This is a genomic window from Parasphingorhabdus sp. (assembly GCF_048269915.1).
Lineage (GTDB): Bacteria > Pseudomonadota > Alphaproteobacteria > Sphingomonadales > Sphingomonadaceae > Parasphingorhabdus.
Window position 1 is genome coordinate 113476 of sequence record NZ_JBLWTY010000002.1, and the last position, 230686, is coordinate 344161.

General features: G+C 56.5%; 215 protein-coding genes, 3 tRNA genes, 1 other RNA gene and 1 pseudogene (2 of these 220 running past the window's edge). 137 read left to right on the forward strand and 83 right to left on the reverse strand.

Annotated elements, in window-relative coordinates; all coding sequences use genetic code 11:
* The 4 genes in view from ACN0WX_RS05535 to ACN0WX_RS05550 are tightly spaced (at most 10 nt apart) and all read left to right on the forward strand, a layout consistent with a single transcriptional unit that may run on beyond the window.
* Positions 1-374 carry the 3' portion of a nuclear transport factor 2 family protein gene (locus ACN0WX_RS05535; protein ID WP_417621310.1) on the forward strand. Its footprint begins 133 nt before the window's first position, so 374 of the gene's 507 nt are visible here — the last part of the coding sequence; its start codon lies off the left edge, out of view; it ends in the stop codon at positions 372-374.
* The gene (locus ACN0WX_RS05540) at positions 371-1405 is read left to right on the forward strand and encodes a zinc-binding dehydrogenase (protein WP_417621311.1); all 1035 of its coding nucleotides are present in this window, start codon (positions 371-373) and stop codon (positions 1403-1405) included. The genes ACN0WX_RS05535 and ACN0WX_RS05540 overlap by 4 nt, the downstream gene beginning before the upstream one ends.
* 10 nt (positions 1406-1415) lie before the next feature.
* Positions 1416-2237 (forward strand): sugar phosphate isomerase/epimerase family protein, encoded by an 822-nt coding sequence (locus ACN0WX_RS05545; RefSeq protein WP_417621312.1) that lies wholly within the window; start codon positions 1416-1418, stop codon positions 2235-2237.
* A gap of 1 nt (position 2238) precedes the next feature.
* The gene (locus ACN0WX_RS05550; protein WP_417621313.1) at positions 2239-2616 is read left to right on the forward strand and encodes a VOC family protein; all 378 of its coding nucleotides are present in this window, start codon (positions 2239-2241) and stop codon (positions 2614-2616) included.
* 21 nt (positions 2617-2637) lie between these two features.
* On the opposite strand, the gene ACN0WX_RS05555 is transcribed toward ACN0WX_RS05550, so the two are convergent.
* From ACN0WX_RS05555 to ACN0WX_RS05570, 4 genes are all read right to left on the reverse strand, one after another.
* Positions 2638-3444 (reverse strand): SDR family NAD(P)-dependent oxidoreductase, encoded by an 807-nt coding sequence (locus ACN0WX_RS05555; protein WP_417621314.1) that lies wholly within the window; start codon positions 3442-3444, stop codon positions 2638-2640.
* A 3-nt stretch (positions 3445-3447) separates the two neighbouring features.
* Complete coding sequence (locus ACN0WX_RS05560) at positions 3448-3786, reverse strand: hypothetical protein (protein ID WP_417621315.1); 339 nt, start codon at positions 3784-3786, stop codon at positions 3448-3450.
* Positions 3783-4973, reverse strand: coding sequence for an aromatic ring-hydroxylating oxygenase subunit alpha (locus ACN0WX_RS05565; RefSeq protein WP_417621316.1), 1191 nt, complete (start codon positions 4971-4973; stop codon positions 3783-3785). The genes ACN0WX_RS05560 and ACN0WX_RS05565 overlap by 4 nt, the downstream gene beginning before the upstream one ends.
* Before the next feature lie 98 nt (positions 4974-5071).
* Positions 5072-5878 (reverse strand): helix-turn-helix domain-containing protein, encoded by an 807-nt coding sequence (locus ACN0WX_RS05570; protein ID WP_417621317.1) that lies wholly within the window; start codon positions 5876-5878, stop codon positions 5072-5074.
* Between the two features lie 209 nt (positions 5879-6087).
* Here ACN0WX_RS05570 and ACN0WX_RS05575 point away from each other — a divergent pair, with 209 nt between their 5' ends.
* The 8 genes from ACN0WX_RS05575 to ACN0WX_RS05610 all read left to right on the forward strand — a co-directional run bounded on the left by ACN0WX_RS05575 (position 6088) and on the right by ACN0WX_RS05610 (position 15591).
* Positions 6088-7749: an MFS transporter gene (locus ACN0WX_RS05575; RefSeq protein ID WP_417621318.1), complete on the forward strand. Its 1662-nt coding sequence runs from the start codon at positions 6088-6090 to the stop codon at positions 7747-7749.
* A 145-nt stretch (positions 7750-7894) separates the two neighbouring features.
* Complete coding sequence (locus ACN0WX_RS05580) at positions 7895-10222, forward strand: TonB-dependent receptor (RefSeq protein ID WP_417621319.1); 2328 nt, start codon at positions 7895-7897, stop codon at positions 10220-10222.
* Between the two features lie 24 nt (positions 10223-10246).
* Complete coding sequence (locus ACN0WX_RS05585) at positions 10247-11296, forward strand: dihydrodipicolinate reductase (protein WP_417621320.1); 1050 nt, start codon at positions 10247-10249, stop codon at positions 11294-11296.
* Complete coding sequence (locus tag ACN0WX_RS05590; protein ID WP_417621321.1) at positions 11293-12507, forward strand: cytochrome P450; 1215 nt, start codon at positions 11293-11295, stop codon at positions 12505-12507. The genes ACN0WX_RS05585 and ACN0WX_RS05590 overlap by 4 nt, the downstream gene beginning before the upstream one ends.
* Positions 12504-13259, forward strand: coding sequence for an SDR family oxidoreductase (locus tag ACN0WX_RS05595; protein ID WP_417621322.1), 756 nt, complete (start codon positions 12504-12506; stop codon positions 13257-13259). The genes ACN0WX_RS05590 and ACN0WX_RS05595 overlap by 4 nt, the downstream gene beginning before the upstream one ends.
* Positions 13260-13287: 28 nt before the next feature.
* Positions 13288-14616 (forward strand): spinster family MFS transporter, encoded by a 1329-nt coding sequence (locus ACN0WX_RS05600; protein WP_417621323.1) that lies wholly within the window; start codon positions 13288-13290, stop codon positions 14614-14616.
* A 16-nt stretch (positions 14617-14632) separates the two neighbouring features.
* Complete coding sequence (locus ACN0WX_RS05605; RefSeq protein WP_417621324.1) at positions 14633-14935, forward strand: DUF1330 domain-containing protein; 303 nt, start codon at positions 14633-14635, stop codon at positions 14933-14935.
* 2 nt (positions 14936-14937) lie between these two features.
* Positions 14938-15591, forward strand: coding sequence for a carboxymuconolactone decarboxylase family protein (locus tag ACN0WX_RS05610; protein WP_417621325.1), 654 nt, complete (start codon positions 14938-14940; stop codon positions 15589-15591).
* A gap of 139 nt (positions 15592-15730) precedes the next feature.
* Here ACN0WX_RS05610 and ACN0WX_RS05615 read toward each other — a convergent pair whose 3' ends face one another.
* Entirely contained in the window at positions 15731-16846 is a 1116-nt protein-coding gene (locus ACN0WX_RS05615; protein ID WP_417621326.1) for an NADH:flavin oxidoreductase, read from the reverse strand.
* 205 nt (positions 16847-17051) lie between these two features.
* On the opposite strand from ACN0WX_RS05615, the gene ACN0WX_RS05620 reads away from it, so the two are divergent.
* Positions 17052-18011 carry an alpha/beta hydrolase gene (locus ACN0WX_RS05620; protein ID WP_417621327.1) on the forward strand — a complete coding sequence of 320 codons (960 nt, stop codon included), beginning with the start codon at positions 17052-17054 and terminating at the stop codon, positions 18009-18011.
* Between the two features lie 4 nt (positions 18012-18015).
* Here ACN0WX_RS05620 and ACN0WX_RS05625 read toward each other — a convergent pair whose 3' ends face one another.
* Positions 18016-18816, reverse strand: a complete 801-nt coding sequence (locus ACN0WX_RS05625) for an enoyl-CoA hydratase/isomerase family protein (RefSeq protein ID WP_417621328.1) — start codon at positions 18814-18816, stop codon at positions 18016-18018.
* Positions 18817-18947: 131 nt separating this feature from the next.
* Here ACN0WX_RS05625 and ACN0WX_RS05630 point away from each other — a divergent pair, with 131 nt between their 5' ends.
* The 3 genes from ACN0WX_RS05630 to ACN0WX_RS05640 all read left to right on the forward strand — a co-directional run bounded on the left by ACN0WX_RS05630 (position 18948) and on the right by ACN0WX_RS05640 (position 22749).
* Positions 18948-20636, forward strand: a complete 1689-nt coding sequence (locus ACN0WX_RS05630) for an FAD-binding protein (RefSeq protein ID WP_417621329.1) — start codon at positions 18948-18950, stop codon at positions 20634-20636.
* A 131-nt stretch (positions 20637-20767) separates the two neighbouring features.
* Complete coding sequence (locus ACN0WX_RS05635) at positions 20768-21763, forward strand: thiamine pyrophosphate-dependent dehydrogenase E1 component subunit alpha (RefSeq protein ID WP_417621330.1); 996 nt, start codon at positions 20768-20770, stop codon at positions 21761-21763.
* A complete protein-coding gene (locus ACN0WX_RS05640) occupies positions 21760-22749 on the forward strand; it encodes an alpha-ketoacid dehydrogenase subunit beta (RefSeq protein ID WP_417621331.1) in 990 nt (329 codons plus the stop codon). Before ACN0WX_RS05635 ends, ACN0WX_RS05640 begins: the two co-directional genes overlap by 4 nt.
* Positions 22750-22881: 132 nt before the next feature.
* Here the strand turns inward: ACN0WX_RS05640 and ACN0WX_RS05645 are convergent, their stop codons facing one another.
* The 7 genes from ACN0WX_RS05645 to cysD all read right to left on the reverse strand — a co-directional run bounded on the left by ACN0WX_RS05645 (position 22882) and on the right by cysD (position 30754).
* Entirely contained in the window at positions 22882-23895 is a 1014-nt protein-coding gene (locus tag ACN0WX_RS05645; RefSeq protein WP_417621332.1) for an acyl-CoA dehydrogenase family protein, read from the reverse strand.
* Positions 23892-25067 carry an acyl-CoA dehydrogenase family protein gene (locus ACN0WX_RS05650; RefSeq protein ID WP_417621333.1) on the reverse strand — a complete coding sequence of 392 codons (1176 nt, stop codon included), beginning with the start codon at positions 25065-25067 and terminating at the stop codon, positions 23892-23894. Before ACN0WX_RS05650 ends, ACN0WX_RS05645 begins: the two co-directional genes overlap by 4 nt.
* A gap of 56 nt (positions 25068-25123) precedes the next feature.
* Complete coding sequence (locus tag ACN0WX_RS05655; protein ID WP_417621334.1) at positions 25124-25450, reverse strand: Rieske (2Fe-2S) protein; 327 nt, start codon at positions 25448-25450, stop codon at positions 25124-25126.
* Positions 25451-25536: 86 nt separating this feature from the next.
* Entirely contained in the window at positions 25537-27042 is a 1506-nt protein-coding gene (locus ACN0WX_RS05660) for an AMP-binding protein (protein WP_417621335.1), read from the reverse strand.
* A 156-nt stretch (positions 27043-27198) separates the two neighbouring features.
* Positions 27199-27930: a 3'(2'),5'-bisphosphate nucleotidase CysQ gene (locus ACN0WX_RS05665; protein ID WP_417621336.1), complete on the reverse strand. Its 732-nt coding sequence runs from the start codon at positions 27928-27930 to the stop codon at positions 27199-27201.
* A gap of 11 nt (positions 27931-27941) precedes the next feature.
* Positions 27942-29849: a sulfate adenylyltransferase subunit CysN gene (cysN, locus tag ACN0WX_RS05670; protein ID WP_417621337.1), complete on the reverse strand. Its 1908-nt coding sequence runs from the start codon at positions 29847-29849 to the stop codon at positions 27942-27944.
* A complete protein-coding gene (gene cysD / locus ACN0WX_RS05675; protein WP_417621338.1) occupies positions 29849-30754 on the reverse strand; it encodes a sulfate adenylyltransferase subunit CysD in 906 nt (301 codons plus the stop codon). Before cysD ends, cysN begins: the two co-directional genes overlap by 1 nt.
* A gap of 84 nt (positions 30755-30838) precedes the next feature.
* Here cysD and ACN0WX_RS05680 point away from each other — a divergent pair, with 84 nt between their 5' ends.
* The gene (locus ACN0WX_RS05680; protein WP_417621339.1) at positions 30839-31939 is read left to right on the forward strand and encodes a helix-turn-helix transcriptional regulator; all 1101 of its coding nucleotides are present in this window, start codon (positions 30839-30841) and stop codon (positions 31937-31939) included.
* A gap of 152 nt (positions 31940-32091) precedes the next feature.
* Here the strand turns inward: ACN0WX_RS05680 and ACN0WX_RS05685 are convergent.
* Positions 32092-32168, reverse strand: a tRNA-Pro gene (locus ACN0WX_RS05685).
* 201 nt (positions 32169-32369) lie between these two features.
* Between ACN0WX_RS05685 and yajC the strand changes: the two genes are divergently transcribed.
* From yajC to ACN0WX_RS05705, 4 genes are read left to right on the forward strand one after another with little or no spacing between them, the layout of a single operon-like run.
* Entirely contained in the window at positions 32370-32702 is a 333-nt protein-coding gene (gene yajC, locus ACN0WX_RS05690; RefSeq protein WP_417621340.1) for a preprotein translocase subunit YajC, read from the forward strand.
* A 27-nt stretch (positions 32703-32729) separates the two neighbouring features.
* Positions 32730-34334, forward strand: a complete 1605-nt coding sequence (secD, locus tag ACN0WX_RS05695) for a protein translocase subunit SecD (RefSeq protein WP_417621341.1) — start codon at positions 32730-32732, stop codon at positions 34332-34334.
* Complete coding sequence (secF, locus tag ACN0WX_RS05700) at positions 34331-35314, forward strand: protein translocase subunit SecF (protein ID WP_417621342.1); 984 nt, start codon at positions 34331-34333, stop codon at positions 35312-35314. Before secD ends, secF begins: the two co-directional genes overlap by 4 nt.
* 3 nt (positions 35315-35317) lie before the next feature.
* Positions 35318-35698 (forward strand): Mth938-like domain-containing protein, encoded by a 381-nt coding sequence (locus ACN0WX_RS05705; protein WP_417621343.1) that lies wholly within the window; start codon positions 35318-35320, stop codon positions 35696-35698.
* On the opposite strand, the gene ACN0WX_RS05710 is transcribed toward ACN0WX_RS05705, so the two are convergent.
* Together ACN0WX_RS05710 and ACN0WX_RS05715 are read right to left on the reverse strand one after the other, a co-directional pair.
* Positions 35695-36873, reverse strand: coding sequence for a glycosyltransferase (locus ACN0WX_RS05710; protein WP_417621344.1), 1179 nt, complete (start codon positions 36871-36873; stop codon positions 35695-35697). The genes ACN0WX_RS05705 and ACN0WX_RS05710 overlap by 4 nt on opposite strands.
* Before the next feature lie 24 nt (positions 36874-36897).
* Positions 36898-37461, reverse strand: coding sequence for a helix-turn-helix domain-containing protein (locus ACN0WX_RS05715; protein WP_417621345.1), 564 nt, complete (start codon positions 37459-37461; stop codon positions 36898-36900).
* Between the two features lie 86 nt (positions 37462-37547).
* Between ACN0WX_RS05715 and ACN0WX_RS05720 the strand changes: the two genes are divergently transcribed.
* Positions 37548-38060: a DUF6456 domain-containing protein gene (locus ACN0WX_RS05720; protein WP_417621346.1), complete on the forward strand. Its 513-nt coding sequence runs from the start codon at positions 37548-37550 to the stop codon at positions 38058-38060.
* On the opposite strand, the gene ACN0WX_RS05725 is transcribed toward ACN0WX_RS05720, so the two are convergent.
* Positions 38061-39875, reverse strand: coding sequence for an ABC-F family ATP-binding cassette domain-containing protein (locus tag ACN0WX_RS05725; protein WP_417621347.1), 1815 nt, complete (start codon positions 39873-39875; stop codon positions 38061-38063). It abuts the gene before it with no gap.
* 127 nt (positions 39876-40002) lie between these two features.
* Between ACN0WX_RS05725 and ACN0WX_RS05730 the strand changes: the two genes are divergently transcribed.
* The 5 genes from ACN0WX_RS05730 to ACN0WX_RS05750 all read left to right on the forward strand — a co-directional run bounded on the left by ACN0WX_RS05730 (position 40003) and on the right by ACN0WX_RS05750 (position 44143).
* A complete protein-coding gene (locus ACN0WX_RS05730) occupies positions 40003-40860 on the forward strand; it encodes an aminotransferase class IV (RefSeq protein ID WP_417621348.1) in 858 nt (285 codons plus the stop codon).
* Positions 40861-40876: 16 nt separating this feature from the next.
* Entirely contained in the window at positions 40877-41593 is a 717-nt protein-coding gene (locus ACN0WX_RS05735) for an SIMPL domain-containing protein (protein WP_417621349.1), read from the forward strand.
* Positions 41594-41661: 68 nt separating this feature from the next.
* Positions 41662-41970: a hypothetical protein gene (locus ACN0WX_RS05740; RefSeq protein ID WP_417621350.1), complete on the forward strand. Its 309-nt coding sequence runs from the start codon at positions 41662-41664 to the stop codon at positions 41968-41970.
* Between the two features lie 92 nt (positions 41971-42062).
* A complete protein-coding gene (locus tag ACN0WX_RS05745) occupies positions 42063-42728 on the forward strand; it encodes a response regulator transcription factor (protein ID WP_417621351.1) in 666 nt (221 codons plus the stop codon).
* 95 nt (positions 42729-42823) lie between these two features.
* Positions 42824-44143: a sensor histidine kinase gene (locus ACN0WX_RS05750; protein ID WP_417621352.1), complete on the forward strand. Its 1320-nt coding sequence runs from the start codon at positions 42824-42826 to the stop codon at positions 44141-44143.
* Here ACN0WX_RS05750 and ACN0WX_RS05755 read toward each other — a convergent pair.
* The gene (locus tag ACN0WX_RS05755) at positions 44140-44424 is read right to left on the reverse strand and encodes a chorismate mutase (RefSeq protein ID WP_417621353.1); all 285 of its coding nucleotides are present in this window, start codon (positions 44422-44424) and stop codon (positions 44140-44142) included. The genes ACN0WX_RS05750 and ACN0WX_RS05755 overlap by 4 nt on opposite strands.
* Before the next feature lie 116 nt (positions 44425-44540).
* Here ACN0WX_RS05755 and ACN0WX_RS05760 point away from each other — a divergent pair, with 116 nt between their 5' ends.
* Positions 44541-45554 (forward strand): polyprenyl synthetase family protein, encoded by a 1014-nt coding sequence (locus ACN0WX_RS05760; RefSeq protein ID WP_417621354.1) that lies wholly within the window; start codon positions 44541-44543, stop codon positions 45552-45554.
* A 24-nt stretch (positions 45555-45578) separates the two neighbouring features.
* Positions 45579-45857: an ETC complex I subunit gene (locus tag ACN0WX_RS05765; protein WP_417621356.1), complete on the forward strand. Its 279-nt coding sequence runs from the start codon at positions 45579-45581 to the stop codon at positions 45855-45857.
* A 35-nt stretch (positions 45858-45892) separates the two neighbouring features.
* On the opposite strand, the gene ACN0WX_RS05770 is transcribed toward ACN0WX_RS05765, so the two are convergent.
* Genes ACN0WX_RS05770 through ACN0WX_RS05785 form a run of 4 tightly spaced genes read right to left on the reverse strand, consistent with a single transcriptional unit; the run spans position 45893 to position 48524 of the window.
* On the reverse strand, positions 45893-46417 hold the full coding sequence (locus ACN0WX_RS05770; protein ID WP_417621357.1) for an NUDIX hydrolase: 525 nt from the start codon (positions 46415-46417) through the stop codon (positions 45893-45895).
* Positions 46414-47091, reverse strand: coding sequence for a TPM domain-containing protein (locus tag ACN0WX_RS05775; RefSeq protein ID WP_417621358.1), 678 nt, complete (start codon positions 47089-47091; stop codon positions 46414-46416). Before ACN0WX_RS05775 ends, ACN0WX_RS05770 begins: the two co-directional genes overlap by 4 nt.
* A complete protein-coding gene (locus tag ACN0WX_RS05780) occupies positions 47091-47924 on the reverse strand; it encodes a TPM domain-containing protein (protein WP_417621857.1) in 834 nt (277 codons plus the stop codon). Before ACN0WX_RS05780 ends, ACN0WX_RS05775 begins: the two co-directional genes overlap by 1 nt.
* Before the next feature lie 9 nt (positions 47925-47933).
* On the reverse strand, positions 47934-48524 hold the full coding sequence (locus ACN0WX_RS05785; protein WP_417621359.1) for a LemA family protein: 591 nt from the start codon (positions 48522-48524) through the stop codon (positions 47934-47936).
* A gap of 144 nt (positions 48525-48668) precedes the next feature.
* On the opposite strand from ACN0WX_RS05785, the gene mscL reads away from it, so the two are divergent.
* The 4 genes from mscL to ssrA all read left to right on the forward strand — a co-directional run bounded on the left by mscL (position 48669) and on the right by ssrA (position 50488).
* Positions 48669-49094 carry a large conductance mechanosensitive channel protein MscL gene (gene mscL / locus ACN0WX_RS05790; protein WP_417621360.1) on the forward strand — a complete coding sequence of 142 codons (426 nt, stop codon included), beginning with the start codon at positions 48669-48671 and terminating at the stop codon, positions 49092-49094.
* Positions 49095-49370: 276 nt separating this feature from the next.
* The gene (locus ACN0WX_RS05795; RefSeq protein WP_417621361.1) at positions 49371-49601 is read left to right on the forward strand and encodes a hypothetical protein; all 231 of its coding nucleotides are present in this window, start codon (positions 49371-49373) and stop codon (positions 49599-49601) included.
* A 160-nt stretch (positions 49602-49761) separates the two neighbouring features.
* Positions 49762-50028, forward strand: a complete 267-nt coding sequence (locus tag ACN0WX_RS05800) for a hypothetical protein (RefSeq protein ID WP_417621362.1) — start codon at positions 49762-49764, stop codon at positions 50026-50028.
* Between the two features lie 69 nt (positions 50029-50097).
* Positions 50098-50488, forward strand: a transfer-messenger RNA (tmRNA) gene (gene ssrA / locus ACN0WX_RS05805).
* A 76-nt stretch (positions 50489-50564) separates the two neighbouring features.
* On the opposite strand, the gene ACN0WX_RS05810 is transcribed toward ssrA, so the two are convergent.
* From ACN0WX_RS05810 to ACN0WX_RS05825, 4 genes are all read right to left on the reverse strand, one after another.
* A complete protein-coding gene (locus ACN0WX_RS05810; protein ID WP_417621363.1) occupies positions 50565-50795 on the reverse strand; it encodes a hypothetical protein in 231 nt (76 codons plus the stop codon).
* 100 nt (positions 50796-50895) lie between these two features.
* Entirely contained in the window at positions 50896-52158 is a 1263-nt protein-coding gene (locus ACN0WX_RS05815) for an N-succinylarginine dihydrolase (RefSeq protein ID WP_417621364.1), read from the reverse strand.
* A complete protein-coding gene (locus tag ACN0WX_RS05820) occupies positions 52155-53165 on the reverse strand; it encodes an arginine N-succinyltransferase (RefSeq protein WP_417621365.1) in 1011 nt (336 codons plus the stop codon). The genes ACN0WX_RS05815 and ACN0WX_RS05820 overlap by 4 nt, the downstream gene beginning before the upstream one ends.
* On the reverse strand, positions 53162-54370 hold the full coding sequence (locus ACN0WX_RS05825; RefSeq protein ID WP_417621366.1) for a hydrolase: 1209 nt from the start codon (positions 54368-54370) through the stop codon (positions 53162-53164). Before ACN0WX_RS05825 ends, ACN0WX_RS05820 begins: the two co-directional genes overlap by 4 nt.
* Positions 54371-54827: 457 nt before the next feature.
* Between ACN0WX_RS05825 and ACN0WX_RS05830 the strand changes: the two genes are divergently transcribed.
* Complete coding sequence (locus ACN0WX_RS05830) at positions 54828-56933, forward strand: malate synthase G (protein ID WP_417621367.1); 2106 nt, start codon at positions 54828-54830, stop codon at positions 56931-56933.
* Here ACN0WX_RS05830 and rsmA read toward each other — a convergent pair.
* From rsmA to ACN0WX_RS05850, 4 genes are all read right to left on the reverse strand, one after another.
* Positions 56930-57721 (reverse strand): 16S rRNA (adenine(1518)-N(6)/adenine(1519)-N(6))-dimethyltransferase RsmA, encoded by a 792-nt coding sequence (gene rsmA, locus ACN0WX_RS05835; protein WP_417621368.1) that lies wholly within the window; start codon positions 57719-57721, stop codon positions 56930-56932. The genes ACN0WX_RS05830 and rsmA overlap by 4 nt on opposite strands.
* Positions 57722-57753: 32 nt before the next feature.
* Complete coding sequence (gene pdxA, locus ACN0WX_RS05840) at positions 57754-58761, reverse strand: 4-hydroxythreonine-4-phosphate dehydrogenase PdxA (protein WP_417621369.1); 1008 nt, start codon at positions 58759-58761, stop codon at positions 57754-57756.
* Positions 58761-60125: a foldase protein PrsA gene (locus ACN0WX_RS05845; RefSeq protein WP_417621370.1), complete on the reverse strand. Its 1365-nt coding sequence runs from the start codon at positions 60123-60125 to the stop codon at positions 58761-58763. Before ACN0WX_RS05845 ends, pdxA begins: the two co-directional genes overlap by 1 nt.
* A gap of 98 nt (positions 60126-60223) precedes the next feature.
* The gene (locus ACN0WX_RS05850; protein ID WP_417621371.1) at positions 60224-62377 is read right to left on the reverse strand and encodes an LPS-assembly protein LptD; all 2154 of its coding nucleotides are present in this window, start codon (positions 62375-62377) and stop codon (positions 60224-60226) included.
* Positions 62378-62703: 326 nt separating this feature from the next.
* On the opposite strand from ACN0WX_RS05850, the gene ACN0WX_RS05855 reads away from it, so the two are divergent.
* From ACN0WX_RS05855 to ndk, 4 genes are all read left to right on the forward strand, one after another.
* Positions 62704-64161 carry a leucyl aminopeptidase gene (locus ACN0WX_RS05855; RefSeq protein WP_417621372.1) on the forward strand — a complete coding sequence of 486 codons (1458 nt, stop codon included), beginning with the start codon at positions 62704-62706 and terminating at the stop codon, positions 64159-64161.
* A 71-nt stretch (positions 64162-64232) separates the two neighbouring features.
* Positions 64233-64670: a DNA polymerase III subunit chi gene (locus ACN0WX_RS05860; RefSeq protein WP_417621373.1), complete on the forward strand. Its 438-nt coding sequence runs from the start codon at positions 64233-64235 to the stop codon at positions 64668-64670.
* 96 nt (positions 64671-64766) lie between these two features.
* A complete protein-coding gene (locus tag ACN0WX_RS05865; RefSeq protein ID WP_417621374.1) occupies positions 64767-65273 on the forward strand; it encodes a hypothetical protein in 507 nt (168 codons plus the stop codon).
* A gap of 85 nt (positions 65274-65358) precedes the next feature.
* Entirely contained in the window at positions 65359-65781 is a 423-nt protein-coding gene (gene ndk, locus ACN0WX_RS05870) for a nucleoside-diphosphate kinase (RefSeq protein WP_417621375.1), read from the forward strand.
* Positions 65782-65975: 194 nt separating this feature from the next.
* Here ndk and ACN0WX_RS05875 read toward each other — a convergent pair whose 3' ends face one another.
* The 5 genes from ACN0WX_RS05875 to purM all read right to left on the reverse strand — a co-directional run bounded on the left by ACN0WX_RS05875 (position 65976) and on the right by purM (position 71947).
* On the reverse strand, positions 65976-66914 hold the full coding sequence (locus ACN0WX_RS05875) for an alpha/beta hydrolase (protein WP_417621376.1): 939 nt from the start codon (positions 66912-66914) through the stop codon (positions 65976-65978).
* 2 nt (positions 66915-66916) lie between these two features.
* Positions 66917-69130, reverse strand: a complete 2214-nt coding sequence (locus ACN0WX_RS05880; protein ID WP_417621377.1) for a TonB-dependent receptor — start codon at positions 69128-69130, stop codon at positions 66917-66919.
* Between the two features lie 101 nt (positions 69131-69231).
* On the reverse strand, positions 69232-69615 hold the full coding sequence (locus ACN0WX_RS05885; RefSeq protein ID WP_417621378.1) for a hypothetical protein: 384 nt from the start codon (positions 69613-69615) through the stop codon (positions 69232-69234).
* A gap of 252 nt (positions 69616-69867) precedes the next feature.
* Positions 69868-70833, reverse strand: a complete 966-nt coding sequence (gene purN, locus ACN0WX_RS05890; RefSeq protein WP_417621379.1) for a phosphoribosylglycinamide formyltransferase — start codon at positions 70831-70833, stop codon at positions 69868-69870.
* Positions 70826-71947 carry a phosphoribosylformylglycinamidine cyclo-ligase gene (gene purM / locus ACN0WX_RS05895; protein ID WP_417621380.1) on the reverse strand — a complete coding sequence of 374 codons (1122 nt, stop codon included), beginning with the start codon at positions 71945-71947 and terminating at the stop codon, positions 70826-70828. Before purM ends, purN begins: the two co-directional genes overlap by 8 nt.
* Positions 71948-72009: 62 nt before the next feature.
* On the opposite strand from purM, the gene ACN0WX_RS05900 reads away from it, so the two are divergent.
* From ACN0WX_RS05900 to ACN0WX_RS05915, 4 genes are read left to right on the forward strand one after another with little or no spacing between them, the layout of a single operon-like run.
* The gene (locus tag ACN0WX_RS05900) at positions 72010-73305 is read left to right on the forward strand and encodes a heavy-metal-associated domain-containing protein (protein WP_417621381.1); all 1296 of its coding nucleotides are present in this window, start codon (positions 72010-72012) and stop codon (positions 73303-73305) included.
* Positions 73306-73317: 12 nt separating this feature from the next.
* Positions 73318-73935, forward strand: coding sequence for a chromosomal replication initiator DnaA (locus ACN0WX_RS05905; RefSeq protein WP_417621382.1), 618 nt, complete (start codon positions 73318-73320; stop codon positions 73933-73935).
* A gap of 39 nt (positions 73936-73974) precedes the next feature.
* On the forward strand, positions 73975-76128 hold the full coding sequence (locus ACN0WX_RS05910) for an RNA degradosome polyphosphate kinase (protein ID WP_417621858.1): 2154 nt from the start codon (positions 73975-73977) through the stop codon (positions 76126-76128).
* Positions 76129-76139: 11 nt separating this feature from the next.
* Positions 76140-77645 (forward strand): Ppx/GppA family phosphatase, encoded by a 1506-nt coding sequence (locus tag ACN0WX_RS05915; protein WP_417621383.1) that lies wholly within the window; start codon positions 76140-76142, stop codon positions 77643-77645.
* A 32-nt stretch (positions 77646-77677) separates the two neighbouring features.
* On the opposite strand, the gene rnd is transcribed toward ACN0WX_RS05915, so the two are convergent.
* Positions 77678-78868, reverse strand: coding sequence for a ribonuclease D (rnd, locus tag ACN0WX_RS05920; protein WP_417621384.1), 1191 nt, complete (start codon positions 78866-78868; stop codon positions 77678-77680).
* A gap of 72 nt (positions 78869-78940) precedes the next feature.
* Between rnd and ACN0WX_RS05925 the strand changes: the two genes are divergently transcribed.
* Complete coding sequence (locus ACN0WX_RS05925) at positions 78941-79273, forward strand: hypothetical protein (protein ID WP_417621385.1); 333 nt, start codon at positions 78941-78943, stop codon at positions 79271-79273.
* Positions 79273-80787, forward strand: a complete 1515-nt coding sequence (locus ACN0WX_RS05930) for an FAD-binding oxidoreductase (RefSeq protein WP_417621386.1) — start codon at positions 79273-79275, stop codon at positions 80785-80787. The genes ACN0WX_RS05925 and ACN0WX_RS05930 overlap by 1 nt, the downstream gene beginning before the upstream one ends.
* Positions 80788-81149: 362 nt before the next feature.
* Here the strand turns inward: ACN0WX_RS05930 and ACN0WX_RS05935 are convergent, their stop codons facing one another.
* On the reverse strand, positions 81150-83543 hold the full coding sequence (locus ACN0WX_RS05935; RefSeq protein ID WP_417621387.1) for a zinc dependent phospholipase C family protein: 2394 nt from the start codon (positions 83541-83543) through the stop codon (positions 81150-81152).
* 665 nt (positions 83544-84208) lie between these two features.
* Between ACN0WX_RS05935 and aspS the strand changes: the two genes are divergently transcribed.
* The 4 genes from aspS to ACN0WX_RS05955 all read left to right on the forward strand — a co-directional run bounded on the left by aspS (position 84209) and on the right by ACN0WX_RS05955 (position 88866).
* Positions 84209-85993, forward strand: a complete 1785-nt coding sequence (gene aspS / locus ACN0WX_RS05940; protein ID WP_417621388.1) for an aspartate--tRNA ligase — start codon at positions 84209-84211, stop codon at positions 85991-85993.
* 83 nt (positions 85994-86076) lie between these two features.
* On the forward strand, positions 86077-86931 hold the full coding sequence (locus tag ACN0WX_RS05945; protein WP_417621389.1) for an alpha/beta fold hydrolase: 855 nt from the start codon (positions 86077-86079) through the stop codon (positions 86929-86931).
* Between the two features lie 50 nt (positions 86932-86981).
* Positions 86982-87935: a hypothetical protein gene (locus ACN0WX_RS05950; protein ID WP_417621390.1), complete on the forward strand. Its 954-nt coding sequence runs from the start codon at positions 86982-86984 to the stop codon at positions 87933-87935.
* A 145-nt stretch (positions 87936-88080) separates the two neighbouring features.
* The gene (locus ACN0WX_RS05955; RefSeq protein WP_417621391.1) at positions 88081-88866 is read left to right on the forward strand and encodes a polyphosphate kinase 2 family protein; all 786 of its coding nucleotides are present in this window, start codon (positions 88081-88083) and stop codon (positions 88864-88866) included.
* Positions 88867-88874: 8 nt separating this feature from the next.
* On the opposite strand, the gene ACN0WX_RS05960 is transcribed toward ACN0WX_RS05955, so the two are convergent.
* The 3 genes from ACN0WX_RS05960 to ACN0WX_RS05970 form a co-directional block, all read right to left on the reverse strand.
* On the reverse strand, positions 88875-90023 hold the full coding sequence (locus ACN0WX_RS05960) for a GGDEF domain-containing protein (protein ID WP_417621392.1): 1149 nt from the start codon (positions 90021-90023) through the stop codon (positions 88875-88877).
* Between the two features lie 176 nt (positions 90024-90199).
* Positions 90200-91651, reverse strand: coding sequence for an alpha/beta fold hydrolase (locus ACN0WX_RS05965; RefSeq protein WP_417621393.1), 1452 nt, complete (start codon positions 91649-91651; stop codon positions 90200-90202).
* A 67-nt stretch (positions 91652-91718) separates the two neighbouring features.
* Positions 91719-93698, reverse strand: coding sequence for a lytic transglycosylase domain-containing protein (locus ACN0WX_RS05970; protein ID WP_417621394.1), 1980 nt, complete (start codon positions 93696-93698; stop codon positions 91719-91721).
* Between the two features lie 114 nt (positions 93699-93812).
* Between ACN0WX_RS05970 and dapA the strand changes: the two genes are divergently transcribed.
* From dapA to alaS, 6 genes are all read left to right on the forward strand, one after another.
* Positions 93813-94688: a 4-hydroxy-tetrahydrodipicolinate synthase gene (dapA, locus tag ACN0WX_RS05975; RefSeq protein ID WP_417621395.1), complete on the forward strand. Its 876-nt coding sequence runs from the start codon at positions 93813-93815 to the stop codon at positions 94686-94688.
* On the forward strand, positions 94688-95170 hold the full coding sequence (gene smpB / locus ACN0WX_RS05980) for an SsrA-binding protein SmpB (RefSeq protein WP_417621396.1): 483 nt from the start codon (positions 94688-94690) through the stop codon (positions 95168-95170). The genes dapA and smpB overlap by 1 nt, the downstream gene beginning before the upstream one ends.
* The gene (locus ACN0WX_RS05985) at positions 95163-95777 is read left to right on the forward strand and encodes a DUF2062 domain-containing protein (protein ID WP_417621397.1); all 615 of its coding nucleotides are present in this window, start codon (positions 95163-95165) and stop codon (positions 95775-95777) included. The genes smpB and ACN0WX_RS05985 overlap by 8 nt, the downstream gene beginning before the upstream one ends.
* Positions 95778-95853: 76 nt before the next feature.
* Positions 95854-98208, forward strand: a complete 2355-nt coding sequence (locus ACN0WX_RS05990) for a response regulator (protein ID WP_417621859.1) — start codon at positions 95854-95856, stop codon at positions 98206-98208.
* A gap of 146 nt (positions 98209-98354) precedes the next feature.
* Positions 98355-99437: a recombinase RecA gene (recA, locus tag ACN0WX_RS05995; RefSeq protein ID WP_417621398.1), complete on the forward strand. Its 1083-nt coding sequence runs from the start codon at positions 98355-98357 to the stop codon at positions 99435-99437.
* A 490-nt stretch (positions 99438-99927) separates the two neighbouring features.
* Positions 99928-102576 carry an alanine--tRNA ligase gene (gene alaS / locus ACN0WX_RS06000; protein ID WP_417621399.1) on the forward strand — a complete coding sequence of 883 codons (2649 nt, stop codon included), beginning with the start codon at positions 99928-99930 and terminating at the stop codon, positions 102574-102576.
* Here the strand turns inward: alaS and ACN0WX_RS06005 are convergent.
* Positions 102560-104383 carry a cation:proton antiporter gene (locus tag ACN0WX_RS06005; protein ID WP_417621400.1) on the reverse strand — a complete coding sequence of 608 codons (1824 nt, stop codon included), beginning with the start codon at positions 104381-104383 and terminating at the stop codon, positions 102560-102562. The two genes, alaS and ACN0WX_RS06005, sit on opposite strands and share 17 nt — an antisense overlap.
* A gap of 60 nt (positions 104384-104443) precedes the next feature.
* Between ACN0WX_RS06005 and ACN0WX_RS06010 the strand changes: the two genes are divergently transcribed.
* Entirely contained in the window at positions 104444-105670 is a 1227-nt protein-coding gene (locus ACN0WX_RS06010) for an FAD-dependent oxidoreductase (protein WP_417621401.1), read from the forward strand.
* Here the strand turns inward: ACN0WX_RS06010 and ACN0WX_RS06015 are convergent, their stop codons facing one another.
* On the reverse strand, positions 105671-106891 hold the full coding sequence (locus ACN0WX_RS06015; protein ID WP_417621402.1) for an NADP-dependent isocitrate dehydrogenase: 1221 nt from the start codon (positions 106889-106891) through the stop codon (positions 105671-105673).
* Positions 106892-107070: 179 nt separating this feature from the next.
* Here ACN0WX_RS06015 and ACN0WX_RS06020 point away from each other — a divergent pair, with 179 nt between their 5' ends.
* From ACN0WX_RS06020 to rpmE, 15 genes are all read left to right on the forward strand, one after another.
* Positions 107071-107805, forward strand: a complete 735-nt coding sequence (locus tag ACN0WX_RS06020) for a phosphatidylserine decarboxylase (protein ID WP_417621403.1) — start codon at positions 107071-107073, stop codon at positions 107803-107805.
* Positions 107806-107860: 55 nt separating this feature from the next.
* The gene (locus ACN0WX_RS06025; RefSeq protein WP_417621404.1) at positions 107861-108637 is read left to right on the forward strand and encodes a CDP-alcohol phosphatidyltransferase family protein; all 777 of its coding nucleotides are present in this window, start codon (positions 107861-107863) and stop codon (positions 108635-108637) included.
* A gap of 471 nt (positions 108638-109108) precedes the next feature.
* Positions 109109-110455 carry an amidohydrolase family protein gene (locus ACN0WX_RS06030; protein WP_417621405.1) on the forward strand — a complete coding sequence of 449 codons (1347 nt, stop codon included), beginning with the start codon at positions 109109-109111 and terminating at the stop codon, positions 110453-110455.
* A 236-nt stretch (positions 110456-110691) separates the two neighbouring features.
* A complete protein-coding gene (gene rpsB, locus ACN0WX_RS06035; protein ID WP_417621406.1) occupies positions 110692-111645 on the forward strand; it encodes a 30S ribosomal protein S2 in 954 nt (317 codons plus the stop codon).
* A gap of 111 nt (positions 111646-111756) precedes the next feature.
* Positions 111757-112680 carry a translation elongation factor Ts gene (gene tsf, locus ACN0WX_RS06040; RefSeq protein ID WP_417621407.1) on the forward strand — a complete coding sequence of 308 codons (924 nt, stop codon included), beginning with the start codon at positions 111757-111759 and terminating at the stop codon, positions 112678-112680.
* 118 nt (positions 112681-112798) lie between these two features.
* Positions 112799-113521 carry a UMP kinase gene (gene pyrH / locus ACN0WX_RS06045; protein ID WP_417621408.1) on the forward strand — a complete coding sequence of 241 codons (723 nt, stop codon included), beginning with the start codon at positions 112799-112801 and terminating at the stop codon, positions 113519-113521.
* A gap of 19 nt (positions 113522-113540) precedes the next feature.
* The gene (gene frr / locus ACN0WX_RS06050) at positions 113541-114098 is read left to right on the forward strand and encodes a ribosome recycling factor (protein WP_417621409.1); all 558 of its coding nucleotides are present in this window, start codon (positions 113541-113543) and stop codon (positions 114096-114098) included.
* A 53-nt stretch (positions 114099-114151) separates the two neighbouring features.
* The gene (locus ACN0WX_RS06055) at positions 114152-114862 is read left to right on the forward strand and encodes an isoprenyl transferase (protein ID WP_417621860.1); all 711 of its coding nucleotides are present in this window, start codon (positions 114152-114154) and stop codon (positions 114860-114862) included.
* Between the two features lie 2 nt (positions 114863-114864).
* Positions 114865-115668 (forward strand): phosphatidate cytidylyltransferase, encoded by an 804-nt coding sequence (locus ACN0WX_RS06060; protein WP_417621410.1) that lies wholly within the window; start codon positions 114865-114867, stop codon positions 115666-115668.
* Positions 115665-116825 carry a 1-deoxy-D-xylulose-5-phosphate reductoisomerase gene (locus ACN0WX_RS06065; RefSeq protein ID WP_417621411.1) on the forward strand — a complete coding sequence of 387 codons (1161 nt, stop codon included), beginning with the start codon at positions 115665-115667 and terminating at the stop codon, positions 116823-116825. The genes ACN0WX_RS06060 and ACN0WX_RS06065 overlap by 4 nt, the downstream gene beginning before the upstream one ends.
* The gene (gene rseP / locus ACN0WX_RS06070) at positions 116822-117946 is read left to right on the forward strand and encodes an RIP metalloprotease RseP (protein WP_417621412.1); all 1125 of its coding nucleotides are present in this window, start codon (positions 116822-116824) and stop codon (positions 117944-117946) included. Before ACN0WX_RS06065 ends, rseP begins: the two co-directional genes overlap by 4 nt.
* 140 nt (positions 117947-118086) lie before the next feature.
* A complete protein-coding gene (bamA, locus tag ACN0WX_RS06075; RefSeq protein WP_417621861.1) occupies positions 118087-120765 on the forward strand; it encodes an outer membrane protein assembly factor BamA in 2679 nt (892 codons plus the stop codon).
* A complete protein-coding gene (locus ACN0WX_RS06080; RefSeq protein ID WP_417621413.1) occupies positions 120765-121448 on the forward strand; it encodes an OmpH family outer membrane protein in 684 nt (227 codons plus the stop codon). Before bamA ends, ACN0WX_RS06080 begins: the two co-directional genes overlap by 1 nt.
* Positions 121449-121458: 10 nt before the next feature.
* A complete protein-coding gene (fabZ, locus tag ACN0WX_RS06085) occupies positions 121459-121917 on the forward strand; it encodes a 3-hydroxyacyl-ACP dehydratase FabZ (RefSeq protein WP_417621414.1) in 459 nt (152 codons plus the stop codon).
* 110 nt (positions 121918-122027) lie between these two features.
* Entirely contained in the window at positions 122028-122258 is a 231-nt protein-coding gene (rpmE, locus tag ACN0WX_RS06090) for a 50S ribosomal protein L31 (protein ID WP_417621415.1), read from the forward strand.
* 33 nt (positions 122259-122291) lie between these two features.
* Here the strand turns inward: rpmE and ACN0WX_RS06095 are convergent, their stop codons facing one another.
* From ACN0WX_RS06095 to ACN0WX_RS06115, 5 genes are read right to left on the reverse strand one after another with little or no spacing between them, the layout of a single operon-like run.
* Positions 122292-123239, reverse strand: coding sequence for a biotin-dependent carboxyltransferase family protein (locus ACN0WX_RS06095; protein WP_417621416.1), 948 nt, complete (start codon positions 123237-123239; stop codon positions 122292-122294).
* The gene (locus ACN0WX_RS06100; protein WP_417621417.1) at positions 123236-123907 is read right to left on the reverse strand and encodes a 5-oxoprolinase subunit B family protein; all 672 of its coding nucleotides are present in this window, start codon (positions 123905-123907) and stop codon (positions 123236-123238) included. Before ACN0WX_RS06100 ends, ACN0WX_RS06095 begins: the two co-directional genes overlap by 4 nt.
* The gene (pxpA, locus tag ACN0WX_RS06105) at positions 123907-124662 is read right to left on the reverse strand and encodes a 5-oxoprolinase subunit PxpA (RefSeq protein WP_417621418.1); all 756 of its coding nucleotides are present in this window, start codon (positions 124660-124662) and stop codon (positions 123907-123909) included. Before pxpA ends, ACN0WX_RS06100 begins: the two co-directional genes overlap by 1 nt.
* Complete coding sequence (locus ACN0WX_RS06110) at positions 124659-125870, reverse strand: Nramp family divalent metal transporter (protein WP_417621419.1); 1212 nt, start codon at positions 125868-125870, stop codon at positions 124659-124661. The genes pxpA and ACN0WX_RS06110 overlap by 4 nt, the downstream gene beginning before the upstream one ends.
* A gap of 1 nt (position 125871) precedes the next feature.
* Positions 125872-126513, reverse strand: a complete 642-nt coding sequence (locus ACN0WX_RS06115; protein WP_417621420.1) for a prolyl hydroxylase family protein — start codon at positions 126511-126513, stop codon at positions 125872-125874.
* A 107-nt stretch (positions 126514-126620) separates the two neighbouring features.
* On the opposite strand from ACN0WX_RS06115, the gene gspJ reads away from it, so the two are divergent.
* The 4 genes from gspJ (at position 126621) to ACN0WX_RS06135 (ending at position 129574) form a co-directional block, all read left to right on the forward strand.
* Complete coding sequence (gene gspJ, locus ACN0WX_RS06120) at positions 126621-127235, forward strand: type II secretion system minor pseudopilin GspJ (RefSeq protein WP_417621421.1); 615 nt, start codon at positions 126621-126623, stop codon at positions 127233-127235.
* A complete protein-coding gene (gspK, locus tag ACN0WX_RS06125; protein ID WP_417621422.1) occupies positions 127232-128227 on the forward strand; it encodes a type II secretion system minor pseudopilin GspK in 996 nt (331 codons plus the stop codon). The genes gspJ and gspK overlap by 4 nt, the downstream gene beginning before the upstream one ends.
* A 90-nt stretch (positions 128228-128317) precedes the next feature.
* Positions 128318-128394, forward strand: a tRNA-His gene (locus tag ACN0WX_RS06130).
* Positions 128395-128521: 127 nt separating this feature from the next.
* A complete protein-coding gene (locus tag ACN0WX_RS06135; RefSeq protein WP_417621423.1) occupies positions 128522-129574 on the forward strand; it encodes a Leu/Phe/Val dehydrogenase in 1053 nt (350 codons plus the stop codon).
* 10 nt (positions 129575-129584) lie between these two features.
* On the opposite strand, the gene ACN0WX_RS06140 is transcribed toward ACN0WX_RS06135, so the two are convergent.
* Positions 129585-130640 carry a phytase gene (locus ACN0WX_RS06140; protein ID WP_417621862.1) on the reverse strand — a complete coding sequence of 352 codons (1056 nt, stop codon included), beginning with the start codon at positions 130638-130640 and terminating at the stop codon, positions 129585-129587.
* Positions 130640-133477: a TonB-dependent receptor gene (locus ACN0WX_RS06145; protein WP_417621424.1), complete on the reverse strand. Its 2838-nt coding sequence runs from the start codon at positions 133475-133477 to the stop codon at positions 130640-130642. The genes ACN0WX_RS06140 and ACN0WX_RS06145 overlap by 1 nt, the downstream gene beginning before the upstream one ends.
* Positions 133478-133688: 211 nt before the next feature.
* Here ACN0WX_RS06145 and ccmC point away from each other — a divergent pair, with 211 nt between their 5' ends.
* The 12 genes from ccmC to ACN0WX_RS06205 all read left to right on the forward strand — a co-directional run bounded on the left by ccmC (position 133689) and on the right by ACN0WX_RS06205 (position 143654).
* The gene (gene ccmC, locus ACN0WX_RS06150) at positions 133689-134405 is read left to right on the forward strand and encodes a heme ABC transporter permease CcmC (RefSeq protein ID WP_417621425.1); all 717 of its coding nucleotides are present in this window, start codon (positions 133689-133691) and stop codon (positions 134403-134405) included.
* Positions 134402-134533, forward strand: coding sequence for a heme exporter protein CcmD (gene ccmD / locus ACN0WX_RS06155; RefSeq protein WP_417621426.1), 132 nt, complete (start codon positions 134402-134404; stop codon positions 134531-134533). The genes ccmC and ccmD overlap by 4 nt, the downstream gene beginning before the upstream one ends.
* On the forward strand, positions 134530-134979 hold the full coding sequence (gene ccmE, locus ACN0WX_RS06160; protein ID WP_417621427.1) for a cytochrome c maturation protein CcmE: 450 nt from the start codon (positions 134530-134532) through the stop codon (positions 134977-134979). Before ccmD ends, ccmE begins: the two co-directional genes overlap by 4 nt.
* Entirely contained in the window at positions 134976-136913 is a 1938-nt protein-coding gene (locus ACN0WX_RS06165; RefSeq protein WP_417621428.1) for a heme lyase CcmF/NrfE family subunit, read from the forward strand. Before ccmE ends, ACN0WX_RS06165 begins: the two co-directional genes overlap by 4 nt.
* Positions 136910-137437: a DsbE family thiol:disulfide interchange protein gene (locus tag ACN0WX_RS06170; RefSeq protein ID WP_417621429.1), complete on the forward strand. Its 528-nt coding sequence runs from the start codon at positions 136910-136912 to the stop codon at positions 137435-137437. Before ACN0WX_RS06165 ends, ACN0WX_RS06170 begins: the two co-directional genes overlap by 4 nt.
* Complete coding sequence (locus ACN0WX_RS06175; protein ID WP_417621430.1) at positions 137434-137850, forward strand: cytochrome c-type biogenesis protein CcmH; 417 nt, start codon at positions 137434-137436, stop codon at positions 137848-137850. The genes ACN0WX_RS06170 and ACN0WX_RS06175 overlap by 4 nt, the downstream gene beginning before the upstream one ends.
* Positions 137850-138503: a tetratricopeptide repeat protein gene (locus tag ACN0WX_RS06180; RefSeq protein WP_417621431.1), complete on the forward strand. Its 654-nt coding sequence runs from the start codon at positions 137850-137852 to the stop codon at positions 138501-138503. Before ACN0WX_RS06175 ends, ACN0WX_RS06180 begins: the two co-directional genes overlap by 1 nt.
* A gap of 152 nt (positions 138504-138655) precedes the next feature.
* Positions 138656-140596 (forward strand): potassium transporter Kup, encoded by a 1941-nt coding sequence (locus ACN0WX_RS06185; RefSeq protein WP_417621432.1) that lies wholly within the window; start codon positions 138656-138658, stop codon positions 140594-140596.
* A gap of 87 nt (positions 140597-140683) precedes the next feature.
* Complete coding sequence (gene rpiB / locus ACN0WX_RS06190) at positions 140684-141136, forward strand: ribose 5-phosphate isomerase B (RefSeq protein WP_417621433.1); 453 nt, start codon at positions 140684-140686, stop codon at positions 141134-141136.
* A complete protein-coding gene (gene glyA, locus ACN0WX_RS06195) occupies positions 141133-142440 on the forward strand; it encodes a serine hydroxymethyltransferase (RefSeq protein WP_417621434.1) in 1308 nt (435 codons plus the stop codon). The genes rpiB and glyA overlap by 4 nt, the downstream gene beginning before the upstream one ends.
* Before the next feature lie 15 nt (positions 142441-142455).
* A complete protein-coding gene (gene nrdR / locus ACN0WX_RS06200) occupies positions 142456-142917 on the forward strand; it encodes a transcriptional regulator NrdR (RefSeq protein WP_417621435.1) in 462 nt (153 codons plus the stop codon).
* Positions 142914-143654, forward strand: coding sequence for an RNA methyltransferase (locus ACN0WX_RS06205; protein WP_417621436.1), 741 nt, complete (start codon positions 142914-142916; stop codon positions 143652-143654). The genes nrdR and ACN0WX_RS06205 overlap by 4 nt, the downstream gene beginning before the upstream one ends.
* A 10-nt stretch (positions 143655-143664) precedes the next feature.
* Here the strand turns inward: ACN0WX_RS06205 and ACN0WX_RS06210 are convergent, their stop codons facing one another.
* Positions 143665-143973: a chorismate mutase gene (locus tag ACN0WX_RS06210; RefSeq protein WP_417621437.1), complete on the reverse strand. Its 309-nt coding sequence runs from the start codon at positions 143971-143973 to the stop codon at positions 143665-143667.
* A gap of 241 nt (positions 143974-144214) precedes the next feature.
* Here ACN0WX_RS06210 and rpsD point away from each other — a divergent pair, with 241 nt between their 5' ends.
* Positions 144215-144829, forward strand: coding sequence for a 30S ribosomal protein S4 (gene rpsD, locus ACN0WX_RS06215; RefSeq protein ID WP_417621438.1), 615 nt, complete (start codon positions 144215-144217; stop codon positions 144827-144829).
* 73 nt (positions 144830-144902) lie between these two features.
* On the opposite strand, the gene ACN0WX_RS06220 is transcribed toward rpsD, so the two are convergent.
* The gene (locus ACN0WX_RS06220; RefSeq protein ID WP_417621439.1) at positions 144903-146474 is read right to left on the reverse strand and encodes an alpha/beta hydrolase family protein; all 1572 of its coding nucleotides are present in this window, start codon (positions 146472-146474) and stop codon (positions 144903-144905) included.
* A gap of 545 nt (positions 146475-147019) precedes the next feature.
* On the opposite strand from ACN0WX_RS06220, the gene ACN0WX_RS06225 reads away from it, so the two are divergent.
* From ACN0WX_RS06225 to aguB, 5 genes are all read left to right on the forward strand, one after another.
* Positions 147020-148696, forward strand: coding sequence for a M28 family metallopeptidase (locus ACN0WX_RS06225; RefSeq protein ID WP_417621440.1), 1677 nt, complete (start codon positions 147020-147022; stop codon positions 148694-148696).
* Between the two features lie 17 nt (positions 148697-148713).
* Positions 148714-149697: an agmatine deiminase family protein gene (locus tag ACN0WX_RS06230; RefSeq protein ID WP_417621441.1), complete on the forward strand. Its 984-nt coding sequence runs from the start codon at positions 148714-148716 to the stop codon at positions 149695-149697.
* Between the two features lie 78 nt (positions 149698-149775).
* Positions 149776-151296 (forward strand): FMN-binding glutamate synthase family protein, encoded by a 1521-nt coding sequence (locus ACN0WX_RS06235; protein ID WP_417621442.1) that lies wholly within the window; start codon positions 149776-149778, stop codon positions 151294-151296.
* 79 nt (positions 151297-151375) lie between these two features.
* Complete coding sequence (locus tag ACN0WX_RS06240; protein WP_417621443.1) at positions 151376-152230, forward strand: class I SAM-dependent methyltransferase; 855 nt, start codon at positions 151376-151378, stop codon at positions 152228-152230.
* A gap of 18 nt (positions 152231-152248) precedes the next feature.
* Positions 152249-153109 carry an N-carbamoylputrescine amidase gene (gene aguB, locus ACN0WX_RS06245; RefSeq protein WP_417621444.1) on the forward strand — a complete coding sequence of 287 codons (861 nt, stop codon included), beginning with the start codon at positions 152249-152251 and terminating at the stop codon, positions 153107-153109.
* 109 nt (positions 153110-153218) lie between these two features.
* Here the strand turns inward: aguB and ACN0WX_RS06250 are convergent, their stop codons facing one another.
* Genes ACN0WX_RS06250 through ACN0WX_RS06260 form a run of 3 tightly spaced genes read right to left on the reverse strand, consistent with a single transcriptional unit; the run spans position 153219 to position 154866 of the window.
* Positions 153219-153812 (reverse strand): lambda-exonuclease family protein, encoded by a 594-nt coding sequence (locus ACN0WX_RS06250; protein WP_417621445.1) that lies wholly within the window; start codon positions 153810-153812, stop codon positions 153219-153221.
* The gene (locus ACN0WX_RS06255; RefSeq protein ID WP_417621446.1) at positions 153809-154465 is read right to left on the reverse strand and encodes a uracil-DNA glycosylase; all 657 of its coding nucleotides are present in this window, start codon (positions 154463-154465) and stop codon (positions 153809-153811) included. Before ACN0WX_RS06255 ends, ACN0WX_RS06250 begins: the two co-directional genes overlap by 4 nt.
* Before the next feature lie 41 nt (positions 154466-154506).
* Positions 154507-154866: a DUF3597 domain-containing protein gene (locus ACN0WX_RS06260; protein WP_417621447.1), complete on the reverse strand. Its 360-nt coding sequence runs from the start codon at positions 154864-154866 to the stop codon at positions 154507-154509.
* Between the two features lie 249 nt (positions 154867-155115).
* On the opposite strand from ACN0WX_RS06260, the gene ACN0WX_RS06265 reads away from it, so the two are divergent.
* Positions 155116-155691, forward strand: coding sequence for a DUF937 domain-containing protein (locus tag ACN0WX_RS06265; RefSeq protein WP_417621448.1), 576 nt, complete (start codon positions 155116-155118; stop codon positions 155689-155691).
* Between the two features lie 27 nt (positions 155692-155718).
* Complete coding sequence (locus tag ACN0WX_RS06270; protein WP_417621449.1) at positions 155719-156099, forward strand: hypothetical protein; 381 nt, start codon at positions 155719-155721, stop codon at positions 156097-156099.
* On the opposite strand, the gene ACN0WX_RS06275 is transcribed toward ACN0WX_RS06270, so the two are convergent.
* On the reverse strand, positions 156089-156568 hold the full coding sequence (locus ACN0WX_RS06275) for an NfeD family protein (protein ID WP_417621450.1): 480 nt from the start codon (positions 156566-156568) through the stop codon (positions 156089-156091). The two genes, ACN0WX_RS06270 and ACN0WX_RS06275, sit on opposite strands and share 11 nt — an antisense overlap.
* A gap of 26 nt (positions 156569-156594) precedes the next feature.
* Positions 156595-157563, reverse strand: a complete 969-nt coding sequence (locus ACN0WX_RS06280) for an SPFH domain-containing protein (protein ID WP_417621451.1) — start codon at positions 157561-157563, stop codon at positions 156595-156597.
* Positions 157564-157659: 96 nt separating this feature from the next.
* Between ACN0WX_RS06280 and ACN0WX_RS06285 the strand changes: the two genes are divergently transcribed.
* The 4 genes from ACN0WX_RS06285 (at position 157660) to ACN0WX_RS06300 (ending at position 162479) form a co-directional block, all read left to right on the forward strand.
* Positions 157660-159162 (forward strand): M28 family peptidase, encoded by a 1503-nt coding sequence (locus tag ACN0WX_RS06285; protein ID WP_417621452.1) that lies wholly within the window; start codon positions 157660-157662, stop codon positions 159160-159162.
* Between the two features lie 50 nt (positions 159163-159212).
* Positions 159213-160691, forward strand: a complete 1479-nt coding sequence (guaB, locus tag ACN0WX_RS06290; protein WP_417621453.1) for an IMP dehydrogenase — start codon at positions 159213-159215, stop codon at positions 160689-160691.
* Between the two features lie 9 nt (positions 160692-160700).
* Entirely contained in the window at positions 160701-161879 is a 1179-nt protein-coding gene (locus ACN0WX_RS06295) for an RsmB/NOP family class I SAM-dependent RNA methyltransferase (RefSeq protein WP_417621454.1), read from the forward strand.
* Between the two features lie 69 nt (positions 161880-161948).
* Positions 161949-162479, forward strand: coding sequence for a tetratricopeptide repeat protein (locus ACN0WX_RS06300; RefSeq protein WP_417621455.1), 531 nt, complete (start codon positions 161949-161951; stop codon positions 162477-162479).
* 21 nt (positions 162480-162500) lie between these two features.
* On the opposite strand, the gene ACN0WX_RS06305 is transcribed toward ACN0WX_RS06300, so the two are convergent.
* The 3 genes from ACN0WX_RS06305 to ACN0WX_RS06315 are packed head-to-tail and all read right to left on the reverse strand — an operon-like array spanning position 162501 to position 164910.
* Positions 162501-163451, reverse strand: coding sequence for a DUF481 domain-containing protein (locus tag ACN0WX_RS06305; RefSeq protein ID WP_417621456.1), 951 nt, complete (start codon positions 163449-163451; stop codon positions 162501-162503).
* A gap of 21 nt (positions 163452-163472) precedes the next feature.
* Positions 163473-163958 carry an RNA pyrophosphohydrolase gene (locus ACN0WX_RS06310; protein ID WP_417621863.1) on the reverse strand — a complete coding sequence of 162 codons (486 nt, stop codon included), beginning with the start codon at positions 163956-163958 and terminating at the stop codon, positions 163473-163475.
* A 1-nt stretch (position 163959) separates the two neighbouring features.
* Positions 163960-164910, reverse strand: a complete 951-nt coding sequence (locus ACN0WX_RS06315; RefSeq protein ID WP_417621457.1) for an alpha/beta hydrolase — start codon at positions 164908-164910, stop codon at positions 163960-163962.
* Between the two features lie 178 nt (positions 164911-165088).
* On the opposite strand from ACN0WX_RS06315, the gene ACN0WX_RS06320 reads away from it, so the two are divergent.
* From ACN0WX_RS06320 to ACN0WX_RS06355, 8 genes are all read left to right on the forward strand, one after another.
* On the forward strand, positions 165089-166978 hold the full coding sequence (locus ACN0WX_RS06320) for a 2-oxoacid:acceptor oxidoreductase subunit alpha (protein WP_417621458.1): 1890 nt from the start codon (positions 165089-165091) through the stop codon (positions 166976-166978).
* Positions 166975-168006 (forward strand): 2-oxoacid:ferredoxin oxidoreductase subunit beta, encoded by a 1032-nt coding sequence (locus ACN0WX_RS06325; RefSeq protein WP_417621459.1) that lies wholly within the window; start codon positions 166975-166977, stop codon positions 168004-168006. Before ACN0WX_RS06320 ends, ACN0WX_RS06325 begins: the two co-directional genes overlap by 4 nt.
* A gap of 45 nt (positions 168007-168051) precedes the next feature.
* On the forward strand, positions 168052-168441 hold the full coding sequence (locus tag ACN0WX_RS06330) for a GxxExxY protein (protein WP_417621460.1): 390 nt from the start codon (positions 168052-168054) through the stop codon (positions 168439-168441).
* 90 nt (positions 168442-168531) lie between these two features.
* Positions 168532-169518 carry a metal-dependent hydrolase gene (locus ACN0WX_RS06335; RefSeq protein ID WP_417621864.1) on the forward strand — a complete coding sequence of 329 codons (987 nt, stop codon included), beginning with the start codon at positions 168532-168534 and terminating at the stop codon, positions 169516-169518.
* On the forward strand, positions 169511-170902 hold the full coding sequence (locus tag ACN0WX_RS06340) for a cryptochrome/photolyase family protein (RefSeq protein WP_417621461.1): 1392 nt from the start codon (positions 169511-169513) through the stop codon (positions 170900-170902). The genes ACN0WX_RS06335 and ACN0WX_RS06340 overlap by 8 nt, the downstream gene beginning before the upstream one ends.
* The gene (locus ACN0WX_RS06345) at positions 170902-171687 is read left to right on the forward strand and encodes an SDR family oxidoreductase (protein ID WP_417621462.1); all 786 of its coding nucleotides are present in this window, start codon (positions 170902-170904) and stop codon (positions 171685-171687) included. The genes ACN0WX_RS06340 and ACN0WX_RS06345 overlap by 1 nt, the downstream gene beginning before the upstream one ends.
* Positions 171688-171742: 55 nt before the next feature.
* Entirely contained in the window at positions 171743-172987 is a 1245-nt protein-coding gene (locus tag ACN0WX_RS06350) for a class I SAM-dependent methyltransferase (RefSeq protein ID WP_417621865.1), read from the forward strand.
* A gap of 21 nt (positions 172988-173008) precedes the next feature.
* Positions 173009-174214 carry a serine hydrolase domain-containing protein gene (locus ACN0WX_RS06355; RefSeq protein WP_417621463.1) on the forward strand — a complete coding sequence of 402 codons (1206 nt, stop codon included), beginning with the start codon at positions 173009-173011 and terminating at the stop codon, positions 174212-174214.
* On the opposite strand, the gene ACN0WX_RS06360 is transcribed toward ACN0WX_RS06355, so the two are convergent.
* Together ACN0WX_RS06360 and purF are read right to left on the reverse strand one after the other, a co-directional pair.
* The gene (locus ACN0WX_RS06360; RefSeq protein WP_417621464.1) at positions 174207-174908 is read right to left on the reverse strand and encodes an SDR family NAD(P)-dependent oxidoreductase; all 702 of its coding nucleotides are present in this window, start codon (positions 174906-174908) and stop codon (positions 174207-174209) included. The two genes, ACN0WX_RS06355 and ACN0WX_RS06360, sit on opposite strands and share 8 nt — an antisense overlap.
* A gap of 2 nt (positions 174909-174910) precedes the next feature.
* Entirely contained in the window at positions 174911-176434 is a 1524-nt protein-coding gene (purF, locus tag ACN0WX_RS06365) for an amidophosphoribosyltransferase (RefSeq protein WP_417621465.1), read from the reverse strand.
* A 176-nt stretch (positions 176435-176610) separates the two neighbouring features.
* On the opposite strand from purF, the gene hisI reads away from it, so the two are divergent.
* The 5 genes from hisI (at position 176611) to ACN0WX_RS06390 (ending at position 180353) form a co-directional block, all read left to right on the forward strand.
* A complete protein-coding gene (gene hisI / locus ACN0WX_RS06370) occupies positions 176611-176982 on the forward strand; it encodes a phosphoribosyl-AMP cyclohydrolase (protein ID WP_417621466.1) in 372 nt (123 codons plus the stop codon).
* On the forward strand, positions 176979-177503 hold the full coding sequence (locus ACN0WX_RS06375) for a hypothetical protein (RefSeq protein ID WP_417621467.1): 525 nt from the start codon (positions 176979-176981) through the stop codon (positions 177501-177503). Before hisI ends, ACN0WX_RS06375 begins: the two co-directional genes overlap by 4 nt.
* Before the next feature lie 37 nt (positions 177504-177540).
* Positions 177541-177978: a MerR family transcriptional regulator gene (locus ACN0WX_RS06380; RefSeq protein WP_417621468.1), complete on the forward strand. Its 438-nt coding sequence runs from the start codon at positions 177541-177543 to the stop codon at positions 177976-177978.
* A 56-nt stretch (positions 177979-178034) separates the two neighbouring features.
* Positions 178035-179837: an acyl-CoA dehydrogenase C-terminal domain-containing protein gene (locus ACN0WX_RS06385; RefSeq protein ID WP_417621469.1), complete on the forward strand. Its 1803-nt coding sequence runs from the start codon at positions 178035-178037 to the stop codon at positions 179835-179837.
* 243 nt (positions 179838-180080) lie between these two features.
* Positions 180081-180353 carry a hypothetical protein gene (locus ACN0WX_RS06390; RefSeq protein WP_417621470.1) on the forward strand — a complete coding sequence of 91 codons (273 nt, stop codon included), beginning with the start codon at positions 180081-180083 and terminating at the stop codon, positions 180351-180353.
* A 32-nt stretch (positions 180354-180385) separates the two neighbouring features.
* Here the strand turns inward: ACN0WX_RS06390 and ACN0WX_RS06395 are convergent, their stop codons facing one another.
* The 3 genes from ACN0WX_RS06395 to ACN0WX_RS06405 are packed head-to-tail and all read right to left on the reverse strand — an operon-like array spanning position 180386 to position 183340.
* A complete protein-coding gene (locus tag ACN0WX_RS06395) occupies positions 180386-181126 on the reverse strand; it encodes a dienelactone hydrolase family protein (protein WP_417621471.1) in 741 nt (246 codons plus the stop codon).
* Positions 181123-182043, reverse strand: a complete 921-nt coding sequence (gene cysK / locus ACN0WX_RS06400; protein WP_417621472.1) for a cysteine synthase A — start codon at positions 182041-182043, stop codon at positions 181123-181125. The genes ACN0WX_RS06395 and cysK overlap by 4 nt, the downstream gene beginning before the upstream one ends.
* Before the next feature lie 19 nt (positions 182044-182062).
* Entirely contained in the window at positions 182063-183340 is a 1278-nt protein-coding gene (locus ACN0WX_RS06405) for an MFS transporter (protein ID WP_417621473.1), read from the reverse strand.
* Positions 183341-183555: 215 nt separating this feature from the next.
* On the opposite strand from ACN0WX_RS06405, the gene ACN0WX_RS06410 reads away from it, so the two are divergent.
* Positions 183556-184257, forward strand: a complete 702-nt coding sequence (locus ACN0WX_RS06410; protein ID WP_417621474.1) for a L,D-transpeptidase family protein — start codon at positions 183556-183558, stop codon at positions 184255-184257.
* Between the two features lie 33 nt (positions 184258-184290).
* Here the strand turns inward: ACN0WX_RS06410 and ACN0WX_RS06415 are convergent, their stop codons facing one another.
* Positions 184291-185358, reverse strand: coding sequence for an aspartyl/asparaginyl beta-hydroxylase domain-containing protein (locus tag ACN0WX_RS06415; protein ID WP_417621475.1), 1068 nt, complete (start codon positions 185356-185358; stop codon positions 184291-184293).
* An 86-nt stretch (positions 185359-185444) separates the two neighbouring features.
* Positions 185445-187763 (reverse strand): ATP-dependent helicase, encoded by a 2319-nt coding sequence (locus ACN0WX_RS06420; protein ID WP_417621866.1) that lies wholly within the window; start codon positions 187761-187763, stop codon positions 185445-185447.
* Positions 187764-187866: 103 nt separating this feature from the next.
* Here ACN0WX_RS06420 and ACN0WX_RS06425 point away from each other — a divergent pair, with 103 nt between their 5' ends.
* Both ACN0WX_RS06425 and ACN0WX_RS06430 read left to right on the forward strand, forming a co-directional pair.
* Positions 187867-188157 (forward strand): hypothetical protein, encoded by a 291-nt coding sequence (locus ACN0WX_RS06425; RefSeq protein WP_417621476.1) that lies wholly within the window; start codon positions 187867-187869, stop codon positions 188155-188157.
* Positions 188158-188305: 148 nt separating this feature from the next.
* Positions 188306-188431 (forward strand): hypothetical protein, encoded by a 126-nt coding sequence (locus tag ACN0WX_RS06430; RefSeq protein WP_417621477.1) that lies wholly within the window; start codon positions 188306-188308, stop codon positions 188429-188431.
* Here ACN0WX_RS06430 and rsmD read toward each other — a convergent pair.
* Positions 188428-188970 carry a 16S rRNA (guanine(966)-N(2))-methyltransferase RsmD gene (gene rsmD / locus ACN0WX_RS06435; RefSeq protein WP_417621478.1) on the reverse strand — a complete coding sequence of 181 codons (543 nt, stop codon included), beginning with the start codon at positions 188968-188970 and terminating at the stop codon, positions 188428-188430. The genes ACN0WX_RS06430 and rsmD overlap by 4 nt on opposite strands.
* Positions 188971-188979: 9 nt before the next feature.
* On the reverse strand, positions 188980-189855 hold the full coding sequence (locus ACN0WX_RS06440; protein ID WP_417621479.1) for a pseudouridine synthase: 876 nt from the start codon (positions 189853-189855) through the stop codon (positions 188980-188982).
* 186 nt (positions 189856-190041) lie between these two features.
* Between ACN0WX_RS06440 and ACN0WX_RS06445 the strand changes: the two genes are divergently transcribed.
* Positions 190042-191376: an AmpG family muropeptide MFS transporter gene (locus ACN0WX_RS06445; RefSeq protein WP_417621480.1), complete on the forward strand. Its 1335-nt coding sequence runs from the start codon at positions 190042-190044 to the stop codon at positions 191374-191376.
* Here the strand turns inward: ACN0WX_RS06445 and ACN0WX_RS06450 are convergent.
* From ACN0WX_RS06450 to purB, 8 genes are all read right to left on the reverse strand, one after another.
* Entirely contained in the window at positions 191373-192695 is a 1323-nt protein-coding gene (locus tag ACN0WX_RS06450) for a bifunctional folylpolyglutamate synthase/dihydrofolate synthase (RefSeq protein ID WP_417621481.1), read from the reverse strand. The genes ACN0WX_RS06445 and ACN0WX_RS06450 overlap by 4 nt on opposite strands.
* Before the next feature lie 115 nt (positions 192696-192810).
* A complete protein-coding gene (gene accD / locus ACN0WX_RS06455; protein WP_417621482.1) occupies positions 192811-193665 on the reverse strand; it encodes an acetyl-CoA carboxylase, carboxyltransferase subunit beta in 855 nt (284 codons plus the stop codon).
* 99 nt (positions 193666-193764) lie between these two features.
* Positions 193765-194562: a tryptophan synthase subunit alpha gene (gene trpA / locus ACN0WX_RS06460; RefSeq protein ID WP_417621483.1), complete on the reverse strand. Its 798-nt coding sequence runs from the start codon at positions 194560-194562 to the stop codon at positions 193765-193767.
* A gap of 121 nt (positions 194563-194683) precedes the next feature.
* Positions 194684-195919 carry a tryptophan synthase subunit beta gene (gene trpB, locus ACN0WX_RS06465; RefSeq protein WP_417621484.1) on the reverse strand — a complete coding sequence of 412 codons (1236 nt, stop codon included), beginning with the start codon at positions 195917-195919 and terminating at the stop codon, positions 194684-194686.
* Between the two features lie 87 nt (positions 195920-196006).
* Entirely contained in the window at positions 196007-196651 is a 645-nt protein-coding gene (locus ACN0WX_RS06470) for a phosphoribosylanthranilate isomerase (RefSeq protein WP_417621485.1), read from the reverse strand.
* A 134-nt stretch (positions 196652-196785) separates the two neighbouring features.
* Positions 196786-197460 carry an orotidine-5'-phosphate decarboxylase gene (gene pyrF / locus ACN0WX_RS06475; RefSeq protein WP_417621486.1) on the reverse strand — a complete coding sequence of 225 codons (675 nt, stop codon included), beginning with the start codon at positions 197458-197460 and terminating at the stop codon, positions 196786-196788.
* A complete protein-coding gene (locus ACN0WX_RS06480) occupies positions 197457-197825 on the reverse strand; it encodes a LapA family protein (RefSeq protein WP_417621487.1) in 369 nt (122 codons plus the stop codon). The genes pyrF and ACN0WX_RS06480 overlap by 4 nt, the downstream gene beginning before the upstream one ends.
* A gap of 86 nt (positions 197826-197911) precedes the next feature.
* Positions 197912-199213: an adenylosuccinate lyase gene (purB, locus tag ACN0WX_RS06485; protein ID WP_417621488.1), complete on the reverse strand. Its 1302-nt coding sequence runs from the start codon at positions 199211-199213 to the stop codon at positions 197912-197914.
* A 113-nt stretch (positions 199214-199326) separates the two neighbouring features.
* On the opposite strand from purB, the gene ACN0WX_RS06490 reads away from it, so the two are divergent.
* On the forward strand, positions 199327-200427 hold the full coding sequence (locus tag ACN0WX_RS06490) for a 6-phosphofructokinase (protein WP_417621489.1): 1101 nt from the start codon (positions 199327-199329) through the stop codon (positions 200425-200427).
* A gap of 40 nt (positions 200428-200467) precedes the next feature.
* On the opposite strand, the gene radC is transcribed toward ACN0WX_RS06490, so the two are convergent.
* A complete protein-coding gene (gene radC / locus ACN0WX_RS06495; protein WP_417621490.1) occupies positions 200468-201172 on the reverse strand; it encodes a RadC family protein in 705 nt (234 codons plus the stop codon).
* A gap of 149 nt (positions 201173-201321) precedes the next feature.
* Between radC and ACN0WX_RS06500 the strand changes: the two genes are divergently transcribed.
* The 3 genes from ACN0WX_RS06500 to ACN0WX_RS06510 are packed head-to-tail and all read left to right on the forward strand — an operon-like array spanning position 201322 to position 205128.
* On the forward strand, positions 201322-204465 hold the full coding sequence (locus tag ACN0WX_RS06500) for an intermembrane phospholipid transport protein YdbH family protein (RefSeq protein WP_417621491.1): 3144 nt from the start codon (positions 201322-201324) through the stop codon (positions 204463-204465).
* 25 nt (positions 204466-204490) lie between these two features.
* Positions 204491-204733, forward strand: a complete 243-nt coding sequence (locus ACN0WX_RS06505) for a YnbE family lipoprotein (RefSeq protein ID WP_417621492.1) — start codon at positions 204491-204493, stop codon at positions 204731-204733.
* Positions 204733-205128: a YdbL family protein gene (locus ACN0WX_RS06510; RefSeq protein ID WP_417621493.1), complete on the forward strand. Its 396-nt coding sequence runs from the start codon at positions 204733-204735 to the stop codon at positions 205126-205128. The genes ACN0WX_RS06505 and ACN0WX_RS06510 overlap by 1 nt, the downstream gene beginning before the upstream one ends.
* A gap of 207 nt (positions 205129-205335) precedes the next feature.
* On the opposite strand, the gene ACN0WX_RS06515 is transcribed toward ACN0WX_RS06510, so the two are convergent.
* Positions 205336-206304, reverse strand: a complete 969-nt coding sequence (locus ACN0WX_RS06515) for a cation diffusion facilitator family transporter (RefSeq protein WP_417621494.1) — start codon at positions 206302-206304, stop codon at positions 205336-205338.
* Positions 206305-206607: 303 nt separating this feature from the next.
* Between ACN0WX_RS06515 and ACN0WX_RS06520 the strand changes: the two genes are divergently transcribed.
* From ACN0WX_RS06520 to ACN0WX_RS06575, 12 genes and pseudogenes are all read left to right on the forward strand, one after another.
* Positions 206608-206958 (forward strand): AtpZ/AtpI family protein, encoded by a 351-nt coding sequence (locus ACN0WX_RS06520; RefSeq protein ID WP_417621495.1) that lies wholly within the window; start codon positions 206608-206610, stop codon positions 206956-206958.
* Positions 206959-207003: 45 nt separating this feature from the next.
* Positions 207004-207756: a F0F1 ATP synthase subunit A gene (locus ACN0WX_RS06525; RefSeq protein WP_417621867.1), complete on the forward strand. Its 753-nt coding sequence runs from the start codon at positions 207004-207006 to the stop codon at positions 207754-207756.
* Positions 207757-207796: 40 nt separating this feature from the next.
* Positions 207797-208015: pseudogene (locus ACN0WX_RS06530) on the forward strand (F0F1 ATP synthase subunit C); the annotation flags it as partial.
* A 173-nt stretch (positions 208016-208188) separates the two neighbouring features.
* On the forward strand, positions 208189-208674 hold the full coding sequence (locus ACN0WX_RS06535; RefSeq protein WP_417621496.1) for an ATPase: 486 nt from the start codon (positions 208189-208191) through the stop codon (positions 208672-208674).
* A gap of 23 nt (positions 208675-208697) precedes the next feature.
* Positions 208698-209225 (forward strand): F0F1 ATP synthase subunit B, encoded by a 528-nt coding sequence (locus tag ACN0WX_RS06540; protein ID WP_417621497.1) that lies wholly within the window; start codon positions 208698-208700, stop codon positions 209223-209225.
* Between the two features lie 77 nt (positions 209226-209302).
* Positions 209303-211240 (forward strand): excinuclease ABC subunit UvrC, encoded by a 1938-nt coding sequence (uvrC, locus tag ACN0WX_RS06545; RefSeq protein WP_417621498.1) that lies wholly within the window; start codon positions 209303-209305, stop codon positions 211238-211240.
* The gene (gene recO, locus ACN0WX_RS06550; RefSeq protein ID WP_417621499.1) at positions 211233-211967 is read left to right on the forward strand and encodes a DNA repair protein RecO; all 735 of its coding nucleotides are present in this window, start codon (positions 211233-211235) and stop codon (positions 211965-211967) included. Before uvrC ends, recO begins: the two co-directional genes overlap by 8 nt.
* Positions 211968-212014: 47 nt before the next feature.
* The gene (gene leuB / locus ACN0WX_RS06555; RefSeq protein WP_417621500.1) at positions 212015-213067 is read left to right on the forward strand and encodes a 3-isopropylmalate dehydrogenase; all 1053 of its coding nucleotides are present in this window, start codon (positions 212015-212017) and stop codon (positions 213065-213067) included.
* Positions 213068-213076: 9 nt separating this feature from the next.
* Positions 213077-214285, forward strand: a complete 1209-nt coding sequence (locus tag ACN0WX_RS06560) for a trans-sulfuration enzyme family protein (RefSeq protein ID WP_417621501.1) — start codon at positions 213077-213079, stop codon at positions 214283-214285.
* A gap of 15 nt (positions 214286-214300) precedes the next feature.
* Positions 214301-214699 carry a Co2+/Mg2+ efflux protein ApaG gene (gene apaG, locus ACN0WX_RS06565; protein WP_417621868.1) on the forward strand — a complete coding sequence of 133 codons (399 nt, stop codon included), beginning with the start codon at positions 214301-214303 and terminating at the stop codon, positions 214697-214699.
* Entirely contained in the window at positions 214696-215493 is a 798-nt protein-coding gene (locus ACN0WX_RS06570; protein ID WP_417621502.1) for a LysR family transcriptional regulator, read from the forward strand. Before apaG ends, ACN0WX_RS06570 begins: the two co-directional genes overlap by 4 nt.
* Before the next feature lie 54 nt (positions 215494-215547).
* The gene (locus ACN0WX_RS06575) at positions 215548-216876 is read left to right on the forward strand and encodes a caspase family protein (RefSeq protein ID WP_417621503.1); all 1329 of its coding nucleotides are present in this window, start codon (positions 215548-215550) and stop codon (positions 216874-216876) included.
* A 36-nt stretch (positions 216877-216912) separates the two neighbouring features.
* Here ACN0WX_RS06575 and ACN0WX_RS06580 read toward each other — a convergent pair whose 3' ends face one another.
* The 3 genes from ACN0WX_RS06580 to ACN0WX_RS06590 form a co-directional block, all read right to left on the reverse strand.
* Positions 216913-218220, reverse strand: coding sequence for a serine hydrolase (locus ACN0WX_RS06580; RefSeq protein WP_417621504.1), 1308 nt, complete (start codon positions 218218-218220; stop codon positions 216913-216915).
* A 40-nt stretch (positions 218221-218260) separates the two neighbouring features.
* The gene (gene parE / locus ACN0WX_RS06585) at positions 218261-220249 is read right to left on the reverse strand and encodes a DNA topoisomerase IV subunit B (RefSeq protein ID WP_417621505.1); all 1989 of its coding nucleotides are present in this window, start codon (positions 220247-220249) and stop codon (positions 218261-218263) included.
* A gap of 94 nt (positions 220250-220343) precedes the next feature.
* Positions 220344-221018 (reverse strand): GcrA family cell cycle regulator, encoded by a 675-nt coding sequence (locus tag ACN0WX_RS06590; protein WP_417621506.1) that lies wholly within the window; start codon positions 221016-221018, stop codon positions 220344-220346.
* 131 nt (positions 221019-221149) lie between these two features.
* On the opposite strand from ACN0WX_RS06590, the gene ACN0WX_RS06595 reads away from it, so the two are divergent.
* Positions 221150-222007: an ABC transporter permease gene (locus tag ACN0WX_RS06595; RefSeq protein WP_417621507.1), complete on the forward strand. Its 858-nt coding sequence runs from the start codon at positions 221150-221152 to the stop codon at positions 222005-222007.
* Positions 222008-222017: 10 nt separating this feature from the next.
* Here the strand turns inward: ACN0WX_RS06595 and hspQ are convergent, their stop codons facing one another.
* On the reverse strand, positions 222018-222398 hold the full coding sequence (hspQ, locus tag ACN0WX_RS06600; protein ID WP_417621508.1) for a heat shock protein HspQ: 381 nt from the start codon (positions 222396-222398) through the stop codon (positions 222018-222020).
* A gap of 274 nt (positions 222399-222672) precedes the next feature.
* On the opposite strand from hspQ, the gene ACN0WX_RS06605 reads away from it, so the two are divergent.
* Genes ACN0WX_RS06605 through ACN0WX_RS06615 form a run of 3 tightly spaced genes read left to right on the forward strand, consistent with a single transcriptional unit; the run spans position 222673 to position 226645 of the window.
* Positions 222673-224760 (forward strand): TonB-dependent siderophore receptor, encoded by a 2088-nt coding sequence (locus ACN0WX_RS06605; RefSeq protein WP_417621509.1) that lies wholly within the window; start codon positions 222673-222675, stop codon positions 224758-224760.
* Positions 224760-225338, forward strand: a complete 579-nt coding sequence (locus tag ACN0WX_RS06610) for a hypothetical protein (RefSeq protein WP_417621510.1) — start codon at positions 224760-224762, stop codon at positions 225336-225338. Before ACN0WX_RS06605 ends, ACN0WX_RS06610 begins: the two co-directional genes overlap by 1 nt.
* Positions 225335-226645: a PepSY-associated TM helix domain-containing protein gene (locus ACN0WX_RS06615; RefSeq protein ID WP_417621511.1), complete on the forward strand. Its 1311-nt coding sequence runs from the start codon at positions 225335-225337 to the stop codon at positions 226643-226645. Before ACN0WX_RS06610 ends, ACN0WX_RS06615 begins: the two co-directional genes overlap by 4 nt.
* A 318-nt stretch (positions 226646-226963) precedes the next feature.
* Here the strand turns inward: ACN0WX_RS06615 and ACN0WX_RS06620 are convergent.
* Positions 226964-227053 (reverse strand) — tRNA-Ser (locus tag ACN0WX_RS06620).
* 310 nt (positions 227054-227363) lie between these two features.
* Here ACN0WX_RS06620 and ACN0WX_RS06625 point away from each other — a divergent pair.
* Positions 227364-229001, forward strand: coding sequence for an HAD-IB family hydrolase (locus ACN0WX_RS06625; RefSeq protein WP_417621512.1), 1638 nt, complete (start codon positions 227364-227366; stop codon positions 228999-229001).
* 19 nt (positions 229002-229020) lie between these two features.
* Positions 229021-230686, forward strand: partial view of a glycerol-3-phosphate 1-O-acyltransferase gene (locus ACN0WX_RS06630; RefSeq protein WP_417621513.1) — the 5' portion only. The gene runs 677 nt beyond the window's last position; 1666 of the gene's 2343 nt are visible here — the first part of the coding sequence; the start codon lies at positions 229021-229023; the stop codon falls past the right edge of the window.

The following is a 230686-nucleotide window of genomic DNA, read 5'->3' on the forward strand; positions in this document are numbered from 1 at the left end:
ATTATGGCGAAAGCGTCTATCAAGGCACTGGTCACGGTTTCATTGATTTCGTTATCGCCGCCCATGGCCAGATGCTCGCCCATTCGCACCAGGTTACCAATGTCATCATCGAACTGGATGGTGATATGGCATCGAGCGAGGCGTATCATTTCGCCAATCTGCGGATGGAACGCGATGGGCAGCTGATCGAAATGCGCGTGTGCGGCCGGTATCTTGATCGCTGGTCGCGCCGTGACGGGCGCTGGGCAATCGATCACCGGCTTACCATTAGGGATTTCGATTCCGCCGGGCCAGTGACAGCAATGAGTCCTTCCACTCAGGGATCGCGTGATTTCAGCGATCCGTCCTATGAATTTCTGGAGCAAAAAAGATGAAAGCTGCTTTCATACAGAATGGCGTAGTTGCGGTAGGTACGCTGGATGACCCCGTTCCCGGCAAAGGCCACGCTCTGGTCCGCACGCATCGTTGCGGTCTATGTGCGTCAGAAGCCCATTTTCTGCATGCCGGTCAGAATGTGATTGATCTTTCACAGAAGTTTGGCGGTCCATATTCTGCACTGGATCCGCAAGTGCCTTTCGTTCCCGGCCATGAATATGTCGGTGAAGTCGTGGACTATGGGCCGGGCAGCAAGCGCACGGTAAAGCCCGGGCGACGGGTAACCTCGCTGCCGATCATGCGCCAGTCGGGATCGCATGCGGTGATCGGCTTCAACAATGCCTGTCCCGGCGGTTTTGGTGAATATATGCTGCTCGACGAGGATATGCTCAGCGAAATACCGGATGGGCTGGACGATAATCTTGCTGCCATGACCGAACCGCTTGCTGTCGGTCTTGAACATGCGCGGCGCGGCTTGCCGACCAAGGACGATTGCGCATTGGTCATGGGCTGCGGGGCCATCGGTCTGGGTGTGATCGCCGGACTGAAGCTCGCCGGTATCGCGCCGATCGTCGCAACCGATTTTCATGCAGACAGGCGGGCGCTGGCTCTGGCCATGGGGGCAGATATCGCTCTCGATCCGCGCGAAATATCTCCCTATGAGCCGTTGCCCGATCTGGGCGGGCGGCAAGTCAGCCTTGTTTATGAATGTGTCGGTCTGCCCGGACTGCTGCAGCAGATCATCCAGTCTGTCGGTTTTGGTGCGCGGATCGTGATGGGTGGATATTGTATGGAGCCGGAGGAACTGTTTGTGTTCGCGGCGCAGAACAAGCGGCTGACGGTGCACTTCGCCGGCGGCGAGGAACCGCAGGACATGGACCTGGCCCTGCGCTCGATCGCCGACGGCAAAATCGATGTGGCGCCATGGATCGGAGCGACGATCGGGCTTTCGGGAGTCGCCGATGCGCTGGCCAATATGTCGGCAGAGGGGGCGCCGGTCCGCACCATTGTCGATCCGCGCCTGCTATGAGACTGCCAGCATGAATCGTCTTGGCATTGAAATGCTCAGCTCCCACGGGCTTCCGATACTCGAACAGGTTGGTCTTGCCGCTCGGCTGGGCTGTGCGCACATCTCCAGCGGCCTGACACAATTGCCGGGGCCGTTTAACCCGTTCGGCTTTCCCGACTGGTCGCTGCGGGATGATCCGCAATTGCGGCGGGAGATGATCGCTGCCCTGCGCGACCACGAAGTCAGCATCTCTCTCGGTGAAGGTTTCGGCATTCGTCCGCAGATCAATGTTGCCGAGCGCGAACGCGACGTGGATATCATGGCCGAGCTTGGCGCGCGCGGATTGGGGGCCGTGTGCATGGAACCGGACAATGTCCGGGCCATAGAGGAATTGGCTTTGCTGACGGAAATGGCCGCAGCACGCGATATGCTGGTAACGATCGAATTCGGTCCGGAACTGGCTATCGCCAATTGCGCGCAGGCGCTGGAGGCTTTGCGGGCGGTCGATATGCCCAATTTCAAGCTGCTGATTGACTCGATGCATTTGTTCCGTTCCGGCGGGACGGTGGCTGAAATTGCTGCCCTTGATCCGACGCAGATCGGTTATGCCCAGCTTAGCGATGTACCGCTGGTGTCCGCTTTTCCCAACTATATGGACGAGGCTATGAATGCTCGGCTGGCACCGGGGCTAGGTGAATTGCCGCTGGCGGAATTAGTGGCCGCGCTGCCGCATGACATTCCGATTGGCCTGGAAATACCGAATATCGAATTGGCCAGCGCTGTGACAGATCCGGCGGAGCGGATGCAACCAGCCGTAACCGCAGCCAGAAATATTTTGAAATTGGGAGTGTAGGATGATTGCAGGCGGACGTTTTGGGACGAATGATCTGGAAAGAGCAAAGCGATTTTATGATGCAATTGCTGAACTGACCGGAGCAAAAGTAGTGATGGAACGCGCTGATCTGGTGGCCTACCAAGCTGAAGGTGGCTCCATATTCCTGATCGGGAGGCCTTTCGCCGGGGAAGCCTCAGCAGGCAATGGCAATCAGCTTACAATCGAAGCCAAAAGCCGTGAGATGGTCGATGCCGTCCATGCAAAAGCGCTCGCATTGGGCGGGACAGACGAAGGCAGTCCCGGTATACGCGGCGATGATCCGAACGGATTCTATGGTGCCTATTTCCGTGACCTTGATGGCAATAAATGGGTGATCTATCGGTTCGGACCTGCTTAGGAGTCCGTTCGGGCACGTGACCTAAAGCAGCGAGCCCCCGTCGACCGGGTAGACTTGCCCGGTAACAAACCCGGCATTGCCGGATGCCAGCCAGACAACCAGAGAAGCGACTTCCTCCGGCATGGCCATCGGGCGCCCAACCACGGTTTTTCTCGCGCGCTTCGCGGCATCCTCGGGACTGGTACCTTTGAACAGCTTGGCGAAAAAATCGCCGCGAAAGCGACTGCCGCTGCTGAAGGCTTCGGGGTCGTTCGACATGGTGCCATAGGGCGCTACGCAATTGACCCGTATGCCGTGCTGGCCGACTTCCTTGGCAAGAATCTTGGTGAAGCCATGGACCGCAGCCTTCATGGCGGAATAAAGCGGCAACATATAATCGCCAACGATTCCTGCAGTCGACCCGATGTTGACGATTGCCCCGGTCTTCCGGCTGATCATCGATGGCAGCACAGCATGGGTCATGCGCAACATGGTTCCAAAATTGATATCAATGTCTCCCTGCCAGGTTTCGGGATCGGAATCGGCGAAAAAGCCGGCGCCGACATTGCCACCGACATTATTGACGAGAATGTCGACCGGCCCGATTTTTTCTGCTGCAGTCAGGATTTTTTGTGCGGCGTCTTTTTCCAGCATATCGACGGCCAGAAATGTGATTTTTCCCGCATCGCGGACTTTGGCCGCTTCGACCAGCCTCGCTCCTGCCTCTTCATCTCTGCCGACGGCCAGTATATTGGCCCCTTCATCAGCAAAGGCGAGGGCAATGGCACGTCCGATATTGGCCGTAGCTCCGGTAACAACTACCGTTTTATTGGAGAGAGCAGTATCCATTGATCAGGAATCCGCAGGCGCACAGATGATGGGCAATCGCATTCTGCTTCGCGCATGTTTGGTTTCGTCCGGCCCCTGAACTTCCTGAGCTTGCGCTATATGGGAAAAGCTGAGAGCCAGACGCATCAGATTGGTCTGTGCCTGGTCATGGGCAGAAAGGGGTGTCTTGTCTAGCAGATCGAGTGATTCCGCGAGGCGAGGCATGAATGCATCGTAAAACACCTGTCGATCGCCGATCGGCATCGATCCGCGCAAAGCATCCCGTGCGGCAGCGTCGGGAGCAGCCCAGTCCTCGACAAATTGGGTCAAGTCCTCAAAGCCGTCGGGCAGGAGTGTGCTCATGCTTCGGCCCTTTCGCCAAGATAGGATTCGACCATCTCTTCAACCGTGTTGAACAAGTGGCGACAAAGTGATTCCTGCGTCTGCATGTGGATATGCGTCAAGGCTCCGCTCGACAGCCCGCGCTGGCCGGCTTCGATAACATCGACATCTTCGCTGTGTACATCCCGGGCTGTGACCATGATCGCCTCGCGCCCAAAGCGTTCACTCGCATTTGCATCGTCATCCACCCAGTAAAGCCGGATCACTCCGCGCGATTTCTCTGCGCTGATCGGGTAAACGATATGGACGAAATTTTGCAATGGTGTGCCGAGCATGAAGAAGCTCGGGAACAGTGCAAAATATTGCCGGCCATAAGGCGTGGCGAGCAAATTTTTTGCCGTCGCGCCAGGGATCAGGCGGGCAAAGGCCGTGCTGAGAAATGGAGCAGGGTCGGGATTGGGGTTGGTCCAGATTGTCTGGGTCCGATGCGGCCCGATAAAACCGAAGTCTTTTGGATATCCGAAAGGATTGTCGGGAGCGCAGGCGGACTGACCGCTGCGGGGATGGATGAACCGCAAATGGTAGTTTTCCTGGAAATTGTCATAAGTCAGCTTCCAGTTGGCATCGATTTCGTAACTATATTCGCTGAACGTCGTGGCGCGGCTGACCGGCAAGGTTTCCATCTGCTCCGCGAGCGGCCCCAACCAATCTCGCAGCGGTGGAGGATCATCACCAACGAAGACGAAGATCAAGCCCGCGCAGATGTCAATCGCCACTTGCTTGAGTGCGCAATCTTCCTTGCTCACATTGAACTGTTCGAAATCCGGGGCCGAGACGAGTTCCCCGTCGGATCCAAAGGTCCACATATGATAGGGGCAGGAAAACCGGCTGCGCTTTCCCTGGGCTTCTTCCACCAATTGGGTGCCGCGATGCGTGCAGACATTGTGAAAGGCACGAAGAGTGCCGTCTTTGGAACGGACAATCAGCAATGAAGCCCGCAGGACTTCTAGCTCGCGCCGGATGAAGCTGCCGGCCTCGGGCAGTTCGCAAACATGCCCGATACACTGCCAGCTGCGACGGAAGACTGCCTCCCGTTCCAGCTCAAACCATTCTGGATCATAATAAGGTTTCGCCGGAATGGGACGGGTTCCCAAAAAAGCAACATTATCCTGAGATATCGGAGTGAAGTTTGATTGTTCAACGTTCACAGATTAACTCTCCATATAGATATTCATATCCGATCGCAGCGAATGATCGCCGAGGCGCGTTGCCTGCTGATCCTGTCATGCAAAGTGCGCAGCCTTGGTCAGGCAGCCTGTGCGTGTTGAAAAGCCTCTGTGTTGGTTTCTTCAGGACGCTCGACACAAGATGCAACTGCGTCCTGAAGAAGGGCAGTCATGGCTTCGATATCCGTATTCTCGCCCGGTTCGTATACAATACCCAATGCCATGGGGCGCGCCATGCCGGGGCCCTTGACCAGAACCGCACAAACATCAGCAATCGAACCGAAGCCCATCTTTCCGTGGACATGTCCGCAATCGCGCGCACGTTCAACCGTTTTGACCATTTCCGGGAAGCAGAATTGTTTATCTTCCGAAGCTTCGGCATTCAGGCGACGGATCATGCCATCGCGTCGTTGTTTTTCGACCGTTGAAAGCAGCAGCCAGCCGACGGCGCTTTCCGAGAGGCTTTCCTGCATTCCACCATAGATGCCCTTTGCAGTGGATGCCTTCAAGGGCGGCTCGCCATTGTGCCAGGAGAAAATTTGTGCCTCCAGACCAACCATTCCGAAAACACCGACGGAAAGACTGGTTTGTGCCGCCAGATTGTCAACCAGACTGCCGAGGCGTCCGTCGCGAACAAAATCGGGCTGGGTGGTGGAGCCGAGCATCGCAGCGCGTGGGGTAAGTGTATAGGAGCGCGTCGCGAGATCTTTGTAAAGCAGGCCCAGATCGACCAATGTTGAAAGCAGTTCCGAGGTACTGGATTGTGGTCGGTCGTAGCGCCGAACAATGTCCATGACTGTTGCGGTTGGATGATCAAAATCGAAATAATCCAAAACCTCGATCACGCGTTTCGCGATTTTTGCTTTGTTTGAAACAGCGGACTGCATGCGATTCTCTCCCAATTATCTTTTAATGAACAACATTGTTGATTAGAGCAGATGGAGAGTCAATAGAAAAAATGAACCTGCTTCATTTTTGTGTCGCTAGAGCGATATCGAGCATCGCCAAAACGATATCTGGGCCGCTCAGCGCAAATGTTTACGGCCATAGGCCGATTGGAATTGTTCTTTGTTACGGCCTTCGCCATGGGAGTGTTATGTCCAGAAGCTCAGCCGCCAATCGCGTTCACCCTTTTTCTCCCCTGAAGGAGACTGTGTTCCGTCGAATCTGGTTGGCCAGCGTTTTGGGGAATTTGGGGCAGTTGATTCTCGGCGTCGGTGCCGCGTGGGAGATGACGAGACTGACCTCGTCCGCGGCAATGGTGGCGCTCGTGCAAACCGCAATGATGCTGCCGATCATGCTGGCATCCGTGCCGGCCGGCGCACTTGCCGACATGTTCGACAGGCGGAAAGTAGCCATGTCTGGCCTGGGTGTATCCATATTGTCTGCATCGATTTTGATGGTTCTCGCGATTTCGGGACTTGCTACGCCATGGGTCCTCTTGATATTTTGTTTCCTCATCGGCGTAGGCGTGGCTGTGTACAGTCCGGCATGGTCGGCTTCCATCAACGAACAGGTTAGTCCGAAGAATCTGCCCGCAGCAGTGGCACTCGGCACGATCAGCTATAACGTCGCGCGCAGTTTCGGACCGGCACTGGGTGGCATCATTGTTCTTGCCTTGGGTGCCCAGGTGGCTTTCGGGCTCAACGCCGTGTTGTATTTTCCGCTTCTGGTTGCGTTTTTCTTTTGGCGCCGGGAGCAGGTGCCGCCGCGATTGCCGCCCGAGGGAATTGGCAGGGCGATTGTGTCCGGAACGCGATATGTGTTCCATTCGCCGATGTTGATGCGCAGTCTTGTCCGGGTATTCCTGTTCGGTTTGACTGGTGCTACGGCATCGGCACTTGCTCCGCTGATAGCGCGCGACCTGTTGGGTGGCGATGCGGCAACCTACGGGGTTTTGCTCGGCGCAAGCGGTGCCGGAGCCGTATTTGGTGCGCTCTTCGTCAGCTCTTTCCGGGAAAGGTTCGGCACCGAATTCGCCAGCCGTTTTCTGATGGTGGTTGGCGGTTCCGGGCTGATCGTGGCTGGATTGAGCACAAATCTGGTGGTCACATGCATAGCAATGTTCGCAGCCGGCGCTGCCAATATATTGGTCATAGCCCTTTATAATGTAACGATTCAGCTTTCGGCTCCCCGCTGGGTGCTCGCCCGCGCATTGTCGCTATTTGCATCGGCCATGACGGGCGGAATCGCCTTTGGCGCGTGGGGCTGGGGAGTGTTTGCGAATATATGGTCGGTAGACTCGGCCGTGATTGCATCGGGCTGCTGCATGGCGCTTCTGCCGTTGATTTCCGTCTTGTTACCTCTCGGTGACGAGTCCCCCGAACAGGCCGAAGCGGTCCGCCTTGATTCGGAACCTGAAATCGGTTTGCAACTGACGATGAGATCCGGCCCCATTGTGATCGAGATTGATTCTCAAGTGTCGCGCGACGATGCCCGAGATTTTTACAATGAGGCGATAAAATTGCGGCCGTTGCGTTTGCGCAATGGAGGATACGACTGGTCAATTGCACGCGATATCGCTGATCCGACCTTATGGACCGAACGCTATCATTGTCCCACTTGGGCCGATTATTTGCGTATTCGTGATCGACAGACCTCAGCCGATCGCGCAGCGCAAAAGAGGGTTGATCAATATTTGATAGCGGGGACACAGAAGGTTGTCCGCAGGCGTCTTGATCGGCCTTTTGGTTCGGTCCGCTGGCGCTCTGAATCCATCGACCCCAAGGGCGAAGCGACTGATTTTTTGACACCCTGAGGGCAGTTTTTAGGCCTCCAATCTGGTCATCGCCAACACGATTAATCCGCTATCTCGACAATTTGCAGGTGACCTTTCCTGTCAAAACGCGGCAAGTCCGTTGAGGGGGCAGCCGGTCTATGCCCGTAAACGAGAGGATGATTATATGAATGCACCCGCGCTCCGCAGGGCTCTTATTGCCACTTTGGTATGTACCACGTCATTGCAGCCGGCTCGTGCACAAGGCATGAGTGGAGCAGCGGAAAGCGACAATAGTGGCATCATTATCGTCACTGCCCAGCGGCGGGAGGAGGCGTCGGTTGACGTTCCGATCAGTATCACCGCGATCGATAACGCGCGTCTCGAAGCTGCTGGCGTGCAGGAACTTTCGGATATCGCAAAACTGACCCCGTCGCTGCGTTTTGATTCCCAGGGACCGGCGGTGCAACCCACCATCCGCGGTGTCGGAACGGCGATTACCACGTCAGGGGGTGGCCCGAATGTCGGGATATATGTTGATGGCTTCTTCCAGTCGAATACCTATGTATCGGACTTCGATCTGCTGAAGGTTGATAGTATTCAGGTGCTCAAGGGTCCCCAGGGTACGCTATTTGGCCGCAATACGACCGGTGGTGCCATTCTGGTGACTACCGCGGAGCCTTCGTTCGAGCCCGCTGCCGAGTTCAAGGCCGCCTATGGTCGCTTCAACGCGGTGACATTACAGGCCTATGGCACCACAGGGCTCAGCGATACTGTCGCGATGGATGTCGAAGGACAGTTCCGCAGGGGGGATGGTTATTTCACCGACCTGACCAACGGTGATGACGAGATTGGCGATTTCCAGAACTGGTCATTGCGGGCTGGCCTCAAGGCGGAATTGTCGGACACGGTTTCCATCCTGCTACGATATACCCATACGGAATCACGTGATCCGACCACCCAGCTGGTCAATGCTTTTGTTGACCAGACAGGGGAAGCTGGTTTCCTGTCACAGGTTTCTGCGGCAGGGCAGGCGATATATGGTGCCAATAGCTCACAAGGACTGCCGCTGGTATATTTCTTTGCGCCGCCGGGCACCTATGCGACAAATCCCGGCGAGATATTGCTCAATCCGCCAGTCAGTTTCAAAACCAACAGCGACAACGCCCAGATATCGCTCACCGCCGATCTGGGTTTCGCCGAGCTGATATCCTATTCCCAGTATCGCAACGACCAATCTCCCTATTTTGGTGATCTGGATGCTACCGCCCTTCCGTTTTTCAACATTTATGTCGGAGTGGATGACGAGACCTGGTCACAGGAATTTCTGTTGAATTCCAAGCCGGGCGGACCTCTGCAATGGACGGCAGGCCTGAACTATTTCCGGGTGCGGGACACCTGGGATGTGGATGCTTCCTTTGGCCTTGCACCCTTTTTCGACTTTGGCGGGTCCAGTACAACCACAACATCCTATGCTGCGTTTCTGGACGTAACGTACGAACTGACCGACCGTCTTTTCCTCACGGCCGGCGGACGCTACAGCCATGATATCGTGGACGATGCCTATTTCACGGCCAATCCGTTCACCACCAGCTATATCGGACCAAACGACGAAACTGTGCCCTTTAACGGTGCCCCGGGCACGCGAATCGCGGTCGACAAACTCAAGAATGACAGCTTCACTCCGCGGGCGGCCATCCGGTTTAAACCCGATGAACGATCAAGCCTCTACGCTTCCTACACGCGCGGATACAAGGCGGGGATTCTTAACGTTGGTGGTCTGTCCCAGCAGCCTGTCGAGCCCGAGGAAATCGATGCGTTCGAGCTTGGTTACAAATATGCCGGAAGCCGCCTTTCGCTGGATCTGGCCGGCTTTTACTATGACTATAAGAATCTGCAGGTATCGAGTTTCCAGAATGGGGCCGCGCAGATCCGGAACGCCGCATCGTCGGAAATTTATGGTCTGGAGGGGCAGGTGCAATTCCGCGCTACGGATGCTTTCAATATATTCGCCGGCGCTTCATGGACACATGCACGCTACAAATCCTTCCCCAATGCCCCGTTTTACAGCTTTTGCGATCCGGCGGCAGCTGCGCTGACTCCCTTATGGTGTGTGCCGCAAGCGCTGGGCGGCTTTGGGCCTGGGGCACTGGTACAGACGTCCACCGATGCCTCGGGCTTCAAAATGCAGCGCGCGCCTGAATTCACAGGTAATCTGGGTGCCAGCTACGAACTCGATCTGGGCAATAGCGGTGGTCTGACCCTTTCTGGAAATCTCTATTATACCTCATCCTTCTTTTTCGACCCCGAGCAGCAATTCCGACAGAAAGGCTATGAACTATTGTCGCTGCGTGCCGAATGGAAAGATGCCGCAGACCGTTTCTCGATTGCTGTTTTCGGTGATAACCTAACCAATCGGAGCTACCGGTCGCAGGTGCTGTTCAACACGCTTGGTATCGGCAGCGTCTGGGCCAGCCCGGCGACCTGGGGCATTTCTGCCGGCTTCAAATATTAACTGGTCGATAGCTGGAGGATATAGATGGATGCGCAACAGCCATTGAAGATCATCCAATGGGCGACCGGTAATATCGGTGCCCGTTCGTTGCGGGCACTGGTCGAGCATCCAGGGCTGGAACTCGCCGGCCTCTGGGTTAGCGCGGAGGCAAAGCGCGGCCTGGATGCGGCCGAGCTTTGCGGGCTAGAGAATGCAACCGGTATAGTCTCGACAAATTCCGCATCGGAGCTGATCGAACAGGATGCTGATTGTGTGCTCTACATGCGGCAAGGCACCGATATCGACGAGCTTTGCAAAATGCTCGCCTCGGGCAAGAATGTCGTCACCACAAGGGGTGATTTTCACCATCCGCCCATGATGGAGGGCGCGGCTCGGCAAAAGATCGAGCAGGCTTGCAGCGATGGCAACAGCTCCATCTACAGCACGGGTTCCAGTCCCGGCTTTGTCACCGAGGCCCTTGCTCTCCCGTTGTTATCCCTGTCGCGGCGACTGGATTGTCTGACGATAGATGAATTTGCCGATGTCGGCTCCCGCAATTCACCGCAACTGCTGTTCGAGATCATGGGCTTCGGCAAGCCGATGACTGCTTTCAATCAGGCCAGCGCGGATTTCGTGAAAACAGATTTTGCGGCGTCTCTGGCGCAGGTTGCGAAGGCCAGCGGAATCACGATCGATCGCTGGGAAGCTCATGGTGATTATTCGCCTGCCAGCGAGACCATTAAAATTGCTGCTGGAGAAATCGGCAAGGGCAGTATCGCTGCCCAGCGCATTACCATATCCGGCTTTTGCGATGATCGGCTGCGCTTTCGTTTCCGGGCGCATTGGTATGCATCGGACCGGATCGAAAATACCGATTGGAATCTGCGCGAATCCGGTTGGCGGATACAGGTCGCGGGCGACACGCCGCTCGATGTGGCCATCGCTTTTCCTGTCGCGCCAGAGGATTATGCAGCTTTCACTCCCGGCCTCACTGCACATCGAGCGGTCAATGCCGTGCCGGCCGTCTGCGCGGCTCCGGCGGGAATTCGCACCACGGCCGATCTGGCGCAAGTCGTTGCGTGGTTGGGCGAATGAATAATATCCCGGCCCATATACCGCCGGCGCTGGTGTGGGACCACAGCTTCGACCGGTTCACCGCAGAGATGGAAGATCCGTTCCTCGCCGCGTCACGCCTGCATGCAGGGCCGCCCCTGATCTGGGCCACGGACGCGGCCTATGGCAGGCCTGGCTGGATAGCGACCCGCCATGATCTGATCGACGAAATCTTCCTTGATCATGAACATTTTTCGGCTGAGCGGCCGGGGATGATCGGGGAGATGATCGGAGTCGACCTGCGGCTCAATCCGATCGAAATCGATCCGCCGGCGCACCATGCTTATCGCCGTAATCTCAATCCGGTTTTCACGCCGAAAGCTATGTCGGCGCTTGAGGATGCAGTGCGCCAGACTTGCGCCATGCTTGTGCAAATATTTGCGGCTCGGGGAGAATGTGATTTCATTGCGGATTTTGCGGTGCCCTTTCCTAGCTATATATTTCTCGATCTGATGGATTTGCCGCGGGACATGGCGCCGACTTTCCTCAAATGGGAAGAAGATCTGATGAGAGGCGGAGAGGTGTCCGACCGTGTCGGGGCAGCCCGGGCGATTTACCAATATCTGTGCGACCACAAGGATCGTCAGGTGGCTGATCCGTCCAATCCACTCAACCGGGCGATCGTGGACGGCCATTTCGAAGGCCGTCCGCTGGACCATCTGGAAATGATGGGTATGTATTATGTTCTCTGGGTTGGCGGACTTGATACGGTTTACAGTACACTCGGGTGGGTGATGCACCATCTTGCGACGCACCCTGATTTGCAGGCCCGGCTGGCAGAACATCCAGAGCTTGTACCGCAAGCCGTTGAGGAGTTTACCCGCGCCTACTCAGTGGTTGTCACGCATCGCCGCGTGGCCAGGGATTTTGAATTTCACGGCGTTGCGATGAAGGCCGGGGAAGAGGTCCATTTGCCCTTGGCTCTGGCCAATCGCGATCCGGACCGGTTTGCCGATCCGCACCGGGTCCGGATTGATCGCAAATCGCGCCACATCGCATTTGGCACGGGGGTTCATAATTGTCTCGGCGTGCATCTGGCAAAACGCGAAATTCGCATCGTGATCGAAGAATTTCTGCGGCAATTTTCACACATCCGGTTGGCGGGGGAAGATGCCATGCAATTCCATACCGGCCGTACCTTCGGTGTCGACCGGTTGCGGCTGTGCTGGGACAGGAGGGATGGGTCGGAATGAACAATCACCTTGATGGCAGAGTAGCGCTGGTGACCGGGGCCTCGTCGGGAATCGGTGCCGCGGCGGCGCGATCCCTCGCTGCTGCGGGGGTGGAGCCTGTCGTGGCAGCCCGGCGGGCGAGCAAGCTTGATGCGCTGGTTGGTGAGATAGCGGACGGCGGAGGCAAGGCGTCCGTGGTCGTTGGAGATGTCTCGCGTGAAGAGGATGCCTTCCGCATGGTGGAAGAGACGGTGGAGAGACACGGCCGGATCGATATTCTGGTCAATTCGGCGGGTATGATCGACGCCGGCGGACTGGAGAGCCTGGCAATCGACCGGTGGCGGCGCGTCATTGAGGTCAATCTGATGGGAACAATATATACTTGCAAGGCCGCCCTGCCGCAGATGAAGGCCCAGCGGGAGGGCGACATCATCAATATTTCCTCGACCGCCGGGCGGCGTGCGGCCGGGCTGATGGGGGCTTATTCGACAAGCAAGTTTGGCCTGACGGGTTTCACCGAGGGCTTGCGTCAGGAAATGGGCAGTTACGGGGTGCGCGTGTCGATTGTCGAACCCGGCGCAACGGAGACCGATGTGGCCGAGGCTATTTCCGATCCGGTGATGCGCGATGCCATGCGCAACCATGTCTCGCGTAATGGTGTGTTGCAGCCTTCCGATATCGCCGATGCAATCAGCTTCATCGTCAGTTTACCGCGCCGGGCCAATGTCTCGCAAATCCTGATACGCCCGACCGATGATACGGCAGCAATGTAGTGCCCCGCCCGATGGAAGAAAGAACGCAATGAAATTATCGACCGGCGACCCGTTAGAGCCCGCGATTCCATCGCTCTCCCGTCGCACCTGGGTACTTTTCATGGCGATGCTTGTGGGTGCAATCAGCTATATGGACCGACAGATTCTGACGATGCTGGTGGAGCCGATCCGGCATGAGTTTGGCCTGTCGGATCAGCAACTCGGCCTGCTGACCGGTCTCGCCTTTGCAATTGTCTACACCATTACCGCCATCCCGGCTGCACGGCTGGCGGATCGGTGGTCGCGCCGTGGAGTGGTCAGCATTGCAGTAGCCGTATGGAGTACAATGACCGTGGTTTGCGGTCTCGCTACCAATTTCTGGCAATTGTTCCTCGCCCGTGTTGGAGTGGGATTCGGCGAGGCAGGGGGCAGTGCGCCGATGCAGGCGTTGCTGGCTGACTATTTTCCCCGGAGCCAACGCGGTACGGCGCTGTCGATCTATCTTCTCGGTGCACCGATTGGCATGGGTTTGGGACTGGCCTTTGCAGGCTGGGCAGTGGTCGAATATGGCTGGCGCTGGACGTTCATTCTTGCCGGTATCCCCGGATTACTCGTCGCACCGCTGCTCATGCTCACGGTAAGGGAGGTCCGCGCGGGGCTGGCGGACGGTGTCCAGCAGGCATTTGACCAGCCGCCATTTGGCAAAACCATCGCGGCCCTCTGGCAAATTCGATCGCTTCCGCTCATGATGCTGGCGGCAACGCTGATGGCGCTGATCGGAATGGGCATGCAGGCCTGGGTTCCTGCCTTTCTGGAACGCACCCATGGTCTCGCCTCGACGGAAATTGGTGCAAAACTCGGTGCGGCCCTGGCAACGGGTTCGGTCATCGGCCATCTCTGTGGCGGACCATTGGCGGACTTTCTCGGGCGAAAGGACCTGCGCTGGCACTTGTGGACACCGATCATTACCGGTGCACTGGCCGTAATCATGGTGCTCTTGGCGCTGAACGGACCCGCCGATCTTGCCTTTCCCCTGTTCGGTATCCAGGTGTTCCTGACAGGATTGTTCGCGGCACCCATGATCTACATGGCGACGACACTGGCACCGGTATGGGCCCGGGCGACCTCTGCGGCTTGTGCGATGTTTGCGATCAATCTGGTCGGCCTTGGCCTCGGACCGGTGATCGTGGGGCAGATTAGCGATATGCTTCGCCCGCTATATGGTGAGGAATCCTTGCGGATTTCTCTCATGCTCGCGCTCACCGTTTACCTGCCTGCCGCGATATGCTTTTGGTTGGCAAGCCGAACCTACCGGGCGGATCACGGGACCGCTCTGGCCGATCTTGAGAGAGATAGCGAACCGGCCATGGGACATTGATTGGAAGGAACAGACTATGCCAGCTTACCTGATTTTTACACGCGAAGGTCCAGTAAAAGACCCCCAGAAAATGGAAGCATACAGCGCGGCCAACCGCGCCAATGCAGAGGAATATGCCTCCCGTTTTGGCATCAAGCCGCTCTCGGTTTATGGCCATTTCGAAACGCTCGAGGGGGAAGATGCAGATGGCGTTGTGCTACTCGAATTTCCGACCATCGAAGACGCCCGTGGCTGGTACGAAAGTCCCCAATATCAGGCAGCGATGGCGGATCGCCTCAAGGCTGCAGACTATCGCGTAATCTTGTTTGAAGGAATATGATCATGACCACTATCAAACCACGCATCAATCATGTGCCGCGGGAAGAATGGACTGACGATACCAGGGAGGTTTTTGCCTTCTGGGGAGAGCCAAATGCCTGGGAAGAAGGCTCCAAGACCAATATCATGAATGTGATGGGCAACCATCCGGATCTGGGCAAGGCCTATAATATCTGGGGCAAGCATTTGCTGATGGGGAATACTCTCTCATCGCGTATTCTGGAAATCATCATATTGCGCGTCGCGGTGAAGGCGAATTCGGCCTACGAATGGCACAATCATGTCGGATACGGCATGAACGCGGGACTGTCGCTGGAGGAAATTGCCGCTATCCGGGACTATCCTGAAGGAGGGCAGTGGGATCCGATCGAGAAGGCAATTCTCGATGCGGTCGAAGAACTGACAACGGCCGGAAACCTCACCGACCAGACATGGGATCTTCTGGCTGGCCATTTCAATACCAAGCAGATGATGGATCTGGTGTTCACCATCGGCCATTATGTGATGACCAGCTGGGCACTGTCTGCCTTTGGCGTGGAAATCGAAGGCGGAGCCGATCCGATCGGATTCGATCTGAAGACGAAATCTGGCCGGACCCCGGGCAAGACCTACAAGCCGGGAGAGAAAGAGGACTGGGTCGATACACGCGGCTATTGAGGGAGGCTCCCGATAACGGGGCTGCCAGACGCTATTCTGGACACGATGGCTCGCGCTTTGCGGCGCAAGCCGGGTCAGGCGTTTGGCACCACAGTTTCGCGTTCAACAGGGCGCAGTTTGTCGCTGAATGGAGCAAAGCCTAATACAGGCTGTGCAAGGCCGCCGGGTCAAAGCTTTGCATCTCCTCGAAACGCCCATCGCGGACTTTTTCAACCCAATCGGGTTCGGTGATCAGCGCGCGGCCCACGGCGATCAGATCGAATTCTCCGCGTTCCATTCGTTCGATCATGCCTTCAATCCCTTGCGGCTCTGATTTCTGTCCGGAAAATACGTTGATGAAATCTGTTGCCAGACCAACCGATCCGACGCTGATCGTCGCAGCGCCGGTCAGTTTTTTGGCCCATCCTGCGAAATTCAGGCCGTTTTCACCGTCGATTTCCGGAAATTCCGGTTCCCAGAAGCGCCGTTGCGAACAATGGAGAATGTCGACGCCGGCTTCGATCAGCGGAATAAGCCAGTCGCCCATGGTGTCGGGTGTATCGGCGAGCCGTGCCGTCAAATCCTGTTGCTTCCACTGGCTGACCCGCAAAATCAGGGGAAAATCCGGCCCGACCGCATGACGGATAGCCGCAATCATCTCGGCAGCGAAAAGCGATCGGTCTTTGAGGGTCGGGCCACCCCAGCGGTCGGTGCGTTCATTGGTGCCGGCCCAGAAAAACTGGTCGACAATATAGCCATGCGCCCCGTGCACTTCGACCGCGTCGAATCCGAGCCGTTTGGCATCGCGCGCTGCCGAGGCAAAGGCGGCGATCGTGTCGGCGACATCCGTCTCGCTCATCACATTGCCGCGGGCCTTGCCCGGCCCGAACAGTCCGGACGGGCTTTCGAACGGAACATCGGGCTCATATTCAGTGGAGCTGCTCTTGACCGCCCCGACGTGCCAGATTTGTGGTGCGATCTTGCCGTCCGCTGCATGCACCGCCTCGGCAACATCCTGCCATCCTTCCAGTGCATCGCCGTAGAAAAAGGGGATGCCCGCTTCGTTGCGCGATGAGGGACGATCCACAACCGTTCCTTCGGTCAGGATCAGACCGACCTGTCCTTCGGCCCTTCGCCGGTAATAATCTGCCTGTGCTTTTCCGACCAGGCCACCTTCGGCGAATCCGCGGGTCATGGGCGCCATGACGATCCGGTTCTTGAGTTCCAGTGATTTCAAGCGGAAGGGTGTAAACAGCACGTCAGTGGATATCGGCATGGGCAATCTTTCTCGTGATCATCTGAAACCGTGCGCATTGTCGCCCGCTGTCGCAAGGGCGCAGTGGCTTTCCTCCAAATCATCGCATGAGCGAATGCTCGCGTCTCGGGGCTTTCACATTTTGACCGCCAGTCACGTGCCCTATAGTGATTGGGTTAGAAAGACAGGCTGTTGCAGCCGGTTCTAGTCACCAAGGGAGGCATATTTGTCAGAAGAAAATTTCATCCGTCCAGATGTACAGGCCTATCTGGAGCAGTTGAAAGCCCAGCCGCGGCCACCCTTTACCAAAGAAATGATCGCCATGATCCGTACGCTCCCGCCCGAGGTGATGGCGGAGGGAGATCTCCCTGTGGGAGAACTGGCAGTCGATCGCGGACTGGAAATGCCCGGCCCGGCTGGCACGATGGCGCTGCGTCTGTTTGACCCGCGCGCCAGTCGCGCCGCAGGGCCGGTAGTCGTATTTTACCATGGCGGCGGTTTTTGCGTTGGCTCAATCGGCACGCATGCGGGCCTGGCGGCCGAGATAGCCCGTCAACTCGATCTGCCGGTGGTTTCGGTTGAATATCGGCTGGCGCCCGAAGCCCCTTGGCCGGCCGCGCCCGATGATGCCGAGGCGGCCGCGCGCTGGATCGCCGCCAATGCGGCAGTGTTCGAACGGGAATTTGACGGCCTCGTCCTGTGCGGCGATAGCGCGGGTGGAAATCTTGCAATCGTGACCGCGCTGGCACTGCGCGACAGTCCGGCAAGCCTGCCCGTCATCCAGCAGCTACTCCTCTATCCCGGCACAGATGTAACCCGCGACTATCCTTCACGCGCCGCCTTTTCGGATGGCTATGGTCTCGATCAGCAAGATATGACGCTGTTCAATCAACATTATGGTGGAGATCCCGAAAACTGGCGGCACAGCCCGTTGCATGCGGAACTTGCCGGCCTGGCGCCTTCCGTGCTGGCGACCGCTTCACTCGATCCATTGCGTGATGAAGGACGGGCTTTTGCGGCAAAACTGGTGCAAGCGGGATGTGAAGTCGCATTCAGCGAGATGCGGGGCACGATCCACGGCTTTGCTAGCTTTCGCAAGGGCATCGCGTCGGCCAATGATGATCTGGCTATGATCCTCAACCAGTCACAGGCAATGCTCGCGGGGAAGAAATCGGACCCGGGTTAGGCGGTCAGTTCCGTCGGAATGTCGGCGACCGTTTCTCGATCATCGCCGCGATCGCTTCCCGGTGATCGCTGTCACGCACGGATTCCGATTCCCAATTCATGCCCGGTAACAGGAGCGCACTGGAAAGGCGCTTCAGTTCGATATTGGTCAATGCCTTGGTCTTGCGCAGGGCAAATTGTGGCTTGGCAAGAAGCTTGGTGCACAGGCCTGCGATTGCATCGTCAAGCTCGGCCGGATCAACGGCCCGGTTTATCAGCCCGATCTCGACGGCCTTGTCTGCTGTGATAAGATCGCCGGTCAGCAAATATTCCTTGGCCCGGGTCAGTCCGATTCTCTGGGGCCAGGCTATCGCACCGCCATCGCCCGCAACCAGGCCGATATTGACATGCGGATCGCCAATCTTCGCCTTGTCCGACGCGTAAATTATGTCGCACAGCAATGCGATCGTGGCCCCAAGCCCGACCGCGTGGCCATTCATCCGGCAGACCACGGGCTTCTCGATATCGATCAGCGTTTCGACAATCTGCCGGGCCATTTCGATTTCATGATCAAAACACTCGGGATTGTCGGCATTATTCTGGATATGAGCGAAGTCTCCCCCGGCTGAAAAAGCCTTACCCTGGCCGGTCAGCAGGATCACGTCCGACATCTCGTCGCCGCGAGCGAAAGCGAGAGCCGCCGGAAATTCATCATGCATTATCTGGTCAAAAGCGTTCAGCGCATCCGGGCGGGCAAAGGCAATGGTGAGCAGACGACCGTTTCGTGCAAGCGCGATAGTCTTTAGCTGGGGCAAATCCTGGGTCATTGGAATCAGTCCTTTTTTCTGCCTCTATCACGCCGGTGCGATATACAAACGTCGCACCTGCGATAATCCTTGTCGCGCATAGGGTAAGTCGTCTTAACTGACTATGCTTGGTGAAGCTGAGGGAGCGGAATATGGCAGGTTTTGATGAGACTTACGACTGGGTCGTTGTGGGGAGCGGGGCTGGATCCTTCAGTTCGGCGCTGGTGATGCGGCAGGCCGGAAAATCGGTACTCATTCTCGAAAAGACCGAATTTGCGGGCGGCACGACTGCCAAGTCGGGTGGCGTGATGTGGATTCCGGCCAATCGTTTCATGCGCGAGGATGGCGAGGAAGACGATATTGAAGCCGCAATGACCTATCTCGATAGCCTGCAGGAACTGGACGGCGGTAATGCTCCGGGTACTTCCAGCGAAAAGCGCCGCGCCTATCTGACCGAAGCACCAAAGGCGGTAGATTTTTTGTGCGAGCAAGGGGTGAAGCTGCGGCGTGGCCCCACTTTTTGGCCGGACTATTATGATGAACTGCCGGGCGGTTGCAAAACCTCGCGCACCGTGGTCGCCGAACCATTTAATCTGAAGGAACTCGGCCCGATGGCTGACAAGTTGCGGCCGGGTTTTGCCGAATTCAACGTTCTGCTCGGCGACGCGATGGAATCCGGTCATATGCGCACAAACCCCGGCGCAAAAAAGATATTGCTCAAGATCATCTTGCGGACCGTCCGCGACAAGTTGCTGGGCCGCAAGTTTACCACCGCAGGTGCTGCGCTGCAGGGCCGGATGCTGAAAGCCGCGCTCGATGCCGGGGCGGAAGTCAGATTGAACAGTCCGGTTGCGCAATTGTTGATGGAAGGTGACAAGGTTATTGGCGTCGCTGTCGATAATGACGGTAAGGTTCGGCGGATAGGGGCGCGATTTGGTGTCCTCGTCAACGCCGGAGGCTTTGCGCAAAATCAGGACATGCGCGACAAATATGCGCCGGGCACACGCGCCGAATGGTCGCAAACACCCGAAGGCGATACCGGCGAGATGATTGCCGAGATGGAGCGTGTCGGCGGTGTGCTTGCCCAAATGGATCAACTGGTTGGCTACCAGTCAACGCTCGCGCCCGGATGGGATGAAGCCTATGTCGCGCCGGGCGCACAAAGCCTCACCGGCAAGCCGCATGCGATTCTCGTCGACCAGTCAGGCGAACGCTATATGAACGAAGGCGGTTCCTACGAACTATATTGCGAGAATATGCGCAAACGTAACGAGGAGAGCCCCGCAATCCCGAGCTGGGCGATTTTTGATCGGCAATATGTCAATAAATACAAGGTCGCGGACAAATATATCGACAAGAAGATTCCCGAAGGCTGGCTGGAAAGTGGCTATTTGCACCAGGCCGACACGATCGAGGCGCTGGCGCAGACGATTGGTAGCAATCCCGAAACACTGGCCCAAACCGTAAGGCGCTGGAATGAATTTGTCGCGCGGGGTGAAGACGAGGATTTCCAGCGCGGTGCCCGGCAATATGACAATTGCGGATTTGTCGGCGATCCTTTTTCGGAGCAAAGTGCGATGGGCAGCATCGAGCAGGGGCCGTTTTACGCGGTGCCGGTCATACCGGGGGATGTGAGCACCTATGGCGGCGTCGTCACAGACCAAAGGGGACGTGTAGTGAAGTCCGACGGATCACCGATCGCTGGCCTCTACGCCACCGGTGTGAGCACTGCATCGGTCATGGGCAATATTTATGCCGGTGCGGGGTCGAGTATCGGGCCGGCCATGACCTTCGGCTATATAGCCGCCAAACATGCGGCTGGCCTCGACAACCAGCTCTGACCCTGTGCTGGATGGCAGCCGAGTGAAACCAACGCGGGAGCGATACCCTGCAATATTCTAAGCTGGGTGATTGACCTTGGGTCAAGAGGACGTGATTGTCAGAAGGATTTCAACGAAGTTCGAGGGAAAAAATGACCGAACTCAGCAATGCACCCAAACCCGGCGGCAAGGATCTGGTAGAAATTTACCGCCGGATGCTGCGCATCGAACGCAACGAGGACGCCGTTCTCGCTTCGATGCGCCGCGGACGCCTTACCATGCCTTATTATTCGGCGCGTGGACAGGAAGTCATCCCGTCCACCATATCACACTTCCTGAATGACGAGGATCAGATTTGTACGATCTATCGCGGTATTCAGGACATGGTCGCGAAGGGAATGCCGCTGAAACCATTATGGGCGGAAATTGCAGGCAGGGTCGATGGAACCTGCAAGGGCAAGGGCGGGGCGATGCACATGACCCACCCCGAAACCGGGATCATGGTGACCACGGGTATCGTCGGTTCGTCCATGCCGATTGCAAACGGACTGGGCTGGGCAGCCAAACTCGATGGCAGCAAGCGCGTCGTGATCGCCTATTTCGGCGATGGCGCGTCCAATATCGGGGCCTTTCATGAATCGCTCAACATGGCGTCGCTCTGGAAATTGCCGGTAATCTTCGTATGCGCAAACAACCGGTTTGCCGAACATACCCGCTATGAGGATGGCACGGCAGTCGATCAGATTTCGAAACGGGCAGTCGGCTACAATATGCCAGGCTTTACTGTCGATGGAAACGATCCAGACGATATGTTTGCTCATGCCTCTGTCGCGATCGAACGTGCGCGTGCAGGCGAGGGGCCGACATTGCTCGAATGCATGACATTCCGTTTCCGGGGCCACGTGGTCGGCGATGACGACAAATATATGACCAAGGAAGAAAAAGAGGCAGCCATGGCTGCGGACCCGCTTCCAGCTCTGCGGGCGCGTCTGGTTTCAGAAGGTCATGCCAGCGAGGAAGATCTGGCGAATATGCAGGAAAAAATTGAAAAAGAGGTCGAAGAAGCGCGCGACTTTGGTCTTGAAAGTGAAGTTCCCTCACTGGATGAATTGCGCCGCGATGTATTCGCCGAGGAGATGCCCGCATGAGCGAGATGGTAAAAATGCACGCTGTTCAGGCGATCAACGCAGCGCTTCACGAATCGATGGAGGCTGACGACAAGGTGCTCGTTCTGGGCGAAGATGTCGGGGATAAACAGGGGGGCGGGATCACCGGGATCACTGCGGGACTTTCCACGAAATTTGGAGAGGACCGGGTCAAGAGCACCCCGATAGCCGAGCAGGCCATCATGGGGGCTGCCATTGGTGCCGCCATGGCCGGCTACAAGGTTGTCGCGGAAATCATGATGATGAATTTCACGACAGTGGCGATGGACATGATCGTCAACCACGCGGCGAAGCTACGCTTCATGTCCGGCGGACAAACAAGCGTTCCGATTGTCATTCGCACGCTGACAGGTGCCGGTTGGCAGACCGCAGGGCAGCATTCGGATTTTCTCGAAGGCTGGTTTGCCCATGTCGCCGGTATCAAGGTCGTCTGTCCGGCATTCCCGGCTGATTATAAAGGTCTGATGATGGCCTGTATTCAGGATCCCGACCCTTGTATCTTCGTCGAGGCGGGCGGAACATTTTTCATCCCTAACGACGTGCCCGACGACCAGGGGCCGATTCCACTGGGGAAAGCCAATATTGTCCAGGAAGGCAGTGACGTAACCATTGTCACCTGGTCCGCCCAAACTATCCGAACGATGGCCGCAGCGGAGGCAATTGCCGAAGCTGGCATCTCAGCAGAGATTATCGATCTCAGGACGATTTCGCCGTGGGACAAAGAAACGGTATTGGCTTCGGTGGAGAAGACCGGACGGTTGCTGGTTGCACATGAAGCCTCGCGTAATTTTGGCCCGGGCGGCGAAATCGCCGCGACAGTGAGCGAGGAATTATTTGGCAAGCTGAAGGCACCTGTGAAACGGCTTGGCGGTCCGACCTGTGCCGTGCCATTTGCCAAGAATCTTGAAACCGCATTCATTGTCCAGCCAGAGGACATTGTCGCAGCGGTCAAGGAAATGATGGTCTGATTGGTATCGCCTCTGCCTTTGTCATTTCGGCAGGGCAGAGCGATAACCGGTTCATCGATTAAAACGATATTGTCGCGCTGACGGGTCCGCAGGCCCACTAGGCTTCTCGCGGCCGGTTTTTGCCTGAAGTATTTAGCTGGCGTCTAGCACCAGCCGACCAGTCTTTTCTTCCCAATAATCGGCATCGCCGCACAATTGACAATTGAGGAAGGCGCGCTTGAAGAAACGATGGCAGGGATGTTCCTCGGTCAAGCCGATGCCGCCATGCAGCTGAATGGATTCCTCGGCTATTTCGCGGAAAACACCAGTCGCATGCGCCTTTATCGCTCCCGTCTCAAGCGGTGTGGTATCGCAGGCAGTGCGACTCCAGAATAACGCTTCAGCCGCGACGAGCTTTACCTTAAGGTCGGCTACACGATGCTTGAGGGCCTGAAACATAGCCAGAGGCCGATCGAATTGCTGGCGTGTTTTCAGATATTCGACAGTCAGTTCGAGCAGCGCGCCAGCCGCTCCCAGACTGTCCGCGGACAACGCCAATTGTGCACTGATCGACAGATTGTCGTGCAGCGCCTGAACCGCTGGTTCCGCAGCAATGACAAGCGACGGGTCGACTGCGTATCCAGTGAGTTCGATATCGAAAAGGCGCCGACTTTCGTCCCAAAGCGGTTGCTCGCGCGCAATCACCCCCGGTGCATCCAGCGGAATCAATGCATAAACGTCACCCAGTCCCGCCAATATATGGCTTGCCATATCCGCTTCAAAAACACCCGCAATCCGTCCGTCATATTTACCGTCATCGCGTTTCTCGACCGCTGCAGATAGCATGGGCAGCGGGATATATTCCCCGCTGCAAACCCGCTCCACCCAGTCGGTTTTGTCGACCAGCGTTTCAGACCCGGCAATTGCCTGAAGCCCAAGCAAGGCCGGGATAAGTGGCGCTGCCGGGAGCACCCGGCCCATTTCATGATGAATGGTGGCGACGGCATCGCGCTTGAGACCAAGGCCGCCAAGTTCCTCGGGCAGATCGAGCATCAACCAGCCCATTTCCGCAATCAGCTGCCAGCTTTCATCACGCCGGGGGATCAGCCTGTCCGCCGGAAAGGCTTTTTGCGCCGCATCACGCAATTCGGAAAGTTCGATTGTCAAAGCGCCCAGCCTTTCGGTTCGCGTGGCATGCCAAGCATGCGTTCAGCGATAATATTGCGTTGAACCTCTTCGCTACCGCCCGCTATTGTCCAGGCATAGCTGTTCATGAAGTCGGCCATCCAGTTGCCGCTATTGAGATCGCCGAATGTGATCGGTTCGCGATATTGGGCCGTGATCCCGCCAACCCGAACACCCAGGTCAGCCCAGGCACGAAGGCAGTGCGAATAGGCATTTTTAACGATGGATGCGTCGCCAATGACTTCGGTTCCGTCGATCCGCTTTTGCAGAAATTGGTCTGAAAGCGCACAAACCGCATCGATTTGCGTCACCAGCCTGCCCAGATCCCGCAATATGCCGGCATCGTCCACCCGGCCACATTTCTGCACTGTCTCGGCCAGACGATACATGTTGCCGCGTAGCCGATAGGATAATTCCATCAGCGTCAATCCGCGCTCCGATGCCAGCGTTGCTTGCGCCACCGCCCATCCGTCGCCTTCATCCCCGACGCGTTGGCTGACCGGTATTTCCACGCCATCGAGGAAAATTTCTGCAAATTCCTCATCGCCCTGAATCTGGTGGATCGGGCGAACAGTGACGCCCGGCGCTTTCATGTCCATCAGCAAATAGGTCATACCCGCCTGCTTTGGCCCTTCCGACGACGTGCGTGTCAGCAGCAGGCATTTATCGGCATATTGTGCCATGGTTGACCAGACTTTCTGGCCATCGACGATATAGACATCACCTTTGCGCACGGCCTTGGTCTTGATGGCAGCCAGGTCCGACCCGGCATTGGGTTCGGAAAACCCCTGGCACCATGTCTCACCTTTCAGGATTTCGGGCAGATAGCGTGCCTGCTGCTCCGCGCTGCCGCACTCGTGCAGGGTGGCAAATGCGTGATAGGTGGATACAAAGGACAGGAGCAGGCGCGGCGCATCGGCGCGGGCGAGTTCCTCATAAATGACCTTCTGCTCGGCGAGGCTGCGTCCGCCGCCCGGCCATTGCTCTGGCCAGTGCGGAATCGCATAGCCTGCGCCGACCAGCTTGCCGAACCATTCGCGTTGCTCTGCGGCAAATTTCTCGTGCGTGTCCGCTCTCGTGCGCCAGTCTCCGGGTGCATGGTCAGTTAACCAGGCCCGAATTTCGCTGCGCAGATTTTCCAGTTTATCGGTCATACCCAAGCTAGGCACCATTCTGGCGGTCCACCGCAAGGGTGCGGCGACAATATCGATCAGGCGATACCGGAAACATCGACTAATATTCTTCCATCCTCGATTTCAACCGGGAAGGTCTCAATCTTTTCGACAGCTGGCGGATTAAGTGGTTCGCCCGTTGCGAGATCAAAACGAGTGCCATGAGCAGGACAGGCTATCCAGCCGGCGCGAATGCGTCCAGTCTCAAGCGTCTGGAACGCGTGCGAGCACTCATTCGCAACAGCGTAGATTTTGCCGCCACTGTTGCACACCAAAATGGGCTGGCGACGCACACAAAAACCTTTGGATTCGCCGTCTGCCAGCTCCGCCAGCTTGCCGACTTCGATCCGGTCCTGGTTGTTCATCGCAGCAAGCCCTTCCCCAGATATTCTTCCGAAAAGCTGAACATATTCATCTTTCTTTCTTTCAGTATGGCACGCGCAACAAGTTGTCAGCTTTGATTGCCGGCAGCCGGGAAGAGCTGTTCCCGGACGGTTTGCTTCGATATTTTTCCATAAGCATTTTTCGGCAATTCATCCCAGAAATAGTAAGTTTTTGGCCGCTTGAACCGCGCGAGCGATCGGAGACACAGGGCATCAAGCGCCGCTTCGTCCAGCGTGATCCCTTTGGTCGCCACGACAATTGCCGCGACATTTTCCCCCCATTCCTCATCGGCGATCCCCAATACACAGACCTCTGCTACATTCTCGGCCTGGAGAAGCACTTCCTCGACTTCGCGAGGATAGATATTTGAGCCGCCGGAAATTATCACGTCTTTTGACCTGTCCTGCAAGGTCAGATAGCCTTCCGCGGACAGGGTGCCAATATCGCCGGTTTTCAGCCAGCCGTTCCTGATGGTATCGTTGGTGGCCTTTTCATTTTCCCAGTAACCCGCCATCACGACGTCGCCGCGGCAGACGATTTCTCCGGTAACGCCGTCGGGCAGGGGTGTGTCATCATCACCCCATATGGCAATGTCCACACCAAGCCGGGGCCAGCCCACCGAACGCAGGATGCTGTCATTGTCCGACCAGTGATCGTCACGGTTTAGTCCGGCAATCGTCATGGGGGCTTCGCCTTGCCCGTAAAGTTGACAAAGTCTGTTCCCGAATATTCTTTTGCATCGCTTGAGTTCTTCCAGATGCATCGGGCCGCCGCCATAGATGATATTTCTCAACCCGCTTGGAACAATGCCGGAGCGTTCCGCCGCACGCCGCAATCGTTGCAGCATGGTTGGAGCAAGAAACATCCCGACCCCCTGATAATAGGTGCAAAGGTCCAGAATATTGTCTGGATTGAACGAATCCGTTTGCGGGATGATCTGTGCTGCTGCCCGGGCGACATAAGGCAGAATATACAGTCCGGAGCCATGCGACATGGGCGCGGCATGGAGGATCGCATGCGTTGCGTCGAGAGCTTCGAAATCGGCCAGATGCGCGGCGACCATTGCCATCAGATTGCGATTGGTCAGGGTCGCACCTTTGGCACGGCCGGTGGTTCCGCTGGTGAAAAATATCCAGGCGGGGTCATCGGGCCGGCGATCGACCGCTGCGATCGGCGCGCTGGATAACAGGGATTGATAGTCCTCGCTGCCAATGATCGTGGCATGCCAATCGGGACAAGTCTCGATGTCGTCGGACACAAATATCCTCGCTGCCCCGCAACTTTCGAGCAGCTCACTCACTTCGCGCCTGTGCAGTTTCGCGTTTAGCGGGACCACGACCAGGCCCGCTGCCCAGCAGCCAAATAATATCTCAATATATTCTGGACAATTCTTGCTCAGGATTGCCACGCGAGCGCCTGGAGGAAGTCCCAGGCCAGCCGCCAGTTTCTCTGCGCGCTGGCGCAATTCGCGCCAGTTGGCGAAAGGGCCCGTGCCGTGGGCAATGGCCAATTTATCGGGAAAACGGCGAGCGTTCTGGATCAAATAGTCGAACAGGTTCATCGTGATCCCCATTCAGACGCGGCCATGTTCCATCATGCAAGCAAATTTGCGCGCACCGGTGGCGCGTCATTACATATCGCCGCCGCGTCGCTGTCTGGCAGGTAATCCCGACCTATATTACCGGCCAGCAGGATCCGGGTGATTGCGGTCTGGTTGCCGGCGGGGGCGCTAAATTTGTGCGAGTGCCGCAAACACAGGATCGGCATGTTCCTTCCGGCAAATCAACAAGTCCGGCATGTAAACATCACGCTGGTTATATATCAGTGGCGAGCCATCGACGCGGCTGACATGCAGGCCATGCGCAGCGGCGACGGCGATCGGTGCGCAGCTGTCCCATTCATATTGGCCGCCGGTGTGGAGATAGATATCGGCTTCTCCGCGCACCACCGCCATGGCTTTCGCACCGGCACTGCCCATTGCGACAAGTTCAGCACCCAGGGTTTCCGCCACAGAAACTGCCTCGGAGGCAGGGCGCGTCCGGCTGACCACCATGCGCAATTTTTCGGGCGGTGGCGCTATCGGGTGCGGCTGGTCCGAACGCAGCACGAGATCGAGACCGGGCAGGGCGACGGCTCCAATCGCAGGAGCGCTGTCTATGGCGAGCGCGACATGGACAGCCCAATCGGTCCGGCCTTCGCCATATTCGCGGGTACCGTCGACCGGATCAATGATCCACACACGCGATTTTGACAGGCGCTCCTCGGTATCCTTGCTTTCTTCGGAAAGAAGGCCGTCATCGGGCCGCTGTTCGGCAATAGCGTGGATCAGGAACTGGTTCGCGGTCTGATCGCCTGCCTTGCCGAGTGCTTTTGCCTCCAGAAGCCCGCTTTCGCGCACCTGCAGCAGCAATTTTCCGGCGGAAGCGGCAAGATGGGCGGCGAGGGCTGCATCGTCCTGCATGATATGATCCTTCATTTGAGCGGCGAAATCTGGCGGATGATAAATTCGGCGGCTTCAGCCGGGGACATCTCGACGGTATTGACCCGGATTTCGGGTTTTTCGGGCGGCTCATAGGGGCTGTCGATACCGGTGAAGTTTTTCAGCTCGCCGGCGCGTGCCTTCTTGTAGAGTCCTTTGACGTCCCGCTGTTCGGCAACCTCCAGCGGCGTGTCGACGAAAATCTCGACGAACTCGCCCTCGGGCAGCATTGCACGGACCATGTCCCGTTCTGCCCGGAAAGGGGAAATGAACGCGGTCAGTACGATCAGTCCGGCATCGGTCATCAGTTTTGCCACTTCCCCGACACGGCGGATATTCTCGATCCTGTCCGCCTCGGTAAAGCCCAGATCCTTGTTGAGGCCGTGCCGTACATTGTCACCATCCAGCAGGAAGGTGTGGCGGTTCATCATGTTGAGCAGCTTTTCCACCTCATTGGCGATAGTTGATTTGCCCGAACCGGAAAGGCCGGTGAACCACAATACTTTCGGTTTCTGATTCTTCAGATTCGCATGTTCTTCGCGGCCAATATCGGTCGCCTGCCAATGCACGTTCTGCGCCCGGCGAAGGCTGAAATGCAGCATCCCCGCTCCAACCGTGGAATTGGTAATCTTGTCGATCAGAATGAAACCGCCGAGTGTGCGGTTGTCGCTATAAGCCTCGAACACGATCGGTTTGTCCGTTGCCAGTTCGGCGACACCAATGGCGTTGAGATCAAGCGTTTTGGCAGCCATGTGCTGCATCGTGTTGACATTGACAGTATATTTCGGAGCCTGCACGGTCGCGGATACCGTTTGCGTCCCGAGTTTGAGCCAGTAAGCCCGCCCCGGGATCATGGCATCGTCATCCATCCAGACAATGGTGGCCTCGAACTGGTCCGATGTTTCGGGCGGATTGTTGGCGGTCGCAATGACGTCACCGCGTGAACAATCTATTTCATCTTCGAAACACAGCGTGACCGATTGTCCTGCCACCGCTTCCTCGAGATCGCCATCAAGTGTGACAATCTTGCTGATGGTTGACGTCTTGCCTGAGGGCAGTACGCGAATTTCATCACCTGGCTTGACGGCACCGGTCGCAATCTGTCCGGAAAACCCCCGGAAATCGAGATTGGGCCGGTTGACCCACTGGACCGGCATGCGCAGCGATTTTGCCTGATCGGCGGTGACATCAAGATCGACCGTTTCAATATGGGCCATCAGAGGATCGCCCTTGTACCAGGGAGTGTTCGCGGAATTTTCGGTGATATTGTCACCCTTGAAACCCGAAATCGGCATGGCCGTGAAACTGTCAATGCCAATTTCCTTGGCGAAGGCGGCATAGTCGTCAACAATCGCGTCATATTTTGCCTGATCATAGTCAATCAGGTCCATCTTGTTGACGGCAAGGACGATATTCTTGATGCCGACGAGATTGCACAAATAGCTGTGCCGACGGGTCTGGACGAGTACGCCCTTGCGCGCATCGACCAGGATCACGGCCAGGTCGGCGGTTGAAGCGCCGGTGACCATGTTGCGGGTATATTGCTCATGGCCCGGACAGTCGGCGACGATGAACTTGCGCTTTTCGGTCGAGAAGAAACGATAGGCAACATCGATGGTGATGCCCTGTTCGCGTTCGGCGGCAAGGCCATCGACCAGCAGCGCGAAGTCAATCTCCTGTCCCTGGGTGCCGGCGGTTTTTGAATCGGCCTGCAGCGCTTCGAGCTGATCCTCGAAAATCATTTTGCTGTCGTAAAGCAACCGCCCGATCAACGTCGATTTACCGTCGTCGACCGAACCGCAAGTGATGAAGCGGAGGAGTGATTTATGCTGGTGCGTTTCCAGATAGCTGTCGATATCGTCCGCAATCAGGGCGTCGGTCTTGTATATGCTATCTGTCATCAGAAATATCCTTCCTGCTTTTTCTTCTCCATCGAAGCGGCACTATCGTGGTCGATGGCGCGCCCTTGTCGTTCCGATGTCGTGGTGAGCAGCATTTCCTGAATAATTTCCGGCAGGGTTGAGGCCTCGCTTTCCACCGCACCGGTCAACGGATAGCAGCCGAGCGTGCGGAAACGGATTGATCGTTCGACCGGTGTCTCGCCTTCCTTGAGCGGGAAGCGTTCGTCATCCACCATGATCAACATGCCGTCGCGTTCGACCGTCGGCCGTTTTGCGGAATAATAGAGCGGGACAATCTCGATATTCTCGAGGTGGATATATTGCCAGATATCGAGCTCGGTCCAGTTCGACATCGGGAATACGCGGATACTCTCGCCTTTGGACTTGCGGGTGTTGTAAACCTTCCACAATTCCGGCCGCTGGTTCTTTGGGTCCCAGCGATGATTGGCCGACCGGAAAGAGAATATCCGTTCCTTGGCCCGGCTCTTTTCTTCGTCGCGCCGTGCACCGCCGAAGGCTGCATCAAAGCCATATTTGTCGAGCGCCTGTTTCAGCCCTTCGGTTTTCCACATATCGGTATGCAGCCCGCCGTGGTCGAAAGGGTTGATCCCGCGTTCGACGGCCTCGGGATTCTGGTAAACCAGCAATTCCATGCCAGCATCCGCAGCTGCCTTCTCGCGCAGCTTGTACATGTCCTGGAATTTCCAAGTCGTATCGACATGCAGCAGGGGAAAGGGCGGCGGGGAAGGGTAAAAGGCCTTTTTGGCTACATGCAGCATCGCCGCGCTATCCTTGCCTACCGAGTAGAGCATGACGGGCTTTTCTGCCTCCGCCACAACCTCGCGCATGATATGGATGGCTTCTGCCTCGAGCCGCTCGAGATGAGTCAATGTCCGTGCCGTCAATGTCCGCTCCTCAAATGTTGGGAACATATTGACTAGAGAAAATTTCTTATGGACCTCCCAGATGGGAGGATGTACGACATTGGCATGGCTTTTCCCGGGAATTCCGAAACCGAATTGCTGCTCTCCTTGCAGAGGGCGGTGGTGGAAGAATCCGGTTGGACCGGGTTTCTGGCGGAGCTCGCAGCTATGACAAGCGCCAGTTTTGCTGCATTAATTGTTGAAACCCGGGGTTCTTCCGGTTCGGTACATATCGTCAATGCGATGCCAAATGGGCAGCCGGTACCAAATTCTTCCGATGCCCTGGGCACAATACTATCTGACCGACTGCGCCCGGAACGTATCTATTCAGCCAGCGAGTTGAAAGATTTGGATTCCGGTGATGAAATAGCTTTGGCGCTCGACAGGCTTGATGCGCGCGCCCTGCGGGCGATGCGCGTTGTTGTTTCCGATGCGCTGGCGATCACGGTTGGAATCTTTGGTTCGGTAGAGTTCGGCGCTGCGGATGGCGCCATTTTACGAAGGCTGTTTCCTTATCTCAAGGCCAGTACGCAGGCTGCTGCAATGGTTGGGCGCGAACGATTTCGGGCGTCTGTGTCAGCCGGTGTGGCACGAAAGACAGGGCTGGGTTGGTTCCTGCTGGATCGCGCGGGGTTCATTGTCGAAGCAGCGTTCGATCGCCAGGACAGATTGCCCGGTCTTCGTATTCTCGCTGGGCAACAAGGCGAGAGGATGGCCTTTGCAGACCGGTCGGCCGAATCAGCATTGGCCGATATCCTTGATCGCTGTGCATCTGCAACCGCTGAGCGTTCATCGGCCATCAGGATCAGTGACCTTCCCTTGGTCCACCTGCATATTTCGCCATTTTCATCATCGGACTTTGCATTGCGCGGGTCACCGGTCGCGATTGCCACATTGCATGGGCAGAGCCAGATGAAGCCGGACGGTGCCGACATGCTAGTGGACCTGTTCGGGCTGCTTCCCAGCGAAGCGCGACTGGCAAAGGCATTGGCAAGCGGGGAATCTCTGGCCGAGGCCGCCGAACAGATGGGCCTGACTATCGAAACCGTACGGAACTATTCAAAAAAAATCTTCGCCAAGACGGGAACGCGGGGACAGGCAGATCTGGTCAGGTCAATCCTGGCGATCGGCCTGGCTGAACTTGAAGACCCGTTGCGCCATTTATAGCGCAACACATGACGGGCATTATTCAGCTTCTCTGCGCGCTAGCACCCGTCAATCCCGGAGGGACAGGGGAGCGAGCACAGAAAATTTTCTGTTCCACGACACTTCATTGCAAGGAAATTGGGGGTTTCGCATTTTGAATAATGCCTGAAAACTGGTCGGGACGAGAGGATTCGAACCTCCGACCCCCACACCCCCAGTGTGATGCGCTACCAGGCTGCGCTACGTCCCGACCGAGGCTGCGCATATATGGAGGTCGGTTGGTCTTGGCAAGTCGTTTGCGACATGCTTGCCGGCTTGCGGATATACGGATTATATTGCGCGCTCGTCGAGTGCGTGATAGGCGCGCGCATCATTTGGATTGGCTATTCAGGGGCTTGAAACACGGGCCGCGCCACCACATTTAACAATTTGTAATAATCGGGACGGGTTCATGACAACAATATCTATATTATCTGCAGCAGCAGGGTCCGGCGGCGCCGGTGGTTTTCTGATTTCGATCATGCCGCTGGTACTGATCTTCGCGGTTTTCTATTTCCTGCTCATCCGCCCTCAGCAAAAAAAGATGAAAGAACATCAGGGCAAGATCGGTGCGGTCAAGAAAAATGATGAGGTTGTCACCGGTGGCGGGCTCGTCGGCAAGGCGGTCAAGGTTGACGATGAATATGTCGAGGTCGAAATTGCCAATGGCGTGCGCGTCAAGGCGGTCAAGGCAACCCTGTCTGACGTGATGCCTCGTGGCGGTGCCAAACCTGCGAACGACTGAACGCGGTGATATAGAAAGTTAGTTTTGATGCTCGATTTTCCGCGCTGGAAAGTTATTTCCATTTCTCTGCTGCTGGCCTTTGGCGTACTGATGTCAGTGCCCAGCCTGATTGGCGCGAACGGCCAAAAATATTGGCCAAGTTTTTTGCCGAATGAAACGATTAATCTGGGGCTCGATCTCCAGGGCGGTAGTCACATCTTGCTCGAGGCAGATCCGGCCGATGTCGCGACTACCCGTCTCGAGACGATGGAAGAATCGGTGCGCGCGGAAATGCGCCGGGCAAGCCCGCGCATTGGCATTGGCGATATTTCCCGCAAAAACGGAGTGTTGAGCTTCATGGTGCGCGACAGCACCCAGGTTGATGCAGCACGCGAGGCGATCCTTCCGCTCACCAGTGGTGCCGGCCTGACCGGTCAGCGGGACTGGAATATCGAAGTACGTGACGACACGCGCTTTGTTTTGACTCCGACAGCAGCCGGTCTCGAAAATGCAGTAGAAAATGCCATGGAAACGGCAACCGACGTGATCCGCCGCCGAATTGATGAAATGGGCACTCGCGAGCCGACGATCATCCGCCAGGGTGATACGCGGATTGTCGTGCAGGTGCCTGGTCTCGATGATCCCGAAGCATTGAAGGCCTTGCTCGGACAGACCGCAAAGCTGGAATTCAAGCTCGTTGATTATGGGGCGGATCCCAACGCCGTTGCCGCTGGCAGACCGCCGGTTGGCAGCCAGATTTTTCCTTATCCCGACAATCCGGCCGGATTGCCGAATATCGCGGTCAAGCGCCTTGGCGGGATTAGCGGCGACAAGCTGACCGATGCCGGGCAGGGCTTTGACCAGCAAACCAACGCAGCGGTGGTCAACATTACCTTTGATAGCGAGGGCGGCTCGAAATTTGCTCGGCTGACGCAGAATAATGTCGGTCGTCCCTTTGCCATCATTCTGGATGGCCAGGTATTGTCCGCGCCCAATATCAACGAACCCATTCTCGGCGGATCGGCCCAGATTTCCGGTAATTTCACGGTTGAAAGCGCGAACCAGCTGGCGATTGCCCTGCGGTCCGGCGCGCTGCCGGTGGAACTGAAGATCGTCGAGGAACGCACCGTCGGTCCCGATCTCGGCAAGGATTCGATCGACAAGGGCATGATTGCCGCGATCATTGCTACCGTCGCCGTGCTGACCTTCATGGTCGTCACCTATGGCCGCTTTGGCATGTATGCCAATATCGCGCTGGCCCTGAACCTGTTCATCATTGTCGGGGTCATGGCACTGTTCAATGCCACATTGACGCTGCCGGGGATCGCGGGATTTGTGCTCACTGTCGGGTCAGCTGTTGATGCCAATGTGCTGATCAATGAACGGATCAGGGAAGAACGCAGGCGAGGGCGACGGATCATTCAGTCCATCGAAGTCGGTTACAAGGAAGCATCCCGGGCGATCATGGATGCCAATATCACCAATATTATTGCCGGCGTATTGCTGTTCATGTTCGGGTCCGGACCAGTCAAGGGTTTCGCGGTCGTTCTGATGATCGGTATCGCCTCATCCGTCTTTACCGCCGTGGTTGTCACCCGCATGTTCGTGGCGCTCTGGGTAAGAAGAGCCCGGCCGCAGGAGTTGGTGATATGAGACTACTCAAGCTTGTTCCGGACGATACCAATATCGGTTTCCTGAAATGGCGCAATATTGCCATGGCCTTCAGTATTTTGACGATTATAGCGTCGATCGGACTGGTCGCTGCCAAGGGCCTGAACTTTGGTGTCGATTTTATCGGTGGCCAGATGATCCAGGCAACGTTTACGGAGACAGAAACGGCACCGATTAGCGAGCTGCGAGACAGTATTGGGGGACTCGGTTACGGGGAAGCGACGATCCAGCGTTTTGGCGACGCCAATGAAGTTTCGATCCGGATGCGCTTGCCAGCCGAAGCGGAATCGCGCCCCGAAGCGGCTAATGAAATGACCGAAAAGATTGTGTCCACGATCAGGGCCGATCACCCCGATGTGCGGATTGACGGCGTGGAATCGGTTTCCGGCAAAGTGTCGGCAGAGCTTTTCGAGACGGGCGCCTATTCCCTGCTGTTCGCGATGATCGCCATTTCCATCTATATATGGGTGCGATTTGAGTGGCAATTTGGTATCGGCGCCTTGTTCGCGCTTGTGCACGACGTCGCGCTGACCTTCGGATTGTTCGCGCTGACCCAGATGGAATTCAACCTCAATATCGTTGCGGCATTGCTGACAATCATCGGCTATTCGCTCAACGACACGATTGTCGTGTTTGACCGAATTCGAGAGAATCTGAAGAAATATCGCAAGATGGATATCATCGCTCTGCTTGACCTCTCGGTGAACGAGACTCTGGCGCGGACTGTGATGACCAGCCTGACCATGTTGATCGCGCTTGGTGCTCTGATCTTGTGGGGTCCGGATGTGATTTTCGGTTTCTCGGTCGCGATGTTCTTCGGCGTGTTTGTCGGTACCTATAGCTCGGTCTATATGGCCGCTCCGATATTGATCTGGCTCAAGGTTGGCCCGGACACTTTTGTGCCCGCAGAATCGGGCAATGAAAAAGCGGAAATAACCGGTGGTCCGGAGCAGATTGGCTAACCCTTGGTAGAATTGCGCAAGGATGTCGAGTTTGTCGGTCCGGTAGTCACCGGATTTACGTCTGCGGGCTTCAAGATCGGCGATCAGCGCTTTGATGGCGGGTTGCTGATTTCCCCCGAGCAGGCGCTGGACTGGGCCGCTGGAAGTCTCGATGAAATCGATCTGGAACAGATTCTGGCCCGCTTGAACCTGTCTCCTGCTCCGGAATTTCTGTTGCTGGGCAGTGGTTCGTCCATGGTGCAGCCATCGGCAGCCTTCCGTCGCAAGCTGGCATCTGCTGGCATGGGTCTGGAAGTGATGGATAGCCGCGCCGCCGCGCGGACCTGGGGCGTTCTGCGCGCCGAAGAACGCTGGATCGTTGGCGCCTTTCTACCGATTGGTTAGGATTTTCCAGCCGCTTTGCGCAATATGGCCAGCAGCTGATCGCCGTTGCTTTTCCAGCTAAACTGGCGGACCGATGATCGGACCGCTTCTTGGCTGGGCGGTTCCGCCAATATCGTTTTTGCAGCGTGAACAATCGCTTCGACATTCTGCTCAACAATCCGTCCGGCAGCGGGACCGGTCACCAGTTCCCGCGCTCCACCCGCTTCGCTGATAATCACCGGCGTGCCGCACGCAAGCGCCTCGACCCAGGCATTGGCCAGCCCTTCCGACTTGGACACAAGAATGGCGATGTCAGCGGCTGCGGTCATGCGCGGGATATTCTCATGCGGCACGCTGCCCAGAAAACGGACGCGGTCTGCAACCCCCAACTGATTGGCGAGGGCGCGGTAATTATCCTCTTCTTCCCCGTCGCCGGCCAGCATCAGATGCGCGTCGGGGAAATGTACCATCGTGCGGATTGCCAAATCTTGGTTCTTGCGGGCGATCAGTGCGCCGGTGGTGATGAATAGCGGACCTTTGACGCCCAGTTCCCGCTTTGCTGCATCCCGATCAACGGGGAAGAATTTGTCCTGATCCAGTCCGGTATAATGGACGGCAATTTTACCGCTATCCATGCCCAGAGTGATCATATCCTGCTTCAGCGCATCCGAGACGGCCAGCAATGCACTGGCCTTTTCCGCTGCCTTTAGAAGCTGATCCCGGCATTTGGGATCGTCGCCCCAGTGGTGGATATCCGCCCCGCGCGCCTTGATGGTAAAGGGAATGCCGAGTGCCTCTGCCAGTCGCATCGCGGCCGGCCCGTCAGGATAGAAAAATTCCGCGTCGATCACGTCGATGGGAGTCTCTGCGTGCAGCTTTTTAACCAGCGGCAATATTGCGCTGGCAATCCGCCGGGGATTGCTGGCACCACTGATCTTCGGGATCAGGGTGAACCGGGGACGGCAGACGTCGAGTCCGCGCCACGCTTCATGCTCGGGTAGAGCGCTCAGTCCCTGATATTTCCGGTGGCTGCTTAAGGGCCAGGGCGGCATTCCGACCGGATTGACGACCGTCACTCGGGCTGCCGTTCGACTGGCCAGTTCTACGGCTTGCCGTTCCACAAATATGCCAAAATTTGGTGTCGCCGCATTGGGAAACAAGGTCGACAAAGTCAGGATATGGAGCCGAGCGGTCATGACAGGCTTCCTAGCACCTCGGTCCTAAAGCTCCCTTACCAGCCGAACAGCTACCCCGATCCACTCGGGGTCACTAACGATCTGCTGCCGTGCGCCGCTACCGAGCGGGAGAATTTGCAGACGACTGGCTTCGCGACCGATCAGGCGCCCAAATATGTAACGCCCCGCGGGCCGGGGAACCAGGACATCCCGGTTGAGTGCGCCGCTATACTGGTCGGGCGTTCGTCGCGACAACCAGATATCGTCACCCGCACGATAATCACCGATGCTGCTTTTAACGCGAAGTGCGACCATCGCCGGTTCGATCGCGGGCTGATAGATATTTTCGGGCTTTTCGAGGGCATGCGCGCCTTTGTGATCCAGTATGGCCGCTACTGGCAGTTCTTCCTGATCCGGCAAGGACAGGAGCGCGGCGCTGTCGACGGCCAAGGCATTGGCAATCCGGTTTAACCAGCCTAGCGAGAGCGTTCGCGCCCCGGTCTCCAGTCGTCCGATAGTCTGCGCTGTGGTCGGCGGTTTACAGCGTTTCGCCACATCCTCCAGCGTCAAGCCCTTGCCCTTGCGAACCTCTCTGATACGGCTGATCAACTTCTATCTCCAAACCTATATGGTTTTATCCTTTCCTACAATATCGCCAAAATGGCAAGTGAGAAGCCCGCAATTCAGGAGATAACATGCCAGCCAAACCCGCCGCCACTCGTTCCGACCCCCGGTTACTCGCCGAACGTGCGCTTCCTCAGGATGGAGAGGAACGGGACCCGAAACGCAAACTGCGACGGAGCGTCTCGGTCAATCTCTCTGAATCGCCCCTGGGCTGGCTTCACGCAAGAGGCCATCTTTCCGATCGGCAGTTTGATGCGGGGGAGAGGCTTCGGGCGGATTGGGAAAGAGCCAATCTGGCCCCCCGGATCACGATGCGCTGGGATGGCTCGCCGGTTGCGGGCGGCAAACGCGGCGTACCGGCGATGCTGAATGAAACCGAGGCGCAACTCACCGCAAAGCAGCGGTTTGACAATGCGATTGACTATCTCGGCAGTGATCTTTGCGATATTGCCTGGCGGATCATCTGCGGCGGGGAGGGGATTCCGGTAGCGGAGAAAAGTCTTGGTTGGCCTGCACGATCGGGCAAATTGGTACTGAAGATAGCATTGGACCGGCTGGCAATCCATTACCGTCTGCCGGGCTGATCAAGGATTTTGCAGGCGTTCGACTTCCTCCGCCAGTTCCAGCCACCGCATCTCGGCAGTGTCTTTCTCTTCTATCAGAGTGCTGTTTTCCTGAGTCAGCTTCTCAAAAGTGGCGAAATCTTTCGCATAAAGATCAGGGTCGGCGAGCAACGTTTCGATTTCAACAATTCGGGCTTCGATCGCCTCGATCCGCTTTGGCAAAAGATCAAAGTCGCGTTGATCCTTGTAGCTCAGCTTTTTGGCTGAGCTGGCAGAGCGCCGAGGTTGCTGGCCGGATGGATTTTTCTGTCCGCTGGCTGATTTTTTCGGAGAAGTCCTGTCTTTACGCTGTTGTTCCCATTCTGCGTAACCACCCGCAACAATGTCGACCATGCCGCTGCCATCAAGGCCAAGCGTGACCGTTACCGTGCGATCAAGAAAATCGCGGTCATGGCTCACCAGCAGGACGGTGCCTTCATAATCGGCAATCACTTCCTGCAAGAGATCAAGCGTCTCGAGGTCGAGATCATTGGTTGGTTCATCGAGAACCAGCAGATTGGACATCCGCGCAAATTCGCGGGCCAGTAGCAGGCGTGACTGTTCGCCGCCGGACAATGTACCGACTTTGGCGTCGATCAGCGACGGTGCAAAGAGGAATTCCTTGAGATAGCCTTGCACATGTTTTTTCTCGCCGCGCACATCGATCCAGTCGCTGCCATCGGCAAGCACGTCACGGACTGTTTTATTGTCTTCGAGCAGGCTGCGCTGTTGATCGATAAACACGCCGTTGAGAGTCTTGGCGAGGGTTACCTTGCCGCTATCCGGCTGCAATTCGCCGGTGAGCATCTTCAGCAGCGTGGTTTTACCGGCACCATTGGCGCCGACGATCCCGATCCGGTCACCGCGCTGGATGCGCAAGGAAAAATCCCGGATGATCTGGCGCTGATTCTCGCCTTCTCCGAATGACTTGGAGATATGCTCCGCGGTGATGACCGATTTGGTGCGGCTGTCATCACTCTGGATCTTGAGATTTGCGGTGCCTGTGGGGCCGATCATCGCCGCCCGGGCAGCGCGCATCTCCCACAGTTTTTCGAGACGTCCCTGATTGCGCTTGCGCCGCGCGGTGACGCCGCGTTCCAGCCAGCGCGCTTCGATTTTCAGCTTGGCGTCAATCCTGCTGGCAGCCTGTGCCTCATCTGCATGGATTTTCTCCATCCAGGCGTCATAGCCGCCGAAACCGATTTCCTGCCTCCGCAGCGCGCCGCGATCCAGCCAGATCGTCTGTTTGGTCAACCGGGTCAGGAAGGTTCGGTCATGGGATATGGTAATGAATGCCCCCTTGTAACGGCCCAGCCAGTCTTCCAGCCAGTCAATCGCGCCGAGATCAAGGTGGTTGGTCGGCTCGTCCAGCAGAAGCAGGTCCGGATCGGATGCCAGTGCCCGGCATATTGCTGCCCGGCGTTTCTCCCCGCCGCTGGCTTTTGCCGCGCGGGTCGACAGGTCGGTACCCAATTGATCGGCAATGGCTTCGACTTCGTGGAGGGCAGGGCCATGCTCGCCCGATATGGCGAAGTCGCGCAAAGTTTCAAATGGCGTGAAATCGGGTTCCTGTTCGAGATAGACGATATTGGTGCCCGGCTGGACCATCCGCTGGCCCTTGTCCGCTTCAATCTGATTGGCAATCAGGCGCAGGAGCGTAGTTTTTCCGGCACCGTTGCGGCCAATCAGGGCGAGCCGGTCCCGCGGCCCGACATGCAGGTCGAGATTTTCAAACAGCCAGCCTTCCCCCTGGTGGAGGGACAGGTTTTCATATGCGAAGATCGGGGGTTGAGCCATGGTTCCCGGGCGTTAGGGCCAAGCGGGCTTTCGCTCAAGTCTTCTCTTTTGATCAAAGGCCATTGACCTGCCGCCCCATATCGGATTGGTAGGGACATAAATTGTATTTCGGGAATAGGTAAGCGCGGTGGAAACAGTCTATCTGAACGGCGAATATGTCCCAAAGCCGTCCGCCAAAATTTCCGTATTGGACCGGGGACTGCTGTTTTCCGATGCGGTCTATGAAGTGATTTCCGTTATCGACGGCCAGTTGATTGATATGCCGCGCCATATTTCCCGTCTGGAACGATCACTCGGCGAACTTTCAATCAACGCTTTTGCCGACTGGTCATCCATATCGGCCAATCTGATAGCGGAAAATGATCTGTGCGAAGGCCTGATCTATCTTCAGGTATCACGCGGAGTGATGGACGAGCGGGAATATCGCTGGCCACCACCGGATACGGCTCCGACAATATTTGCCTTTGCCCAGAAACGTGTGCTGATCGAAAATTCTTTGGCTGACCGCGGCATGACGATCATCACCCGGCCGGATCTGCGCTGGCAAAGATGCGATATCAAGACCACTCAACTGCTCTATGCATCGCTCATGAAAATGGAGGCTGTGGCAGCAGGAGTCGACGATGTCTGGATGACGCAGGATGAGATGATTACCGAAGGAACCTCCCAGAATGCGCATATCATTAGCCAGGATGGCGCACTGATTTCGCATCAACTGGACCGCCGCATCTTGCCCGGGGTTACGCGTATCGAAATGTTCGAACAGGCAAAATCCATGGAACTAACGGTCGAGGAGCGCGCTTTCTCGATTGACGAAGCAAAAAACGCGGCTGAAGCCTTTGTAACATCGTCAACATTGCTGATCATGCCGGTCGTTGAGATTGACGGCCATAAGATCGGTGACGGACGGCCGGGTGAACGGACCAGAAAAATCCGGCAAAACTATTTAGCTGCCGTTCAGAGAGCTTCGTCTATAAAGAATTGAATTTATGGAGATTAATATGAAATTTTCGATCTTACTGGCCGGAGCAGCCTTGGTATTTACCCCGATGAACGTCGCGCAAGCCGCGAATGTCGAGATCGTTGCCCAGAATCCGGTGATAGAACTCAGCGTATCAGAACAGGTCGATAGCGCGCCGGATACGGCTACCTTCAGCACCGGCGTAGAATCTAAAGCGAAGACCGCGACGCAAGCGCTACGCGACAATTCGGTGCAGGCGCGGAAGGTGATCGATCGGCTCAAGTCGCTGGGCATTGCCGAAAAGGATATCCAGACCACCGGCATTAATCTGCGTGCGGATTATGATTATGATCAGGAAAGCCGGGAGAACCGCTTTGTTGGCTATGTTGTTTCCAACCAAGTGTCTGCGACGGTGCGCGATATATCAAAGCTGGGCCAGATTCTTGATGCGATTGTCAGCAGTGGGGCCACCAATTTAAATGGTCCCTCATTCTCGATCAGCGATGACAGCAAGCTGAAGGAAGTTGCACGGGAACGGGCGCTCGCCAGTGCCAAAGCACGGGCGATGAGCTATGCGCGGTCCGAAGGATATACCGGTGTCCGGGTGCTTTCGATCAGCGAAGGCATGTCGCACCAGTCCGATGCACCGATGATGCGGATGAACAGTTTCGCTGAGTCGGCTGGATCACCCCCGGTCGCTCCGGGACAGGTGGGCACGGTGGTTTCGCTCAGCCTGACCTATGAAATGACTCGGTAGCTTGGTCGCCTGTAGTCTGAACCTGCTATTCACGTGATGTTAAAACCGCCGCGCCTAGGAGGGGAGGTATGTTGAAGAATTTCACCTTTTTGCCCCTTCTTGCGCTCGGTTTTATGGCCGTTGCGCCGCAATCAGCTTTGGCCAAGGATCGACGCAGTGAGCAAAATGATGCGCGCGCGCAGATGATGGCGGGGAAGGTGAAGTCGTTGCGCTCGATCGAAAACCGCATATTGCCGCAAATGTCGGACAGCCAATATCTCGGTCCGGAATTTGATCCGTCAGCTCAGGTTTATCGGCTGAAATTCATCCGCGACGGCCGGGTCGTATTTGTGGATGTCGATGGTAGAACCGGTGCGATCTTGCGCGAGTCTCGCTAGACAAAATTTGCCAATTTTCTAAATCATTGTGCGTCGTCGGGATGTTGATATAGGCTATTCCAGATGAACAAGCATTATTGCGGAGGACAGCCATGCGCGTCTTGATCGTTGAAGACGAACCCACGCTGGGACAGCAGCTCAAATCGACTCTGGAAGCCAATGGCTATGCCATTGATCTCTCGACAGATGGCGAAGACGGCCATTTCATGGGCTCGACCGAAGATTATGACGCGGTGATCCTCGACCTGGGCCTGCCGGAAATTGACGGTCTGACGGTACTCGACCGCTGGCGCAAGGAAGAGCGTAATTTTCCGGTATTGGTTCTGACCGCTCGCGACAGCTGGTCGGACAAGGTCGCCGGACTGGATGCCGGAGCGGATGACTATCTCGCAAAACCGTTCCAGACCGAAGAATTGATTGCCCGGCTTCGCGCGCTTATCCGCCGTGCTTCGGGCAATGCGTCCTCGGAATTGACCGCAGGGCCTGTGCGTCTCGACACGCGATCGGGGAAAGTGACGCTGGATGGCAGTCCGGTCAAGCTGACGGCGCAGGAATATAAGCTGCTCTCCTACCTGATGCATCACAAGGGCAAGGTGGTATCGCGCACGGAGCTGATCGAGCATATTTATGATCAGGATTTCGACCGCGATTCCAACACGATCGAAGTCTTTGTGACCCGTATCCGCAAGAAACTGGGGGCGGACGTGATTTCGACCATCCGGGGGCTCGGCTATAGTCTAGAGGATCCCGAAGCCTGAATGAGCCAAGCCAGATAGATCTTCCGGTCGATGAACAGGCACCGACAACCCATTCTCGGCTAGGCACACAGACCACCGGCTCGCTGGGCCGGCGGATGATCGGGATTGCTGCAGCCTGGATTGGCATTCTGCTGTTCGTCGGTGGTTTCGCGCTGGACCGCGTTCTAAATGACGCGGTAACCCGCAATTTCGACAATCAGCTGGAATATGTGCTGACGGCGATGATTGCGTCGGCGGAGATCGGGCCCGATGGCGAGGTTTTTCTCAATCGACCGCTGGGTGACCAGCGCTTTCTGGAGCCCAGCAGCGGTCTTTACTGGCAGATCAGCGGCAAGGGTCATGATGATTTTCCATCCCGCTCGCTATGGGACCGCACACTGGAATCGAACATCGCCCATGATGATCGTGAAACCCACATCTACGACAGCGGGCAATTTCCGGATGAACCACTGCGAGTACTCGAACGGACAATAATTCTGCCGGATTCCGAAACAAAATGGCTGTTTCAGGTCGCGCAAAGCCGCGATGGGCTGGACGCCCAGATAGCCAATATTCGTTCGATATTGGTCAATAGTTTCCTGATCCTCGCACTCGGCTTGATTGGCATGGCTGCTCTGCAGACGCTTTATGGCCTGTGGCCGCTCCGCAAGATTCGCAGTGCTATTGCGGCGATGCGAACCGGCCAGCAGCGCCGCGTGGTCGAACCGATGCCGAATGAAGTCACGCCAATGGTCGACGAACTCAACGCCTTGCTCGACCATAATGAAAAACAGGCAGAGGAAGCGCGGCGGCACGCCGGCAATCTGGCTCATGCCCTGAAAACCCCGCTCACAGTCATCATGAACAGCGCCACCGCCAAAGCCGATGATCTGGCCGACACGGTGATTCGCGAAGCCGGTGTGATGCGGCGGCAGGTCGATCATCATCTCGCCCGCGCGCGTGCCGTAGGCCGCCGCGGACACGCTCATAGCCGGGCCAAGGTCTGGCAAAGCCTGCAGGCGGTCGAGCGTGCCGTCGGACGGCTATATCCTCATGTTCGAATCGATATTGATGGCGACAAGGATGCCGTCGCGTCGGTTGAGCGCCAGGACCTGGATGAAATGATCGGAAATCTTGTCGAGAATGCCGCTAAATATGGTGGTGGCAGCGTCTTTATTACCGTCGAATGCGGTGATGAATATGTCGAATTGTTGATTGAAGATGACGGTCGCGGGATTCCCGAAGCTGAACGCCAGCGGATATTCGATCGCGGCGTGCGGCTGGATAGCGGCAAGCCGGGGACCGGGCTGGGGCTGGCGATTGTCCGGGATGTGGCGGAAATCTATGACGGATCGGTGTCGCTGGAAGAAAGCGAGGATCTGGGCGGCTTGTTGGTACGATTGAGATTGCCGCGATCGGAGCAGGCCGCTTCTTAGTCCGACTCCTCCCGAATCCGTTCGTGGTGGCGAATCACTTCGTCAATGATGAAGCGCAGGAATTTTTCCGAGAACTCGGGATCAAGATGGGCGTCACTTGCAAGCTGGCGCAGCCGGGCAATTTGTTCCGTTTCGCGCGTACCGTCGGCGGGCGGAAGGCTGTTTCTGGCCTTATATTCCCCGACTGCCTGGGTCACCTTGAAGCGTTCTGCCAGCATGAAAACCAATGCCGCATCGATATTGTCGATGCTTTCGCGATATTGTTTCAGCTTTTCGTCCATGGTTTGCCGTCCGATTTCTGCCTGTCGAGAATATCGCCCTGCTTCCGCAGGACGCAACCGTTAGAGGCCTTATTTCACTTGCCTTATCCCTAGTGACTTGCCACATCCGGTGCAACATGTCAGCAACGGTCCATCATCTCGGGCGGGACACCGCCCCATCTCTCGAACCCATCATGTCACTGGTCGCCAGCGACATGAATCAGGTCAATAGTGTTATTCTGGATCGGATGCAGTCGGAAATCCCGCTGATCCCGGAACTTGCCGGACATCTTATCGCCGGGGGTGGCAAGCGGATGCGCCCGATGCTGACACTGGCAGCGGCAAAGTTGATCGGCTATTCGGGTGACCGCCACTATAAACTTGCAGCGGCGGTGGAGTTTATTCACACTGCCACCCTGCTTCATGATGATGTTGTCGATGGTTCGGATTTGCGCCGCGGGAAAACGGCAGCAAATCTGATTTTCGGCAATCCGGCCACGGTATTGGTCGGTGACTTTCTGTTCAGCCGCGCCTTTGAGCTGATGGTCGAAGATGGCTCGTTAAAGGTACTCAAGATCCTGTCCAACGCCTCGGCGGTGATCGCCGAAGGGGAGGTTCACCAGCTCACCGCCCAGCGCAAGGTTGATACCAGCGAAGACCGTTATCTTGATATCATCGGGGCCAAGACGGCCGCTCTGTTCGCCGCTGCAAGCCGAATTTCAGCGGTTGTCGCGGAATGTGATGAAGAGACCGAACTGGCGCTCGACAGCTATGGCCGAAATCTCGGCATTGCCTTTCAACTGGTTGACGATGCGATCGATTATTCCTCGGACAGCGAAACTATGGGCAAGGATGCCGGTGATGATTTCCGCGAAGGCAAGGTAACATTGCCAGTCATCCTCGCCTATGCGCGCGGCAATGAGGAAGATCGCAAATTCTGGAAAGATGCGATCATCGGGCACAAATCTTCCGATGATGACCTCGCCCGGGCAACCGGCTTGCTGCGCTCGACGGGTGCGATTGATGACACAATGTCGCGGGCCCGGCATTATGGCCAGCGGGCGATTGATGCATTGGGTATTTTTGCTTCCGGCAAAGCACGAGATGCGATGACGGAAGCGGTTGAATTTGCCATTTCGCGGGCCTATTGAGGCCGTCCAAGACAGGAACAGACCATGGCCGCACGAATTTATCAAATCCCGAGAAATGCCATGCAATCGGGCAGGGCGCTAACCGACAAATGGGTGCTGGAATTTGAACCGGCAGAAGCTCGTAAACCCGATCCGTTGACTGGTTGGGCAGGGTCCGGTGATACGCAGCGCCAGGTGAAGCTGACTTTTCCATCCTGTGAGGCGGCAAAAGCCTATGCCGAGAAATACGGGATCATATTCTTGGTCGTCGCAACGCCGGAAAAGAAACTCAAGATTCAAGCCTATGCGGATAATTTTCGCTAATCTATTCTCCTGCTTCAGCAGAGCTGGAGCATTTGCTAGTGGGCCGGAAAAAACAGCAATAGTTTGACGTCTATTCCTACACCTTTACGGCGTTTCTGCTCGATAAAATTGGCTAGTTCCGGCAATGCAACGCGGTGAACAGTGATGTTTTCCCCATCCACGCCGCCGCCTTCACTAACTTTTGTCAAGCCGCCGGCTTTGAAAAACGAAAAACTCTCCGACACCATTCCCGGCGAAGAATAATATTCGCCGCAATCTTTCATGGTTTCGGCGCGATAGCCGGTCTCTTCTTCCAGTTCGCGGATCGCTGCCAGCGACGCATCTTCATCGCCATTATGATCATGATCGCCAACCAGCCCGGCGGGGAGCTCCAGACAGTTTTTGCCGAGAGGGACACGATATTGCTCGACCAGCAGGACATGCCCTTCGTCGATCGCGAGAATAACCGCAGCCTTGATACCACGACTGCGCGAAACATATTCCCACTTGCCTTCGCGTTTGGCGGTGATGAACCGACCTTCCCACATGATTTCAATATCTGCGTCGTCAGCGGCGCTCAAAGTTCGATCAGCCTGTCGGGCAATTCATTTGGATTCTGGTCTGTTTTGGGGAATTGTGCGGCCAGAACGATGCCCATTTTTCGAACCGCTTCAGCCATGCCTTCTCCCGGTTGTCCCCCGCGCACCAGATCAATCAGGGCAACCATTGCGTCGCCCCATACCGTGGGTTCCACTTTTTCGACAATCGCTTCATCGGCAACAATCTCCGCGCGATGTTCGCGCATCGAAAGATAGAGCAATATCCCGGTGCGCCCGACCGTGCGATGGTCGGTCGAAACCCGGAACAAGGATATCGCCCGCCTGCGCACACGCGCTTTTTTGATTGGCGGTGGAATGAGGATGAAGAGCAAAGGCTTCCAGATCAGGACCAGCCGTGTTCCGAAAAATTTTAGCGCGGTAAAAACAAACAGCGCCCAATAGGGGAGGGCGGTGATACCGCTCCAGCCGCCAGCCAGCCAGTCGATGATGCCGAGATAGAGTTCCGGGAACAGGCTGACCAACAGCAATGCGGTCAATGCGACCAGCCCGGATATAGCCCAGGCGATATCGCCATAATGATCGGATTCCCCCGTCACGATGGTGACGATTTCGCCATCCGTGGTTTTTTCCGCCAGCGACACTGCGGATGTGACGATCTTGTGATCGTCCGGAGTAAATTGGTTCACTTTTCCCATTACCAGCCCCCCGATGCGCCGCCGCCACCGAAGCTGCCACCGCCGCCACCGAAGCTGCCACCGCCGCCACCGAAGCCGCCGCCAAAGCTGCCGCCTCCAAAACCTCCGCCCCTGCTACCACCGCCGAAACCGGAGCCTCCCCAGATAATCACCGGACCGGCTCCACCGCGATAGCGGCGACCTTTGCGGCTTGAGAACATCGGGATGATGACAAAGAATACCAGAATGACCAGCCAGAAGATCATGAGGCCAATATTCTCGCCACCGTCCTCGTTTGATCGCTGGCCCGCATCCTGAGCGATCAGCCGCGCCTCGTCTTCCGGAAGCGTCAATTGGGTCGAAATCCGGTTCACACCGGCAATAATGCCGCTCGCCATATTGTTGTTGCGGAACTCGGGCAGGATATCGTTCTGGATGATGATGCTCGACAGGGCGTCGGTCATAATGCCTTCAAGTCCGTAGCCCACTTCAATCCGCACCTTGCGTTCGTTGGGGGCGACCAGCAGGATCAGGCCATTGTCCTTCTCGGTCTCCCCTTCGCCGTCTTGGCCAATGCCCCATGTGCGCCCGAGCTGATAGCCGTAGCTTTCGATATCATAGCCCTCGAGGCTGTTTACCGTCGCTACGACAAGCTGGCGATTGGATTGGGTTTCCAGCGCGGCAAGCCTCGCTGTGAGTTCGGCTTCCTGCGCAGGATCAAGTAAATCCGCCTGATCGACAACCCGGCCGGAAAGTTCCGGGAAATTTTGGGCCAATGCCGGATTGATCGCCGCCAGTGAAGCGACGATCAATATTAGCAGAAATGCTTTTAGCGGTTTGCGGACCAGGGCCATCATTGCTGATTAGAATTTCACTTCAGGTGCTTCTTCCGCGCCTTCTGTTGTAGCCTGAAATGGCTCCATCGGTTCCGCACCATGAATGATTTTCGCGCCGATAATATCAGGGAAGGTGCGGATCGTTGTATTATATTCGCGGACCGCTTCATTATAATCGCGCCGGGCGACATTGATGCGGTTTTCCGTGCCTTCCAGCTGGCTTTGCAGGGCCAGGAAATTCTGGTTGGATTTGAGATCCGGATAAGCTTCGACGGTTGCCATCAGGCGGCCAAGCCCCTGTGAGAGTGCGCCTTGGGCTGCTGCAAATTCCTGAACCTTTGCGGCATCGCCAAGATCATCGGCACTGAGCTGAATGGAAGTTGCTTTTGCCCGGGCTTCAACCACGGCAGTTAGTGTGTCTTGCTCTTGCGCGGCAAAGCCTTTCACGGTTTCTACCAGATTCGGGATGAGATCGGCGCGGCGCTGATAGGTGCTTTCGACGTCAGCCCATTTTGCTTTCGCATTTTCTTCTGCCGTTGGCACGCTGTTGATTCCGCAGGCGCTCAGAGACAGCGCCAAAGCCGGAATCATCAGAAATTTGGTCAATTTATTCAGCATATTTGAAATCCCTCCGTCCACACGGCCATTGGCCGCACCATGTTGTAAAAATAGGTATCAATAGTCGCTTTTGCAACAACTTCACTCGACAATTTTTGATTTTTCATACATTTACACACCGTTAAATATGGGAAGGGAGTTAATATGTTTAGTGAATTTAAAGAATTTATTCTGAAGGGGAATGTACTCGATCTGGCTGTTGCAGTAATTATCGGCGCAGCATTTGCGACGATTACCACATCATTGACCGAAGATGTGATCATGCCGATTGTCAGTGCAATAATCGGTGTTCCGGATTTCTCGGGAATGTTCATTCTCTTGGGTTCGCCGCCTGCCGATTATGCTGGCGCGATGACCGACTATGCAGCACTGAAAGAAGCGGGCGTACCGATGCTTGGTTGGGGTCAGTTTCTGACCGTTGTGATCAACTTCGTCATTCTTGCTTTCATCATTTTCATGATCGTCCGTTACGCCAATAAGGTGATGAAGAAAGCGGAAGAGGAAGCTGAAGATACAGGACCAAGCGAAATTGACCTGTTGACAGAAATTCGCGACAGCCTGAAAAAATAGCAATTTGAGACAGCTGATTTCGCCCCTTTTGAAGCGTGATTTACCCGGCGTAAAACATGCTTTTCAAAAGGGGCGATTTCTTTTGTTCCCAAAGCTTCTGCTGATCCCGGCAGAGTCGGCGAAAATAGCGCGCAAAACTGAATATTAATTCAAATATTTCAATAAGATAATTAAAATCTTCATTTTTCGAGATACATTCGTATTTTTCGCTCCTATAGGCCCGCTCAGCTGGTTTGATTCTCAGCTGATTTGAATGACTATAGGGGACTAATTATTATGCGTAAATTCGCTGTTTTGGCTGCATCGGCAGCCGTATTCGCTTTGAGTGCTTGCAATGCTCCAGCTGAAGACGCTGCGGTAACCGACGAAGCTGCAACCGAAGAAGTTGCACCTGCTGAAGATGCCATGGCTACTGAAGAAGTTGCTCCTGCGACTGAAGAAGCAACCGCTGAAGCTGCTCCTGCAGAAGAAGCTGCTGCACCTGCAGAAGAAGCAGTTGCTGAGTAAGCTTATACTATCTGAAATTCCCTTTGGGGAACTAGAGGAGGGTCAACCAGGAAACTGGTTGGCCCTTTTTTTTTATATTCTCGGGAACCGATTGATTGTCGAGGCGTTGGCCTCCCCGGAGGAGCTTTTTTTCGCTCCTTCAAAACAATGAGGGATTATTATGCGTAAATTGATGATTTTGACCGCGTCTTCAGCTGCTTTGGCACTGAGTGCCTGTGCGCAGGAAGATACCAGCGGCGCCGAAACGGAGACCGAACTGCAGGCGCAGGAAGCCGAAATGGAAGCTGACCGTCTGGATGAAGCTGCAGATGCAGCTCCGACCGAAGCGGGCGAAGAGATGCTGGAAGACAAAGCTGAGGCGATGGAAGACAAGGCTGATGCCCTGGAAGACAAAGCTGACGAAGAAGAAGGCCTTCTCGCCCAGTAATACCGATTTCCCTTCGGGGAACTAGAGGAGGGTCAACCGGGAGACCGGTTGGCCCTTTTTCTTGTCTGTCCACTGTTCATTCAGGAATATATCCCTATATAGGGTCTGTCTGCTTCGGCGGACTATGGTGATAAATTATGGTGTGTAATAGACACTACGGACCCGGGGGCAGTACCCGGCGGCTCCACCATTTGAGGCGATTTGCAGGGATGCGAGACGCCTTGGTTGATGGGGCCGAACTAGGATCGACGGGTGTTCAAAAGCTTCATTTTTACCCGGCCTGAGTATGCCGTGATTGCTCAAAACCTATAAGTGCAAACGATAACGAAGCACTCGCTATTGCTGCCTAACCCATTGACCTCACGGTCATAAGTTAGAAAGCTACGCGCGGTTGAACCCACCGGGCAACAGAAGGGAATTCAGCGGTTTGGAAGGCGCCGGGCAACAGAAGCCTTCCACTATTTCCGCCCATATTGATGAATCGCTGCGGAATTGCCCGCGCTATCTATCCGATTGAAGGTCGGCAGCTCGGAACATTAATAGTCGGAACCGAAATCCCGGTGCAGTTCGATCGCCTCGATCATTTTGGCGCCGGCCATGAATACCGCTCCGGTTGTAGCCAGAAACAATAATTTTCCACCCCAGCCGGGATATTGAGCCAAATAGGCCTGGCCGCGTGCAACCGCACCGGTGGCGAGAGCATAGGTGATTAAAAACGCCTCAAACTTGGTCTTGATGATGAATAGCCGTTTTATCTTTTTCCACATGATATTTTCGTAGCAAACGTCATGCCAACCGCAGAAATGCAACGTTTGCTGGAATTATATATGGTAAACTGTAAGTTAACCCGACAGTATGAACGGGGGACTAGCGGTCCAGTTCGTTCAACCCGCAAGCGTCCAGCAACCGGGATCGTGCGGTTCGGATGTCATTGACCAATGCAGGATTGGACAGCTCGCCCGGGTTGATCGCTTCGGGCCAATATTCAGAAATGACGCGGGTCAGACGTTCCAGTTTTTCCGGCGTAGCCATGAATCTCTGGTCAACGGTTTCCGGATTGGCCACGACACGCAGCCGCAGACAGGCCGGTCCGCCGCCATTTGCCATGGATTGCCGGACATCAACCGGGCAAAGTTTTCGGATCGGCCCGTTACCAGCGACCAGATTCTGCAAATAGGTCCATACCGGCTGATTCTCTCTTGCTTCCGTGGGCAGGACAAGCGCCATTCCTGCATCTTTCGGCAATGTCACCAATTGTGCGTTGAACAGATAGGATTGGATCGCGTCGTCCAGGCTGACCTGATCGGCGGGGACAATTATAATATCCGCCTCCGGCAATTTGTTCCGGATTTCGCCGTAGAGCGCTTCAGGTTGTTCAAAGGCCTGTTCATGGGTGAATAAAACCTGCTCGTTGGCCACCGCAACGACATCATTGTGGAACGCGCCGGCTGCAATGGCGATTTCGGCCTGTTGCGCGAAGATCGTGCGTTCCGCGTTCAGGCGATGTTTGCGGGCCACTGCTTTGCTCGCCTCGATATGCTGCCGCGCAGGGAAGGGGCCGCCGCTTTTGCCAAAGACGAATATCTCGATACCAGGCGCATCGTGGCTGGGACACAACCGCATATGATTTGCGGCTCCTTCGTCGCCAAAGGGCGAGGGAATGGGGACGTGCACTGAAAAATGATCGCGATCCGCAAAAGCCAATTTTAGTTGGGCCAGAGTCCCCGGCCATTCGTGGCTACGGTGCGGCATCGTTTGCAGATTGGCGACGGTGAGATGGCATTTGTCGTCCGCGGTATCCGGTGCCGGAGAAATGGTTGCGGCGTTGGCGGCCCACATTGAGGATGCAGAGAAAGCCGCCGCCCGGATATGCGGTTCGGCACCTGCAACCCCTGTCCCCAGCATTTCCAGCCAGCCTTCATTCGGTCGATCCAGCGGCATGAAAAAGCCCTGCGCGATACCCAGGTCAAGATTATGCTGCATCTTGGCAATGCCCTGGCGAGCCGCTTCGCGCGGATAAGCGGTTTCTCCCGCATTGGTGGCTGAGGCAATATTGCCGAGACTCAACCCCGCATAATTATGGCTGGGGCCGATAATGCCGTCGAAATTGATTTCAACCGGCGTATTCATCGCGGGATGTACCGGATCGTGTCGCCCACACTCAGGCCCAGGTTGTCCGCGGCCTGTTGGTCAATTGTCACGCCGTCCCCGCTCTTGGTGATCATCGCATAAGTGGCCTGAAAATCCTGGAGCGAGCCGCTCGATATGATTGCTTTGACCTCGCCTTCCTTGATCGCGGTAATGGTTCCGGATTTCGAATCGCGGATGCTGGTGACGTCGTTGGTTCTCGCGACCATGGTCGGGCCGCCGTCAAATATGTCGACATAGCCGTCATAGGAGAAATTCTCGTTCTCCAGCATACGCATGGCGGCGCGGCCGCTGGTATGTGGTACTCCGATTGCAGCGCGGGCGGATTCGCTCAGCATGGCAGTATATATCGGGTGTTTGGGCATAAGGTCGGCGATGAACTGGTTGCCGTGAATGGCGTTAAAATAATCGGCTTCCTGAAAGCTCATGCCAAAGAAACGCCCGGCCAGACCGTCCCAGAAGGGTGATCCGCCGGCTTCGTCAATAACGCCGCGAAGTTCGGCGAATATCTTGTCGCCAAAGCGATCACGATGTTCCTTGATGAACAGATAACGGCTGCGGGCCAGCAACATGCCAAGGCCACCGGCGCGTTCGCCAGGATGGAGGAACAGGCCGCCGACTTCGCTCGCCCCTTCCAGGTCGGTGACGAGACTGAGCATTTGTGCACTGAACGTCCGGTCCAGTTCCTTGCTGGTTTGCGACAGGGTGCTCAGGCGATAGGAATAGAAGGGCCAGGTCTGTCCGACCTTGGTGAACAGTTGCGAGGTGCCGCGCACCGCGCCGGTTTCGATATTTTCCAATACCATGACAAACAGGTCATCACCATGCTCGTTCGCATCACTTTGATAGGCACGTTCGGATCGTTCCAGCTTTTGGAGCAAAGAGTTCCGATCTGCTGGCAGATTGGTAAACCCCCCACCCGTCAGTTTCGCCATTTCGTATAGATGCTGCAAATCATCGATGCGTGCCGCGCGTATCCGGAAACTCATAATCCTCCTTTTTCGGCGATCCGCATGATCGTGAGCGCCGATAATTGTGTCCGTTCGACCAGACTTTCTGTAATTAAATATTCGTCGGAGCTGTGGATTGCTCCGCCTCTGACGCCCATCGTATCCACGACCGGGATACCGCAGGCCGCGATATTATTGCCGTCGCATACGCCGCCGGTGCCGCGCCAGTTGATATCGAGGCCCAGTTCTGCGCCGCATTGCTTCACAAGGCCAAATAGTTTTTGCGCCTGCGGATCAATCGGTTTGGGCGGGCGGCCAAAGCCGCCATGGCAATGGACGCCGAGATCATGCGTTTTCGCTATGTCTGCAACCATCTGGTCCAGCGCCTTTTGAGCCGCAGCCTGATCTTCCAGCGTCTTCGGCCGAAAATTGACGCGCAGGATGGCGTGATCCGGAACAGCATTATTCGGCCCACCACCGTCGATCTTCGCCGGGTTTACGCTCAGCCCCTCGCGGTGCAGCGCTTTAAGCCGCACAGCCATGTCGGCCGCCGCGACCAGCGCATTGCGCCCTTCTTCGGGATTGCGTCCGGCATGCGCGCTCTTGCCGGTAAAGATGATCGAGAAATTGCCGCTGCCCCCGCGCTCGCCGGCGAGCGTGCCGTCGGGCAGGGCAGGTTCGTAGGTGAGGGCGGCCGTCTTGCCCTCGGCCAGTCGCCTGATCAGCGATGCCGATGATCCGGAGCCCACTTCCTCGTCGCTGTTGATCATCACATCATAGCCGATCCGGTTGGCATATCCGCTTTGCTCGAGCAATTGCAGTGCGCCGAGCATGACCGACAGCCCGCCTTTCATGTCGGCAAGACCCGGGCCGTTCAATATGCCGCTTTCTAGCTCGACGATCTGCTGAAACGGGTGGTCCGCCGCAAACACGGTGTCCATATGACCGGTCAGCAGCAGGCGTACCCGCGCTTCCGGCCGCACCGAAGTGACCAGATGCCGGCCGCGCTGGATCTGATCAACCGAACCATCCGCGCGCACCGCCTCGACCGGTTCGGGATCGATCAGGCTGGTCTCTCCCGGCAAAACCGAAAAGGCATCTGCCAGCATTTCTGCGACGGTTGCCAGACCGTCGAGATTATTGGTGCCGCTGTTGACCTTCGCCCATTCAAGCGTGCGCGGCAAAAGCGGCAGGTCGCTCGCCCTTTCCAGTATTGCTTTTTGGGAGGAGGAATCTGCTTTCATTTGAAACCGATAGCATTTGTCGTCATCCGATGTCACCCGCTCTGTTGAGGGAAAAGCGCTGTCCTACACCGATGCTAGCCATTATTGTCCCAATCTTGGTCCGCTAGCCGACACAGGCCCGATTTCCCAAAGGAGTATAGCATATGTACCAGAGAAATATCCGCGCTGAACCGTCCTTTTTCGAGAATAGGGCAAGCGGGATAAAGGCGATGGAATTTCAGGATGTTTTCTACGATTCTTTGTAAATACACGCAGGAGGAGCGAATATTTTCATAACAGTGTAAAGTTTGTAAAGTTCGTCTCCGGGAAGAGACTTTTTCGCTATCCCATTTACCCCTCCCATTTACAGGGGGAAAAAGAGCCGCCATAGACGGCTGCGATTCCTCCCCGGAACATTTTGAACGTCTATAGTGTACGCTGTACGCTCCGGATAAATGCATTTGAACGAGGAAGATTTATGTCCGAATATGTCAGCCAGAACAATATCCAGATCGCGCAAGAACTGTTTGATTTTGTCAATGACCGTGCCTTGCCGGGAACCGGGGTGGACGGGGCAAAATTCTGGGCGGGATTTGCCGAACTGCTTAGCAAATTCGCGCCGCGTAACGCCGAACTGCTGGCCAAGCGGGAGAAGCTGCAAGCGCAGATTGACGCCTGGCATATCGCTCACAAGGGTAAGCCGATTGATCAGGCTGAATATCAGGAATTTCTGAAAAGTATCGGCTATCTGGTTGATGAACCAGGAGCTTTTTCCATCACTACGGAAAATGTCGATCCCGAAATCGCGACCATGGCTGGACCACAATTGGTGGTCCCGTCGCTCAATGATCGTTTCGTCCTGAACGCAGCCAACGCACGGTGGGGCAGCCTTTACGATGCCTTTTACGGCACCGATGCATTGGACGCACCAGCGGCCAAACCCGGTGGCTATGATCCCGAGCGAGGGGCACATGTCATCAAGGCGGCAAAAGCGTTTCTTGACGAAGCCTTTCCGCTCTCAGTTGGCAAATGGGCAGACTATGCAGGCGGTGAGCTGTCGTTGGCAGATCCCGCGCAATTGGTCGGACGGAACGGAGATTCGTTCCTGCTCAAACATAATGGCCTGCACGCAGAAGTTGTCGTCGACGCCGACCATCCGATTGGTGCAGATGATCCGGCCCATATTGCGGATGTGTTGCTCGAAGCGGCGCTGACCACGATTATCGATATGGAAGATTCGGTTGCCGCCGTGGATGCCGAGGACAAGGTGCTGGCCTATAGCAACTGGCTTGGTCTGATGCGCGGTGATCTCGACGCATCCTTCGAAAAAGGCGGCAAGACCGTCGAACGCAAGGCCAATCCGGATCGCGACTATGCCGATCTGGGCGGCAAGGCTTTCACGCTGCCGGGCCGCAGCCTGATGTTTGTCCGCAATGTCGGGCATCTGATGAGCAACCCCGCGGTTCTGCTCGCCGATGGATCAGAAGCGCCGGAAGGTTTGCTCGACGGGGTTTTTACCAGTCTGATTTCCATGCACGATCTCAAGGGATTGGGTGAACTGCGCAACAGTCGCGCCGGTTCCATCTATATCGTCAAACCAAAGATGCACGGGCCGGAAGAATGCGCTTTCACCAATGATCTGTTTGACGCGGTGGAAGATTTGCTGGGCCTCGATCGCCACACCATCAAAGTCGGCGTAATGGATGAAGAGCGCCGGACTTCCGCCAATCTCGCCGCTTGCATCCACGCAGTGAAGGACCGGGTCGTGTTCATCAACACCGGCTTTCTCGACCGGACTGGCGACGAAATCCACACCTCGATGCAGGCCGGCGCGATGCTGGCCAAGGGCGATATCAAGACAAGCGACTGGATCACTGCCTATGAGCAGCGCAACGTGGCCATCGGTCTCGCCTGCGGCATGTCGGGCAAGGCGCAGATCGGCAAGGGCATGTGGGCCGCGCCCGACATGATGGCCGACATGATGGAGCAGAAAATCGGCCATCCGATGACCGGCGCCAACACCGCCTGGGTGCCCAGCCCGACAGCGGCGACGCTGCATGCGATCCATTATCACCGGGTCAATGTTTTCGACCGGCAGAAAGAGGTCGCGGCGGACGGAATCGCGTCGCTCGACAAATTGCTGACCATTCCTCTGGCCGATGGCCACAACTGGTCGGATGCCGAAATCGAGCATGAGCTGGATAACAATGCGCAGGGCATATTGGGCTATGTGGTCCGCTGGATCGATCAGGGGATCGGCTGTTCCAAGGTTCCGGACATCAATGATGTCGGCCTGATGGAAGACCGTGCGACACTGCGGATTTCCTCGCAGCATATGGCCAACTGGATGCTGCACGGTGTCTGTTCACCTGAGCAGGTCGATGCCGCCTTGTTGCGCATGGCGGCCAAGGTTGACGGGCAGAATGCGGGCGATCCGCTCTACCGGCCCATGGCCCCCAATCCGGATGCCAGCCTGGCTTTCCAGGCGGCGCGCGATCTGGTGTTCAAGGGTGTCGAGCAGCCAAGCGGCTATACCGAACCGCTGCTGCATGCCTATCGGCGAAAGCTGAAGGCTGCGGGCTAGGAGAGCAGTCGGGCGACCGCGACAAATTCGGAGACAGATACTGTTTCGGGCCGGCGTGCGCTGTCAATACCCGCCTGTTCCAGCGCTTCGAGTGCGCCCGGCAGATTTTTCAGGCTTTGCCGCAGCATTTTGCGTCTTTGGCTGAAGGCGGCTTGTGTCAAATGTTCCAGCTTGGCGGGATCGACGCCCTCGGGCTGGGCCTCGGGAACAAGGTGGACCACCGCCGACATAACCTTCGGCGGGGGTGTGAAGGCCGACCGGTGGACGGTCATTGCCAGCTTCGCCGTGCACCGCCACTGCGCCAATATGGAGAGACGGCCATAGGCACTGGAACCTGGCTGGGCGACGATCCGTTCGGCCACTTCGCGCTGAAACATCAGGGTCAGCGATTGCCATTGGGGCGGCCATTGGGGTGCAGATAACCACCGGACGAGCAGCGCTGAGCCGATATTATAGGGAAGATTGGACAGGATATGAAATGGGCGGTCAAAAAGACTGCTGGGATCAATGGCAAGTGCATCGTCATTGATAATCTTGAGCTTTTCCGGAAAATATGCGGACAATTCCGTCAAGGCCGGCAAGCAGCGCTCGTCGCGTTCCACGGCCGTCACGAGTGCGCCCGCCTGCAGCAATGCGCGGGTCAGTCCGCCAGGGCCCGGACCGACTTCGAACACGGGCTGACCATCAAGCTCCCCCGGAATTGCGGCGATTTTGTCGAGCAACTGCATGTCGAACAGAAAGTTTTGCCCCAGCGCCTTGCTGGCGGAGAGGCCGTGTTTCTTGATCACCTCCCTTAGTGGGGGAAGGGCAATTGGCTGTTTCAATGGTCGTAATTCTGTCGATTGGCAACGGCCGTGGCGGCCATTTGGATAGCGGCAATCATCGATCGTGGATCGGCAATGCCCTGTCCCGCGATATTGAAAGCGGTTCCGTGATCCGGCGAAGTCCGGACGATTGGCAAACCCAGGGTGATATTGACCCCGTCGAAAAAATGAAGGGTTTTGAGGGGGATCAATGCCTGGTCATGATAAGGGCACAGCGCGACATCATATTTGACCCGCGCTTCCTCGTGGAACATCGTATCCGCCGGCAACGGATCGGTAATATCCATGCCTTGCTGACGCAGTTCATCAATCGCTGGTTGCATGATCCGCTGCTCTTCGTCGCCAAGATTGCCGTTCTCACCAGCATGTGGATTGAGACCCGATACAGCGATCCGGGGCTTTTCTATCCCGAAATTCCGGATCATCGCTTTCTCTGCAGCGCGTGCGCGAGCAATGATGAGTCGTCCGGTCAATTGCGCCGGGACGTCCTTGAGCGCGATGTGGGTCGTCATTGGCACCACCCGCAATGTGGGTCCTGCCAACATCATCACGGCATTTTCTCTCGCTATGCCGCAGCGTTCCGAAACAAATTCTGTTTGCCCGGGATAACGAAAACCAACCTTGTACAGCTGTGATTTGGAAACCGGCGCGGTGATGATCGCTCCAGCATCGCCCGAACGGGCCAGTCCACAGGCAATTTCCAGGGCGTGCAGCGAACATTGGGCACCGTCCATAGTCGCTTCTCCGGGAACGGCGGCAGCGGCTTCATGAATGTGAAACACGGGCAAAGCTTTGTCAAATGTCTCCTCGACTTGGGACGGCTGTTCGATTTTCTGCGTCGGAACATCCACGAGATTCTCGAAGTCGGCGAAATTTCCGACAGCAAAAAAAGGCTTCAGGCCAGCCTCGACGCGCCGTTTCCAGCTCTTTCCGATAATTTCCGGCCCGACGCCAGCGGGATCACCGCAGGATACGGCAAAAGGCTTGGCGGTCCAATCGGGCATCAATTATATTCGATGATCGCGTCGCGTCTCAGATCGCGCAGATAAATTTGCGCTCGTTTGTTGACACGATCATTTTCCAACCGGGACATGATGGCGTCGAACGATGGCGCTGATGCGGTCTGCGGATCATCTCGCCCACACAGGATCAGAACGCGGACACCATCTTCTACAGATCCGAAAGGCTGGCTTGCCTGGCCGATTTGCAATTCGCCTATGGTTCCCTGCAGAGGACCAGGCAGGTCGCGCAATCTAACCTGATCATTGTCAACCACGCTGGCACCCAACTGAGCGGCAACCTCATTGGCTGCTCCGCAGCCTTTGATAGATTGCGTTGCCTGGGCGAATTTTGCGGCTTGCGCGGACGCCTGTGCTTCGGAAATACCTTGCGGGAATGTTATCGCCAGTTGCTTGAGGCTGAGCAGGGCGTTTCGGGGATCCGCCGTAAGCACTTGCCGGGAGTCAATTAGATAAAGGATAGAAAATCCGCCCGGAACTTCGATCGGACCAACCACTTGTCCGACCTGCATCTGCTCCGCTGCATCGGCAAGGGTTTGTGGCAATTGAGCCGGACGTACCCAACCCAGGTCACCGCCCGTTGCGGCGGTTGATGCCTCTGAAAACTGCCGTGCATAAGCGACAAAGGAACCGCCCGCACGAATCTGGTCGAGTATCTTGCGCATATTTTCAGCAACTTGCGCGGCGGTTTCCTGCGAGGCGGACATATAGATTTCGCCGATACGATATTCGCTGGTGCCCTTGGAGGCGTTTAAACGTTCGATGATTGCGTTTACCTCTTCGTCGCCGACATTTATAAATGGCTGGATATTGCGGCGAAGCAGACGGCTCCACGCCAATTCGCCTTTGATCTGGCGTTTTAGCGTATCGGTGGAGGATCCTTGCGATCGCAGATATTGATCGAACGCGTTGATGTCCTGTTTGAAATTTTGCTGTGCGACCTGACGGAAAGTGGCTTCGACCTCCTCATCCGCAATGGTGATTTCGTTGGCCTCCGCTTCCTGAATCTGCAGCGTTTCATCGATGAGGTTTCTCAAAATCTGAAGCCGCAGGCGTTGTCGTTCTTCATCCGAAACTTCGCCGCCATTGGCTGCGATAATCAGCGCAAGTCGATGGCCGACATCTGTTCCGGTGATAATGTCCCCGTTTACAATCGCCGTTGCCCGGCGAATGTTTGGGTCATTTTTGCCGAAAATTGTCAATTCGTCGGGAATATTCAGTCCGGTTTGTGGCAGCGATGTGTCTGCAACCGTTTGGCTTGCCGAGGGCGATGCACCTGCAACGGCAAGGGCAGCGACAAAAACAGCTTTGGTTTTGAAGCCCCGTATGTTCATGATCGATAAATTCATTTCTTGTTTCTTCTCAACTACAAAGAGTGTCATTTGTGCCGCAGATAACAAATATCTGCTGAACCCAATATGAGCGCGCTAACCCGTTTGAAGGTTCTCTACACGCCCAAATTGCGCAAGGCCAGCCGGAACAGAAAAGTACTTCCGCGTCGCGCGTCTCCGGTATTTTCATAATCATAGCGCCAAGTCACGCCCATCGAAAGACAGCCGTCATCATAGGCAACACCCAGGCGGTGTCTTACCGGATCATAGCCGTCGGCCACCGAAATGGGGTCTTCGCTACGATCGGTCAGATCAATGATCGCGGAGCCAAAAACGGACCAATGTCCATCAATCTGGTAGCGCCCCCCAACGCGTATTTCTTCGCGGTCTCGAAGATCTTCAAGCTGTGGCCCGATATTACGATCAAGCCGCAGATAGCCGACTTGGGCGTAGGTCCCTTTCGAGCCGACAGTTGCATCGATTTCGTTGCGCCTTACTCCGAGGTTATCTTTGTCCAGCCGGAAACGGTGAGTGAATTTAACAATGTCCTTGAACCGAACATTGGTGCGGCCAACGATATCGGAAAAACGATCAGACAGGCCGGTCCCTTCGGGGACGATATTGCTGTTATTTTCCAGCCGATAACTTTGGCCGACTATCATGTTGACTTGCAGATTGGGTCGATTGACTTCCCATTCCATCCCATAAGTTGCCCGGACATTATCCTCATACCGATCGTAGCCGGGGAAACGATTGAGCGCGAAAAGATTGCTGTCTTCCAAGTCCACTGCGCGTGCATCTTCATTGGGAACCGAAAGATTGGCCAGGGCTGGTGTCGCGACAACCTGAAAGCGCGGAGTGATCGTCTGGGTGCCGCCAAAGGCCTCGCCGATCAGCGGCCACTTTACATCTATTGCGGCTGTTGCGATTGCGCGCGTTTCCCAACCGCTTTGACCGCGATAAATTGCCGTTTCATTGAGCGCATTGTCGTCGCTATGATAAACATCGCCTCGAATCAAACCTGTGAAGGTTATTTCTTGTCCCCAGTCGGTGAGCTTTCGCAAATCCCAGCGGGCCGATCCAAAAGCGCGTTGCGTATCCTGTCCTTCTGTGCGTTCTATCGCCAGGCTATTTGCTTGCACTTCGATCCGGCCGCCCAGAACGGGTTCATTAAACCGTTTGCGATAATCTATTACCGGCAGCGCCACGGGAACGCGGTTTTGCGGGTCGTTTACCCGCAATGTCTGGAATGCCCACCCGGCGAGAGAAAAATAGCTACTGTCGCTAATCCGCTCAACGTTGATCGTGGACCGAAGGCTATCATCGTCACTAATATCATAACGCCTCAGGAAAGTGCGGTCGGATACGATGCGCGCTGATTGGGAAATGGTCCATTTGTCATCAAGCCGAAACCGACCGCTTGTTGCAAAATAGCCGCGAAAATCTTGCTCGGAATTGGGTAATGCCACAGATGCGCCTGTCGGAATACGGGAGCTATAAGTGGCATATCCCGTCAGCTGGAAGGCGCCTTTTTGATCAAGGCTGCGGACTGTACTGCTGATCAATGGTGCAACATCTGTAAACACCTGCGCGGTAACCGTAGCGTCCAAATTGGGTGCAATGTTGAAATAATAGGGAATGGTCAGGCCGATGCCGTTGACTGTATCAAATTTGATGTCGGGAACCAGAATACCACTGCGGTTCTCATCGCTAATCGGATGGGATAGGCCAGGTAAGGGTATGACTGGCAAGCCAAAAATCTCGATCCGTGCTCCTTTATATTTTACGCGCTTTTTGACCGGGTCGTAAAATACTTTCACGGCTTTGATCTGCCAACTGGGATTTTTGGGGCATCCTTCGTCGGTTGTGACTGCGCAAGCGGTGTAAGCCGCATTCGCGAGTGCGAGGGACCCATCAGCAAAACGTTCGCTTTTGCGCGCCGCCAGTCGACTGCCATCTTCCAGAACAAGCAGCAGATTTTCAACAGCGCCATCGCGCAGGCTATCGGTCAATTCGATACGATCGCCGTAAGCCACGTCGCCGTCGGGACTGATTGAACGGATATGGCCTTCTGCCACAACGGCACCGGTCTTCCGATTCCACACAACCTGATCTGCTCGCAGCATATATCCATCGCGATCGAGAATGACGTTGCCTTCGGCGGTTACGACGTCGTTCTCAAAATCATAGTCGATGCTGTCCGCACTAAATTCGATTTCATCATTCTGCGGATCGGGAGCAACGGCGCTGTCCCCGTGCGATTGACCCATTGCGGATGCCGGCGTTAAGGCCGCCGAGAAAAGAGTAATAAAGGCGAGTGAAGATTTCATCGACTGGCTTAACCTGCTTTGAGTCCCACTTTGAACAATGTCGGATTTGGCGCTGCCCGCCTTCCCAACGCCTATTGCACCAGATCGCGAAGTCTGCAAATTTTCTTTGACAGATTTTGATGAACAGATGCTTGACCCAAAAACCAAGACCGTGCAGCAACTCTCGATCATGATAAACGTCGGTCCACTCATGGATGAGTCGGGTCGACGAGTGGACTATTGAGGCAATTCACTCCTCAGAACAGCAAAATAAGGACGGTTTTCCGATGAATTTCAACTTTGCCAACGAGCGGCCTGCGGATGCTGATGCAATCATATTTGCGATTAGCAACGACGGTCTGACTAATTTTGAACTTTCCCTGGAGCAAGCTGATACCGTGAAGTCGGCGGCAAAAGCGGCACGGTTTGAAGGGAAGCTCGGCGAAGTTTTTGAAACCTTTGTGACTGAAAAAACCAAGGTCCTTCGAGTAATCCTGACTGGGCTGGGCAAAGGCAAGACGCTAGATATCGAGTCTGCAGGGGGGTCCGCTATCGCTAAAATTCTGACGTCCGGCACCAAGCATGCGATCATTGATCCATCGGGTCTCGACGAGGAGGATTTGGCATATCTTCTTTTTGGCGCAAAACTGCGTAGTTGGCGGCATGATAAATATCGCACTACGATGCCGGAGAAACAGAAGGTCACGCTCGACACGATCACCGTGGCTGATCAGCATATCGCGACCGCAAAAGCGTGGCAGGACCTGTCCGCGGTGGCCGATGGTGTGGCGCTAACCCGCGAACTGGTCGCGGAGCCGGCCAATGCTATCTATCCCGAGAGCTTTGTCGCCCGCTGCGAGGAACTGAAAGCTCTTGGCGTTGAGTTCACAGTGCTGGGCTGGGATGAAATGGAGAAACTCGGCATGGGCGCACTGTTGGGCGTCTCGCAAGGTTCCGCGCGTCCGCCGCGGCTGCTGGCGATGCGCTGGGACGGGACCAATAGCGCGCAGAAGACGCCGCTGGCTCTGGTCGGGAAGGGCGTAACCTTCGACACCGGCGGAATTTCACTGAAACCCGGCGCCGGCATGGAAGAAATGAAATGGGATATGGGCGGCGCGGGAGCGGTTGCCGGTACCATGAAAGCGCTCGCCGGTCGCAAGGCAAAGGTCCACGTCGTGGGGGTTTGCGGGCTGGTTGAAAATATGCCGGATGGCAAGGCGCAGCGCCCCGGTGACGTTGTCACCAGCATGAATGGCCAGACCATCGAGGTGATCAACACCGATGCCGAGGGGCGGCTGGTTCTGTGCGATGCGATGCACTGGACACAGGAGACGTTCAAGCCGGACGTGCTAATCGATCTGGCGACCCTGACCGGCGCGATGATCATCTCGCTGGGCAATGAATATGCCGGCTGTTTCAGTAATGACGATGATCTCGCCGAAGACCTGATCGATGCCGGGAAAGACTCCGGTGATCCGGTCTGGCAGCTGCCGATCGGACCGGCCTATGACAAGCTGATCAACTCGCCGATTGCCGATATGAAAAACGTCGGACCCCGCGGTGCCGGTTCGATTACGGCGGCGCAGTTTCTCAAGCGTTTCGTCAAGGATGGCGTGAAATGGGCGCATCTTGATATTGCCGGGATGGTATGGGCCGACAAGCCCGGCCCGGTCTGGGAAAAAGGCGCGACCGGCTATGGCGTGCGCCTGCTCAATCAATATGTTGCCGACCATTTCGAAGATTGATCGCGTCCCGGCTATTTGGCCGCTGCTGACAGGAAGGCGGCAAGGGTTGCAAAAGTTGCGAAGGTTGCGCGGTGCGTGTTGATTTTTACCATCTGACGCGCGATCCGGCGGAAAAGCTGGTGCCGATGCTGGCCGGCAAGTCTCTGGAAGTTGGCAAAAGGGTGCTTCTGGTAGCGCAGGACGAGAGCCGTTGTGCAGCCTTGGGGAAGGCCTTGTGGAGCGATGACCCGGCCAGCTTCCTCGCCCATGACTTTGCTGGATCAGAGCGACAGACAGATCAGCCGATCCTGATCTCGGACCAGTGCGACGCGGCCAACAGCGCGCCCTATGTCATCCTGTCGGATGGCCGGTGGCGGGACGAGGCGCTGGCCTTCGAGCGCGCCTTCTTCCTCTTCACCGCTGACCAGATTGATCAGGCCCGCACCGCCTGGCGCGCCCTGTCCGCCCGAGAGGATGTCACGCCGCGTTACTGGAAGCAGGACGGCGGACGCTGGGTCGAGGGCCCCTGAACCGGACCGGCCGCTGCGCCGGCCAGAATTTGCGCTGGCGCAGGTTGTCGGTTATAGCAGGGAAACCGGTCGCGCCCATATTCCGGAGCCTTTTCCATGACAAAATATCTCATCCTGCCCCTGATTCTCGTGACCGCTGCCTGTGGCAGCAATGACGGCGAGCGCGCCTCCGGTTCGTTCGACGATGGCGATGGCGGCAAGGGCAGCTATTCGGTTCGCGGTGACGAGGAGAATAGCGAGACGATCATCAAGACCGATGACGCCGAAGTCCGCATCGCCACCGGTGACAAGGCCGTCAGCGATCTGCCCTTCGGCATCCGCCTCTATCCGGATGCCGAGGTCCAGACCAGCATGTCGGGCATGGGCGAGGGCAAAACCGGAGCGATGGTCGTTTTCAAGACCAAAGACAGCGCTGATGAAGTAATAGATTTCTATCGCAAGCAGTTGAAATCAAGGGATATAGATGTAACGACTGAAATAAAGTCCGGCGATATGCAGATGATCGGCGGTGAGCGGAAAAATGGCGAGGGGGTCCATGTTTCGGTGACCAAATCCTCCGGCGGCGATGTCACGGCGACGATCATGGCCGGTGGAGACAACTAGACACGCATCGAAAACTTGCCATGGTGCAGCGCAGCGGCTAAGGGCGGCGCAAATCTCGTTTATCCCTACATTATGGAGCATTATCATGGCCGTGACACGGACATTTTCGATCATTAAACCCGACGCCACCCGCCGCAATATTACTGGTGCGGTCACCAAAATGCTGGAAGACGCCGGCCTGCGCGTTGTCGCTTCCAAGCGTATCCACATGACCAAGGAACAGGCCGAAGGCTTTTACGCGGTCCACAAGGAACGCCCCTTTTTCGGTGAACTCGTCGACTTCATGACCAGCGGCCCCTGTGTCGTCCAGGTGCTTGAGGGCGAAAATGCGATGCAGGCCAACCGCGACATCATGGGCGCGACCAATCCTGCCGACGCCGCGCCCGGCACGATCCGTAAGGAACTGGCAGAAAGCCTCGAAGCGAACACGGTCCACGGCAGCGACAGCGAAGAAAATGCCGCGATCGAAATCGCCTATTTCTTTAACGAAGACGAAATCGTTGGCTAGGCTTTTCGCTTATAGTTAGCTTATTCAAGCGCCCGGTTGCAGATATGCGACCGGGCGTTTTTTTTTGGTATAAAGCTTCGGGTTGGAATGTCGGAGTAGATTTTACGCCTTCAATGACCGCTTAAGGTTCAGATACAGGGTGGATGTAGCAGCGATGACACTGCATTCAGAACCGGAAGTATAACAGCAAAACGCTAGGGATTCTGCCTGATCCATGAGCCCATTCGGGCAATTATTTCCTGCCCTTTCGGGATCGCACCGCCGAACAGCACAAATCCATGGATCGTCCCTTCTACAATCAGGAGGGTAGATTGGCCACCGGCTGCATTGATCAGGTCACTGTACAGGACCGCCTCATCGACCAGAGGGTCAAGTTCGGCAGCGATCAAGAGCGTTGGTGGCAATTTACGCAGCATTGCCGGGGTGGCGAGAACAGGAGAAAGTTGCCAAATTTCGCCCTTTGCCCGATCCGCGATATATTCGCATTCCGCCCGTAGAATCGCTTCCTTGGTGAGAAAAAATTCTCCGTCGCCATATTTGTCGCGGGAACCGAAATTGGCGGAACGGCTTGCGGACGTGACTGGATAAACCAAAATCTGTTTCCAGATCACATGCGAGGTTTTTAGGCACAATGCTGCCGCGAGATTTCCACCTGCGCTATCTCCTGCCACTATAATGCGATCGGGATCTCCGCCAATCTCGACGCCATGTTGCACGAGCCAGTCCAGCGCTGCCTCGCAATCCAGCAATGCTGCGGGGTGGACATTTTCGGGGGCCAGGCGATAATCGACATCGACGATAATCGCGCCCGTTGCTTCACAATTGGCACGGCAGATACGATCATATACATGGCCGCTGCCCAAGGCCCATCCACCACCATGAATATGGAGCATGACGGGGACCGTGGCTTTCGCGCCAACCGGACGATAGATGCGCAGGGGGACAGGTCCGTTGGGACCATTGATCTTCACATCTTCAACCGAACCGACCTCAATGGGTTGTGGTCCGTAATTTTCAGCCATGAAGCGGAGCGCTGCGCGACGATCTTCAATGGTCTCGTCCGGCATTTCGGCCAGATCAATCTCCATGCGTTTGAGTAGCGCGCCTGTTGCCTCATCAATCTGCTGCCCCATGGTCAGAATCGGTAGCCGACAGACAGATTGTAGGTTCGCGGGTCTCCATAATAGGCAAGTTGATAACCAAGGGAGTCGCTAAGATCGAAGCCGTGTGTGATGTAGCGCTTGTCGGTCAGGTTTTTTACGCCTGCAGAAATCCATAAGCCATCGTCATGTGTCGCAAAGCGGATGAAAGCATCAATCAATGTGTTGGGCTTTTGTGCCAGTTCTTCACTGCTACTAACAACCGTATAGCTTTTCGAACGATGTGCGGCGTCAACACCCGTCGTCAGCGTGCCGAGATTTCCGAGATCAAATATATAATCTGCTGCCAACCGCCATGACCAGCGCGGCGCGTTCACAAGTTTGCGCTGGTCACTGATGTCATTGCCTCCCGGACCAATGAACCGATCATATTGACTGTCGAGATGCGACAGCAAGGCGCTCAGGTTCAGGCCGCGGACGGGACGCAGGGCCAATTCCATCTCGAACCCGCGGATCGTGGCTTTGCCGGCATTGGTAAACAATGCAGAAAAATTCCCCTGCGTATCGGCAACGAAGCTCGAAAGTTGCAGATTCTTATATTCATTCTGGAACACCGACAGATTGGCCGTCAACTTGCGGTCAAACAGACTGGATTTAATTCCGCCTTCATAGGACCACATTGTTTCCGGTTCATAGGGAGTCGCATCTTCAGATGTATTGGCGCGGCCATCAAAACCACCGCTTTTGAACCCGCGAGATGCGTTGGCATATACCAGCACGTCCTCGGTCGGTTTATATTCGATACCAAATTTGGGCGAAAAGGAATCCCAGTTTGCTGCGGTATCAATATCGGTGACAAGCAAGCCGCCTTGGTCAGGGTCGAAAGGAAAGGGCGTGGCAGCATCAAAGAATGATTGTGTTCGCAGGAACTTTTTGTCCTCATAGGTATAACGCATGCCGGCTGTTGCCGAGAGGTGATCGCTCAGTTGATAAGTGAACTGGCCATAGGCCGCATAGCTCTTGTTGATCTGATCATTGACCGACGCAGTCACCAGGGCAATTGCCGGTCCGTAAAGTCCGCTCAATGTGTCGTCATGTTCGCGGAAATAAAAGAGACCCGCGACCGCGGAAAGGCGATCATCATTATAGTTGAATTGCAGTTCCTGGCTGAACTGGTTTTGCGCTTCATTGACATAGACGCCAAAAAAAGCTGCCTCGGTTCCATCCAGATCAAGCTTGCTGTCATAATCCATCGTGCGATATGCACTGATCGATTTTAACTCGACAGCATCGTTGGGCGTCCAACTGGCGACTGCCGATAATCCGCTGGTCTTGAGTTCATTTCTGTCATTAAAATCAGCATTCACCTCGAACGGATCGTCATTCGGGGGAAATGTACCGAAAACCGATGTGGCGCGCGCAGGCGTACGCGAACTATCGGGTTGATCGTGCGATATATCGCCGGTCACGCGCAGGGTAAAATCCGACGATGGACGAAATTCGAGCGCTATCCGTCCGGCCCATAAATCCTTGTCACCATCATCGTCGCCGGAAGCCAGATTGGTCGCGTAACCGCGCCGCTGCGAATGGGCGATGGCCGCTTTGGCAATCAGCTTTTCGTCGACAACCGGAATATTGACCATGCCTTTCATGTCAAAGCGGTCATAGCTCCCATAGGTTGCTTCCAGACTGCCAGAGAAATCATTGGTCAGCGGACTGGAGACAAATTTCACTGCCCCCCCGATAGTATTGCGACCGTAAAGCGTACCCTGCGGCCCGCGCAGGACTTCGATCCGGGCGACGTCATAGACATCGAGAAAAGCGCCTTGGGCTCGCCCCAAATAGACATCGTCTACATATATTCCGACTCCGGGGTCGGCAAATGCAAGGGAATCGACCTGACCAACACCGCGAATGTAAACGACTGCATTGGCAGCATCGCCGACATGAAGCGACAGATTGGGAACCGCTCCCTCGAGATCACCCAGATTTGCAGCTTGAAGATTTTGCAGGGCTTCTTGTCCGAATGCTGATACTGCTACGGGAACGTCCTGCAAATTTTCTTCACGCCTCCGCGCGGTAACAACGATCACGTTGTCCGGATCACTCTTGTTTTCCGCCGCTTGACTGGATGTGGTCTGTGCCGACACATCATCAGTCATAAACAATGTTGATCCCGCAAGTGCGAGCGCCGCTGCGCTGATGCGCGAGCGATGCCGTGAAACCCTATTCTCGTGTTTGATGTCCATCTCTGTCATCCCCCCTTTTTTGTTGTTTGTCACAACAGACAAGAGAAATGAGAATGTTTCTATCGCAAATATGGCCGAAAAATTGCCCGCAAATATTGCGGCTATTTGCGAAGGGCTTCCGAAACAGTCCTATAGGTACGCTGGAAATGCTCCCGCATCGCTTGCTCCAGCTTTGGCGTGGGCCGGACGATCGCTTCTCGTCCATCGTCGCTGGTTCGTTCCTTAACCAGATAGCCGTCATTCACTGCCCGTTTCAGGCGCTCTTCGCGAGTACGGTTGGACCCGCTCTTCATCGATTGGCAGGCGGCTCCCACTGACATTGGCTTCCCGCTCCAATGCGCAATCATACAGCCAACGAGGAGATACCAAAATTCCTGGGTAAAATAGTTGGGCCGGTTTTCAAATGTTGTGTCCCAATCGCGCGCATAATTCTCGAGCGCCTGTGCCCAACCGATAAGCTGTTCGTCAGAAATTTGTTCAGTCATAAAAACCTCTTGCGCGCATTAATACTTATTAGCACCCAAAAAGCCACGACCAGTACCGGACAATGATTCCGTCAACCGCTGAATCGCCATTTTATACTCTGTTTCCTTGAAGCCGTGAATTCTGCTTGCGTCGCAATGGCAGACAGCAAAATCAGCTTTCATCCTCGGCGACCACGGGCGAATCAATCCTGGGGGATAAATCACCATGCCTCCCACAATCTCCCACCGTCACCGCGCCCTGCCGTTTTTATCCTAGAATTGGTCCGCTATATCGATCATTCTGGTAAGCCGCTTGGGCGCGACCAAGCGCCAGCTTTTGGCGAGCCAGTCGGCGATATGATCCCAGTCGGTACGGCCAAGATCGAGCCGGATCGCGATCCAGCCGGATTTTCCGTAGAATTTGGGTGCATAGTAAAGTTCGGGATCGGCGTCGATCAGCGCCGCCTGTTCATCCAGTCCGCTGGTCTTGACGAGCAGGCCGACGCTGGCCTCGCCGTGCAGTTTCTGGGTGAAATAGGCGAAATATTTTCCGGTCTTTTCGCTCCCCACCCGCCATCCGGGGGAGCCGAAGCTTTCCCGCTCGTGGGTTTCTTCCAGCGCCAGTGCGCGCTTGCGAACCTGATCCAATATCCACTCCGGATCGGCTTCGCGGGTGACATAGCGGGCCAGCGTGGCGGGATAGAGCTGATGCTCGGCGATCAGGATGCGGCTGGCCAGGCTGTCGGCATCGTCGCCGGGCAGGATCGCCACTTCGGTCTGGGCCAGTATAGGGCCGTCATCCAGCTGCGGCGTGACCAGATGCACGCTGCACCCGGCGACCCTGTCGCCGGCATCCAGGGCGCGCTGATAGGTATCAAGGCCCTTATATTTGGGCAGGAGGCTGGGATGGATATTGACCATGCGGTCGGCCCATTTCTGCACGAAACCATCGCTCAATATCCGCATATAGCCGGCCAGCACGACATATTCGGCGCCGGACCGGACGATCGCATCGTGCATGATCTGGTCGTGTGCTTCGCGAGTCAGGCCCTTGTGCGGATGCGCGCAGGTCGCAATGGCTTCCGCTTCGGCCAGAGCCAGGCCGGGGGCAGCGGGATCGTTGGAGGCAACCAGCACGATCTCATAGGGGCAGTCGCCCGCCTTCGCGGCATAGACGAGCGCTGCCATGTTCGAGCCGCGGCCCGAGATCAGTATCGCGACCCTGGCTTTTTCAGCCATTGTGGGTGGCGGTCCAGCTGTCCATTGCGGACCATGTGCCGCGATCGCCCGTCACGCTGCAGCCCTTGGTGCCTTCGCGCATGTCGCCGATCCGGTGGACTGTCTCGCCAGCGGCTTCGAGGTCGGCTGTCACCGAATCCGCTTCGCCCGGCGACACCGCCAGAACCATGCCTATGCCGCAGTTGAAGGTGCGGGCCATTTCCTCCGGCTCGATATTGCCCTGTGCCTGCAGAAAGGCCATCAGCCGCGGCTGGTCCCAGCTGCTTGCATCAACATGGGCGTGCAGGCCGTCGGGCAGGACGCGCGGGATATTCTCCAGCAGGCCGCCGCCGGTAATATGGGCGAGCGCCTTGATCCGGCCCGCCTGCATCAGCGGCAGCAGCGACTTGACGTAAATGCGCGTGGGGGCGATCAACGCCTCGATCAGCAGTATGTCGGGGTTGAACAGGGCCGGGCGATCCAGTTTCCAGCCCTTGTCCGCTGCCAGACGGCGGACCAGCGAGAAGCCGTTGCTGTGCACGCCGGATGATTCGAGGCCGAGCAGAATATCGCCAGCCTCGATCGTCGCGCCGGTCACTGCTTTTTCGCGCTCCACTGCACCGACGCAGAAGCCGGCCAGATCATAGTCGCCATCGGCATACATGCCGGGCATCTCCGCCGTTTCGCCGCCGATCAGGGCGCAGCCTGACATTTTACAACCGTCAGCAATGCCGGCCACAACCCGCTCGGCGACGCCGTTTTCCAGCTTGCCGGTGGCAAAATAGTCGAGGAAGAACAGGGGTTCTGCGCCTTGCACGATGAGATCGTTGACGCACATGGCGACGAGATCGATTCCGACCGTATCATGCCGGTCAAAGTCGATGGCGAGCTTGAGTTTCGTACCGACACCATCATTGGCTGCGACCAGCAGCGGGTCATCATAGCCTGCCGCCTTCAGGTCGAAAAAGCCGCCGAAGCCGCCGAGTTCAGCATTGGCGCCTGCGCGCGCTGTGGCTTTCGCCAGCGGCGCGATCGCCTTGATCAGGGCATTGCCCGCCTCGATGGACACACCGGCTTTCGCATAGGTGTAAGATTCCGGGGTGCAAGAATCCGTTTCATTTTGCTTTTCACTCATAACATGAGCGATTAGACAACTCGCGGCTGGATTTCCACGCCATAATCGTCAAAAGGGCGCAAATGAGTTTTTTGACTGACTTCAGGATCAAGATCGCTGCCATCCTTGCGGTGGTGACTGTGCTCGCGGGCACGGTTGTCTATGCCCAGCTGGAAGGCATTGAACGTGGCGTTGCGCCACTGGCCAGCACCGGTGACTTTGAAGTCATGGGCGTGCAAGTCGACGTCCATGGTGATGACGCCTTTGATGCGCGCAAAAAAGGCTGGGAAGAAGCCCAGCGCAAGGCCTGGAAGATGCTCTACAAGCGCACCCAGGGTGGGGAAACTTCCGGCCTGCCTGACAATACGCTCAACACCATTGTTTCCGCGATTATCGTCGAGGAAGAGCAGATCGGTCCGAAACGCTATATCGCCACGCTGGGCGTGATGTTTGATCGGGCGAGAGCCGGCTCGATATTGGGCGTCGGCGGCCGGCGCCTGCGCTCTCCACCATTGCTGGTGCTGCCGATCATGTGGAGTGGCGGTTCGCCGCAGGTATTTGAAAACCGTACCGAATGGCAAAAAGCCTGGGCAAGATTTCAGTCCGGCGACAGCGCCATCGACTATGTGCGGCCTTATGGATCGGACAGCGAATCGCTGGTGCTGACGGCGGGGCAGGCCAATCGTCCGAATCGGCGCTGGTGGCGAAATATATTGGATCAGTTTGGCGCAGCGGATGTCATCATTCCGATTGTCCGGCTGAACTATCAATATCCCGGCGGCCCCGTCAAAGCACGTTTTTCTGCACGCTATGGACCCGACAACCGCTTTATCGAGAGCTTCACCCTCAAGGTGAGCAAAAGCGAGGATATTCCCAAAATGCTGGATCAGGGGATCGCGAGGCTCGACAATATCTATGCCAGCGCCCTGTCGCGCGGCATTTTGAAAACCGACAAGTCGCTGATCATAGAGGATCCGTTTAACCTGGATGAACTGAATCTCGACGATTTTGACCTTGATAGTGGCGCGACGGCGCTGGAGGGTGAAGGCGAGGACAATTCTGCGGCGGGCACCGATGATAATGATGCATCCGACGAACCGAGCAGTGAAACGCCCGCTGTTGCGCCGGCTGCACCAACGGTGATTTCCCTGCAATTTGATACCCCGGATGTCGGGGCCGTGGGCCGGGGCGAAGCGTCGGTGCGGTCGGTTCCGGGCGTCTCCTCGGCGTCGACATCCAGTCTCGCGCTTGGCGGGGTGTCTGTCATGCGCGTGACCTATAATGGTGATATTTCCGGTCTTGCCCAGGCCCTGCGCTCGCAAGGCTGGCAGGTTCAGCAAGGAGCGGGCGCATTGCGTATCAGTCGTCCCGGACAGTGAAGAAGCGAGACCGTGAGTCAGATAGCCCTTCCTCTCGAACAGAACCCGTCGCCGGATGGTGATGGCTATCTGGTGACGGCGGCCAATGCTGAGGTGCACCGGTATTTGCAGAACTGGCGCGAATGGCCGCATCACACGATGATCTTGACTGGTCCGGAAGCCTCCGGAAAATCGACCATGGCTGCGACATTTGAAGCGCAAAGCGGCGGGCTCTTCCTCGATGATGCCGACCAGTGTGACGACACCGAGATGTTCCATCTGTGGAATCGCGCAAATGCAGAAAAAAAGCCGCTGTTGCTGTTGTCGGAAAAGCCGGTTTCGGAGTGGGGCGTGTCGCTTCCTGATCTGAAATCCCGTCTTGCCGCTTCGCTGCATCGGGAAATCGGTCCGCCAGACCAGGCGATGATTGAAGGGCTTTTCCAGAAATATTTCGCCGTGCGCGGACTGACTATTTCGCAGGATGCATTGCGCTATCTGGAAAAGCGTATGATCCGGTCTTATGCGATGGTCCGGCAATTGGCGCAGAAAATGGATGCGCTGGCGATCGAGACCAAGAAGCCGGTCAATCTGGCAATCGCAAAATCCGCGCTCGGTTATTTTGACTCCGGGGATGAAAAGGTGGACAGTTAAACCATGGTCAAACCTGCTTCAGAGTTGCTTGATGCGGACATGTCGCAAGCGGATACCGGTTCCGGCGCTTTGGCCGAAGACGCGAGCCAGCGCTATTTCAACCGCGAAATCAGCTGGCTCGGCTTCAACGAACGGGTGATTGATGAGGCAGAAAATCGCGCTCATCCCCTGCTTGAACGGCTGCGCTTCCTGTCCATTTCCGGCAATAATCTCGACGAATTTTTCATGGTCCGGCTGGCCGGGCTGGTCGGGCAATATCGTCAGAAAATCGAGGAACGTTCTGCCGATGGCCTGACCGCCTCGCAGCAGCTGGAAGCGATAGCGACCCGAGTCGACGCTTTGCTTGATCACCAGCAACGGGTCTGGTCGGCACTGGCCGAAACCCTCGCTACGGAAGATATTTTTGTGTCGGTTGTCGACGATCTTTCCGAAGATTCGAAAATCTGGCTCCAGCAGCATTTTCTCGACCAGATATTCCCGGTACTGACCCCGCAGGCGCTCGATCCGGCGCATCCGTTCCCGTTCATTCCGAACAAGGGCCTCAGTCTGGTTTTCGATCTGATCCGCGAATCGGACAATCAGGGAATCCGGGAACTGGTGATGATCCCGTCGGGTTTGCCGCGCTTCATCCGATTGCCGGGCGAAAAGGCAGTCTATGTTTCGGTTGAAACCGTAATCCAGCAGTTTTCCGATATATTATTCCCCGGTTATGTTGTGAAGAGCAGCGGCTTGTTCCGGATTATCCGCGACAGTGACATCGAGGTTGAGGAGGAAGCCGAAGATCTGGTGCGATATTTCCGGAGCGCGATCAAACGTCGCCGCCGTGGCGATGTGATCCGTCTGGAACTAGGTCCAAAACTGGCGGAGCCTGTGGTCGCGATGCTGCGTGAAAATCTGCTCGACGACGGCGCCACCGAAAGCCGGATCAATGGTCTGGTCGGGATTGGCGATCTTGAAATATTGGTCGAGGAAGACCGGCCCGACCTGAAGTTCACGCCCTACAGCCCGCGTTTTCCGGAGCGTATTCGTGATCATGGCGGTGATTGCTTTGCCGCCATCCGGGACAAGGACATATTGGTCCATCACCCCTATGAATCCTTCGAGGTGGTGATCGAGTTTCTGAAACAGGCCGCCGCCGATCCCGATGTCGTGGCGATCAAGCAGACTCTCTATCGGGCCGGCAAGCAATCCGCCGTCATCCGGGCGCTGATCGATGCTGCGGAAGCGGGCAAATCGGTAACCGCGGTCGTCGAGCTCAAGGCGCGGTTTGACGAAGAGCAGAATCTGCTCTGGGCGAGTGCTTTGGAACGGGCTGGTGTACAGGTCGTTTACGGGTTTATCGAATGGAAAACCCACGCAAAAATATCGATGGTCGTCCGCAAGGAGCAGGAGGGCTATCGTACCTACTGCCATTTTGGCACCGGTAACTATCACCCGATTACAGCCAAAATCTATACGGATCTCAGCTTCTTCACTGCGGATCCCAAGGCTGCGCGCGATGCCGCCCAATTGTTCAATTATATTACCGGCTATGTCGAGCCCAAGCAGCTTGAGCTCATCTCCATGTCGCCGCGCAATATGCGCAAGGACCTGATGGGCCTGATCGACCAGGAAATCGCCAATGTCCGTTCCGGCAAGCCGGGCATGATCTGGGCAAAAATGAACTCGCTGGTCGATCCGGCGCTGATCGAGAAGCTTTATCAGGCCAGCAATGCCGGTGTCGAAATTGATCTGGTTGTGCGGGGCATTTGCTGTCTGAGGCCGGACGTGCCGGGCATGTCGGACCATATCCGGGTAAAATCGGTAGTCGGGCGTTTTCTGGAACACAGCCGTATCTGGGCCTTTGGTAATGGCAAGGATCTGCCCAATGACGGCGCGAAACTTTATATCTCGTCGGCCGACTGGATGCCCCGCAATCTCGACCGACGCGTGGAATATATGATGCCGATCACCAATCCGACCGTCCACGACCAGATATTGGATCAGGTCATGGTCGCCAATTTGATCGATGACGAGCAAAGCTGGGAACTCAATGCCGACGGCAGCTACACAAGGGTCGAGCCTTCAGACAAGCCGTTTAACCTGCACCGCTATTTCATGACCAACCCGTCCCTGTCCGGACGCGGCAAGGCGCTCAAGAAGAGCAATGCCGTGCCTCGTCTCAGCTTGCGTCGCCGCAAGAAAAAAGCCTGATCGGGGTGTTGGTGCACAAAGGATCATTGCCTCAGTCGGCGCGTGCGAAAAAACGGACATTCAATCGGCGGACGGCGATTGTCGACATCGGTTCCAATTCCATCCGGCTGGTCGTCTATCAGGGCCCGGCGAGAGTGCCAGCGATCCTGTTCAATGAAAAGGTGATGGCGGGGCTGGGCAGGGAATTGTCGACTACCGGTGCCATCAGCAAGGATTCGATGGAGCTTGCCGTCCGCGGCCTGAAGCGGTTCTACCGGCTCTGCGAAGAAATGGAAGTGGACAGCATCAACTGTTTCGCCACCGCTGCAGTGCGCGATGCGAATAACAGCAAGGAGCTTCTGAAAGCGGCGCGCGAGATCGGTTATGATGTGGCCGTGCTGCAGGGGGAGGAGGAAGCGGAACTGGCCGCCCTCGGCGTGATTTCCGGCATTCCGGATGCAAAAGGCATTGTCGGGGACCTTGGCGGCGGCAGCCTGGAACTGGCGATGGTGGAAAATGGCAAAGTGCTTGAACGCTTTTCCTTTCCGCTCGGCGTATTGCGCGTTGCGGACCTGCGCGCCAAAGGCAAGGACAAGCTCAAGCGCCAGGTGCGCAAAATGCTGAAGAAAACCGGCTGGGAGAAGCAGGCGCAGGCATTGCCCTTCTATCTGGTCGGCGGTTCCTGGCGGTCGCTCGCCCGACTGGACATGTTCGACAGCAAATATCCTTTGCCGGTGATCCACAATTACGAAATGGAGCCGCGCCGCGCCCGGCGGCTGGTCAGTCGTCTGGCCCAGTTGAACAAGGAAAAACTCAAGAACGTACCCGGGCTCTCCTCGTCACGCATACCGACGCTGAACGATGCCGCATGGCTGTTGTCGCTGCTGGTCCGCTATCTCCAGAGCAGCAAGATGGTCGTCTCGGCTTATGGCGTGCGCGAGGGCTTGCTGTTCCGGAATATCAGCAAGCAGGAAGCGGTGCGCGATCCGCTGTTGCTGGCGACGGAAGATGCCGGAACCGCGCAGGCCCGCTTCCCGGCAAACAGCAAATTGCTCGGCAAGTGGATCGCTGATATTTTTTCGGATGATCCGGTCGAATGGCACCGGATCCGGCAGGCGGCCTGCAATCTTGGCGATGTTGCCTGGCGCGCCAATCCCAATTTCCGGGCGGAGCGGGGACTGGAAATCGGGGTGCATGGCAACTGGGTGGGGATCACCGGCCCGGAACGCGAGATGCTCGGGCAGGCGCTGTTCACCAGTTTTGGCGGCGGCAATAATATTTATCCCGGCGGCGGTCAGCTGGCCAGCGAGGAGGCGACGAAACGCGCTATTTGCTGGGGGCTGGCGATGCGTCTGGGACAGCGGCTGAGCGGCGGCACCCGTAATCCGCTGGAGCAGACCCAGATTCGCAAAACCGGCAAGAAGCTGGAGCTGACGATAGCGGGAGATCTGACCCATTTATATGGCGACGCGGTGGCCAAGCGCCATGGCCATCTCGCGAATATCATGGAACTTGAACCGGTGATGACCGCTATCTAGCTGTTCCGGATTTCCGTTGCGCCGGTGGTCCGCTATTCAGCTTGGGCGACGTCGTCATCCTGTTGATGGGTCATTTTCAACTTGCCATCCTTGACCGTGAAACTCACCCGGCCCTCGATCAGATCGAGGGCGTCACGCCCGAATTCCTCATAGCGCCAGCCTTCCAGCAGCGGAACATCTTCACGTTCTCCGGCAACGATACGATCCAGATCGTCCGCACGCGCGAGCAGGCGTGAGGCAACATTCATTTCCGCGGAGCGTATTTTGAGCAATAGCTTGAGCAGGTCGGTGACCAGCGCGTTTGCTTTGCCATTTTTGGGGCGGCGACCGGTTTTTAGCGGCAGATCATCGCGCGACAGGGGTTGTGCTTGGTCGAGAACCTCCATCAACCGGGCGCCGATATCGTTGTTTTTCCAGCCTGCGGACAGACCGCGGACCTGTCCCAGCTTGGATTGCTCGCGGGGCGGATGGGCGGCAATATCGGCGAGCGTTTCGTCGCGCATGATCCGACCGCGGGGCAGGTCCTTGGACTGGGCTTCAATTTCCCGCCAGGCGGCCAGCGCTTTCAGCCTGCCGAGCATGTCCAGATTGCGGCCTTGCGACTTGACCCGCAGCCAGGATTTTTCCGGATCATTGACGTAATTATCGGGATCAGCGAGCTTTTCCATCTCGGCGTTGATCCACATGCCACGGCCAGTTTCGCGCAGTTTGTCCAGCATCATCGGGAAAATTTTGGCGAGGTGGGTGACGTCGGCAATGGCATATTCCAGTTGACGGGCGTTGAGCGGTCGGCGTGACCAGTCGGTAAAGCGGGCGCCTTTGTCCAGCGTGATCCCGAGATAACTGTCAACGAGATTGGCATAGCCGATCTGTTCGCTCTGGCCGATTGCCATCGCCGCGATCTGGGTGTCGAAAATCGGGTGAGGAGTTTTGCCCGTCATATTGTGGATGATTTCAACATCCTGTCCGCCAGCATGAAATATCTTGAGCACGTCTTCATTGTTGACCAGCAGGTCAAGGAGGGGGCCAAGATCAACGCCCTTGGCCAGCGGATCAATTGCCGCCGCTTCCTTGCCGTCGGATATCTGGATCAGGCAGAGAATCGGCCAATAGGTATTCTCGCGCATGAACTCTGTATCAACCGTCACGAAATCCGCAGACGCGAAGCGGTCACAAATATCGGCGATGTCCTGATTGTCTGTCAGCAAGTTATGGATATGCATTTTTATCCTATACATCGGGCGGCTCATCCCGCAAACAATTCGTGGGCGCAGGACAAAATTGGGGGAGGAATCATGGCATTTTGGCCACTAATTCTGATCGGTTTGCTCACATTGCTGATGCTGGGGCAGACCATGGCACTCTGGGGCGATGCCTATCTGGCGATGGCGGATCCACGACCGATTGGCGGCAAGACCATCGAGATTACGATATTGGCCTGGGGCTTTGCATCGCGGCGGGGACGATCCCTGCAGGTCGATGATTGCGAGCGGCTCGGGATTAACGACATGCGCTTCTTCATGACCGGCAAGGCTATTCTTGTCTGTCTTGTGACGTTTGGCTTTGTCCGCACGGTAAGCATTGCCTATCGCTGCTATGCGGGCGACTCTGACGTGGGAGAAGCCTGATGACCCGGATCGTTCGTCTCGGCCACCAGGTCTGGCACAATTATCATCATACCGCCGAGTGCAATCTGAAGGATCGGATTGAGCTGGCCAATGGCGATCACGCCAATGGCCGGGCCCATCTCAAAGGCGTGGCAGAATCGGTTCTGGCGCTGCTCCGGGAAGCGCGGCAATATCATATTCCGGTGCGGCCGATTGGCGCGGGCTGGTCGCCGTCGCCGATCAATGTGGTCGAGGATGGCTGGCTGGTCGAAACCTTGCGACTTAACCGGACGTACAAGCTGTCGGCCAAAGATCTGCACGATGATTGTGATGTCGGTGCCGAAGCGCTGCTGCTGGTGCAGGCGGGCGCGACCGTCGATGAAGTTTATGAAAGCGCGGAAGAACTGGGTCGGTCACTGCGCACCGGCGGCGCGAGCAACGGCCAGAGTTTTGCCGGGGCCTGTGCCACCGGGACCCATGGCAGTGTCTGGCGCGAAGGCGGGATTCAGGATCATGTCCGGGCGGTGCAGCTGGTGACGCCGGACCGGATATTGTGGGTATCACCGAAGAAAGCGGTGCTGTCGGATGATTTCATCGCGCAGACCGGATCGGAAATCATCCGCGATGACCGGATATTTGCCGCCGCGCAGCTTCATGTCGGGGCCATGGGCTTTGTCACCGCGATGCTGATCGAGACCGATCCCATCTATATGGTGCAGAATATCCAGAAGGCGGCGAAAATCCGGCGCGAGCATATCGACTGGTTGTGCCGCGGCGAATTCAGGAAATTTTCCTGTGAATTTGGGTTCAACGAAGAGCCCTATTTTCAACAGGTTATTCTCAATCCTTTTGATCCTTTCGATAAAAAAAGTCTGTTGCGCTTCCTCTACAAGCGTCCGTTCGATGCGAGTATCCCGCCACCGCCGCCGGGTGACATGGGTGCCGGCTACGATGCTCTGACCTTGCTCGGCAAGGTGATGGCGAACAGCGATTTGTTCAAGGCCGAGATATTGCAAATGGCGATGGAGAAAGGCTATCCCGAAAATCGCGATGTCGATGATCCGCCGGCGATTGCCACTTGGGGCCACACGACCGAGGAACATTGTCCGATCGGTAGCCTGTTCAATGGTTCAGTCACACTTGATCGCAGAAAGCTTAGTGAAGCCTTTGATTTAATTATTGATAGTTTTCGAAGCGGTGGGGGCGGGACGGTTGTCACCCTGCGCTTCGTGCACAAGGCAAAGGGGCTGCTCGCGCCCGCGCACTGGCCGGAGAATGTCGTGATCGACTTTGACGGGCCCAATGTCGAATCCAGTCATCAAGGCTATAAGAAGGTGGTTGAGGCGCTGGATGATGCCGGAATTGCCTTTACCCGCCATTGGGGGAAAACCAACAATCTCGACCAACATCGGGTCCAGCAGGATTACGGGCAGGATTTCGCCGACTGGAAATGGGCGCAGGCGCAAGTGATGCCGGATGCGGCGGATCGCGCAGTGTTCGCCAATGATGAACTGGTGAAACTGGGCCTGATCTAGGCTTCGTGCCCTGTACTTGATGCGGGGGATAAAGAGATGATCACGCTAAAGTGACCATCCGAATATATAATGTTTTGCTGCACCAAAAGCGGAAGGTGCAGGCCGCATTCCGGATCAACGGTTCACCAAATAGTCTGAAAACGCATAATCAGCGGTTTGTTCGGGTGTTGGCTATGGCGCAAAAGGGGCATTACGAACAAAGGATCTGGTCGCCCACATATCGCCGCTACCACTATTACAACTATCCAAAGATTTGAGCCCGCTTGAGGGAAATTGCAGACGTAACCATATCGACCCTAATTTCACCGCACAGTGCAAACTTCAGAGCAACAAGTCACCGCAACTTTCTCATCCTGCGTTCATTAGAGTCCTATTTTGTCCCAAATGCTATTGCTGCATTTATAGCTGTCGTGTTTGGACGGGTAACCACATTGGTCTGAAGGACGAAAGTTATAGTTATCCGGCAGTATCTTCGGAAACTCCTCGCTGTCCGATGAAAACAAGGAGGGGTGAAGCGGTCCTTTGAAAATTTTCCGGAAGACCTGATTCCGCTGACCGTCTTTTTTCCAAAACGGAAAACCGGATTTATAGCTGTATTTATGTTTTTCGGTTTCGAAATGGCTGCCATCACGCCTTGCATATGATGGGGCCTGTTTCATCCATTGATAATCTCCGTCGATGGATTTCGAGAGTCTGAACATTATATTCCTGTCAGCAGCATTGCCAATTGAATAAAGATTGCGTTGTGCCAGGGCGTTTAAGCCGTCCGCATCCAGAAGAGACATTTTTGCGAGCAAGGTTGCATTGTAAATCGCAGGGAAGCTTTCGGGACTGAATTTGCCATCAGCTCCGAGGTTCATGTCGAATTTGACTCGCTCTGAGATATTGGAGAATTTGAGCAGTTTTTTGCTGGACGGTGACTGGGAAAATTGGGAATTCAAATTCCCGCTGGTCGGTTTTGCGGTCATAGCATCCGCCAGATTCTTCATATCGGTACTGAGAATAGAATCTCCGAATTTTAGACCTTCATCCTGAGCAACAGTAAACAACTCGGCCTTCACCAATTCTATCTTTTTGTGCAATTCAGCGGAAACTGGATCAAGTTGCTTTGCTGCATCCAGCAAATTTTTGATGTCTTGAAACGCATATCTTAACTCGCACCCTGCCTCGATTGCATCATGTGGGACACCAATGAATGTCCATGCATCGCAACCCAGCCAATTCGTCAACGGTTCGAGCATACTTTCATCATGCATTGTGTTTGACATGGCCAGTCCGTTCGCAAGGAAATAGTTCTTCATTGCGGATTCGTTGTCTGTCTTCCAATTGACCAGCGTTTGCCTGAACGGGTTCTCGTCGGAATTGATCCGCTGAACCATATCGATAATCGAATCCATGATCGCGTTTTTTCGCTGGTACAGGCTGATCACCGTTGCGTGAGTATTTTCGACAAATTGTTGCTGCTTGGAGATTTGCTCCGACAATTTATTTCTTAGCCCAGTTTTCAATTTTCTCTTTTGGGCAATCGCCACCCTGACCAATTTCGCTTCGGGACCCTCCACCAATTTCACGCCGGGAACTTTAACAGTTACACATACGCGTACCGGCCAACCGCCGCATTTTCTCTTGTTCACCATTGTGGGTACGGGAATTTTTGGAATCAACTTCAACTCTTGGACTTTTTCAAATATTTCGTCTTCCAGGTCATCCATCGCTTTGTGGAACTCTGCCGCTTTTGAAAGTGCTTCAGATGCCAGTTCTAGCTGATAAATGACATGCTTGTCATGTTGAGCAAAAGAACTTTCGACCAATTTGGCATACTGACCATGCTCCTTCTGTAATTTATCTAAATCCTTATTTTGAGTATTTTTCCATTTCTGATGAGCCTCGCTAATCGTTTCCAGTTGCTTCCGGTCGGCATAATATCCGGCTAGTGAATAAATGGCTATATTTTGTGCGAAACGGTGCAGATCCTCAATAGGACCGCCATCACGTATCAAGTTATCGATTGCGCTGTGCAGACGGTTAACGGCAAGAAAATGTACGGACCCTGCCGAGGCCAGTTTTTTTGCAGCGCGGTCATCCTGAACAAACATCCGCAATAAAAATTCTGTAGGGACTGCCAGTTCGTCGCCTTTTCGGATTAACGTTTCCGCCGCCCCCAATGATGAACCCGATGCAGACAGAAATGGCGGCATTTTATTTGAAATATATCCTTCCAAAAGAAAATGGCGTGCTTCGACATGTGTTTCTGAATCGGTCAGCGCATAGACGTCGCCGGTATAGTGATTGACATAGCTATGGGCCCAAGTGTCAGCCGCAGCATGAGCAATCATACCATACACAAATGCTATTTCTTCGCCCGTTTCTACATTATTCAAAAGATAGGAAAGCCAGTCGCCAGTACCCCATCCACTTTCATCAGTATGGATTGCCATCTGACCTTCAAAAATCCCTGGGAAAGCGTCAGGTCCAATATTCCCCATCCGATAATATTCCGGATGCTTCAAGATCGCTGTCCGAACATAAGCCGGAATAAGAAGTCGCTTGTCTTCGTTGCCTATCTTTATCAATATGGACCCGTCTGCATTTCGCTGCAGTTCGTTGATCACTTGTTGAGATATCCAAACGTGAGTTTCAATCTTGAAAGCATGTGCAGGGGATGAGAACAACAGGATTACCAATAGCACGACCAATGCCGAAAGTGCTGTTAAGCTAAAGTCGGCTGGGCGCCGCGCCATTCTGCACAATATCATAATTGCTAACCCCCTAATCTATGTTAATCCAACCAGACTCAAAAGATCGAGACCATTTCCGGCAGTTTTCTCCGGTCATGGAATGCAACCTATGTTTCAAATAAATATCAAACTACTCAAATTATTTTGTATCTACTTTATTTCTAGGCTGATTAACTTGCAAATTTTGATGGGTGAGTAGCGTGATGGCAATCACGCTGTGATATTCACTATGATGGTGTCACTGTAATATTGTTCTACGATATTCGCAGGAGGAAAATTTCGATTGATGGAGGGTTTGAACGTCGTCGTTCGCGATGTAGCGGAGATTAGTTAGAGCAAAGCTCAATGACTGCTCCCCACCCACTTGTCGCCGTCAAATACGATTAAATATAACGCCCGCTTTCGGGATATTACGGAAGCAGCGGAAATCCCGATAAAGGATGCGAGGGAATATCATAGTCTCGATCCATAGATTGCGTGGGATGAAGGATGGGCTACATCACCAAATCCCCTTGTGTGATACGGAGCTTTCGCCGACGATAGCCCTGTCCCTCCGAAAACTCCGCATCGACTGCGGCGCAGGGCCTGTTCGGGCAATCTCAAGCCTTGACAAATGGCGCGCAGACCTGTGTTACGCGCACAACATAGCGTAACGCTAGCTTCCAAGATTCCAAAGGTCCATCATGCACGCATATCGCACCCATAATTGTTCCGCGCTTCGCTCTTCGCACGTCGGCGAGGAAGTTCGTCTCTCCGGCTGGATCCATCGCAAACGCGACCATGGCAATCTGCTGTTTGTCGATCTGCGCGACCATTTTGGCCTGACCCAGATTGTCAGCGAGACCGGCAGCGAGGCGTTCAGGATACTCGACGGTGCGCGGGTGGAGTCGGTGGTAACGGTGACCGGCAAGGTTGTCGCCCGCGACGAGGAAACGGTGAACAAGAACCTGCCGACCGGTGATGTCGAACTGGTTGCCGCCACGGTGGACATGCAGGGACCGGCCGAGGAATTGCCGATGCCGGTGTTCGGTGAGCAGGAATATCCCGAAGATATCCGCCTGCGCTACCGCTTCCTCGATCTGCGCCGCGAGTCGGTGCACGCCAACATGATGCTGCGTTCCAAGGTGATCGCCAGCCTGCGCAAGCGGATGACCGATCAGGGCTTCACCGAGTTCCAGACGCCGATCCTGACCGCATCGTCTCCGGAAGGTGCGCGCGACTATCTGGTGCCGAGCCGCGTCCATCCCGGCAAATTCTACGCGCTGCCGCAGGCGCCGCAGATGTTCAAGCAGATGCTGATGGTCGCCGGTTTCGACCGCTATTTCCAGATCGCGCCCTGTTTCCGCGACGAGGATGCCCGCGCCGATCGCTCGCCGGGTGAATTTTACCAGCTCGATTTCGAGATGAGCTTTGTCACCCAGGAGGATGTGTTCCAGACGCTGGAACCGGTGCTGGCTGGCGTGTTTGAAGAATTTGCCAATGGCCGTTCGGTGACTCCCGCCGGTGAATTTCCGCGCATTCCCTACAAGGAATCGATGCTGAAATATGGCAATGACAAGCCGGACCTGCGCAACCCGATCATCATTCAGGACGTCAGCAAGCATTTCAAGGGCTCCGGTTTCGGTCTGTTCGACAAGATCACCTCGTCCGGCGGCACCGTGCGTGCCTTTGTCGCGCCGGAAGCCGGCAAGAACAGCCGGAAATTCTTTGATGCGATGAATGACTGGGCGCGCAGCGAAGGCTTCGCCGGGCTGGGCTATATCAACATGAAGGAAGGCGCGGCTGGCGGGCCGATTGCCAAGAACCATGGCGAAGAAGGCACGGCCAAACTGCTCGCCGATCTCGGCTGTGGTCCCGATGATGGCGTCTTCTTTGCCGCGGGCAAGGAAGCGGAAGCCGCGCGGCTCGCCGGACTGGCCCGGACCCGGACCGCGGAACAGCTCGACCTGATCGACAAGAACGCGTTCAAATTCTGCTGGATCGTCGACTATCCGATGTTCGAATATGACGACGAGCTGAAAAAACTCGATTTCTCGCACAACCCGTTCTCGATGCCGCAGGGCGAGCTGGAAGCGCTGGAAAACCAGGATCCGCTCGATATTCTGGCCTGGCAATATGATATTGTCTGCAACGGCATCGAGCTGTCGTCCGGCGCGATCCGGAACCACCGGCCCGATATCATGTACAAGGCGTTCGAGATTGCCGGCTATACCAAGGAGCAGGTCGACACTGAATTTTCCGGTATGATCAACGCGCTGAAATATGGTGCGCCGCCGCATGGCGGTTCGGCACCGGGCGTTGACCGGATCGTGATGATGCTGGCCAATGAACCGAATATTCGCGAGGTCGTGCTGTTCCCGATGAACCAGAAGGCCGAGGACCTGATGATGAGCGCGCCCAGCCCGGTTGCGGCGAAGCAATTGCGGGAACTGCATATTCGCGTGGTCGAGCCGCCCAAGGAAGGCTAGGTCCAAATCTTGGCGGTGAGCCCGTCGCGCCACGCTTGTCGCTAGTTGTCCTGTGGCCGGCCCAAGACTAACGGAACCCGCGCATGATCAACCCCGTCGAGCATCATTTCCAGTCCTTCCACGGCGATATTTGCTATTTCGAGTGGGGCACGGCAGGCGATAGCCCGTCGATATTGCTGCTCCACGCGACCGGTTTTCATGCGCGCTGCTGGGACAAGGTTGTCGATGCTTTTTCGGACGACACCCATGTTATCGCCGTCGATCAACTGGGCCACGGGCGAAGCGCCAGTCCGATGATCAGCGACTGGGCGATGGTAGCCGATGCGACGGTCGAGCTACTGGATGCGCTCGGAACGAAATTTGCTGTTGGCGTCGGGCACAGCATGGGTGGTCATTGTCTGATACAGGTCGCGGACAAATTGCCGGATCTGGTCGAGCGGCTGGTGCTCGTCGACCCGGTGGTCATGGATCGCGCCGTCTACAATAATCCGCCGGACTATAGTGTGATCAATGCCATGGTTGCCAAGCGCCGTAACAGCTGGACTTCGGCTGATGCGATGTTTGAACGGTTTCGCGACCGCCATCCCTATCGGCTGTGGGACGTGGAGGTGCTGCGGGACTATTGTGACTATGGCCTGCTGCCGGATGGTGAAGGGGGCTTCCTGCTTGCCTGTCCGCCGCAAGTCGAAGCATCGGTCTATGCAGCCAGCATATCGGTCGATCCATGGCCGCTGATCGAGCGGATAAAACAACCGGTGATGATATTGCGCGCGCCGCAGCGGGGCCAGGACGGCGTTTTCGATTTTGCGTCCTCACCCACACCGCCTGGTCTCGCGGATGATTTCGCCCAGGGAACAGATGTCTATCTTCCTGAACTCACCCATTTCATGCCGATGCAGGATCCAAAGCGGATTGCCGGAATCATTGAGAAATGCTAGAAGCCCGTCAACATCAACATTGGTGAAAGCCTGAACCGCGGGGGAAGGAAATGACCAGAAGATTGAGTGCGATGGTTATCGCCATAGCGGCCTTTGCTGGCCTTGCATCTGCCGCAAATGCCGAGGTTCTGACCATCGATGGCATGACGCCCGCAGAGTCCGACGGATTTGCTGAAATATTGTCGGTGGCGATCGGCAATTTTGGCGGTAGCGACGGACGGTCGCTGGCGTTTGAACTGGAAGATCGCCTTTCTGCTGTCACAGTGAGCGGTCAGCCCTATTTTGATGTCATCGGCGGACGATCCGCGGTGCAGTCGGACGCGACACTTTCTGGTCAGGTAACCGCCGGTGTTGACGAGTATAAAATCGTCGCCAAACGGAATCGCTGCGTCGAACGGGGTACGAAAGACAAATGTCTTACCTATAAAGATATCGATGTGAACTGCCTGACACGAGTGATCGACTTTCGCGCTCAGGTTCGGGGGACGCGCTATAGCGACGGGCGCAGCATCTATACCGAGAGCTTCCCCCATAAAAAGGAACAGACCGTTTGCGAGGGCGATGAAGAGGATTTTGCCTATAGTGAATCCGTAATCCGGTCGATGCTGGCGGAAACAGCGGATGCAATCCGCAATGACCTTGCGCCGAGACAATATCGTCTGGATGTCCGGGTGCTTGAAAGCCGCAAGGGTATGACCAAGGCCCAGAGCAATTTATTCAAGGCGGCCGTTAAAATGACAAAAACCAACCCGGCGGAAGCCTGCCGGATGTGGGATGATGCCGCGCAAAACGGACTATCTCATGTCTCGCTGTCTTTTAACCGCGCGCTTTGCGCCGAACAGCGCGGTGATCTCGATTCCGCCATGGCTTTATACGATGAGGCAGACAGGCTCGCACCGGGAAAATATGAAGTGGCCGATTCCCTGCAACGTGCGGGCGGTCACCGGCAAGCGATGCTCGAATGGGAGCTGCACCAATCTGGAATGGCTGAAAACCGAAATTGACGGATTGCGTTAATCCATTGTCCGGATATGGTTCACAATATTATGTCGTCAGACGGGCCTGTTTCCTGCGTCCAGAATTTCTGGCAGCAGATGAAGCAATATTTAACCCAGGGCCCTTCATCAAAAACGGGACGGCGGAGCGCAAATGACAATCAACCTTTCTGACTATGAATCCGGCGACAAATATGATGGCGATTATGACAAGGCGCTGAAGGATCTTCAGGACCGGCTTGCCCATGTCCATTTCAAGCATATCATTCATGGTAGCCGGTCAATTCTCGTGTTCGAAGGCTGGGATGCAGCAGGGAAGGGCGGAACGATCCGCCGGATGACCGGGGAATGGGACCCGCGCTATTATGATGTCTGGCCAATTGGCGCGCCGAGCAAGGAAGCGAAAGACCGGCATTTTCTATGGCGCTTCTGGCAGAAATTGCCAGGCAGCCGGGAAATCGGTGTGTTCGACCGCAGTTGGTATGGCCGCGTGCTGGTGGAAAGGGTCGAGAATTTCTGCAGCGCTGCCGAATGGAAACGGGGCTATGACGAGATCAACGAATTCGAAGCCCAGCAGATTGATGGCGGCACCAATCTGATAAAATTATTCTTCCACACGACGCAGGAAGAGCAGGATGCGCGCCTCGCCAAACGGCTGGATACGCCGCACAAGCGCTGGAAAATCACCGCCGAAGATTTCCGCAACCGCGAAAAACGCCCTGAATATCTCGATGCGATGCACGACATGTTCAAATATACGGATACCCGCTGGGCGCCGTGGAAAGTGATTGCCGGCAACGACAAGAAATCCGCGCGCATTGCCGCGATGACCCATGTCGTGGAATCGCTGGAGGCAGCGTTGCCCGAAGAATTGCCTGACGCCAATCCGGAGCTGGTGAAGCTGGCGCATGATGCTTTTGGCTATGAGGCGGAAGACTAGGCGGCAGATCAAGCCGCGAGGCGAACCTGATCGCGGCCGCCATTTTTGGCTTCATACATGGCTTCATCGGCGCGCTTTTGCAGTTGGGTCAGCGATTCGCCAGGAAGACGTCGCGCCACGCCTACGGATACAGAAACCTGCAAATGCCCCTGTGCCGTGGCCGAGCTTATGCCGCCAATCGCACGTCGCAAATCTTCGGCCAGTCGCTGCCCAGCCGCGATATCCGTGCCGCCGATGAAAATCGCGAATTCCTCGCCGCCGATCCGCGCAGCTATACGATTGGGAAAGCCTGAAGCGACGGTCATGGCGGACAGCAGCTTGCCGACCGCCCGCAGCACATTATCCCCCATGGCATGACCGGCTTCATCATTGATTCGCTTGAAATGATCGAGGTCGGCAAGCAGCAATATACCGTTATCCGGGTCGCGGCTTAACAGCTTGTGCACATGGTCTTCAAACGCACGCCGATTGGCCAGTCCGGTGAGCTCATCCGTGTGAGAGAGGCGCTCCGCCTCGGCCAGTGCCAGCTGGAGTTCCTGATTCAACAAGGCATTTTCTATCTTGGTTCGAACCGTTTCATGGGCCGAATGCGACAGCAAGAAGGACAATTTTGTTGTGGCAAAAATCACCGCGACGAGCGTGGCCAGGGTGATGAAACCAAAATCGGCAAAATACCATGCAACATAGAGAATGACGCTGCCAAAATAGCTTATGAGAAACAGCAGCAGGCCACGGCGAAGCGGGGCAATGATCAGCGAAGTCATCGCGATACCGATTGCCGATATGGCGACAATGGTGGTGCCGGGAGGCGTTGTCCATTGCGCCGGTTGCAGCAACAGGAGCGTGCTCGCCCAGCTCAGCCCGACAAAGATCGCGCCCAATTCAAAGCGGGCGATGGGCGACGTGAGCTCGGCATCGTCCGCCAGCGCCTTCTGCATACGCCGGGCGTTTATATGGGTGAAAATAATCGAGAATAAGCGAAGCAAAATCGGACAGATTGCATAATACCAAGGGAGAAGCATGAATAGCGCCGGACCGACAACCAATATCCCGCCGAGATTGATCAGGGGGGCGTGTATAATTCCGCGTACTGCCGCAGAACAATATCCCTCCTGAAGCGCGCGTTCGGAATTTTCATATGAAAATGCATCCGTCACTATCGCAGCAGCATGTCAGAAAATTAGAAAGAAAAGGTAAACGCCGTAATCCGGTGCAGGTGTCCCCGACGATTTTGTGGGTGTTTGTTCCAGTCATTTGTCCAATGAGCTTGTGCGATATTCTTGGCCTGGCCGTGTTTGACAGGTCGTTATTCTCTAAGGGAACGCGATATTCTCTAAGGGAACGCGATCAAGGCTTCGGTTGGGGCACAGGTTTGCGACAACACCGCCTCAGGATTTTTTGCGAAAAGCGACAGTGGTTTGGCCAGACAATCCTGGCTGCTGATATATGCTGCGTGCGGTGCGTCTATCAATGTGAGGATTTCAACGGAGCCATGTACACGGAGATTCTTCGCCCGCTGCACGGCTGACGCATAAGGTGTTTTAGGGTCGAATGTTCCTTGCAAAACGAGTATTGGCGGCATGCTCGCAGGCATTGGCAGCGCCTCAGGTGGTTGATAGAGCGGGAACTGATTGTTCACCAGCAGGCCGGGAAGGGGGCTCGTGAACCCCAGGGCTGCTTTTTCTGACGCCAATGTCTCGGCCGTCAATTCAGGCCTGCTGTTGAACACGGAGCCGGAGATTGTCGCGGACAGCGGGATAGATGCTGTTGCCTGAGGAAATTGAGCAATTGCTCCCCAATATGTCTCTACATCTGCAATGGTTTTCTCGATCAGTGGCTCCGCCGAGGGATCTCTTGCCGCCAAGGTGCCAATGATATCTGGAATCTGGTTGCGAGCGCTGGGTACGTCCAAAAACAGACCCAGAAATTGCCGGAGATCGCGATTGGGAATGAGGCTCAAGCCCGGTATGTCCGCGCCTTCATCAATAGCTTTGAGCAGCGCGTGATAGGTTTCAACGGCATTTGTACCAAGACTGCATTTGCTGTCTGCCGCACAGCGTTCGAGCAAGGCCAGTCCAATCCGGTCAGTGGTCTGCGAACGATAGGAAAGGCCATTGAGCTGATCAGACGGCCCGGGGGTCAGGGAATCGAGAATGATGCCATCGACATTCGTCGTCGCAACCTTGCTATATTCCAGCACAAGAGAGGTGCCGTACGAGACACCGTAAATTAATGTTCTGTTGTCCGAGCCCAGGGTTGCAATGAGCGTGTCGAGATCCCGCGCAGCATTTCTCTGGCTAAAGCTATTTGCTCTCTTGAGGTCAGAATATAGCTTCGCAAAACATGGTCCCCATTCTTCGCCGGCAAGATTCAGTCCATCGACGCTATCGCGAGTTTCTTCGGGCATGCACAGTTTTGAAGAATAGCCGGAGCCGCGATGATCGGGAATCAGGACATCATAATGGGCAAAAGTCTGTCTGAAGAAATCGATATCAGCATAAAAACTGGCACCCGATTCGCCGGGACCACCGGCAATCAGCCATATATCGCCGTGGTGCTTGGCGCGCGCCGGGAATTTTCGCACGAAGAGTTTGGCCGGTTCGTCCTGCAAATTGCTGTGGTCAACGGTGGTTTCAATACACAGGCTGTCAGATAGATTTGCGTGCAGTTTCTGATCATCGCAGGCGACGAAATCGGCTTTCGTCGATCGGTCGCCCGGTGTTGTACAGGCACCCAATGTTATGGACGCCAGAAAGGCGGGAAGAAAAGCGTACCAATATGTCATCTGTAACTTTCGGAATGAAGCAGGTGCGAGGCTGTTCGTCCGGATCGCGAGTATCAACCCTTAAATATCAACCTTTGTAATTTTTCCCGATATAACGCGTCAGCGGCGTGTCGCTGCGGATTGTCGGGCCGCGCGGGTTTTTGGTATCGTAAACCACTGCGTTTTCCAGCACGCGCTTCACATAATTGCGGGTTTCGGAAATCGGAATGTCCTCGATCCACTGGACCCAATCGATCCCGCCCATGCGTGGATCACCATTGGCGCGGAGCCATTTGTTCACATTGCCGGGACCGGCGTTATAGGCGGCGATGGCGAGCGGGTAGCTGCCGCCATAATAATCCATCATCCGCTGGATATAGCCGCTGCCTAGCCGGATATTATATTGCGGATCATCGGTCAGCGACGAGAGATTATAGGACAGGTTCGCCTTGCCCGACTGTTCCCGGGCGGTGCCAGGCATCAGCTGCATCAGGCCGCGCGCGCCGGCATGGCTGATGGCGCCTTCGGCAAACTGGCTTTCCTGCCGGGTGATCGCGTGGATGATCGTCCAGCTGTTTTCATGGCCGAACGGCACGTTCATCGTCGGGAAGGCGGTTTCGTCGATCGCGCCGACGCCGGCGCCGAGTGAGCTGATCCCCTTGATCACGCCGAGATCGCGCGCGCCGATGCGGGTGGCGAGATCGCTGATCAGCAGATAGTCTTTCGCCGTCTTGGCATTATAGGCGAGGGCACGGTGGAAACGGATTTGCTCACGCCATGGGCCCGTGCGGACCGAGGCCTTGGTCGCGATGACCAGAGGTTCCTTGTCGAAGGCGCGGCGCTCTTCGTCGGTGATGTCTACGGCTGGCTTGCGATTGAATTCCGGCAGCGGACGACCGAGCCGCTCCAGCGACAGCTGGCCATAGAAATAATCCGGGAACGCGGCAGCTTTCTCGAAATAGGCGTTGGCCTGAGCGGTTTCGCCCGCTTCGGCAGCGGCGCGACCGGCCCAGTAATAACCTTTGGAAGTGATATTGGGTGAATCGTAGGATTGCGCATAGAGATCGAACATGCGGACGGCCTTGGCAGGCTGACGCATGCCATTCAGTGCAGATGTACCCGCGACCCACGCGAGATCGGAATATTTGTCACGAACGCGGGAATTCTGGTCGGCGATCCGGACCGGCGTGTCGTAGGCGTCCTCGATTTTGGAGGCGATTTCATAGGCTGTCGTCCACTGCCGGTCATTGGCTGCGGCTTCGGCATTGATCAGCATCGCCTCGAACCAGGTTTCGGGCATCGCCGGTTTTACCCGCAGCGGCAATCTTGTCGCCATCAGTTGGCGGGCGGCGTAGCTTTGCCCATTGTTGCGCAAATAGCGAGCGCGATCAGCTAGATAGCCTGCATCATCGCGGGCGATGGCGCCAACCGCACTTGCCTGATCATTGGCATCAGGCGCTTCGGTGAGCTGCGCAAGACGGGCGGCAAATACGGATCGTCGAGCAGGAGAGGTGAAGACCAGCTGGCGCGCTGCATCGCGGGTCGCGCGCGCCCAGAGCAAGGCATCCATCCGCGCATCATGATCGTCGATCGTCAGGGCGGAGCTGAACCGGGTGATCAGGGCAGCTTCGTCTTCATCGGTCAGCGTACCGCCGCGCCACGCCTGTTTGGCCATGGCATTGGCCTTGTCGCGCTGGCCAGAGGCTTGCAGGGCGACTGCATATTTGGCGGCCCCGGCATTGGTGATCGGATCAAAACGGTCAAAAAACGCGATAACCCGGCTCGGCGAGAAGCTGTTGATATTGATCGCCTGCTCGGCATTGCGCTGCATCCGCGTATCGTCCGGCCAGCCAGGATAGGTGACCAGAAAACCGGCATAATCCTCGAAAGAATAATTGTCGGACTGGGTGAGTACCCGCCAGCGCTGGAGGCCGAGGACGGCGTTGCCGCCGGTCGGATCAGACAGCCCGCTCTCGCTGCTTTGCCAGCCAATCTGTTCGGCCGCCACACAGGTTGCAGGCGATAAAAGCAGCGCTCCAATGAGAAATCTTGATACCATGCTGGACATTATGGGGCTAGGCTCCTTATCAGGCGCTGAACGGCGCACTATATCGCTGTTAATAATGCAAATGACTTGGTGGCGGCTTTGCCCATTTCCAAGGTAAATATAAAGGATTATTCCATGTTTTCCGGCTCAATTCCGGCTCTGGCGACGCCCTTTCGCGACGGATCGTTTGCCGAAGACCAGTTTCGCGCCCTGGTGGACTGGCAGATTGATCAGGGCAGCAGTGCCTTGGTACCCTGCGGTACCACGGGCGAGGCGTCCACCCTGTCCAATGCCGAACATCATCGCGTCATTGAAGTGTGCATCGAGCAGGCGGCTGGCCGGGTGCCGGTCATTGCCGGTTGCGGATCCAACGACACGACCAATGCCCTGCTGCATCTCAACTTCTCGAAAAAATGCGGTGCTGCGGCAGGTCTGGTGGTCGCGCCATATTACAATCGTCCCAACCAGGAGGGCATTACCGCCCATTTCACGACCCTGACGGAAAAAAATGATCTGCCTCTGGTCCTTTATAATGTCCCGGCCCGTACGGTGACCGATATCCAGCCCGATACGGTTGCCGCTCTTTCCCAGTTGCCGAGTGTTATTGCGATCAAGGATGCCAGCGGTGATCTCGACCGGGTTACAGAGCACCGCCTCAATTGCGCGGATGATTTTGTGATGCTTTCCGGAGTGGATGAATTGTCGCTGGCGTTTAATGCCGCCGGTGGTGTGGGTTGTATTTCGGTGACTGCCAATGTTGCGCCCAAATTATGTGCGGAATTCCAGGCGGCCTGTGCAGCCGGCGACTATGCCAAGGCACGCGAGTTGAACGATGTGCTCTATCCGCTGCACAAGTCGTTATTTTCCGATGCGTCGCCGGGTCCGATCAAATATGCGATGTCCCGGGTTTTGGACAATTTTTCACCGGACCTGAGATTGCCGATGACGCCGCCATCAGAAGCCAGCCGCAAAGCGGTGGATTCTGCTCTGGAAGGCGCTGGCCTGATCTGATGGCAAAACCGCGGCCGGAGGAGTTTGACAAGAAAAAGATCGTCGCCGAGAACCGGCGCGCGCGCTATGACTATCATCTCGAGGACCGGTTCGAGGCGGGCATCATGCTGACTGGAACGGAGGTTAAGTCCCTGCGCTTCGGATCGGGTGCGATAGCCGAAAGCTATGCTGAGGTGAAGGATGACGAGGTCTGGCTGATCAACGCCAATATTCCCGAATGGAGTCATGGCAACCGTCACAATCACACACCGACCCGGCCCCGCAAGCTGTTGCTCAGTCGACGCGAAATCAACAAATTATACGGCGCAGTGATGCGCAAGGGGATGACCATTGTCCCGCTGTCGATCTATTTCAACAGCAAGGGACGAGCGAAGCTCGAACTGGCACTGGCCAAGGGCAAGAAGGCACCGGACAAAAGGCAGACTGAAAAGGACCGGGACTGGAAACGGCAGCAGGGCCGGCTGATGCGCGAACATGGTTGATCAGAAGCCCAATATCCATGACAAGGATTTTGTTGCGCGTTTGATCATGTTCGTGGTCCATTGGTTCCAGCGCAAGATGCCGACCCGCGCGGCGATGGAACAGAATAAATATCTCAAGCCAATCGCCCATCGCTTCCTGCATTCGGAACTTTGGCGCTTCACCAGACGCTCGGTACCGCGTGGGGTCGCCCTGGGCATGGTGGCGGCTTTCCTGGTTCCGGTTGGCCAGATATTTGCGGCGATGTTTTTGGCGCTCCCGGTACGCGCCAATGTACCGGTTGCTGCGATCACCACCTTTATCACCAATCCCTTCACCTACCCGTTCTGGATTGCGGCGGCGAACCAGACGGGAAAATTCGTCCTGCAGATTGATGCGATGACCGCCGGGCAGCCGATCAATACGCATATGCAAAGCGAATTTGGCCAGTGGCTGAGTTGGCTGGTGCGCGAAGCTGGTGTAACTGCTTTTGGATTTCTCCTGTTTGCAATATTTTTTGCAGCCATCGGTTATCTGATCAGTTCTTTTGCATGGCGCTGGTGGATCGGAAGAAAGCGGACAGGGCGGTTGAACAAACTTCTTACCAACAGGGCTAAAAATGGCGAGTAAGGTCGAGAACAAGACCGGATTGCTGAACCCCAGCACCCGCAAGGCAAAGTCCGATGCCTGGACTAGGGCGGCGTTGATGGCTGTCGCGGTACTCGCATCCGTGGGTCTATTATATTGGCAGGTCCAGAATATTACCCTGATCATCGCCTTTCTGGCATTGGTGTTCAGCTTGGCCGGGATCGTATATTTCTTTCGACCGCAACAGGCCGCTACGGATCAGGAATATGCCAATCCCGACGACTGGGCGGTAACCCGGATGGTTGCTGATCAGTCCGATGTCGGCTTGGCCATTACCGACCGGGCTGGCCGGCTGGTCTGCGCCAACGAGCTTTTTACCAAATGGTTCAATGGCCCGGCGGTCCCGCCCGAATTGCCCTTGCTGGCTGGCGGTAGTGAACTGCTCGCGACGGCGGGCCGCACTGCCTGGCGCGATGGTCGCGGCTATGCCGAAGGCCTGAAGCGTGGCGTAGCCGAATATAGCGCAAAAGTGGTCCGGACCGGCCAGGGGGATGAATATCTTCTTTGGCAGCTGATCCCGCAGGTGCAGGTTGATATTCTGGATGATATGATCCGGATGATAAGCGGCGGCGGAGGCCGCGCATTTTCAGAATCCGGCATTTTGGCAAGCGTCATCGGTGGGGAAGGGCGCATTCGCGCATCCAACCAGGCCTTTGCCTTGCGTGCAACCGGCCGGGTCGATGCCAATATTGCGGGCCGCAATTTTATCAATTTCCTGCGATCCGACGACAAGGGCACGATCTTTTTCGAACGCGAGGGACGGCATGGCACCCCAGTTCGGTTGTTCCACGTCCCGCTCGACCGGGAAAAGGAAAAAGGCCCGGCGTTGATTCTCCTGATTGATGATGATGGCGGAATGGTCGAACGCGGCAAGGCGCTGGAACAGGTGGAGTCGATGTTGTCGCTGCTCCCCCTGGGCCTGGCACTGACAGATCGGGATGGCCGGTTTCTGTTTTTCAATGATGCCTTTGCCAAAACCGCCGGCATTGGTGAGAAGGAGCAACCGCTATATCCCGGCGATCTTATGATACGCGATGACAAATCTGCGGTGGCTGATGCCGTGCGGCGCTATGCCAGCGGTCCGGCAATGGCCGGCGATCTCGCAGTGCGGCTGCGCAATGGCGGCGAGGAGCCGGTTGCGCTGGGTATCGCCGGTATTCGCGGACTGGGTGACGCCGCCGTACTGCTGTCGATCCGGGATAATAGTGAAGAGTCGAAGTTAAAGAGCCAGGTGGCGCAGGCGACCAAGATGCAGGCCGTGGGGCAGCTGGCCGGGGGCGTCGCCCATGATTTCAACAATATTCTGACCGCTATTATCGGCCATTGCGATTTGATGCTGTTGCGTCATGCGCCGGGCGACAGCGACTATGACGATATTCAGCAGGTCAAGAATAACAGCAACCGGGCGGCCGGGCTGACCCGGCAATTGCTGGCCTTCTCCCGGCAGCAAACTTTGCGTCCGCAAGTGCTTCAATTGCCGGATGTGGTGGCGGATGTCTCCAACCTGCTCAAGCGTCTGCTGGATGAGAAAATCGAGCTGGAAGTGCGGCATGGCCGCAATCTCGGGCTGGTTCGTGCGGATCCGGGGCAGTTGGAGCAGGTGATCATCAATCTTGGCGTTAACGCGCGTGATGCTATGCCGGGTGGTGGCAAGATTTCGATCTCGACCCAGTCCGTGGTCGCCTCCGACGTGCGGGCGCTAAAAAGGGATATTCTGCCGATTGGCGATTATACGGCGCTGATCTTTACCGACTCCGGCAATGGTATCCCGCCCGACGTGATTGGCAAGATTTTTGAACCGTTTTTCACCACCAAGGCGGTGGGCAAGGGCACGGGTCTGGGATTGTCGACAGTATACGGGATTATCAAGCAGTCCGGCGGCTATATTTTTGCCGATTCCATCCTTGGCGAGGGGACCACCTTCTCTATCTATTTCCCGGTTCACCGGCCAAGGCCGGATGAGACAGAGCGCGCTACATTGAGTTCGCCCCCTGTCAAGGCAACTGCCAAGAAAGAATTGTGGGGCAGCGGACATATTCTGCTGGTCGAGGATGAGGATATGGTGCGCGCGGTCGCCGAGCGGGCGCTCACCCGGCAGGGCTATACTGTGGTTACCGCCAGTGAAGGCGAGGAGGCGCTGGGGCTGCTCGCGGATCAGGATAGCATGGAGCAGCCTTTCGACATAATCGTGTCCGACGTGGTGATGCCCAATATGGATGGTCCGACGATGGCGAAGCATGTCCGCAAGCATTTTCCCGATCTGCCAATCCTGTTCATGTCCGGCTATGCAGAGGAACAGCTGCGCAAATCAATCAATCTCGACAAGGTCAATTTCCTGCCCAAGCCATTCTCGGTGGCGCAAATTGCCGAAGCGGTGGGAGAGACGCTGGCCGAACATGCCAAGATCGGGTAAGAAAGAATGTTTTCAGTATAAATTACAATGGGATAGCTCATTCGCAAATTATTTATGTTCCCCCCTTGTTCTATGAGAACAAATACGGTACATAATCTCTATCATTGATTGATGATGGTTAAACATTTAGCGAAGGGGACAGGCAAATGGCCGGCAATTTAAAAGTCGTAGAATCGGATAATCAATTGAATTCATCAGACAGGCAAAAGGCGCTCGACGCCGCACTGGCGCAGATAGATCGCGCCTTTGGTAAAGGGTCCGCCATGAAGCTGGGCCAGCGCAAGGCACTGGAAGTGGAGGCTATCTCAACCGGTAGTCTGGGGCTGGATATTGCGCTGGGCATCGGGGGATTGCCAAAGGGCCGTGTGATTGAAGTTTACGGACCGGAAAGCTCGGGCAAGACGACGCTGGCTTTGCACGTCATTGCCGAAGCCCAGAAAAATGGCGGCACGGCTGCCTTCGTTGACGCGGAGCATGCGCTCGACCCTGTCTATGCCAAGGCTTTGGGCGTCAACACGGACGAGTTGATAATTTCCCAGCCCGACACTGGCGAGCAGGCTCTGGAAATCACCGATACGCTGGTTCGTTCCAACGCGATCGACATATTGGTGGTCGATTCGGTTGCCGCTCTGGTGCCGCGCGCGGAAATCGAAGGCGAAATGGGGGATACCCATGTCGGTTTGCAGGCGCGCCTGATGAGTCAGGCGCTGCGCAAGCTGACCGGTTCGATCAGTCGCTCCAAATGCATGGTGATTTTCATCAACCAGATTCGCATGAAAATTGGCGTGATGTATGGCAGCCCCGAAACGACATCGGGCGGTAATGCGCTGAAATTCTATGCCTCGGTCCGTCTCGACATAAGACGTACCGGCCAGATCAAGGAACGCGACGATATTGTCGGCAACTCGACCCGCGTGAAAGTGGTCAAGAACAAGGTTGCCCCGCCGTTCAAGCAGGTCGAGTTTGACATCATGTATGGCCAGGGCATTTCCAAGGTCGGCGAGATTATCGATCTTGGCGTGAAGGCTGGCGTTGTTGAAAAATCGGGCGCCTGGTTCTCCTATGATTCGGTGCGGATCGGACAGGGGCGTGAAAATTCTAAACGCTTCCTGCTCGAAAATCCGGAAATGATGACGAAACTGGAAAATCAAATTCGCGGCAAGCAGGAAGAAGTGGCCGAGGAAATGATGAACGGTCCCGTTGGCAAGGCCGATGATGGTGATGAATAGATGACGGTGATGAATAGATAATCCGACTATCACCGTAGCGACAGATGGAATCTTGCGGGCGTTAATATATCCCGCCTGAAGATTGGCATGGTGGCCTGTCAGCTCCATCTTGCGCATGAATAGTGAATAACAAATAGCGAATAAAGCCTCTGAAGCTTTGCCGGATCACTCTCCCCCGAGGCGATCCCTGGCATAGGGCCGTCCTTCTGTCCCCCGACTGCAAGGACGGCCCGTTTGCGATTTGTAGGGGCTCCGTCAAATATTGGAAAGGATTGAGATCAGGCCGTTTACGCCGCTTCCTTGGCTCAAAGCTTGCCAGTCGCGCGCCGGGCTGGATGAGCGCAATGCCCATTTGCTGCCCTGGCTGGCCCATATTCATGCCCGTCCGCAATATCAGACGGCGCTCTAAAAAGGCGGGCCCTATGCCTATGCGTGATTTTCGGCGAAGTGCGGGATTGTAAAGGGCAGAGCGCTCGCCTAAGTCGAATTCATGCAAACTACCAATGATATAAGACGGTCTTTTCTGGACTATTTCGCCGGTCAGGGGCACGAGATTGTCCCTTCTTCGCCGCTCATTCCCTATAATGATCCGACATTGATGTTCATCAATGCGGGCATGGTCCCGTTTAAGAATATTTTTACGGGGGCAGAGAAGAGTGCCTATTCTACCGCTACCTCGAGCCAGAAATGCGTCCGCGCTGGCGGCAAGCATAATGATCTCGACAATGTCGGCTATACCGCGCGACATCATACATTTTTTGAAATGCTCGGGAATTTTTCTTTCGGCGATTATTTCAAGGAGCAGGCGATTGTTCATGCGTGGACGCTGATCACCAAGACCTGGGGAATCTCTCCTGACCGGCTGACGGTGACCGTCTATCATACCGACGACGAAGCCTTCGATCTGTGGAAGAAAATTTCCGGCCTGCCGGATGCGCGGATCATCCGCATCGCGACCGATGACAATTTCTGGTCGATGGGCGATACCGGCCCGTGCGGGCCTTGCAGCGAGATTTTTTACGATCATGGCGACCATATCCCCGGCGGGCCTCCGGGCAGTCCGGACGAGGATGGCGACCGTTTCGTCGAAATCTGGAATCTGGTGTTCATGCAATATGATCAGCGCGGTGAAGGGGATCGCGTTGAGTTGCCCAAGCCATCAATCGATACCGGCATGGGGCTGGAGCGCGTTGCCGCGGTCATGCAGGGCGTCCATGACAATTACGACATCGATCTGTTCAAGGCATTGATCGCCGAATCCGGCTCATTGACCGGCACCGCTACAACAGGTGATAACCAGGCCAGTCATCGGGTAATTGCAGACCATTTGCGCGCGTCATCTTTCCTCGTTGCCGATGGCGTACTGCCATCCAATGAGGGGCGCGGCTATGTGCTGCGCCGGATCATGCGGCGAGCGATGCGTCACGCCCATTTGCTCGGTGCCAAGGATCCGTTGATGCACCGGATGGTTGGTTCGCTGACCGGCGAAATGGGCAATGCCTTTCCCGAACTGATCCGCGCCCAGCCGCTGATCGAGGAAACCTTGCTGCGTGAGGAAACCAATTTCCGGCAGACCTTGGCCAATGGCCTGAAATTGCTCGATGCCGAAATTGCCGACATGCAGGAAGGGGATGTTCTTCCCGGCGCAACCGCATTCAAGCTCTATGATACATACGGCTTTCCTTACGATCTGACTGAGGACGCATTGCGCACCCAGTCGCTCGGTGTGGATCGCGAAGGCTTTGACAAGGCCATGGCGGAACAGAAAGCTGCTGCGCGCGCTGCCTGGAAAGGCTCCGGCGATCAGGCATCCGATACCGTCTGGTTCGATATTGCCGAGCGGGAAGGCAGCACGGAGTTTACCGGCTATACTTCCGAAGAGGGCGAGGGTGTCGTCGTTGCATTGGTCAAGGAAGGCGTTGAAATCCAATCGGCTGATGCAGGCGATACGGTCATTTTGCTAACCAATCAGACGCCTTTTTATGGCGAAAGCGGTGGCCAAATGGGCGACGCGGGCGAAATTTCCGGAGCAGATGATTTTGCGGCGATCGTGACCGATACCCGAAAACCGTTGGGACGGCTTCATGCTCACCAGATTGAAATTAATTCCGGCTCCGTGTCAGTCGGAGATAGGGTCCATCTTCAGGTAGACAAAGACCGGCGCACCGCGCTTCGTGCGAATCATAGTGCAACCCACTTGCTCCATAAGGCATTGCGCCACCATCTCGGCGACCATGTAACGCAAAAAGGCAGTCTGGTGGCACCTGATCGTTTGCGTTTTGATTTCTCGCATCCCTCCGCTTTGAGTGATGCCGAGATTCAGGCCGTCGAGGCGGATGTGAATGCCCAGATTCGCGGAAATAGTCCGGTCACCACGCGACTGATGAGCCCCGATGATGCCGTCAAAGCGGGCGCGCTGGCGCTGTTTGGTGAAAAATATGGCGACGAGGTTCGCGTGCTGTCGATGGGCCGCGATGCCGATCTGGATTATTCGGTAGAGCTATGTGGCGGCACCCACGTCCATGCGCTTGGTGATATTGGTCTGATGACGATTATATCGGAATCCGCAGTTGCCAGTGGAGTCCGGCGGATTGAAGCGCTCACCGGAGAAGCAGCGCGGTTGTGGCTTGCGGATCGCGATGCCAAGCTGAAATCGATTGCCAGCGCGCTCAAGGCTTCCCCCGAAGAAGCGGCGGACCGGGTTGCTGTTCTGGTCGACGAACGCAAAAAGTTGGAGCGCGAGCTGACCGAAGCAAAAAAAGCCCTGGCGCTGGCCGGTGATGGCGGCAGCGCAAAAGCGGCCGCCACCGAAACCATCGGTGATGTGGCCTTTGGCGGGCAGGTTATTCAGGGTTTGAATCCGAAGGAATTGCGCGGCCTGATTGATCAGGCGAAACAGAAGTTGTCCAGCGGCGTCAGCGCTTTGGTCGCGGTTAACGATGGCCGGGCAACGGTTGCGGTCGGCGTGACTGATGACCTGACCGAGCGATTCAGCGCAGTTGATCTGGTTCAGGCTGCAGTTGCTGCTGTCGGCGGGAAGGGCGGCGGCGGTCGTCCGGACATGGCACAGGGTGGCGGTCCGGATGGCGGCAAAGCCGATGATGCTATCGCGGCAATCCGGACTATTCTTGCGGGCTGAGTCCGTCGGGCACCAAGTCGTCGGCAGTCGCCTGTCTGGCGGAAGTACCCATGGATTTGAGCCCGGGCTGCTCGTCCAGATCGCCTTCTTCCTGAATTTGTCGGCGATAAATATCGCGCACTTCATGGATCGAGGCGATGACCGGACCCATTGCAACGCCATTTTCAACGAGTACGGCTTCTGACAATTGCAGCGATCCCTCGAGCGCTTCGGGTACGGCATTGGTCGCGCCAGCCTGATAAAGCTCAGCGGCATGATCAATATCCCGCGCCCGCGCTATGATCGGGAGGTCCGGCACCCAGGCGCGGACTTTTTTGACAATCTGTACCGACAATACCGGTTCATCCATCGTCAGAACCAGCGCCTTGGCATGGCCCAGCCTCAGCCGGTCGAGCATTTCGTTGCGCGAAACATTGCCGAAAATAATGGGAAAGCCTTCGCGCCGTGCCTTGGCAACTGCATCGATATTGGACTCCACCGCCAGAAATTTCTGACCATGGGTTGTCAGCAACTCAGCAACCAGCTTGCCCACCCGGCCGAAGCCGATGATGATGGTTTGCTGGGCGTCAATCGGCTGTTCGTCCGGTGCCGGGCCCCCATCGCTGCGCATTTCCATCCGTCTCGCTATGTCATGACCAAATCGGGCCAGTAGCGGTGTTATCGTGAGGCCGATGGCAGTCACGATCTGCCAGAAAGCGGCAGTTTGTGGCTGAATCAGCTGGGCCTGCAAGGCCGCCGCCAGAACAATCAGGGTGGTTTCGGAAGGGCTGGCCATCAACACGCCGGCTTCGGTGGCGGTGCCAGCGCGCGCACCGGCAAAACGGAGCAATCCGCCGGTAACGGCAGCTTTCACCACCACGACACCGACAACGGCGGTGAGCAGGCTTGCCCAGTTTTCAAGCACCACGCGGATATCAACCTGCATTCCAACTGTGATCAGAAATACGCCAAGCGCCAGCCCCTTGAACGGTTGCGTGATTACTTCGACTTCGCCGTGATATTCGGTTTCCGCGATGAGCAGACCGGCAAGCAATGCGCCGACGATCGGTGACAGACCGGTGGCCGCGGTCGCGAGGCTGGCCAGGATGATGACCAGCAAGCTAACCGCAAGGAACAGCTCGGGACTCTTTGTTCGTGCCGCTTGCGCAAAAATACGGGGCAGGAGCAAACGGCCGAGAACCAGCATGCCGATGATGACTGCGCCGCCGAGCAGCAATGTTCGCCCCAGGTCATTCCAGCCACCATCGGCGGATATCGCTGGCGAGATCGCGCCAAGAAGGAAGATGATCGGCACGATGGCGACATCTTCGAACAGAAGCATTGCCAGGGCGGCCCGGCCAACCTGGCTTTTCGTCCCGGACATCGGCAGAACCAGGGCGGTCGAGGAAAGCGCTAGAGCCAGCCCCAGCCCCAGTGCGCCGGCGGAATTCTGGCCCAGTAAATATAATACCGAACCAATGATCAGACCCGAAGCGAGCAATTCTGCTGCACCCACACCGAATACGAGTCGACGGAGCGACCACAGGCGTTTGAACGACAGTTCCAGCCCGATTGAGAAGAGCAGCAGAATGATTCCCATTTCCGCAAAGGGTTCGATAGCCTCGCGGTCGCTGATCGTGACAAATTGCAGCCAGGAATATTGATCCTCCAGAGACCCGAGGCCTGACGGGCCGAGCAAAATACCGACCAGAATGAACCCGATGATCGGCGTGATCCGGAAACGGGCAAAGGCAGGAATGACGATCCCTGCCGCACCGAGAATCACGATGGCGTCAACGATGGCTGGATTTTCAAGCGGACTATGCATGGGGCGACTCTATACGCGAACGATGCTATTTGTCAGCAGGTTACATGATGGAGAGCGCGAATGATCGATAGGGGACGCGACATTTTGATCGTCGGCGGCGGCCCTGCCGGGATGATGGCGGGATTGCTCTTTGCGCGTGCTGGTCTGAACGTGGCTGTGTTGGAGAAACATGGAGACTTTCTTAGAGATTTCAGGGGTGACACGGTCCATCCTTCCACGCTGGAGCTTTTTCATCAGTTGGGCATGTTGAAGGATCTGCTGAAACTGCCGCACAGCCGGCTCGATCAGGCTTCCATCCATATTGCCGGATTGCAGATGAAAGCACTAGATTTCCGGCATTTACCCGTCGCTGCACCCTATATTGCGATGATGCCGCAATGGGATTTGCTCAACTTCATCGCGAGCAAGGGCAAACAATATCCCGGTTTTGATTTGCGCATGGAAAGCGAAGCGGTCGGCCTGTTATACGATGGTGCAGAGCGTGTTTGCGGGGTCGAAACCGCGGACGGGCTGAGGCTGAATGCAAAACTGGTCATTGCCGCCGACGGCAGAAGATCGGTGTTGCGCGGCAAGGCTGAGTTGCCGTTGCAGAATATCGGCGCACCGATGGATGTCTTCTGGTTTCGGATTGATAAACCGGAGGACTGTGGCGGTGACGTCTTCGCAACGATTCAGGCTGGTCGGTTCATGGTGATGATCGATCGTCAGGATTACTATCAATGCGCCTATGTTTTCAACAAGGGGCAGGCCGACGAAGTGAAGGCTGCGGGGCTCGAGGCCTTTCGGGCTGGCCTGCGGTCTCTGGTTCCTGGCCTGGCCGAGGCTTTCGACCAGATTGCCAGTTGGGATCAGGTCAAAACGCTGGAAGTGGCGCTTGATCGACTGCAGCGCTGGCATCGCCCCGGCCTGCTGGTGATTGGCGATGCTGCACATGCGATGTCGCCTATTGGCGGTGTCGGTATCAATATTGCAATTCAGGATGCCGTGACGACGGCCAATGTTCTGGCCGGTCCGATGGCGAGGGGAACGCATCCTGATCCTCTGCTGGCGCAAGTCCATGCCCGCCGAATCAAGTCCGTACGGCGCATGCAGATGTTGCAGAAATTGGCCCAGGACCGGGTGATTGCTCCGCTGCTGCGGCGTAGCCGACCAATCGAGAAGCCGTTTTTTGCCTTGAAACTACTGGACCGGCTGCCGCTTTTGCGCCGCATTCCCGGACGGGTGATCGGCATGGGATTCGGGCGAGAGGATATCCAGTCGCCCGAAATTCCCTTCAAACCGGACTGATTATTTCCAGTTTGCCATTTCTGCTTCGAGATTGGAGCGGATGGCTTCGAAAAACTGTTCGGTCGTCATCCAGGATTGCTCCGGCCCGATGAGGATTGCCAGATCCTTGGTCATGCTGCCGCTTTCCACGGTCTGGATACAGACGCGCTCCAGGGTCTCGGCAAAACGCGTTACTTCCGGCGTATCGTCGAACTTGCCGCGATAGATCAGGCCGCGGGTCCAGGCGAAGATCGACGCAATCGGGTTGGTCGATGTTGCCTTGCCTTGCTGATGCTGGCGATAGTGACGGGTTACGGTGCCGTGCGCCGCTTCCGCCTCGACGCAATCGCCGGTCGGGGTCATAAGTACGGACGTCATCAGGCCGAGCGAACCAAAGCCCTGTGCCACGGTATCCGACTGCACGTCGCCATCATAATTTTTGCAGGCCCAGACGAACTTGCCGCTCCATTTCAGGGCGGAGGCGACCATGTCGTCAATCAGGCGGTGTTCGTAGGTGATGCCAGCCTTGTCGAACTTGTCCTTGAATTCGGTCTGGAAGATTTCCTCGAACAAATCCTTGAAGCGCCCGTCATAGGCCTTCATGATCGTGTTCTTGGTCGACAGGTAAACCGGCCATTCGCGGTTCAGGCCGTAGTTCATCGATGCACGGGCGAAATCCCGGATCGAATCGTCAAGATTATACATGGCCATGGCGATGCCGGGGGAAGGGAACTGGAAGACTTCCTCATCGATCTTGTCGCCATTATCGCCTTCCCAGACGAGACGCAGCTTGCCCGGTCCCGGAACCTTGAAGTCTGTCGAACGATACTGGTCGCCAAATGCATGACGGCCAACAACGATCGGATCGGTCCAGCCCGGTACGAGACGCGGCACATTGTCGATTACGATCGGTTCGCGGAACACAACGCCACCCAGGATATTGCGAATGGTGCCGTTCGGGGATTTCCACATCCGCTTGAGGCCAAATTCTTCGACCCGGTCTTCATCCGGCGTGATTGTCGCGCATTTTACGCCAACCCCGTGCTTCTTGATCGCATTGGCGGCATCGACAGTGATTTTGTCATTGGTGTCGTCACGGACTTCGATCGAGAGGTCATAATAATGGAGGTCAATGTCGAGATAAGGTTCTATCAGCCGTTCGCGAATCCATTGCCAGATGATGCGCGTCATTTCGTCGCCGTCAATTTCGACGACCGGGTTTTTGACCTTGATTTTCGACATATTGCTTGAGTCTTTCGTGATACGGGAACCAAAGGGAGGAATGATATTGCGAGCCTCTTAGCAAAGATTGCCATTTGTTCAACCTCGAGTTGTCCAAGCTTCTGCAAAATCCCGATGTAGAGCGTCGATATATCAACGGGAGTATTGTCAGAACAATAGCCCGCCTCTAAGTAGCGTTCATGGCAATCGAAAAATATTCAAACAAAGGGCTGGGCGAAGCCAAATGGGCTTTCCCGCCGGTGCATCCCGAAGGTCGCAAATTTGCCGTCATCGCTGCAGCTATCACGGCGTTTTTTGCCGTCATGGCGTGGGAAACGCTGGCTTGGCCCATGGCGGGCATTACCGTTTGGGTCTTGGCTTTTTTCCGCGATCCCAAGCGGGTTACGCCGCTGGATGAAAAATATATAATTGCACCTGCGGATGGCTTGGTAAACCTGATCATGCCGGTCCGGCCGCCCGTCGAATTGCAGGGCGATGGTGGCCTTGGTGATGAAGAACTGATCCGGGTTTCGATTTTCATGAGTGTGTTTGATGTCCACATCAATCGGACACCGATTGAGGGGACGGTCAAGCGTCAGGCCTATATTTCCGGCAAGTTTCTCAACGCTGACCTCGACAAAGCAAGCGAAGAAAATGAAAGGCAGCATTTTCTCGTCGAACGCAACGACGGTCTGAAAGTGGGTTTCACGCAGATTGCCGGGTTGGTAGCCCGGCGGATCATGTCCTTTGTCAAGGAAGGTGACTATGTTGCTGCCGGACAGCGAATCGGACTGATTCGATTTGGCAGCCGTGTTGATGTCTATTTGCCCAAGGGAACATTACCCAATGTCGTGCTGGGACAGCGGACCATTGCCGGTGAAACCGTCATCGCCGTTATCGGCGAGCGGAAAGAGATTGAAGGCGTTGGCCAATGATCACCGGGTCGGCCGTTGACCGGCTGGGTTCATATTGATGGCCGGAAAAGGTTCAATGAAGCGGCCTGAGCGCGGCATTCCTCTGCGCGCCTTTGTACCGAATGCAGTGACCGCTTTGGCGCTATGCGTCGGATTGAGCGCCGTTCGTTTTGCCTATATGGACAATTGGGTGCTGGCCGCCGGAGCGATCGTTCTCGCTGGCATATTGGATGGCCTGGATGGCCGGATAGCCCGGCTGCTGAACGCGCAGAGCCGTTTTGGCGCTGAACTGGACTCGCTTTCGGATGTGATTGCCTTTGGTGTGTCGCCTGCGCTGGTGATGTTTCTCTGGTCAACGCAATATATGCCGCAATTTGGCTGGGTGTTGGCGCTGACTATGGTGGTCGGCTGTGCGCTCAGACTGGCACGCTTCAATGCCTTGATTGATGATCAGGACCAGCCCCACAAGTCGGCCGGGTTCCTGACTGGTATCCCGGCACCCGTCGGGGCAGGGCTGGCGATGCTGCCGCTTTATCTGTGGTTGATCACCGAGCTGGAAATTTTCCGCCATTATGCGCTGGTGACGCCATGGATGGTCCTGATCGCTTTTCTGATGATTTCCAACACCGCGACATATAGCTGGTCGTCGCTGCGCCTGCGGAAGAATATCAGGCTGGAAGGGATCGCCGTGGTTGCGCTGGTCGGCGTTGCCCTGATCAACTCGCCGTGGATCATGCTGACAGCGATCAGTGTCGGCTATCTGTTACTGATTCCGTTCAGCGTCAGAAGCTATGGCAAGATCAAGCGGCAACGCGCAGCGGAACGGGCTGCAGCGAGCGATTCCGGGTCATAGGCTGCGGTGCTTTGATAATCCGGTGGCGAAAAGCCGTCGGCTGCAGAACTGCCTTGGACTGATTGGCTCTCAATTCATTTTGCCTCAACTCGTTCAGAATGACACTGGCAATCCTGTTACGATATTGAAAAACCATCATCGCGATAACGGTGACCGCACCGATGAAAGCAAGCGCAAAAAAAGTGGAAATGGCGATGGTAAGCATGAGACAATCCCGTTTGTTCTTTCTATATACGCTCAATGTTCCATTTATGTTCTTATTGTCAAGCGCTATTTGAATCGGACCCGGAATCAGCGACTGGTGCGGCTGTTTCCGCCAGAACAGGCTTTATTTTCTAATTGCCCGATGATAGCCTCGGCAACGCACTGGCCCTGGAGGAATAACTGAAAATTCGTCGCCTGCTTTTCTTTATTTCCTCCATTCTTGTATCCCTGTCACCGGTTTCGGCCCTGGCATCAGATCGAGAGAAATTGCTCATAACCAATGTCCGCATTCTCGCGCTGAGCGAAACACAGCCGACATTCACTGCAGGCATGTCCGTGCTCGTGAGCGACGGAATCATCGAACAAGTTGCACCTGATATACCATCTTCTGCTTCGGCCGGTGCTGTGGTTATTGATGGCGCTGGCCGAATTGTCATGCCGGGACTGGTCGATATGCATGTGCATATCTGGGACGAGGCGGCGCTAGGTGCCTATCTCGCCAACGGCGTAACCACCGTACGCAACGCATCCGGGATGCCGTTGCATCTTGACCTTTCAGAGCGAATTCGGACAGGAGAACTGGCCGGGCCACGCGTGATAACGACCGGTCCGATACTCAACAGCCCGGGTCCGAATGCGCAGGTCATTCACCAGATCATAATGACAGATGATGAAGCACGCGCAGCCGTCCGGGCGCAACAGCAAGCCGGATTCCGGCGACTGAAAGTCTATTCGAACCTCACGCGGGAAGCCTATGAAGCTGTGCTGGACGAGGCGAGGAGCCTCGGCATGACGATCATGGGGCATTCCCCCGAAGGCGTTAGAGCCACGGGAATGCCGCATGATATTCCGTTTGAGATCGCATTCGAAGATTTGATCGACGATGGTTTTGTCACGTTTGAACATATCGAGAGCATCGTCTGGCATGGCCTGAGAGATCGCCACGACCCGCGGGCGGCTCGCGTGCTTGGCGAGAAAATCGCGGAAGCGGGCGTAGCGGTCGATCCGACCCTGCTGGCTTTCTACAATCTTCTGCGCGTGGCCGAGACCCGGGGTGAATATCTGTCGCGTCCGGGAGTCGAGATATTGAATCCACTTGTGGTGCAGCAGGAGAAAGCAAATTACGAGCGATGGGCGAGCGAAGATATCGAACGCAACCGCAAGGCGTTTGAATTCTACAAGCAGGCCACCCGTATTTTTGCCGAAGCTGGCGTGCTGCTCGTGACAGGTAGCGATGCGGGAATATTTACCAATATTCCCGGGCGCTCGTTGATCAAAGAGCTGGAATTGCTGCACGAAGCGGGCCTATCACGGCTGCATGTGCTTCGGGCGGCAACCGTCAATACGGCGATTGCGCTCGGTGAGCAGGGCCGCTTCGGCGCAATCGCGGAGGGGCAACGGGCCGATTTCCTGCTTCTTGAAAATGATCCCACCGAGGATCTGACGGCGCTGAAAACACCATCAGCTGTCGTTGCAGATGGTCGCTATTATGGCCGGGAGGATCTCCAGCGCCTGAACGCGGCGGCGAGTCAGCACCATCCCGAGCGAACGCAACGGAACCTTGTCGAGGGGCTGCAGGCCCAGGGTGCTGACGTCTCTGTATTGGGACTCTGAAGCTCAGGCCTCGGAAACCGATCTTCCCGCAGGGACAGGTCGCGGGTTACTCCGCACTCTTCCCCGATTGCCTGTGTTTTGCCGAGGGTATAGTTTAGGGTTGCATTTCCCGCTCGACCTCTCTAACGCGCCCGATATTCCACATGGAAAGCACTCATACCGGTGCCAATGGCGGCCTTTCAGGTCGTTTGAGGTTCTCAGCTTTCCAGAGGCATAACCGGATAAGGAGAAATATTATGGCGGCCCCTGTCGTCACCCTACAGCAATTGATTGAAGCCGGAGCGCATTTCGGCCACCAGACCCACCGCTGGAACCCAAAGATGAAACCCTATATCTTTGGTGCCCGTAACGGTGTCCATATTCTTGACCTGTCGCAGAGCGTGCCTTTGTTTGCCCGCTCGCTCGATTTTATCGCCAATGCCGTTTCGGCTGGCGGCAAGGTCCTGTTCGTTGGTACCAAGCGTCAGGCGCAAGAGCCTATCGCTGAAGCAGCCCGCGCAAGTGGCCAGCATTTCGTCAACCATCGCTGGCTCGGCGGCATGCTGACCAACTGGAAAACCATTTCCAACTCTATTCGCCGGATGAAGACTCTGGAAGAGCAGCTTGGTGGTGACACCGCTGGCTTCACCAAGAAAGAAGTCCTGCAGATGACGCGCGAGCACATCAAGCTGGAACTGTCTCTGGGCGGTATCCGCGACATGGGCGGCATTCCCGATGTCATGTTCGTCATCGACGCCAACAAGGAAGAGCTGGCGATCAAGGAAGCCAATGTTCTGGGTATCCCGGTTGTTGCCATTCTCGACTCCAACGTCGACCCCAGCAACATCGCTTTCCCGGTTCCGGGCAATGATGACGCGGCCCGCGCGATTCGCCTTTATTGCGAATCCGTTGCTGCGGCAGCCACCAAGGGTGGTCAGGACGCTTCGGTTGCAGCCGGTGAAGATCTCGGTGCAGCGGTTGCGCCTCCGGTTGAGCAGATTGTTTCGAGCGAAGCCAATGCCAGTGCAATGGTTTCCGGCGAAGAAGCAGCGGTTGCCGATATTGCTGAAATAGCGGCAGAAATGGCACCGGCTGAAGAAGCGCCGGCGGCGGAAGAAAAAGCAGCACCGAAAAAGGCTGCGGCGAAGAAACCGGCTGCCAAAAAGGCTGCTGCCAAGAAAGACGACGACAAGGCTGACGAAAAAGCCTGAACTTGAAGCGTCTTTCTGCGGTCATATATTGGCGGCAAAGCAAAATAACCGGGGCGGCATTTTTGTCGCCCCAATTTCACATTTTCCGATCAAGCAATTGAGGAACAGATAATGGCTATTACAGCAGCAGCAGTGAAAGAACTGCGCGAGCGTACCGGTGCGGGCATGATGGACTGCAAAAAGGCGCTCAACGAAACCAATGGCGACGTGGAAGCAGCAGTCGATCTGTTGCGGACCAAGGGGCTCGCTGCGGCGCAGAAAAAATCCAGCCGCACAGCGGCCGAAGGGCTTGTCGGTGTTGCCGTCGAAGGCACACGCGGCGTAGCCGTTGAAGTGAACAGTGAAACAGATTTCGTCGCCAAGAACGACCAGTTTCAGGATTTTGTCGGCAAGGTAACGCAGGTTGCACTGGGTATGGACAGCGATGATGTTGAAGCCTTGTCGGCTGCGGAATATCCTGCCGGTGGCACCGTACAGGACGTTCTGACCAACAATATTGCTACCATTGGCGAAAATCAGGCAATCCGCCGGATGAAGACCGTTGCGGTCTCCAATGGTCTCGTGGTTCCTTATATCCACAATGCGGTTACGCCGACCATGGGCAAGATCGGCGTACTGGTCGCTCTTGAAAGCACGGCAGGTGCCGATGTTCTGGAGCCTCTGGGCAAGCAGATCGCCATGCATATCGCTGCGGCCTTCCCGCTGGCGCTGAACGCAGACGGTCTCGATCAGGAGATGCTGGCTCGTGAACGTATGATCGCCACTGAAAAGGCTGCGGAATCCGGCAAGCCGGAAAATATCGTCGAAAAAATGGTTGATGGCGCGATGGCAAAATTTGCCAAGGAAAACGCTTTGCTCAGCCAGATTTTTGTGATGGATAACAAAACTCCGATAGCCCAGGTTGTCGAGCAAGCTGGCAAGGATGCTGGCGCGGAAATCAAGCTGACAGAATATGTCCGCTTCCAGCTTGGCGAAGGCATTGAGAAGAAAGAAGATGATTTTGCGGCTGAAGTCGCAGCTGCGGTTGCCGGTTAATCGATCATCGCATGGAATATTTCAGGCGGTAACGCTTGGCAGCATGGCGCGGACTATCTATGGTCCGCGCCATGTTTGTATTTGGGCCGGTAACTGATTCCGGCGGGATGGGATTTGCATGAAACGACCGGCGTTCAAACGGATTTTGCTAAAGCTTTCTGGTGAAGCCCTGATGGGCTCGGGCGAATTCGGTATTGATCCGGAAACGGTCAATCGCATCGCAGCTGAAGTAAGATCGGCGAAGGAGGCTGGCTTTGAACTTTGCCTGGTTGTCGGTGGAGGAAATATCTTCAGAGGCCTCGCCGCGGCAGCGAAGGGCTTTGAGCGGACCAGCGCCGATTATATGGGCATGCTGGCAACGGTGATGAATGCTCTGGCCGTGCAAAACGCGCTTGAACAGATTGGCTGTGATACGCGGGTCCTGTCAGCCATTCCGATGGCGAGTGTTTGCGAGCCCTATATTCGTCGCAAGGCCGTCCGCCATCTCGAAAAGGGCCGTATCGTCATTTTTGCTGCTGGAACGGGCAATCCCTATTTTACGACGGATACGGCGGCGGCTTTGCGTGCGGCTGAAATGGGCTGCGAGGCGCTGTTCAAGGGTACCAGTGTCGATGGTGTCTACAATGCCGATCCAAAAGTTGATCCGGATGCAACCCGCTACGAGCAATTGAGTTTCGATCAGGTGCTGAGCGACAATCTGAAGGTCATGGATGCCAGTGCCGTGGCGCTCTGCCGGGAAAACAAGATACCGATCGTCGTATTCTCGATCCGGGAGCAGGGCAATCTGGCCACTGTATTGGGCGGCGGCGGAACGGCGACCATGGTCGGAACGACCGAATAATAATTTAGAGGAATCAGCAATGGCAAAATATGACAAAGCCGACCTGCAAAAGCGGATGAATAGCACGCTGGAGGCGCTCAAGCACGATTTGAGCGGTCTCCGCACCGGCCGTGCCAATATCGCGCTGCTCGATACGATCACGGTTGAAGTCTATGGTTCGAACATGCCGTTGAACCAGGTTGCGACCGTATCCGTACCCGAACCGCGCATGCTTTCGGTGCAGGTTTGGGACAAGGGCAATATCCAGCCGGTCGAAAAGGCTATCCGCTCCGCCAATCTCGGGCTGAATCCTATGGTGGATGGTCCCAATATCAGACTCCCAATCCCGGATTTGACCGAAGAGCGTCGCAAGGATCTGGCCAAATTGACCGGTCAGTTTGCCGAAAAGGCACGCATCGCCATTCGCAATGTGCGGCGGGACGGCATGGACGACCTGAAGGCTGACGAAAGCAAGAAAGAAATCAGCGAAGATGACAAGAAACGTCTCGAGAGCGAAGTGCAAAAACTCACTGACGATATGATTGCCGAAGCGGACAAGCTTGCGGACGCAAAAGAGCGGGAAATCCTCACTCAGTGAAACTTGCACGTTTCAAGAGCGGTTCTGAAGATCCGGCGCGCGGCACGGCAGGGATTCCCGATCCGACTTATGGTGCGCGCCACATTGCGATCATCATGGACGGCAATGGACGATGGGCCAAGCGAAAGCATCTGCCGCGCGCGCTGGGCCACAAGAAAGGTGTGGAGGCGGTTCGGAATATTGTCCGCGTCGCCGGCAAAATGGGCATCGAGGCGATGACGCTCTATGCTTTTTCATCGGAAAACTGGAATCGACCGGACGAAGAAATCAGCGACCTGATGGGCCTGCTTCGCCAATATATTCAGTCGGACATCGAAGAATTTGTCGAAAATGGAATCCGGTTGAAAGTTATTGGAAACTACAAGGCGCTCGATGACGATATTGTCGGGATGATCGACAATGCGATCGAGCGGACCGCCGCGAATGACAAGATGACGCTGGCTGTGGCGCTCAACTATGGGGCGCAGGACGAATTGCTGCGCGCGACGCAGGAAATTGCGGCTGCCGTAAAAAATGGTCGGCTGGATCCGGAAGAAATAGAAACCGGCCATATTTCAGCGGCATTGGATACGGCAGATTTGCCGCCGCTGGATTTGCTGATCAGAACCTCCGGCGAATTGCGCCTGTCCAATTTTCTGTTGTGGCAGGCAGCCTATTCAGAACTCTATTTCACTGATGTGCTATGGCCGGATTTCGACCAGAAAGAGCTGGAAAAAGCCCTGAAATCATTCGGAGACCGCGAACGGCGGTTCGGTGGGCGTTGACCATGGATGACCCCGCTGCCCCGGCAGCCCATAAGGCAAGCGAGCTGCAAAAACGCGTTATCGTCGGTATCATCCTGATAGCCGTTGCGTTGCTGGCGGGTTATTTTGGCGGGATATTGATGTGGTTGCTGGTCGTACTGATGGCGCTTGGCATCATGAGCGAGTGGGCAGGGCTGACGGGCCGCAGGAACAACCGCCAGCTTGCGATGTATGCACTTTCTGTCCCCTTGGCGATCATGTCTCCATGGGCTGCGGGAGCATCGTTTCTGGCGCTTGGCCTGATCATGGGGGCTGCAATGTTTGTCGCGGTGTTCGATCGTTCGGTCAAGCTTGCGGCGGGTGTATTTTACGCTGGTCTTCCGGCTCTCGCGATCATCTATTTGCGCGATATCGACGATGGAATTTTGATCATGCTGTGGACCCTGGCGCTGGTCTGGGCCACCGATATTGGTGCCTATTTCTCCGGGCGCGCCATCGGCGGACCAAAATTGGCACCGCAAATCAGTCCCAACAAAACATGGGCTGGACTGATTGGCGGCGTTGTTCTGACGGCTGTGGTCAGTTTCGTGCTCCATATCTATTGGGCGCTGCCTTTCAATCTGGTGCTGCTCAGCGTCCCGCTGGCTGTTCTGGCGCAAATGGGTGACCTGTTCGAAAGCTGGCTCAAACGAAAAGCGGGCGCGAAGGATAGCGGCACGATTTTCCCCGGCCATGGTGGGGTAATGGACCGGCTTGATGGATTGATCCCGGTTGCGCCGGTCGTCGCCTTGATCATGCTGGCACAAAACCTGCCTGTGATGTCATGAGCAAAACAGTCTCTATTCTTGGCGCGACGGGATCGGTCGGCCAGTCGACTCTGGATCTCATCCGCCAGCATCCCGAACAATATGAAATCCTTGCGCTAACCGCGAACGGCAATGCCGCTCAGCTTGCGGCCTTGGCCAAGGAATTTTCAGCACAGGTCGCCGTGGTCGCAGACGAAGGCGCCTATGCCGAGCTTAAGCGGCAGCTGGCGGGAACATCGATTGAGGCGGCGTGCGGACCTGATGCGCTGGTCGCTGCAGCGGCGCTTGGCGCAGAGTGGACGATGGCGGCGATTGTCGGTTGTGCCGGGCTTCCGCCCACGCTTGAAGCCTTGCGTTGCGGAAAGACGGTTGCCCTGGCGAACAAGGAAGCGCTGGTCTCTGCAGGAGCCTTGATGATGGCGGAAGCCAGCAACGCCGGCGCGACGCTATTGCCGGTCGATTCTGAGCATAATGCGATATTCCAGGGGCTCCAGGGCGGCAGGATCGATCAGGTCCGAAAGATTACGCTGACCGCCAGCGGAGGACCGTTCCGGACATGGACGCGCGAGCAGATGGCCAACGTGACGGCGGAACAGGCGGTCGCACATCCAAACTGGGATATGGGGGCCAAGATTTCCGTCGACAGCGCGACGATGATGAACAAGGGGCTGGAACTGATTGAGGCCCATTATCTTTTTCCCGTCGGGCTCGAAAATATCGAAATACTGGTCCACCCGCAGTCTGTGATCCATTCGATGGTGGAATATCGCGACCGCTCTACACTGGCGCAGCTTGGCTCTCCCGACATGCGGATCCCGATTGCCAATGCTCTGGCCTGGCCGGACCGGATGACTACCAACTGCGAACCTCTTGATCTGGCGGAGATTGGCCAGCTCGACTTCGAAAGGCCTGATGAAAATCGTTTTCCGGCGACCAGAATCGCCAGGGAAGCAATCATCGCGGGCGGTGCCAAGCCGGCAATGCTCAACGCAGCCAATGAAGTCGCAGTAGCGGCGTTTCTGAACAATATGGTTCAGTTTCTGGACATCACGGAGATTGTAACCCGGCTGCTAGATAGTTATAGCCCGTCGGAACCGAGCGCATTGGCGGATATTTTTGCGATAGACAAAGAATCGCGCGTTCGGGCTGAGCAACTGGTCGAGGAATTGAAGGTTTGACGGATAACCCCGGTATCGTAATTTATTTAATCTCGTTTTTGATTGTCATTGGCGTGCTGGTCTTCGTGCACGAGATGGGCCATTATCTTGTCGGCCGCTGGTGCGGCGTCAAGGCGGAAACCTTCGCTATTGGCTTCGGCAAGGAGATTGCCGGATGGACCGACAAGCGTGGAACCCGCTGGAAAATCTGCATGTTGCCACTGGGCGGTTATGTCCAGTTTGCGGGGGATATGGATCCCGCCGGAGCGAAGAGCAAAGAATGGCTGAGTCTGCCAGCGGCGGAACGCAATCAGACCTTCCAGTCCAAATCCCTTTGGCAGCGCGCCGCGATTGTTTTCGCCGGGCCGGCGATCAATTTCATCTTTGCCATTTTGATCATCATGGGCTTCGTCATTGCTTATGGTACCAGCGCGACCCTGCCGGTTGCACATGAAATTTCGCCAAATTCAACTGCCGCCGCAATTGGTATGAAGCCCGGAGACAAAGTCATATCTGTCGACGGCGAGAAAATAGACCTGTTTCAGGACCTGCAGCAGAAAATTGTTATGATCCCTGATCAGGACGTAGAAATTGTCTACGAACGGGACGGCCAACGCATTGTCAGGCACGGCAAGATTGGCGTCAATATAATGAAAGACAGATTCGATAATGAATATCGTCTTGGATTGCTGGGCATGTCATCCAGTAAAGTGGAATGGCGGGACGTAAGCCCGATTGAGGCACCGGCGGTTGCGGTGGAGAAAACCATTGGCATCGTAGATCAAATCACGACTACTCTTGGCCAGGTTATAACGGGCAAGCGTTCCATCAAGGAGCTCGGCGGGCCGCTGAAAATTGCTCAGGTATCCGGTGAACAGTTCAAGATGGGCCTTGAAAGCTTCATTCTCTTCGTCGCGCTGATCTCAATTAACTTGGGGTTCATCAACCTGCTGCCAATCCCAATGCTCGATGGAGGGCATCTGATGTTCTATGCAATTGAAGCGGTGCGGAGAAAGCCGGCTAGTCCCAAGGTGCAAGAATGGGCCTTCCGGTCGGGATTTGCGCTGGTTGTGATGTTCATGCTGGTGGTGACATTTAACGATTTAACGTCATTTGGCCTGTTCCGGGCCATCTCCGGCTGATTGACCATTGATTGACTCGCTGCATTGGGGCAGGGGGTTGGCGAGGTTGGTGCATTGGTGTCAGTTTCATTTTATTTTTGGTTTATGGTGTGAAAGCGAGTTTGTCTGTGAATCATAAAAAGCGGCTTTTGCCACTATTGATGTGCGGTACCATTTTAGGTGGTATGGCTGTTCCTTCGCAGGCGCAGGAAACGACGCAAGTCGCCCCGGCAGTTCCGTCTGCCAATACGATTACATCCATCGTGGTGAACGGTGCCCAGCGACTGGAGCCCACCACGGTCTTGTCATATATGCAATTGCGCGTGGGGCAGACCTACACGCAGGAATCTGCCGATCAGGCCTTGAAGGACCTGTTCGAAACAGAATTGTTCAAGGATGTCAGCATCCGGAACAACCAAGGTGCCGTGATTATCGAAGTCATCGAGAACCCGGTGATCAACCGGATTCTGCTGGAGGGCAACAAAAGGATCAAGGAAGATAAAATCTATCCCGAGATTCGTCTGGCTCCGCGGCAGATATTCACGCGCTCGAAGGTCCGTGCCGATGTGGCGCGGATCATCGAGCTATATAAACGCAAGGGCCGGTTTGCGGCGAGTGTCGAGCCGAAGATGGTTCAGCTGGACCAGAACCGGGTCGATATTGTTTTCGAGATTAACGAAGGACCCAAGTCCAAGGTCCAGCAGATCAACATTATCGGCAATGAGGAGTTTTCCGACGGCAAGTTGCGCGGTGAAATGGTCACAAAGCAATCACGCTTCTACCGTTTCTTCAGCTCCAGCGATACTTATGATCCGGATCGCCTCGCCTTTGACCAGCAGAAGCTGCGTCAATTTTACCTGACCGAAGGCTATGCGGATTTCCGCGTGATTTCGGCGGTGGCGGAACTGACTCCCGACAAGCGCGACTTCATTATCACCTATGTGGTGGAAGAAGGCGAGCGGTATAAATTTGGTGATGTTGCGGTGGAAAGCGAAATTCGCGATTTCACCAAGGAGTTTCTGACTCCTCAGCTGCCGATGAAATCCGGGGATTTCTATAATGCCAAGCAGGTCGAAGACACGGTTGAGCGCCTGTCAGAAACTGCGGGTCTGTTCGGCTATGCCTTTGCCGATGTCCGTCCACAATTTACGCGGAACAAAGACACGCTGACCATGGATATTCTGTTCCAGGTGGCGGAAAGTGACCGGGTTTACGTCGAGCGGATCGACATTAACGGGAATACGCTGACCCAGGACAAGGTCGTGCGCCGCGAATTTCGTTTGAATGAAGGCGATGCCTTTAACAGTTTTCAGGTCAAACGGTCTGCCAATCGCATCAAATCCTTGGGATTTTTCCAGGAAGAACTGGAAATTGAACAGAAGCAGGGCAGTGCTCCCGATCGCATCATTCTGGAAGCCAATGTGGAAGAAAGGGCGACCGGAGAACTGCAGCTTTCAGCCGGTTTTTCCAGCGTTGAAAATTTCATTCTTCAGGCTTCTGTGCGGCAACGGAACTTCCGCGGCAAGGGACAGGAACTGCGGGCAAGCGTCAGCTATTCGAGATTCTCGCAATCCATCGAACTTGGGTTTACCGAGCCCTATCTGTTCGACCGGAATATCGCTGTCGGCGCCGATGTCTTCCGGCGGGATCTGAACAGCTTTAATTTTGTAAACAGCAACCGCGAAACGACGTTCGAGCAGCTTACCACTGGTTTCCAGGTCCGTGCGGGTGTGCCGGTGACGGAATATCTGTCTGCCTCATTCCGCTACGGGCTTAGTCAGGATGACGTGACGCTGGAACCAAGTCTGTTTTTCTCGGACAGCAACGGCGATGGAATTCGGGGTAATAGCGCTGATGATACATGCGATCCGCTCGTTGCGGGTCGATATCTATGCGATGCCATCGGCAGTCGGACAACCTCTTCGCTCGGAGCATCGCTGATCTATGACGATCGGGACAATCGTATCCGGCCGACCCGCGGCCAATCAATTGTAGGCAGTCTCGATTTTGCCGGTCTCGGCGGAAGCGTCAAATATCTTCGCGGTCGTTTGAATGCATCCAAGCACTGGCGCGTTCTGGGCGACTTTGTCTTCTCCGTCAGCGGTGAAGGTGGTTATATCCATCCGCTCGAAGACCGTTCCTCGACTCCTGGCGACGGTATCGACGATGTCCGTCTGACCGACCGGTTTTTCCTCGGGGAGCCCCAGATTCGTGGATTTGACATTCGCGGCGTGGGGCCACGGATCGTTCGCTCGGCAACGATTCCAGGGCTCGATACCGATGGTAATCCGATCAATGAAATTGTCGAAGTGACCAATGGCAATCAGACCGACGACGCTATCGGCGGCCGCGCTTATTATCTGGGGCGTGCAGAGCTTGAAATTCCGCTGGGCTCCGGTGCCAGGGAGCTCGGTTTACGGCCATCCATATTCGTCGACGTCGGAGCCGTTTTCAATGTCGTTCAGCCATTGCTGCTGACCGATACCCAGACCCAGAGTTTTGGAACGAGACAAATTTTTGATGGAAATGGTGATCCCGTTCTGGATGGTGACGGCAACGCAACGTTTGAAACATTGCCTCAGTTTTTGACCGTTGATACAGACGGAGCCGCGGTGAAAACATTTGATGCGGTCGATGCAAACGGCAATCCTAACCCGATTGCCACCAACTTTACGGAACGCTTTTTTGGCGATTCACCAAGTCCACGCGTATCGGTGGGCTTCGGCGTGAACTGGAATTCACCCTTTGGTCCATTCCGGATCGATATAGCCAAGGCGCTGTTGAAAGAGCCGGGCGATGATACAAAACTCTTCACATTCAACGTAGGAACACAATTCTGATGACACGTTTATTCAAAACCGCACTCACCGTTCTCGCTATGAGCACTGCGCCACTGGCCTTTGGTTCGGTAGCCAATGCGCAGGTTTCTGGCATCGCAACGGCCAACCCAACAGTCGCTATTGCGAAGACCAAAGCCTTTTCGGCAGCCTATTCGCAAATTGGCACACAATATAAGTCATATTTTGACCAGATCGATGCGCGCAACAAGACGTTGAACGGTCTGCGGGCACAATTGGACACGGACAATAACAAACAGCTGACGCAAGAGGAACTCGACGCGGCGGTCAGGGCGAAAAGCCCCGTGTTGCAAAGCATGCAAACCGAAGAAACCGAAATCCAGAAGTTGCAAACGCCTGCCATCAAGGCTCAGATGTTCGCAATTGAGAGTATTTTTAACGAATATTCCAACGCACAGCAGCAAGTTGTCGCGAACAAGAAAATCGGCGTTATCCTGAACCCCGATGTATTTCTTTATGCTCCGCCACAGGCCGATGTAACCGATGATATCACTGCGGCTCTCGATACGCGGGTTCCATCGGTTGGCACAACGCCGCCAGCTAACTGGCAGCCGCAGCGCAACACGGTCGCGCTTCATCAGCAATTGCAGCAACTGTTGGTCGCCAGCGCGCGCAGCCAGGCGTCCCAGCAGCAGCCTCCAGCGGCCCAGCCAGCCAGCCGGTAGTTGATCGCGGATGGCTGAACTTCTTGACTATGATGTAACCAAGGTGATGGCGGTGCTCCCGCACCGTTATCCGATGCTGCTGGTTGACCGGGTGGAGGCGCTCGTAAAAGACGAATCCATCCGGGCGGTGAAGGCCGTGACGATGAATGAGGGTTTTTTTCAGGGCCATTTCCCTGGTCGCCCGATCATGCCGGGGGTGATGATTGTCGAAGCGCTGGCCCAGGCGGCCGGCGTTCTCGCCATGGAGAGCTTTGACATGGTCGGGTCGGGCAAGCTCGTCTATTTCATGGCGATCGACGGAGCCAAATTCCGTCAGCCGGTAGAGCCAGGATGCCTGTTGTCCCTGAACGTCAAATTTGAACAAAAGCGTCCGCGGGTGTGCAAATTTTCCGGTCAGGCGATGATTGGCGACAAGCTGGCGGCAGAGGCGAATTTTACCGCCATGATCGCTGATCCGCCATCCGCCTGAGCTTTTTCAAAAGAATCTTGCCCTTTTGTCTTTCGGCGGCTAATGCGCCGCTTCCGTCAAATTTATTCGCTTTGGGCCTGGTCGGAAACCAGCCCGCTTAGGAGCAGAAAATGAAAACCGATACGCATCCCGACTACCACATGATCAAGGTCCAGATGACCGATGGCACCGTGTTCGAAACCCGCTCCACCTGGGGCAAGGAAGGCGACACGCTGCAACTCGACATTGATCCGACCTCGCACCCTGCATGGACGGGTGGTAACCAACGTCTGCTCGATCAAGGCGGCCAGGTGGCTCGCTTCAACAAGCGCTTTGGTGGTCTGTCGCTCAAAAAGAGCTAATTGGTCCCGGGGCGATGGAATCGCCTCGGCACATTACCATAAACGGATATGGCCCAGCCATGAAGACAGCAAGGAAAGCTTTTCCTGGTAGATTTGTGCTGCCCGTTCGGGCGTAGTTGGCACAAATTGAATCCGTGCGCCTGTGCCCAGTTGTCCAATTAAATGCCGGTCGGCCCGGATGACTTGGGCAATTCGGGGGTATCCCCCCGTCGTCTGGGCGTCGGGGCCGAGCAGATAGGGTTGGCCCGTGGGCGGTTTCTGGATCGTTCCGGGGAAAACGGCAGCGCTCGGCATATTGGCGACTTCGTCTGCGGTCAGCCGCTTCCCCTCCAGCGCAAGGCCCATACGATTTGCCCGCGCTCCGACAGTATAAGTCTGCTCACACAAGTCATCCAATATCGCTTCATGCCCTATGATCGCTTCCGGACCCGGTGTAACCCGGAGGACGTGGTCGTCGCTATAATGCAGCCTTAATTTTGCAGGGGTCGAGCGGGCTATATCCGTGGTCGCTGCATTGCTGGAGAATTCCAGGATATCCGCTGTTCGGAACGCACGGCCATGAAACCCGCCAAGCGCAGCGCCGAGATAGGTTGACTGACCTCCGAGCAACCGGCTGGCGTCAATGTGAGAGGATATTGCAACATAGGTGCGGCATCCCGAGCGGCTCGGACCAATATGAAGCGTGTCGCCAGCGCCAACCTTCAGCGTCTGGTGCCGGGGACGTTCCGCGCCATTAATATGCACATATTCCGCACCGCCGACGACCGCGATTGCGCATGGCGTGTTAATTGTAAAAATGGCATCGGTGAGGGTGATTTCAATTGCGATTGCGCTGCACGGCTTGCCAACAAGAAAATTTGCCAGTGCCAGAGAGAGGCTATCAGCTGCGCCCGCCGCGGGCATCCCGATATGCCGCTGTCCGCTATAAGGCGCGCCCTGCAAAGTGGTTTGCAGCCCGGCTTTTACAATGGTGATGCTCACGTTGCTGGCGCCTTGTGCCAGCGCTCGAATCGATTCTTCGAAATGGCTTCAAAATTCACCCGCTGCCCTGCTGCGAGCAACGCAGGTGGGCTTCTCGTTGGTTCAAACAGGTTAAGCGGTGTGCGGCCGATAATGGGCCAGCCGCCTGGGCTGTCGAAGGAATAGATACAGCTTTGTGATCCTATGATGCCGATTGAACCCGCCGCGACCAATTGCCTCGGACTGGCAAGCCGCCCAATGGCCGGGCATTCAGCGACACTCTCGAGATAGGCAAAGCCGGGCATGAACCCCAGCATGGCGACGTCAAAATTTTGGGCGATATGCCAGGATGGCAACGCTTCTGCTCCTATCCCGAGCTTCTTCGCTACATATTCGCGATCCGGTGCGAATTCCGTTTCGTAACAAACCGGGATTGTTATGATGGAGCCGGAATTCTCGGATATTCGAGTCCGTTTGGTTAGCTGGTCCAGGGCCTTTTGGGCGGCGTCATCGGGTGAGATGAAGGCAGGATCAAACTGGATCGCGATATTGTTGAGACCCGGCACAATTTCGGTCCAGAAATTGCCGGCGGACAGAGCGATTTGTGCTGAAATTATTGATTTTCGGTCGGGCAGTGTAATGCTGATCCAGTCATCACAGATGTGGATGGTCGGGTTGCGCTCGGCCACTATCGAACATTCCCGATAGTGATCCCTGCTTTTTCCAAAGCGCGGCGCATCTGTTTCGCGGTCTCCAGAGCGCCGTCACTGTCCGAATGGAGGCACAGCGTTTGCGCCTCGACGGTCAGGTGCACTCCATCACGGGCTGGAAACGGGAGGCCCTGCGCCAGCGAGAGGCCCTGCCGGAGGCGCTCTTTTTCCTGTGAAATCACCGCGCCGACCTCACTACGGGAAACCAATCTGCCGGTGCTGGTATATTGCCGGTCAACAAAGGCTTCGCCTATGAACGCGATGCTTTTGGCGGTTGCTGTTTTCTGGATTTGCATGCCTGCCATGCCTATCAGCGCCAGACCAGACCGGTCCGCCATGTCGACAAGCAGGTTCGATAGCATCGAATTGTCCTGTGCGTCGTTATACAATGCTCCATGCGGCTTGATATGGGTCAGCATTGTGCCGACGTCTGCTGCAATAGCCACAATCCTGCGCAACTGCTCCGTCAGGCTTGATTCGAGCTCTGTTAGCGGGATATCCATGGACTTTCGGCCAAAACCCGCTCGATCCGGGTAAGAGGGATGGGCTCCGGCAGCGACTCCTTTTGATTTGGCCGCCATCAGCATAGTCCGCATAGTTTCCGGTGACCCGGCATGACCGCCACAGGCAATATTGCAGCTGGAGACGATTTCCATGATTTCGATATCACGCGCTATGCCTTCTGGGCTCTCGTCCTCGCCAAGGTCCGCATTAAGATCGATCACGGGAGTCACGGCCAGAATCCCAGCGCGCGCGCGATCAACCGGAATCCCAATCCGGTGGTGATCACCACAATCGCTCCGCCGAGAATATTGGCCTTGAGGCCATTGGCCTGATGTCCAAGCAAATTCTTGTCATTGGCCAATTTGAGCAGAAAAATCGCAATGATCGGGAGCAGCAGTCCGTTGGCGATCTGGGCAACAAATATCAGTTCCACCGGCCGATAGCCCAACAGGGATGCGACTGTGCCAGAGATGATCACGATCAGTGCGCCTATCCGGAAGGGCATGCGCGAGTTCGGCGACTTGAATATCTCCTGCACGATATAGCCGGTCGCCAAAGGGGCAGTGATGGCGGACGTCAATCCCGCTGCAAACAAGCCGGTGCCCAGCGTCACGGTCGCCAGACTTCCGAACAGGGGGGTCAGCTGCTCGGCCATATCGATAGCATTGGCGATCGTCTTGTCGCTGCCAAAAAGGCTGGCCGCAGCGGTCGCCAGGATCATCATCGAAACCAGCCCGCCGATGCCGATCGAAACCATATTGTCCAGTTGCGCTTCCGGCAGTTGGTAAGGCTTCCAGCGTTCGCGCACGCTTGCCGCGTGGAGAAACAGATTATACGGGACGATCGTCGTCCCGATGAGCGCGATAGCCGTCATCAGACCACCATCGGGAATGGCAGGTATGAAGCCAGCAAGCAAAGCGCCAAGATCCGGCCGGATGAGCAGAAATGTCAGAACGAACGCCGCGCTCATCAGCAATACCATTGCGATCAATATATTCTCGATCCATCTGGGTTTCGAGAAGAGCAGCATGGCTGCCGCAAACAGCGCAATAGCAATGATTACCGGTGCCATTCCAAAGGACAGGGGGGCACCGTTTATCGCTTCCAGGCCCAGTGCCGCGCCGGACATATTGCCTGCCTCATAGGCGGCATTGCCCAGCACCAGTGCCGAAATCAAAAGCAAGGCGGCGAGCGCGCGTATGATCGGTGAGGCAATAGCCTTCATCATTGCCTCCGCCAGCCCGAGCTGAGTGATCAGTGCAATACGGACGGCAAAGGACTGAAGGATGATGGTCGTGACAGTGGCGAAAAGCAGCGCCCAAAGTAGCGCGAAGCCGAAATTTGCTCCCGCCAAAGTGCACGCAGTTACGGTTCCCGGGCCGATAAATGCCGCAGAAACCATCATGCCGGGGCCGGGGCGATAGCGATGAAGCTTCATGTCAACCATTCCATGGCCAGGGTTTTTCACGGTACCATTTGGTGATCACATATTTGGTGCCGCTCCGCACCTTCATGCCGTGATGCAATGTCCAGTCGTTGATGCCGCCGTCACGATTGCGGTTGTTCCAGCACAGCATCGTTCCGGCTTCCGGGGCAAAGCTCTTTTTGAAATGGGTGAAACGGGTCGCGCCGCCTGCCACCGGTTCGTTGAGATATATCATGAATGTCCAGGTTCGCTGACCCGCGACGGAGCAGTATTTTTTATAGTCCTGACCATTGGGATCAAAAAAATCGGTATGCGCCTTGAACTCCTGCCCGACCGCATAGCGTTGACCCTGTAACGGCTCGCCAAATATTTTATCGATATCGGCAAAGTCACAGATTTTTGCGTCAATTTCGGCCACAAAATCATCCCCATGATCAAGGTCACAGGTTTCGCTGGTGCGAAAATAGTCGTCGCCATTGGGATCGGCAATATCGGAGGGGCGCCGTTTTTTGTCAATCAGCGCGACAAGCTTGTCGCACTCGGCGGGATTGAGGAATTTTTTGACAATACATAGTTCGATTTCCTTGCGCGGGAAGCGCTGTACCTTGCCCAGTCCCACGAGATAGTCAGCCGATGTGTTATTGGCCTCTGTCATATGCACGTCCAAAACTGTTTCTAACCACCTTGTGTTACGATAAATGAATTGCCGTTGATCGCAACCGCTCTTTGCGGCTTCGGTCAATTTGAATATAAGCGAGACCAATGGAAAAAATTGCCACTATTTCCCGCAATCACAATGGCTTCACTCTTGTCGAGATGATGGTGGCATTGTTCATATTCGCGATGTTGTCGGTGGCAGGTGTGATCATGCTCCGATCGGCCGTCGACAGCGATGAGGTCACTGCGGAGAACCTTGGTGAAATGGCCGAAATGCAGCGCTTCGTTTCGTTGATGGAAGCGGATTTGAGCCAGGCTCTGCCGCGACCATCCCGCGACGAGCGCGGCGACAGGCAGGCGGCTTTCGCAACCCGGGCGGGTGGCCCGGACGCCGCTTTCCTGAAATTTACGCGCGGCGGACAGAGCAATATCAATGGCGACGCCCGATCCAATCTGGAACGGGTGGAATATCGGTTGACCGAAGGCAGGCTGGAGCGGTGGCGGTACCGGATGACCGATGGCGGGGCGATTGATCAACCCGCAGTGCTGATCTCCAGCGTTGAAGCTCTGGCGCTGCGTTTTCGGGACAAGCGCGGGCAATGGTCGGATGACTGGCAGACGGAAAGACTGGCGGACTTGCCGCGTGCGGTTGAAATCCGCTTTGAACAGCAGGGACGGCCCTATCGGCATTTGTTTCTGGTCGGGACAGGCTATCTATGAGCAGCTTGGCGACAGCGGGAGGCAAAAGCGAGCGCGGTGCGGCGCTGTTGACGGTGCTGTTGCTGGTCGCTGTGATTGCGATACTCGCGGCACATGGGATTGACCGACTGGCCGGTGCCACCAAGCTTGCCTCCAATGCCCGTGAGCTGTCACAGGCGAAAGCCTATCTCGTCGCCGCTGAATCGATCGGAATGCGTTCTGCCGAACAGATAATATCCGCTTCGCCCGGGCGAACGGTCAATCTTGGTGGCTGGAACGGTCGGGAACAGAGCTTTCCCGTACCCGGCGGGATTATAACCGCCACGCTTGCCGATGGCGGCAATTGTTTCAATATCAACAGCCTGGTGACGCAACAGGCGGATATACTGACGGCCCGGCCCGAGGGTCTCGCGCAATTTTCGCGCCTGATGGTAATGCTGGGCGTGTTGGATGGTGACGCGGCTGACATCGCGGAATCGGTGGCCGACTGGATTGACAGCGATACGATTGCCGCGCCGCGCGGGGCGGAAGATCAATATTATCTGCAGCAGGAGAAGCCCTATCGTACCGCGAACGCGCTGCTTGTCGACATCAGCGAATTGCGTACCATCAAGGGTGTGACCGATGACGTGTTTGTCAGTCTGGCTCCATGGCTTTGTGCGTTGCCGACAACCGATCTCTCTCCGATCAATATCAACACGCTGAGGCCGGAACAGGCGATTTTGCTGGCCATGCTGGGGGAAGTTCCCTCTGATCTGACGCTTGCGCGGCAGTTTCTGGGGCGACGACCGGAGCTTGGCTATGCGAGCCTCAATGACTTCTGGGCGCAGCCTTATCCCGCTAGTCTGGGAACAAAATCCGAGGTCCAGACTCAGGTCAAGCTGACCACGCGATGGTTTCGCGTGGACATGGCGGTCGAGATGCAAAGCGCCCTCGTCGAAGAGCGGGCGTTGATCGATGCGGCACGGCAGCCTGCGCGCCTTGTCCATCGTCAGCGCGGCGATGCGCTTTAATTCTCAATCACCATGCTAAATGCTTGACGATTGCTACCCGCTATCCCTATGGACCGCGGCGCAATGCGGCTATATAGTGCGCGGCTTGTGGCGATCGTAGCTCAGTTGGTTAGAGCGCCGGTTTGTGGTACCGGAGGTCGGGGGTTCGAGACCCCTCGGTCGCCCCATTTTCCCAGAAAAGCATATGAAGCATGAGGTCAGCACCACGCGGCCTTGGGGAAAGACTCACTTTATTTGTAATTAAATTACGACTATGAGATATTTAATTACTTCATTTTCCGAGGGATAATAGACATGAGCGTGATGTGGGATTTGCCGGATTTTGACGGCCATGAAGCGGTCCATTTCTTTCACGATGTCGACACCGGCCTCAGCGCGATCGTCGCCCTGCACAGCACGCATCTCGGTCCCGGCGCCGGTGGAACCCGTTTCTGGCATTACGAAAACCGCGAGACTGCAGTGACAGACGCGCTACGCCTGTCACGCGGCATGAGCTTCAAGAATGCCATGGCCGGTCTGCCCTTGGGCGGAGGCAAGGCCGTGATTCTTGCGGATCGCAATCGTACCAAGACCCCGGAAATGCTCGCTGCCTTTGGCCGGATGATTGATTCGCTGAACGGGCAATATGTGACAGCAGAAGATATCGGGATGAGCGCGGCCGACATGGTGGCGTTGAACCAGGAGACAAAATTTGTTTCCGGCCTGCCGGTCAGCAATAGCGGAGAAGCTGGCGGCGATCCGGGACCTTTTACCGCGATGGGCGTCTATCTGGGCGTGAAAGCAGCCGTGGCGCACAAGCTGGGCCGGGATAATATGGACGGCGTTCATGTCGCGATTCAGGGTGTCGGCAGCGTCGGTGGCGGTCTCGCGCGTCTGCTGGCCAAGGATGGTGCGAAACTGAGCATAGCCGATATCAACAAGGACCATGCGGCGGCTTTGGCAAAGGAAATTGGTGCAACGGTCGTTGGTCTTGACGAAGTCATGCGGATTGAGGCCGATGTGTTTAGTCCCAACGCCTTGGGCGCGATACTGGACAAGGTCTCTATCGCCCATCTCAACGTGCCGATCGTTGCCGGCGGTGCCAATAACCAGCTGGCAACGCCGGAAGACGGCCAGCGGATATTCGATCGCAACATCCTGTTTGCGCCGGATTATGTGATCAACAGCGGTGGTATCATCAGCGTCGGCCTGGAATATCTGGGCGACGGCGATGTCAATGAAGTCAACCGCCGGGTCGCAATGATCCCCGAACGGCTGACCGAGATTTGGGAACAGAGCGCGGCCTCGAAATTGCCATCCGCTGAAGTCGCCGATAACCTGGCTCAGAAGCTGATCGGCAGGGGCTGATCAACCGGGCCTAGGGCGCAATCGCCACCTTTATTTTCGCCCAGCTGACCAGTTTGAAATTCTGCGTGCCGCCTTCGTTTGCACCGTCCTGCATAATCATCAGGCCATCAGGATAGGCGGGGCCAAAATCGCCCAATTTCACCTCGATGCCGTCGGTTTCCGAGGTGCCGTCAATGGCGCCGTCAACGAGACGAAAGCGATTAATATAGGCACCGGTCAGCAAGTCATAGAGCACATAGGCACTGTCGCCCTGGCTGGAGGCCACCAGGTAACCGCCATTGTCACCTTCCGGAGCCAGCGCCAGTCCCTCGACATCGGCGACCAGTTCGCGGCCGTTGATATGGGCAAAGCGCTGCGGCTTGAAATTGTCGGTGGCCAGATCAAACAGCCAGATTCCACTATTCTCTTCGCCGACATAGAGTCTCCCCGTCCGGTCATCGACAACACAGCCTTCCGGCTGGGTGGCGAGCTTGTGCGAACGCGTTATGGTGGCGGTCGGGATACCGCCTGCGAACGCCAGGGTGATCTCGCGGACAAAGCCGCTTTTCTCGATCATATAGGCGAAGATTTCGCCGCCGCTATCCTGACCAAAGCAGAAGCCATAGGCTTCGCCGGGACCCGCCGGATATTTGCCCAATAGTTCCAGCTGGGCGCTATCCGTATCGAGCTTGTAGAGGCCGATATGGGCATGGGCGCGATCATTGCGGATGCTCGCACCGACGAGCACGGTCTTTTCCCCTGCAATGGTGACCTCGCGGAGATCGACATTGTTGAGCTCGCCCTCGGGCAGGAAGGATTTTTTCGAACCGTCCAAGCCATAGACATAAAGGCCGGCGCGCTTGTCGGTGCCGACGATCAGACTTTTCGCCGGATTCGCGGCGTTGCGCCAGATAGCCGGGTCATCCGCCGCGTCGCGGTTGATCGTGCCGACCGGAACGGTTTCCGCATCGGCGGTCAGTTCCAGAGTGGGCACCAGCGGTGCGCCAGAGGGTGAAGGGGTTCCGGATTGGGCAGCGCAACCCGCGAGAGCGGCGCTGACGAGCGGTACAAGAGCAATATTCCTCATCACATCGTTATCTTTGCACCAAATTTGAACGTCGAGCCATATTCTTCATATTGCAGGAGACGCTGCCGCGTATCGAAATTCTGATAGGCGAAATATTTGGCGTTGTTGATATTGATCCACTCGGCAAACAGGCGGATATTCTTGTTCAGTTTCAGCTTCACACTGGCGTCCAGCTGGAAATGGTTATCGACATAGCGATCCTCGTCGGCTTCCGCGCCGAGTTCATCGAGGTAGCGGTTGCGATAGGTGCCGGCGAGACGGAAGTCGAAGGGGCCTTTCTCGTAACCCAGCACCGCGTTGAACGTGTGCTTGGAGCTGCTTGGTAGCGGGATATTGCGCAGATCGTTGATATCGCCATCGGTCGGCACCGTGCCGCTGGCATCGGTGAACGTATAGTTTAAGTTGAACAGCAGGCCGTCAAACGGATCGGGCAGGAAGGTGAAGGCCTGCGCGTAGCCCAGTTCGATGCCGAACACTTCGGCGCTGGGGCCATTGATCGGGATGGTCGCCTCGTCAAAGGCAATGCCGAAGCGCGTGCCATTTTCTTCCAGCGAGCTGACGATGAAATTCTTGATATCCTTGTAAAAGACATTGGCCGTGACCGCGCCGTTCGAACTGAAATAATATTCCGCCGATGCGTCGAAATTCCAGGCTTCATAGGGCTGCAGATCGGGATTGCCAAATTCGCCTTCGCGTTCATCATCATCATTTTGCTCGACAGCGAAGCGCGGTGCGAGATCCGACAGGTTGGGCCGAACGACACTGCGATAGCCAGCGGCGCGGAATACCAGGTTGCGCTGCGGTTCGAACCGGAGGTTCAGGCTGGGCAGCCAGTCGTCATAGCTGCGGGTGAAGCTGTTGGGTGCGACAATGACCGTATCTTCGGTGAACAGCACGCCGCCGAAGGTCGCATCTTCCTCGACCAGAGTCACCGTATTGGCAGAAATGACATTTTCGGTCCGTTCAAAACGGACGCCGCCGATGACGCGCAATTGTTCGCTGTCCCAGCGACCGAGCAGATAGCCGGCGTAAATATCCTCCTGATTGACATAGTCGGAGACGGCAGAGTCAAACTGACTGTCGATTTCCTGCAACTCGAAGTCGCCGAAATTCGCGCGGAAATAGTCTGTTGCGCCCGTTCGACTGACAACCGGTCCAAGGTCGGTGATGCGGTAAGTTTGCTGGCCCAGGACATCGGCCAACGTGTAGGTTCCGGTGCTGTCCTCGTAAAATTCGACATTATTGTCGTGGCTTTTTTCGCGCCAGCGACCCTTGAAGCCACCCTGAACAGTGAAGTCACCATTGCCCATTGCGAAAATATGGGAGACATCGAGCCGGGCGGAGAATTCTTCATCCTGCGCATCCGACAGAGTGGTCAGTTCAACGTCTTCCAGTTCATAGAGGCTGGCGTCATTGGCCAGTGCTGCGCCCGCAGCATAGCTGTACAGCGGTATGCGATCGTCCGTATAGTCGAACAAGACGCTGAGGCCGTCGCCTTCGAATTTATTGGAAAATTTGGTGGGATCGACCGAGCCGTTTTCATATTCGCTCGATTTCGACCAGCTCCCCGAATATTCGATTTTCCACGGGCCGGTTTCGGTCTTGCCGCCAGCGACGACCGAACGGATTTTCTGGCTTTCGAAACGGTCTTTCATATCGCGTTCGATTTCGATTTCGCCATCGGCGTCGTCGAACAGGGCGCTGTTGGCATCGCCGCTACTGGCTTCCTCATCCAGCTTGAAGGTCGTGCGGCCACGGAATTCCTGATCATCGAACTGGCTGTAGACGCCGCGAACATAAAGTTCTGTGCTGTCGCTGGCGCGGAAGTCGAAGGAAAGCGACGCGCTGATCCGTTCGCGCTCGACGTCATAATCACGATACTGGACTTCTTCGGCATAGACGACGCCATCGCCATTGGTGTCCCAGCCTTCAGCCTCGATATTATCGGTTTCAAATTTGCGCTTATAATAGGAAAACCCGCCTGCAACGCCGATATTGTCGGTCAATCGGGTGGAGAAGTCGATGCTGCCCTTCGGCGTGACATCGCCGGAATAATCGTTGTAGCTGCCTTCCAGCTTTCCTGTCAGCAGGTCCTTCTTGCGGTCAAAGGCACTGACCGTGCTGATCTCGATCGAGGCACCGATGGTGTCGGCATCCATATCCGGTGTCAGCGATTTTTTGATCTCGATCGACTCGATGAGGTCGCTTGAAATGACGTCGAGCGCAACCGAACGGACATCACTTTCAGGCGAAGGGATACGCACGCCGTTGAGGGAAGATGCATTCAAATTGGGGTCAAGGCCCCGTACCGAAACAAACCGGCCTTCGCCCTGGTCATTCAGGATATTGATGCCGGCGACGCGGCGCAGTGATTCTGCAACATTCTGATCGGGAAACTGGCCGATGGCGTCACGGGTAATGACCGAGGTCACGCCGTCGGCCTCGCGCTTGCGGGACAGGGCACTCGCCTGATTGGCACTCTGGCCAATTACCAGAATTTCGTTGCCCGACCCGGTTCGCAATATGATATTCGCGACCGTCATCCCGGTTTCCGTGACCGTCACGCTGGTTTGAATGGTGTCGGCACCGACATAGCGCGTCTCCAATGTATAGGTGCCCGCAGGAACGTCGGCGAAGCGAAAGCTGCCATCGCGTTCGGTTGTGACGACGCGGTCCAGTTCGACGATGCGAACCTGTGCGGATTGCAAGCCTCTGGTTTCGCTGGGATCACTTACAGTACCGGAAAGCGTGCCAGCCCATGCAGCCGAGGGCAAAATTAGAAGACTGCTGGCTACTCCTGCGAATAACCCTTTGCGAAACTTGGATATTTTTGACATTTTGCCCTCCGGTAAATCTGGTCTACCGGGCCTCTAGGCGCTTATTGTGAAAGTAAATTCCAGTTTCAGGGACTCCTGCATGAATTTTTAATGGCGGTTTCATGACAAAGTGAAAATCGCAAAAACACTTGTCGCTGAGCCGTGCTTCTGCCATCGAATTTCACCAATGACACCGGACGCGATCTAGCTCGAGGCAATCACCGCTCATTTCATGCACGCTTTTGCAAACCCGACCCGTTTCTTGACGCTGGCCAAGCCGTTGACCTTTTGGTTTCTGGCTCTTGGGCTGGTGCTGGTCATTTGCGGCTCGGCTTATGGGCTGGTCTATGCGCCACAGGACCGGTTGATGGGCGACAGCGTTCGCATTCTCTATATTCATGTGCCAACGGTCTGGCTGGCGATGGGTGGCTGGACCGGCATTGCCGTTGCCAGCATCATGCAGATTGTCTGGCGGCATCCCCTGGCATCGGTGGCGGCGCGGGCGGTGGCGGTTCCGGGTGCTCTGTTTACCGGACTGGGCCTGATTACCGGCTCGATCTGGGCCCGGCCGACCTGGGGGACCTGGTGGGTGTGGGATGGCCGGGTCACGTCGGTTCTCGTGCTCTTCTTTCTTTATCTGGCCTATATCGCGCTGGCCAATGCCAGCGGCGACAAGGGCGGTGTATCGCGCGTAGCGGCGATCTTCGGTATTGTCGGAGCGATTAATATTCCGATCATCAATCGCTCCGTCATATGGTGGAACAGCCTGCATCAACCTGCCAGTATCACGACCAGTGGCTCCACGATTGACAGCGCCTTTTTATGGCCATTGATGGTCAATGTTCTGGGGTTCAGTTTCCTGTTCGGAGCGATTGTGCTGATGCGGATGCGGGCTATATTGGCGCAGACCAAGGTCGAAGCGCGGTTGAAAAGGATGGCTGCCGAATGAACCATTGGCCATTCGTCCTTGCCTCTTATGCCATCGTGCTGCTTTCCACAGCGGGGGTGGTCGTGAACAGCTATACTGCGATGCGCAGAGCGGAACGCAAGGCAGAGCAGTTGAGTAAACGAAAATGAAAGCAAAACATCAACGACTTACCCTGGTGCTGCTGGCGCTGGCCGCGCTGATCGGCGCCGGTCTGCTGGCGGCATATGCGCTGCAGGATCAGGCGAGCTATTTCTACACACCTTCCGATATTATCGAGAAAAAGCCAGAGGCGGGCAAGGCTATCCGCCTCGGCGGCATGGTCGAGGAGGGGTCGATCCAGCGGTCCGCCGATGGCGTGACGGTGCAATTCATCGTACAGGATGGCGCTGCGCAGCAAAAAGTCACCTATACCGGCATCACGCCAGACCTTTTTGTCGAGGGATCGGGCGTGGTCGCCGATGGCCGGCTGGATGCCAACGGCCTGTTTGTCGCCGAGACTTTGCTCGCCAAGCATGATGAAAATTATATACCGCGCGAGCTGGACGGCATTGATATGACCGATGGCAAGCACAAGACGGAGACACTGGTCCAATGATCGCCGAAACCGGCCTGATCGCCCTCTGGCTTGCGGCGGCACTGGCGCTGCTCCAATTTGCCCTCGGAGCGATTGGCCTGCGGGCGGAGCGAGAGGAGTATTTCACTGCGATCCGGCCGGTGGCGGTGGCGCAGGGCGTCTTTGTTGCCTTGTCCTTCGTGCTGCTGATCTGGCTGTTCCTGCGCTCCGATATGTCGGTCAAGCTGGTGGTGATGAACAGCGCTTCGGTAAAGCCGTGGCTGTACAAATTTGCCGGGACCTGGGGCAATCACGAAGGGTCGATGCTGCTCTGGGTTACGGTCATGGGGCTGGCCGGTGCCTTTATTGCCCTGTTCGAACGCTCGCTCAAAAACCGGACGCTTGTCGCCACGCTGGCGGCACAGGCGTTTATCAGCCTGGGTTTCTATGCCTTTCTGCTGATCTCTTCCAATCCGTTCGAGCGGATATTCCCGGTGCCTGCGGACGGGCAGGGGCTCAATCCGCTGCTGCAGGATCCCGGTCTCGCCTTCCATCCGCCGACGCTCTATTTCGGCTATGTCGGGCTTTCGGTTGCCTTTTCCTTCGCGGTCGGCGCGATGATCACACGCGATGTCGGGGCGGCTTTTGCCAAGGCGATGCGGCACTGGGTGCTGGGAGCCTGGATATTCCTGACGCTCGGCATTACCGCTGGCAGCTACTGGGCCTATTACGAACTGGGCTGGGGCGGCTGGTGGTTCTGGGACCCGGTCGAAAATGCTTCGCTCATGCCCTGGCTGGCGGCGACGGCCTTGCTTCACTCCGTCACGGTGCTGGCGACGCGAGACAGTTTGCGCGCCTGGACGCTGATGCTGGCCGTGGTGGCTTTTTCGATGTCGATGATCGGAACGTTTCTCGTCCGCTCGGGCATCCTGACCAGCGTGCACGCTTTTGCCGTGGATCCGGAACGGGGCAGTTTCATTCTGGCGCTGCTTGCCATTTATATTGGCGGTGCGATGGCTCTGTTCGCGCTGCGTGTCGGCACGGTGAAGGAAGGAAAGCGTTTTGAACTGGTCAGCCGTGAAGGTGCGCTGGTGGCGAATAACTTGCTGCTTTCCGTCATATTGGCACTGGTCTTTATCGGCACGCTTTATCCCTTGCTGGTCGAAGCGGTAACCGGGGAGAAGCTTTCTGTTGGTCCGCCCTATTTCAATCTGGCGACGGGGCCATTGGCGCTGTTGCTGGTTGCGGTCATGGCAGCCGGACCGCTGCTACGCTGGCGTCGCGACAATCCCAAGGCCATGCTGAACCGCATTTCGATACCGATCCTCGTTACCGCCGCTGCCTTATTTGCACTGGCCTTGCTTACCACCGGCATGTCGATTCTCGCACTGCTCGGTCTGACACTGGCAATTGGTGTTGCGGTGGCCAGTTTCGCTCCTTTGTGGAAGCGTAACCTGCGTCGTACGCCGCTTCACACCTATGGTATGGTTATTGCCCATTTTGGCATAGCTGTGGCGTTGGCCGGTATGGCCTCGGAAAGCAGCTTCACCGAAGAAAAGCTGGTGGCGGCCAAGCCGGGTGACGACATTGTTGTTAACGACTGGAAATTGAAGTTTGAGGCGATCGAACCGGTTGCCGGTCCCAACTGGACTGCGCTGGAGGGCCGGATGACGGCGCGATATGGTGATGGCTCCATCCACGAAATCACGCCCCAGAACCGCATGTTTGCGGCGGCCCAGACCCAGACCAGCGAAGCAGCGCTGCTGACGCGCTGGAACGGGCAGCTTTATGTCGTGCTCGGCGACGGTGACAGCGCAGGGCGCTGGCAGGTCAGGGTGTGGTGGAAGCCGTTCGTGACCTTGATCTGGTTCGGCGGAATATTGGTCGCGCTGGGCGGCTTTCTGGCGATGATCGGCCGGTTGCGGCGTGGCTATAAGCAACGCAAACAGCGCGAATATGCGGAGATGATGTCGTGAACCGCTGGCTGCTCTGGCTGCCGCTCGTGCTTTTCGGCCTTTTCTTTGGCGCGGTCTCCATCGGTCTGATGATGCCGAAGGATAATATTATCGAGAGCAAGATGGTGGGCAAGCCTATGCCAGCATTTTCATTGCCCGCAGCGATTGAGCAACGGCCGGCCCTGAGCAGTGGCGATCTTGCCAAGGGCACGCCGACCTTGCTCAATATCTTCGCGAGCTGGTGCGTGCCCTGTATTGCCGAGGCACCGCAGTTGCTGGAATTGCAGAAGGCCGGTGTTGAAATCAACGCGATTGCCAGCCGCGATACGTCTCAAGATATTGCCAATTTCCTGAATCGCTGGGGCAACCCCTATACGCGAATCGGCAGCGACACGACAAGCAAGGTACAACTCGAACTGGGTTCTTCTGGTGTTCCGGAGACATTTGTGATCGATGGCAATGGTATCATTGTTCATCAGCATATCGGTGACATTCGCGAAGAAGACATCGCCAAGCTGCTCGAACTGCTAAGGGAAGCGGAATGAAACGATTCCTTGTCCTGTTTTGCTTGGGTCTCGCGGTTCCAATTGCCGCCCAAACCGGCCTGCCGCCGGCACCCTATGCCGACCGGCAGCTGGATGATCCGCGTCAGGAAGCCGCTGCCCGCGACCTGATGGAAGAATTGCGCTGCCTGAAATGCCAGAGCCAGTCCATTGCCGACAGCAATGCGCCAATGGCGGGTGATATGCGCAGTCAGGTGCGCGAACGGATTGCGGCGGGTGAAACGCCCGAACAGGTCAGAAGCTGGCTGATCGAACGCTATGGCAATTGGGTATCCTATGATCCGCCCATAGCCTCCGCGGTTACATGGCCGCTGTGGATCGCGCCGATCATCCTGTTGCTGGCTGCCCTGTGGCTGGCGCGCGGGCGTTTCCGCAAACCCAAAGGTGGCAAATAATGGGCTGGATCATATTATTGCTGTTCGTGCTGATTTGCGCAATCGCGTTGATCAAATTGGGGAAATTGTCCCGTGGTACCTATGAGATAGCAGCAGCGGCGCTGTTGCTTGGTGTCGCCGGATACGCCTGGCAGGGACATCCCGGTATGGCGGGCGTGTCGGTCGAGCCGACGGAAAAACCCAACAGTTTTGATGATGATACGATTGATGCGCGCAACGAGATGGGCGAGCGTTTCGGTACCGCACAGGAATGGTTGATCTTCTCGGATTCTCTCAATCGTGCCGGAAAACATGGCGCCGCAGCCAATTATTTGCGCAACGGGGTCAAGGAACATCCGGACGATCCCGATCTCTGGGTCGGCTTGGGCAATGCACTTGTCGTCCATGCAGATGGCGCGATCACGCCCGCCGCGCAATTTGCCTTCCAGAAAGCCGCCGACCTATCCCCAGAGCATCCCGGACCACCATTTTTCCTTGGGCTGGCTTATGCTCAGTCAGGCAAACTTGATCAGGCCCGGGCGATCTGGACAGAATTGCTGGAACGAAGCAGTGCCGATGCCCCGTGGCGAGCGGACCTCGAGTCGCGGCTTGCGGCGATGGAAAAGATACAACCATCGCTTCCGGTGGCGCCGGAACCCATAGCGGAACAGTAAAAATCCTGTATTTTGAATGGGTTGATATTCTCGGTCAGTCGTTTTGTTGCACCTGCTAAATGCTGGTGCTAAGCGCTCGCGCTTGCTGAAACTTGTGTCAGTAAACAGCCTATTGTGCACAATTGATCGGGGTACGCCGTAACGGCCAACCAATGTCTGCAGAATTAACCGAAAGCGCAGAAGCGCAGGGCGATACGGTGCAAACCCATGGCTCGCCACAACGCAATACAGCCATAGCCAAACTGGCCGCGGGAGCGATTGGAATCGTGTTCGGCGATATTGGCACGAGTCCGCTTTACGCGTTTCGCGAAACATTTATCGGCGCACATCCTCTGGAACTGGACCGTATTCACGTTCTTGGTGTGGTCAGCCTGATCTTCTGGTCGATGACTTTGGTCGTGACGATCCAATATGTCACCATCACCATGCGTGCGGATAACAAGGGGCAGGGTGGCAGCCTGGCGCTCGTCGCACTGATTTCCGGCGCTATGCGACGATCAAAATACGGCTGGCTTGCGATATTGCTGGGCGTGTTTGCGACAGCGCTATTCTATGGCGACAGCATGATCACGCCTGCGATTTCGGTGCTCTCGGCGGTGGAAGGACTGACCGTTGTTCAGCCGGGATTGGGGCATCTGGTCATTCCAGTTGCACTTACTCTGTTGATATTCCTGTTTCTGCTCCAGTCTCGGGGTACAGCGAAAATAGGCGCGTTGTTTGCACCGGTCATGTTTGTCTATTTTGCCGTCATCGGTACGCTGGGTCTCATCCAGATTGTCGAGCATCCGTCCATCCTTTTTGCCTTCAACCCCTGGTTTGCCGTGCAGTTTTTTCTAACCGACGGGGTGAAAGCATTCCTGGCGCTCGGTTCTGTCGTGCTGGCTGTAACCGGCTCCGAAGCGCTATTTGCCGACATGGGGCATTTTGGCAGAAAGCCGATGCGCGTCGCATGGTATGGCTTTGTCATGCCGGCCCTGCTGTGCAATTATTTCGGACAGGGTGCGATGATCCTTGCTCTTGATGCCGCCGGTGCAACCGAAGCGATCAAGAGCCCGTTCTTCATCATGGCACCGGAAGTGCTTCGCCTGCCACTGGTTATATTGGCCACGATGGCGACGTTCATTGCCAGTCAGGCCGTGATTTCGGGATCCTTCTCGGTCACGCACCAGGCGATTCAGCTTGGCTTCATTCCCCGCCTGACAATCAAGCACACGAGTGCGTCGGAAGCGGGGCAAATCTATATCCCGTTCGTCAACTGGGCGATCATGATTGCGGTCATCCTGCTGGTGCTGACGTTCCAGAGTTCGAGCAACCTTGCATCGGCCTACGGAATTGCCGTCACCGGCGCGATGTTCATCGATACATGTTTGCTGGCCATTGTTATGGTCGTCCTGTGGAAATGGAAGCTTTGGTTTGCCGTGCCGCTCCTGGCGGTCTTCTTTATTGTGGATGGCGCCTATTTCGCGGCCAACCTCACCAAGGTCCCGGATGGCGGCTGGTTCCCGCTGGCGGTCGGCGGCGTCGCGTTCATCATTTTGACGACCTGGGCCAAAGGTCGCCAGATCATGCGAAAAAATATGGCGGAAGCGGCTATGCCGATCGAGATTTTCACCAAATCCGCAGCCAATAGTGCGACGCGGGTGCCCGGAACCGCGATTTTCATGGCCTCGTCATCGGCAGGAGTGCCCTCGGCGCTCCTCCATAATATCAAGCATAACAAGGTTATCCATGAGCGGGTCGTGATCCTGACCGTCAACATCAAGGATGTGCCAACCGTTGCGCCGCACAAGCGCTGCGAAGTGAAGGATCTCGGCCATGGCTTCTACCGGCTGATCCTCCATTTTGGATTCATGCAGGAAACCGATGTTCCCGAGGCCCTGAAACTGGTGAAAGGGTGCGGCATGGAATTCGACATGATGACCACCAGCTTCTTCCTGTCGCGGCAAACATTGCTGCCATCGAAAAAACCAGAGATGATGATCTGGCGGGAAAAACTTTTCTCCTGGCTGCTGCGCAACGCGGCGACGGCGATGGAATTTTTCAAACTGCCAACCAATCGGGTGGTGGAACTGGGCAGCCAGATGGAGATTTGACCGCTGCGGCGCGTCAAATATTTGGTGGCCTATCGCCGGACTCTTTACTAGATAGCGGCCATTCGATTCTAACCACAGGAACTGCCCATGCGCGTAGCCATCGCTTCTGATCATGCTGCCATCGAGATGAAAGCTGCGCTGGTGCAATGGTTGCAGGACGCGGGTCACGAAGTCAGCGATCTGGGACCGATGACCACCGACAGTGTGGACTATCCCGATTATGGCTACAAGCTGGCCGATGAAGTGGCTTCCGGCCGGGCCGAGCGCGGTGTCGCGCTTTGTGGTTCCGGCATCGGCATTTCAATGGCCGTCAATCGCAATCGCGCGTGCCGCTGTGCGCTGGTTTCCGAAGGCCTGTCGGCAAGACTGTCACGGGAACATAATGACGCCAATATAATCGCCATGGGCGCACGTCTGGTTGGTATCGAAATCGCGAAAGACTGTCTCGATGTCTTTCTGAAAACACCATTTGGCGGAGACCGGCATCAGCGCCGGGTCGATAAATTGTCCGCACCGCAAATTGAAGGAGCAAGTGCATGAGCAACGTCGCAGATATACAGGATATCCGGCCGACCGGTTTCTTCGATTTTTCGGTCGACGAGAGCGATCCTGCGGTTGCCGGCGCGATCAATTCGGAATTGTCTCGTCAGCAGAACCAGATTGAGCTGATTGCTTCGGAAAATATCGTATCCAAGGCGGTTTTGCAGGCGCAGGGTTCGGTGTTCACCAACAAATATGCCGAGGGCTATCCCGGACGTCGCTATTATCAGGGCTGTGCCCCTTCGGATGATGTCGAAACGCTCGCCATCGAGCGCGCCAAGCAACTTTTCAATTGCGGCTTTGCCAATGTGCAGCCGCATTCGGGCGCGCAGGCCAATGGCGCGGTGATGCTGGCGCTGGTCAAGCCTGGAGATACCATCCTCGGCATGTCGCTCGACGCAGGCGGTCACCTGACCCATGGCGCGAAACCGGCCCAGTCGGGCAAATGGTTCAATGCGATTCAATATGGCGTCAATGACGACGACCACCGGATCAACTATGACGAGGTTGAGGCATTGGCGAAGGAACATCAGCCGAAATTGATCATTGCCGGTGGTTCTGCCTATCCGCGCGAGATCGACTTTGCCAAATTCCGCGCCATTGCCGATGCTGTCGGTGCCATTTTCATGGTCGATATGGCGCATTTTGCCGGACTGGTTGCCGCCGGCCTGCATCCCAGCCCGCTGGACCACGCGCATGTTGTTACAACGACCACTCATAAAACTTTGCGCGGACCGCGTGGTGGCATGGTTTTGACCAATGACGAGTCCATTGCCAAGAAGATTAATTCTGCGGTTTTCCCTGGCCTCCAAGGCGGTCCGCTGATGCACGTGATCGCCGCCAAGGCTGTGGCTTTCGGTGAAGCTCTGCGGCCGGAGTTTAAAAGCTATTCCGCTGCCGTGATCGAAAATGCCAAGATACTGGCCGCGACACTGAAGGAGCGCGGTGCGGATGTTGTGGCCGGCGGCACCGACACGCATCTTGCGCTGATCGACCTGTCGCCGCTTGGGATTACCGGACGCGACGCGGATGAAGCGCTCGAACGGGCGGGTATCACCTGCAACAAGAACAGCATCCCCAATGATCCGCAGCCACCAATGAAAACCAGCGGAATTCGGGTCGGATCACCCGCCGGCACGACCCGGGGCTTTGGCCAGGCAGAATTCCGCATGATTGGCGATATGGTCGCCGATGTGCTCGACGGGCTGCGCGAAAAAGGCGAGGGCGGTGATCCTTCTGTCGAAGCAGATGTGCGCCAACGGGTCCAGGCGCTCTGCGACCGTTTCCCGATTTATCCGGCCTAAGTAGAAAGCCCGACCATGCGTTGCCCCTTTTGTGCTCATGATGACAGTCAGGTCAAAGACAGCCGTCCGACCGAGGACAATACGACGATCAGGCGCCGGCGTCAGTGCGAGAGTTGTGGTGCAAGGTTCACGACGTTTGAACGGGTGCAGCTTCGCGAGATCACTGTCGTAAAGAGCAAAGACCGCAAAGAGCCCTTTGACCGGTCGAAGATCGATTTGTCGGTAGCGCTCGCCTGTCGCAAGCGCGGTCTGGCGCAGGAGCAGATGGATCAGCTGGTCTCCGGTATCCAGCGGCAGCTGGAAACCAGTGGCGAAACCGAAATCCCCTCGCAGAAGATCGGCGAGATGGTGATGGACGGCCTGAAAACCCTCGACAGCGTCGCCTATATTCGCTTTGCTTCGGTTTACAAGGATTTCACCGAAGCCAAGGATTTCAAGGAATTTGCCGGCAGCGTGAAAGATGTCGGCGGGGCGTGAAAAGCCAGCCCGCAATCATCCTCGTCAATCCGCAGCTCGGCGAGAATATCGGCAAGGCGGCGCGCGCGATGCTGAATTTCGGACTGACCGAGATGCGCATCGTCAATCCGCGGGATGGCTGGCCCAATCCGGCGGCTGGGCCCTCAGCATCCGGAGCGGATCAGGTGCTGGAGCAGGCAAGGGTTTTTGATACCACGGCGGAGGCAGTTGCTGACTGTGCTCATGTCTATGCCACGACCGTGCGCAAGCGGGGCATGACCAAACAGGTTTTAACGCCATGGGAAGCGGCTGAAGATATGGCGCAAGCGAGCGGCAAATGCGGCATTTTATTCGGGCCGGAGCGTTCTGGTCTGGAAGTTGTCGATGTCGAACTCGCGCGCAAGATCATTACCGTGCCGATAAACCCGGAATTTGGATCCCTCAACCTGGCGCAGGCTGTTATCCTTGTGGCTTATGAATTGTCCAAGATCGACAGCAGTGCCAATGTTCAGCCGACGCTGGAAAAGAAAATGGCCGAACCGGCTCCGCAGAAGGAGCTGGACATGTTCTATGAGCATCTGGAGCGGGCGCTGGATAAAAACGGCTATTTCTATCCGCCGGAACGCGCCGTGGCGACGAAAGTCACGCTCCGCAATATGCTGACCAAGCCAGCGTGGACCAACGAGGAGGTGAAGACCTGGCGCGGGGTTATATCTTCGCTGGAACGGCCGCCGCGCAAGGACAAGGCGGAAAAATAGCAGAGGGCCGCTATTTGCGTAGCTGATCCCATTTTTGCAATTCGTAGCTGATCGATGATTCTACCAGCATTTCCCAGATTGCTGCCATGGTCGGAACGGGAATGCGTGCCTCCTCCGCCAGCTGTTTCACATTCTGCAAAACGGCAGCTTTACGGGTTTCGTCCCGCACGGCACCCCGGTCCTGCTTGATCCGGGCGGCGGCATCCATGCAGGCGAAACGGTCGGCCATCAGGGCAATGAGTTCCGCATCGATGCGGTCGACCTGTGTGCGGACGTCGGCCATGGTTTCCATGGGCGGCAATGGGTTGCTTTCTGTCATGCCCGCGCAATAATCACCGTGTCATCGAGAGTCGAGACTTGTTGTCCCGATTTGCCGCTTTTTCGCGCTCCTTTTAGTGGCGCAAGACTGTTGACAATGGCCGTTTTGCTCGCCATAGGCGCGCTCTTGCAATTGGCCCCGCACCCCGGTGAAGCGGTGGCCGCATCAAAATGATGGTTTGGCCAGATTTTGATGGTGCGCTCCGGGAAGACTTGAAAACAGCAAATGAGGAGTCATTGATATGACCAAACGTACCAGTTCCAAATATAAGCTCGATCGCCGCATGGGCGAGAATATCTGGGGCCGTCCCAAATCTCCCGTCAATCGCCGCGACTATGGTCCGGGCCAGCACGGCCAGCGCCGCAAGGGCAAGCTGTCCGACTTCGGTATCCAGCTGCGCGCCAAGCAGAAACTCAAGGGCTATTATGGCGACGTGACGGAAAAGCAGTTCCGCCGCGCCTATAAAGAAGCCGCCGCGATGAAAGGTGATACCAGCCAGAATCTGATCGGCCTGCTCGAGCAGCGTCTCGACATGGTTGTCTATCGCGCCAAGTTCACCCCGACCATCTTTGCTGCCCGTCAGCTCGTCAGCCACGGCCATATCCGTGTGAACGGCGTCAAATGTAATGTTGCATCGCGCAAGGTTGTTCCCGGCGATGTTGTCTCGCTGAGCGACAAGGCCAAGGAAATGCTGCTCGTGATCGAAGCACAGAGCCTGCCAGAGCGTGACATCCCGGAATATGTGACACCCGATGGCACCGACAAGGTGACCTATGTCCGCATCCCGACGCTGGACGAAGTGCCTTATCCGGTAACCATGGAACCCAATCTGGTCGTCGAATTCTATTCGCGCTAACTACTGGTTTCCAGTTTATACAAAAAAGGGCGGTGCAGTTGCGCCGCCCTTTTTTGTTTCTATCGCCTAAAAGCTATTTGGGCAGGAACGCTGCTGATTTGGTCAGCATGTCAATCCGGGCGGCGCTGTTCTGCAAGCTGTGCGCCAGACCTTCATATTCGATGAATGTGACGGATTTTCCGGCATCCTTCAGCTTGTCTTCCATCAATTTCGATTGCTGAATTTCCACATTGCGATCAAAACCCCCATGGAACAACATCACCGGAGCAGTGATTTTGGTTGCATTTTGTGCCGGAGACCCTTCGCTCACATGGGGGCCGTTGCCGACATATTCACGAACAACCGCTTCTTCATAATATCCCTTTGCATTACTTTTCAACATTGAGAGATCAGTAACGGGTGCGATGGCTACGACGGCCTTGAACAGGTCCGGAGCCAGAACGGCGGACTGCAGGGCGGCATATCCTCCATAAGACCAGCCCACGATCGAGAGTGCTGAAGGTTTTGCAATTCCCTGTGCCACAAGCCAGCGGCCTGCATCCGTGACATCGCCGATCGACGTCCGCCATGATTGAAAGCCGTTCTTCTTATACCATTCATCGCCATAGCCTGCTGAGCCACGAAAATTGGGTTGCAATACCGCGAAGCCCTGACTGACATAAAATTGCGCCAGCCAGTCAAATCCCCATTCATCGCGACTTTCGGGGCCCCCGTGCGGCATTACTATCGCGGGAAGATTCTTGCCCGAGGATCCCGGTGGAAGCGTCAAATATCCCGGGATAATTGTTCCGTCAGCCGCTGGATATGAAATAGATTCTACTCTTCCCAGATTGGCATTCTCAACAAGCGGTCGAACGCCTAATAACGGCCGTAATTGCTTCGATTGTTTGTCGAATAGGAAATATTGTCCGGGATCAATGTCCGATCCCGCCCAGATCAGCAATTTGCTTTCCGTCAAATCAGCGCCGGCAAAGTGGATTGAATGATCTTCTCCCAAGGCTTTGCCCAATGCAGAAGCTAGATTTGCAAGCTCGCTATCAAAATAGACACCGGTTCGCCTTTCCAGTGCGTAGCTTGCGCCGACCACCCGATTGTTACGGCCAATTTGGATCAGGCCGTCAACATCGACCTGATCATGCTTTACCAACACTTCAATATCGTTGGTTCCATCAAGGTCCACTGCCACCAAAGCCTTACGGCCATCTACACGCTGAAAACCGTAAGCGCGATTGGATTTGGCGTCGACAGCATAGGGGTTGAACCCAGTGCGGTTGGAATAATTAAGCTCGCCGAGAGCGACCCATTTGCCATCCAGTTCATAGAAATATTTTATTTCCCCGCTGTCCAGTTCCGTGCGGCCCAGTTTTGTGCGCATGCCCTTGATGCGAACATTTCCAACCCCATCCGTAATATATTCGACTGCTTCTTCGCTCGGACGCTCGGCAAATTTTGCTCTGCCGGTTTTTGTATCGATAATTTCCGCAGCCAGTCCGTTTTTGATGTTCGAGATTCGAGTGCCGACTTTTTCTTGCGCCAAATGATATCGAGACATCATGATCATATTTTCTTTGCCGGGCATCCAGTCGATGATATTTCCGCCGCCAAGGCTGTAACCGATAGCATTTCGACCCTGTTTTTTGGTCATCAGCTGTGGTTCGCTCCCATCGGAATTGACTGCAAAAACGGTGGATGAGCTGTATAATTCGCCTGCATAAGATTCCGTCGCGCCAATTTTGCACGCCAGGCGTTCGCTTGAAACCCATCCGCACCAATACAGATTATCCGGGTCACCTGAGGATGTGGTAACCCGAACCGGGGAGTTACCCTTGGTAAGATCGATAGAATAAAGATCAGTCTGTGTTCCGGGACCGGGTGAAATAAAGGAAATCTTGTTTCCGTCAGGAGACAAGCTGATGTCCTGTACCGCAGGCATGGCGCCGAATATTTCGGCTTTTTCATTGGCCGCAACTGTCGGGATAGTGAGGGCCGAACTAACGGCAAGAGAAACTAATACCAAACTATGACGCAACACAAATACTCCCCTTCGAATTATCTATTTACAAGTCATCGCGAACTGGACCGCATTTGGCAAGGGACGTCTGACCCCGAACGCTCCTTGCCTTGGCTAATATCGTCTGGCATTGAATGCGTAACAAAATTGCCCGAGAAAATTTTCAAAAGGATGACATTATGTTGAAACGGTCGCTGTTGGTGCTTCTTGTACCGGCGCTGGCGCTGGCTGGCTGCAAGAAGATTGAAGAGGATGGGACCGGATTGGCACTGCCCGAAATCGCGGCGCCGGAACTGTCGGTTGAGACGATGAAATCGGTGACCGAGGAACTGTCTTCCGATGCCTATGAAGGCCGCGCGCCGGGCACGCCGGGAGAAGCCAAGACCGTCAAGCTGATATCCGAAAAATTTGCCGCAGCCGGGCTGGAGCCAGGTAACGGGGACAGCTGGTATCAGGACGTTCCGCTGGTCGGGATCTCCGCAAAGAACATGTCGCCCCTGAAAATCAGCGGCGGAAAGAGCGATTTGTCCTTCTCCTATGGCAGCGACTATGTTGTCGCTAGCTATCAGGAGCAGCCGAAAATCGAAGTTGCGGACAGCGATATGGTTTTCGTCGGCTATGGCATCAACGCACCCGAGCGTGGCTGGAATGATTATGCCGGCGTTGACGTAAAGGGAAAGACGGTGGTCATTCTCGTCAATGATCCGGATTTCGGTACCGAAAGCCTGGAAGGCGAATTTGGTGGCCGGGCAATGACCTATTATGGCCGCTGGACCTACAAATATGAAGAAGCGGCGCGGCAGGGTGCCGCTGCCGCCCTGATCATCCACGATACCGAGCCGGCGGCCTATGGCTGGAACGTGGTCGAATCGAGCTGGACCGGCGAGCAATTTTATGCCCAGTCGGCCAATGGTGGCGCCGACCAGACCAAGCTGAACGGCTGGATCCAGAAAGATGCGGCGGCGAAGATTTTTGCCGCAGCGGGCCAGGATTTGACCGCGCAAATGGCCGCAGCCAGAAAAAAGGGTTTCAAGGCGGTCGACCTGAAACTGAAAGCGACGGCTTCGCTGGAAAATGATATCAAGAAAACCGACAGCAAGAATGTCATTGGCATATTGAAGGGCAAGACGCGCCCCGATGAATATGTCATCTATACCGCGCACTGGGACCATCTCGGACGCTGTAAGCCAGCGCCCGATGGTGACGATATCTGCAATGGTGCGGTCGACAATGCGACCGGTACCGCCGCGCTGGTCGCATTGGCCGAAGCTTACTCAAAAGCGGGCGCACCGGATCGCAGTGTCATCTTCCTCGCGGTAACGGCGGAGGAATCCGGTTTGCTCGGTTCCAAATATTATGCCGACAATCCCGTCTATCCGCTGAGCCAGACGGTCGGCGGGGTGAATATGGATGCCTTTGGTATGGCTGGTCCGGCGAAAAATGTCATCGTGGTCGGCAAGGGCAAATCGCAGCTTGATGCCTATCTGGAAGCGGCGCTCAAGGGTGACGGCCGTGTGGCCGAAGCCGAGCCGACACCGGAGAAGGGCTATTATTATCGCTCCGATCATTTCAGCTTTGCCAAGCTCGGCGTGCCGATGATCTATTTCGAGGGTGGGGAAGACCTGGTCGAGGGCGGCCGCGAAGCCGGAGAGGCGTTGGCCAAGGACTATACCGAAAACCGCTACCATGGTCCGAAGGATGAATATAATCCGGAATGGGACTGGACCGGTGTGATGGGTGATCTGAAAGTCTATTATACCGTCGGCCGGATGCTGGCGATGACCGAGGACTGGCCGAACTGGAACGAGGGCGACGAATTCCGGGCCACGCGCGACAACAGCCGCGCCGGCAACTGATCCGGATCGGTAATCGCATGACAAAATGGCCCGCAGAATGGGAGCCGCACCAGGCCGTCTGGATCGGCTTCCCCGGTGATCCGGCGGAATGGCCGGGCGGCCGGGAAGAGGCGCAGCGCGAAGTGGCGGCCTTTGCCGATGCCATTGCCGATGAAGGCAGCGGCGAAACCGTTGTTCTGGTGTGCCGGACGACGGCGGATGCAGATGTGGCACGTTCCCTGGTCCAATCGGTGATTACCGTTATTGTCGAACCATTCGGCGATGTCTGGCTGCGTGACACGGCTCCCCTCTTTGCAAGTGGTGAAAGCGGTCTCGTCGGACAGGATTTCGGTTTCAACGGCTGGGGCGGAAAATTTGCCATGGCCGGTGATCAGGATATCGGTGCGCGGCTGGCCAAGCGCTTTGACTTGCCGGTCGTCGATCACGACTGGATTCTGGAAGGCGGCGCGATCGATGGTGACGGCGCGGGGCGGCTGGTCACGACGGAGCAATGCGTGCTCAATCGCAATCGCAATAGGGGGATCAGCAAGGCGCAGGTTGCAGAGCGGCTGGGTCAGGCACTGGGGATCGAGAAAATCTGCTGGCTTGGCGACGGGCTGGTCGCCGACCATACCGACGGTCATGTCGATAATCTCGCCCGCTTTGTTGCGCCGGGCATGGTGGCGGTGCCGCAAGCCGAGAGCGATGGCGATCCCAATGCAGCGATTTTCGAGGATGCGGCGGCGCGTCTGGTTTCGGCGGGCTTGCAAGTGGTGCGGTTGCCTTCGGCAGGCCTTTATACGGTCGACGGCGACATCGCCCCGGCCAGCTATATGAATTTCTATATCGGCAATACCGTCGTCGCGGTGCCGCAATATGATGTGGCGAACGACGCCGGGGCTGTCGCACAAATTGCCGCCCTGTTTCCCGGACGAAAGACGGTCGGTCTTTCCAGCCGGTCATTGCTCCGCGGTGGCGGCAGCTTTCACTGTATCTCGCAACAAATTCCGTTTGCAGTGTAACCCTATCAACAATGGGCGCGAGCCTTTGTTCCGGAGGCGCATGATGCTAGTCCTGGATGAAACCGAAAGGGACGGTCGATGACGGACGGAATTCTCGGCGTGTTGGGCATGCTGACCTATATTTTTATCGTGCTGCTGGGGCTGGGCGTGGCGACCTTGCTTGTCATGTTCGTCATCGATGTCACCCAGAAGCAGGATGCAGTACGACGAAACTATCCGGTGATCGGCCGGTTTCGGCATATCTTCTCCGAACTGGGTGAATTTTTTCGGCAATATTTTTTCGCCATGGACCGCGAGGAAATGCCGTTCAATCGGGCCGAGCGGGAATGGGTGGAGCGCGCCGGCAAGGGTATGGACAATACTATTGCCTTCGGATCGACCAAGAATCTGGAACCAGCCGGCACGGCAATTTTTGTCAATTCTCCCTTCCCGGCGCTGGAGACCGACACTGCGGACACGGCACGCTGTATCATCGGGGAACATTCCCGGCATCCCTATGAAGCCCCTTCTTTTTTCAATATATCGGCGATGAGCTTTGGCGCGCTTTCGGTTCCGGCGATCCGGGCGCTCTCGCACGGCGCAAAACTGGCGGGATGCTGGCTGAACACGGGTGAGGGCGGCCTGTCTCCCTTTCATCTCGAAGGGGGCTGCGACCTTGTCTTCCAGATTGGTACGGCGAAATATGGTGTCCGCAATCCGGATGGCAGCCTGAACGATGACAGGCTGCGCGCGGTGGCGGCGCATGATCAGGTCAGGATGTTCGAAATCAAGCTGTCGCAAGGCGCCAAGCCGGGCAAGGGCGGGATATTGCCGGGGGCGAAGGTCAACCGGATGATTGCCGAAATACGCGGTATCCCGGAAGGGGAGCCCAGCATCTCGCCCAATCGGCATCCGGAAATCAACAATGTGGATGAACTGCTCGACTTCATCGATCATGTGCGGGGGGTGACCGGCAAGCCCACCGGGATCAAGGCGGTGATCGGTGCCTATGGCTGGCTGGAAGAAATGTGCGCCGAGATCCAGAAGCGCGGAGTCGCCAGCGCGCCCGATTTCTTCACGCTGGATGGCGGCGATGGCGGAACCGGGGCCGCGCCGATGCCGCTGATGGACAATGTCGGTCTGCAGCTGAAGGAAAGCCTGCCGATGCTGTCCGATATATTCCACAAATATGACCTGCGCGACCGGATCAAGATTATCGCATCGGGCAAGCGGATCACGCCGGCCAGCGCCGCCTGGGCGATTTGCGCAGGGGCTGATTTCGTCAACAGTGCCCGCGGATTCATGTTCTCGCTCGGCTGTATCCAGTCGCTCAAGTGCAACAAGAATACCTGTCCGACGGGCGTTACCACCCATAATCCGCGGTTGCAGCGCGGCCTTGATCCACAGGACAAGAAGGTGAAAGTCGCCAATTATTGCAAAAATATCGTTCACGAGGTCGAAGTGATTGCGCATAGCTGCGGCGTGGACGAACCGCGGCAACTCGGCCGCCGGCATGTCCGGATCGTTCAGGATACGGGAACATCTGTGCCTTTCGACGAGCTATATCCCCGTCCCGACATCCTGCCGCAATATAGCCGGTCCATGGAGAATGTCGGTTGAGACATATTGCGTGTCGGCACGAGCCGGCTAGTGTCGAAGAAAGAAAGAGCAACCCGAAGTTTTTGAGAGGAAGAACATCATGAAAAAACTGCTTTTGACCAGCGCGACGTTGGCGATTCTGGGAATGACTGTGCCCGTGAACGCCAAGCATCATGACCAGGCCGGGGCCGAAATGAAGGATACCGGTCTGGCCGCGATACTGGCGGATGCACGCCGCGGGGAAGACAAAGCGCGCGATGTCTATCGCCACCCCGCCGAGACCCTGCATTTCTTTGGTGTGAAGCCTGATCAGACGGTCGCCGAATATGCGCCGGGCGGCGGCTGGTATACGCGCATCTTGGCACCATATCTCGCTGATAGCGGACGATATATTGCCGTCAATGCAGACAGCTCGGACAGCAGTTTTCCTGACCGAGCCCGCGAAGCGCGCACCAAAGGCTGGCCCGAAAGCTTTCCCGATATTGTAGCGAAATGGACCGATATTGAGGCTCAAAAGATACGGGCTTTTGAAAGCGACGAAATACCGGATGACATAAAGGGCACGGTGGACCGGATTTTGATCTTTCGGTCGCTGCACGGCATGCTGAACAGCAATCGGGCGGATTCGGAATTGCGCGCCTTGCGGGAAATGTTGGCCGACGACGGCATGGTCGGGATCGTCCAGCACCGCGCTAAAAAGGATGCATCCTATGCCATGTCCAATGGCACCAAGGGCTATCTGAAGCAGGCATCGGTCGTAGCGCTGTTTGCGCTGAACGGTTTCGAACTGGTCAGCGAATCCGAAGTAAACGCCAATCCGGAGGACAGCTCCGACTATGAAGGTGGCGTCTGGACCCTGCCCCCGGTGCTGCGACTGGGTGAGACTGACAAGGCCAAATATACGGCAATCGGCGAATCCGACCGGATGACATTATTGTTTAAGAAGCTTCCGTAACCCGCTATCAGGGCCGCTATGACAAATATATGTGTAGCGGCCCTGCAGCTGCCTCTGGGCGGCGATGAACAGTCAAATATCTATGCCGTGAGCGGCCTTGTCGCCGAAGCGGCGGAGCAGGGCGCGCAGATCATATTGCCGCCGGAGCTGTTTGCCGGCCCCTATTTCTGCAAGATCGAGGATGAAGCGCTTTTTGCATTGGCCCAGCCAGTGGGCGAGAGCGCGCCGGTGCTGGCGATGCAGAAGCTCGCCAAACAATATGGTGTCGCGATTCCGGCCAGTTTTTTCGAACGCGACGGACCGCATCATTATAACAGTATCGCGATGATCGATCCCGATGGCGAGATCATGGGTGTCTATCGCAAAAGCCATATTCCCGACGGCCCCGGCTATGAGGAAAAATTTTATTTCCGTCCGGGCAATACGGGCTTCAAGACCTGGGATGTGTGCGGCACCAGGATCGGCGTCGGTATCTGCTGGGACCAATGGTATCCGGAGACCGCCCGGGCAATGGCGCTGATGGGCGCGGAAATCCTGTTCTATCCCACAGCGATAGGCTCCGAACCCTATGACGCGGACCTCGATACCAGCCGCATGTGGCGGCGGGCGATGCAGGGCCATGCGGTGAGCAATTGCATGCCGGTGGTGGCCAGCAACCGCATTGGCATCGAGACAGAAGGAAACGGCGATCAGGCCTTTTACGGCCACAGCTTCATCACCAATGAATGGGGCGATCTGGTCGCCGCATATGGTTCGGATGAAACCGGCGTGCTGGTCGAGACTTTCGATCTCGAAGAAGCCCGCAAGCACCGCGCCGGCATGGGGTTTTTCAGGGACCGGAGGCCGGAACTTTACGGGCGGCTGGCCGAGGATAAATAGACCGCTTGCGAGCATTCTGGGACGAAAGGAAGTTGGTAACCCGGAATTTGCTGCGAGATACATTTGGATGTGTGTTTAATATTGTGCTGCGACGTTAGTAGAAGAAGGTCTATATCGTATCGAGTTCTGACTTCAGTTCCAAAAGGCGCTTCCAGAAGGAGGCCTCATTATCGACGAGTTGATTGATGAATTCTTCATCACGGTCGATGGATCTTAGCAGTGGAGGTTGGTCGGGACGCCAACTGAAGTAATCGATCTGTTCAAATCCGGTGACTGCCAAAATATGTTGCAGTTGAGCAATGTAATAGGGAGGTGGAAAACCGCCTCTACCCAATGACCGTTGGTAACTTGATTTGCCGCATTTGATTTCAACAACTTTTCCCGATTCCAAGTTTATTCCATCAAGACTGGCCAACATAAATGGGAAGGCTTCAGATTGAAGGCAGGCCGGTTTGGCATGGGTTTGAACTTTTTCAATGTAGGATTTACGCGCGAGCGGTTCGCTTTTTTTGCCTTCCAACATGGCTCTGTTTTGCACCGGAGTTTTCTGTGCGAGCCTTTCTTCGAACAGATCTCCTCGCGACTTCCAGGGGTTCTGTTTCATTATTGTAGGAGCGTCTGAACTGCCCAAACCCGACCAGCGCCATTGTAGCCACTCATCGGTATCTTGCTGCAATTCTATAATCTTGAATGCTGAAGTCATTGGTCATTCCAAGCTTTTGTCGTTCTAAAAACATCCTCAAACATCGCCACGGTAAGGCGCCGCGTATTCAGATTATAGCGGCTGCAATGATAGCTGTCGATCAGGGTGCGGCCACCCGGGAGTTGATGTTCCGCGCCATGCGCGAATTTGTGGTCCGCCAGTCTGAGGCCTTCCATGCGGATGATGCTGTCATGGGCGATTTTGCCCAGAGCCACTATCGTCCGTAAATTGGGCAGGGAGCGGACGGCTTTTTTGAGATAGGGACGGCAATTGTTGATCTCCGCGCCGGTCGGCTTGTTTTCCGGCGGCAGGCATTTGACCGCGTTGAGGATGATCGCACCGTTCAGTTTAATGCCATCGGTGGGGTCATTGGCAAACTTGCCGTTGACGAAGCCATATTTGGTCAGGGTGGCAAAGAGCGTTTCCCCCGAGGCATCCCCTGTAAACGGCCTGCCGGTCCGGTTGGCGCCTTCGGTGCCCGGCGCGAGGCCTACGATCGCCAGTGATGCCTCCGGGTCGCCAAAGGCCGGTACAGGCGCGTTCCACCAGTCGGGATGATCCTTGCGCAAGGATTTGCGCAGGCCGACCAGGCGCGGGCAGCGGCGGCAGCCTTTTGGGGCTTCGGCAAGAGAAAGGGGGCTATGATCGCTCACAGCCCCCCGCCTAAATTCTATCGGACCTGCGGTCCAGTGGATTAGTCCTTCAGATCAGCCGGAACAATTCCGCCCGCTGCGGCAATTTTGTTCATGACCTGCTTGTGCAGCAGGATATTGTCTTCGGCAGAACCGCTATAGTCAGCATTGCCCAGTTCCTGGGCCAGTTCCTTGCGGTTGCCATAGCTGGCATCAATTTGCACCAGCTTCATCAGATCAACAATCGAGTTGCGCCAGTTGAGCTTGTCCGATCCCGGGATGCTGTCGAGGCGGGCTTCAACGTCCACTTCGCTGATCGCAGCGCGCTCGGCCGGTGCTGCGGCAACCGGTGCGGCTTCGGGTTCAGCTGCCTTGGCTTCGCCCCCAAAAATCGCGTTTTTAATTTTTCCAAAAATGCTCATATTATGCTCCTCTTAAATTAGGGGCCTTTCCGTTCGGCGTCGTGCCGGGCCATGCCCTGGGTTCAATATCTCGGTGTTCGTGATCGCGGAGTCAATTGCCGTTCGTAATCGCCCACGGGTTTGGGCCGCTGACAGCATGTAAACAATCGTAAAGCCCGCGATTAGGCGGTTTTTGCTACGAAAATATGCTAAGGACCGTGCAAGCACAGAATCAATTTTTGGCCGTTATGGCAAAGAAGGAGAGCGATTATGAATATTATGGATGTGTTGCAACAGTCGGGCGGCATCGGAACAATGGCCAAAGAACTGGGGATCAACGAAAGCGTTGCAGAAGTTGGTGCCGCAGCGTTGCTGCCAGCCATATTGGGTGGTTTCAAGAAAACGACACAGGCACAGCCTAGTGGTCTGGAAGGGCTGGGCGGACTGCTTGGCCAGCTCGGCGGCGGCGGTCTGCTCGACAGTGTGCTGGGTACGCAACCGACCCCGGTTGATAAAGGCAATGAAGTGCTTGGTCAGATTTTCGGTTCCAAGGAAGTCAGCCGCACCGTAGCGGCGGGGGCAGAACAGCAGACCGGTATCAGCAGCGATCTGCTCAAGAAAATGCTTCCGGTCGTGGCGATGATGGTGGCCGGATATATGGCCAAACAAGGCGGTAGCAGCGCCGACAGTGGCGGCGGTCTCGGTGGCCTGATCGGTGGCCTGTTGGGTGGAAATAATAATGCCTCTTCTGGCGGTATGGGCGGCATCGGTTCGCTTCTCGACCTCAATGGTGACGGCAATCCGCTGGATGATATCATCGGCATGGCTGGTAAATTGGTGCGCTAAATTTTTTCCAAAGGAAGGATATTGATTATGAGCATGCTCGAAAAAGTCATGGATATGTTACCCGAAAATTTCAGTCTCGATGAAATTGCAGAAAAAGCAGGGATGACGGCGGACGAAGCAAAAAAGGGTGGTGAAGCGCTGTTCGCAAAATTGCGCGATGGCAGCACCGACAAGATGACAGCGATCAAGGAAGCTGCCGCCGAAGCTGGTGTCGAGGCGGAGAAGCTCAAGGGACTGCTGCCAGCACTGGCCGAAAAAGCCGGTCTTGATGGAGAGGGAAGCCTGATGGACAAGCTGACAGGCGACGATAGCCTGCTCGGCAAGGTCACCGGTTTTCTCGACCGCGATGGTGATGGCAACCCGATCAATGACATCACCAATATGGCGAAGGGTTTCTTCAAGAAATAGGCGGGATTTCCAGTCTTTCGGGGTCCTTCAGCGCTTCCAGCTGGAGGACTCCGCCTTCAACCGCTGCGACCTTGGCAATCGCGCCCTTTTTCATATCCGGACCTTTTGCCGGCCACACGCCATCGGCGACCTTTACGCGCCCGCCGGTTGCGGATATTGGCTCGACGATGGTGACGGTTTTCCCGACCAGCTGCGCCGCACGATTGTTGAGGAGCGGGTTTTCGCTTTCGACATTGTGAGTCAGATACCAGCGACGCCCGCCCAGCACTGCCAATATGGTCGACAGGCCGAACACGGTAAGCTGACCGGCAATGGTCAGGTCGATAAACAGCGAGAGAAGCCCGGTCACTGCCGCCGCTGCGGCCACCCAGATCAGGAATACGCCGGGCACGAACAGCTCGGCCAGCGCCAGCAATGCGGCGAGCCCCAGCCAGATATATTCCGGATTGCTGATCGACCAGTCATCCATGACTCATGCTCCTCTCCCGTCGTTCGTCAATCGCTCTGATTGTCGAATGGACCCTTGCGCCGCGGCGGCGGGGTAACAGCTATGCCATCCTCACCCAGCGCCTCTTTGGCCAAAGCCCCGATCCCGCCCAGCGTGCCGATCAGCTGGGTCGCCTCGACGGGGAACAATATGGTTTTGGCATTGGGAGAAGTGGCGAATTTTTCGACAGCCTTCACATAATCCTGGGCGACAAAATAGTTGATTGCCTGAGCATTGCCGCTGGCGATGGCCTGGGACACCATTTCGGTTGCCTTCGCTTCGGCCTGGGCTTCGCGTTCGCGAGCCTCGGCGTCCAGAAAAGCAGCTTCCTTGCGGCCCTCTGCCTGCAATATCTGACCCTGTTTTTCACCTTCGGAACGAAGAATTTCGGAAGCCCGCGCGCCTTCGGCATCCAATATGTTGGCGCGTTTTTCGCGTTCTGCTTTCATCTGCCGCGCCATGGCGTTGACGATATCCTGCGGCGGCCGGATGTCCTTGATCTCCACGCGGGTGATCTTGATGCCCCAGGGCGTCGTCGCATCATCAATGACCACGAGCAGGCGCGCATTGATCTCGTCGCGCTTGGAGAGTGTTTCATCAAGGTCCATCGAACCCATGACCGTGCGCAGGTTGGTAGTAACGAGATTGAGAATCGCATTGTATAGGTCGTTGACTTCATAGGCGGCCTTGGCGGCTTCGAGGACCTGGAAAAACACCACCCCGTCAGTGGAGATCATTGCGTTGTCCTTGGTGATGATTTCCTGACCCGGAATATCAAGCACCTGCTCCATCATGTTGACCTTGCGACCGACGCGGTAGAGGAATGCCGGATAAAAATTGAATCCCGGTTGGGCGGTGGTCGTAAAGCGACCAAAATATTCGATCGTATAATTATAGCCCTGCCGGACGATCTTGATACTCGCGAAAAGGTAGATGATGGTGACCAGCAGTACCAGTAGCAGCAGTGAAACACCCATATTCATTCTCCCTCGCGAACCGTCTCATTATCATTGATTATTTGCGGGATAATGCCAAGGGAAAAGCGAATTCTTGCGATTATCAGAGAGATTGCGATGCGTGTGATTGTCGGTGTCATTTTATCCGGTCTGATTTTCTCCGGTGCGGCGCGCTCGGAGACGATCGCAGAGGCGGATCTGCTCGGACATATCGAAATATTGGCGAGCGATGCATTTGAAGGACGGAAACCGGGTACGGCCGGCGAGAATAAGACTGTTAATTATATTGCCACGCAATGGTCCCGGGCCGGTCTTCGACCGGCAGGCAATAGCGCTTCCTGGTATGCACCGGTAGCGCTGGTTGAGCGTATTCCGGAACGCTTCCAGATAGGTTTCAGGAGCGGGACCCGCAGCAAGCCCGTGCGGTCGCAGCAGAATGAAATTATTCTGCGCAGCCGCGATCCGTCCTTCCGGCAATCCGATATGGCGGTTGTTTTCGCCGGCTATGCACAGTCCGGACCGGGACAATCCGCCGTTTCGGTCGACGGGAAGCTTGTGATCTTGCCGCGAAAGGCCCCCGGAGATGACGAAGATGCGCTGGATTACCGGCAGCGCAAGCTCCAGTTGATTGAGGACGGAGCGGTCGGGATTATATCGGTCATCGCTGATCCAGACCGCTGGTCCCGTTTCCGGCGCTTCTACCAGCGCGGGTCGACGGCACTGGCCGCCCCGGACAATCACGCCTTGCTCGAAGGATTGATCAGCTCTGATCAGTTCCGCAAACTGCTTCGGACGACGCGACTGGACGCCGAGACCTTGTTGGCCGAAAGCGCCAATACCAGTGTGGTTGACCTTGGTGTGAGCGCGGATGCGATGGTCGAGACAAATGTTCGGCCTTATCTCTCCCATAATGTTATGGGTAAAATTCCCGGCCGGAATGCCGACAGCGGCGCTATATTGTTCATGGGGCATTGGGACCATTTTGGCGAATGCCGGACCAAAGACCCGCAGGAACCGGGCAAGGATCGTATTTGCAATGGTGCCGTTGACAATGCCAGCGGCATATCGCTGTTGATCGAAACCGCAAAACGCTTGTCCGGAGAAGGACATGACCGGGATATATATTTTGTCGCCACGACCGCCGAGGAAAAGGGCCTGCTGGGCGCACGGGCATTTGTTCAGGATCCACCCATCGCGCTGGAGAAATTTGTCGCGGTCTTCAATGCCGACACCATCGCATTGTCAGAAGATAGTAAAAATATCGCAGTTATCGGTCTGGACCATTCGGTACTCGGGAAGGATATCGCGATCGTGGCGGCGCAGGAGGGGCGCGAGATTGACCGCAGCGGAAAATCTGATCCCTATCTCAAACGCCAGGATGGCTATGTTTTTGTGGAACGGGATATCCCCGCTTTCATGATTACCAGCGCTTTTGCGGATGAAGAACGGCTCAAGGCCTTTCTCAATGGTCGATATCATGATGTTACCGATGAAGTGAACGACAATTTAGTGCTCGCTGGGGCCGCCGCCGATGCCAATTTCCATGTCGCGCTCGGCCGTTATTTTGCCTCGACTGCGAGATATCCGGGAAAAGCCACTAGCGGCGGAACCGATAACTGATTACATGGGCCGCCACAGAATCACATTCACGATATCGGAAAGTGGCAATCATGAGCAGGCCAGGCAAGCATAAAGAAATTCGATTGGGACTGACGTTTGACGATGTCCTGTTGCAGCCTGCAGCATCCGAAATCGTGCCGAGCCAGGCCGACACGAAAACGCATCTGTCCAAGCTGATCGGGCTGAATATCCCGATCCTTTCCTCTGCCATGGATACGGTGACGGAATCGGATATGGCGATCGTTATGGCGCAAATGGGCGGCATTGGCGTCCTGCACCGGAATCTGACCATCGCCCAGCAAACAGCAGCGGTGCGGCAGGTGAAGCGCTTTGAATCCGGCATGGTGGTCAATCCGATCACCATCGCGCCTGATGCAACCCTGGCTGAAGCGCAGGCGACGATGGAGCAGAACCGGATTTCCGGGATTCCGGTGGTCGAGAAATCGGGCAAGCTGGTCGGGATATTGACCAACCGCGATGTGCGTTTTGCGGAAAATCCCGCACAGCTGGTTTCGGAACTGATGACAAAGGACAATCTGGCTACCGTTCCGGCCGGCGTCACCCAGGAAGAAGCGCGGCGAACCCTGCACCAGCGGCGTATTGAAAAATTGCTGGTGGTGGACAAAAATTATCATTGCGTCGGCCTGATCACGGTCAAGGATATCGAGAAAGCGGTTACCTATCCCAATGCCACCAAGGACGCATCGGGGCGCTTGCGGGTTGCAGCAGCTTCAACCGTGGGGGATTCCGGACTGGAACGGACCGAAGCGCTGATCGATGCCGAATGCGACTTGATCGTGATCGACACCGCTCACGGCCATAGCGCGATGGTCGCGCGCGCCGTGGAGGATATCAAGAAGCGCGCCAGCAACGCCCAGATCATTGCCGGCAATGTTGCTACAGCCGCCGCCACACGGGCGCTGATCGACGCGGGTGCAGACGGTATCAAGATCGGTATCGGACCTGGTTCGATCTGCACCACGCGGGTGGTTGCCGGGGTCGGCGTTCCGCAGCTTACCGCGATCATGGATTGTGCCGAAGAAGCCGAAAAATCGGGTATCCCGGTGATTGCCGATGGCGGACTGCGGACATCAGGCGATGTCGCGAAAGCCCTGGCCGCTGGCGCGTCAGCGGTGATGATCGGATCGCTGCTCGCGGGCACCGAAGAAGCGCCCGGGGAAACCTTCCTCTATCAGGGACGCGCCTATAAAAGCTATCGCGGCATGGGCTCTGTCGGCGCCATGGCGCGCGGATCGGCGGACCGTTATTTCCAGCAGGACATCACCGACCAGTTGAAACTGGTACCGGAAGGTATCGAAGGGCAGGTGCCATTCAAGGGGCCAGCCCGCGATGTCATCCACCAGCTGGTTGGGGGCGTGAAGGCGGCAATGGGCTATACCGGTTCAGCGACGCTGGAAGATCTGCGCGAACGGGCCGAATTTGTCCGGATTACCAATGCCGGACTGCAAGAGAGTCATGTCCATGATGTCGCAATCACCCGGGAAGCCCCCAATTATCCGACGCGCTAGGCCGGCCTGTTGAAACCGTCAGCCAGAGTGCAGTCGGCGATTGATTTGCTCGATGAGATTATAGTCGCGGCGCGGGATGGGGGGGCGTCGGCGGACGCGATTGCAAAAAAATATTTCAAGGCCCGCCGCTACGCCGGATCGAAAGACCGCAGAGCCATTCGGGAGCATGTTTATGCTGCGATCCGTCGCTGGGGTGACCGGCCGGAAAGCGGGCGGCAGGCTATGCTTGGGCTGGCGGCGGAGCAACCCGATCTGAGAGCGCTTTTCGACGGGTCGGACTATGGTCCCGCCGCGATCAAGGAGGGAGAGCCGGTGGCCCGCGGTGCACAGGTGCCCGGCTGGCTGGCTGACAAATTTGCCGGTCCGATCGACGAGCAGGAGCAAAAAGCCCTTTTCGATCGCGCGCCGCTGCATATCCGGGCCAATGCCCGGCTTGTGGCGGATTCCATAGTTGAGGCGACATGGTCGGAAGCAGTGCCACTGGCCTTGCCGCATAGCTATGCGCTTCCGGCGGGCACACAAGTGGAAAACAGCGCGCCCTATCGGGATGGTGCCATCGAGATACAGGATCTCGGCAGCCAGGCCATTGCCCTGGCGGCGGTGGCATCAAAGCCGGGACTGGTGCTTGATCTGTGTGCCGGAGCCGGCGGTAAAACGCTTGCGCTGGCCGCCATGCTCCCGGCCGACAGCAAGATTATCGCCGCCGATACAGACCGGGGTCGCCTCAGCCGGATTGAGCCCCGCATCGGGAGATCCGGCGCCGATAATATTGAGACAATTCTGCTGTCGCCGGGCAAGGAAATGGATTCGCTGGAACATCTGAAGGGCAAGTGCGATCTGGTTTTGATTGATGCGCCGTGCAGCGGGACCGGCACCTGGCGACGGAATCCCGAGTTGCGCTGGCGGATGACACCCAAACGGCTCGCGCAGACCACCGAGCTGCAGCATAGACTGATCAATCTGGGCAGCGAACTGGTAAAACCCGGCGGGCGGCTGGTCTACGCGGTTTGTTCGCTTCTTGATGCGGAAGGCGGCGATCAGGCAGAAGCCTTTCTGGCAGACCATAGGCAATGGCAGGAAATAGCCATTGATTTGCCGCTTGGTCGTCCATATCGTGGTGGCACTCTTCTTTCACCATATCATGATGGAACGGATGGCTTTTATTTTTCCTGTCTCGAAAAATTATGATAGCGAACCATGTTAAGCCAGCATGCAGATGATACTGGCTATGGCCGTGAGAGTTTATTGGAGCTGATTATGCGTTTTTCACCGGCTGTTGTCGCCTTGTCCCTCGTTTTTGCCACTGCTTCGAGCGCCGGTTTTGGCCAGTCCGCCGATATCGAAATCAAGCCGCAGTCGGTCGAATATATGCAGTTGGGAGAAGCCGCTCAGAAACGCGATGAGCTGGATCTCGCGGCGGACCTATATGAAACGGCACTGGCTGTGGATCCGCGCAACGGTTCCGCGTTTATCGCACTGGCGCAAATTGCCCGCGTACAGCAGCTTCCCGGCAAGGCAATCCGGCTTTATCGCGAAGCGCTCATTCTGAACCCGAATAATCTCGATGCCCTTGCGGGGCAGGGAGAGGCGCTGATCCAGCGCGGCGCTCTGGAAAAAGCCCGGGTGAACCTGTCGCGAATTGAAACCCTGTGCCGGACACGCTGTGCGCAAAATGACCAGCTGGCAGCGGCAATCAAGCTTGCCGACAAAAAGCCGGTTCTGTCGGCAGAGGCGGTTACGCCAAAGCCAAAAATTGGCGAGGAAGAGCCGGCGGCGGAAACACCCTGACAAGCAGGGCTCCCGCTTCAATTAAAAATCATAGACCAGGCTAGCGCGGCTGATCGTGTCAGTTTTGATGCGGCCGGCGGGCGGATTGGTTTCATGCTCAATCGCATAGGAAAAACGCGCGGAAAGGGAGCCGAGCAGCTTTGCATCGAGCGCTGACGTGGCTGTCAAGCTTGTGTTGTCGCTGCTGATGACGGCAACAGTGGATGTGAACCCTTGTGCATCGCTAGCATAGGTCCCGCCGGCATCCTGGGAAAATTTCAGACTGTCCGAAATTTTCCAGTCAAAATCTATGCCGACCAAACCGGCAAGGCTGCTTTTGGAATCGCCAGCAGAGAAATTGGTTATCCGGATCGCGGGACCAGCTTTGATGGCGAGCCTGACGTCTTTGGTTTTGACCAGTTCATAACCCAGGCCGCCGGATAGCGTGTAGCGAGCAGAGAAGCCTTGGAAACGGTCCCGTTCAAACTGTGCCAGACCATAAGCGTATAGCTTTTTATCAAATTTATAATTTGGTTCGATGGTCGCGCTCAGCTGATCCCGGGTGGTCTTGCCGCTATTGCGCTCATAGTCAGCCCGGGCCTGGACATTCAGGCGCCATTTGACGGCATCTTTGACAAGCTTGACACCACCGCCAAGACCCAGGTTTCTCGTATTGCCCGTTGAACGAAAGCCGCCCAGCTCTCCTTGTCCCTTCCAGTTTTCAAAAAAGCCGGCTTCCTGCTTTTCGCGCACGGCCGCCTCCGCCAGTTTCGCCTGTTTGGCATTATAGGTCGTCATTATCGCATCAATTTCGGCGAGATCATCAGGGTTTGTCGCTTTGGCAATTTTGACCACCGCGAGTACATCTTGCTTGTTGCCAGAAGCAATGGCCGCGTCAATCATGGCTTTTACCGGGGCAGGGAGTGCAGCGTCAGCTGGCGAAGGAAAAATCGCCGCAATGACCATTGCGGACGTTAATGCTAGTCTGGGCATAGTGAAATCCTGAATGGGGGGCTAGATCAGCGGTCCGAATTCTTTCAACAGCGCACGATACAGGTCCCGTTTGAAGGGAACGATCATTTCTGGCAAGACCTCGGGGTCGGCCCATTTCCAGTCTGAAAATTCGGGATGGTCCGTCTGGATATTGATATGCTGGTCCTGACCGGTGAACCGCATCAGGAACCAACTCTGCCGTTGGCCGCGATATTTGCCCTTCCATATCTTTCCCAGCAATTCCTCGGGAAGATCATAGAGATAGTCCTCTTGGCTGCGGCCGATAATATGGACATGGTCCGGGACGACGCCGGTTTCCTCCCGCAATTCGCGCAAGGCTGCAGTTTCGGCGTCCTCGCCCTTGTCGATTCCACCTTGCGGCATTTGCCAGGCGTCGGGATAATTGCTTTTGGCAGCATCCAGCCGCTGCCCGACAAATATCTGGCCTTCGCGGTTGGCGAGCATGATACCGGCGCAGGGGCGGTAGGGGAGAGTGTCAAAGTTGATCTTATTTCTCCAGTGACGACAGCAGGGTTTTCCACGCGGCAATCATCTTGTCGACATCCTGTTGTGCCGAGGGCACGGCCTTGCGAATGTTGATGAAGCCGTGAATATTCCCCGACATTTCAATGTAATTCGTGTTGATGCCGTGCCGGATCAGGTCGGCGGCATATTCACGGCCCTGGTCGCGCAGGGGATCAAGACCGGCTGTTACCAAAACCGTCGGTGGTGATTTGGCAAGGTCGCCAAGATAGGGGGAGACCCGCAGATCATCATCTTTTGCCGCATAATGATTGGCGAAATAGTCCATGCTTTCCTTGGTTAGCAGAAAGCCCTCGGCAAATTCGTCCATCGAGCCGCCTTCGGCGTCCATCCGGGTCGCGGGATAGATCGGGAATTGCGCGATCACCGGAAGGGCTGCGGGTTCCTGAGCGAAAACCTGACCGATAACCAGGGCCAGGTTGCCGCCAGCGCTATCGCCGCAGGGGATTACCCCTGTTAGCTTCAATCCAAGATCACCATGATTTTCTGCTATCCACCGGGTTGCGGCAATACTGTCCAATGGAGCCGCCGGGAAAGGCGCTTCCGGAGCGCACCGATAATCAACCGCGATTACGGGAAGATCCATGGCATCGGCAATATAGGTACAGAAGCTGTGGTGCGATTCCAGGTCGCCAATGACAAAGCCGCCACCGTGATAGAAGATAATGGCGGGGCCTTCATCGGCTCTGCTGGCTCGCTTGTCGTAGAGCCGCATGGGGATATCGCCGTCGGATCCAGGACAAGAAAGATTCTCTGTCCGCGCGAGATCGACAGCATCCGCTTCCAGCATCGTCGCCATCATATTGTACATTTCGCGTGCAACGGGAGGTTCCACCTCCGACATGAGCGGCTGGTCCGATTGTGCCAGCATCGTTAAAATCATCTGCACATCGGGGCGAACATATGCGTCAGTCATCTCTCTTCTCCAACCGTTTAACCGACCGATTAGATCAGCCTGTGCGGCCTAGGCAAGCGCTAATCGGAGCGGACCACCCAAACAAATGCTTTATCCCTATTAGTTTTTGTGGTTTGAAGCGCGACACATTGCTGCTCTAGGGCGGTTTGCGTAATAATAAAGGCACGGAAAATCCAATATGGCCACCGCAGTAAAGCAGGAAGATTCCAATAGTCCCCATCCGGAAGGCGCCGAAAATGTCGTCGTCCGTTTCGCCGGCGACAGCGGCGACGGGATGCAGTTGACCGGGGGGCAATTTACCTTGTCGACAGCATTGGCAGGCAATGATCTCGCGACATTTCCCGATTTCCCGGCAGAGATTCGGGCGCCGCAGGGGACTTTGTTCGGCGTCTCTGCATTCCAGATCAACTTCGGCTCACGCGCAATCGAGACGGCCGGTGACCAGCCGGACGTGCTGATCGCCATGAATCCGGCGGCCTTGAAAACCAATGTCCAGGCGGTGCGTGCCGGCGGACTGGTGATTGCTGACGAGGGCGAGTTCGGGAAGCGCAATCTCGACAAGGCCCATTACGAGAGCAATCCGCTGGAAGACGGCTCACTGGCCAAATGGCAGTTGCTCAAGCTGAATATTTCGCAGCTGACGCTGGATGCGGTCAAGCCCTTCGGACTGGGTAACAAGGAAGCCTTGCGTTGCAAGAATATGTGGACGCTGGGTCTGGCCCTGTGGATGTTTGAGCGCGAGCGCGAACCGATCATCCAGTGGCTGAAAAGCAAATTTGCCAAGCTTCCCGAAATTGCGGAAGCCAATATTGCCGCGCTCAACGCCGGTCATGCTTATGGCGAAACGGCGGAAATTTCCGGCGATGGCCTGGGTGGCGGTCACCTGTCTCCGCACAAGGTTGCCGCGGCTCCGGCCGAACCAGGCAAATATAGAACGGTAACCGGCGCGGAATCGCTGTCTCTGGGGCTGGTAGCCGGAGCGCAAATGGCCGGACTACCGATGTTCTTTGGCGGCTATCCGATCACGCCGGCATCGGCGATTCTGCATCACCTGTCACGGCTCAAGGAATTTGGCGTCACCACATTCCAGGCCGAAGACGAGATTGCGGCGATTACCGCGGCCATTGGTGCCAGCTATGCCGGTAGCCTCGGGATCACATCCTCTTCCGGTCCCGGTATTGCGCTGAAAGGCGAGGCGCTGGGTCTGGCGATCATGACCGAACTGCCTTTGGTGATCGTCAATTCGCAGCGTGGCGGTCCTTCGACCGGTCTGCCCACCAAGACCGAACAGTCCGATCTCTATCAGGCGGTCTATGGCCGTAACGGGGATGCGCCGATGCCGGTGATCGCGGCGCGCTCGCCGGAAGACGCCTTCTACTGCGCGATCGAGGCGGTGCGGATTGCGGTGCAATATATGACGCCGGTGATGTTGCTCACCGACGGCTATATCGCCAATGCGGCGGAACCGTGGAAGATTCCGGATGTCGACGGTCTCGAGCATTTTCCGGTCAGCTTCATGACCGAAAAGCCGGAAGGCCCGCTCTTGCCTTACAGTCGCGACGCGAAACTGGCGCGGCCCTGGATCAAGCCGGGTACGCCGGGCCTGATGCACCGGATTGGCGGTATCGAGAAGGGGCTGAATACCGGTCATATCGACTATGCACCGGCCAACCACCAGACGATGACCGAAATTCGCCGCGACAAGGTTCTGGGCGTTGCGGACAGTCTGCCCGACCAGGAACTCGCGTTCGGCAAACCGGGCGCGAAGCTGGCCGTTGTCGGCTGGGGCTCCACCTTCGGGCCGATTCACCAGGCGGTGTCGCGCGCCGGTGCCAACGGCAAGGATGTGGCGCATATCCATATCCGCAATATCTGGCCCTTGCCGAAGAATCTCGGTGAATTGCTGAAGAGCTTTGACCGGATCATTGTCCCGGAAATGAATACCGGACAGTTGAAGACCATATTGCGCGATCAATATCTGGTCGATGCCAGGCCGGTGAACAAGGTTTCCGGCCAGCCATTTACCATCACCGAAATTGAAGCCGCGATCGAGGAGGCTCTGGCATGAACGAGATGACCAAAATCACGACGACGCTGAAAGACTGGGAAACCGATCAGGAAGTACGCTGGTGCCCGGGTTGCGGCGATTATGCCATTCTCAAGGCCGTGCAGCGGACCATGCCCGATCTGGGTGCTGACCCGTCAAACACGGTGTTTATCAGTGGCATCGGCTGCTCCTCACGCTTTCCCTATTATATGGAAACCTACGGCTTTCACACGATCCACGGTCGGGCACCTGCGGTAGCGACCGGCGTGAAGCTGGCCAATCCGGAACTGGATGTCTGGATCATCACCGGCGATGGCGATGCGCTGTCGATCGGTGGCAATCACACGATGCACCTGCTGCGCCGGAATCTCGATTGCCAGGTGATGCTGTTCAACAACGAGATTTACGGGCTGACCAAGGGCCAATATTCGCCAACCAGCCGGCAGGGTACGCAAAGTCCCTCGACGCCTTATGGTTCGGTTGATCGCCCCGCCTCACCCTGTGCCTTTGCGCTGGGCGCGGGCGCGCGGTTCGTGGCGCGCGGCATCGATGTACACAAGGGGCTGCCCGATGTGCTGAAAGCGGCCCACGCGCACAAGGGCGCGTCGTTCATCGAGATTTTCCAGAATTGCATCGTCTACAACAAGGATGTGTTCGAGGAATTTGCTGCCAAGAAGACCGCTGCCGAAACACAACTGCACTTGGTCGAGGGCGAACCGATGCTCTTTGCCAAGGGTGAAAAGGGCATCACGCTCAACCGGGACACCTTGCAGCTTGAAGTGGTCGATGTCGTCGATGGCGACTGGCAAGCCGCAGGCGTGATTGTCCATGACGCCACCAACCGTTCGGTCGCGCATATGCTGGTCGAAATGGAGTTTGGCATATTCCCGATGGCGCTCGGTGTGCTTTACAATGATCCGCGGCCAACATTTGAAGCGGCAGTAGTGGAGCAAAATGTGAAGGTGTCGACCGGCAAGACGCCCGACTTGCAGGCCTTGCTGAGCAAGGGGCAGACCTGGACGGTGACCGAGGGCGGGCCGGAACTGTAAAGTCTGGGGACTCGCACGAAGACACGAAGGCACTAAGATGGGATCGTGCAAGATCTTGAATCTATCGCCAAAATCTCTGTCGATTGCGGGTTTCACCTGTACAGGGATACCGGGCCGGGGCTGCTCGAATCTGCCTATGAGATACTGCTTTTTGAAAGCTTGAAAGAGAAAGGTCTTGCTGTCGAAAGACAGAAGATCATTCCAGTCACCTTCAAGGGCCGGATTTTGGAAAAAGCTTTTCGGGCCGACTTGATCGTTGAAAGGCAAATTCTGATCGAACTCAAATCTACCGAGCGTTTCGCACCCGTTCATGCCAAACAGGTGATTACCTATTTACGACTGATGGATTTGCCACTCGGCTTCCTGATGAACTTTGGCGCAGCCACTTTTAAAGATGGTGTGAAGCGGCTAGCCAATCAATATTATGCTGGTTAGGTCGGAACTTCCTTTGTGCTTTCGTGTCTTCGTGAGAGATAAAATTTGGATAACCTGACCCACAGTCTTGCCGGCGCCGTTCTCGGCCAGATGGGCCTCAAGAAGAAAACCGGCCTCGGCATGGCGACGCTGATCATCGCCGCCAATATTCCCGATATCGATGCGGTGGCGACGCTGCTCGATGGGGTGCAGCATCTGGCGCTCCGGCGCGGGATCACCCATGGGCCGATTGCGATGCTGCTACTGCCGCTGCTACTGACCGGGATCATGATCTGGTTTGATCGCTGGCAGACGAAGCGCGGGAAACGGCCTGTGGACCGGTTGCCAATCCACAGGGGCTGGCTGTTGGCGCTGGCCTATATCGGCTGTCTGAGCCACCCGGCGCTGGACTGGCTGAACAGCTATGGCATTCGCCTGCTCGAACCCTTTTCCTCGCAATGGTTTTATGGCGACAGTATTTTCATCATCGATATCTGGATCTGGGCGGCGCTGATCGCCGGCCTCTGGGTTTCGCGGCGGCGGGAGAAGAAGGGCGCGGGCCATTGGCGACGACCGGCGTGGATCAGCTTTGCCGCGGTCTGTGCTTATATTTTTGCCAATGGTCTGATCACCGGCAAGGCAGAGGCGGAAACAACTCTGGCGATCAAGAGTGGATATCATCTCGATCCGGAAATCGTCGTGGCCAACCCTGTCCCGCTCGTTTTTTGGCAACGGGAGATGCTGTGGCAATATGGCCAGGATTATTTTCGTGGCGATTATTCTCTCTTTGATAGAAATGAATTAGGCCAAATTCCTGACAAAATAGGTTCCATGGATGCGGCTATCCCCGTTAAAAGTTTAACCGAGCGATCTGGGAATTTGGCGGCATTTATATTTTGGGCTCGTATGCCATTCACTAAGCTTCTTGAAGACAATGGCGGTGCAGATGTCAGCTTTTATGACGCGCGGTTCTCAGATGAGTTGGTAGCCGATAGATTTGCTGTGAGAGTTGTGATGAACCCTTCAGAATATAACTCGTATTTGGAATTCTATTCTGAATCCTGTGGGCCTGAATGCGCGGCAGACCAAAATGAATAAGGCAACCGTAGTCTGGTTCCGCCGGGACCTTCGCCTTTCCGATCAGGCAGCTGTGATAGCCGCCGCATCAAACGGCCCCGTCATTCCGGTCTATATTCTCGACGATGAAACGCCGAAACACCGCATCATGGGCGGGGCTTCGCGCTGGTGGTTGCACCGGTCATTGGAAGAATTGGAAGCATGTTTAAAGAATCTGGGGTCGCGGCTGATCCTCCGGAAGGGGCCGGCTTCGGAGCATTTGGCCGAAATTGTCAAATCGAGCGGCGCGGACGAAGTGCATGCGCTGCATCATTACGAGCCATGGTGGCGCAATGCCGAACGAATGTTGGAAAAATCCCTCGGCGATCAGGCGCAGTTGATCCTGCATGATGGCAACTATCTGCTGCCGCCGGGTACGGTGACCACCGGGTCGGGCACACCTTACAAGATTTACACACCCTTCTGGAAGGCGCTGCGCCAGCATATGCCGCCGGGAGAGCCGGCTGCAGCGCCGGATAGTTTCGATACCCCGGATAGCTGGCCGGATAGCGATGCGCTGGATGATTGGGACCTGTTGCCGACCAAACCGGACTGGGCCGCAGCTTTTAACGACCACTGGCAGCCGGGGAGCGCCGGAGCGGAAGCCAATCTCGAGGATTTCGCCGACAAGGCGGCGGAATATGACGAAGGTCGAAACCTGCCTTCGGAAGAACTGGTGTCGCGCCTGTCGCCGCATCTCCATTTCGGCGAGATCAGCCCGGCGACCGTCTGGAACCGGCTGGCGGGGCAGGGGAGCAAGGTCGAGACCTTCCTCAAGGAGCTGGTCTGGCGCGATTATGCGCAGAATGTGATCGATCAATTCCCGCAATATGGCGGGGAGAGCTATCGCGAGAAAATGCGCGCTCTGCCGTGGCGCGATATGGGCGATGCTGATGTCAAAGCAGACTTCAAGGCTTGGTGTCAGGGGAAGACCGGTTATCCGATTGTCGATGCCGGGATGCGCGAACTATGGGCAACCGGCTGGATGCACAATCGCGTGCGGATGATCGCGGCGAGTTTCCTGATCAAGCATCTGCTGGTCGACTGGCGCGCGGGCGAGCAATGGTTCTGGGACACATTGGTCGATGCCGATTACGCCTCGAACAGCGTCAACTGGCAATGGGTGTCGGGCACCGGTGTCGACAGCAATATGTTCGTGCGGATCATGGCGCCGCTCAGCCAGTCGGAAAAATTCGATGCCGGGGATTATATCCGCCGGTGGGTTCCCGAACTGGCCGATATTGACGATCCCTATGTCCATGATCCGGAAGAGCATGGGTGCAAGCCGGCGGATTATCCGACAAAGATCATCGGGCATAGGGAGGCACGTGCGAGGGCTCTGGCGGCCTATCAGGAGACAAAATAATGGCGGATCGGATGGGCGGAAAATTCTGTGTGGTGACCGGCGCGGCGCGCGGGATCGGCAAGGCGATTGCCAGGGCCTTTGTTGACGAAGGGGCGACGGTTCTTCTGACCGACTGCGATCCCGAGACATTGATGGCGGCTGGCGAGGAACTGCATTGCGACACGTTGGTGCTGGACGTGGAGAAGGAAGCGGACTGGGAGCGGCTCGCGGCCTTGCACCCGGCTGCCGATGTCGTGGTCAACAATGCGGGCGTGACCGGTTTCGAACAGGGCGTCCGTCCACATGACCCCGAAAATGCCTCGCTGGAAGACTGGCGGGCGGTGCACCGCGTCAATCTCGACGGCACTTTTCTCGGTTGTCGCTATGCGATCAAGGCGATGAAGGACAAGGGCAGCGGGTCGATTATCAATATCTCGTCGCGTTCCGGGCTGGTCGGTATTCCGGGCGCAGCCGCCTATGCCTCGTCCAAGGCCGCGATTCGCAATCACAGCAAATCGGTAGCGCTCTATTGCGCGCAACAGGGCTGGGAAATCCGCTGCAATTCGATTCATCCGGCCGCGATCATGACGCCGATGTGGGAGCCGATGCTCGGAGAAGGCGAGGCCCGGGCGGAATCCGAAAAGGCGCTGGTCCGCGACACGCCGCTGCAGCGGTTCGGCAAGGACAGCGAAGTGGCGGCGATCGCGGTGCTGCTGGCGTCTGATGAAGCGGGCTATATTACCGGATCGGAGCTCAATATTGACGGTGGCGTATTGGCCGGGTCTGCCGCCGCGCCGGGATCGTAATCCGGACGAAGGTTCGGCGTTGCCAAGCGCTTGGCGCTGGTCCATATTTATGCGCATGAACGTCGAAGCACCCAAACGCGGACAACATCTGCTTGATGCGCGCAAGCGCTTCGCCACCGGGGGCGGTTTTTTTGCGCGCCTGTTCGCACCCGGCTTTCATCATATTCTCGACCGGATCGACGCCGGGCTGGATCACGGCACATTTGAAGGCAAATTGCCCGATGGCACTACCCGGGTTTTGGGCGGACGCGGCGAAGGGCCGATGGCGGAAGTTACGCTATACAGCTGGAACGCACTCTTGCGGCTGATTAACAGCGGTTCGGTCGGCTGGTACCGGGCATGGGAACTGGGCGAGTGGGACAGTCCGGATCTGGTGCCGGTGTTTGACCTGTTTACCCGCAATCGCAACGGGCTGAAAAACACCGGTCGCGCTTCGGGCTTTTTTAACTGGGTGGCAAGGCGACGGCACAAGAAGCGTGACAATGACAAGCGGCGCGCCCGGCAGAATATCCAGTATCATTATGACCTCGGCAATGATTTCTACCGGCTCTGGCTGGATGAAAGCATGAGCTATTCCAGCGCCATTTTTACCGGCGAGACCGACAGTCTGGAGCAGGCGCAGCGCAACAAGGTCGAGGCGATTGCACAGCGTCTGGCGACCGGGGCTGGCGACAATGTGCTGGAGATCGGTTGCGGCTGGGGCACTTTATCGGGCCACCTCGCGCGTGATCATAGTCTCGCGGTGACCGGTATCTCACTCTCCGACCAACAGACGGCCTGGGCCAGAGAGCATCATCCCGAAGCGCATTTTCTGATCCAGGATTACCGCGATGTTGACGGCCAATATGATGCCATTGCCAGCGTCGAAATGGTGGAGGCGGTGGGCCAGCAATATTGGCCCGATTTTCTGGACTGTATCGCCCGCAATCTGAAGCCAGGCGGTCGTGCGGCCCTGCAATATATCACCATTGCCGACGATATATTCGAACAATATGCGACCAGCGCGGACTTCATCCAGACCTATATTTTCCCCGGCGGCATGCTGCTGTCGGAAAGCCGCTTCCGGAAACTGGCGGAGGCCCGAGGGCTGCAATGGACCGACCAGAAGAATTTTGGTCTCGATTATGCGCGGACGCTGAAAATCTGGCGCGAGCGGTTTGACGAGGCGGTCGAGCAAGGCAGCCTGCCGGCAGGGTTTGACGAAAGATTCGTCCGGCTGTGGCGCTTCTATCTGGCCTATTGCGAAGGTGGATTTCGCGGCGGTGGCATCAATGTCGCGCAGGTTACATTGATAAAATAAAGAAAATATAAGGGAGAGCGGATGATGAGAATATTGGGGACACTGGCGTTGCTGGGCGTCAGCTGCCTGAGCCTAACGGCGTGCGAGCAGGTGCAGAAAGTGGCGGCCGATGCAGTCGGTCTGCCGACCGACAAGAATATCCTGTTCTGGACCGATCCGCAGCGGGACAAGGCGTTCCGGATGATGGACACATTGGTGCCGTCCAACACCATCGCCGCTGGCGACAACCCCAAGGTTCTGGAAACAGGCAAGATGTTACCGGACAGCTTTGAGGTCGCAGGCCAAGCCTTGTCGATCGACGACTATATGGAACAGCAAAGACTGGCCGGGATGGTCATTTTGCAGGACGGCAAAATCCGCAAGGAAGAATATCGCCGCGATTTTGACAAGGATGGTCGATGGACATCTTTCTCGGTCGCCAAATCGCTGGTCTCGACTCTGGTCGGCGCGGCGATCAAGGATGGATATATCAAGTCGATCGACGATCCGCTGACCGCCTATATCCCGGAACTGAAGGGCAGCGGCTATGACGGGGTGACGGTATTGCAGCTGTTGACCATGACATCCGGCGTGAAGTGGAACGAGGATTATGCCGATCCGAAATCGGATGTGGCCCTGTTCAACAACACCAAGCCGGTTGACGGTATGGATCCGATCATCGTCTATATGAAGACGCTGAAGAATGAAGCGACACCGGGCACGCGCTGGCAATATAATACCGGCGAGACCAATTTGATCGGTGTCCTTGTGGCCAAGGCAACAGGTAAGACATTATCTGAATATCTGTCTGAAAAGGTCTGGAAACCTTATGGAATGGGGCAGGATGCGGAATGGCTGCTCAATGAAGGCGGCAAGGAAATTGGCGGCTGCTGCATCTCGGCAACTGTTCGTGACTATGCGCTGTTCGGGCAGTTCGCGATGAATGGCGGCAAGATCGGCGGGACCTCCGTGGTGCCCGATGGCTGGTTTGACAAGGGTGGTACAAAGCAGGCGGATATCGGGATTCCCGGTCGCGGCTATGGCTATCAGTGGTGGACTTTTGATGACGGCAGTTTCGCAGCGCAGGGAATTTTCGGTCAGGGTATCTTTATCGATCCGGCGCACAAGCTGGTTATCGCAACCAATGGCAACTGGCCGAGCGCATCACCCGATGATAAAAAGAACCAACGGATCGCATTTTTCGAAGCGGTTAAAAAATATGTGGCTGCAGAGCCGCCGGTCAGCTGATCTGGAAATGCTCGCCGGTTTCGAAATCGCTGGCGAGGATTTCAACCAGCCGGTCGGCGACGGCCGATGGCGGCTTGACGCTTTCCGGATCTTCGCCCGGATAGGCTTTTGCGCGCATTTCGGTGCGGGTCCGGCCGGGATCGACAATCGCCGTGCGAATCTTGCCCAAATTGCGCATTTCTTCACCATAGCTGAGTACAAGTGTCTCCAGCGCGGCCTTTGACGCTCCATAAGCGCCCCAAAATGCGCGGGGCTTGCGTGCGACGCTGCTGGTTATGGCGAGAACCCGGGCGTTGTCGCTCTTGCGCAGCATCGGGTCAAATCCCGCAATCAGTGCCTGTTGTGCGATCAGGTTGAGGGTGAGAAGCTTGTTGAATTCCTGACCATCAATGGCCGGAACCGGTCCCAACGTTCCCAGCATTGCAGCGTTGAGAACGAGAATATCGAGCCCGTCCCAGCGTCCGGCGATGGCCGTGGCAAGGCGGCCGATACTGTCGCCATCGGTCAGGTCGAGCGGCGCGATTGTCGCGTTGCCCCCGGCCCGATGGATTTCCTCTTCGATCTTTTCCAGGCCATCCGCGTTGCGCGCGGTGATGACGACATGGGCGCCTTCTTTGGCGAGTGCCAGTGCCGTTGCGGCGCCAATTCCCTGACTTGCGCCGGTCACCAGCGCCAGTTGCCCTTCAAATTTCATGATCAGTTCGCCGTTTGCTTGATCCGCGGAAGATCACCCGATGGTTCATTGTCGCGAGCCGACCCCTTTGAATCGATTCGTTCGTTGAGCATGGTCAGCTGATCGGGCTCTTCTGCGCCATCGCGGTCGGTGAGTGTAGTCGGATAGGCACCGGTGAAACAGGCATCGCAATATTGCGGCTGGATATCATGGCGGGTTTCTTCGCCCGCTGCCCGGTAGAGGCCTTCGATCGAGACGAAGGCAAGGCTGTCCGCCTGGATGAATTCACGCATTTCCTCGATCGATTTTCGGGCGGCAAGCAGCTTCTCGCGTCTTGGCGTGTTCACGCCGTAGAAACAGCTGTGCATCGTCGGCGGGCTGGCGATCCGCATATGGACCTCGGCCGCGCCCGCTTCGCGCATCATCTGGACAATTTTCAGGCTGGTCGTACCGCGCACGATCGAATCATCCACCAGCACGATTTTCTTGCCGTTAACCAGCGGGCGGTTGGCATTATGCTTGAGCTTGACGCCAAGATGGCGGACCCCGTCACCCGGCTGGATGAACGTCCGCCCGACATAGTGAGACCGGATGATGCCCAGTTCGAACGGGATTCCCGACCCTTCGGCAAATCCGAGTGCCGCGGGGGTGCCGCTGTCCGGAACCGGGATCACAATATCTGCATCGACCGGGCTTTCGATCGCCAGTTGCGCGCCGATTCCCTTGCGGACGCTGTAAACCGAACAGCCGTCGACAATCGAATCGGGACGGGAAAAATAGACCTGCTCGAAGATGCAGGGGCGGGCCTGGGCATTGGCAAAGGGGCGATGGGACCGCAGTTCACCGTTGGTGACGACGATGAGTTCGCCGGGTTCCACGCTGCGGACATATTCCGCGCCGACGAGGTCAAGTGCGACGGTTTCGGATGCAAAGACATAGGCTTCGCCGATTCGGCCCATGACCAGCGGCCGGATACCCAGCGGATCGCGGCAGGCAATCATCCCTTCGGCGGTCATGCAGATCAGCGAATAGGCACCTTCGACCTGCTTCAGCGCGTCGATAAACTTGTCGAGCAAGGTCCGATATTTGGAGGTCGCAACCAAATGGATGATGACCTCGGTATCGCTGGTCGACTGGAAGATCGAACCCTGACGGACAAGTTTTTCGCGTATCGCCAAGGCGTTGGAAATATTGCCATTATGGGCAATTGCAAAACCGCCGGATGCAAGATCCGCCTCAAGCGGCTGGACATTGCGCAAAGTGCCTGCACCGGTGGTCGAATAGCGGACATGACCACAAGCCGAATCGCCGCGCAGGCGGTCGATTACTTCTTCGCTGTCGAAATTGCCGGCCACCGGGCCCAGTGCACGATGGCTGTAAAATTCCTTGCCGTTGCGGCAGGTGATGCCTGCGGCTTCCTGTCCGCGATGCTGGAGAGCATGGAGGCCGAGTGCCACCATGGCGGCAGCATCTTCACTGCCGGCGATTCCAAAAACGCCACACTCTTCCCGCAGCTTGTCGTCATCAAACGGGTGGGTTGTCAGCATATCTCACCTGGCTCGTAAATGGTCGTGCGGGGATGTCAGCCATATAGGTTTGAAACCATGCTTTGTCTGCCCCCAATGTCATAAAATCATCATATTGCATGGATGATCAGGCCTTTGCCTGATCTATCGCGCTATTTGCCGTTGCGCGGGATCGGATCGGGTCCTAGTTCATCGCTATGACCGATAGAGAAAATGACCCTGAAACCGGCAGCCGGCTTCAACCGAAATATGATTCGAATGGCTTGATTGCTGCGGTCGTCAGCGATGATTCGTCCGGTGAACTGCTGATGCTGGCCTATATGAACGCGGAAGCATTGCAGCGGACGCAGGATAGCGGTGTGGCCCATTTTTATTCCCGCAGCCGGCAGCGACTTTGGAAGAAAGGCGAAACGTCGGGCAATATTCTGACGGTGACCGAGATGCGCATAGATTGCGATCAGGATGCGGTGTGGATCAAGGCAGTACCAGCGGGTCCTGCCTGTCATACCGGCCAGAATAGCTGTTTCTACCGCAAAATTATATCCGGAAAGCTGGAGTTGATTGAGTGAGCCGAACGGTTTTGCTGCTTCTGTTCCTGTTGCTGGCGGGTTGTGATCAGGGGCAGGGGGGCGCTGAGGATTCAACCGCAAAGCTGTCATCGCTGGAACAGGCTGCGATTGATGCGGGGGTTATTCCCGATGTTCGGAAAGTTACGCTTTCAGGCGCTTTTGAACGGAAAAGTGATCTGGGAACCGACCGGTTTTGCGCCGTGGGCAATGATGAAAATGGTTACCAGATCGGAATGATCGCACTGTTTGGATCCGGCAGCAAATGTGAGGGGTTGGGCGAAGCGGAACGCAGCGGAGAAAATGTCCGAATCACCCTCAACAGCGAAGAGAAGTGCAGCTTCACCGCGCGTTTTGATGGAGTGGAACTGAAATTGCCCGGCGGCCTGCCGGAGGGCTGTGCCAGCTATTGCAGCCCGCGCGCCGGTTTCGAAGGCGTCAGCTTTTATCTGATCGGGGAAGGTGACGCGGTCGCCCGGTCAACGGGCGGCCAGGATTTTGAAAACCTGTGTCCCGGCGGTTAGCATTGACGTTTACGTTAGCGTAAGCTATAGACCAGGCATGTCGCAATCGCCAAGCCACGCCGAAATTGACACGCCCGATCTTCAGAATCGGGAAACCTATACGATATCTGACCTGTCGGAAGAATTTGGCGTAACCGCCCGTGCCCTGCGTTTTTACGAGGATGAGGGGCTTATCGCCCCGCACCGAAAAGGCCTGTCCCGGGTCTATACCAAACGTGACCGGGCGCGGCTCGCATGGATCATGCGCGCGAAAAACGTCGGGTTCAGCCTGACTGAAATTCGTGATATGATTGACCTTTACGATCTGGGCGACGGTCGCAAGACACAGATGCAGGTCACGGTCGAAAAATGTCAGGAAAAGGTTGATACGCTGAAGAAACAGCGAACCGACATTGACAGCTCGATCAAGGAGCTGACCAGTTTCATAAAGACTGTGCAGGACGCCATGGCGGACGTAAAAGCGCAGCGTCAATAGAGGATAGACGCCGGTAATATCCGGTAGCCCCCATTTTGAGCAGAAAGTAGAAAATCATGCCCAGTTATACCGCGCCGATTGGCGAAGTCCGTTTCATTCTCAACGAAGTCCTCAATCTTGAACAATATGCAAATCTCCCCGGCTTTGAAAATGCGACGCCGGAAATGGTCGAGGCGATCCTGACCGAGGCGGGGAAATTTTCTGCCGAGGTGCTCCATCCGCTCAACCAGTCCGGTGATGAAGAAGGCTGTACCCGGCACGAAGATGGCAGTGTTACCACGCCAACGGGTTTCAAAGAGGCCTATCAGCAGCTTACGGATGGCGGTTGGACGACATTGTCATCTCCCGAAGAATTCGGTGGTCAGGGCTTGCCGCGTGTGGTGGGCAATGCGGTCATGGAATTTATGGTTTCGGCCAATCAGGCGCTGGAAATGTACTCCGGCCTGACTCAAGGCGCCATTGCTTCCATCCTTACAGAAGGTAGCGAAGAGCAAAAGCAGGTCTATGCCACCCAGATGATTTCCGGCAAATGGACCGGAACAATGAACCTCACCGAAGCGCATTGCGGTACTGATCTGGGTCTCATCCGGACCAAGGCGGAACCCATGCCCGGTGGCAGCTATGCCATCACCGGCCAGAAGATTTTCATTTCGGCCGGCGAGCATGACATGGCGGAAAATATCATCCACCTTGTTTTGGCGAAGACACCGGGCGCTCCTGATAGCTCCAAAGGTATCTCGCTCTTCATCGTACCAAAATTTCTCGTCAATGATGATGGATCCCTGGGCGAGCGCAATGGCGTGAGCTGCGGTTCGATCGAGGAAAAAATGGGTATCCACGGCAACGCAACCTGCGTGATGAACTATGATGGTGCCACCGGATATATGGTCGGGGAAGAGAATAAAGGCTTGCGCGCGATGTTCATCATGATGAACGCGGCGCGTCTGGGTGTTGGCCTGCAAGGTCTTGCCCAGGGCGAAATCGCCTATCAAAATGCCGTGATCTATGCCGGTGACCGGCGTCAGGGCAGGGCGTTGACCGGCGCGCAGGATCCGGATGAAAAGGCGGATACGCTGTTCGTCCATCCCGATGTCCGGCGGATGTTGATGGATGGCAAGGCATTTACCGAATCGATGCGCGGTCTGGTTCTGTGGGGTGCGTTGCAGGTTGATCTGGCGGACAAGGCTGAAACCGAGGAAGATCGCCAACTGGCCAATGACCTGGTGAGCCTGCTCACACCCGTCGTCAAGGGATACGGGACCTATATGGGCTATCAGATCGCGACGGAATCGCAGCAGGTTTACGGCGGCCATGGCTATATCAAGGAATGGGGCATGGAACAGTTCGTCCGCGATGCCCGGATTGCCATGATCTACGAGGGTACCAACGGTGTCCAGGCGATGGACCTTGTCGGACGCAAGCTTGGCCAGAATGGTGGCCGAGCGGTCCAGGCTTTCTTCAAGGTGATTGCCGACGAGATTGCCGAGGCAAAGAGCCACGAAAAACTGTCCGGATTTGCCGAAGCATTTGAAAAAGCCAACGGCGAGTTGCAGAAAGCGACGATGTGGCTCATGCAGAACGGGATGGCCAATCCGAACAATGCCGGTGCCGGTGCCTATCATTATATGCATATCATGGGCATTGTTTCGCTTGGCTTGATGTGGTTGCGGATGAGCAAGGCTGCGCAGGCTGCTCTTGATGCCGGTACGGACAATCCGAAATATTACGAAGCGAAGCTGGTTACCGCACAATATTTTGCCGAGCGCTTCATGCCCGATGCGGGATCGCTTCGTCGCAAGATTGAAGGCGGTAGCGACGCAATCATGGCGCTGGATCCGGATATGTTCGCGGTTGCCTGAAATATTTGATCAGAGGGACATATGTTGTTCCGTCTGGTGCAAGGCTGCTTCCCAGCATAACGAGATTTCGCCGATCATCCTGTTTCAGGATGGTCGGCGAATGGAGCCTGTTGTCGGATAAACGCGTTAAATCCGCCGCTTGGCGCCTATTTCGTGCATATGGTCGAAGGGCGCTGGATCGCACGGGGCGATTGAGCCATCACGTTCGGGACAGGGGAATGATAAGCATAAGGAGTATATGCAATGCATTCCAAACGAGCCTCAAAACATGTCCGCAGGATCACGCCCTATCTGATGACCGTCGGACTGGGGCTGGCCGTCGCCGCCAATGCTGCAGAGCCCGAATCCCTCGATGACGAGACTGTGGAAATCCCGGCTCCGACTATCGACACCGATGGTGATGGTTTGATGGACGCCTGGGATCGCAGCGGCAATGGCCAGGCCGATGCGTGGGATAAAGATGGCGATGGCCAGCCGGATCTGCTTGATGACGATGGCGATGGCCAGCCCGACTAGGCGGGCCTTTCTCCGTCATTCGAACACCGGACCTATTGCTGGTCCGGTGTTTTTTTATGCTCAAATATTTCATCGAACATGCTGAGCATGGCGGCCTTGCTCTGGCGGTCCGCAGATGCGTTATATTTCACCGCCTCGAGCGACCGCGCATCACTCGCCGGATCGGTGAATCCGTGGACCACGCCCGAATAAATGTGCATGTGACAATCGGCTTCTGAAACATCCATTTCTTCAAGAAAACTGCGCACCTGCTCGGGCGGGACAAGGGGGTCTGCCCGACCGTGGCAGACCAGAATGCGTGCCTTTACCGTCCCTCTCTCGGCCGGTAGCGGTGTTGCCAGCAGGCCGTGAAAACTGACCACGAGCGCGAGATCCTCGCCACTGCGGGCCATTTCGAGAACGGCTTCACCGCCCATGCAATAGCCAATCGCGCCGATCCGGCGGTTGCTCAGCCTGGACCGTGAACGCAGTTCTTCCAGCGCACAGCGGAACCGCTCGCGATAATATTGTGCATCCGCCCGCAACTCGTCCGCCAGTTTGCGGGCTATGTGCATGTCTTCCACGAATCCCTGACCATAAATGTCACAGACCATTGCGCTATAGCCGAGTGAGGCAAGCCATCGGGCGCGATCGCGCATCAGCTTGTTCGGTCCGGCGATGGTCGGCACGATCAATATACCGGCCCGCGGATAGCGACTGGGCTGCGCGATATAGCCAGCCAGTTCGACATCACCATGGTGATAGGTGAAATTCTGAATCTCTATGGAGCTCATTCTTCGGGTAAAAACTCCGGAACCGAGAGATACCGCTCTCCAGTATCATAGTTGAACCCGAGAATTTTTGCCTGTTCGCCCAATTCCGGCAGCTTTTGCGCAATTGCTGCGAGAGTGGCACCGGATGATATGCCGACAAGCATACCCTCTTCCCTGGCGGCCCGCAGGGCCATGGCCTTGGCATCGGCCGGATCGACCTGGATCGCGCCATCAATGCTCTGGGTGTGGAGATTGCCCGGAATGAAGCCGGCACCGATTCCCTGAATTGGATGTGGGCCGGGCTGGCCACCGCTGATCACTGGCGAGGCCGTCGGCTCGACAGCATAGACTTTCAAATGGCTCCAGTGATCTTTCAACACTTCCGCTACCCCGGTGATATGCCCGCCTGTCCCGACGCCGGTGATAATGGCATCCAGAGGATCATCCTTGAAATCGTTGAGGATTTCGAGCGCCGTGGTGCGTTTGTGCACCTCAAAATTCGCGGGGTTTTCAAATTGCTGTGGCATCCAGGCGCCGGGGGTCTGGTCGATCAGCTCCTGGGCCCGCTCGATTGCACCTTTCATGCCTTTTTCTTTCGGGCTGAGGTCAAAGCTTGCACCATAAGCCAGCATCAGGCGGCGACGCTCAAGCGACATGGATTCCGGCATTACCAGAACCAACTTGTAGCCCTTGACCGCGGCGACCATGGCCAGACCGACACCGGTATTGCCGGACGTCGGCTCGATAATCGTTCCACCGGGTTTAAGCGCGCCGGATTTCTCGGCATCCTCGATCATCGCCAGGCCAATGCGGTCCTTGATCGATCCGCCCGGGTTTGACCGTTCCGACTTGATCCAGACATTGGCATCACCAAACAGCCGCTGCATCTTGATATGGGGCGTATTTCCGATGGTTTCGAGAATATTATTGGCGATCATTATCCTGCACTCCTGTTTTCTATTTGTTGGCCTCTGTCGGTTCGCGTCCCAGATTCTCCGGCGGATCAAATGTTTTGGCGGCACCCAATTGGGGAAACAGGCGCGACCATAGTCCGGTTACCACTATAGCACCGGTGCCGCCGGCGACAATGGCGGCGATGGGGCCAACCAAGACGGCGAGGCCGCCAGACAGGGCGTCGCCGAGTTCATTCGATGCACTGATCGTCATCTGGCTGACAGCACCGACCCGTCCCCGCTTCGCATCCGGCGTATGCAGCTGGATCAGCGAACTACGGACATAGACTCCGAACATGTCGGCTGCACCGCATATCCCGAGGCAAGCCATCGACAGATATAGATTGGTGCTGAGGCCAAAGCCGATTGTGCCCAGTCCGAACACCGCCATTGCCACCAGCATGCTGTTGCCAACATTCCTGCTGAGCGGGGCAAAGGAGAAGATCAGGGCGACCAACACCGCACCGACGGCGGGAGAGGCAGCAAGCAGCGACAGGCCGATTTCACCGGCATCCAGTATATCTTTTGCAAATACCGGGATCATCGCGGTTGCTCCGGCGAGGAACATCACCAGCAGATCCAGCGTGATGGCACCCAGCACGAGCTTGTTGGTCCAGACATAGGCCATGCCATCGCCAACCTGCTGGAAGGGGCTTTTGCTCTTGTCGGCGGTGGCGCGTGGTACCGGGCCGATCAGGAAAATTGCCAGTGTCGCGAGCGCATAAAGTCCTGCGCAGACAAAATAGGGCAAGGCTTGATCGACCTTGTAAAGCGGGCCTGCCATGCCCGGCCCTGCTATCACGCCAACTTGCCAGGCGATGGTGGAGAGGGCGATGGCGCGCGGAATCGATTCTTTGGGGACCAGATTGGGTGCCAGTGAGGTGACCGCAGGCCCGAGAAACGCCCGGCAAATGCCCAGAAGAACAGCGATGACATAGATCGTCCACAGTGTGATGCTATCGTTCGCCGTGAGCAATGCTAGAGCCAGCGCAATCATCGCCTGTGCCGCGAGCACCATGCGGGCAATCCAGCGGCGGTCCATATGATCGGCAACCCATCCGACCAGTGGCGTCAGGATGAACAATGGTATGAATTGCAGCAGCCCGAGCAGGCCCAAAATCCCCGCCGAAGCGCTGATCCCCATATCTTCGCGCGCTAGATTATAGGCTTGCCAGCCGAGGATCAGCATCATTGCGTAGAGCGCGAACATTGACGCAAGCCGGGAGAACCACAGATACCGATAATTGGCTATCGCAAAGGGATGTGGTGCGGAGGTGATCACAAATGTTTCGCTAGCGATTGAACGAACTGGCCGCAATCAATTCATTCGCGGATGGATCGACCAGGCACGAGCCGACGACAGGAAAATCCCGGTTCATTAACGCTTCCTTTTAATATTCTATGTGCCGACGTGCCGCAGCGGGACGACGCAAAAAACAGTCATTCCCAATTGCAAATCCATGGTAAATATCTCCTTAACAAAATGGAGCATGGGCGATGGTCGAGAAAATTGCATATCGGATAAGCGCATTGGTTCTGCTGTTCGCCGCTCTGGGAACTGTCGCGCTGCTGGTGATGGGGCTGACCCGCGCCAATGCTGATCCTGCTGCTCCATCATCCGTGGTGTCGGCGAATAGAATAGCGAGTAGCGATACGCCCGAACCCGTCTTGCAAAAAGCCTCTGTGACCGGAGAGACCGTTGCGGAACCGATGGAAATCGTTGAGAAACTACCGATCAATGACAAGTTCGTGGTCAAGCGCATCCTCCAGATCGACGAGCCGTTTGTGCACGGCTATTATAAATGGGATGATGAAGGGGTGCCGGCCGGCGAGCTGGTCGTGACCGTCGATCTCAAGGCAGAGAGCATTTCTGTCTTTCGCGCCGGCTATGAAATCGGCGCCGCAGTAATCACCTTTGGCGATGCCGAAAAACCTACTCCGACCGGCGTCTTTCCGATCACCCAGAAGAGCAAGGACCATGTTTCGAACATCTATGGCTCGCCGATGCCCTACATGATGCGGCTGACCAATGACGGCGTCGCGATCCATGCTTCCGATGTCAAATGGGGCTGGGGCACGCGCGGCTGCATCGGCGTCCCGATGGAATTTGCCCGGCGATTGTTCGAACAGGCGAAGCTGGGCGACCGGGTGATCGTGACCAATGGCAAGATGCTGAACCTGGGTGACGCTATCTTGTAGCGGTTGCGGCACCTTGTCCGGGGGCGAGAGCGCTCAGATCGCAACCGGCTTCTGATATTCGTTGATAGCCTCGAATATGGTCGTCAGCGCCTGACGTTCTTCCTCTGAAATTTCCGGACGCCAGATTTCGAACAGCAAAATGACCCGGCGCTGGTCGCTGCGGTTCCAGGCTTCATGCTCGAAACTGTCGTCGAAGATCAGCGATTCGCCCGCCTTCCAGGGCCTGGTTTCTCCGCCGACGCGCAACGCACAGTCAGGCGGCAGGATCAGCGGGATATGACAGATCAGCCGCGTGTTGAGCATGCCGTAATGCGGTGCGATATGGGTGCCGGGTTCGAGCACCGAATAGAGCGCCATCGGCGAGCGTTCCTGGATGACCGGTATTGGCGCAGCTTCCAGTGCCGCCATGGTCTTCGGACAATTCACGCTATTTTCGGTGACTTCGACGCCGTCCTTCCAGAAATAATAGGCCCCCCAGTTCGGGTCGTCGAGCAGCGGATTATTCGGGCGCGGCCGGTTCGGCTGGCCCTGGACATAAGGGGAGAATTGCCGGGTCTGCGCGATCACGCCCTGCAACTCCTCCTGCATGGCGGGGATTGCCGCTTCCATGTCGGCGAGCCAGGGAAATTCAGACCGTTCATAAAATTCCCGCTGCGGCATGCCCGGATAATAGAATACAGACGGTTTCTGATGAAAGATTTCCCGGCGCCCCATGAGCAGATCAATGGCATTGCGGACCGGGATTGGTGTGTCATTGCCGGCCAGTCCGGTTTCTTGCAGTTTGCGCAGCAAATAAGCTTCAAACCGACCATGCGCACCGGCGAGAAACTCTTCCGCCTGCTTCAGTCTGGGCCGCAAGTCACCGGACACCGCAGCGCCGACGTTGACCATGTTCAGCGCGGCCTTGTAAAAGCTGTTCGCGGCCCGGTCATCGCCCGTCCGCGCTTTCAGTTCCCCCATCAGCAAAAGCGCAGCAAGATGCCGCTTGTCGATCTTCAGAAGCTTCATCAACGCGGATTCCGCGCCGGCATCGTCGCCGCTGCGCAACGCCGCAGCCGCCTGTTCCGAGAGGGACTGGATCGTGTCGGTTGTTATATTCATGGCCGGTTTATAGCGGAGTTGTGAAGTCAGGCAAGCAGGGCTGCTAGGGGGTGTCGCAAGACAGGTTCGGGACGAACGGATCGGGCTCAGGCCACCTCCACAAAACTATCCAATACCCGCTTGGCGCCGCTCTTCTCGAACGCGATCTCGAGCTTGTTGCCTTCCTTCTCCATCACCTCGCCATAGCCGAATTTGGTGTGGAAGACGCGCATGCCCACGGTCACGTCGTCGCGGCCCTTGTTGCCGAGGGAGACGGCGCTGCGGCGGGCTTCCTTGATATTGCGGGGGCTTTTGTCGAAGCCTGACGAGGCGGCACGTTGCCAGCCGGGGCCGCGCTTTCCCGCTCTCGTGGCATTGGCCGCGGCCAGATGGGCGAACGGGTCGCTTTGCTCGCTCCAGTTGGCGCGCCACAGGCTTTCGCCGCCGCTCATGCTGCTTTCATGTTCAACATGTTCGTCGGGCAGTTCGCCGATGAAGCGCGAGGGGATGGAGCTTGTCCACTGGCCATAGATGCGCCGGTTGGCGGCGTGGAAGATGGTGCATTTCTTTTTTGCCCGCGTGATCGCGACATAGGCGAGGCGGCGTTCCTCCTCGAGGCTGGCAATGCCGCCCTCGTCCAGGCTGCGCTGCGAGGGGAACACGCCTTCCTCCCAGCCGGCGCAGAAAACATGGTCATATTCCAGCCCCTTGGCGCCGTGCATGGTCATGATCGTGACCTTGGGCTCGTCGTCGCGCGCGTCATTGTCCATGACGAGGCTGACATGCTCGAGAAAGGCGCCGAGCGTTTCATAGTCTTCCATCGCGCGGGCGAGCTCGGTGAGATTCTCCAGACGGCCGGCGGCTTCGGTCGAGCGGTCGGCCTGCAGCATCGTCGTATAGCCGCATTCGTCGAGCACGATGCGGGCAAGCTCGGCCTGGTCGGTATCCGCTGCCATCTCCCGCCAGCGGCCGAAATTGCGCATCAGTTCCAGCAATGTATTGCGCGCGCGCGGCGGTAGTTCGTCCGTGTCACAGATGCTGAGCGCGGCGGCGGCGAGGGGGATGCCCTGAGCCCGGGCCAGACGATGGACCTTTTCCACAGTTTTATCCCCAAGACCGCGCTTGGGCGTGTTGACGATCCGCTCGAACGCAAGATCGTCGGCGGGCTGGGTGATGACACGGAGATAGGCAAGCGCGTCGCGGATTTCGGCTCGCTCGTAGAAGCGGAAGCCGCCGATAATCTTGTAGGGCATGCCGATCGAGATGAAGCGGTCCTCGAACTCGCGGGTCTGGAACTGGGCGCGGACGAGAATCGCGATATCGTTGAGCGATACCTGTTTGATCTGCTGCAGTGCCTCGATCTCGTCGCCGGTGCGTCGGGCTTCTTCCGGGCCGTCCCAGACGCCGATGACCTGGACCTTGTCGCCTTCGGTTTCCTCGGTCCAGAGCGTTTTGCCGAGGCGGCCGCTATTATGATTGATCAGGCCCGATGCGGCGGCAAGAATATGCGGGGTGGAACGGTAATTCTGCTCCAGCTTGACCACCGTGGCGTCGGGAAAATCCTTCTCGAACTTCAGGATATTGGCGACTTCCGCCCCGCGCCAGGAATAGATGGACTGGTCATCGTCACCGACGCAGCAGATATTCTTGTGACTCTGCGCGAGCAGCCGCAGCCAGAGATATTGCGAGCTGTTGGTATCCTGATATTCGTCGACCAGGATATATTTGAAACGGCTCTGATATAGCTCGAGAATTTCGCGGTTGGTCTTCAGCAGGTTCAGCGAGTGCAGCAGCAGGTCGCCAAAATCGCAGGCATTGAGCGCCTTCAGCCGCGCCTGATAGAGCGTGTAGAAATGCTGGCCCTTGCCATTGTCATAGCGCTCAGCCTCACTAGCATCGAGATCCTGCGGATTGAGGCCGCGGTTCTTCCACTGGTCGATTAGCCCGGCCAGCATCCGCGCCGGCCAGCGCTTGTCATCGACTTCCTCGGCCTGGATCAGCTGCTTGAGCAGGCGCAGTTGATCGTCGGTGTCGAGAATCGTGAAATTGCTTTGCAGCCCGACCAGTTCGGCGTGGCGGCGCAGCATTTTCGCGCCGATGCTGTGGAAGGTGCCGAGCCAGGGCATGCCCTCGAAACTCTCGCCGACAATGGCCGCGATCCGCTCCTTCATCTCGCGCGCCGCCTTGTTGGTGAAGGTGACCGCAAGAATCTCGCTTGGCCAGGCCTTGCGGGAATAGACGATATGCGCAAGCCGCCGGGTGAGGGCGGCGGTTTTTCCGGTCCCCGCACCGGCCAGGACCAGTACCGGGCCCTCGCTGGTGAGCACGGCCTCGCGCTGCGGGGCATTCAGACCACGGACATAGGGCGGGTCATTTTCTGGTGATATTTTGACAGGTTCGGACACAGGTGAACAGTTAGGGAACATCGCGCGACGGAGCAAGACCCGTTTTGCCTGTCCAGTCCCGAGGAAGGAACCAATTGGCATTCCAATGGTTGCTTGGGGAGTAATAACGGAAATGGAGAGCAACATGCGTAAACTAGCAATTTTCAGTGCTGTAGCAGCGGCATCAGTGGCTTTTTCCGGAGCCGCATATGCTGGCCAGAGCGAGATGTCGGATGGCGCAAAAATGAAGGCAATGCCAGCAAAAGTGAGCAAAGAGTCCAGTGGCCGGGCGCAGACCGTGATGCTCAACGGTAAAGAATATGCCGTGTGCAACGGAGATGTGACCGATAGCTGTGTCAATCCACGCGAGGCGGGTTTGAACTATGGCAATCGGGCGCTGGACCATTGGCCCGGGAAACCCGCCAGCGAGATGTAATCCCCGTTGTGATATTGTTTAAAAAGCGAGGCAGTTTAACCGATTGCCTCGCTTTTTATCGGTTGTCCGAAAGGACGGGTTGCAACTTATGTTGCAATGCACCATTTATTAATTAATGGACTTCACAATATCCCCCGCGGAGTAAATAATGAGCAAGAGACTGACCACAAGCGCAATTGTCGCCACCCTGTTGATGGTGGCGACCAGCATTTACAGCAGCGCGCAGCACAGCCATGCTGCAACAGCACCCACTGCGGTTCTGATGGGCGGCTAAATCGCTGCCGGGCGCAGGAGATGTATCCGCGCCTTGCCGCTGTCGCGCGCACAATCGAGATCGAAACCTTTCACAGCCACAGTTTCCTTGCGCGACGTTTCCACCGCGATCCAGCTTGAAGGTGCAAACCAGCCGTGCCGACCGAGCTTGTCAAGCGCCACCGCGCCGGCGCCGGTTTCATAAGGCGGGTCCATCAGAATCAGGTCATAGGGTTTGCGCGCTGCGCCGAGATGCAGGACGGAACCGATCCGGACATCGGCGTCGGCACCCAGTGACTCGATATTTTTCTCCAGCGCCTTGATCGCATCCGGGTCCTGCTCGACAAAGGTGCAATGCGCCGCGCCGCGCGACAGGGCTTCCAGGCCGAGCGCGCCGGAACCGGAGAACAGGTCGAGAATCTGCAAATCCTCAAAATCGCCCAGCCGACTGGTCAGCATCGAGAAAAGCCGTTCGCGCGTGCGATCAGCGGTCGGCCGGGTGGTCTCCCCTTTAGGCGCGACAATCTTCCGGCCCCGCCATTTGCCTGCAATGATACGCATCCTAGACCGTCATTTCAGCGTCTTGCGGAATTGCACCAGATCATGGCGGCGCACGGCCTCGATCTCGCCCTTGGCGAGATCACCGAGCACGAACGGACCGTAGCTGGTGCGGATCAGGCGGGAAACTTCAAGGCCGAAATGTTCCAGCACCTTGCGGACTTCGCGGTTCTTCCCTTCGGTCAGGGTCATTTCGATCCACTGGTTGCGGCCGGTGCGGCGTTCCAGATTGGCGGTGATCGGACCATAGCGGACGCCGTCGATGGTGATTCCGCGATAGAGTTCTTCCAGCTGCGCCTGGGTGATGTCGCCAAAGGTCCGCGCGCGATAGGTGCGCGGGATACCGTTTTTCGGCAATTCCATCTCGCGCTTGAACTCGCCGTCGGTGGTCATCAGCAGCAACCCCTCGGTATTCATGTCGAGCCGGCCGATCGGCATGATCCGCTCCATGTCCTTGGGCAACACGTCGTAGATCGTCTTCTTGCCGGAAAAGTCCCGCTCTGCGGTCAGGCAGCCGGTGGGCTTGTGGAAGCGGAAGAGCTTGGCAGGGGCCGGTTCGGCGACCGGTTTGCCATCGACGGTGATCCCGGTCAGGTTTTTCAGCAGCAGCGAGGGATGCTCAACCGGATTGCCGTTCAGTTCAATCCGCCCGGCCTCGATCATCCGTTCGATTTCGCGGCGCGATGCGACGCCGGCGCGAGCGAGCAGCTTGGCGATGCGCTGTCCTTCACGGGTGTCGCCCGCCTGCAATGCCGGTGCGGCGGCAGGCTTTGCTCCGGGGGTCGGTTTTGCGCGATATTTCTTGCGCGGTTTTTCTTCGGTCATGGTCGAGACGCATGGCCGAAAAAAGCGCTGGCTGCAATCTGTAACCTTTGGTCCGGTGGCCACGAAGCTCTATTATTACCCCTGAGGAGTTTGAAACGGGCAAGATTATCGCATGCGCCGTGATCGGCGGCTCGACCCTTGCCGAATCCATCGGTGCGCGGCTGCCGGATATTTGAGGTGCGTCAAAATCAAGCTGGCATTCAGATGAATAGGCGCTAAAGATTCCCGTAATTCAAGGGAGTATTTAGCGTGAGTGAGCAAGCAGCAAATTTGGGATGGCGCCGATTTCTCCCTGCCGGGGTTCGTCCGTATAGCGAAGCGGCTCCTTTGGCGGCGCTGTTTCTGGGTGTTTCCTCTGCGCTCCCGCTGACCATGATCGCAGCGACCCTAACGACGCGTCTGGCGCAGGCCGGCATCGAGAAATCGACCGTCACGGCCTTTGCGCTGACCTTTCTCGCCTATAATTTTAAATGGCTCTGGGCACCGGTGATTGACGTGGTGAAATTACCGCTGATCGGCCGGGTCGGACAGCGACTGTCCTGGCTTATCGTCACAGCGGCTCTGGCGATGGCCGCGATTGTCTATCTCGGTTCGCTGGACCCCGCCAAGGATATCGCCGCCGTTGCGGTTGCCGCGATCATGGTCGGGATTGCCGGGGCAACGTTCGACGTGGTGATCGACGCCTATCGTATCGAATTGCTTGAACCCGAGCAGCTGGGCGTCGGTTCCGGCATGTCGCAATATGGCTGGCGGATCGGCGCAGCTACGGCGGGTGCCGTGGCGCTGGTGGTGGCGGCGCGCACCAACTGGTCGGTTGCCTATTATGTCTGTTCGCTGTTCGCCCTGTTTGCCGTTATCGTCGGCCTGATCATGCGCGAGCCCAGCCGTCGGCAGGAACCGATGGCGCTCAAGGGCCCGATTGAAGCGGCGAAAGCCTATGTCAGTCCGCTGGTCGAGTTTTTCAAACGCTCCGGTGCGCTCATCGTTCTGCTATTCGTACTGGTGCACAAGATCGGCGATACTTTGGCCAACCTGACCTTCCGTTTGCTGTTCGAGGACCTTGGCTTCACCAATGACGAAATTGCCTTCTATGATGTCAGTCTCGGCTTTTTCGCCTTTCTGATCGGTATTTTCATTGGCGGTATCGTCTATTCGCGTCTCGGCATGAAAAAGGCGGTGATGCTGAGCCTGATCCTGATGGCGATCAGCAATCTGTCGTTCGCTGCGCTGGCTGCTGCAGGCCACAGCAACTGGGGTATGGCAGGGGCGATCGGCTTTGAAAATTTTGCCAGCGGTGTCGGCGGTGTCGCCGTCGTCGCCTATCTGTCGGCATTGTGCAATCTGCAGTTTACCGGAACGCAATTTGCGTTGCTGTCAGCCGCAGCCAGCATCCTGGGACGCTTCCTGACCGGGACCACTGCGGGCTCGCTGATCGAGGCAATGGGTTATGTGAATTTCTATCTGCTGACCACGCTGGCAGCATTCCCCGGCGTGATCATGTTCTGGCTGATGATCCGGTCGGGCCTGGTAGATCGTTCGCTAGGCACGGCGGGGTCAGTGCACACAGGCGAAACGCCGGATTAGTCTGGCACCTGCTCGTTTGCTCTCAGGACCTCGCCGGCCAGATAAAGGGAACCGGCGATCAGCACGGTTTTGCCCAATCCCGCGTCCAGAGACCGGAGCGCTGCAGCAATATCGTGCGCTTCTCGTACCGGGGCATCTGCGTCCGGATAGTCGCCAGCGCCGTGGCTTTCATGACCGGGCACCGGGATCACGGTCACGCTGGAGAGCTTTTCGTGCAGCGGCGTGATGATGGCGCCGGCATCCTTGTTCGACAGCATACCGATGACAAGATCGATCGAACCCGCTTCATGGTCGGCAAAATGCTTGGCGAGCGCGAGGCCGGCACTGACATTGTGGCCGCCGTCGACCCAGACTTCGGCGTCGCCCGGAAGCAAATGGGTCAGCGGTCCGGCAATCAGCAAGTGCATCCGGCCCGGCCATTGTGCCCAGCCCATTGCGGCCCGTAGTGCGCCATCGGAAATGGCGAGCGCATCCTGATGGCGCAGCATGGCGATGGCGAGCGCGGCATTGTCTGCCTGATGCGCACCGACGAGGGCGGGCAGGGGGAGATTGAGCTTTCCAGCCGCGTCGCGATAGTGCAGCTGGCCTTCGTAAATGGCGGCATCCCATTCTTCGCCGCGCGGAAAATGCTGCGCACCAATTTGTGCAGCATGATCAGCAATCACGTGCAAAATTTCTGCAGCATATTTTTGCGTCAGCAACGGGCTGTTCTTTTTCGCGATGCCGGCTTTTTCCCATGCGATGCGGACCATCGGATCGCCGGGCGTGCCGTCTTCGGGGCTTAGCAGAAAAGCTTCGTGGTCGATGCCGAGTGCGGCGATTCCGGTCGCGGCCGGGCTGGAGATGACATTGGTCGCATCCAGCCGGCCGCCGAGACCGACTTCCAAAATGCAGGCATCGGCCGGTGTCTCGGCGAAGGCAAGAAAGGCGGCGGCGGTTGTGGCCTCGAAGAAACTGGGATTGATATCCTCGCTGATATCGAGAACCCGGGCGAGCAGTTCGGCGAGATATTCATCCTCGATCAGCTTGCCCGCCAGCCGGATCCGCTCGTTGAACCGGACCAGATGCGGGCTGGTATAAACATGGGCCTTGAGCCCCTCCGCCTCGATGGCGGCGCGGAGGAAAGCGCAGGTCGAGCCCTTGCCGTTGGTGCCGGCGACGTGGAACACGGATGGCAGTTTCTGGTGCGGATTGTTCAGGCGATCCAGCACGGCGCTGATCCGCTCCAGCCCGAGGATATCGCGGCCGGGAGAGAGCATTTCCAGCCGGTCGAGCTGTTTCTGGACCGCCGGATGATCGGATCGGGCACCGTCGGCCATCTACTCCCCTCCCGCTCGCGGGAGGGGCCGGGGGTGGGCCAGATTATTTGAAATCGCGGTTTTGGTCATGGAGGATAATCCCACCCCTAACCCCTCCCGCAAGCGGGAGGGGGATTTAGGCCGCGTCTTTCCATGCCATCAGATAGCCCATGACCTGAGCCAGCTTTGCGCGCAGTTCCTTGCGGTGCACGACCATATCGATCATGCCGTGCTCGAGCAGATATTCCGCCGTCTGGAAGCCTTCGGGCAGCTTCTCGCGGATGGTATTCTCGATCACCCGCTGGCCGGCAAAGCCGATCATCGCGCCGGGTTCGGAAATATGCACGTCGCCGAGCATCGCATAGCTGGCGGTGACGCCGCCGGTGGTCGGATCGGTCAGCACGACGATGAACGGGATGCCCGCTTCGCGCAGCATCGAGATCGCCACCGTGGTCTTCGGCATCTGCATCAGCGACAAGATACCCTCCTGCATCCGTGCGCCGCCGGCGGCGGTGAAGATGATGTAAGGGCACTGGTCCTTCAGCGCGCGTTTGGCGCCGTCGACAAAGGCCTGACCCACGGCCAGCCCCATCGAGCCGCCCATGAAGGCAAAATCCTGTACGCCGACGACGCAAGGGATGTTCTCGATCGTGCCCTTGACGTTGATCAGCGCGTCCTGCTCGCCGGTCTTGGCGCGGGCATCTTTCAGCCGGTCGACATATTTCTTCTGGTCCTTGAATTTCAGCGGGTCTTCCTGGACCTTCGCCCAGGGGATCAGCTTCCAGCTGTCGTCATCCATGATCTGCGCGAAGCGGGTCATCGGCCCGATGCGGCCGTGATGCTCGCATTTCGGGCAGATATGCATATTTTCCTCATATTCCTTGAGGAATACCATCGCTTCGCATTTCTTGCACTTGTGCCAGAGATTGTCGGGCGTTTCGCGCTTGGTAATCGACGCGATCTTGTTGCGGACATTGCTTAGCCAGGACATGATTTACCCTTATCTTCTGTTCCGTTCGTCTCGAGCGTAGTCGAGAGACTTTTTATCCGCAGGCATCTCGACTTCGCTCGATGCGAACGGTTTTTAAATTCAATTCTTTCCGGCGGCCCTGATAGCATCGGAAAGCGACTTTACATAGTCCCTGACATGCGGCGCGGCGTCCTTGCCATATTCGCCGACAATCTCGACGATGGCAGAGCCGACGACCACGCCATCGGCGACGCGGGCGATCTCGGCGGCTTGTTCCGGCGTGCGCACACCAAAGCCGACGGCGACGGGCAGATCGGTGCCTGCTTTCAGCCGGGCGACGGCTTCCTCGATGCTGGCCTGGGCCGCCTGTTGCTGGCCGGTGATGCCGGCGACCGAGACATAATAGAGAAAGCCGCTGGCGTTGTTCAATATGGTGGGCAGCCGCTCTGCATCGGTGGTCGGCGTGGCAAGGCGGATGACGGCAATATTCTTGGCGCGCAGGGCGTCGCCGAGGCTTTCATCCTCCTCGACCGGGATATCGACGCAGATCACGGCATCGACACCGGCGTCAACACAAGCATCGGCGAACCACTCGGAGCCTCTGATCGTCATCGGATTGGCATAGCCCATCAGCACCAGCGGCGTATCCGGATGGCGCTGGCGAAATTCCTTTGCCATGTTGAAGATGTCGGCGGTCCTGGTGCCAGCGGCCAGACTGCGGATATCGGCTTCCTGGATCGACGGACCATCGGCCATCGGATCGGTGAACGGCATGCCGAGTTCGATGATATCCGCGCCGCCTGCGACAAGCGCGTCAAGAATGGCACCGGTATCGGCAGGGGTCGGATCGCCAGCGGTTACGAAGGTGACGAGCGCGGCGCGGTCGGCGGGGAAGGATGAAGAGAGGCGATCAGTCATTGAATGAAACCCATATGTTCGTCACCCTGAACTTGTTTCAGGGTCCATTTCTGGTCTTGAGGCAGGCTCTGCGATGGCATGATGGATGCTGAAACAAGTTCAGCATGACGAGTGCAAAAACTCATATCTCCGTCCCCAGCGCCTCGGCGACGGTGAAAATATCCTTGTCGCCGCGACCGCACAGGTTCGCGAGGATGATCTTGTCCTGATCCATCTTCACCGCTTCCCGCACCACCGCAGCAATCGCATGGCTCGGTTCGAGCGCGGGAATAATGCCTTCAGTGCGGCAGAGCAATTGGAACGCATCGAGGGCTTCGGTGTCGGTGGCGCTGTCATAGTCGACGCGACCGGATTCTTTCAGCCAGCTATGCTCCGGACCAATGCCGGGATAGTCGAGGCCGGCGCTGATCGAATGGGCTTCGGTGATCTGGCCATCCTCGTCCTGCAGCAGATAGGTCTTGTTGCCGTGGAGGATTCCGGGGCCGCCGCCGGCTAGGCTCGCCGCATGTTCCTTGTCCAGACCATGGCCAGCCGCTTCGATGCCGAGCATCTTGACGTCCGGATCATCGAGAAACGGGTGGAACAGGCCGATGGCATTACTGCCGCCGCCAATGGCCGCGACCAGCATATCGGGCAGGCGACCGGTACGCTCCAGCATCTGGGCGCGGGCTTCCTTGCCGATCACGCTTTGAAAATCGCGGACCAGCTCGGGATAGGGATGGGGACCGGCGGCGGTGCCGATGATGTAGAATGTGTCGTGCACATTGGCGACCCAGTCGCGCAGCGCCTCGTTCATCGCGTCTTTCAGCGTCGCCGCGCCGCTGGTCACCGGCACAACTTCCGCACCGAGCAATTTCATCCGGAACAGATTGGGCTTCTGCCGTGCGACATCGGTCGCGCCCATGAAAATCGTGCAGGGCAGGCCGAAGCGCGCACATACGGTCGCTGTCGCCACCCCATGTTGGCCGGCGCCGGTTTCCGCGATAATCCGCGTTTTGCCCATGCGCATCGCGAGCAATATCTGCCCGACGCAATTGTTGATCTTGTGCGCGCCGGTGTGGTTCAGCTCGTCGCGCTTGAACCAGATTTGCGCGCCTTTGCCCTCGGGCGCATCCTTGCGGACTTCCTCGGTCAGGCTTTCGGCAAAATAAAGCGGCGAGGGGCGACCGACATAATTTTGCAGCAGGTCGTTGAATTCTTCCTCGAACGCCGGGTCGGCCTGCGCCGCGCGATAATGTTTTTCCAGATCGAGGATCAGCGGCATCAAAGTTTCGGCGACATAGCGTCCGCCAAATTCGCCGAAATGGCCGCGGTCATCCGGCATGTTGCGGAAGCTGTTGGGAGGTGTGTCGTTCATGAGTTCGAGATTTCCGTTCGCATCGAGCGAAGTCGAGATGCATCTGTGATCGGCCTGTGTCTCGACTGCGCTCGACACGAACGGATGCTATCCGGCTTCGTCATAGTCCCGCACCGCTTGGCAAAAGGCGGCGATCTTGTCCACATCTTTGACACCCGGAGCGGATTCGACGCCGGAGGACACGTCGACCAGCGGGGCGCGGGTGGCGTTCAGCGCGTCGATGACATTGTCCGGATCGAGACCGCCGGCGAGGCCCCAGTCGATCTGATGATCATGACCGGCGAGCAGGGTCCAGTCAAAGGAGGTGCCAGTCCCGCCGGGCAAAGCCTTGGCCGGGGCGTCAAACAGCAAGCGGTCGGCAGCGCCGATATAGCGGCTGGATTTGGCCAGTGTCGGTTTGTCTTTCACGCCCAGCGCCTTCCAGATTTCCAGGCCCGTATTGTCCGCCACCAGTTTCAACCAGTCGGGCGTCTCGCTACCGTGAAACTGGACGACATCCGGTTTGACGTCGCCGATCGCCTTGCCGGTCAGTTTCGGATCGGCATTGACGAGCAGCATCACCGTCTTGATCCGGTCACCTGCATGGTCGCGCAGCTCCGCCGCGCGTGCCAGGGATACATGGCGCGGGCTTTTTGCGAAATGGACAAGGCCGAAATAGTCGGCGCCTGCTGCGATGGCTGCGTCAATGGACGCTTCGGCGGACAGGCCGCAGATTTTTATTTTGGTTTTCATGCTGCGGTCATTAGCGAAGCCGGAACCATTCGTCATGCCGAACTTGTTTCAGGATCACTCCAGATTGTGCATCGACCCGGGAGGTCCTGAAATACATTCAGGATGACGATGCTGCCTTCAACGATGGCGTTTCTTCAAAGCGTCGCCTCGATCGCCCGCGCTGCCGCATTAGGATCCTCCGCGCCCGTAATCGGCCGTCCAATCACCAGCACGCTCGCGCCATTGTCGCGCGCCTGCCGCGGGGTCACGGCGCGTTTCTGATCTCCCATGCTACCGCCCTTGGGGCGCAGGCCGGGGACGACGAAAAAGCCGTCTTTCCAGATCTTGTGTGCCGCTTTGACTTCATTTCCTGAACAGACGATGCCGTCCAGCCCGGCCTCGCGGGCCAGTCCTGCCAGTCGCTCGACCTGGTCATGAGGTGAGCCGCTATAGCCGATCCTGCCCATATCGCTCTCGTCAAGCGAGGTCAGCAGGGTAACGCCGACAACTTTCGTATGTTCGTTCGCTGCCGCCTTGGCATCTTCCATCATCGCGCGACCGCCGGAGGCGTGGATGGTAACGATGGCTGGTTCCAGCACATTGATCGCCTGCATCGCCTTTGCCACGGTATTGGGAATGTCGTGCAGCTTGAGATCGAGAAAGATTGGCAGGCCGAGCTTCTGGATTTCATGGACCCCGTGATGACCATGGGCGCAAAAAAATTCCAGTCCGAGTTTCACACCGCCGACATGACCGCTTACCGCCTGTGCAATTGCCATCGCCCGGTCGAGGTCTGGCGTGTCGAGTGCTATGAAAATGGGGTTGCTCATGTGCCGGGTGCCTTCTGCTTATCGATCGATGATACTGCGGGGGCGGGTTCCGTCGCGGGAGTCGGGGACGCGGCAGGGGCCGGTGAAGGGGATGATGCCCGGCTGGCCACCGGCGTCGGCGCAGGGGATGTTCTTGCAGCATTTTCGAGAGTTTTGATCCGCCGCGATGTCCGCCATTTGGACCCTCTCAAAAGCAGCCAGGTAGGAACGAAACCGATCAGAAAGGCGCCGACGACAAAGGTTGAAACCCGGGCCTCGACAATGGCCGCGCCGAGATCCAGCGAGGCCCGCGCCTCGTTGGTCCACCAGAAGATGAACGTTGCGACCAGCAGAAGGACCCAAAAGAGGATTTTTATAAATTGCATGGCTCACCTTTTTTCCGTGTTGGCGACTATCCTAGTCCGAAACAGGACGGGTGACCAGATGCTAAGATATGCTCTCGAAAAAGACCCTATTCTCCGAAAACCCGGGCGAAAATCGTGTCGACATGCTTGAAATGATAATCGAGGTTGAACCGTTCCTCGAGCTCCGCCTCGGACAGTTTCGCGGTGACGTCCGGATCCGCCTTGAGCAGGTCGAGCAGGGCGATTTCGCCGTCCGATTCCCAGACTTTCATGGCGTTGCGCTGGACGATACGATAGCTGTCCTCGCGGCTGATGCCGGCCTGGGTCAGTGCCAGCAAGACCCGCTGCGAATGGACAAGGCCGCCCATCCGGTCGAGGTTTTTCTGCATCCGTTCGGGGTAGATGAGCAGCTTTTCAATGACACCGGTCAGCCGTCCCAGGGCGAAATCCAGCGTGATTGTCGCGTCGGGGCCGATCATCCGCTCGACCGAGCTGTGCGAAATATCGCGCTCGTGCCAGAGGGCGACATTTTCCATCGCCGGCAGCGCATAGCTGCGCACCATGCGGGCGAGACCGGTCAGATTTTCGGTCAGGATCGGGTTACGCTTGTGCGGCATCGCGCTTGAGCCCTTCTGGCCGGGCGAGAAATATTCTTCTGCCTCGAGTACCTCGGTGCGCTGCAAATGGCGGACTTCGACGGCAAGCCGCTCGACCGAGGAGGCGATGACCCCGAGCGTTGCGAAATATTGCGCATGGCGGTCGCGCGGGATGACCTGGGTCGAGACCGGCTCGACTTCAAGGCCCAGCTTCTCCGCGACATGTTCTTCAACCTTCGGGTCGATATTGGCGAAAGTGCCGACCGCGCCGGAAATGGCGCAGGTGGCGATTTCCTTGCGCGCAGCGACCAGCCGTTCGCGGTTGCGTTCAAACTCGGCATAGGCCTGCGCGAGTTTCAGGCCGAAGGTCACCGGTTCGCCGTGGATGCCGTGGCTGCGGCCGATGGTCGGGGTGAACTTGTGCTCGTAGGCGCGCTTCTTGATCGCCGCGAGCAGCGCGTCGATATCGGCCAGCAAAATATCCGAAGCACGGGCCAGCTGCACCGCCAGACAGGTGTCGAGGACATCGCTCGAGGTCATGCCCTGATGCATGAAGCGGGCTTCCTCGCCGACATTTTCCGCGACATTGGTCAGGAAGGCAATCACGTCATGCTTCACTTCGCGCTCAATCTCGTCGATCCGTGCGACGTCGAACTTGCCCTTGGCCCAGATCGCTTCCGCTGCTTCCTTGGGCACGACGCCGAGTTCGGCCAGTGCATCAGTGGCGTGCGCCTCGATCTCGAACCAGATCTGGAATTTCGATTCAGGCTCCCAGAGGGCAACCATTTCGGGGCGGGAATAACGTGGGATCATGATTGGTCCTTGGACAAAGTTTATGATTGCGGCAATGATGTGCCTTGAATTGCGGTCCCGCTAGCACCTACGAAATGAGTCGGCAATGCAGCGGCGGAAACAGGGAGAATAAAATGCGTTTGGCAGTACTGACCGGCGGCGGCGATGTGCCCGGCCTTAACCCCTGTATCCAGTCGATTGCGACATCAGCATGGCAGCGCGGCTGGGATGTTGTTGGTCTGCGCCGTGGCTGGGAAGGTGTGCTGGAGATTGACCCTGCCGATCCCTGGGCGTCAGGAAATAGCGTGATGATGCTCGATCAGGACCGGGTGCGCGGTATCGACCGGCAGGGTGGTACGATCCTGCACAGCTCGCGCCGCGACCCGCGCGTGACAGACAAGGGTGACCAGACGCAAAAGGTGCTCGATATACTCGACGCGCTCGCCGTGGATGTGCTGATCACCATGGGTGGTGACGGCACACTGCGCTTCTCGGCCCATTTGTCCAGCCTCGGTCGCAATGTCATTTCCATTCCCAAGACGATGGACAATGATGTTCACGGCACGGACTATTGCATCGGCTTTTCGACTGCGGTCACCCGCTCGGTGCAGGCGATCAACTCGCTCCGGACAACGGCGGCGAGCCATGAGCGGATCGCGGTGATCGAGCTGTTCGGCCGCCGCTCCGGCGAAACCGCGCTGCTATCCGGTTTTCTCTCTCAGGCTGACCGGACAGTGATTGCGGAGGTCCCCGCCGATATGGACATTCTGCTGCCGCTGTTGCTCAAGGACAAGCAGGCCAATCCCGAATCCTATGCAGTATGCCTGGTATCCGAGGGGGCCCGGCTTTCCGGTTCGACGGACTATGCCGATGAAATCAACAAGTCGAACACCAGCCGCGATGGCCTCAATATCGGTACGCAGCTGGCGCGGGAAATAGAGGCACGCAGCGACGAGCGTACCATTGTTCAGGAACTTGCCTATCTGATGCGGGCGGGCGAGCCGGATGCGATGGATAGGATGGTCGGTTTTGCCTTCGGTGCGCTGGCGGTGCAGCTGATCGAGCAGGACCGGATGGCCAATATGGTCTGCCTCACCGATGGCAATTATGGTGTCGTACCGATTGGAACGCTGCTTGAGGATACCAAGGGCGTGAATGTGTCTGGCCTCTATGATGCCAATCAATATCGCGCCAATCTGGTACAGGTGGAAGGCATGCCGATGTTCCTCTATTGAGAGGCAGCTTGGCCAGATATCCGTCGGCTAGACGGCAAGACTAGATCAACCCCCTTGACCGGAATGACGTGTGGCCGTTCTTGCCGATGATGATGTGATCATGCACGGCGATGTCTAGCGTTCTTCCTGCGTCGCAGATATTTTTGGTAATCGCTATATCCTGACGGCTGGGGCTGCTGTCGCCACTTGGATGATTGTGGACCAGAATGATCGCCGTCGACCCCAAGACCAGTGCGCGCCGGATGACTTCGCGTGTATAGATTGCCGCCTGATCAACCGACCCTTCGCTGACCAGTTCATCGCGGATCAGCCGGTTCTTGCTATCGAGATGCAAAACCCGCACCCGCTCATGGACGAGATGCGCCATGTCGGCGCGTAAATAATCTAGCAGAGCTTGCCAGCTGCTCAGGATGGGTTGTTGCCGCACCGGCTCCGAGATGAGCCGCAGCGCTGCAATCTGGACGACCTTTAGTGCAGCCACGCTGGTTTCACCGAGACCGGGGAAGTTTCTAAGCCTGTCGCTATCGCCGGTTAAAAGAGTGGAAAAGTTCCCAAATTCTTCGATCAACTGCTTTGCGAGGGGCTTTGTATCGCGGCGCGGTATAGCCAGTGCCAGCAGATATTCGACCAATTCGTGATCGTGCAACCCATCGGGCTGTCCGGTCAAAATGCGATGACGCAGACGTGCGCGATGGCCGCCGCGGTAATGGGGTGAGTCCAATTGAGTTTCATGCCCTATGACCATGGAGTTCTTATAATCAGAACAAAGCAAGAACTAGGTCGATAACCGAAAATCAGTCCGGAAATGTCCAGTCTCGATTCCGGACGCTTAAACTGGCCACTAGCAACACTTGTACATTGCAACTTAACACAGACTTCTGCATTTCAATCGCAATGGATGAAGAAATCGCCAATGACCCTATCGGTCGCCGCTCCCGGTTTCGACTGTTCGGCGGGATATTGCTTGTTCTGATTCTGCTTGGCCTGATTGCCCTCTGGGTCAGCCGGACAACTCTCGCCGACAATGTCATCCAGTCGGAGCTCGATAGCATGGGCGTTACCGCAAGCTATGAAATCGAGGATATCGGTCTACGCAAACAAGTGATCCGTAACCTGGTCATCGGGAATCCGGAAAATCCGGACCTGACCGCTACGCTGGTCGAAGTCGGCAACTCCCTGTCCCTTGGAGGGCTTGGTATAAACTGGGTGAAGGCAAGCGGCGTCAAGCTGTTCGGCAGGTTGGACAATGGCAGGCTCACGTTCGGCGAGCTCGACAAATTCACCGATCCCGATGATGACAGCCCGCTGGCGCTGCCCGATATTTGGCTAGGGCTTTCAGACGCGAAGCTCCGTATCGACAGCGAATATGGTGCAATAGGTCTCGCGCTTAACGGTGCAGGAGAGTTGCAGGGCGGTTTTCAGGGCGAGGTCGCCGCTATCAGCCATAATCTCACAGTGGCCGGCTGTGCGGTGAAGAGACCCAGTTTTTTCGGCGAAATCGCGATGCGTGGCAAAAAACCGCATCTTGAAGGCCCGCTCCGTTTGCCGGATATTTCATGCGCCAGCCAGGACCTGAATGCTGAAGATTTTGCCGCGCAGCTTGTGGCTGATGTGGGAGACGACTTGGCCAGTTGGTCCGGCAATATCGGCTTGATCGGCGGCCCGCTCCGTTATGCCGATTATGCCAGTCAGGAAATCAAGGCGTCAATCGATCTGACGGGTGATTTCAATCAGACCGGCGGCGATATCGATCTGACCGCAAGCGGCTTGCGATCGCCTTATGGTCGCGCGGATATTTCACAGATCAGAGGTCCGTTCACGCTGGGCTATGGTGGTGAGCAGATGACAGCCAGTTTCACTGGGCAACCAGAAATTCGCGGCGTTCGTGTGGCGCAGAATCTTTTGCGGCAGGCCGACAGCCTGTCTGATGCAGCTGCAGGAACACCTGCCGGGCCCATCGCTGCCAAGCTGGCGAAAGCCATTCAACTGGCAGGAAATCAACTCAATCTGTCGAGTGATGTGAAATTTGCGCTCAACTCCGGAAGGACAACGCTTGCATTCGACACACTTGCCGTTCGCTCGCGATCCGGTGCCCGTCTGACCCTGAGCGATCCACTGCTATTCGCCTTTACCGACAAGAATATCACGATACTCGCCGAAGGTCCTGTCCGGCTTGCAGGCGGTGGCTTCCCGAGCGCCAATCTGGTGCTCAGTGACGGTAGCCTGTCGCGCGGCTTTTCCGGCCGGCTGGAAATGGCGAGCTATCAGGCTGGGTCGGCACAGCTGAAAATACCGACGCTGGCTTTCTCTCCTACCCGTCGGGGCGGAACGAATATTGACGGACGGATCATCCTGACCGGGCCGCTTGGCGACGGCCAGATTACCGGACTGCAAGTGCCGGTGAGTGGCAATGTCGAGCGGAATGGAGATTTTACGTTGTTCCGCGCTTGTATCAACCTGCAATTTGCCAGCCTGCGAACGGCTTCGTTAAACGCTGGACCGACCAGTGCGCGGCTATGTCCGCAAGGCAATGCGATCGTCAACGGCAGCCGGTCAGGCATAAATGTCGCGGCCAAGACACCTTCGCTCAATTTCAAGGGTGACCTGGGCGGTACGCCATTATCGATTACCAGCGGTGCGCTTGGGTTTTCGTTGAGAGACGGGCTGAAGGCGCGGGATGTCGGAATCCGCTTGGGCGCACCGGACAATATGACAAGTCTGGACATGGCGGTGTTGAACGCGGCTTTTGGCCAGTCTTTGACCGGACGTATCGAAGGCGCCTCGGGACAGGTGGCCAATGTCCCGCTGCTGATGGAGAAAATCGACGGCGAGTGGCGCTATGAAAAGGGCGAATTTCTGGCCGATGCCAGCTTGCGAGTCCGTGACGAGCAACCAGTGGAACGCTTCCGTCCTTTGATCAGCAACGACGTCAAATTGCGCTTTGACGGTCGTGTCCTTTCTGCAACCGGCTGGCTGCGCGAGCCGGAAACCCTGACCGCCGTCGCGGCAATTGATATTGTCCATGATTTGAACGAGAGCGAGGGCAGGGCGCTGATCGACGTCGAGTCGCTAAGCTTCAATAACCGGCTGCAACCCGAACAGCTGACTCCGCTGACGCTGGGCGTCATCGCCAATGTGCAGGGAGAAATATCGGGCACCGGACGGATTCACTGGGATGATTCCGAAGACGGTATCCAAAGTACCGGTACTTTTCGTACCCACGGCATGAACCTGGCAGCCGCCTTCGGCCCGGTAACCGGCCTGTCGGGCGAGATTAAATTCTCCGATCTGCTCGCACTGGAAACCGGTCCCGGCCAGATCGTGAAACTGGCCGAGGTCAATCCGGGCGTGGCCGTGTTCACCGGACAAATCCGTTATCGCCTGCTGCCGGACTATAAAATGCAGGTCGAAGGAGGAGAATGGCCGTTTGCTGGTGGCAAGCTTTACCTCGAACCGACGATTCTTGATCTCAGCGAGGAAGCGGAGCGGCGTCTGCAATTCACCGTGGAAGGGGTGGATGCCGCCCAGTTTTTGACCCAGTTTGATTTCGAAAATTTGACCGCGACAGGGGTGTTTGACGGCAAATTGCCGATGGTTTTTGATCAGGATGGCGGCCGTATTGTTGGCGGTTATCTGGTGGCGCGGGAAGGGGGCGGCTCGCTCGCCTATGTCGGCGAGCTTACCTACGAAGATATGGGGACGATGGCCAATTTTGCCTTCAACGCGCTTAAATCGATCAAATATAGGAATCTCACCATCGGCATGGATGGCGACATTGCGGGCGAAATCATTACCGAAGTAAAATTTGCGGGGTTGCAACAGGGTGATGGTGCGAGCCGCAATTTTATCACCAGGCAACTCGCGCGCATTCCGCTTGAATTCAATGTCCGGATCCAGGCGCCCTTCATGCAGTTAATGAGCAGTGCCAAATCCTATTATGAGCCCGAAATATTGGTTGGGCAGAACCTGCCAGCGCTATTGCGGGCGCAGGAGGCGCGGGCAAAGGCGGCGGTGAAGGTTCTTGAAGATGATGAATAGTCCATTCAGCCGGGGGAAAGCGACGATGCTTTATCAGACAAGTCAATTGACGGATCGATCATATGGTGCGATTCGCCCTGTTATGAGGAGTTTAACCACCGCTGGTCTTGTTTTTGGGGCATTGATCGGGCTTTCGGCCTGTGTGCAGGTAACTGCGCCGGACAAGCCGATTGTCATCAACCTCAATATCAACATTAAGCAGGAAGTCGTGCATCGCCTCGACGGCGATGCAAAGGATTTAATCAACGAGGAAGCGGATATTTTCTAATGTTTGAATATACAAAGAAAAACAAGGCTTTAGCTATCATTGGCGGACTGGTTTTGACGGCGGTTGTTGCTGTGCCTGTCATGGCGCAACGCGATCCAGCCTATGAAGCGGCGCGGTCATCCGGGGCTATTGGCGAGAAGCCGGATGGTTATCTCGGCTATGTCACTTCGCCATCACCCGCGATCAAGGCTCTGGTCGAGGATATCAATATCAAGCGCAAGGCGGCCTATACTCGCAAGGCGCAGGAAACCAATTCGACGGTCGAGCAATTTGCTTTCACTTCGGGCTGCAACCTGATCATGCGGACCGTCCCCGGCGAGAAATACCAGACGCCAGCCGGAACCTGGAACACACGGGATAGCTCCGATCCAGTGCGGGATTCTCGCTGCCCCTGAGCCGGTTCAAGATTAATGAGGACAAAAAGGCGCGCCGGCCATGCTGACGCGCCTTTTTTATCGGGATGTCGCCCGGTTGCGCCATCGTTCACGGCCATTGCCACCCAGTATGCAGCCGGATAACAATCCATAATCCCGTTCGGGATCATGGGATTTTAGGACGGCCAATCCCGTCAGGCGATGCTTCCGCTCTCGATTGATCCCGTGTCATTTGCCATCGGGCGGTCGCTGTGAACTCATTTCGCCGGCGGCAATGGCCGTCGCATGATGCTGCCGCCAGCTTTGTGCTTCGATGAAAATCCGTTTCACTTGCGGGAAGGCTGCTTTGATCCGCTTTTCAAAATCGGTGATCGCCTGTTCCACCTTGTCGGCGGTCAGGTGATCATCAAAGTCGACACTGGCGGCGAGCAATATGTCTTCCGGCCCCATATGCATGGTCAATATTTCGTTCAGTCCGGTGATGCGGCTGTCACCGGACACCACGGCACGGATGCCGGCAACCACTTCGGGGGACGCGCCTTCCCCGATCAGCAGGCCCTTGCTCTCAAAAGCCAGCAACAATGCAACGAACGCCAGTACGATACCGATGCCGATCGAGGCAATGCCATCGAGTATCGGCAGGTCAAAATATTGGGCCGAGAAAATCCCGGCAAAGGCGATGATCAGGCCCAGCATTGCCGCGCTGTCCTCGAATAATATTGTGAAAACAGTCGGATCTTTGGAGTTGCGGATAGCTGCAAACCATGACTGGTTGCCCTTTGTCCGCTGAAACTCGCGAAAGGCCACCCACCAGGCCGCCCCTTCGAAAACCATCGCCAAAGCCAGAACAGCATAGGTCCATTCCGGTGATTCCACCGGATGGGGGTGATAGAGGCTTTGCACGCCTTCGTAGATCGAAATGCCGGAGCCTACCGCAAAAATCAGAATGGCGACCACGAAGGTCCAGAAATATAATTCCATCCCATAGCCAAAAGGATGTTTTTTGTCTGGTGGTCGAACCGCGCGCTTCAGGCCGAACAGGAGCAACAACTGGTTGCCGCTGTCGACCACCGAATGCACGCCTTCGCTGAACATTGCGGAACTGCCGGTGAAGGAAGCTGCTATAAATTTGGAAATGGCGATCAGGCTGTTACCTGCCAATGCCGCGTATATTACCGTTTTTGATCCTGAAGCCATAAACAACGCAACCCTCTTGCACGCAACACAGCTCTTCACGACAATCCTCCGCACGTCAAGAAATCGGGTCGGGTTTGCAGTGGCGGGACGGACCGGACCTATGTTCGTGCATCCCGGCCGTTTCGGCGCAAATGGGGAGAGCATAGCCTGTGAAAATGCTCTCCTAATCCCACAAAATTCTGCATCGCTGCATCGCTGTTGACTTGCTCGCCATGCTTTCCTAAACGGACCGCGCCTTGGCGGGTCGGCCTGCTGGTGTTTGTGGCTCTTTCTGGCACTCTTCGGGGGGTTTAAGGGACTATAATGGCAGCAAGCGAATCTGATCGGGATCCCCTCGAAGAGGATGTGCGGGTTTCGTCGCTGGAAGAGCGACTGGAAGCGGCACAGAATAGAGAGCGGGTCAAAGCGGGGCACCGGAGCAAAGGGCCAGACGAAAGTCAGCGGCTCGGTGCAAGGGTGCTAAGTTATCTGATCGGAGGCGTGGCTGCCGGTTTTCTTCTTGGGTGGCTGTTTGACACCTGGCTGGAAACGACGCCTTTGTTCCTGTTGCTATTCTTCTTCCTTGGGGCGGGAGTAGCGTTCAGGAAAATTTATATGATTTCGAGCCAGCCGGTGGATGATATCGGCACGGCGTTACCAGATGATGACGATTGACGATCAGGGGTTTAATTAGTGGCTACCGAAGGCAAGATTGATCCTATGCACCAATTCGAAGTGCAGCCCATTTTTGATGGCTTCACTTTATTCGGTCAGCAGATCAGCTTCACTAACAGCGCGCTTTGGATGTTTGTCGTCTTGGTGCTGCTCTATATATTCATGATGGGCGGAATGAAGCGCGAGCTGGTTCCTGGTCGCTGGCAGGTGATGGTTGAGGGTGTTGTCGGTTTTATCGACAATATTATCGCCAACAGCATCGGCCCCAATGGTAAGAAATATACGCCCTGGGTCTTTACCCTGTTCATGTTCATCCTGTTTTCCAACCTGCTTGGCATGATGCCCTTCGGGATCATACCCGGCATCCACCCGTTCACGGTCACCAGCCAGTTCACCGTTACCGGTCTGTTGGCAGCGATCAGCTTCTCGATCGTGCTGATCGTTGGTTTCTGGAAGCACGGCTTTAAATTTTTCAGCCTGTTCATTCCACATGGTACGCCGGTTTGGATGATGCCGCTGATTTTCTCGGTCGAATTGCTGTCTTTCCTTGTTCGTCCGTTCAGTCTCGCCTTGCGGCTGTTCGTCGCGATGATCGCCGGCCACATCCTGATCAAGGTGTTCGCAAGTTTTGTTGTTCAGGCCATTGACGCAGGGGGTGCCAGTTGGGGTATCGCGCTGCTCAGCATTCTCTTCATCGCCTTTGTCAGTGCGTTGGAGCTTCTGGTCTGTGCTATCCAGGCCTATGTTTTCGCTCTTCTCACGTCGCTGTATATTAGCGATGCGGAAAATCTTCACTAAGTCACTTTCAATCCTAGTTTTATAATACGGAGTTAACAAAATGGATCTCGCTTCTGCACAAGTAATCGGCGCTGGTATCGCTGCAATCGGTATCGGTGTTGCTGCATCCGGTGTTGGTAATGTTTTCGCATCCTTCCTCGAAGGCGCTCTGCGCAACCCATCTGCGGCCGACGGCCAGCAGGGACGTCTGTTCATCGGCTTCGCTGCTGCTGAATTGCTCGGCCTGATCGCTTTCGCTGTTGCGATGATGATCCTCTACGCACCACCAGCGGCGACGCCGGTTGAAGTCATTGCTGCGGAAACAGCAGCCACTGATGCGCCTGTAGCTGAAGAAGCTCCGGCCGCTGCACCAGCTGAATAATTTTGATGGCGGGTCGGCAGGTCCGACCCGCGTCAAATTGCCTATTTGCGTTTCGAAACATCGGGTGAATAATGCCTCAAATTAGTCAGCTTATGGAAGTCTACGGCAGCCAGTTTTTCTGGTTGCTGATCGTTATTGGTATCATCTATTTTGGCATTGCCAAAAATATGGTGCCAAAGATCAGCAAGACTGTTGATGACCGTCAAAAGCGGATTTCCGATGACCTTGCCGCGGCGCAGGCCGGGCAGGACAAGGCTGAGCAGATTGAAGCCGATTATCGCGCGAGCATCAATGATGCACGCGCCGATGCAGTTGGCAAGGTAAGCGACGCCAAAGCCAAGGTCGCCAAAAAGAATGAGGCCGCCATCAAGCGTGCGGATACCGCCATCGCGAAGAAAGCTAATGAAGCTGATGTTGCGCTGAAGGCGGCTCAAAGCAAAGCACTGTTGGAAATTGAAGCCGTTGCCGTTGATGCCGCTCAGGCTATTGTGAAAACGGTTTCCGGTGCCAAGGTTACGGCAACGGAAGCAAAGAAAGCGGTCAAGGCCGCTTTCTGAGCGCCTGCTGAAGGAGATAGACTATGCTATTGACGATTTTGGCAGAGGGCGCAGGGGCTGGCGGTCCATTGAGCGACGCGACTTTCTGGGTTGCGGTCGGCGTTCTGGTCGTATTCGCGATCATGTTGTGGATGAAAGTCCCCAAAATTGTCGGCGGCATGCTGGATAACAAGATTGCCGAAATCAAGAAGACGCTCGATGAAGCCGCGGACTTGCGCAAGGAAGCCGAAGCGCTGAAAGCCGAATATGAGGCTAAAACCGCAGGCGCGCAGGCTGAAGTTGAAGCGCTGATGGATAGCGCGGAAAAGGAAGCTGCGATCCTGGTCAAGGAAGCCGAGGCAGAAACCAAGGCGCTGGTCGCTCGTCGCAAGAAGATGGCGGAAGAAAAAATCAGCGCCGCGGAACGCGCTGCGATTGCCGCCGTTCACGCCAAGGCCGCAACGGCTGCTACCAAAGCGGCAGAAGCCTTGATCGCTGCACGCCATGATGCCGCTGCAGACAAGGGCCTGATCGACAAGGCAATTGGCGATATAGGTAAAACGCTGAATTAATTTTATCCTCTCCCGATATGGGAGGGGATATCATCTTGTGGCTGGCAAACTCTTGCTCGCCCTCCTAGATATGCCTGATGTCCAAGGCCGACCGTCCCGATCAACCCAATGCTGCGTCCCGCTTCAATGAGGACAAGGCCACCTACGCTGTGCGTGGGGAGGGGGATACGCCCGATCTCGAGGCCGGAATGGCGGCGATCCGTGAAGTATTGAACACGCTGCCCACAAGGCCGGGCGTGTATCGCATGCAGGACAAGCGCGGCGATGTGCTCTATGTCGGCAAGGCTCGTTCGCTGAAGGCCCGCGTCGGTGCCTATGTTCAGATGAACCGCCTGCCGCAGCGATTGATGCGGATGGTCGCGCAAACCCGCTCGATGACCATCGTCACCACCGGCAGCGAAGCCGAGGCGTTGCTGCTCGAAGCGCAATTGATCAAGAAATTCCGGCCCGCCTATAATGTGCTATTGCGGGACGACAAGAGCTTCCCCTTCATTCTGTTGCGCGAGGATCATGATTTTCCGCGAATTACCAAACATCGCGGCGCGCAGCGCACAAAGGGGCAATATTTTGGACCCTTTGCCAGCGCCGGATCGGTTAATCGGACGATCAACGCGTTGCAAAAACTGTTTCTGTTGCGGTCGTGCACGGACAGTTTCTTCAACAACCGTTCGCGGCCTTGCTTGCTCTATCAAATCAAGCGTTGTTCCGGGCCTTGCGTAGACCGGATCAGCAAGGAGGACTATGCCGAGCTGGTCGAGGATGCGCGGGATTTTCTGTCGGGTAAATCCACTGCTGTGCAGAACAAGCTGGGCGAAGCAATGGAGAAGGCCTCCGATGCCCTCGATTTCGAAATGGCGGCGGTCTATCGCGACCGGCTGAAGGCGCTGACCTTCATTCAGGGCAATCAGGCGATCAACGCACAGGGCTTGCCCGATTCCGACATATTTGCGCTGGCGAGCGAGGGCTCTACGGTCTGTATCCAGGCCTTTTTCATTCGGGGTGGCCAGAATTGGGGGCACCGCAGCTTTTTTCCTGCGCACACAAGCAATGTCGAGATTGACGAGATTTTTTCCAGTTTCCTGATGCAATTTTACGACCGGATGCCGCCGCCCAAATTGGTGTTGCTGGACCGCGAACTCCCTGATGCGGAATTGCTGGCCGAGGCGTTGAGCACCAAGGCCGACTATAAGGTAAGCGTATCGAAACCGCAGCGCGGGGACCGCCGGAAATTGTTGGGACAGGCAAGTCGCAACGCCAAGGACGCGCTCGACCGGCGTCTGGCGGAAACTTCGACCCAAGCGAAGATCATGCGGGAAATGGTCGAATTGCTGGAGCTGGATGCGGTGCCGGATCGCATCGAAATCTATGATAACAGCCATATTCAGGGTACGAATATGGTCGGCGGCATGGTTGTGGCTGGCCCCGAGGGATTTCGCAAAAATGCCTATCGCAAATTCAACATCAAAAATCCTGATATCGCGCCCGGCGACGATTTCGCGATGATGCGGGAAGTGCTCGAACGGCGTTTCTCCCGTGCGCAAAAGGAGGATCCGGATCGCGACAAGGGGGAGTGGCCCGATCTGGTGCTGATTGACGGCGGCAAGGGTCAGATGAGCGCGGCGCGCGAAGCGCTCGCCGAAATCGGGGTCGAGGATGTCGTTATGATCGGTGTATCCAAGGGGCCGGACCGTAATGCAGGGCGGGAAACATTTCATCTGCCCGACGGCCGTGCGATTAATCTGCCGGCCAACAGTCCGGTGCTTTTCTATCTTCAGCGGTTGCGCGACGAGGCGCACCGCTTCGCCATTGGGGCGCATCGGACAAGGCGAGCCAAGGCAGTTGGCCATAGTTCGCTGGATGATGTGCCGGGTGTCGGTCCCGCACGGAAAAAGGCGCTGCTGCTGCATTTCGGGACTGCCCGCGCCGTCAAAAACGCATCGCTCGACGATCTGCAGCGTGCGCCGGGCGTGTCGGCGACGGTGGCGCAGAAGATCTACGATTTTTTCCATGCCTAGCTTGCGCACATCGGCGATCATCTGTTCGGTCAAATCCCACGGCGAACATGGTGCGGTGGTGCGGTCGCTGACTCCCGGTAATGGCCTTGTGACCGGATATGTCCGTGGTGCGCGGTCGCGGATGATGCGGCCGGTTCTGATCCCCTCCAACATTGTTCAGGCCGATTATCGGGCACGGACCGAGGATCAGCTGGCATCAATGACGGTGGAACTGCAGCAGAGCAGAGGTCCTTTTCTGGGTGAGCCGCTGGCCAGCGCAGCGCTCGACTGGGTGACGGCGCTGACGGCCGCCACCTTGCCGGAAGAACACAGCTATCCGCAAATCCATTCGGCTCTTTCCGCCTTGCTCGACGCGATTTGCGGGGCGCCCTCCGCCAGGGGGTGGGCCGTTGCGCTGGTGCGCTATGAACTGCTGCTGCTCTCTGAACTGGGCTTTGGCCTGGCATTGGACAAATGCGCCGCAACCGGCCTGGAGGACGATCTGATTTACATCAGCCCGAAAAGCGCAACCGCTGTCAGTGCCTTTGCCGGACAGGAATATAAGGAACGTCTTTTGCCGCTGCCGGCATTCTTCACGCAGCCGGTGATGCCCGAATGGGGTGATATATTTGACGGCCTGCGCGTTACCGGTTTTTTCCTGAAACGCCATTTTTTCGAGGAGCGCCGCAAGGACGTTCTGGCGGCCCGGTCGATATTGATCGATCGCCTGAAAAGGGTGGTTGCCTAAACGCTTGATAATCGGCAGGAACGGCGCGCGTTCAGGAAGGAAAATTCATGCATATTGCGGTGCTCGCCGGAGACGGCATTGGTCAGGAAATCATGATCGAGGCGCTGCGCGTTCTCGATGCCCTCGGGTTGTCCGATATGCAATTGACCCACGCCGCTGTCGGCGGTGTTGCCTATCACAAACATGGTCATCCGCTGCCGCCGGAAACGCTGGCGGTCGTCGAATCGGCCGATGCGGTTTTGTTCGGTGCGGTGGGCGACCCATCGTGCGACAATCTCGACCGCCACCTACGTCCCGAACAGGCGGTGCTGGGTCTGCGCAAAGAAATGCAGACTTTCGCCAACCTTCGGCCTGCCAAGATGTTTCCGGGTATGGAAGACGCGTCCGGTCTCAAGCCGGAAATCGCTCGGACCATCGACATTGTCATCGTCCGCGAACTGAACGGTGATGTCTATTTTGGCGAAAAGGGCATGCGCACAACCGCAGACGGTTTGCGCGAGGGCTATGATGTGATGTCCTATGACGAGAGCGAAGTCCGGCGTATCGGGCATGTCGCCTATAAGACCGCCATGGGACGCGGCAAGCGCCTGTGTTCGGTCGACAAGGCCAACGTGCTGGAGACATCGCAATTGTGGCGCGACGTGATGATCGAATTGTCGGCTGAATATCCCGACGTGGAACTCAGCCATATGTACGTCGACAATGCGGCGATGCAACTGGTGCGTAATCCCGGCCAGTTTGATGTGGTCGTCACCGGCAACCTGTTCGGCGACATCCTTTCCGATCAGGCGAGCATGTGCGTCGGCTCGATCGGTCTGCTGGCATCGGCGTCGCTGGGTGAAGGAACCAAGGGCCTCTACGAACCCATTCATGGCAGCGCGCCGGATATTGCGGGGCAGGGCATTGCCAATCCTTCCGCGATGATCCTATCTGCAGCTATGATGTTGCGGCACAGTTTCGGGATGGAGGCAGAAGCAGCCAGAATCGAATCGGCGGTAGCGGCTGTGCTCGAACAGGGCGTCCTCGGCCATGATCTTGGCGGACATGCTTCCACTGCGCAAATCGGCGACGCTATTGTCGCGCAACTGACAGGCGGCTAGGATAATAAGATGAAGAGAAACACCGGCCAGAACCGCGATGTCACCAAGAACTGGCGTCCTGCCACCCAGGCGATCCGCAGCGGCACGATGCGCAGCGAATTTGGCGAGACATCCGAAGCCTTGTTCCTGACATCGGGTTATAGCTATGATTGCGCCGAGGATGCCGCTGCCCGCTTTGCCGGTGAACAGGACGGCATGACCTACAGCCGCCTGCAGAATCCAACGGTGCAGATGCTGGAAGAGCGGATTGCGATCATGGAAGGCGCGGAAGCCTGCCGGGCGACCGCATCGGGCATGGCCGCGATGACCGCCGCCTTGCTCTGCCAGCTGGAGGCGGGCGATCATGTGGTCGCCAGCCGTGCCCTGTTTGGGTCCTGCCGCTGGCTGACCGATAGCCTGCTACCCAAATTCGGGATCGAAACAACCGTCGTCGATGGTCGCGAGATTGAAAATTGGGAACAGGCGATCACGCCCAAGACCAAGGTCTTCTTCTTCGAAACGCCCGCCAACCCGACCATGGACGTGATCGATATCCGCAGTATTTGTGATCTCGCGCGGGCCAAGGGCATCACCAGCGTTGTGGACAATGCATTCGCCACAAACGTGCTGCAGCGGCCCATGGAATATGGTGCGGACGTAGTCGCCTATAGCGCTACCAAGATGATGGACGGGCAGGGGCGCGTACTGGCTGGCGCGGTCTGCGGCAGCGAGGAATTTATCGAGGAGACCTTGCTCGCCTTCACCCGCAACACCGGCCCAACGTTGAGCGCGTTCAACGCCTGGGTGGTGCTCAAGGGACTGGAAACGCTAGACCTGCGTATCCGCCGGCAGAGCAATAATGCGCTCGAGGTAGGCAAGTTTTTGGAGCAGCGCGTAGAGAAAATCTTGCACCCGGGCCTCCCCAGCCACCCCCAGCATAATCTCGCGATGAGTCAGATGGAAGCTGCGGGACCGATCTTCTCGCTTTATGTCGGTGGCGGTCGCAAGCGTGCGCACGGCTTACTCAATGCATTGAATCTGATCGATATTTCGAACAATATTGGCGATAGTCGCTCGCTCATGTGCCATCCATCCTCGACCACCCACCATGGATTGGGGGAGGAGGCCAGGCTGGAAGTCGGGATCACCGAAGACATGCTACGGATCAATGTCGGTCTGGAAGATCCGATCGATTTGATCAAAGACCTGGATCAGGCCCTTTCGTCCGTAGGGCTTTAACTCTATATCATGGATATGGAATCATTCTTCCCGTTTGCCGAGACCACCGATGGCGTTACCGTACGCGTCGCGGTGACCTTCCTGCCGGAACAATCCGACATTGACGGCAATCGCTGGTTCTGGGCCTATCATGTCCGGATCGAGAACCATCGGGACGAGGCGGTCCAGCTGTTGATGCGGCATTGGCAGATCAACGATCAACATGGCGGACTGCAAGTTGTCGACGGCGAAGGTGTTGTCGGTGAACAGCCGATCATCCAGCCGGGTAAGTCCCACGATTATGTCTCGGGCTGCCCGCTCAATACATCGAGCGGTTCAATGGAAGGCTATTTTGTCATGGTTGGCAGTACGCCGCCAGCCTTTGAAGTCCGCATTCCCCATTTTCCCCTCACCGAACCGACGGTCGAGCAATGAAGCGTACCCATTTGCCCCTGAATGGCCTTCGCGTGCTCGATGCCGCCGCCCGGCATCTCAGTTTTACCAAAGCGGCCGATGAACTGGCGGTGACGCCAGCTGCAGTAGGCCAACAAATCCGCGCGCTGGAAGACATGCTGGGCGTGGTGATGTTCCGCCGTACCCCCAAAGGTCTGGAGCTGACTGACGAAGCGGCGGCTGGATTGGATGCGCTTCGTTCCGGTTTCCTGCAATTTGAAGAAGCCGTCCGGGCAATGCAATCGGGTCAGTCCTCGCACAAGCTGACCATCGCCGCACCTCGCGATTTCACCCAGAAATGGCTCAATGAGAGACTGTCCGCCTTCTCAGCCGATAATCCGGACACGAGTTTTGCCTTAGTAGCCGCCGATGATGAGATCGATTTCACCGAAGCCAATCTGGACGTGGCAATCTGGCTCGGCGACGGACCAGGCCAGCATGAAGGCAAAATGCTTGGCGATACCGTGTTCGTGAAGATTGCTGCGGCGGGTAGCGACGGCGGCAACAAGATTGACTGGCCCGGCTGCCCCATTTCCGAAGGCGAAGAAACGCTGATGCGGGTTGCTGATGGCGGCCTCGCGATTGAGGCTGCAGCCAATGGCTTTGGCTATGCCTGGGTACCGAAAATGCTGGTCCAGCGCGATCTGGCTGCGGGCCGGGTCGAGATTATCGGCGAAGACAGCGTGTCGTCGCGCGGTTACTGGCTGATGGCACCCTTGCCGCAATGGCGGCAACAGAAGGTCAAGGCGCTGGTCGCGGCGTTGACGGGCGGGTAAACTTGCGAGTTCCGCCTTTCCCGCTTAGTGAATGGGGAAAGGTTAGGGATGATCATGGCTAGATTCTTGTTTTTTGTAACGGTTTCGCTGTTATTTTGCGTGAACGCTGCCGAGGCAAAAAAAGTCGCCCTGATCATCGGCAATGCGGAATATATTAACACCAGTCCGCTGGCAAATGCCGTCAATGATGCCAAGCTGGTTGCTCGGGCGGCTGAAAAAGCCGGTTTTGACGAAGTCACAATCGCACTCGATCAATCCGTTGACGATTTTCGCATGACGCTTCGGCGCTTTCGAGAAAAGGCCGATGGCGCGGATATCGCGCTGGTGTATTATGCCGGGCACGGCTTGGAGGGGCAGGGTGAAAACTGGCTGGTGCCGACCGACGCGGAGTTGAACTCCAGTTTCGATCTGCCTTTTGAAACGATCAACCTCAACCGCCTGATGGAAACCGTATCCGGTGCGCAGGTCCGCGTGGTTGTTCTGGATGCGTGCCGTAACAACCCCTTTGCCAACAGCTGGCGGGCAGGTTCGAGAGCGGTTGTGCGTGGATTGGCGGGAATTGATGTTGACGATGTGCTGGTTATATATTCCGCCGCACCGGGGCAGACAGCCAGTGATGGTGAGGGCGAAAATTCTCCGTTTGCGCAATCTCTGGCCGCCCGCCTGCCGGAACCCGATCTGCCCCTGCAATTGCTTGGCGGGACGGTGCGCGATGATGTGTTGAAAGCCACCGGCGGGAAACAGCGTCCTTTTGTCAGCGCTAGCATCACCGGTACGCCTGTCTATCTGACTCCGCGGCCCACCCGACAAGCGGCTGCACCGTCCAGCGCCGCTCCTCCCGGCGTTGATCAGGCCGAACTGGAAGGCATCACGTGGCGGGGGGCGCTTGCCACCGATAGCGTCAGTGCCTTCAGTACCTACTTGTCGCTGTTTCCGGACGGCAAATATGCTGTGGAGGCAGCAACAAAAATTTCCGCTCTGGTCGCGGCGCCACCACCGGTTGCAAAAATCAGTACCGACGCTCCAGTCGTCGCCGGCAAGACCGTCAGAATTTCCAACATCACGATACAGAATGTCAAACTGACCGGTTTTCTGGGCGTACCCGACGACCTGTTTCTCCGATTTAACAATGGTGAACGTTTTCCGGATGCCGGCAACAAGAACCAGCGGTTCAAGAAAGGCGACAGATGGACGATAAGTGAGACGTTCGAGTTAAGCGATCCCGTCATATTCAAGGTGATGGAGTATGATATGGTCGGTGGCCATGATACGATCGGCACAGTGGCCGTGAACGCTATTCCCGGGACCTATACCCAGACCATGAACGGCGACCGCAGCGAATATGTCATCAATTATGACGTGAGTGAAGCCGAACAACCTTAGTGGAAAAGGTTTCTGTCCGGCGATAGCTGTCGGATATTATTGTTTCGCCAGCAGATTCACCAAACGTGTTGTCAGAGCCAGCAGTTTGCCTTCCTGCAGGGCTTGTTCTTCATTGTTCCAGTTCACTGAAATCCCATAGTTTTTGCCGGTTCTGGATTGCAGCAGAAAATTATACGACAATACACCGGGCTCCGAACCGCCTTTATAGCCCAAATAAGCCCACTTCCTTGCGGCTTCCTGACCAATACCGGGGTTTATTGCCATGAGTGCGCGGGTGTCTTCCCCCGCGTTGCGGTACAGATAGGTCAGCAATCCGATGATATCTCGCGGCGTAGCAAACCATTCGAGTTGATCGATAAAATTGGGGCGATTGGTCAAAATGCGCGGATCGAGACTTGTCAGGGTCAATGCGGGGTCAAACTTGCCAAGCAGATTTTCACGTTCTGCCGGCTGAGCGCCCAGAAAAGCGTTTCTTCGCGCGGCATGCACGGGCATTTTCAGCGCAGATACCTGGCGGGTCATCAGAAAGGGGCGCAACTCTTCTGGCTTGCGATGACCTGTGGCGTGAACAATTTTTGCCAGGCGATCCTGGCCGATGACCCGGATCAATGTGTCGGTGGCGCTATTGTCGCTGATCGAGATCATCAGCGTTGCCAGCGTGTGCAATGTCATCGGGGCATTGTCCGGCCAGTTCTGGCTGATCCCGGAGGGATGGGATTTTGGTCCCAGTTGCACGACATCACTCCATCGTCTTTCGCCCGCTTGCACGGCCCGGTCGAGCTCGGCCAATATATAGAGTTTGAACGTTGAACCGATGGCATAGCGCCCGTCCGGATCGAGCGCGGCGAGCGGGGGTTGATCATCATCGTCCAGTCTCCGGACCAGAACAGCCTGACGGCCGGGCAGGGCATCGATCGCGGTGAGCACATCATCAAGCGTGTCTCCGGCGGCTTCGAACCCGGTGATCAGAAGTCCTGAAATGCGGTGCTCCGGTTGCCGCTCGAGGTCGATATGAATCGTGCCGATCGAACGTTCAAACCGGGCCTTGAGAGTCGCCGAATTGGCGCCGCGCGGTTCGATAGATGCAATTTCCAGTGCCTGTCCCTGTTGCGTGACGATCTGCCTGGCAAGCGTGCGAAATTGTTCGGGGGGCACGGCATTGAGGAAATTCTCGTCGAATATCTCGGCCTCAATCGGTTCGCCCTGCAACAGGCGGAGCACATCATCGGCGCGCCGGGAAAGCTGTTCCGAAATAACTGGTCTGGTCTGGGCCTGGGCAGGGATGGTGACGAATGCGATCGAACAGGACAGCAGGGATAAAGCAAAGGCGAACGGAAACCGCACAGACATCTCCCGAAATCAAATTTCAGTCTGACCCTGCCTGTTACGCGTCGATAACCTGTTCATCAAGGCTCGCTGCATTTTGCTGGATGAAATTAAACCGGTGCTCCGGATTTTTCCCCATCAGGCGATCGACCAGATCCTTGACGCTGGCGCGTTGTTCATATTCCTGCGGCAGCGTGACCTTGAATAAAGAACGGGTTTCCGGGTCCATAGTGGTTTCGCGGAGTTGGGAAGGGTTCATTTCGCCGAGGCCCTTGAACCGGCTGACATCGACCTTTTTGCCTTTGAACGGGCCATTCTCGATGTCGGCACGCGCCGCGTCGTCCTGGGCGTAGAGGCTCTTGCCACCCGCAGTAAGCCGATAGAGCGGTGGGCGGGCGAGATAGAGATGCCCCTGGCGGACCAGTTCGGGCATTTCCTGGAAGAAAAATGTCATTAGCAAAGTCGCGATGTGGGCACCGTCGACATCCGCGTCGGTCATGATGATGACTCGCTCGTAGCGAAGATTGTCCGGGTCGCAATCCTTGCGCGTGCCGCAGCCGAGCGCGAGGATCAGGTCGGCAATCTCGCTATTGGCCATGATCTTGGCGCTGTTGGCCGATGCCACGTTCAGAATTTTGCCCCGAATTGGCAGAATCGCCTGAGTTTTGCGTTCGCGTGCCTGTTTGGCAGAGCCGCCGGCGCTGTCGCCTTCGACGATGAACAATTCGGTGCCTTCGGGATCACCTATTGAGCAGTCGGTGAGTTTGCCGGGCAGACGCACCTTGCGTCCCGATGTCGCGGTCTTGCGCTTGACCTCGCGTTCCGCCTTGCGCTTGAGGCGTTCGTCCATCCGCTCCATGACAAAGCCGAGCAGCGCCTTGCCGCGGTCCATATTGTCGGTGAGGAAATGGTCAAAATGGTCGCGCACCGCGTTTTCGACGAGCTTGTTCGCCTCGGGAGAGGTCAGCCGGTCCTTGGTCTGGCTTTGAAATTGCGGATCGCGGATGAACACGGACAGCATCATCTCGCCGCCGGAAATGATGTCGTCGGCAGTCAGCTGTGCCGCCTTCTTGATCTGGACCAGTTCGCCAAAGGCCCGCAAGCCGCGCACCAGAGCATTGCGCAAGCCGGTTTCGTGGGTGCCGCCATTGGGGGTGGGAATGGTATTGCAATACCAGCTGTAGCTGCCGTCGGTCCAGATCGGCCAGGTGATGGCCCATTCGACCCGGCCCTGTTCATCCGGGAATTCCTGGTTCCCGGCGAAAAACTCGGTGGTGACGCATTCGCGTCCGCCAAGCTGTTCGCGCAGATGATCGGAAAGGCCGCCAGGGAACTGGAAGATCGCTTCTGCCGGGACATCATCGCTGGCCAGGCTTTCATCACATTTCCAGCGAATTTCGACACCCGCGTAGAGATAGGCCTTGGAGCGCGCCAGTTTGAACAAGCGCGAGGGCTTGAACCGGTTTCCCTCGCCAAAAATTTCTGTATCGGGGATGAAGGATATGCTGGTTCCGCGCCGATTGGGAGCGGTTCCGACTTCTTCAAGCTTCGACGTTGCAAGGCCTTGCGAGAAGGACTGGCGATAGAGGGTCTTGTTGCGCGCCACCTCGACGACCGTTTCGGAGGACAGGGCGTTGACGACCGACACGCCGACGCCGTGCAGGCCGCCCGACGTTGCATAGGCCTTGTCGGAGAATTTGCCGCCCGAATGGAGGGTGGTCATGATCACTTCAAGTGCCGATTTTCCGGGATATTTCGGATGCGGATCAACGGGAATGCCGCGGCCGTTGTCGGTTACAGTCAGCCGGTTTTCTGCATCGAGCGTGATTTCTATCCGGCTTGCGTGGCCGGCGACGGCCTCGTCCATGCTGTTGTCGATAACTTCAGCGGCAAGATGGTGAAGCGCGCGTTCGTCGACGCCGCCGATATACATGCCGGGCCGTTTGCGGACCGGCTCCAGCCCCTCCAACACCTCGATCGCAGAGGCATCATAGTCACCGGTTTTGGAATGGCTTGGCGGGTTGGACCCGAACAGATCATCAGACATGCTCGATCCTATAAGAGCGCAGGAGTCACGCTGGCAAGAGGCTTATGCGGCGTTTAGCCCCCGGATCGAAATTTCTCCCGATCCGGGGCGTGTTTTATCGTACCCGAGGTCCGCCAAAGGGCAATGGTGGCGGTGCGCGACGAGTGCCACGCGGCAATTGTGCCTGGAACGCGCGACCACAATGTTCGACGCAATAAGGGAAGCCGGGGTTCACTTCTTCACCACAGAAATGGAAGTCGGGTTCGCCGGGATGGTTGATTGGCCAGCGGCAGATCTTGTCATTCAGATCGAGCAGGCTGGTTTTATCGGCAATTTCCTCACTCGGCTTGGCCGGCACCAGACGGCGCGGCGGTGCGGGTGGAATTGGTGCTTGCTGATCGCCCGGTCCCTGCCGCAAAAAACCGCCGGGGCCGACGGACACAATCTTCGGACCATCATGCTTGGGCTGGCGGGCCTGCTGCGCGGCATGGGTACGGGCGGCCGGTGTTGGCGGCGGCATCGCGCGCCGTGCAACATGCTCTTCCTTGGGCTTGGGAACCGCGCCGGTTTTTGCCGGTGGTTTTTTCGGTTTCGCTGCCGGTTTGGCACCTTTTTTGGCTTTGGGCTTGGCTTTTACCGGGGATGGGCGTGACTTCAGGCCAAGGCGATGCGCCTTGCCGATCACGGCATTGCGGCTGACGCCACCCAGTTCTTCCGCGATCTGGCTGGCGGTCAGGCCTTTTTCCCACATATTCTTCAGTGAATCGATTCGCTCGTCTGTCCAAGCCATGCAAAGTCCCAATCATTTCGAGTTTGCAGCGATATAGGGTCGCAGCGGTGAATATACAACCACGATATTGGTGCCTTTCAGACGCGATATGGGCTTGTGATTGGTGCTGAGAGCCGATAGGCGGAGCGAATATGCCAGACCGAAGTTCCAAACCATCGCCGCCTGAAAGCCCTGCCAGCGTGATGCAGTTCGCCGAGCCGGGCGTTCCGATCATTCGCGGGGTCAACTGGGCCGGTTTTCTCGCCCTGTACAAGAAAGAAGTACGCCGGTTTTTCAAGGTCCAGTTGCAAACCGTGTGGGCGCCTTCGATCACGACATTGTTGTTTCTGGTCATCTTTACCGTCGCCATGGGGCGCGGTGACCGCGCCGTCTTGGGTGTGCCCTTTGCTGACTTTATCGCACCGGGCCTGATTTGCATGGGCATGTTGCAAAACGCCTTTGCCAACAGCAGCTTTTCGATGCTGGTGGGCAAGATTCAGGGTACGATTATAGATTATCTGACTCCGCCTTTATCGGTGGGAGAACTGCTTGGAGCCCTGGTCGTAGCGTCGATGACACGCGCAGCTCTGGTTGGTTTCGCAGTATGGCTGGCGATGTTCATCTGGCCGGGTGTCAATGTCGGTATTGCGCATTGGTGGGCAGTATTATGGTTCGGCATCATGGGGGCAGCGATGCTGTCCTTTCTGGGCGTGTTAACATCGATCTGGGCGGAAAAATTCGACCATGCTGCGGCGGTTACCAACTTCGTTGTGGCACCCTTGGCGCTTTTGTCGGGGACGTTCTATTCTATCGACCGTCTGTCTCCGGCTTTTCAGGCCGTGAGCCACGCCAATCCGTTCTTCTATGCAATATCGGGATTCCGCTATGGCTTCCTCGGTGTAGCGGATTCGCCGATCGTGCAGGGTGCCGCAATATTGCTGGCTATCAACATTGGCCTGGCGATTATCTGCTATTTTCTGCTGAAATCAGGCTGGAAGATCAAATCCTGATCGCGCCGTTCTAATGCTGGTGAATATGGTGCAGTTTATATTTTCCGCCATCGGTCGCCTGAAATAGTCTTGCCACATCGGGATGGCCGATCGGGTCGCCGCTTTCATCGGGCAAAAGATTTTGCTGACTGACATAGGCGATATAGCTGCTGTCGGCATTTTCGGCGAAAAGATGATAAAAAGGTTGGTTTTTTTGCGGCTGCAAATCCTTCGGTATGGCTTCGTACCATTCTTCGCTGTTGGCGAAAACCGGATCGATATCATAAATTACGCCGCGAAAATCAAAAATGCGGTGCCGCACCACATCGCCAATGGCGAAGCGGGCGTCGAGAATATCGGGCGTGTTTGGCGGCAACGGATTTCCGGACTTGAAAGGGTCAGCTATGTTCATGGTGACAATTTAAGCGCTTTGATATGAGATGCAAGCGCCGCATCGGGATTTGGGTGAGGCGCAAGAGGGTAGCCGGACTGTATCGAAGCTTGTTCGACCAGACAGGTCTTTGCCGGTCCCGGAAGGCTTCGCGAGGCGAGCAATCCCAACAATCTGGCTTTTGCTAAGGACCGGAAACAAGCCGCTGTCTTGATCCAGCAGCACGTTTTCTTATTGCAAATGCTAATGAGTCGCAATAGTAGATTCGCACATGATCCGAATATGAGGGAAAATAATGCGACTTTTGAGAGCTTCCATCCTGTGCGCGACGGCGCTCGCCCCTTTGCCGGCTTTGGCCGAAAGCGCCGCAGGGGACTCCGAACAACGGACAATCGTCGTGACCGGTGCGCTCGAAGAAGGCAGCACCGCCACCAAGACCGACACGCCGATCATCGAGACGCCGCAACCGATCACGGTGATCGATGACGAACTCTATCTCGCACAAGGCGCGGTGAGCATCGGGGATACGCTGAATTACGTGGCTGGCGTGACTGCCAATCCATATGGGCCTGACAGCCGGGTCGACGGTGCCTTTGTACGGGGTATCAACGCGCTTCAGTTCCGCGACGGCATGCGCGATATTTTCAGCTATTATGCGAGCATTCGCGCCGATCCCTATAATTTCGACCAGGTCGAACTGGTCCGTGGGCCGGCCTCGGTCCTATTCGGACAGGGCGCGCTGGGCGGGATCATCAATCTCGTATCCAAACGGCCCGAATTTGAGGCAAGCGGAGAAGCATCGCTTCGCTATGGTTCCTTCGATCGCAAGGAAGCGCTGGTCGACCTTACCGGTCCGCTTGGCGATACGGTCGCCGCACGGATCGTGGCGAGGGTGCGGGACGCAGATACGCAAACCGACTATGTGCCCGATGACCGGGTGATGGTCTCGCCTTCAATTACCTTCAAGCCTTCGCCAGACACCGACTTCACCCTGATCGGCCTCTACCAAGAGGACGACGGCGGCTCGACATCGCAATTTCTGCCATTGGTCGGGACGATCCTGCCCAATCCAAACGGCCAGCTTCCGAACAGCCTGTTTGTCGGCAAGCCCGGCTGGGACCGTTATGACGGTCGTGTGCTGCAGGGGACGGCGCTGCTCGAACATCGCTTCGGCGAGACGGCAAAGCTCAATCTCAAGGCGCGCTATATCGATAGTGACCTGACATATCTGACCCATTATCCCAACAATTATTCCAACCCGACCAATCCGTTTCTTGACGCGGACCAGCGGCTCATGGGGCTCTATGTCGATGGCAGTATCGCGCGGATGGAAATCTTCTCCACCGACAATAATGTCCAGTTTAATTTTAATACCGGTTCTGCCGTCGAGCATATGCTGCTCGCGGGCATTGATTACAGCTTCAACTCGGTCCACAAGACCGCTGGCTTCACCGTTGAGGCGATCGATATCTACAATATCGATTATGAGGCGCTGTCCGACTACGGCGGCGGCCTGCCTACCCCGACCTATGTGTCCGAGGACGTCGACCAGGACCAGCTCGGCATCTATATCCAGAATCAGATGCGCTTCTTTGACCGGGTCTCGATCGTGCTTGGGGCACGGCGGGACTGGACGAGTGCGCAGAGCATGGGCGGCGCAACGCGGCACGATGCGGCAACGACTTTCCGCGCCGGGATCATCGGTGAAGTCGTCGAGGGCGTCTCACCTTTCTTCAGCTATACCGAGAGCTTCGAACCGATCGCCGGAACTGCCAGCGACGGCAGCGCCTTCGTTCCCAAGGCGGGCCGCCAGTTCGAGGCGGGGATCAAGTTCCATCCCGCTGATAATATCCTGCTGACCGTCACTGGCTACCATATCAAGGAAAGCAATCGCCCGGTTTCGGATGACAGCACGGCTGACCCGTTCGACCAGATCCAGATCGGGTCGATGACCTCCAAGGGTGTCGAGTTTGAGGGCAATGTCTCGCTGCCGGGCGAATTTACCGTCATTGCCAATGCGAGCTATAACGAGGCCGAGGTCGAAGGCACCGGGCAACAGCTCGATAATGTTCCCAAATTCAATGGCTCGCTCTGGACCACAAAGGGCTTCTCGCTGGGCAATGACACCAGGCTTCTTCTGGGTGGCGGTGTGCGCCATGTCGGCAAGAACCGTTCGTTCGGACCTGCATTTCCCGATGGCATCGTTACGCCGTCGTTCACTTTGGTCGATGCATTGGCAGAGGTGACCCATGCCAACTGGAGCTTCGCGCTGAACGCCACCAACCTGTTCGATAAGCGCTATTACTCGGCCTGTCTGGCGCGCGGCGATTGTTTCGTGGGTAGCGAACGCAATGTCATGGGCACAGTAAGCTACCGCTTCTGATGGCGGAAGAGCTTGGCTTCCTCATTGGCACGGCGAGCGCCATTGCTTCCGTTTTGGTCTTGCGTCTCTCCTGGGCACGATCGGAGCGCTCGCTGCCGCTCAATGTCGCAGGCTGGCTTCTCCTCACATTTTCAATCGCGTCGGGATGGGTGCTTGCCGGGGCGTGGGGGGTGAGTATCCTGTCGCTATGGGCGATGGTTACGGCATTTGTCATCCTCGCCGTCGCCGCCTGGAAATCTCCGCCAGCCAGGCGCAAGCCGTCCAACCGCAGGGCAGGGATATTACCCGAGGCCGGCGAACCGTTGCGCCTCGTGAGCCGCTGCGCAACGTTTCTGCTGGTCGTGTTGGCTGGGATGATCTCCGCTGTCGCTCTTGCAATCACGACGCGCTGGATCTCGCTGTTAATGGGTGCCAGTGAAGCCAATGCCAATGTCCTGGCGCTTTTTGCTGCACCGCTCGGCTGGACGGTTCTGGCATTCCTCATCCTGATGACCGACAGCCGCAAAGGTCAGTTCGCCATCATTGCCATCCCGGTCGCCACCGCCATTCCGGCTTTTGTTACGGGGAGCCCGTTATGAGTGGTCCAATCGAACCGGAAACGGTGAAAAAATCTCTCTCCGCCCATGCCGCGATCGGCCTGATTGCTGGCGCGCTGCTCTACATTGTCTCGCTGACCGGTACGGTCGCCGTATTTTATCAGGAACTTCAGCGCGTCGAGCAACCATATGCACCGGAAATGCGCTCGATCTCGCCCGAGGCCGTGCAACGGGGCGTCGAGGCCGTTCTGGCAAGTGAAGCAGGCAAGCCTACCACTACGCATCTCTATGTCCATCTCCCGGACGAGGAGCTGCCGCGGGCGACAATCACGACCGATACGCAAGCGTTACATTTGGATCAGGACGGCTCCATTGCCGGACCCGAAGAGATTGACTGGTCGGATTTTCTAGTGAAGCTCCACTATACGCTCAATCTGCCGGCCCTTGTCGGCATCACCATTGTGGGCATACTTGGCGTGATGATGCTTGTGCTTGCAGTCAGCGGCGTGGTCGCCCATCCGCGCATTTTTCGCGATGCTTTCCGCCTGCGCGCTCGCAATGGCAACGGGATAGGCCTGGCCGACTGGCATAATCGTCTCAGTGTCTGGACCTTGCCCTTTTCTGTCGCGATCGCGCTGACCGGCGCGCTGATCGGACTAGCCAGCGTTACCGCTTATGCCATTGCCGCGGACGACTATAAGGGCGACGTCGAGGCGGTTTACAGTCCTGTTTTCGGAGAAGAAGGCAAGGCGGATTCCCGACCGGCATCCGTTCCCAATGTCGCAAATGCCCTTTCCCATATGGCCCGCATATATCCCGATGTGCATGTGACCTACGCCATTATCCACGATCCGCTGACCAAAGGGCAGCACGTCCAGATTGTTGGAGAGCATGACCGGAGGCTCATTTTTGGTGAATATTATGCTTTTAACTCCAAAGGCGGCTTCGACCATGTGGCAGGCTTAGCGGATGGCGAACTGGGGCAGCAGGCGGCAGCCTCCATTTACCAGCTGCACTTTGGAACCTTCGGCGGTCTCCCGGTGAAGTTCGCCTATTTCCTGTTCGGGGCTGCGCTTACGGCAATCTGCGCCACCGGCACCTATATCTGGCTCGGCAAACGCAGACGCAGAGGTGTCGACGAGCCCGGGATCCGCGGTGCCTGGCACGGCATTATCTTGGGCACTCCGGTTGCCTTGGGCATAACCCTCGTTGCGAGGCTTGTCATCGGGAATCACTTTCCGTTTGCGATTGCATTCTGGATTATCTTGGCGGTTGCTGTCCTTGCCGGAGCTATGGGCATGCGGCGAAATGCTGGCGGGCAGAAGACTGCATCAAGTCCCGTCGTCTAGTTTCAAAGCAACTGCCCGCTTATGGCAAGCTGGTATCATGTCCCTGCGGTTCTATATTCTGTCTTGCTTGTATGTTGCTGCGCACCGCTGCACCGCTGTTCAGTCTCTGGGCGCGCAGTTGATGCAAACGGAGGTGGTTGATCTCATGCCAAAATAGCCCGTGCCCGTCACCGCAGCTATCGCTGCGGTAGGGGTATGATCTATTGGATGAGGGTGATTGCTGTCGATCACGCCTGTTTTACGGAATTGCGGCTGTCTGGGGAGGCAGGAGGCCCGTTCAGCGCGCGTGGGACTTGGCCAGGGAGCAACTTCAGTCTGTGGAGGTGCGTTAGGGATTCGAACCCTAGATACCATTGCTGGCATACCGCATTTCGAGTGCGGCGCTTTCGACCACTCAGCCAACGCACCTCATAGACGGGGGAGCATGTAGCGATCATCATGCGGCCCTGCAACCCATATCGGGGAGTGCTGTGAAACCATCCGCGTATCGGCAAGGATATGATGGGAATATCCCACTGTAGCCCTTACGAAACCGAGGGTTTCTGACTCCTGTTTTTTCTCCAAGATAATTTCTCGGAAAACCTTCATTCTTCCGTCAGAATTGGTCCATAAAGGGACTGCAGTTCCCAAGCGGACCATGAATCGCGTCTTTTGCCAATATTAGCTGGGAAATTGCGCTGTTTTTTGGCACGATAGATACTGGGCGAAGGACATTTGAATGACCAAGAAAAAGCAGGCTGAATATAAATCCCATTTGCAGGATGTTTTGGACTCTCCGGAAGGGCCGGAAATCGCTGCCCTGTTCGATTTCGATGGTACGATTATCGCCGGCTATTCGGCTACGGCGATGTTGTGGGAGAAAGTCAAGCGGCTCGAAATGACCGCTGAAGAAGTCGTCGAAACAATCAATGTGATGGCGCAGTATAGCACTGGCAATATGGGTTTTTCGGGTCTGATGACGGGTGCCGCGAAATTTATGAAAGGCGTTACCGAAGACAGCTATTTCGAATTTGGCGAAGAGCTTTATGAAAAACATATTGCACGCAAAGTCTATCCCGAAGCGCGGGCGTTGATCGAGGCCCATCGTGCCAAGGGGCATACCATCGCGATCGTGTCATCCGCGACCATCTACCAGATCGAACCGACCGCGCGCGATCTCGATATCGAGCATGTGCTCTGCTCGCAATATGAAGTCGAAAATGGGGAATTTACGGGGAATATCATTAGGCCGCTGTGCTTTGGTGAAGGCAAGGTGATTGCTGCGGAAAATCTGGCAGCCGATTATGATCTCGATCTCGACAAGAGCTATTTCTATTCGGATAGCTATGACGATATCGAATTGCTGGAACGGGTTGGCAAGCCTCGGCCTTTGAACCCGAATACAAAATTGCGCGAAGCGGCGCGGGAGAATAACTGGCCGCTGGAGAAATATGAAAGCCGGGGGCAGGGCAAGCCGGTGGACTATCTGCGGACGATATACGCCACCGGTTCCCTGGTGGGGTCGGTCGTCGCGTCTCTGCCAATCTGGGCACTGACCGGATCGCAGCGCGAGGCGATGAATTTTTCAACCGGTCTTTTTGGTGATATTGCGACCGCGCTGACCGGCTGCGAGCTGGAAGTGACGGGCGAAGAAAATCTGTGGACATCGCGGCCCTGTATCTTTGTCTTCAATCACCAGAGCAAAGCGGATGTCATGATCCTCGCCAAATTGATCCGCCGGGATATGGGCGGGGTGGCGAAGAAGGAGGTCCGCGACACACCGGTGATTGGCAAGCTGATGGAATTGGCCGGAACGGTTTTCATCGATCGTGGCAACGCAAGGAGCGCCATCAAGGCAATGGCACCGCTTGTCGATGCTATAAAGATTGATGGCAAATCTATCGTCATCGCTCCCGAAGGGACGCGAACCCTCTCGCCGAAACTCGGGCCGTTTAAAAAAGGCGCCTTTCATATGGCACTCCAGGCCGGTGTACCGATGGTACCGATTGTTATTCACAATGCCGGTGATGTCGCCCCAAAAAATGAATTTCTGATGCGCCCTGCAAAGGTCAGGGTGGATGTGTTGCCAGCGGTAGATACCAGCAAATGGTCGGCCCGAACGATGAATGATCATGTTGCGGAAGTGCGCTCCATGTTCCTCGAGGCGCTGGGGCAAGCCGAAGAGGAGGATGCGCTGGAGGCGTTAATCAAAGAGGATCAACCGCCCAAATCCAAAGCAAAAAACACGAAAAAGCCCCGGAAAGCGAGTTCGACCACAAAAAGTCCAGCGACGAAAAAACCGGTAGCGCGAAAGAAAACCGCGGCCCGGCAAGCCGCCCCAAAAAAACCTGCGACAAAAATGGTAGCCGCCGAATAGACAATATCAGGGAACGGGGATGGACGAAGCAAAGCAGATAGCAAATTCCGGACCGCTCCTGGCGCAAGGCCCGAAGCTTTTCGTTATTGACGCGCGCAATCGGGTCGAGCGCCGGTATCTGCTTGATTGGCTTCGTACATCCATGGCCGAGGGCGGACCCGGTCGGGAGCTAAACTGGGTCAGCCTGCCGATATCTGATGAGCGGACCAAAACAAGGCTCGGCACCTTGGCGGAAAAGCTGAAGGACAATCCGGATATACTGGTCGTACCGGTTCGTATTGCCTGGCGTATCCCGAATTTCGACAAGAACCGCGCGGTCAAAATGCGGCATGTCATTTTCGGGGATCCCCGCAACCCGGGGAGTTTTCGTGCCCGATCCATTCTTTTGCGCGATAAGCGCCGAGCCCAATGTCTGATGGGACAACCCGCTACGATTGGCGAACTCGAACAGCGATTTGCCGAACTCAGCAAGGACTACGACCAGACCGACAATACCGAGTTTGCGGCTTTCGTCGTTCGCCAGGCTGGCCTCGTGCTGGATATCGCCGAGCGTGGGCTGCGGGGGCGCCGCTACAAGGTTCCGCGGCACGTTGCGGATGGCCTGCGCAGCGATGCGCGATTCCGGGCAGCAATGGCACAGCTCGCGAGTGAGCGGGGCGAGAGCGAAGTGCTGCTTTACGAACAAGCTGCCAAATATATGAAGGAGCTGATAGCCAGACCCAGTCCCCTGTTCATTGACATGAAGGCCAAGCTCGACCGGTTCATGCTGTCGCAGGGCTATGAAGATAACGTAGTTTTTGACCGCAAGGAACTGACCCGCTTGCGCAAGACCATGCGGGAGCATCCGACGTTGCTGCTGTTTACCCATAAAACCTATATTGACGGCGTGACAGCGACGGATCTTGCTTATCAAAACGACTTGCCGCTGATCCATTTATTCGGTGGCATCAATCTGGACTTTTTCGGTCTGGGGTTCATGTTGCGCCGCGCCGGCACCATTTTCATCCGCCGGAGTTTTGAGAATAATCCCGTCTACAAGCTCGTTTTGCGTTATTATGTCAGCTATCTGCTGGAAAAGCGCTTTCCGATGACCTGGGCGTTCGAAGGTACGCGCTCGCGGCTCGGCAAGCTGATGCCGCCGCGCTATGGACTGCTGAAATATGTGATGGATAGCGCGCACAGCAATGATATTGAGAATGTGCATATCATTCCCGTTGTTACCAGTTTCGATCTGATCCGGGATGTCGAGGAATATGCCAGCGAACAGACGGGGCGGATCAAGAAGCCGGAATCCCTGAGCTGGTTCATCGGCTATCTGCGCAGTCTGCGCGAGCCGATGGGCAAGGTCTATGTTGATTTCGGCGAACCGGTGATTGTAAAAAAGGCACCCAATCCGAATGATCGGCTGGCCTTGTCCAAAATGGCCTTTGAAGTTGCAGTGCAGGCCAATCGGGCGACGCCGCTGACATTGACTTCGCTCATGTGTCTTTGCCTGCTCGGTACGGCCCCGCGCGCCATGACGGAAGACGAACTGCGCGCGGTGACAAACTTTCTGGTTGGCTGGGCACGGGAACGTGGCATCCGGATGAGTGACGACCTGACCGATCAGAATCTTGATGGCATCCAGAATGTTGTCGAGACGCTGGTCAACAATGGTCTTCTGGTGCGTTATGACAAAGGTTCGA

Coding starts and splice junctions, on each gene's coding strand:
- ACN0WX_RS05540 (WP_417621311.1), top strand. CDS start 371: ATGAAAGCTGCTTTCATACAGAATGGCGTAGTTGCGGTAGGTACGCTG.
- ACN0WX_RS05545 (WP_417621312.1), top strand. CDS start 1,416: ATGAATCGTCTTGGCATTGAAATGCTCAGCTCCCACGGGCTTCCGATA.
- ACN0WX_RS05550 (WP_417621313.1), top strand. CDS start 2,239: ATGATTGCAGGCGGACGTTTTGGGACGAATGATCTGGAAAGAGCAAAG.
- ACN0WX_RS05555 (WP_417621314.1), bottom strand. CDS start 3,444: ATGGATACTGCTCTCTCCAATAAAACGGTAGTTGTTACCGGAGCTACG.
- ACN0WX_RS05560 (WP_417621315.1), bottom strand. CDS start 3,786: ATGAGCACACTCCTGCCCGACGGCTTTGAGGACTTGACCCAATTTGTC.
- ACN0WX_RS05570 (WP_417621317.1), bottom strand. CDS start 5,878: ATGCAGTCCGCTGTTTCAAACAAAGCAAAAATCGCGAAACGCGTGATC.
- ACN0WX_RS05575 (WP_417621318.1), top strand. CDS start 6,088: ATGTCCAGAAGCTCAGCCGCCAATCGCGTTCACCCTTTTTCTCCCCTG.
- ACN0WX_RS05580 (WP_417621319.1), top strand. CDS start 7,895: ATGAATGCACCCGCGCTCCGCAGGGCTCTTATTGCCACTTTGGTATGT.
- ACN0WX_RS05585 (WP_417621320.1), top strand. CDS start 10,247: ATGGATGCGCAACAGCCATTGAAGATCATCCAATGGGCGACCGGTAAT.
- ACN0WX_RS05590 (WP_417621321.1), top strand. CDS start 11,293: ATGAATAATATCCCGGCCCATATACCGCCGGCGCTGGTGTGGGACCAC.
- ACN0WX_RS05595 (WP_417621322.1), top strand. CDS start 12,504: ATGAACAATCACCTTGATGGCAGAGTAGCGCTGGTGACCGGGGCCTCG.
- ACN0WX_RS05600 (WP_417621323.1), top strand. CDS start 13,288: ATGAAATTATCGACCGGCGACCCGTTAGAGCCCGCGATTCCATCGCTC.
- ACN0WX_RS05605 (WP_417621324.1), top strand. CDS start 14,633: ATGCCAGCTTACCTGATTTTTACACGCGAAGGTCCAGTAAAAGACCCC.
- ACN0WX_RS05610 (WP_417621325.1), top strand. CDS start 14,938: ATGACCACTATCAAACCACGCATCAATCATGTGCCGCGGGAAGAATGG.
- ACN0WX_RS05615 (WP_417621326.1), bottom strand. CDS start 16,846: ATGCCGATATCCACTGACGTGCTGTTTACACCCTTCCGCTTGAAATCA.
- ACN0WX_RS05625 (WP_417621328.1), bottom strand. CDS start 18,816: ATGACCCAGGATTTGCCCCAGCTAAAGACTATCGCGCTTGCACGAAAC.
- ACN0WX_RS05630 (WP_417621329.1), top strand. CDS start 18,948: ATGGCAGGTTTTGATGAGACTTACGACTGGGTCGTTGTGGGGAGCGGG.
- ACN0WX_RS05635 (WP_417621330.1), top strand. CDS start 20,768: ATGACCGAACTCAGCAATGCACCCAAACCCGGCGGCAAGGATCTGGTA.
- ACN0WX_RS05640 (WP_417621331.1), top strand. CDS start 21,760: ATGAGCGAGATGGTAAAAATGCACGCTGTTCAGGCGATCAACGCAGCG.
- ACN0WX_RS05650 (WP_417621333.1), bottom strand. CDS start 25,067: ATGACCGATAAACTGGAAAATCTGCGCAGCGAAATTCGGGCCTGGTTA.
- ACN0WX_RS05655 (WP_417621334.1), bottom strand. CDS start 25,450: ATGAACAACCAGGACCGGATCGAAGTCGGCAAGCTGGCGGAGCTGGCA.
- ACN0WX_RS05660 (WP_417621335.1), bottom strand. CDS start 27,042: ATGGGGATCACGATGAACCTGTTCGACTATTTGATCCAGAACGCTCGC.
- ACN0WX_RS05665 (WP_417621336.1), bottom strand. CDS start 27,930: ATGCAGGACGATGCAGCCCTCGCCGCCCATCTTGCCGCTTCCGCCGGA.
- cysN (WP_417621337.1), bottom strand. CDS start 29,849: ATGACAGATAGCATATACAAGACCGACGCCCTGATTGCGGACGATATC.
- ACN0WX_RS05680 (WP_417621339.1), top strand. CDS start 30,839: ATGGCTTTTCCCGGGAATTCCGAAACCGAATTGCTGCTCTCCTTGCAG.
- yajC (WP_417621340.1), top strand. CDS start 32,370: ATGACAACAATATCTATATTATCTGCAGCAGCAGGGTCCGGCGGCGCC.
- secD (WP_417621341.1), top strand. CDS start 32,730: ATGCTCGATTTTCCGCGCTGGAAAGTTATTTCCATTTCTCTGCTGCTG.
- secF (WP_417621342.1), top strand. CDS start 34,331: ATGAGACTACTCAAGCTTGTTCCGGACGATACCAATATCGGTTTCCTG.
- ACN0WX_RS05710 (WP_417621344.1), bottom strand. CDS start 36,873: ATGACCGCTCGGCTCCATATCCTGACTTTGTCGACCTTGTTTCCCAAT.
- ACN0WX_RS05720 (WP_417621346.1), top strand. CDS start 37,548: ATGCCAGCCAAACCCGCCGCCACTCGTTCCGACCCCCGGTTACTCGCC.
- ACN0WX_RS05725 (WP_417621347.1), bottom strand. CDS start 39,875: ATGGCTCAACCCCCGATCTTCGCATATGAAAACCTGTCCCTCCACCAG.
- ACN0WX_RS05735 (WP_417621349.1), top strand. CDS start 40,877: ATGAAATTTTCGATCTTACTGGCCGGAGCAGCCTTGGTATTTACCCCG.
- ACN0WX_RS05740 (WP_417621350.1), top strand. CDS start 41,662: ATGTTGAAGAATTTCACCTTTTTGCCCCTTCTTGCGCTCGGTTTTATG.
- ACN0WX_RS05745 (WP_417621351.1), top strand. CDS start 42,063: ATGCGCGTCTTGATCGTTGAAGACGAACCCACGCTGGGACAGCAGCTC.
- ACN0WX_RS05750 (WP_417621352.1), top strand. CDS start 42,824: ATGATCGGGATTGCTGCAGCCTGGATTGGCATTCTGCTGTTCGTCGGT.
- ACN0WX_RS05755 (WP_417621353.1), bottom strand. CDS start 44,424: ATGGACGAAAAGCTGAAACAATATCGCGAAAGCATCGACAATATCGAT.
- ACN0WX_RS05760 (WP_417621354.1), top strand. CDS start 44,541: ATGTCAGCAACGGTCCATCATCTCGGGCGGGACACCGCCCCATCTCTC.
- ACN0WX_RS05765 (WP_417621356.1), top strand. CDS start 45,579: ATGGCCGCACGAATTTATCAAATCCCGAGAAATGCCATGCAATCGGGC.
- ACN0WX_RS05775 (WP_417621358.1), bottom strand. CDS start 47,091: ATGGGAAAAGTGAACCAATTTACTCCGGACGATCACAAGATCGTCACA.
- ACN0WX_RS05780 (WP_417621857.1), bottom strand. CDS start 47,924: ATGGCCCTGGTCCGCAAACCGCTAAAAGCATTTCTGCTAATATTGATC.
- ACN0WX_RS05785 (WP_417621359.1), bottom strand. CDS start 48,524: ATGCTGAATAAATTGACCAAATTTCTGATGATTCCGGCTTTGGCGCTG.
- mscL (WP_417621360.1), top strand. CDS start 48,669: ATGTTTAGTGAATTTAAAGAATTTATTCTGAAGGGGAATGTACTCGAT.
- ACN0WX_RS05795 (WP_417621361.1), top strand. CDS start 49,371: ATGCGTAAATTCGCTGTTTTGGCTGCATCGGCAGCCGTATTCGCTTTG.
- ACN0WX_RS05800 (WP_417621362.1), top strand. CDS start 49,762: ATGCGTAAATTGATGATTTTGACCGCGTCTTCAGCTGCTTTGGCACTG.
- ACN0WX_RS05810 (WP_417621363.1), bottom strand. CDS start 50,795: ATGTGGAAAAAGATAAAACGGCTATTCATCATCAAGACCAAGTTTGAG.
- ACN0WX_RS05815 (WP_417621364.1), bottom strand. CDS start 52,158: ATGAATACGCCGGTTGAAATCAATTTCGACGGCATTATCGGCCCCAGC.
- ACN0WX_RS05820 (WP_417621365.1), bottom strand. CDS start 53,165: ATGAGTTTCCGGATACGCGCGGCACGCATCGATGATTTGCAGCATCTA.
- ACN0WX_RS05825 (WP_417621366.1), bottom strand. CDS start 54,370: ATGAAAGCAGATTCCTCCTCCCAAAAAGCAATACTGGAAAGGGCGAGC.
- ACN0WX_RS05830 (WP_417621367.1), top strand. CDS start 54,828: ATGTCCGAATATGTCAGCCAGAACAATATCCAGATCGCGCAAGAACTG.
- pdxA (WP_417621369.1), bottom strand. CDS start 58,761: ATGCCCGATTGGACCGCCAAGCCTTTTGCCGTATCCTGCGGTGATCCC.
- ACN0WX_RS05845 (WP_417621370.1), bottom strand. CDS start 60,125: ATGAATTTATCGATCATGAACATACGGGGCTTCAAAACCAAAGCTGTT.
- ACN0WX_RS05850 (WP_417621371.1), bottom strand. CDS start 62,377: ATGGGTCAATCGCACGGGGACAGCGCCGTTGCTCCCGATCCGCAGAAT.
- ACN0WX_RS05855 (WP_417621372.1), top strand. CDS start 62,704: ATGAATTTCAACTTTGCCAACGAGCGGCCTGCGGATGCTGATGCAATC.
- ACN0WX_RS05865 (WP_417621374.1), top strand. CDS start 64,767: ATGACAAAATATCTCATCCTGCCCCTGATTCTCGTGACCGCTGCCTGT.
- ndk (WP_417621375.1), top strand. CDS start 65,359: ATGGCCGTGACACGGACATTTTCGATCATTAAACCCGACGCCACCCGC.
- ACN0WX_RS05875 (WP_417621376.1), bottom strand. CDS start 66,914: ATGGGGCAGCAGATTGATGAGGCAACAGGCGCGCTACTCAAACGCATG.
- ACN0WX_RS05880 (WP_417621377.1), bottom strand. CDS start 69,130: ATGGACATCAAACACGAGAATAGGGTTTCACGGCATCGCTCGCGCATC.
- ACN0WX_RS05885 (WP_417621378.1), bottom strand. CDS start 69,615: ATGACTGAACAAATTTCTGACGAACAGCTTATCGGTTGGGCACAGGCG.
- purN (WP_417621379.1), bottom strand. CDS start 70,833: ATGGCTGAAAAAGCCAGGGTCGCGATACTGATCTCGGGCCGCGGCTCG.
- purM (WP_417621380.1), bottom strand. CDS start 71,947: ATGAGTGAAAAGCAAAATGAAACGGATTCTTGCACCCCGGAATCTTAC.
- ACN0WX_RS05900 (WP_417621381.1), top strand. CDS start 72,010: ATGAGTTTTTTGACTGACTTCAGGATCAAGATCGCTGCCATCCTTGCG.
- ACN0WX_RS05910 (WP_417621858.1), top strand. CDS start 73,975: ATGTCGCAAGCGGATACCGGTTCCGGCGCTTTGGCCGAAGACGCGAGC.
- rnd (WP_417621384.1), bottom strand. CDS start 78,868: ATGCATATCCATAACTTGCTGACAGACAATCAGGACATCGCCGATATT.
- ACN0WX_RS05925 (WP_417621385.1), top strand. CDS start 78,941: ATGGCATTTTGGCCACTAATTCTGATCGGTTTGCTCACATTGCTGATG.
- ACN0WX_RS05930 (WP_417621386.1), top strand. CDS start 79,273: ATGACCCGGATCGTTCGTCTCGGCCACCAGGTCTGGCACAATTATCAT.
- ACN0WX_RS05935 (WP_417621387.1), bottom strand. CDS start 83,543: ATGATATTGTGCAGAATGGCGCGGCGCCCAGCCGACTTTAGCTTAACA.
- aspS (WP_417621388.1), top strand. CDS start 84,209: ATGCACGCATATCGCACCCATAATTGTTCCGCGCTTCGCTCTTCGCAC.
- ACN0WX_RS05945 (WP_417621389.1), top strand. CDS start 86,077: ATGATCAACCCCGTCGAGCATCATTTCCAGTCCTTCCACGGCGATATT.
- ACN0WX_RS05950 (WP_417621390.1), top strand. CDS start 86,982: ATGACCAGAAGATTGAGTGCGATGGTTATCGCCATAGCGGCCTTTGCT.
- ACN0WX_RS05955 (WP_417621391.1), top strand. CDS start 88,081: ATGACAATCAACCTTTCTGACTATGAATCCGGCGACAAATATGATGGC.
- ACN0WX_RS05965 (WP_417621393.1), bottom strand. CDS start 91,651: ATGACATATTGGTACGCTTTTCTTCCCGCCTTTCTGGCGTCCATAACA.
- ACN0WX_RS05970 (WP_417621394.1), bottom strand. CDS start 93,698: ATGTCCAGCATGGTATCAAGATTTCTCATTGGAGCGCTGCTTTTATCG.
- dapA (WP_417621395.1), top strand. CDS start 93,813: ATGTTTTCCGGCTCAATTCCGGCTCTGGCGACGCCCTTTCGCGACGGA.
- smpB (WP_417621396.1), top strand. CDS start 94,688: ATGGCAAAACCGCGGCCGGAGGAGTTTGACAAGAAAAAGATCGTCGCC.
- ACN0WX_RS05985 (WP_417621397.1), top strand. CDS start 95,163: ATGGTTGATCAGAAGCCCAATATCCATGACAAGGATTTTGTTGCGCGT.
- ACN0WX_RS05990 (WP_417621859.1), top strand. CDS start 95,854: ATGGCTGTCGCGGTACTCGCATCCGTGGGTCTATTATATTGGCAGGTC.
- recA (WP_417621398.1), top strand. CDS start 98,355: ATGGCCGGCAATTTAAAAGTCGTAGAATCGGATAATCAATTGAATTCA.
- alaS (WP_417621399.1), top strand. CDS start 99,928: ATGCAAACTACCAATGATATAAGACGGTCTTTTCTGGACTATTTCGCC.
- ACN0WX_RS06005 (WP_417621400.1), bottom strand. CDS start 104,383: ATGCATAGTCCGCTTGAAAATCCAGCCATCGTTGACGCCATCGTGATT.
- ACN0WX_RS06010 (WP_417621401.1), top strand. CDS start 104,444: ATGATCGATAGGGGACGCGACATTTTGATCGTCGGCGGCGGCCCTGCC.
- ACN0WX_RS06015 (WP_417621402.1), bottom strand. CDS start 106,891: ATGTCGAAAATCAAGGTCAAAAACCCGGTCGTCGAAATTGACGGCGAC.
- ACN0WX_RS06020 (WP_417621403.1), top strand. CDS start 107,071: ATGGCAATCGAAAAATATTCAAACAAAGGGCTGGGCGAAGCCAAATGG.
- ACN0WX_RS06025 (WP_417621404.1), top strand. CDS start 107,861: ATGAAGCGGCCTGAGCGCGGCATTCCTCTGCGCGCCTTTGTACCGAAT.
- rpsB (WP_417621406.1), top strand. CDS start 110,692: ATGGCGGCCCCTGTCGTCACCCTACAGCAATTGATTGAAGCCGGAGCG.
- tsf (WP_417621407.1), top strand. CDS start 111,757: ATGGCTATTACAGCAGCAGCAGTGAAAGAACTGCGCGAGCGTACCGGT.
- pyrH (WP_417621408.1), top strand. CDS start 112,799: ATGAAACGACCGGCGTTCAAACGGATTTTGCTAAAGCTTTCTGGTGAA.
- frr (WP_417621409.1), top strand. CDS start 113,541: ATGGCAAAATATGACAAAGCCGACCTGCAAAAGCGGATGAATAGCACG.
- ACN0WX_RS06060 (WP_417621410.1), top strand. CDS start 114,865: ATGGATGACCCCGCTGCCCCGGCAGCCCATAAGGCAAGCGAGCTGCAA.
- ACN0WX_RS06065 (WP_417621411.1), top strand. CDS start 115,665: ATGAGCAAAACAGTCTCTATTCTTGGCGCGACGGGATCGGTCGGCCAG.
- bamA (WP_417621861.1), top strand. CDS start 118,087: ATGTGCGGTACCATTTTAGGTGGTATGGCTGTTCCTTCGCAGGCGCAG.
- ACN0WX_RS06080 (WP_417621413.1), top strand. CDS start 120,765: ATGACACGTTTATTCAAAACCGCACTCACCGTTCTCGCTATGAGCACT.
- fabZ (WP_417621414.1), top strand. CDS start 121,459: ATGGCTGAACTTCTTGACTATGATGTAACCAAGGTGATGGCGGTGCTC.
- rpmE (WP_417621415.1), top strand. CDS start 122,028: ATGAAAACCGATACGCATCCCGACTACCACATGATCAAGGTCCAGATG.
- ACN0WX_RS06110 (WP_417621419.1), bottom strand. CDS start 125,870: ATGAAGCTTCATCGCTATCGCCCCGGCCCCGGCATGATGGTTTCTGCG.
- ACN0WX_RS06115 (WP_417621420.1), bottom strand. CDS start 126,513: ATGACAGAGGCCAATAACACATCGGCTGACTATCTCGTGGGACTGGGC.
- gspJ (WP_417621421.1), top strand. CDS start 126,621: ATGGAAAAAATTGCCACTATTTCCCGCAATCACAATGGCTTCACTCTT.
- gspK (WP_417621422.1), top strand. CDS start 127,232: ATGAGCAGCTTGGCGACAGCGGGAGGCAAAAGCGAGCGCGGTGCGGCG.
- ACN0WX_RS06135 (WP_417621423.1), top strand. CDS start 128,522: ATGAGCGTGATGTGGGATTTGCCGGATTTTGACGGCCATGAAGCGGTC.
- ACN0WX_RS06140 (WP_417621862.1), bottom strand. CDS start 130,640: ATGAGGAATATTGCTCTTGTACCGCTCGTCAGCGCCGCTCTCGCGGGT.
- ACN0WX_RS06145 (WP_417621424.1), bottom strand. CDS start 133,477: ATGTCAAAAATATCCAAGTTTCGCAAAGGGTTATTCGCAGGAGTAGCC.
- ccmC (WP_417621425.1), top strand. CDS start 133,689: ATGCACGCTTTTGCAAACCCGACCCGTTTCTTGACGCTGGCCAAGCCG.
- ccmD (WP_417621426.1), top strand. CDS start 134,402: ATGAACCATTGGCCATTCGTCCTTGCCTCTTATGCCATCGTGCTGCTT.
- ccmE (WP_417621427.1), top strand. CDS start 134,530: ATGAAAGCAAAACATCAACGACTTACCCTGGTGCTGCTGGCGCTGGCC.
- ACN0WX_RS06165 (WP_417621428.1), top strand. CDS start 134,976: ATGATCGCCGAAACCGGCCTGATCGCCCTCTGGCTTGCGGCGGCACTG.
- ACN0WX_RS06175 (WP_417621430.1), top strand. CDS start 137,434: ATGAAACGATTCCTTGTCCTGTTTTGCTTGGGTCTCGCGGTTCCAATT.
- ACN0WX_RS06180 (WP_417621431.1), top strand. CDS start 137,850: ATGGGCTGGATCATATTATTGCTGTTCGTGCTGATTTGCGCAATCGCG.
- ACN0WX_RS06185 (WP_417621432.1), top strand. CDS start 138,656: ATGTCTGCAGAATTAACCGAAAGCGCAGAAGCGCAGGGCGATACGGTG.
- rpiB (WP_417621433.1), top strand. CDS start 140,684: ATGCGCGTAGCCATCGCTTCTGATCATGCTGCCATCGAGATGAAAGCT.
- glyA (WP_417621434.1), top strand. CDS start 141,133: ATGAGCAACGTCGCAGATATACAGGATATCCGGCCGACCGGTTTCTTC.
- nrdR (WP_417621435.1), top strand. CDS start 142,456: ATGCGTTGCCCCTTTTGTGCTCATGATGACAGTCAGGTCAAAGACAGC.
- ACN0WX_RS06210 (WP_417621437.1), bottom strand. CDS start 143,973: ATGACAGAAAGCAACCCATTGCCGCCCATGGAAACCATGGCCGACGTC.
- rpsD (WP_417621438.1), top strand. CDS start 144,215: ATGACCAAACGTACCAGTTCCAAATATAAGCTCGATCGCCGCATGGGC.
- ACN0WX_RS06220 (WP_417621439.1), bottom strand. CDS start 146,474: ATGACCAAAAAACAGGGTCGAAATGCTATCGGTTACAGCCTTGGCGGC.
- ACN0WX_RS06225 (WP_417621440.1), top strand. CDS start 147,020: ATGTTGAAACGGTCGCTGTTGGTGCTTCTTGTACCGGCGCTGGCGCTG.
- ACN0WX_RS06230 (WP_417621441.1), top strand. CDS start 148,714: ATGACAAAATGGCCCGCAGAATGGGAGCCGCACCAGGCCGTCTGGATC.
- ACN0WX_RS06235 (WP_417621442.1), top strand. CDS start 149,776: ATGACGGACGGAATTCTCGGCGTGTTGGGCATGCTGACCTATATTTTT.
- ACN0WX_RS06240 (WP_417621443.1), top strand. CDS start 151,376: ATGAAAAAACTGCTTTTGACCAGCGCGACGTTGGCGATTCTGGGAATG.
- aguB (WP_417621444.1), top strand. CDS start 152,249: ATGACAAATATATGTGTAGCGGCCCTGCAGCTGCCTCTGGGCGGCGAT.
- ACN0WX_RS06250 (WP_417621445.1), bottom strand. CDS start 153,812: ATGACTTCAGCATTCAAGATTATAGAATTGCAGCAAGATACCGATGAG.
- ACN0WX_RS06260 (WP_417621447.1), bottom strand. CDS start 154,866: ATGAGCATTTTTGGAAAAATTAAAAACGCGATTTTTGGGGGCGAAGCC.
- ACN0WX_RS06265 (WP_417621448.1), top strand. CDS start 155,116: ATGAATATTATGGATGTGTTGCAACAGTCGGGCGGCATCGGAACAATG.
- ACN0WX_RS06270 (WP_417621449.1), top strand. CDS start 155,719: ATGAGCATGCTCGAAAAAGTCATGGATATGTTACCCGAAAATTTCAGT.
- ACN0WX_RS06275 (WP_417621450.1), bottom strand. CDS start 156,568: ATGGATGACTGGTCGATCAGCAATCCGGAATATATCTGGCTGGGGCTC.
- ACN0WX_RS06280 (WP_417621451.1), bottom strand. CDS start 157,563: ATGGGTGTTTCACTGCTGCTACTGGTACTGCTGGTCACCATCATCTAC.
- ACN0WX_RS06285 (WP_417621452.1), top strand. CDS start 157,660: ATGCGTGTGATTGTCGGTGTCATTTTATCCGGTCTGATTTTCTCCGGT.
- guaB (WP_417621453.1), top strand. CDS start 159,213: ATGAGCAGGCCAGGCAAGCATAAAGAAATTCGATTGGGACTGACGTTT.
- ACN0WX_RS06300 (WP_417621455.1), top strand. CDS start 161,949: ATGCGTTTTTCACCGGCTGTTGTCGCCTTGTCCCTCGTTTTTGCCACT.
- ACN0WX_RS06305 (WP_417621456.1), bottom strand. CDS start 163,451: ATGCCCAGACTAGCATTAACGTCCGCAATGGTCATTGCGGCGATTTTT.
- ACN0WX_RS06315 (WP_417621457.1), bottom strand. CDS start 164,910: ATGACTGACGCATATGTTCGCCCCGATGTGCAGATGATTTTAACGATG.
- ACN0WX_RS06320 (WP_417621458.1), top strand. CDS start 165,089: ATGGCCACCGCAGTAAAGCAGGAAGATTCCAATAGTCCCCATCCGGAA.
- ACN0WX_RS06325 (WP_417621459.1), top strand. CDS start 166,975: ATGAACGAGATGACCAAAATCACGACGACGCTGAAAGACTGGGAAACC.
- ACN0WX_RS06335 (WP_417621864.1), top strand. CDS start 168,532: ATGGGCCTCAAGAAGAAAACCGGCCTCGGCATGGCGACGCTGATCATC.
- ACN0WX_RS06340 (WP_417621461.1), top strand. CDS start 169,511: ATGAATAAGGCAACCGTAGTCTGGTTCCGCCGGGACCTTCGCCTTTCC.
- ACN0WX_RS06345 (WP_417621462.1), top strand. CDS start 170,902: ATGGCGGATCGGATGGGCGGAAAATTCTGTGTGGTGACCGGCGCGGCG.
- ACN0WX_RS06350 (WP_417621865.1), top strand. CDS start 171,743: ATGAACGTCGAAGCACCCAAACGCGGACAACATCTGCTTGATGCGCGC.
- ACN0WX_RS06355 (WP_417621463.1), top strand. CDS start 173,009: ATGATGAGAATATTGGGGACACTGGCGTTGCTGGGCGTCAGCTGCCTG.
- ACN0WX_RS06360 (WP_417621464.1), bottom strand. CDS start 174,908: ATGAAATTTGAAGGGCAACTGGCGCTGGTGACCGGCGCAAGTCAGGGA.
- purF (WP_417621465.1), bottom strand. CDS start 176,434: ATGCTGACAACCCACCCGTTTGATGACGACAAGCTGCGGGAAGAGTGT.
- hisI (WP_417621466.1), top strand. CDS start 176,611: ATGACCGATAGAGAAAATGACCCTGAAACCGGCAGCCGGCTTCAACCG.
- ACN0WX_RS06380 (WP_417621468.1), top strand. CDS start 177,541: ATGTCGCAATCGCCAAGCCACGCCGAAATTGACACGCCCGATCTTCAG.
- ACN0WX_RS06385 (WP_417621469.1), top strand. CDS start 178,035: ATGCCCAGTTATACCGCGCCGATTGGCGAAGTCCGTTTCATTCTCAAC.
- ACN0WX_RS06390 (WP_417621470.1), top strand. CDS start 180,081: ATGCATTCCAAACGAGCCTCAAAACATGTCCGCAGGATCACGCCCTAT.
- ACN0WX_RS06395 (WP_417621471.1), bottom strand. CDS start 181,126: ATGAGCTCCATAGAGATTCAGAATTTCACCTATCACCATGGTGATGTC.
- cysK (WP_417621472.1), bottom strand. CDS start 182,043: ATGATCGCCAATAATATTCTCGAAACCATCGGAAATACGCCCCATATC.
- ACN0WX_RS06410 (WP_417621474.1), top strand. CDS start 183,556: ATGGTCGAGAAAATTGCATATCGGATAAGCGCATTGGTTCTGCTGTTC.
- ACN0WX_RS06415 (WP_417621475.1), bottom strand. CDS start 185,358: ATGAATATAACAACCGACACGATCCAGTCCCTCTCGGAACAGGCGGCT.
- ACN0WX_RS06420 (WP_417621866.1), bottom strand. CDS start 187,763: ATGTTCCCTAACTGTTCACCTGTGTCCGAACCTGTCAAAATATCACCA.
- ACN0WX_RS06425 (WP_417621476.1), top strand. CDS start 187,867: ATGCGTAAACTAGCAATTTTCAGTGCTGTAGCAGCGGCATCAGTGGCT.
- ACN0WX_RS06430 (WP_417621477.1), top strand. CDS start 188,306: ATGAGCAAGAGACTGACCACAAGCGCAATTGTCGCCACCCTGTTGATG.
- rsmD (WP_417621478.1), bottom strand. CDS start 188,970: ATGCGTATCATTGCAGGCAAATGGCGGGGCCGGAAGATTGTCGCGCCT.
- ACN0WX_RS06450 (WP_417621481.1), bottom strand. CDS start 192,695: ATGGCCGACGGTGCCCGATCCGATCATCCGGCGGTCCAGAAACAGCTC.
- accD (WP_417621482.1), bottom strand. CDS start 193,665: ATGTCCTGGCTAAGCAATGTCCGCAACAAGATCGCGTCGATTACCAAG.
- trpA (WP_417621483.1), bottom strand. CDS start 194,562: ATGACTGATCGCCTCTCTTCATCCTTCCCCGCCGACCGCGCCGCGCTC.
- trpB (WP_417621484.1), bottom strand. CDS start 195,919: ATGAACGACACACCTCCCAACAGCTTCCGCAACATGCCGGATGACCGC.
- ACN0WX_RS06470 (WP_417621485.1), bottom strand. CDS start 196,651: ATGAAAACCAAAATAAAAATCTGCGGCCTGTCCGCCGAAGCGTCCATT.
- pyrF (WP_417621486.1), bottom strand. CDS start 197,460: ATGAGCAACCCCATTTTCATAGCACTCGACACGCCAGACCTCGACCGG.
- ACN0WX_RS06480 (WP_417621487.1), bottom strand. CDS start 197,825: ATGCAATTTATAAAAATCCTCTTTTGGGTCCTTCTGCTGGTCGCAACG.
- purB (WP_417621488.1), bottom strand. CDS start 199,213: ATGATCCCACGTTATTCCCGCCCCGAAATGGTTGCCCTCTGGGAGCCT.
- ACN0WX_RS06490 (WP_417621489.1), top strand. CDS start 199,327: ATGCGTTTGGCAGTACTGACCGGCGGCGGCGATGTGCCCGGCCTTAAC.
- radC (WP_417621490.1), bottom strand. CDS start 201,172: ATGGTCATAGGGCATGAAACTCAATTGGACTCACCCCATTACCGCGGC.
- ACN0WX_RS06500 (WP_417621491.1), top strand. CDS start 201,322: ATGGATGAAGAAATCGCCAATGACCCTATCGGTCGCCGCTCCCGGTTT.
- ACN0WX_RS06505 (WP_417621492.1), top strand. CDS start 204,491: ATGCTTTATCAGACAAGTCAATTGACGGATCGATCATATGGTGCGATT.
- ACN0WX_RS06510 (WP_417621493.1), top strand. CDS start 204,733: ATGTTTGAATATACAAAGAAAAACAAGGCTTTAGCTATCATTGGCGGA.
- ACN0WX_RS06515 (WP_417621494.1), bottom strand. CDS start 206,304: ATGGCTTCAGGATCAAAAACGGTAATATACGCGGCATTGGCAGGTAAC.
- ACN0WX_RS06520 (WP_417621495.1), top strand. CDS start 206,608: ATGGCAGCAAGCGAATCTGATCGGGATCCCCTCGAAGAGGATGTGCGG.
- ACN0WX_RS06525 (WP_417621867.1), top strand. CDS start 207,004: ATGCACCAATTCGAAGTGCAGCCCATTTTTGATGGCTTCACTTTATTC.
- ACN0WX_RS06535 (WP_417621496.1), top strand. CDS start 208,189: ATGCCTCAAATTAGTCAGCTTATGGAAGTCTACGGCAGCCAGTTTTTC.
- ACN0WX_RS06540 (WP_417621497.1), top strand. CDS start 208,698: ATGCTATTGACGATTTTGGCAGAGGGCGCAGGGGCTGGCGGTCCATTG.
- uvrC (WP_417621498.1), top strand. CDS start 209,303: ATGTCCAAGGCCGACCGTCCCGATCAACCCAATGCTGCGTCCCGCTTC.
- recO (WP_417621499.1), top strand. CDS start 211,233: ATGCCTAGCTTGCGCACATCGGCGATCATCTGTTCGGTCAAATCCCAC.
- leuB (WP_417621500.1), top strand. CDS start 212,015: ATGCATATTGCGGTGCTCGCCGGAGACGGCATTGGTCAGGAAATCATG.
- ACN0WX_RS06560 (WP_417621501.1), top strand. CDS start 213,077: ATGAAGAGAAACACCGGCCAGAACCGCGATGTCACCAAGAACTGGCGT.
- apaG (WP_417621868.1), top strand. CDS start 214,301: ATGGAATCATTCTTCCCGTTTGCCGAGACCACCGATGGCGTTACCGTA.
- ACN0WX_RS06570 (WP_417621502.1), top strand. CDS start 214,696: ATGAAGCGTACCCATTTGCCCCTGAATGGCCTTCGCGTGCTCGATGCC.
- ACN0WX_RS06575 (WP_417621503.1), top strand. CDS start 215,548: ATGGCTAGATTCTTGTTTTTTGTAACGGTTTCGCTGTTATTTTGCGTG.
- parE (WP_417621505.1), bottom strand. CDS start 220,249: ATGTCTGATGATCTGTTCGGGTCCAACCCGCCAAGCCATTCCAAAACC.
- ACN0WX_RS06590 (WP_417621506.1), bottom strand. CDS start 221,018: ATGGCTTGGACAGACGAGCGAATCGATTCACTGAAGAATATGTGGGAA.
- ACN0WX_RS06595 (WP_417621507.1), top strand. CDS start 221,150: ATGCCAGACCGAAGTTCCAAACCATCGCCGCCTGAAAGCCCTGCCAGC.
- hspQ (WP_417621508.1), bottom strand. CDS start 222,398: ATGAACATAGCTGACCCTTTCAAGTCCGGAAATCCGTTGCCGCCAAAC.
- ACN0WX_RS06605 (WP_417621509.1), top strand. CDS start 222,673: ATGCGACTTTTGAGAGCTTCCATCCTGTGCGCGACGGCGCTCGCCCCT.
- ACN0WX_RS06610 (WP_417621510.1), top strand. CDS start 224,760: ATGGCGGAAGAGCTTGGCTTCCTCATTGGCACGGCGAGCGCCATTGCT.
- ACN0WX_RS06615 (WP_417621511.1), top strand. CDS start 225,335: ATGAGTGGTCCAATCGAACCGGAAACGGTGAAAAAATCTCTCTCCGCC.
- ACN0WX_RS06625 (WP_417621512.1), top strand. CDS start 227,364: ATGACCAAGAAAAAGCAGGCTGAATATAAATCCCATTTGCAGGATGTT.